159 protein-coding genes and 6 pseudogenes (1 of these 165 cut by a window edge) are annotated in these 230,686 nt (G+C 69.6%); 74 read left to right on the top strand and 91 right to left on the bottom strand.

Going from position 1 to position 230,686, the window contains the following annotated elements:
• Positions 1-163, bottom strand: the 5' end (the start) of a protein-coding gene (locus tag AB0A63_RS00825) for a chlorinating enzyme (RefSeq protein ID WP_360383708.1). The gene continues 800 nt to the left of window position 1, outside the view; the window shows 163 of its 963 coding nt (coding positions 1-163); its start codon is at positions 161-163; the stop codon falls past the left edge of the window.
• Between the two features lie 598 nt (positions 164-761).
• On the opposite strand from AB0A63_RS00825, the gene AB0A63_RS00820 reads away from it, so the two are divergent.
• Positions 762-3,257 carry an AAA family ATPase gene (locus tag AB0A63_RS00820; protein ID WP_360383705.1) on the top strand — a complete coding sequence of 832 codons (2,496 nt, stop codon included), beginning with the start codon at positions 762-764 and terminating at the stop codon, positions 3,255-3,257.
• A gap of 46 nt (positions 3,258-3,303) precedes the next feature.
• Here AB0A63_RS00820 and AB0A63_RS00815 read toward each other — a convergent pair whose 3' ends face one another.
• The 10 genes from AB0A63_RS00815 to AB0A63_RS00770 all read right to left on the bottom strand — a co-directional run bounded on the left by AB0A63_RS00815 (position 3,304) and on the right by AB0A63_RS00770 (position 16,711).
• Positions 3,304-4,116: a [LysW]-aminoadipate kinase gene (locus AB0A63_RS00815; RefSeq protein WP_360383703.1), complete on the bottom strand. Its 813-nt coding sequence runs from the start codon at positions 4,114-4,116 to the stop codon at positions 3,304-3,306.
• Between the two features lie 53 nt (positions 4,117-4,169).
• Positions 4,170-5,186 (bottom strand): N-acetyl-gamma-glutamyl-phosphate reductase, encoded by a 1,017-nt coding sequence (argC, locus tag AB0A63_RS00810; RefSeq protein ID WP_360383700.1) that lies wholly within the window; start codon positions 5,184-5,186, stop codon positions 4,170-4,172.
• On the bottom strand, positions 5,187-5,360 hold the full coding sequence (lysW, locus tag AB0A63_RS00805) for a lysine biosynthesis protein LysW (RefSeq protein ID WP_360383697.1): 174 nt from the start codon (positions 5,358-5,360) through the stop codon (positions 5,187-5,189). It abuts the gene before it with no gap.
• A gap of 67 nt (positions 5,361-5,427) precedes the next feature.
• Positions 5,428-6,375: a transketolase C-terminal domain-containing protein gene (locus AB0A63_RS00800; RefSeq protein WP_360383694.1), complete on the bottom strand. Its 948-nt coding sequence runs from the start codon at positions 6,373-6,375 to the stop codon at positions 5,428-5,430.
• Positions 6,372-7,187, bottom strand: coding sequence for a transketolase (locus tag AB0A63_RS00795; protein ID WP_360383691.1), 816 nt, complete (start codon positions 7,185-7,187; stop codon positions 6,372-6,374). Before AB0A63_RS00795 ends, AB0A63_RS00800 begins: the two co-directional genes overlap by 4 nt.
• Complete coding sequence (locus tag AB0A63_RS00790) at positions 7,184-8,500, bottom strand: DegT/DnrJ/EryC1/StrS family aminotransferase (RefSeq protein ID WP_360383688.1); 1,317 nt, start codon at positions 8,498-8,500, stop codon at positions 7,184-7,186. Before AB0A63_RS00790 ends, AB0A63_RS00795 begins: the two co-directional genes overlap by 4 nt.
• Positions 8,497-9,357, bottom strand: coding sequence for a lysine biosynthesis protein LysX (gene lysX, locus AB0A63_RS00785; RefSeq protein ID WP_360383685.1), 861 nt, complete (start codon positions 9,355-9,357; stop codon positions 8,497-8,499). Before lysX ends, AB0A63_RS00790 begins: the two co-directional genes overlap by 4 nt.
• Before the next feature lie 15 nt (positions 9,358-9,372).
• Entirely contained in the window at positions 9,373-10,464 is a 1,092-nt protein-coding gene (locus AB0A63_RS00780; RefSeq protein WP_360383682.1) for a M20/M25/M40 family metallo-hydrolase, read from the bottom strand.
• The gene (locus AB0A63_RS00775; protein ID WP_360383679.1) at positions 10,464-13,550 is read right to left on the bottom strand and encodes an amino acid adenylation domain-containing protein; all 3,087 of its coding nucleotides are present in this window, start codon (positions 13,548-13,550) and stop codon (positions 10,464-10,466) included. Before AB0A63_RS00775 ends, AB0A63_RS00780 begins: the two co-directional genes overlap by 1 nt.
• A gap of 146 nt (positions 13,551-13,696) precedes the next feature.
• Positions 13,697-16,711 carry an amino acid adenylation domain-containing protein gene (locus AB0A63_RS00770; RefSeq protein WP_360383677.1) on the bottom strand — a complete coding sequence of 1,005 codons (3,015 nt, stop codon included), beginning with the start codon at positions 16,709-16,711 and terminating at the stop codon, positions 13,697-13,699.
• A 128-nt stretch (positions 16,712-16,839) separates the two neighbouring features.
• Here AB0A63_RS00770 and AB0A63_RS00765 point away from each other — a divergent pair, with 128 nt between their 5' ends.
• On the top strand, positions 16,840-17,547 hold the full coding sequence (locus tag AB0A63_RS00765) for a sulfotransferase family protein (protein ID WP_360383674.1): 708 nt from the start codon (positions 16,840-16,842) through the stop codon (positions 17,545-17,547).
• 72 nt (positions 17,548-17,619) lie between these two features.
• Here AB0A63_RS00765 and AB0A63_RS00760 read toward each other — a convergent pair whose 3' ends face one another.
• Genes AB0A63_RS00760 through AB0A63_RS00750 form a run of 3 tightly spaced genes read right to left on the bottom strand, consistent with a single transcriptional unit; the run spans position 17,620 to position 22,942 of the window.
• Positions 17,620-18,555: an acyl-CoA dehydrogenase family protein gene (locus tag AB0A63_RS00760; RefSeq protein WP_360383672.1), complete on the bottom strand. Its 936-nt coding sequence runs from the start codon at positions 18,553-18,555 to the stop codon at positions 17,620-17,622.
• Entirely contained in the window at positions 18,555-19,667 is a 1,113-nt protein-coding gene (locus tag AB0A63_RS00755; RefSeq protein ID WP_360383670.1) for an acyl-CoA dehydrogenase family protein, read from the bottom strand. The genes AB0A63_RS00760 and AB0A63_RS00755 overlap by 1 nt, the downstream gene beginning before the upstream one ends.
• Positions 19,664-22,942: an amino acid adenylation domain-containing protein gene (locus AB0A63_RS00750; protein ID WP_360383667.1), complete on the bottom strand. Its 3,279-nt coding sequence runs from the start codon at positions 22,940-22,942 to the stop codon at positions 19,664-19,666. Before AB0A63_RS00750 ends, AB0A63_RS00755 begins: the two co-directional genes overlap by 4 nt.
• Positions 22,943-23,085: 143 nt before the next feature.
• Here AB0A63_RS00750 and AB0A63_RS00745 point away from each other — a divergent pair, with 143 nt between their 5' ends.
• The 6 genes from AB0A63_RS00745 to AB0A63_RS00720 are packed head-to-tail and all read left to right on the top strand — an operon-like array spanning position 23,086 to position 33,293.
• Entirely contained in the window at positions 23,086-23,952 is an 867-nt protein-coding gene (locus AB0A63_RS00745; protein ID WP_360383665.1) for a GNAT family N-acetyltransferase, read from the top strand.
• Entirely contained in the window at positions 23,936-29,029 is a 5,094-nt protein-coding gene (locus AB0A63_RS00740; RefSeq protein ID WP_360383662.1) for a MupA/Atu3671 family FMN-dependent luciferase-like monooxygenase, read from the top strand. The genes AB0A63_RS00745 and AB0A63_RS00740 overlap by 17 nt, the downstream gene beginning before the upstream one ends.
• On the top strand, positions 29,022-29,228 hold the full coding sequence (locus AB0A63_RS00735) for an MbtH family NRPS accessory protein (RefSeq protein WP_360383660.1): 207 nt from the start codon (positions 29,022-29,024) through the stop codon (positions 29,226-29,228). Before AB0A63_RS00740 ends, AB0A63_RS00735 begins: the two co-directional genes overlap by 8 nt.
• A complete protein-coding gene (cysD, locus tag AB0A63_RS00730) occupies positions 29,228-30,136 on the top strand; it encodes a sulfate adenylyltransferase subunit CysD (RefSeq protein ID WP_360383657.1) in 909 nt (302 codons plus the stop codon). The genes AB0A63_RS00735 and cysD overlap by 1 nt, the downstream gene beginning before the upstream one ends.
• Positions 30,136-31,938 (top strand): adenylyl-sulfate kinase, encoded by a 1,803-nt coding sequence (gene cysC / locus AB0A63_RS00725; RefSeq protein ID WP_360383655.1) that lies wholly within the window; start codon positions 30,136-30,138, stop codon positions 31,936-31,938. Before cysD ends, cysC begins: the two co-directional genes overlap by 1 nt.
• A gap of 20 nt (positions 31,939-31,958) precedes the next feature.
• Positions 31,959-33,293, top strand: coding sequence for a M20/M25/M40 family metallo-hydrolase (locus tag AB0A63_RS00720; protein WP_360383652.1), 1,335 nt, complete (start codon positions 31,959-31,961; stop codon positions 33,291-33,293).
• Positions 33,294-33,335: 42 nt separating this feature from the next.
• Here the strand turns inward: AB0A63_RS00720 and AB0A63_RS00715 are convergent, their stop codons facing one another.
• Positions 33,336-34,568: an MFS transporter gene (locus AB0A63_RS00715; RefSeq protein WP_360383650.1), complete on the bottom strand. Its 1,233-nt coding sequence runs from the start codon at positions 34,566-34,568 to the stop codon at positions 33,336-33,338.
• 97 nt (positions 34,569-34,665) lie between these two features.
• On the opposite strand from AB0A63_RS00715, the gene AB0A63_RS00710 reads away from it, so the two are divergent.
• From AB0A63_RS00710 to AB0A63_RS00655, 12 genes are all read left to right on the top strand, one after another.
• Positions 34,666-37,227 carry a penicillin acylase family protein gene (locus tag AB0A63_RS00710; RefSeq protein WP_360383648.1) on the top strand — a complete coding sequence of 854 codons (2,562 nt, stop codon included), beginning with the start codon at positions 34,666-34,668 and terminating at the stop codon, positions 37,225-37,227.
• 55 nt (positions 37,228-37,282) lie between these two features.
• The gene (locus tag AB0A63_RS00705; RefSeq protein ID WP_360383646.1) at positions 37,283-37,708 is read left to right on the top strand and encodes a VOC family protein; all 426 of its coding nucleotides are present in this window, start codon (positions 37,283-37,285) and stop codon (positions 37,706-37,708) included.
• A 63-nt stretch (positions 37,709-37,771) separates the two neighbouring features.
• A complete protein-coding gene (locus AB0A63_RS00700; protein WP_360383643.1) occupies positions 37,772-38,515 on the top strand; it encodes an alpha/beta fold hydrolase in 744 nt (247 codons plus the stop codon).
• 95 nt (positions 38,516-38,610) lie between these two features.
• Positions 38,611-39,339, top strand: a complete 729-nt coding sequence (locus AB0A63_RS00695; protein ID WP_360383641.1) for a 2OG-Fe dioxygenase family protein — start codon at positions 38,611-38,613, stop codon at positions 39,337-39,339.
• Positions 39,336-39,620 carry a hypothetical protein gene (locus AB0A63_RS00690; protein ID WP_360383638.1) on the top strand — a complete coding sequence of 95 codons (285 nt, stop codon included), beginning with the start codon at positions 39,336-39,338 and terminating at the stop codon, positions 39,618-39,620. Before AB0A63_RS00695 ends, AB0A63_RS00690 begins: the two co-directional genes overlap by 4 nt.
• Positions 39,617-40,162, top strand: coding sequence for a hypothetical protein (locus tag AB0A63_RS00685; RefSeq protein WP_360383636.1), 546 nt, complete (start codon positions 39,617-39,619; stop codon positions 40,160-40,162). Before AB0A63_RS00690 ends, AB0A63_RS00685 begins: the two co-directional genes overlap by 4 nt.
• Positions 40,159-41,181: a BtrH N-terminal domain-containing protein gene (locus AB0A63_RS00680; protein WP_360383634.1), complete on the top strand. Its 1,023-nt coding sequence runs from the start codon at positions 40,159-40,161 to the stop codon at positions 41,179-41,181. The genes AB0A63_RS00685 and AB0A63_RS00680 overlap by 4 nt, the downstream gene beginning before the upstream one ends.
• A gap of 62 nt (positions 41,182-41,243) precedes the next feature.
• Entirely contained in the window at positions 41,244-44,648 is a 3,405-nt protein-coding gene (locus AB0A63_RS00675) for an amino acid adenylation domain-containing protein (RefSeq protein WP_360383632.1), read from the top strand.
• A complete protein-coding gene (locus AB0A63_RS00670) occupies positions 44,648-45,352 on the top strand; it encodes an alpha/beta fold hydrolase (protein ID WP_360383630.1) in 705 nt (234 codons plus the stop codon). The genes AB0A63_RS00675 and AB0A63_RS00670 overlap by 1 nt, the downstream gene beginning before the upstream one ends.
• A 116-nt stretch (positions 45,353-45,468) precedes the next feature.
• Positions 45,469-47,508: a condensation domain-containing protein gene (locus AB0A63_RS00665; RefSeq protein ID WP_360383628.1), complete on the top strand. Its 2,040-nt coding sequence runs from the start codon at positions 45,469-45,471 to the stop codon at positions 47,506-47,508.
• A complete protein-coding gene (locus AB0A63_RS00660) occupies positions 47,495-52,678 on the top strand; it encodes an amino acid adenylation domain-containing protein (RefSeq protein WP_360383625.1) in 5,184 nt (1,727 codons plus the stop codon). The genes AB0A63_RS00665 and AB0A63_RS00660 overlap by 14 nt, the downstream gene beginning before the upstream one ends.
• A 115-nt stretch (positions 52,679-52,793) precedes the next feature.
• Entirely contained in the window at positions 52,794-56,711 is a 3,918-nt protein-coding gene (locus AB0A63_RS00655; protein ID WP_360383622.1) for an amino acid adenylation domain-containing protein, read from the top strand.
• Here the strand turns inward: AB0A63_RS00655 and AB0A63_RS00650 are convergent.
• Positions 56,708-57,754: a helix-turn-helix domain-containing protein gene (locus tag AB0A63_RS00650; RefSeq protein WP_360383619.1), complete on the bottom strand. Its 1,047-nt coding sequence runs from the start codon at positions 57,752-57,754 to the stop codon at positions 56,708-56,710. The two genes, AB0A63_RS00655 and AB0A63_RS00650, sit on opposite strands and share 4 nt — an antisense overlap.
• Positions 57,755-57,819: 65 nt before the next feature.
• Between AB0A63_RS00650 and AB0A63_RS00645 the strand changes: the two genes are divergently transcribed.
• Positions 57,820-59,055 carry an MFS transporter gene (locus AB0A63_RS00645; RefSeq protein ID WP_360383616.1) on the top strand — a complete coding sequence of 412 codons (1,236 nt, stop codon included), beginning with the start codon at positions 57,820-57,822 and terminating at the stop codon, positions 59,053-59,055.
• Here the strand turns inward: AB0A63_RS00645 and AB0A63_RS00640 are convergent.
• The gene (locus tag AB0A63_RS00640) at positions 58,982-60,184 is read right to left on the bottom strand and encodes a fumarylacetoacetate hydrolase family protein (RefSeq protein ID WP_360383614.1); all 1,203 of its coding nucleotides are present in this window, start codon (positions 60,182-60,184) and stop codon (positions 58,982-58,984) included. The genes AB0A63_RS00645 and AB0A63_RS00640 overlap by 74 nt on opposite strands.
• Before the next feature lie 291 nt (positions 60,185-60,475).
• Between AB0A63_RS00640 and AB0A63_RS00635 the strand changes: the two genes are divergently transcribed.
• Positions 60,476-61,297 (top strand): hypothetical protein, encoded by an 822-nt coding sequence (locus AB0A63_RS00635; RefSeq protein ID WP_360383612.1) that lies wholly within the window; start codon positions 60,476-60,478, stop codon positions 61,295-61,297.
• Positions 61,298-61,319: 22 nt separating this feature from the next.
• Here the strand turns inward: AB0A63_RS00635 and AB0A63_RS00630 are convergent, their stop codons facing one another.
• The 5 genes from AB0A63_RS00630 to AB0A63_RS00610 all read right to left on the bottom strand — a co-directional run bounded on the left by AB0A63_RS00630 (position 61,320) and on the right by AB0A63_RS00610 (position 69,474).
• The gene (locus AB0A63_RS00630) at positions 61,320-64,214 is read right to left on the bottom strand and encodes an AAA family ATPase (RefSeq protein WP_360383609.1); all 2,895 of its coding nucleotides are present in this window, start codon (positions 64,212-64,214) and stop codon (positions 61,320-61,322) included.
• Positions 64,215-64,664: 450 nt separating this feature from the next.
• Positions 64,665-66,131 carry an acyl-CoA carboxylase subunit beta gene (locus AB0A63_RS00625; protein WP_360383607.1) on the bottom strand — a complete coding sequence of 489 codons (1,467 nt, stop codon included), beginning with the start codon at positions 66,129-66,131 and terminating at the stop codon, positions 64,665-64,667.
• Between the two features lie 27 nt (positions 66,132-66,158).
• Entirely contained in the window at positions 66,159-68,000 is a 1,842-nt protein-coding gene (locus AB0A63_RS00620) for an acyl-CoA dehydrogenase (protein ID WP_360383604.1), read from the bottom strand.
• Between the two features lie 29 nt (positions 68,001-68,029).
• The gene (locus AB0A63_RS00615; protein ID WP_360383601.1) at positions 68,030-69,250 is read right to left on the bottom strand and encodes a beta-ketoacyl-[acyl-carrier-protein] synthase family protein; all 1,221 of its coding nucleotides are present in this window, start codon (positions 69,248-69,250) and stop codon (positions 68,030-68,032) included.
• The gene (locus AB0A63_RS00610) at positions 69,247-69,474 is read right to left on the bottom strand and encodes a phosphopantetheine-binding protein (protein WP_360384952.1); all 228 of its coding nucleotides are present in this window, start codon (positions 69,472-69,474) and stop codon (positions 69,247-69,249) included. Before AB0A63_RS00610 ends, AB0A63_RS00615 begins: the two co-directional genes overlap by 4 nt.
• A 343-nt stretch (positions 69,475-69,817) precedes the next feature.
• Here AB0A63_RS00610 and AB0A63_RS00605 point away from each other — a divergent pair, with 343 nt between their 5' ends.
• The 8 genes from AB0A63_RS00605 (at position 69,818) to AB0A63_RS00570 (ending at position 81,841) form a co-directional block, all read left to right on the top strand.
• Positions 69,818-70,831 (top strand): beta-ketoacyl-ACP synthase III, encoded by a 1,014-nt coding sequence (locus AB0A63_RS00605; protein ID WP_360383599.1) that lies wholly within the window; start codon positions 69,818-69,820, stop codon positions 70,829-70,831.
• A gap of 28 nt (positions 70,832-70,859) precedes the next feature.
• Positions 70,860-71,318 carry a MaoC family dehydratase gene (locus AB0A63_RS00600; protein ID WP_360383596.1) on the top strand — a complete coding sequence of 153 codons (459 nt, stop codon included), beginning with the start codon at positions 70,860-70,862 and terminating at the stop codon, positions 71,316-71,318.
• A 104-nt stretch (positions 71,319-71,422) separates the two neighbouring features.
• Entirely contained in the window at positions 71,423-71,797 is a 375-nt protein-coding gene (locus tag AB0A63_RS00595; protein ID WP_360383593.1) for a response regulator, read from the top strand.
• Positions 71,794-72,882, top strand: coding sequence for a HEAT repeat domain-containing protein (locus AB0A63_RS00590; RefSeq protein ID WP_360383590.1), 1,089 nt, complete (start codon positions 71,794-71,796; stop codon positions 72,880-72,882). Before AB0A63_RS00595 ends, AB0A63_RS00590 begins: the two co-directional genes overlap by 4 nt.
• Positions 72,879-74,375 (top strand): glycosyltransferase family 2 protein, encoded by a 1,497-nt coding sequence (locus AB0A63_RS00585; protein WP_360383587.1) that lies wholly within the window; start codon positions 72,879-72,881, stop codon positions 74,373-74,375. The genes AB0A63_RS00590 and AB0A63_RS00585 overlap by 4 nt, the downstream gene beginning before the upstream one ends.
• Positions 74,365-75,576, top strand: a complete 1,212-nt coding sequence (locus tag AB0A63_RS00580) for a GAF domain-containing sensor histidine kinase (protein WP_360383584.1) — start codon at positions 74,365-74,367, stop codon at positions 75,574-75,576. Before AB0A63_RS00585 ends, AB0A63_RS00580 begins: the two co-directional genes overlap by 11 nt.
• A gap of 132 nt (positions 75,577-75,708) precedes the next feature.
• A complete protein-coding gene (locus AB0A63_RS00575; protein ID WP_360383581.1) occupies positions 75,709-79,119 on the top strand; it encodes a helicase-related protein in 3,411 nt (1,136 codons plus the stop codon).
• A 79-nt stretch (positions 79,120-79,198) separates the two neighbouring features.
• A complete protein-coding gene (locus AB0A63_RS00570; RefSeq protein ID WP_360383578.1) occupies positions 79,199-81,841 on the top strand; it encodes a DEAD/DEAH box helicase in 2,643 nt (880 codons plus the stop codon).
• A 37-nt stretch (positions 81,842-81,878) separates the two neighbouring features.
• On the opposite strand, the gene AB0A63_RS00565 is transcribed toward AB0A63_RS00570, so the two are convergent.
• Positions 81,879-82,628 (bottom strand): thymidylate kinase, encoded by a 750-nt coding sequence (locus tag AB0A63_RS00565; protein ID WP_360383575.1) that lies wholly within the window; start codon positions 82,626-82,628, stop codon positions 81,879-81,881.
• Between the two features lie 336 nt (positions 82,629-82,964).
• On the opposite strand from AB0A63_RS00565, the gene AB0A63_RS00560 reads away from it, so the two are divergent.
• The 12 genes and pseudogenes from AB0A63_RS00560 (at position 82,965) to AB0A63_RS00505 (ending at position 94,869) form a co-directional block, all read left to right on the top strand.
• Positions 82,965-83,660 carry a class I SAM-dependent methyltransferase gene (locus AB0A63_RS00560; RefSeq protein ID WP_360383573.1) on the top strand — a complete coding sequence of 232 codons (696 nt, stop codon included), beginning with the start codon at positions 82,965-82,967 and terminating at the stop codon, positions 83,658-83,660.
• Complete coding sequence (locus AB0A63_RS00555) at positions 83,657-84,511, top strand: isocitrate lyase/phosphoenolpyruvate mutase family protein (RefSeq protein WP_360383570.1); 855 nt, start codon at positions 83,657-83,659, stop codon at positions 84,509-84,511. The genes AB0A63_RS00560 and AB0A63_RS00555 overlap by 4 nt, the downstream gene beginning before the upstream one ends.
• Entirely contained in the window at positions 84,508-85,626 is a 1,119-nt protein-coding gene (aepY, locus tag AB0A63_RS00550; RefSeq protein WP_360383568.1) for a phosphonopyruvate decarboxylase, read from the top strand. Before AB0A63_RS00555 ends, aepY begins: the two co-directional genes overlap by 4 nt.
• Positions 85,623-86,885, top strand: coding sequence for a biotin carboxylase N-terminal domain-containing protein (locus tag AB0A63_RS00545; protein WP_360383565.1), 1,263 nt, complete (start codon positions 85,623-85,625; stop codon positions 86,883-86,885). The genes aepY and AB0A63_RS00545 overlap by 4 nt, the downstream gene beginning before the upstream one ends.
• A 7-nt stretch (positions 86,886-86,892) precedes the next feature.
• Positions 86,893-87,774, top strand: a complete 882-nt coding sequence (locus AB0A63_RS00540) for a TauD/TfdA family dioxygenase (protein WP_360383562.1) — start codon at positions 86,893-86,895, stop codon at positions 87,772-87,774.
• Positions 87,775-87,996: 222 nt separating this feature from the next.
• Positions 87,997-88,218, top strand: coding sequence for a hypothetical protein (locus tag AB0A63_RS00535; protein ID WP_360383559.1), 222 nt, complete (start codon positions 87,997-87,999; stop codon positions 88,216-88,218).
• 59 nt (positions 88,219-88,277) lie between these two features.
• Entirely contained in the window at positions 88,278-89,168 is an 891-nt protein-coding gene (locus tag AB0A63_RS00530) for a hypothetical protein (protein WP_360383557.1), read from the top strand.
• Positions 89,165-91,435, top strand: a complete 2,271-nt coding sequence (locus AB0A63_RS00525) for a methyltransferase (protein ID WP_360383554.1) — start codon at positions 89,165-89,167, stop codon at positions 91,433-91,435. Before AB0A63_RS00530 ends, AB0A63_RS00525 begins: the two co-directional genes overlap by 4 nt.
• Positions 91,436-91,613: 178 nt before the next feature.
• Positions 91,614-93,836: an MMPL family transporter gene (locus tag AB0A63_RS00520; protein ID WP_360383551.1), complete on the top strand. Its 2,223-nt coding sequence runs from the start codon at positions 91,614-91,616 to the stop codon at positions 93,834-93,836.
• 94 nt (positions 93,837-93,930) lie between these two features.
• Positions 93,931-94,116 (top strand): annotated as a pseudogene (locus AB0A63_RS00515) (cold-shock protein); the annotation flags it as partial.
• 42 nt (positions 94,117-94,158) lie between these two features.
• Positions 94,159-94,356, top strand: a pseudogene (locus AB0A63_RS00510) (cold shock domain-containing protein); the annotation flags it as partial.
• A complete protein-coding gene (locus AB0A63_RS00505) occupies positions 94,345-94,869 on the top strand; it encodes a cold shock domain-containing protein (protein ID WP_360384950.1) in 525 nt (174 codons plus the stop codon). The pseudogene AB0A63_RS00510 and the gene AB0A63_RS00505, both read left to right, overlap by 12 nt.
• A 76-nt stretch (positions 94,870-94,945) precedes the next feature.
• Here the strand turns inward: AB0A63_RS00505 and AB0A63_RS00500 are convergent, their stop codons facing one another.
• The gene (locus AB0A63_RS00500; protein WP_360383548.1) at positions 94,946-96,526 is read right to left on the bottom strand and encodes an aromatic amino acid ammonia-lyase; all 1,581 of its coding nucleotides are present in this window, start codon (positions 96,524-96,526) and stop codon (positions 94,946-94,948) included.
• Between the two features lie 563 nt (positions 96,527-97,089).
• On the opposite strand from AB0A63_RS00500, the gene AB0A63_RS00495 reads away from it, so the two are divergent.
• On the top strand, positions 97,090-97,425 hold the full coding sequence (locus AB0A63_RS00495; RefSeq protein ID WP_360383546.1) for a hydroxyisourate hydrolase: 336 nt from the start codon (positions 97,090-97,092) through the stop codon (positions 97,423-97,425).
• Positions 97,422-98,132, top strand: a complete 711-nt coding sequence (locus AB0A63_RS00490) for an LmbU family transcriptional regulator (protein ID WP_360383543.1) — start codon at positions 97,422-97,424, stop codon at positions 98,130-98,132. Before AB0A63_RS00495 ends, AB0A63_RS00490 begins: the two co-directional genes overlap by 4 nt.
• Before the next feature lies 1 nt (position 98,133).
• Here AB0A63_RS00490 and AB0A63_RS00485 read toward each other — a convergent pair whose 3' ends face one another.
• The 14 genes from AB0A63_RS00485 to AB0A63_RS00420 form a co-directional block, all read right to left on the bottom strand.
• On the bottom strand, positions 98,134-99,600 hold the full coding sequence (locus tag AB0A63_RS00485; RefSeq protein WP_360383540.1) for a condensation domain-containing protein: 1,467 nt from the start codon (positions 99,598-99,600) through the stop codon (positions 98,134-98,136).
• On the bottom strand, positions 99,597-99,839 hold the full coding sequence (locus AB0A63_RS00480) for a phosphopantetheine-binding protein (RefSeq protein ID WP_360383537.1): 243 nt from the start codon (positions 99,837-99,839) through the stop codon (positions 99,597-99,599). Before AB0A63_RS00480 ends, AB0A63_RS00485 begins: the two co-directional genes overlap by 4 nt.
• Positions 99,840-99,900: 61 nt before the next feature.
• The gene (locus AB0A63_RS00475) at positions 99,901-101,664 is read right to left on the bottom strand and encodes a carbamoyltransferase C-terminal domain-containing protein (protein ID WP_360383534.1); all 1,764 of its coding nucleotides are present in this window, start codon (positions 101,662-101,664) and stop codon (positions 99,901-99,903) included.
• Between the two features lie 84 nt (positions 101,665-101,748).
• Complete coding sequence (locus AB0A63_RS00470; protein ID WP_360383531.1) at positions 101,749-102,660, bottom strand: TauD/TfdA family dioxygenase; 912 nt, start codon at positions 102,658-102,660, stop codon at positions 101,749-101,751.
• 8 nt (positions 102,661-102,668) lie between these two features.
• Complete coding sequence (locus AB0A63_RS00465) at positions 102,669-104,132, bottom strand: AMP-binding protein (protein WP_360383528.1); 1,464 nt, start codon at positions 104,130-104,132, stop codon at positions 102,669-102,671.
• A complete protein-coding gene (locus tag AB0A63_RS00460) occupies positions 104,129-105,058 on the bottom strand; it encodes a TauD/TfdA family dioxygenase (protein ID WP_360383525.1) in 930 nt (309 codons plus the stop codon). The genes AB0A63_RS00465 and AB0A63_RS00460 overlap by 4 nt, the downstream gene beginning before the upstream one ends.
• Entirely contained in the window at positions 104,976-106,214 is a 1,239-nt protein-coding gene (locus AB0A63_RS00455; protein ID WP_360383522.1) for a hypothetical protein, read from the bottom strand. Before AB0A63_RS00455 ends, AB0A63_RS00460 begins: the two co-directional genes overlap by 83 nt.
• A 1-nt stretch (position 106,215) precedes the next feature.
• Positions 106,216-106,467 carry an acyl carrier protein gene (locus AB0A63_RS00450; protein WP_360383519.1) on the bottom strand — a complete coding sequence of 84 codons (252 nt, stop codon included), beginning with the start codon at positions 106,465-106,467 and terminating at the stop codon, positions 106,216-106,218.
• 88 nt (positions 106,468-106,555) lie between these two features.
• Positions 106,556-109,654, bottom strand: coding sequence for an AMP-binding protein (locus AB0A63_RS00445; RefSeq protein ID WP_360383516.1), 3,099 nt, complete (start codon positions 109,652-109,654; stop codon positions 106,556-106,558).
• A 16-nt stretch (positions 109,655-109,670) separates the two neighbouring features.
• The gene (locus tag AB0A63_RS00440; RefSeq protein WP_360383513.1) at positions 109,671-109,892 is read right to left on the bottom strand and encodes a phosphopantetheine-binding protein; all 222 of its coding nucleotides are present in this window, start codon (positions 109,890-109,892) and stop codon (positions 109,671-109,673) included.
• Positions 109,893-109,921: 29 nt separating this feature from the next.
• On the bottom strand, positions 109,922-110,965 hold the full coding sequence (locus tag AB0A63_RS00435; RefSeq protein ID WP_360383510.1) for a hypothetical protein: 1,044 nt from the start codon (positions 110,963-110,965) through the stop codon (positions 109,922-109,924).
• Positions 110,962-111,651 carry a class I SAM-dependent methyltransferase gene (locus AB0A63_RS00430; protein WP_360383507.1) on the bottom strand — a complete coding sequence of 230 codons (690 nt, stop codon included), beginning with the start codon at positions 111,649-111,651 and terminating at the stop codon, positions 110,962-110,964. The genes AB0A63_RS00435 and AB0A63_RS00430 overlap by 4 nt, the downstream gene beginning before the upstream one ends.
• A gap of 66 nt (positions 111,652-111,717) precedes the next feature.
• Complete coding sequence (locus AB0A63_RS00425) at positions 111,718-112,437, bottom strand: class I SAM-dependent methyltransferase (RefSeq protein ID WP_360383504.1); 720 nt, start codon at positions 112,435-112,437, stop codon at positions 111,718-111,720.
• Between the two features lie 145 nt (positions 112,438-112,582).
• A complete protein-coding gene (locus AB0A63_RS00420) occupies positions 112,583-113,857 on the bottom strand; it encodes an MFS transporter (RefSeq protein WP_360383501.1) in 1,275 nt (424 codons plus the stop codon).
• Between the two features lie 222 nt (positions 113,858-114,079).
• Here AB0A63_RS00420 and AB0A63_RS00415 point away from each other — a divergent pair, with 222 nt between their 5' ends.
• The gene (locus AB0A63_RS00415) at positions 114,080-115,852 is read left to right on the top strand and encodes a condensation domain-containing protein (RefSeq protein WP_360383498.1); all 1,773 of its coding nucleotides are present in this window, start codon (positions 114,080-114,082) and stop codon (positions 115,850-115,852) included.
• On the opposite strand, the gene AB0A63_RS00410 is transcribed toward AB0A63_RS00415, so the two are convergent.
• Complete coding sequence (locus AB0A63_RS00410) at positions 115,813-118,881, bottom strand: BTAD domain-containing putative transcriptional regulator (RefSeq protein ID WP_360383495.1); 3,069 nt, start codon at positions 118,879-118,881, stop codon at positions 115,813-115,815. The genes AB0A63_RS00415 and AB0A63_RS00410 overlap by 40 nt on opposite strands.
• 718 nt (positions 118,882-119,599) lie before the next feature.
• Here AB0A63_RS00410 and AB0A63_RS00405 point away from each other — a divergent pair.
• On the top strand, positions 119,600-121,930 hold the full coding sequence (locus tag AB0A63_RS00405; RefSeq protein WP_360383492.1) for a tetratricopeptide repeat protein: 2,331 nt from the start codon (positions 119,600-119,602) through the stop codon (positions 121,928-121,930).
• Positions 121,931-122,092: 162 nt separating this feature from the next.
• On the opposite strand, the gene AB0A63_RS00400 is transcribed toward AB0A63_RS00405, so the two are convergent.
• Positions 122,093-129,583: a type I polyketide synthase gene (locus tag AB0A63_RS00400; protein ID WP_360383489.1), complete on the bottom strand. Its 7,491-nt coding sequence runs from the start codon at positions 129,581-129,583 to the stop codon at positions 122,093-122,095.
• Positions 129,584-129,951: 368 nt separating this feature from the next.
• On the opposite strand from AB0A63_RS00400, the gene AB0A63_RS00395 reads away from it, so the two are divergent.
• Positions 129,952-135,102 (top strand): type I polyketide synthase, encoded by a 5,151-nt coding sequence (locus AB0A63_RS00395; RefSeq protein WP_360384948.1) that lies wholly within the window; start codon positions 129,952-129,954, stop codon positions 135,100-135,102.
• Entirely contained in the window at positions 135,102-140,339 is a 5,238-nt protein-coding gene (locus AB0A63_RS00390) for an SDR family NAD(P)-dependent oxidoreductase (protein ID WP_360383486.1), read from the top strand. Before AB0A63_RS00395 ends, AB0A63_RS00390 begins: the two co-directional genes overlap by 1 nt.
• Positions 140,340-140,349: 10 nt before the next feature.
• Here the strand turns inward: AB0A63_RS00390 and AB0A63_RS00385 are convergent, their stop codons facing one another.
• From AB0A63_RS00385 to AB0A63_RS00360, 6 genes and pseudogenes are all read right to left on the bottom strand, one after another.
• On the bottom strand, positions 140,350-141,129 hold the full coding sequence (locus AB0A63_RS00385; RefSeq protein WP_360383483.1) for a helix-turn-helix domain-containing protein: 780 nt from the start codon (positions 141,127-141,129) through the stop codon (positions 140,350-140,352).
• A gap of 38 nt (positions 141,130-141,167) precedes the next feature.
• Positions 141,168-141,866 (bottom strand): helix-turn-helix domain-containing protein, encoded by a 699-nt coding sequence (locus AB0A63_RS00380; protein WP_360383480.1) that lies wholly within the window; start codon positions 141,864-141,866, stop codon positions 141,168-141,170.
• A 561-nt stretch (positions 141,867-142,427) separates the two neighbouring features.
• Positions 142,428-143,444, bottom strand: a complete 1,017-nt coding sequence (locus AB0A63_RS00375) for an SMP-30/gluconolactonase/LRE family protein (protein ID WP_360383478.1) — start codon at positions 143,442-143,444, stop codon at positions 142,428-142,430.
• Positions 143,445-143,859: 415 nt separating this feature from the next.
• On the bottom strand, positions 143,860-145,752 hold the full coding sequence (locus tag AB0A63_RS00370) for an endo-1,4-beta-xylanase (protein WP_360383475.1): 1,893 nt from the start codon (positions 145,750-145,752) through the stop codon (positions 143,860-143,862).
• 1,634 nt (positions 145,753-147,386) lie between these two features.
• Positions 147,387-148,076: a hypothetical protein gene (locus AB0A63_RS00365; RefSeq protein WP_360383472.1), complete on the bottom strand. Its 690-nt coding sequence runs from the start codon at positions 148,074-148,076 to the stop codon at positions 147,387-147,389.
• Positions 148,077-148,305: 229 nt separating this feature from the next.
• A pseudogene (locus tag AB0A63_RS00360) lies at positions 148,306-148,446 on the bottom strand (acetyl-CoA C-acyltransferase); the annotation flags it as partial.
• 216 nt (positions 148,447-148,662) lie between these two features.
• On the opposite strand from AB0A63_RS00360, the gene AB0A63_RS00355 reads away from it, so the two are divergent.
• Positions 148,663-149,097 carry a hypothetical protein gene (locus AB0A63_RS00355; protein ID WP_360384946.1) on the top strand — a complete coding sequence of 145 codons (435 nt, stop codon included), beginning with the start codon at positions 148,663-148,665 and terminating at the stop codon, positions 149,095-149,097.
• Between the two features lie 759 nt (positions 149,098-149,856).
• Here AB0A63_RS00355 and AB0A63_RS00350 read toward each other — a convergent pair.
• Together AB0A63_RS00350 and AB0A63_RS00345 are read right to left on the bottom strand one after the other, a co-directional pair.
• Positions 149,857-150,106 (bottom strand): annotated as a pseudogene (locus tag AB0A63_RS00350) (IS481 family transposase); the annotation flags it as partial.
• An 11-nt stretch (positions 150,107-150,117) separates the two neighbouring features.
• A complete protein-coding gene (locus tag AB0A63_RS00345) occupies positions 150,118-151,125 on the bottom strand; it encodes a hypothetical protein (RefSeq protein WP_360383469.1) in 1,008 nt (335 codons plus the stop codon).
• A 32-nt stretch (positions 151,126-151,157) separates the two neighbouring features.
• Between AB0A63_RS00345 and AB0A63_RS00340 the strand changes: the two are divergent.
• A pseudogene (locus AB0A63_RS00340) lies at positions 151,158-151,460 on the top strand (transposase family protein); the annotation flags it as partial.
• A gap of 229 nt (positions 151,461-151,689) precedes the next feature.
• Here AB0A63_RS00340 and AB0A63_RS00335 read toward each other — a convergent pair.
• Positions 151,690-151,881 carry a hypothetical protein gene (locus tag AB0A63_RS00335; protein ID WP_360383467.1) on the bottom strand — a complete coding sequence of 64 codons (192 nt, stop codon included), beginning with the start codon at positions 151,879-151,881 and terminating at the stop codon, positions 151,690-151,692.
• A 170-nt stretch (positions 151,882-152,051) separates the two neighbouring features.
• Between AB0A63_RS00335 and AB0A63_RS00330 the strand changes: the two genes are divergently transcribed.
• Both AB0A63_RS00330 and AB0A63_RS00325 read left to right on the top strand, forming a co-directional pair.
• Positions 152,052-152,765: a sigma factor-like helix-turn-helix DNA-binding protein gene (locus AB0A63_RS00330; RefSeq protein ID WP_360383465.1), complete on the top strand. Its 714-nt coding sequence runs from the start codon at positions 152,052-152,054 to the stop codon at positions 152,763-152,765.
• A 500-nt stretch (positions 152,766-153,265) separates the two neighbouring features.
• Positions 153,266-153,868, top strand: coding sequence for a response regulator transcription factor (locus tag AB0A63_RS00325; RefSeq protein WP_360384944.1), 603 nt, complete (start codon positions 153,266-153,268; stop codon positions 153,866-153,868).
• 294 nt (positions 153,869-154,162) lie between these two features.
• On the opposite strand, the gene AB0A63_RS00320 is transcribed toward AB0A63_RS00325, so the two are convergent.
• The 5 genes from AB0A63_RS00320 to AB0A63_RS00300 form a co-directional block, all read right to left on the bottom strand.
• Positions 154,163-155,077: a phosphorothioated DNA-binding restriction endonuclease gene (locus AB0A63_RS00320; RefSeq protein ID WP_360383462.1), complete on the bottom strand. Its 915-nt coding sequence runs from the start codon at positions 155,075-155,077 to the stop codon at positions 154,163-154,165.
• A gap of 599 nt (positions 155,078-155,676) precedes the next feature.
• Entirely contained in the window at positions 155,677-157,524 is a 1,848-nt protein-coding gene (locus AB0A63_RS00315) for a hypothetical protein (RefSeq protein ID WP_360383460.1), read from the bottom strand.
• A gap of 10 nt (positions 157,525-157,534) precedes the next feature.
• Positions 157,535-161,014, bottom strand: a complete 3,480-nt coding sequence (locus AB0A63_RS00310; protein ID WP_360383457.1) for a hypothetical protein — start codon at positions 161,012-161,014, stop codon at positions 157,535-157,537.
• Positions 161,015-161,159: 145 nt separating this feature from the next.
• A complete protein-coding gene (locus AB0A63_RS00305) occupies positions 161,160-163,637 on the bottom strand; it encodes a hypothetical protein (RefSeq protein ID WP_360383455.1) in 2,478 nt (825 codons plus the stop codon).
• A 726-nt stretch (positions 163,638-164,363) separates the two neighbouring features.
• A complete protein-coding gene (locus tag AB0A63_RS00300; protein ID WP_360383452.1) occupies positions 164,364-166,589 on the bottom strand; it encodes a hypothetical protein in 2,226 nt (741 codons plus the stop codon).
• 45 nt (positions 166,590-166,634) lie between these two features.
• Here AB0A63_RS00300 and AB0A63_RS00295 point away from each other — a divergent pair.
• Together AB0A63_RS00295 and AB0A63_RS00290 are read left to right on the top strand one after the other, a co-directional pair.
• Positions 166,635-166,829: pseudogene (locus tag AB0A63_RS00295) on the top strand (hypothetical protein); the annotation flags it as partial.
• Positions 166,787-166,969: a hypothetical protein gene (locus AB0A63_RS00290; protein WP_360383449.1), complete on the top strand. Its 183-nt coding sequence runs from the start codon at positions 166,787-166,789 to the stop codon at positions 166,967-166,969. The pseudogene AB0A63_RS00295 and the gene AB0A63_RS00290, both read left to right, overlap by 43 nt.
• A 108-nt stretch (positions 166,970-167,077) precedes the next feature.
• On the opposite strand, the gene AB0A63_RS00285 is transcribed toward AB0A63_RS00290, so the two are convergent.
• A complete protein-coding gene (locus AB0A63_RS00285) occupies positions 167,078-170,707 on the bottom strand; it encodes a hypothetical protein (protein WP_360383446.1) in 3,630 nt (1,209 codons plus the stop codon).
• A 154-nt stretch (positions 170,708-170,861) separates the two neighbouring features.
• Here AB0A63_RS00285 and AB0A63_RS00280 point away from each other — a divergent pair, with 154 nt between their 5' ends.
• On the top strand, positions 170,862-171,662 hold the full coding sequence (locus tag AB0A63_RS00280; RefSeq protein ID WP_360383444.1) for a hypothetical protein: 801 nt from the start codon (positions 170,862-170,864) through the stop codon (positions 171,660-171,662).
• A 31-nt stretch (positions 171,663-171,693) separates the two neighbouring features.
• On the opposite strand, the gene AB0A63_RS00275 is transcribed toward AB0A63_RS00280, so the two are convergent.
• Complete coding sequence (locus AB0A63_RS00275) at positions 171,694-172,119, bottom strand: hypothetical protein (RefSeq protein ID WP_360383441.1); 426 nt, start codon at positions 172,117-172,119, stop codon at positions 171,694-171,696.
• Positions 172,120-172,509: 390 nt separating this feature from the next.
• Between AB0A63_RS00275 and AB0A63_RS00270 the strand changes: the two genes are divergently transcribed.
• Positions 172,510-174,042, top strand: a complete 1,533-nt coding sequence (locus AB0A63_RS00270; protein ID WP_360383438.1) for a hypothetical protein — start codon at positions 172,510-172,512, stop codon at positions 174,040-174,042.
• A 109-nt stretch (positions 174,043-174,151) separates the two neighbouring features.
• On the top strand, positions 174,152-176,134 hold the full coding sequence (locus AB0A63_RS00265; RefSeq protein ID WP_360383435.1) for a hypothetical protein: 1,983 nt from the start codon (positions 174,152-174,154) through the stop codon (positions 176,132-176,134).
• A gap of 387 nt (positions 176,135-176,521) precedes the next feature.
• On the opposite strand, the gene AB0A63_RS00260 is transcribed toward AB0A63_RS00265, so the two are convergent.
• Positions 176,522-176,959 (bottom strand): tyrosine-type recombinase/integrase, encoded by a 438-nt coding sequence (locus AB0A63_RS00260; protein ID WP_360383433.1) that lies wholly within the window; start codon positions 176,957-176,959, stop codon positions 176,522-176,524.
• Positions 176,890-177,285: a hypothetical protein gene (locus AB0A63_RS00255; RefSeq protein ID WP_360383431.1), complete on the bottom strand. Its 396-nt coding sequence runs from the start codon at positions 177,283-177,285 to the stop codon at positions 176,890-176,892. Before AB0A63_RS00255 ends, AB0A63_RS00260 begins: the two co-directional genes overlap by 70 nt.
• Positions 177,286-177,975: 690 nt before the next feature.
• Here AB0A63_RS00255 and AB0A63_RS00250 point away from each other — a divergent pair.
• Positions 177,976-178,344, top strand: coding sequence for a DUF6247 family protein (locus tag AB0A63_RS00250; RefSeq protein WP_360383428.1), 369 nt, complete (start codon positions 177,976-177,978; stop codon positions 178,342-178,344).
• A gap of 200 nt (positions 178,345-178,544) precedes the next feature.
• Here the strand turns inward: AB0A63_RS00250 and AB0A63_RS00245 are convergent, their stop codons facing one another.
• The 3 genes from AB0A63_RS00245 to AB0A63_RS00235 form a co-directional block, all read right to left on the bottom strand.
• On the bottom strand, positions 178,545-179,774 hold the full coding sequence (locus tag AB0A63_RS00245) for a hypothetical protein (protein WP_360383425.1): 1,230 nt from the start codon (positions 179,772-179,774) through the stop codon (positions 178,545-178,547).
• Between the two features lie 107 nt (positions 179,775-179,881).
• Positions 179,882-180,127, bottom strand: coding sequence for an abortive infection family protein (locus tag AB0A63_RS00240; RefSeq protein WP_360384942.1), 246 nt, complete (start codon positions 180,125-180,127; stop codon positions 179,882-179,884).
• A 415-nt stretch (positions 180,128-180,542) separates the two neighbouring features.
• Positions 180,543-184,310 carry a hypothetical protein gene (locus tag AB0A63_RS00235; protein WP_360383422.1) on the bottom strand — a complete coding sequence of 1,256 codons (3,768 nt, stop codon included), beginning with the start codon at positions 184,308-184,310 and terminating at the stop codon, positions 180,543-180,545.
• A gap of 251 nt (positions 184,311-184,561) precedes the next feature.
• On the opposite strand from AB0A63_RS00235, the gene AB0A63_RS00230 reads away from it, so the two are divergent.
• The 5 genes from AB0A63_RS00230 to AB0A63_RS00210 all read left to right on the top strand — a co-directional run bounded on the left by AB0A63_RS00230 (position 184,562) and on the right by AB0A63_RS00210 (position 193,665).
• The gene (locus AB0A63_RS00230) at positions 184,562-184,705 is read left to right on the top strand and encodes a universal stress protein (RefSeq protein ID WP_360383419.1); all 144 of its coding nucleotides are present in this window, start codon (positions 184,562-184,564) and stop codon (positions 184,703-184,705) included.
• Positions 184,706-184,967: 262 nt separating this feature from the next.
• The gene (locus AB0A63_RS00225) at positions 184,968-186,692 is read left to right on the top strand and encodes an AAA family ATPase (protein ID WP_360383416.1); all 1,725 of its coding nucleotides are present in this window, start codon (positions 184,968-184,970) and stop codon (positions 186,690-186,692) included.
• Entirely contained in the window at positions 186,689-188,431 is a 1,743-nt protein-coding gene (locus tag AB0A63_RS00220) for an ATP-dependent helicase (RefSeq protein WP_360383413.1), read from the top strand. The genes AB0A63_RS00225 and AB0A63_RS00220 overlap by 4 nt, the downstream gene beginning before the upstream one ends.
• Before the next feature lie 543 nt (positions 188,432-188,974).
• A complete protein-coding gene (locus AB0A63_RS00215; protein WP_360383410.1) occupies positions 188,975-192,619 on the top strand; it encodes a hypothetical protein in 3,645 nt (1,214 codons plus the stop codon).
• A gap of 680 nt (positions 192,620-193,299) precedes the next feature.
• Complete coding sequence (locus AB0A63_RS00210) at positions 193,300-193,665, top strand: DUF6355 family natural product biosynthesis protein (protein ID WP_360383406.1); 366 nt, start codon at positions 193,300-193,302, stop codon at positions 193,663-193,665.
• An 18-nt stretch (positions 193,666-193,683) separates the two neighbouring features.
• On the opposite strand, the gene AB0A63_RS00205 is transcribed toward AB0A63_RS00210, so the two are convergent.
• Genes AB0A63_RS00205 through AB0A63_RS00195 form a run of 3 tightly spaced genes read right to left on the bottom strand, consistent with a single transcriptional unit; the run spans position 193,684 to position 195,253 of the window.
• Complete coding sequence (locus tag AB0A63_RS00205) at positions 193,684-194,412, bottom strand: helix-turn-helix transcriptional regulator (protein ID WP_360383403.1); 729 nt, start codon at positions 194,410-194,412, stop codon at positions 193,684-193,686.
• Positions 194,409-194,984, bottom strand: a complete 576-nt coding sequence (locus AB0A63_RS00200; protein ID WP_360383400.1) for a hypothetical protein — start codon at positions 194,982-194,984, stop codon at positions 194,409-194,411. Before AB0A63_RS00200 ends, AB0A63_RS00205 begins: the two co-directional genes overlap by 4 nt.
• Positions 194,981-195,253: a zinc finger protein gene (locus tag AB0A63_RS00195; RefSeq protein ID WP_360383397.1), complete on the bottom strand. Its 273-nt coding sequence runs from the start codon at positions 195,251-195,253 to the stop codon at positions 194,981-194,983. The genes AB0A63_RS00200 and AB0A63_RS00195 overlap by 4 nt, the downstream gene beginning before the upstream one ends.
• A 264-nt stretch (positions 195,254-195,517) precedes the next feature.
• Between AB0A63_RS00195 and AB0A63_RS00190 the strand changes: the two genes are divergently transcribed.
• The gene (locus AB0A63_RS00190; protein ID WP_360383394.1) at positions 195,518-196,771 is read left to right on the top strand and encodes a helix-turn-helix domain-containing protein; all 1,254 of its coding nucleotides are present in this window, start codon (positions 195,518-195,520) and stop codon (positions 196,769-196,771) included.
• 5 nt (positions 196,772-196,776) lie between these two features.
• Here the strand turns inward: AB0A63_RS00190 and AB0A63_RS00185 are convergent, their stop codons facing one another.
• A complete protein-coding gene (locus tag AB0A63_RS00185) occupies positions 196,777-197,418 on the bottom strand; it encodes an HAD family hydrolase (RefSeq protein WP_360383391.1) in 642 nt (213 codons plus the stop codon).
• A gap of 254 nt (positions 197,419-197,672) precedes the next feature.
• Between AB0A63_RS00185 and AB0A63_RS00180 the strand changes: the two genes are divergently transcribed.
• Positions 197,673-198,521, top strand: coding sequence for a helix-turn-helix transcriptional regulator (locus AB0A63_RS00180; protein WP_360383389.1), 849 nt, complete (start codon positions 197,673-197,675; stop codon positions 198,519-198,521).
• Here the strand turns inward: AB0A63_RS00180 and AB0A63_RS00175 are convergent.
• The 6 genes from AB0A63_RS00175 to AB0A63_RS00150 all read right to left on the bottom strand — a co-directional run bounded on the left by AB0A63_RS00175 (position 198,518) and on the right by AB0A63_RS00150 (position 203,045).
• A complete protein-coding gene (locus tag AB0A63_RS00175; RefSeq protein ID WP_360383386.1) occupies positions 198,518-198,829 on the bottom strand; it encodes a hypothetical protein in 312 nt (103 codons plus the stop codon). The genes AB0A63_RS00180 and AB0A63_RS00175 overlap by 4 nt on opposite strands.
• A gap of 395 nt (positions 198,830-199,224) precedes the next feature.
• Positions 199,225-200,259, bottom strand: coding sequence for a site-specific integrase (locus AB0A63_RS00170; RefSeq protein WP_360383384.1), 1,035 nt, complete (start codon positions 200,257-200,259; stop codon positions 199,225-199,227).
• A complete protein-coding gene (locus AB0A63_RS00165) occupies positions 200,256-200,519 on the bottom strand; it encodes a hypothetical protein (RefSeq protein WP_360383382.1) in 264 nt (87 codons plus the stop codon). Before AB0A63_RS00165 ends, AB0A63_RS00170 begins: the two co-directional genes overlap by 4 nt.
• Positions 200,520-200,701: 182 nt before the next feature.
• Positions 200,702-201,739: a DNA cytosine methyltransferase gene (locus tag AB0A63_RS00160; RefSeq protein WP_360383379.1), complete on the bottom strand. Its 1,038-nt coding sequence runs from the start codon at positions 201,737-201,739 to the stop codon at positions 200,702-200,704.
• Complete coding sequence (locus AB0A63_RS00155; RefSeq protein ID WP_360383376.1) at positions 201,736-202,620, bottom strand: DNA methyltransferase; 885 nt, start codon at positions 202,618-202,620, stop codon at positions 201,736-201,738. Before AB0A63_RS00155 ends, AB0A63_RS00160 begins: the two co-directional genes overlap by 4 nt.
• Positions 202,617-203,045, bottom strand: coding sequence for a hypothetical protein (locus AB0A63_RS00150; protein ID WP_360383374.1), 429 nt, complete (start codon positions 203,043-203,045; stop codon positions 202,617-202,619). Before AB0A63_RS00150 ends, AB0A63_RS00155 begins: the two co-directional genes overlap by 4 nt.
• Positions 203,046-203,802: 757 nt before the next feature.
• On the opposite strand from AB0A63_RS00150, the gene AB0A63_RS00145 reads away from it, so the two are divergent.
• Both AB0A63_RS00145 and AB0A63_RS00140 read left to right on the top strand, forming a co-directional pair.
• Positions 203,803-204,627: a hypothetical protein gene (locus tag AB0A63_RS00145; protein ID WP_360383371.1), complete on the top strand. Its 825-nt coding sequence runs from the start codon at positions 203,803-203,805 to the stop codon at positions 204,625-204,627.
• Positions 204,618-204,977 (top strand): pilin, encoded by a 360-nt coding sequence (locus tag AB0A63_RS00140; protein WP_360383369.1) that lies wholly within the window; start codon positions 204,618-204,620, stop codon positions 204,975-204,977. The genes AB0A63_RS00145 and AB0A63_RS00140 overlap by 10 nt, the downstream gene beginning before the upstream one ends.
• Here AB0A63_RS00140 and AB0A63_RS00135 read toward each other — a convergent pair.
• Positions 204,952-205,239, bottom strand: a complete 288-nt coding sequence (locus AB0A63_RS00135) for a hypothetical protein (RefSeq protein WP_360383367.1) — start codon at positions 205,237-205,239, stop codon at positions 204,952-204,954. The two genes, AB0A63_RS00140 and AB0A63_RS00135, sit on opposite strands and share 26 nt — an antisense overlap.
• On the opposite strand from AB0A63_RS00135, the gene AB0A63_RS00130 reads away from it, so the two are divergent.
• The 7 genes from AB0A63_RS00130 (at position 205,211) to AB0A63_RS00100 (ending at position 214,831) form a co-directional block, all read left to right on the top strand.
• The gene (locus AB0A63_RS00130; RefSeq protein ID WP_360383364.1) at positions 205,211-206,797 is read left to right on the top strand and encodes a hypothetical protein; all 1,587 of its coding nucleotides are present in this window, start codon (positions 205,211-205,213) and stop codon (positions 206,795-206,797) included. The genes AB0A63_RS00135 and AB0A63_RS00130 overlap by 29 nt on opposite strands.
• The gene (locus AB0A63_RS00125) at positions 206,794-207,822 is read left to right on the top strand and encodes a PrgI family protein (RefSeq protein WP_360383361.1); all 1,029 of its coding nucleotides are present in this window, start codon (positions 206,794-206,796) and stop codon (positions 207,820-207,822) included. The genes AB0A63_RS00130 and AB0A63_RS00125 overlap by 4 nt, the downstream gene beginning before the upstream one ends.
• The gene (locus tag AB0A63_RS00120) at positions 207,819-209,609 is read left to right on the top strand and encodes an ATP-binding protein (RefSeq protein WP_360383359.1); all 1,791 of its coding nucleotides are present in this window, start codon (positions 207,819-207,821) and stop codon (positions 209,607-209,609) included. Before AB0A63_RS00125 ends, AB0A63_RS00120 begins: the two co-directional genes overlap by 4 nt.
• Positions 209,609-212,080, top strand: coding sequence for a type IV secretion system DNA-binding domain-containing protein (locus AB0A63_RS00115; RefSeq protein WP_360383357.1), 2,472 nt, complete (start codon positions 209,609-209,611; stop codon positions 212,078-212,080). Before AB0A63_RS00120 ends, AB0A63_RS00115 begins: the two co-directional genes overlap by 1 nt.
• Positions 212,081-212,232: 152 nt before the next feature.
• Positions 212,233-213,099, top strand: coding sequence for a replication-relaxation family protein (locus AB0A63_RS00110; protein ID WP_360383355.1), 867 nt, complete (start codon positions 212,233-212,235; stop codon positions 213,097-213,099).
• Complete coding sequence (locus tag AB0A63_RS00105) at positions 213,096-214,058, top strand: NlpC/P60 family protein (protein ID WP_360383353.1); 963 nt, start codon at positions 213,096-213,098, stop codon at positions 214,056-214,058. Before AB0A63_RS00110 ends, AB0A63_RS00105 begins: the two co-directional genes overlap by 4 nt.
• 152 nt (positions 214,059-214,210) lie before the next feature.
• Positions 214,211-214,831 (top strand): hypothetical protein, encoded by a 621-nt coding sequence (locus AB0A63_RS00100; RefSeq protein ID WP_360383350.1) that lies wholly within the window; start codon positions 214,211-214,213, stop codon positions 214,829-214,831.
• Positions 214,832-214,977: 146 nt separating this feature from the next.
• On the opposite strand, the gene AB0A63_RS00095 is transcribed toward AB0A63_RS00100, so the two are convergent.
• The 19 genes from AB0A63_RS00095 to AB0A63_RS00005 all read right to left on the bottom strand — a co-directional run.
• Positions 214,978-215,565, bottom strand: coding sequence for a hypothetical protein (locus AB0A63_RS00095; protein ID WP_360383347.1), 588 nt, complete (start codon positions 215,563-215,565; stop codon positions 214,978-214,980).
• 59 nt (positions 215,566-215,624) lie between these two features.
• The gene (locus AB0A63_RS00090) at positions 215,625-216,110 is read right to left on the bottom strand and encodes a hypothetical protein (protein WP_360383344.1); all 486 of its coding nucleotides are present in this window, start codon (positions 216,108-216,110) and stop codon (positions 215,625-215,627) included.
• Positions 216,111-216,159: 49 nt separating this feature from the next.
• Positions 216,160-216,435: a hypothetical protein gene (locus AB0A63_RS00085; RefSeq protein WP_360383342.1), complete on the bottom strand. Its 276-nt coding sequence runs from the start codon at positions 216,433-216,435 to the stop codon at positions 216,160-216,162.
• Positions 216,436-216,468: 33 nt separating this feature from the next.
• Positions 216,469-216,981, bottom strand: coding sequence for a hypothetical protein (locus AB0A63_RS00080; RefSeq protein WP_360383340.1), 513 nt, complete (start codon positions 216,979-216,981; stop codon positions 216,469-216,471).
• A 26-nt stretch (positions 216,982-217,007) separates the two neighbouring features.
• Complete coding sequence (locus AB0A63_RS00075) at positions 217,008-218,741, bottom strand: hypothetical protein (protein WP_360383337.1); 1,734 nt, start codon at positions 218,739-218,741, stop codon at positions 217,008-217,010.
• 26 nt (positions 218,742-218,767) lie between these two features.
• Entirely contained in the window at positions 218,768-219,958 is a 1,191-nt protein-coding gene (locus AB0A63_RS00070; protein ID WP_360384940.1) for an AAA family ATPase, read from the bottom strand.
• Positions 219,959-220,724: 766 nt separating this feature from the next.
• Positions 220,725-223,067: a BTAD domain-containing putative transcriptional regulator gene (locus AB0A63_RS00065; protein ID WP_360383335.1), complete on the bottom strand. Its 2,343-nt coding sequence runs from the start codon at positions 223,065-223,067 to the stop codon at positions 220,725-220,727.
• A complete protein-coding gene (locus AB0A63_RS00060; protein ID WP_360383332.1) occupies positions 223,064-223,462 on the bottom strand; it encodes a hypothetical protein in 399 nt (132 codons plus the stop codon). The genes AB0A63_RS00065 and AB0A63_RS00060 overlap by 4 nt, the downstream gene beginning before the upstream one ends.
• A 22-nt stretch (positions 223,463-223,484) precedes the next feature.
• Positions 223,485-223,871 carry a pilus assembly protein TadG-related protein gene (locus AB0A63_RS00055; RefSeq protein ID WP_360383329.1) on the bottom strand — a complete coding sequence of 129 codons (387 nt, stop codon included), beginning with the start codon at positions 223,869-223,871 and terminating at the stop codon, positions 223,485-223,487.
• Positions 223,868-224,293 carry a TadE/TadG family type IV pilus assembly protein gene (locus tag AB0A63_RS00050; RefSeq protein WP_360383327.1) on the bottom strand — a complete coding sequence of 142 codons (426 nt, stop codon included), beginning with the start codon at positions 224,291-224,293 and terminating at the stop codon, positions 223,868-223,870. Before AB0A63_RS00050 ends, AB0A63_RS00055 begins: the two co-directional genes overlap by 4 nt.
• Before the next feature lie 5 nt (positions 224,294-224,298).
• Positions 224,299-224,691, bottom strand: a complete 393-nt coding sequence (locus AB0A63_RS00045; RefSeq protein ID WP_360383325.1) for a TadE family protein — start codon at positions 224,689-224,691, stop codon at positions 224,299-224,301.
• A gap of 13 nt (positions 224,692-224,704) precedes the next feature.
• Positions 224,705-224,881 carry a hypothetical protein gene (locus AB0A63_RS00040; RefSeq protein ID WP_360383323.1) on the bottom strand — a complete coding sequence of 59 codons (177 nt, stop codon included), beginning with the start codon at positions 224,879-224,881 and terminating at the stop codon, positions 224,705-224,707.
• Between the two features lie 8 nt (positions 224,882-224,889).
• Entirely contained in the window at positions 224,890-225,768 is an 879-nt protein-coding gene (locus AB0A63_RS00035) for a type II secretion system F family protein (RefSeq protein WP_360383321.1), read from the bottom strand.
• Entirely contained in the window at positions 225,765-226,598 is an 834-nt protein-coding gene (locus tag AB0A63_RS00030) for a type II secretion system F family protein (protein WP_360383318.1), read from the bottom strand. Before AB0A63_RS00030 ends, AB0A63_RS00035 begins: the two co-directional genes overlap by 4 nt.
• Positions 226,595-227,953 carry an ATPase, T2SS/T4P/T4SS family gene (locus AB0A63_RS00025; protein WP_360383315.1) on the bottom strand — a complete coding sequence of 453 codons (1,359 nt, stop codon included), beginning with the start codon at positions 227,951-227,953 and terminating at the stop codon, positions 226,595-226,597. The genes AB0A63_RS00030 and AB0A63_RS00025 overlap by 4 nt, the downstream gene beginning before the upstream one ends.
• Entirely contained in the window at positions 227,950-228,669 is a 720-nt protein-coding gene (locus tag AB0A63_RS00020) for a chromosome partitioning protein (protein ID WP_360383313.1), read from the bottom strand. Before AB0A63_RS00020 ends, AB0A63_RS00025 begins: the two co-directional genes overlap by 4 nt.
• Positions 228,669-229,307, bottom strand: a complete 639-nt coding sequence (locus AB0A63_RS00015) for a hypothetical protein (protein ID WP_360383310.1) — start codon at positions 229,305-229,307, stop codon at positions 228,669-228,671. The genes AB0A63_RS00020 and AB0A63_RS00015 overlap by 1 nt, the downstream gene beginning before the upstream one ends.
• A gap of 72 nt (positions 229,308-229,379) precedes the next feature.
• Positions 229,380-230,051, bottom strand: coding sequence for a hypothetical protein (locus AB0A63_RS00010; RefSeq protein WP_360383308.1), 672 nt, complete (start codon positions 230,049-230,051; stop codon positions 229,380-229,382).
• A gap of 453 nt (positions 230,052-230,504) precedes the next feature.
• A partial coding sequence (locus AB0A63_RS00005; RefSeq protein ID WP_360383305.1) for a transposase occupies positions 230,505-230,686 on the bottom strand: 182 nt, incomplete at its 5' end.

Genomic DNA, 230,686 nt, shown 5'->3' with positions numbered 1-230,686 from the left:
CGTACACGGCCTTTTTCGTGTTGATCAGTTTCGGCCGCAGGGCCTGCAAATGCGCGGCCATCTCCTCGGGCTCGTAGAGGTCGAATGGACCTATGTATCCGTCGCGGTGGAACTTCGCGAGTTCCTCGTCGCTCAGTGTGAACGCCTTGCTTTCGGATACCATGATTACCCCTGCCGTTCCGAAAATTTGCACGTCGAATTTGCGCGGAAGTGGTCTTGTCGGTGAACAATCAATCGAACGCGGGCAGCACGAATGGAGCCGGCCGGACGGCTCGGCGTCAACTGTCAGGTTCGTGAGATCAACGGTCGCGTGCTACCTCGCCAGCGACGATCAGGTCAGGCCTGCGCTCTGCCGGTGGAAGGCCTGCGCGGATGTCTGGTATTTCCAGTTCGCGACATGTCAACCCCCCGGTCGGCCCCCAGTGCCATTTCTGGGTCACAGCCCCCATGTCGCTGGACCCGAAGCGAACGTAACCAAATCTCCGCAGGCGTGTCAAGGTTCCCCCTGACGTGCGCCGGATTAGCCAGACTTGCCGCCGTGTGGTGTGCGGGTAATACTGACAGGCGGGTACTGGGGTCTATTCGTGCAGATTCATACACGCATGGGTGTATGCCGATGCGCACACGAGTGCGTACGGCGTGCACGCACTGGTGCGCGCCTGCGGGTGTGCGCCAACAGCGGTATGTCTCTGTCGAGGAGGGAGCCGTCGATGCTCGGGGGCGGGCTTGGCAGGACGGGAGAGTTGTCCGGGCAGTCGGTCTTGAGGGGCAGGACGCGGGAGCTCGAGTTCTTCGACCACCTGTTGGGAACCTTCGGCGGGAGCCCGGTCAGGGTGCTGGAGCTGGCCGGTGAGCCCGGCATGGGCAAGACCCGGCTGCTGGCCGCGTTCCGGGAACGGGCGGAACGCGCGGGTGTGCTGGTGGCGCACGGCGAGGCCGTGGGCAAGCCGCTGATGACGGAGTTCGCGGTGTTCGCCGACGCACTGGACGACCTGCTGGCGGCAGGCGGTGCGCGTCTGCTGTCCGGAATGGACCCGCGGGCGGCAGTCCGGTTGCCGGAGATGTTCCCCGTGCTGCACGCGTCCGGCGCCACCCGGACACAGCCGCAGGAACGGCGGTACTGGGCCTGTCAGGGCATCCGCGCGTTGCTGGGGAAGCTGAGCGAGGACGCACCGCTCGTGCTGCTGCTCGACGACGTGCACAACGCGCAGCAGAGCTCCGTCGAGATGATCCTCAACCTGGTGCGCCGCCCGCTGGCCGCACCCGTGCTGCTCGTGCTGACCCACCGTCCCCGGCAGACGCCGGTCGACCTGGTCAGCGCGCTGGGCACGGCGGCGGAGACCGGTGCGGTGCGGCGGATCGAGCTGGGACCGCTGGACCCGGCCGACTCGGCGCGGCTGCTGCCCGCCACCATGCGGCCGGGTCGCCGCAGGGTGCTGCACCGGCTCAGCGGCGGGCAGCCAGGACTGCTGAGCGCGCTGGCCGCCGGTGCGCACGACGACACGGCGGTCGTGGACGACCTGCCGTCGCCGCACCCGGTCGCGGCGGCCGTGGGCGTGGACCTGCAGGCGCTGGGACCGGAGGGGCGGTTGTTCGCCCAGGCCGCCGCCGTCGTCGGCGACGCGATCGACCCGGTGCTGGTGGCCGAGGTCGCCGAGCTCGAACACGACCGCGCGCTGGCCGGCCTGGACGAGCTGATCGCCCAGGACCTGGTGCGCACCAGGGACAACCGGCTCGGTTTCCGCGACGGCGTGGTCAGGGCGATCTGCTACCGGCAGTCGGGTGGCGGGTGGCGGATCGGTGCTCACGCCAGGGCCTACGAGGCGCTGTGGAAGCGCGGCGCACCGCTGGCCGACCAGGCGCACCACCTCGAACGGTCCGGCAAACCGGCGACCGAGCGGGACGCCGAGACGCTCCTGGCCGCGGTCAGGAGCACCGGTGACCGCATGCCCGGCGCGGTGTCGCGCTGGCTGCGGGCGTTGCTGGAGCGGCACGACCTGCACCGCGGCGAGCTGGTCACCCGGCTCGCGAGGGCCACCGCGCTGTCCGGGCGGCTGGCCGAGAGCCTGCCGGAGCACCAGCAGGCGTGGCGGCACCACGACGAGCTGGACCCGGCGACCCTCACCGGCCTGGCCGAGTCCCACGTCCGGGCGCTGCGCCTGCTCGGCAGGTTCGACGACGCGGCGGAGGTGGTCCGCACGGCCGTCCGGCACGTCGAGGTGCCGCTCGCCCTCGCCGAGATCGCACTGGACAGCGGCGGTGACGTGGCCGGTCTGCTGGACACCGTCGCACCACTGGCGCAGGCCGATCCGCGCGCGGCGGCCGTGCACAGCGCGATGCTCGCCACACTGGGCCGCGGCACCGAGGCGGCGGCAGTGGCCGACAGCACCGCCGAGGCGCTCGACCGACTGGGTGATGACGTCACGTCGACGTGTGAAGCGCTCGACTGGCTCGGCTGGGCGAACATCTGGTCCGGCCGCACCGCGCACGCGCTGACCGAGTTCACCCGCGGGCTGGAGCTCGCCGAGCGGCACCAGCAGGTCCACGTCCTCGGCCGGCTCCACCTCGGCCTGGCCACCGCACACCTGCGCGACGGCGCGCTGGGACTGGCGGTGGAACACGCGCAGGACGCGAGTGCGCTCGCCTCCTCGACCGGCTCGGCCGGGGTCGCGGTGCGGACGAAACGGCTGTGCGCCGAGATCCGGCACGTGATCGCGAGCGGCGGCACGGCGGTGCCGGGGTCGCTGTGCGCGGTGCTGGCCGGGCTCAGCTCGGCGGTGGGCAGGAACGACGAGGCGCGGTTCTGGCACGCGCTGGAGGACGAGCTGCTGTCCCGGCGCGGTCCGGCCGACCAGCTGGGGCTGACCCTGCTGGCGCTGGCGTGCCTGGAGTCGGTGACCGAGCAGAAGCAGGCGCGGCAGCTGGTGCGCGCGGCCGTCGCCGTGCTGTCCGCCCGGTCGCACCCGGTCCTGCTCGCCGTGCTGCACCTGGACGGGGCACCCGTGCGCGCGGCGGGGGCGGCCGAGGTCGAGGACTTCGAGAAGGCCGTCGTGGAGCGGCTGAGCCTGTTGAGCGTGCGGGAGAACCAGGTGGCCGAGCTCGTGGCGAGGGGACGGACCAACCAGCAGATCGCGCGGGCGTTGACGTTGAGCCACAAGACGGTGGAGACCTACCTGCGCCGGATCTTCGACAAGCTGGAGGTCTCGTCCCGCTCGGAGGTCGCGGCACTCACAGGCACCATGCGCCGGATCGCGTGACAGCGTTCTCCCCCGGTCGGTTCGCCGGCCGGGGGAGACATGTCTCTCAGGCGAGGGTGACGCGGGTGCCGGCGCCGTCGAGCGCCCGGCTCACCGGCGACTCCGCCCTGCCGTCGGCGATCAGCACCGTCCGCACGCCGCCCTGCAACGCCTCGCGCGCCCCGATCAGCTTCACCGACATGCCACCGGACACGGTGGACGCGCTGGCCGCGGTGAGCGGGTAGCTGCTCAGCAGCGACGTGGGATCGCCCAGGTCCGCGAGCAGTCCGGGGGCGGCGGTGAGGAACACCAGCGTGTCCGCCTTGAGCTCGGCGGCCACCGCGGCGGCGACCCGGTCCGCGTTGACGTTCACCGGGCGGCCGTCCTCGGCGATCGCCGGCGGCGAAATCACCGGGGTGTACCCGTTGTCCAGCAGCAACTCCAGCAGCGCCCCGGACACCGAGGTGATCCGTCCGCTGTGGTCGTCGCGGACCAGGACGCGCTTGCCGTCCACCACGGCGCGGACGGCGGCGCGGCGTTCGGCCCGCAGCAGACCGGCGTCCAGCCCGGAGAGTCCGATCGCGCGGATGCCGCGCTCGCCCAGCGCACCGAGCACGGCCGGGCGGACCTGGCCGAGCAGCGCCAGTTGCAGCACCTCCAGGGTGGCCGCGTCCGTGTGCCGGGTCGTGACACCGCTGGCGGAGGTGAGGTGACGTTGGGGCACGTCGAGCCGGTCCGCCAGTGAGTCGACCGTCGCCGAGCCGCCGTGCACCAGCACGACCCGCCGACCGGCGTGGACCAGGTCCGACACGTCCGCGCAGACCCCGGTGGCGTCGACACCGGCCGCCCCGCCGACCTTGACCACGAGCACGCCGTCCATGTCTCTCCTGCCTGTGTCGGTGCCGCGCCGGCGGTCTCAGGCCGGTCGCGGTGCTAGATCGGGTGCAGCCCGACGAAGCCGAGGCCGGTGCTCTCCGCCCAGCCCATGCGGATGTTCAGGCACTGCAAGGCGTTGCTCGCGCCGCCCTTGCCGAGGTTGTCCAGCGCCGCGACGGCCAGCACGCGGTCACCGTCCACGGCGAACCCGACATCGCAGAAGTTGGTCCCGGCCAGGATCTTCGGCTCCGGCAGCCGGTACAGGCCACGCCGTTGCGCGACGATCCGCACGAACGGCTCGTTCCCGTAGGCGGTGCGGTAGGCGCGGCGCAGGTCGTTCTCGGTGACACCGGAGGCCGTGGCGTGACACAGGACCTGAGCCCCGCGCACCGCCTCGACGCCGGTCGCCGTCATCCGCACCCGCAGCCCGGTCTCCTGCTCGACCTCGGCCTCGTGCCGGTGCCGGACCGCCGCGAACACCCGCATCGCCCCGCTGCGCTCGGAGTGCAGGTTCATCCCGGTCGCGGTCGCGCCGGAACCGCTGGAGCCGATCTTGGCGTCGATCGTCACGTCCTGGTCGACGATCCCGGCCAGCGGTGCCAGCGCCAGGATCGCCGCGTTCGCCATGCACCCCGGCACGCTGATCCGCGCCGCCGTCCGCAGCGCGTCCCGGTGGCGTTCCGGCAGTCCCGGCGTGAACCCGGCCAGCAGGTCCGGCGCCGGGTGCGCCGAGCCGTAGTACGTCTCGTAGACCGCGGGGTCCTTCAACCGGAAGTCCGCGGTGAGGTCGACGACGAGCGGTGCGGCCGGGCCGATCGCCTGGACCAGCTCGGCGGCCTTCCCGTGCGACACGGCGATGAACAGCACGTCGTGGGAGCCGAGCTCGTCCGGGTGCGTGAAGGTCAGCGAGGTGTGGCCGCGCAGGTTGGGGTGCAGGCTGTCGACCCGCTTGCCCTGCTGGCTCGCGGAGTAGGCGCGCGTCACCTCGACCTCGGGGTGGGCGATGAGCAGCCGGAGCAGCTCACCGCCGATGTACCCGGCCGCGCCGACGACGCCGGCGGAGATCGAGGTCACCTACTCGCCCCAGTCCTCGTCCATCTCGGGAGCCAGCGCCAGCACCAGCGGCTCGGCGGTGACGACCTCGAGCTCGCTCATGCAGTCGGGGCACTCCACGATCTCGTTCTGCGTCACCGAGCTCGTGATCTCGATCGCGCCCTCGCACTCGGGGCACGCCGTCGCGGTGGTCATGGCTCCTCCTCTGATGTCCAGCCGAGCATGTGGTCCGTGCACTCCCCGAAGTAGTCCGGAGAGTCCCCTACAGCAGGGCCTCGGCCGCCGCGACGACGGCTTCCGCGCTGACCCCGGTCGCCGCCAGCAGTTCCAGCTCGTCGCCGACGACGTCGAAGAACGAGGTGGGGACACCGATGCGGCGGACCCGGCACGGCGCGGTCTCGGCGAGCACCTCGCAGACCGCGCTGCTCATGCCGCCCTCCAGCACGTGGTCCTCGACCGTGACGATGCCGCGGGTCTGCTCGGACGCCGCCACGATCGCGTCGCGGTCGATGGGCTTGACGGTGTGCATGTCCAGCACGCGCGCGCTGACCCCGGCCGCGGCGAGCAGGTCGTGCGCCTGCAGGGCCAGCACGGCCGGGTACGGCCCGGTGGCGATGATCGTCACGTCGTCGCCGTCGCGCAGCCGCGTGGCCTTGCCGAGCACGAAGTCGTCCGGTGACTCGTGCACGAGCGGGGTGGCCGCCCGGCCCAGCCGCAGGAACAGCGGACCGGGCAGGTCCGCGGTCGCCCACACGGCCGCCTCGGTCGACACCGAGTCCGACGGCACGACGACGGTCATGTTCGGCATGGTGCGGGCGATGGCGATGTCCTCCAGCGCGTGGTGCGTGGGACCGTAGTGCCCCGCGGAGAACCCGGCGTGCGTGACGACGATCCGCACCGGCAGGTTGTTGCCCGCGACGTCGACCTTCATCTGCTCGCACGCCCGGCACGCGGCGAACGTGCTGATGGTGTTGGCGTAGGGCAGGAAGCCCGCGGAGGCCAGTCCGGCGCTGACGCCCATCATGTTCGCCTCGGCGATGCCCACGTTGGTGTACCGGTCGGGGAACCGCTCGCCGAAACCGGTCTCCAGCCCGCCCATGTCGGAGTCCACGCAGAACACCCGCGGGTCCCGCTCGGCCAGCTCGCCGAGGACCCGGCGGTAGACCTCGCGGGTGGGCACCAGGACGCCGGGGGCTGTCTCGACGCTCATGACGTCCTCCTCGACCGCGCCCGCAGACCCGCCTGCGCCCTGGTGAGCAGCGCGGGGGTCAGCGTGACGTGGTGGCTCTTCTTCTTGTCCTCGAACAGCGGTACGCCCTTGCCCTTGACCGTTCGCGCGATGACGGCCGTGGGACGACCCGGCTCCAGCGACGCGAAGACCTCGCGCAGCGCGTCCAGGTCGTGGCCGTCCACCTCCACGGCGGTCCAGCCGAAGCTGCGCCACCGGTCGGCGAGCGGTTCGAGGCCCAGGTCCTCGGTGCGGCCGGTGATCTGCCAGCCGTTGCGGTCCACGATGGCGACCAGGTTGTCCAGGCCCGCCGCGGGCGCGAACTGGGCCGCCTCCCACACCGAGCCCTCCTGCAGCTCACCGTCGCCCATCAGCACGAAGGCCCGGTACGGGTGCCCCGCGCGTTTGGCGGCCAGCGCCACGCCCGCGCCGAGCGACAACCCGTGGCCCAGCGAGCCGCTGGGGAACTCGACGCCGGGCAGGCGGCGCAGCGGGTGCCCCGCGAGCCGGCCACCGCTGGCGGCGTAGGTCTCCAGTTCGGACTCGGGCAGGAAGCCGTTGGCGGCCAGCACGGCGTAGAGGGCGGCGCTGGCGTGGCCCTTGCTGAGGATGAACCGGTCCCGCAGCGGCCAGTCCGGCTCGTCCGGCCGCAGGTCGAGCACCTCGTCGTAGAGCACGGTGAGCAGGTCGACGCAGGACAGGCTGCCGCCGACGTGCGTGCCGGACGGCGAGGAGCCCATCCGCAGGATCTGCTCGCGGTTGCGCAGCGCCTTGGTGGCGAGCGGGGTGGTCATACGGCCGCCTTCGACTGGTGGTCCACGCTGCGGGCGATCGGGATCAGGGTGTCGAGGTTGTCCCACACCTTGCGGATCGCCTCGGCGCACCGCAGCAGCACCGGGCCGCTGTGCGGGTTCAGGTGCCAGCGCTGCAACGTCAGCGACGACTCGATGACCGCCGTGGTCTCCGGGTACTCCCCGCCGCGGACGTCCCCGCCGAGCTTCCACGGGTACCCGCCGAACCCGGCACGGGTCTGGAACGCCTCCTGCATCGGCAGCGGCACCAGCTGGTACGGCTGCAACGGCACGCCCTCGGCGCGCAGTGCGCGGTGCAGGATCGACCGCAGCGCACCGGGGCGCACGTCCGGGTGGCCCGTGGCCGCCGGGTCGAAGCGCAACCGCAGGATGTGCCAGGCGTGCGTCCGGTCGGCCGGCACCTCCGGCAGCACAAGTCCCGGCAGGCCGGCCAGCGCGGCGAGCATCGCCTCGACGTTGCGCTTGCGGGCGGCGTCGTACTCCGGCAGGCGCGCGAGCTGGGCGCGGGTGAACGCCGCCTGGATGGCGCTGAGCTTCGCGTTCCCCGCCAGCACGCGGGAGACGTAGTCCCGTTCCCGGCCGCCGCGCAGGGCCTCGCCGAACTGCCGGTGCAGCACGACCTTCCGGTGCAGCTCCGGGTCCGCGGTGGTGATCAGGCCGCCTTCGCCGCACGTGGGCAGGTTCTTGACCACGTTGAGGCTGAACGTGGCGATGTCGCCGAGCGTGCCGGTGCGCCTGCCCCGGTAGGTGGCACCGTGCGACTGCGCGGCGTCCTCGACCAGCAGCAGGTCGTGCCGGTCGGCCAGCGCGCGCAACGCGGTCATGTCGGCGGGCAGGCCGTGCAGGTGCACCACGAGGATCGCGCGGGTCCGCGGGGTGATCGCCGCCGCCGCGGCCTCCGGTGACATGTTGTACGTGACCGGGTCGATGTCTACGAACACCGGCACGAGCATCCGCTGCACGGCACCGATGGCGCTCGCGATGAAGCTCAGCGCGGGCACCAGGACCTCCGCGCCCGGCTCGATCCCGGCCGCGGCGAGCGCCAGCTCGATGGCCGCGGTCCCGTTGACCACCGCCGCGCAGTGCGGGGCACCGACGAACTCGGCCCACTCCGCCTCCAGCGCGGCCACCTCACCGCCGCCGGTGCTGTTGGACGTGAACTGCCCGCTGTCCAGCACGCGCCGGGTCGCCTCGTGCTCGGCGTCCGTGATCACCGGCCACCGGACCTGCTCGGGAGGGACGCTGCCCTTCCCGATCACCCTGGTGCCGCCGAACATCGCCAGCTTGTCGCTCATGCCGCCGCACCGATGCCGAGCTTGCGGGTCGCGAAGTCCACGTAGGCCCCGACCAGGTCCACCGACAGCACCTCGAGTGCGCCGTGGAACTCCGGCGTGTGGTTGACCTCGTTGACGAGGTAGCCGTCGTGCTCGGACTCCAGCACGTCGATGCCGAGGATGCCGTCGCCCACCGCGTCGGCCGTGGCCCGCAGGAGCTTGGTCAGCTCCTCGTCGGGGTCGCAGCGCATCGTCGTGCCACCGCGTGCGGTGTTCGTGCGCCACTCGTCGGACATCTTGTAGATCACGCCGACGACCTCACCGCCCATGACGTAGGCCTTGATGTCGCGGCCGGGTTTGTCGACGTACTCCTGCACGTAGACGACCTGGTGGTGCAGGCCGGGCAGCGCGCTGCGGTGCTCCAGCATGATCTCGGCGGAGTTGCGGTCGGTGGGCCGCGCGGCCAGGTGCCCCCACGACCCGTTCACCGGCTTGGACACCAGCGGGAACCCGAAGTCCTCCAGGTGGTCCAGCGCGTGCTCCGGCGACAGGCTCACGGCCGCCCGCGGCACCGGCAGTCCGGCCGCGTGCAGGGTGAGGGTGGTGAGCAGCTTGTCCCCGCACAGCGCGACGACGTCGGCGCTGTTGACCACGGTGAGGCCGGAGTGCTCCAGCAACCGCGCCGCGTAGACGTTGCGGGTGTGGGAGATCTCGCGGCTGATCACGCCCGCGTAGGCGGGTGCGGGCGCCTGCACCTCGAACAGCGCCCGGCGGGTGTCGATCACTTCCACCGGCACCCCGCGCCGGGCCAGCTCGGCGAGGATCAGCTTCTCCTCGAGCCGGATGCGCGATGCCAGTACGGCGACAGGCAGGTCCATCAGGTCATCCCCTGGTCAGCTCGGTGACATCAGATCGGTGGCGAGCCGGCCGACGGCGTCGGTCAGGACCGTCACCGCAAGCAGGTACTCGGACAGGTCGACGTGCTCGGTGGGCGTGTGGTCCAGGTGCGGGTCACCGGGGCCGTACGTGGCGATCGGCACCTGCCACGCCGGACCCAGGACGTTCATGTCCGAGGTGCCGAGCTTCAGCTTGAACTCGGCGCCGCCGGTGTGCTCCCGCACCGCGGCGGCCAGCGCCCTGGCCACCGGGTCGGCGCGGGACCGGCGGATCGCCGGCGTCGTCTCCAGCACCCGGATCTGCGCGTCACCGGCGAGATCGCGCACCTCGGCCAGGAAGGCGGCGGTGTCGAAGTCCAGCGGTGTGCGGCAGGAGACCACCAGGTCGGCGTGGACGAGGTCGCCCGACGTGCTGACCAGGGTGGGGGACAGCTGGTCGAACACCCGGCCACCGGCCACCGCGTACCGCGCGCGCAGCGCCTCCCAGAAGGCCGCGGCGACCTCGCTCGCGTTGGGGTCCGGCGAGCTGGTGTGCGCCTGCGGCCGGTCGACGGAGCAGGTGAACCGCAGCACGCCCTTGTAGCCGACCACGACCGTGCCCACACCGCTCGGTTCGCCGATCACCACGGCGTCCGCGCGCTGGGTGACCGCGACGTAGTGCGCGCCGACGGAGTCGCGTTCCTCGTCGACCGCGCCGACGACCACGATCCGCGCACCGGCCGCCCGTGCCCGCGCCGCGGCGACGATCATCGTCGCGAGCGGTCCCTTGGCGTCCACGGAACCACGCCCGTACAGCTTGTCGCCGTCGAGCCGGACCGGTGGCCCGCCCGGCACCGTGTCCAGGTGGCCGAGCAGCATGATCGTGGGACCGTCGGCGGCGCCGATCACACCGACGGCGTTGCCGGCGTCGTCCACGTGCGCCTCGAAACCCAGCTCGGTCATGGCGCCGACGACGAACCGGGCCAGCTCGCCCTCCTGGCCGGACACCGACGGGATGGCCACCATCCGGTGCAGGAGGTCGACCGCTCTGCCGTCGGAGACCGCGGCGGTGGGCACGGTGTTCACGGAGGTGGGGGAGGTGCGGGTCATCAGCCGCGCCCTTCCGGGGCCAGCTCGGCCAGCTCCTCGATCGTGTGCCGGCCGAGCAGCACCTGCAGGGGGAAGTCCAGGCCGAGCTCGCGGGTGCGCTGCAACAGGTTCACCGCGCGCAGCGAGTCGCCGCCGAGCTCGTAGAAGTCGTCGCGGATGCCGACCTCGGGCACGCCCAGCACGTCGGCCCACAGCTTCACCAGCAGCGTCTCCACGGGCGTCCTGGGCGGCACGCGGACCGACTCCACCAGGTCCGCCGGTGGCAGCGGCAGCGCGGCGTGGTCGACCTTCCCGTTGTCGTTCACCGGGAACGACGGCACGGTCACGAACCGGCCGGGCACCATGGCGGCGGGCAGCCGGTCGGCGAGGTGGCGCCGCAGCTCGTCCAGTGCCACGTCGCCGCCGGCCACGAGGTAGCCGATGAGCCGCGGGCCGCCGTGCTCGTCCGGCCGGACGACCACGACCGCGTCGGTGACCGCCGGGTGCGTGCGCATCGCACTGGCGATCTCCGCCGGCTCGACGCGCTGGCCGCGGATCTTGACCTGGTGGTCGGTGCGGCCGAGGAAGACCAGCTGCCCGTGCGAGTTCCAGTACGCCCGGTCGCCGGTCCGGTAGAGCCGCGTGCCGTTCTCGTGCGGCAGGAAGGCGGCCGCGGTCGCCCGCGGCTGGCCGAGGTAGGCGCGGGCGGTCTGCACGCCCGCGATGTGCAGCTCACCGGGAACACCGACGGGCACGGGCTGCCCGTGCGCGTCGAGCAGCAGCAGCTGCACGCCCGGCAACGGGTCGCCGATCGGCACCCGGCTGCTGTCCGCCGCCGTGTCGACCCGGAAGTGCGTCACCTCGACCGCGGCCTCGGCCGGGCCGTACATGTTGTGCAGCTCGACGCCGGGGAACGCGGCGAGGAAGTCCGCCGCCAGCCTTGCCGGCAGCTCCTCGCCGCTGCACTGCACCCGCCGGAGCGAGGGCACGTCGGCGGCGGTGATGCCGTAGTCGAGGAACAGGCGCAGCATCGACGGCACGAAGTGCGTGTGCGTGACGCCGTGCCGGGTGAAGAACTCCTTGAGGTAACGAGGATCGCGGTGACCGCCCGGTGCGGCGAACACCAGCCGGGCGCCCACGAGCAACGGCCAGAGGATCTCGGGCACGGCCACGTCGAAGCCGATCGGGGTCTTCTGGGCGACCACGTCGCCGGTGCCCAGCGGCATCCGCGCCTCCGCCGCGCGCAGCCGGTTGGCCAGGCCCGCGACGGTGTTGACCGCACCCTTGGGCACGCCCGTCGAACCGGACGTGAAGACCACGTAGGACGCGCTGTCCCCGGGCACCTCCACCGGCGCCGCCGGTTCTCCCGTGACCTCGGCGACGTCCACGACGCGGGTGCCGCCGGAGACCCGGGACCGCGTCGCGGCCGAGGCGAGCACGATGCCCGGCTTCGCACCGGCCAGCACCGCCGCCAGCCGTCCATCGGGGTAGTCCGGGTCGAGTGGCAGGTACGCGCCGCCCGCCTTCAGCACCGCCAGCACCGCGACGGCCAGGTCGAGGCCGCGTTCGAGGCACACGCCGACGCAGTCGCCCACCCGGACGCCGTTGGTCCGCAACCACGACGCGACCTCCGCCGCGCGGATGTCCAGCTCGCGGTAGGTCATCGAGTCACCGGTGGCGTCCGCGACGACCGCGACCGCGTCCGGTGTGCGTGCGGCGGTCCGCCCGAACCACTCCGTGATCGACGGCAGCGGCTCGGCGAGCTCGGTCGACCCCGTCATCGCCTCGACCCGCGCCCGTTCGGCCGCGGACAGCACCGGGAGCGTCCACAGCGGAGCGTCCAGGTGCTCGGTGAACTCGGTCAGCACGGTCACGAACGCGTCCAGCACGCGTTGCGCGGACGCCTCCTCGAACAGACCGGTGGAGTACGCCACCTCGGCGGCGAGACCGTCGTCGGCCGGCGCGAGGTACAGCCCCACGTCGAACTGCGCACCGCCGCTGTGCACCGCGACCGGCTGCACCTGCACGCCGGGGAGGCTGAGGTCGCCGCTCGGGGTGTTCTGCAGGGCCAGCACGGTCTGCGGGATCTTCGGGCCGTCACCGCGCGCCTGCTTGATCCACTCGAACGGCACGTCCTGGTGGGCCAGCGCGGTCAGGCAGACCGACCGGCACCGCACCAGCGCCTGCCGCAGCGTCTCCAGCGGGTCGAGCCGCACCCGCAGCGGCAGCGTGTTGACGAAGAACCCGACCACGCCGTCGAGCTCGTCACTGGGCCGGCCGGCGACCGGTGTGCCGATGACGAGGTCGTCCTGGCCGCTCCACCGCGCCAGCACGATCGACCACGCGGCCACGAACACCATGAACTCGGTGGCGTTCTCGCTCTGCGCGGCCGTGGCCAGCCGCTTCACCAGCACGTCCGGCAGTACCGCGCGGACCGTGCCGCCCCGGTAGCCGGTGGCCGAGCCGCGCGGGTGGTCGGTCACCAGGTCGAGCGCGGTCGCACCGGCCAGGGTGGTCCGCCAGAACTCCAGCTGCCCCGCGACCTCGTCGCCGGCCAGGAAGTCCCGCTGCCACAGGGCGAAGTCGGCGTACTGCATCTCCGGTTCTGGCCACCGCGGCGGGGTGCCGCCCGCCAGCGCGGCGTACGCGGCGCCCAGCTCGGCCATCAGGATGCCCAGCGACCAGCCGTCGACCACGATGTGGTGCACGCACAGCACGAGCACCCACTGCGGTTCCGGCGCGTCGGTGATCCGCAGCAGCCGCGCCCGCAGCAACGGCGGCGCGGACAGGGTGAACGGCGGCTCCACGACGGCCCGGATGGCGTCGTCCAGCCCGGCTTCGGCCGTGTCCCCGGTGCTGAACGGGACGGTCAGCTCGGAGATCGCGACCTGCGTGACCGCGCCGCCCTCGCCGATCTCGACACCGGTGCGCAGCGCCTCGTGCCGGTCGACGAGCAGCTGCAGCGCCTGGCGCAGGAAGTCCGCGTTCAGGTCGCCGGTCAGCCGCAGCGCGCCGCTGACGTGGTAGGCGCTGCCCGCGCCCATCTCGTGCAGCATCCACAGCCGTTCCTGGCCGAAGGACGCCGGGAAGACGTACGTGTCGGTCACCGGAGCCCTCCCGGGGTGGCGGGGACGCCGGGCTGCCACACCAGCCGCAGCCGGTCCGCGGTGAACGATTCCACGACACCTCCCAATCCTGGTCTGCAGACGTTGCCGGTCCCGCGGTGTCCGGGACAGTCGGGGATCTCCCCGGCTCACCCCCGCGGCCGCACCCGGACCTCGTCGTCGGCAGCGGTCACGACGGCCTCGCCTGGCGGGTCCGCCCACGGCGCCGGCAGCGCGGCCCGGTCGAGCTTTCCGCTGGGCAGCAGCGGGAACCGGTCGAGCACCACGTACACCGACGGCACCATGTGCTCGGGCAGCAGCGCGGCCAGGTAGCCGCGCAGCTCGGCGGTGGACGGGCGGTGGTTGCCGCGCAGCAGCACGTACGCGGCCAGCCTGCGTTCGCCGCCGGCGTCGTCGAAGGCGATCACCACCGGTTCGCGCACCGCCGGGTGCGTCGCCAGCTCCGCCTCGACCTCGCCGGGCTCGACCAGGAACCCGCGGACCTTGATCTGCTGGTCCAGCCGGCCGAGGAACTCGACGTCCCCGTTGGACAGGAACCGCGCGTGGTCACCGGTGGCGTACATCCGGCCGCCGGGCTCCTGGCCGTACGGGTCGGGCCGGAACCGGTCCGCGGTCAGCCCCGGCCGCCGCCAGTAGCCGCGGCCGGGACCCGCTCCGCCGATGAACAGCTCACCCGGCACGCCGACGGGTGCGGGCCGGCCGTGCCGGTCGAGGATGTAGATGCGGTGGTTCGCGAACGGCCTGCCCCACGGCACGCCGCCCGCGTAGCTGCGGCGGGTCAGCCGGTGGGCGAGGCTGCAGTACGACGTCTCGGTCATGCCGGCCAGGTTGAGCAGCCGGATGCCGGGGAGCAGGTCCGTGAGCTGGCGGGGCAGCGTGGGCGGCATCCGGTCACCGCCCAGGCCGACCGCGCGCAACACGACACCGGGCATGCCGCCGCGCCGGCCGGCGTGACCGACCAGGGCGTCCAGCAGCGCCGGCGCCGAGCTCCACGCCGTGACCTCCTGGCGCACCAGCAGGTTCAGCAGCCGGTCGAGGTCCGCGGTCTCCTCGTCGCTCGGCACGACGACGGTCGCGCCCGCCGCGAGCGTGCCGAAGACCTCGTAGACCGACATGTCGTAGTTCAGCGACGAGACCGCCAGCACGCGGTCTTCCTGCGTGAGGTCGTAGGCGTTGTTGACGCCGTGCAGCGTGTTCACCACACGGGCGTGCTCGTTGGCCGAGCCCTTCGGCTGGCCGGTCGAACCGGACGTGTAGATCACGTAGGCGAGCCCCGCGCCGTGCACGGGGACGTCCGGCCGGGAGACGGGCTCGTCCGCGGGCCACTCGGTGTCCAGGCGGAGGAACCGGACCGGGCCGTCGAGGTCCCCGGTCTCGACCGAGGAGTGCGTCAGGACCACCGGCGCGGCCGCGTCCTGCACCATGTGCGCCACCCGCGACCGCGGGTAGCCGGGGTCCAGCGGCAGGTAGGCCGCACCGGCCTTCAGGATGCCGAGCACCGCGACGACCACCAGCTCCGACCGCGGCAGCGAGACGCCGACGAGCTGCTCGGACGTCAGCCCCAGCGCCCGCAGCCGGTGCGCGAGCTGGTTGGCGCGCGCGTCCAGCTCGGCGTAGGTGAGCGTGCGGTCCCCGAAGACGACGGCGGGTGCGTCCGGAGTGCGGTCCACCCACTGCTCGACCACGCCGTGCACGGTCAGCGGGCCCTCGAACGGCGCGGCGGAGCTGTGACCGCTGAGCTCGCCGGTGATCCGGGTGCTCTCGGCCGGCGCGATCAGCGGCAGCGCCGACACGGCCTCGTCCGGCCGGGACACGCCGTGCCGCAGCAGCCGCACGAAGGCGTCGGCCATCCGGGCCGCGGTGTCGCGGGTGAACAGGTCCGCGCTGAACTCCAGGCGCCCGTCGACACCGCCGTCCGCGCTGGGCACGAGGTCGAGCGCCACGTCGAACTTCGTGGCCACCGACCGGACCGGGAGCTCCTCGACGACCAGCCCGCCGAGCCGCACCGGCGCGGGCGGTGCGTCGCGCAGCGCCAGCACCACCTGGACCAGCGCCGCCAGCCCGTCCGTGCGGCCGGCGCCGACGTCGGTGACCACGAGGTCGAACGGGTAGTCCTGGTTGGCCAGGGCCGCGCGGTGCTCCTCACCGGCCGCGGCGACCAGGTCGGCGAACGCCGGGTCGCCGGACAGGTCCAGGCGCAGCGGGAGGGTGTTGGCGAGGAGCCCGACCACCGGCTCGGTCTCGGCCGCGCACCGGCCGGCGACGGGGGAGCCGACCACCACCTCGTCCTGGCCGCTCCACCGCGACAGCACGGCCGTGAACGCGGCCAGCAGCACCGCGAACCGGGTCGTCCCCGCCGTGGCCGCCACGGCGCCGACGGACGTGACGAGGTCCGGTGACAACCGGAACGCCATGGTGTCACCGCGTGCGGTCCGGGCGGCGGACCGCGAGCCGTCCGCCGGCAGCAGCAGCTCACCCGCACCGGCCAGCGCCGTCCGCCAGTGCTCCCGCTGGGCGTCCAGCTCGCCGCGGCGGAGCCGGTCGCGCTGCCACACCACGACGTCGCCGTACTGCACCGGCAGCTCCGGCAGCGGGGACGGCCGGCCGTCGCGGAACGCCTCGTACAACGCGGTCAGCTCCGCGCGGAGCACGCCGATCGACCAGCCGTCGCACGCGACGTGGTGGATGCTCAGCAGCAGCACGTGCACGCGATCGTCGACGCGCAGCAGGCTCGCCCGCAGCATCGGCGCCGTCGCCAGGTCGAACGCGGTCGCGGCCTCGCGCAGCACCGCCCGTTCGACGTCGGGCGCGTCCCTGATGTCCCGCACCGGCAACGGCACCGGCGCCGGCGGGCTCACCACCTGGTACGGCACGCCGGCGCGCTCGACGATGTTGGTGCGCAGCACCTCGTGCCGCCGCACGACCTCGTCCAGGCACCGGCTCAGCACGGGCACGTCGAGGTCGCCGGTGAACCGCACCGCGACCGGGACGACGTGCGCCGGCGAGCCTGGGTCCACCTGTTCGAGGAACCACAGCCGTTCCTGCGCCGGTGAGCAGGGCAGCCGTCCGTCACCGCGACCGGCGCGCGGCACCCGGCGCGGTGGGGCCGGCGCCCATCCGTCTGCTGTGGACTCAAGTCGCATGCGGCCGCCCTTCGCCAATCGGTCCCGAGAATCGCGGCCGGCGCACGGGACCCTCAAGTCGGGGACATACCTGGCTTGTCCCGCCCGCGCGGCCTGGGGGACCGTGAGCACCCCAGGAAGGAAGCCACATGATCATCGCCTTGTGGGCGGCCCCGCGCTCCCGGTCGACCGCGCTCTTCCGCTCGATGGTCGAGCACGACGGGCTCCTCGCGCTGCACGAGCCGTTCTGCAACATCTCCGACTACGGCTCGACCACCGTCGGGTCCCGCGAGGTGCACACCCACACCGACCTGATCGCGGCGATCCGGGAGGAGTCGGCTACCCGCACGGTGTTCTTCAAGGACACCACGGACCTCCGTTACGACGCGGTCCTGGCCGACCGCCGGTTCCTGGCCGAGGTGCGGCACACGTTCCTGATCCGCCGCCCCGACGAGATCGCGGCGTCGTTCTACGCGCTCAAGCCGGACATGGTGTGCTCGGACATCGGCATCGAGGGCCAGTACGAGATCTACCGGGCCGTGCTCGACGCGGGCGGGCAGGTGCCCGTCGTGCTCGACGCCGCGGACCTGGTCAGCGCGCCGTCGGAGGTGCTGCGCGCGTACTGCGACCGCGTGGGGATCACCTACCGCGCCGAGGCGACGACGTGGTCCTCCGGCGACCGCTCCGAATGGTCCCGTTCCGCGCGGTGGCACACGGCGGTCAGCAACAGCACCGGGTTCACCGCCACGTCGACCGCGTACGCGGACACGGTGGACAACAACGAGGCGCTCGCGGCGTTCAGCAAGCACCACGAGCCGTTCTACGACCTGCTGTCCACCCACCGCCTGCTTCCCTGACGCGTCTGCAAGTACTGCCAACACCTGTGTTGGCAGTACTTGCAGACGCCGTGGGCACGGCAGGGGAGCAGGTCAGGCGCTCAGCGCCGCGAGCAGTTCGGCGCGGAGGGCGGTTGCCGTCCCGTACCACTGGGCGTCGACCGCGGCGCGCCGGTAGAACAGCTGCGCGTCGCTGTGCTCGGTCATGCCGCGCGCGCCGTGCAGGTGCACCGCCTCCTCCGCGCTCTGCCGGGCGACCGCGCCGGCCAGCAGCACCGCCTGCGCTCCCGTCCGCGGGCTCGGTTCCGTGCCGACCAGCGCACGGACGGCCTCGGCTTCCGCGTGCAACGCCGCCAAGCGGTACGCCAGGGCCGTGGACTTGGCCAGGGGCTGACCGAAGACCTTGCGCTCCCGCAGGTGGTCCGCGGTCAGCCGGATCGCCGCCTGCGCCGCGCCGACCAGGTACGCGGCGTGCCGCAGCCGGGCCCTGGCCAGCACCGCCGGGTAGTCGGCCGTCACGTCCCGCACCTGCGCCACCGCGTCCTGGAGCTCGACGGTGTGCAGGTCGCCACGGCCGACATCGTCCTGCCGGCGGGTCCGCACACCGGGCTGCTCGACGGGAACCAGCGCGGCCGTGGTGCCACCGACGACGAGCAGGTCGTCCACATCGGACGCGAACGCCACGAACCGCCGCACGGCCGTGACCCTGCCGTCCCGCAGCACGAACGGCGCGGGCGTGGCGGGGTTGTCGGTGCCGTTCTCCCGCAACGCCAGCGCGACGGTGCGGCCGGGGGAGAGCGGGAACAGCTCCGCGGCCGCGACGGTGTCCAGGAACGGGCTCTGGTACAGCGCGGCGCCCATCAGCTCGGCGGCCCGCAGCACCTCCGCCGGGGACTGCTCGGAGTCCGCGAGCGCGGCCAGCACCTGCCGGCGCGTCTCCTCGTCCTGCGGTGCCCCGCCGCCCCGCGGCCGTTCGCCCAGCCTGCGCAGCAGCGGGGTGGTGTCGTCGTCGAACAGGTCGGTCAGCATCACAGCAGTCCCAGTTCCCCGGTCGCGATGAGGTACAGCATGACTTCGGAGGTGCCGGAGGCCAGGCGCAGGCTCGGCCCGGTCCGGTAGGCCGACTCGACGCTCCCGTGCGCGGGTGCGCCGCCGTCCCACGAGGTGAGCACGGAGTCCAGGCCGTCGACCTCCGCCGCGGCCCGCAGGATCGGCCGGAAGTGCTCGGAGGCGTACCACTTGGCCATGGCCGACCCGCCCGGTGACGGCCGGTCCGCCGCGAGGTTGTGCACCTGCTGCCACGCCAGCGCGTGCGCCGCTGCCAGCCGTGCGTCCAGCTCGGCCAGCTCCGGGGACAGGCGGCCGGTGGCGCGGGCGCGGTCGAGGACGGTGTCCAGCAGGACCCGCGCCTTGGCGTGGAAGTCGATGCCGGTGCGTTCCAGCAGCAGCAACGAGTTCATCAACGTCCAGCCGTCGTGCACCGCGCCGACGACGGCGTCCTCGGTGAGCAGCAGACCGTCGATGACGACCTGGGTGAACCGGTCGTTGCCCATCGACGCGACGGTGGACACGTGCACGCCCGCGGAGTCGAGGGGCACGAGGAACAGCGTGATGCCGTCCATGCCGACACCGCTGTCCCTGGTGCGGGCCGCGCACAGGGCCATCTCGGCGAACTGCGACTTCTGGTTGTAGATCTTCGTGCCGTGCAGGCGCCAGCCGGCCCCGTCGGGGCGTGCCTCGGTGCGCAGGGCGGCCAGGTCGGAGCCGCACGACGGTTCGGTGAACAGCACGGTGGCCATCCGGTCACCGCGCGCCAGTGCGGGCAGGTGCTCCTGCTTCTGCGCCTCCGTCCCGCTGTGCAGCAGGAACGTGCCCACGATGCCGATGCTCAACGTGTGCAGGTCGTCCGGGACGCCCGCGTACAGCATCTCCTCGGTGAGCGCCGCCGCCTCCGCCACACCGAGGCCGAGGCCGCCGTAGCGCTCCGGCCAGTGCGGGGCGAGCCAGCCGCGTTCACCCAGCCACGAGTAGACGGCGAGCCGCCCTGTCTCCGCCTCCGGTGGCAGGGCGCGGATCGCGGCGACCTCGTCCTGAACGCGCCGGGAGGCGAAGAACGCGCGGATCTCCTCGCGGAAGTTCACGACGACCGCCCGTCGACGGCGTCCAGCAACGCGGCCAGCTCGTCGGGGGAGACGTCCGCCAGCTCCCGTTCCTCCACGAGCGCCGCGAGCCCGCCGAGGGTGGCGTGCAGGAAGAGGTCCCGCAGCTCCAGCCGGACCCCGAAGCGCTCCTGGACCCTGGTGGCCACCTGGGTGATCTTCAACGACGTGCCGCCGATGGCGAAGAAGTTGTCCTGCACCGAGATCGACTCGGTACCGAGCAGCTCCTGCCAGATCTCGGCGAGCGCGACCTCGGTCGCCGTCGTGGGCGGGGAGGTCTCCGGCACGTGCGCCGCGCCCGGCCTGGGCAGCTGGGCGCGGTCGAGCTTGCCGCTCGCCGCACGGGGCAGCGACGGCAGCACGACGAAGGTCGACGGCACCAGGTAGACCGGCAGCGACTCGCTCAGCTCGGACCGCAGCACCGCCGTGTCCACGGTCGCACCGGCCGCGGGCGCGACGTACGCCACGAGCTGGGCGTCACCGCCACTGCCGGACACCACCACGGCCGCGTCCTCGACCTGGCGCAACGCCATCACGGCGTGCTCGATCTCGGCGGGCTCCACCCGCAGGCCGCGGATCTTGACCTGGTTGTCGATCCGACCGACGAACTCCAGGTTGCCGTCCGCGCGCCGGCGCACCAGGTCGCCCGTGCGGTACAGCCGGCCGCCGGGTGCGCCGAACGGGTCCGGCACGAACTTCTCCGCGGTCAGGTCCGGCCGCCCCGCGTACCCGCGCGCCACGCCCACCCCGCCGATCAGCAGCTCACCCGGCACGCCCACCGGCACCGGCTCGCCGAACCGGTCGACGACATAGGCCTGGTAGTTGGCCATCGGCACGCCGATCGGCGGCATCGCGTCGTGGTGCTCGTGCGGGCAGAGGTAGTCGACGCACGCCACCGTCGCCTCGGTGGGGCCGTAGCCGTTGTGGAACATCCGGTTCCCGGTGTTCCAGGCGTTGACCAGCTCACCGGGGAACGACTCCAGGCCGACGAACAACGCCCGCAGGTCCGGCAGGGCCGCCGGGTCGAGCAGCCGCAGCACCGCCGGTGGCAGGTCGGTGACGGTGACCCGCTCGGACCGCATCAGCTCGGTCAGCCGCACCGGGTCCAGCAGGTCCGCGCGGGGTGCCTGCACGAGGGTCGCGCCGCTGCACAGCGCGCCGAAGAAGTCGAAGAGGCTCACGTCGAACGCCGGGTTGGCGAACTGGAGCACGCGGTCGCCGACCTCCAGTCCGAACAGCTCGATCACCGCCGGGGTGAAGCCCGCGATCGACCGGTGGGAGACCTGCACGCCCTTCGGCCGCCCGGTCGAGCCGGAGGTGAAGATCACGTACGCCAGGTTGTCCTGGTGCACGGGGAGGTTGGGCCGCGCGGTGTCCTGCGCCGCGACCGCCGGGTCTTCCAGGCACACCGCCCGCACGCCCTCGGGAACGCCCCCGGCCAGGTCGGTGGTCGTCACGACCACGGCCGCGTCCGCGTCGCCGAGCACCAGCTCCCGCCGGGCCACGGGGTGGTCGGGGTCCAGCGGCAGGTACGCGCCGCCCGCCTTCAGCACACCCAGGAACGCCGTCGGCAGCGCGGGCCCGCGCTCCAGCAGGACGCCGACCACCGACTCCGGCCCCACCCCGAGCGAGGACAGGTGCCGGGCCAGTTGGTTGGCCCGCTCGTCGAGCTCCCGGTAGGTCAGCGACGCGCCCGCGAACCGGCTGGCGACCGCGTCCGGCGCCCTGTCCACAACGGACTCGAACAGGTGGTGCAGGCAGCGCTCCTGCGGGCCGTACGACCGCTCCGTCCGGTTGGCCTCGACCACCACCGAGTCGTACTCGTCGTCGGTGAGCAGCCGCACCCGGCCCAGTGGCGTCTCGGGGGCGTCGAGCACGAGTTCGAGCACGCGCCGGTAGTGCGCGAACAGCCGCCGGATCCGGTCGGCGTCGAACAGCTCCGTGGAGTACTCCGCCCACAGCCGCAGCCCGCTCCCGGCCACCTGGGTGACCTGGAACGCGAGGTCGAAGCGGGCGGTTCCGATGTCGGGCGAGTACACCTCGGCGGTCAGGTCGCCGACGGTCGCGGACTCCACCGACGCGTGCTGCAGGGTGAACGACACCTGGAACAGCGGGTTGCGGCTCGGGTCGCGCTCGGGGCTCAGCTCGTCGACCAGCCGGCCGAACGGCAGGTCCTGGTTGAGGTGCGCGTCGATCACGGTCTTGCCGGTGCGCGCCACCAGCTCCCGGAACGTCGGGTTGCCCGCGGTGGAGGTGCGCAGCACCAGGGTGTTGGCGAAGAACCCGATCAGCGGCTCGATCTCGGGCCGGGTGCGACCGGAGAAGATCGACCCCACCACGATGTCGTCCTGGCCGCTGTAGCGCGCCATCACGACGTTGAACGCGGCGAGCGCGACCGTGAGCACGGTGGCCCGTTCGGCGATGGCGAACGCGGACAGCTTCTCCGCGAGCGGGCCCGGCAGCATGACCTCTTCGATCGACCCCGCCTGCGTGCGGTGCGCGGGCCGCGGCCGGTCCGTCGGCAGGTCGAGCGTCGGCAGGTCGCGCAGCTGCTCCCGCCAGTACCGCAGCTGGTCCTGCGGTGCCTCGCCGGCCAGCCAGTCCCGTTGCCACACCGCGTAGTCGGCGAACTGCACGGCCAGCGGCACGGCGGCGACGGGCGCGCCGATCGCGCGCTGGTAGCTCATGATCAGCTCGCGCAGCATGATCTCGACGGACCAGCCGTCGGTGGCGATGTGGTGCATGGCGAGCACCAGGACGTACTCCGTGGCGCTCACCCGGCCCAGCGCCGGCCGGAACACCGGGCCGGTGCCCAGGTCGAACGGCTCCCGCACGAGGTCGCCGACGAACGCGTCCACGTCCCCGGCGGCGATGTCGGTGACCGGCAGCGGAACCCGGTCCGGTGCGGGCTCGACCTGCTGGTACGGCACGCCGTTCTCGCTCGGGTAGCGCGTGCGCAGGACCTCGTGCCTCGTGAGGACCTCGGTGAGCGCGCGTTGCAACGCGTCCACGTCGAGGTCGGCCTTGAGCCGCAGCACCATCGGCGCGTTGTAGACCGGCTGGCCCTGCGACCACTGGTCGAGGAACCACAGCCGCTGCTGGGCGAACGACAACGGCAGCCGCCGGTCCCGCGCGGCGGGTTCGATCCGGGTGCCGCCGCCGTGGCTCGCGGTGTGCTGCCGGGTGCGCAGCGCCAGTACCGCCTTGCGCGCTTCGGCGAGTCCACTCGCGGCCGGTCGGGATGGCGGGTTCGGCATGCTCGGCTCCTCGACTGCGCGTCCTCGGCTGCCCGTGGGCGAGCCTCCACCCTGTCCAGACCGCGGGAGCCGGACGAGTCCGGCAATACCCCTACAGGTCCGGCACGGTCCCGGCGTGCCACTCTGCGGCGGGGAGGTGCCGTGTGTCCACATCAGACACTCTGACCGTCGCGGAGGCCCTGCGACCGGCCGACCGGCTGGCCGATGAGGTCGCCGCCGTGACCAGGACCGCCTACCGGGCGGGGGACCTGGTGCCGGGCCTGCCGGTCGCGGACGGCGCCCGGGAGACGGCGGACGACGTGCGCGCCGACCTGGCCGCCGGGTACCACCTGTGGACCGCGACGGCCGGTGGCCGGGTCGTCGGCGCGGTGCGGGCGCACAGCCGGGACTGGTGCGTGCGCCGGCTCGCCGTGTCACCCGAAGCCCGCGGGCTCGGCGTGGGCAGGCGGCTGCTGCGGGCGCTCGAAGCCGGTGCGCGCGCCGAGGGGGCGGCGCGAGTGGTGCTCGACGCCGTGGTCGAACGCGGCAACCCGGCGTTCTACGCCCGCGCGGGCTACCGGACGGTCCACCACTTCCCCGCCGACGACAAGCCGTTGTCCGAAGTGCACATGGAGCTGCTGCTCGGCGAACCGGTGAGGGCGCAGGACTACCCGGAACCCGACCACACGCCCGGAACCGTCCGGTCCTGGTGGTCGGTGGCCGGTGGCACGGTGTGCGTCACGGCGCCGGCGCCCGACGGGATCTCCGTCGAGGTGGACAGGAACCGCCACCTGGGGGTGCTGCGGGGCGCTGACTGGGCCCCGCTCGCCGACGTCGCGCCGGTGCGGCGGAGCTGGTCGGAGCCCGCCGCGGTGATCGGCTCGTTCGCCCAGCCCAGGCTGGACCGGCCGGAGTTCCTGGCCTGGTGGCGGGTAGGGGAATCCCCGGACTGGCCGGGGTGTCCGCCCGCAGGACAGTCTGCCTGGGCAGGGCGGCCGAGCTGTGAGGAGCGCGATGCACGAGAGCACTGAAGAGCGGCTGGGAAACCTCACGGCCCAGCAGCGCGCCGCACTCGTGGCCGAGCTCCGCGCCCAGCGCGCCGCCGCCCGCGAGGCCGACCGGATTCCCGCCGTCGGACGGGACGAGCCGCTGCCGCTGTCGTTCGCGCAGCAGCGGCTGTGGTTCCTGCACCAGTGGGCGGACGGGAAGCCGATCTACAACACGCCGCTGGCCATGCGCCTGCGCGGCGAGCTCGACGTGCCGCTGCTGCGGAACGCGGTCGCCGAGCTGGTCGCCCGGCACGAGAGCCTGCGCACCCGGTACGTCAATACGCCCGACGGCCCGCGCCAGCTCGTCGGCCCACCCGGAACCGGCCTGTTCACCGCGACGGACCTGCGGGAGTTCGAGGACCGCGAACGCCGGGCGGCCGACCTGCTGGCCGCGGCCGGGCGCCGCCGGTTCGACCTGGAGCGCGACCCGCTGCTGCGTGCCGACCTCGTGCGGCTGGCGGCCGACGACCACCTGCTCGTCCTCGCCCTGCACCACATCGCCACCGACGCGTGGTCCACCGAGATCCTCACCAGGGAGCTGATCGAGCTCTACAGCGCCGCCCGCGCGGGCCGGCCCGCCGTGCTGGCGGAGCTGCCGATCCAGTACGCCGACTTCGCCGCCTGGCAGCACGGCCAGGAGGCCACTGCGCGGCGCGCCGCGTCGCTGGAGTACTGGCGCACGGCCCTGGCGGACCTGGACACCCTGCGGTTCCCGGCCGACCGGTCGCGACCGGCGGCCCCGACCTGGGCGGGCGACACCGTCCACCACGTCCTGCCCGCACGGCTGCACCGCGAGCTGCAAGCCCTGGGCGGCCCCGAACCGACCAGGGTGCTGCCGCTGATGCTCGCCGCGCTGGCGGCGGTGTCCTCCCGGTACACCGGCCAGCACGACATCGTCGCCGGAACCGCGTTCTCCGGTCGCACCAGGCCGGAGCTGGAGCGGCTGATCGGCTACTTCGCGAACACGGTGGTGCTGCGGGTGTCCACCGCGGGCGACCCGAACTTCCGCGAGCTGCTGGCGCGCGCCCAGGAGACCGTCTACTCCGCGCACCCGCACCAGGACATGCCGTTCGACCAGCTGGTCAACGAGCTGCGGCCGGACCGCGACGCGGGCGCCAACCCGCTGTTCCAGGTGGCGTTGCTGCAGGTCGACGAGCACCTCAAGTCCGTGCGGATGGGCGACGTCGAGGTCGAGGGCGTCGCCCTGCACACCGGCACCGCGCGCTTCGACCTCACCCTCAGCGTCGCCGAGCGGTCCGCGGGCGGCGTCGAGCTGGGCCTGGAGTACGCCACCGAGCTGTTCGACCGCGACCGGATGGACCGGTTCCTGCAGCACACCCGCCAGCTCCTGGAGTCCGCGGTCTCCCGCCCGGACGCCCGGCTGTCCGAGCTGGAGCTCCTGCCGCTGTCGGAACGCGTCCGGCTGACCGTGCACTGGAACGACACGAGCGCACCCGTCCCCGCGGGCACCGTGCACGAGGCCTTCGACGCCCAGGCCGAGCGCACCCCGGACGCGACCGCCGTGGTGAGCGGGGAGGACTCGCTGACCTACGCGCAGCTGCGGTGCCGGGCGAACCAGGTCGCGCACCGGCTGCTCGCCGCCGGCGCCGGACCGGGCAGCCTGGTCGGGGTCGCCGTGGGCCGGTCGGTCGACACCACCGCCGCGCTGCTCGGCGTGCTCAAGGCCGGTGCGGCGTACGTGCCGCTGGACCCGAGGTACCCGGCCACCCGGCTCGGGTTCGTCCTCCAGGACGCGGCCCCCGTCGCCGTCCTCGTCGACGAGCAGAGCAAGACCGCGATGTCCGAGCACGGCGTCCCGCTGGTCGACGTGGCCGAGGTCAGCGGCGAACCCGACACGGCGCCGGAGACCGCGGTGGCGCCGGAGATGCTGGCGTACGTCTGCTACACCTCGGGCTCGACCGGTCAGCCCAAGGGCGTGATGGTCGACCACCGCGAGGTCATGACCCTGTACGGGGAGCTGGACCGGCGGCTGGGCACCCGCGATCCGGGCGTGTGGCTCGCGGTCAGCAGCATCTCGTTCGACATCTCCGTGGTCGAGCTGCTGTGGACGCTGGCCAGGGGCTACACCGTCGTGGTCGCCGAGGCGAACACCGACACCATGCTGGGCGGGCAGACCGCGCGGCCCACGCGCAAGCTCGACTTCGGCCTGTTCTACTTCGCGAGCGACGACTCCAGCACGCCCGGCAGCGAGCGCTACCGGCTGCTGCTGGAAGGCGCGAAGTACGCGGACCGCAACGGGTTCAGCTCGGTCTGGACGCCCGAACGGCACTTCCACGCCTTCGGCGGGGTCTACCCGGCGCCGTCGGTCATGGCGGCGGCGCTGGCCGTGGCGACCGACCGGATCTCGATCCGCGCGGGCAGCGTGGTGCTGCCGCTGCACAACCCGGTGCGGGTGGCCGAGGAGTGGTCCGTCGTCGACAACCTGTCCGACGGCCGCGTGGGCATCTCGGTGGCGTCCGGCTGGCACCGCAACGACTTCGTGTTCGCGCCGGAGAACTACGGCGAACGCAAGAAGATCATGCTCGACGGCGTCGAGACCGTGCGGTCGCTGTGGCGCGGGGAGAGCGTGCGCATGCCCGCCGGCGAGGGTGCCGAGGTCGACGTCCGCATCCGGCCCGCGCCCGTGCAGGCCGAGCTGCCGATGTGGCTGAGCGCCGCGGGCAGCCCGGAGACGTTCCGCGCGGCGGGGCACGCCGGACTCGGCCTGCTCACCCACATGCTCGGCCAGGACCTCGACGCGCTCGCCGGGAAGATCGCCGTCTACCGCGAAGCCTGGCGGGAACGCCACGGCACCGACGGCGGGCACGTGGCGCTGATGCTGCACACGTTCATCGACCCGGACCGAGACCGCGCGCTGGACGTGGCCCGCGGCCCGTTCACCCGGTACCTGAGCACCTCGCTGGACCTGCTGCGCGGCCTGGCCAAGCAGATGGGCCTGGAGTTCGACACGCTCAGCGAGGACGACCGGCTGGCGTTGCTCGAACACGCCGCCGACCGGTACATGGAGTCCGGTGGCCTGTTCGGCACCCCGGAGGAGTGCGTGCGGTTCGCCGAGCGGCTCGCGGAGCTGGGCGTCGACGAGATCGCGTGCCTGGTCGACTTCGGCATCGCGACCGACGACGTCCTCGCGGCCCTGCCGCACGTCGACACCGTCCGCCGCGCCTTCACCGGTGCCCGGCGCGACGACAGCCTCGCCTCGCTGATCCGCGCGCACGACGTGACCCACCTGCAGTGCACGCCGACGCTGGCGGGGCTGCTCGCCGGTGCGCAGGACGCGGCCGAGGCCCTGGCGTCGCTGAAGGTGCTGTTCGTCGGCGGTGAGGCGCTGACCGCCGACCTGGCCCGCAGGCTGCGCGAGATCACCCCCGCCGAGCTGCACAACATGTACGGCCCGACGGAGACGACCGTGTGGTCGACCGCGGACCGCGTCGTGGACGAGGTGACCATCGGGACGCCGCTGGCGAACGAGGCCGCCTACGTGCTGGACCACCGGTTGCAGCCGCAGCCCATCGGCGTGGTGGGGGAGCTGTTCCTCGGCGGCGACGGCGTCACGGCCGGGTACCACCGCCGGCCCGGTCTCACCGCGGAGCGGTTCGTCCCCGACCCCTTCGCCGGAGGCGGCCGGCGCCTCTACCGCACGGGTGACCTGGCTCGCCGCCGTGCCGACGGCAAGCTGGAGTTCCTCGGCCGGGCCGACGACCAGGTCAAGATCCGCGGCCACCGGCTGGAGCTCGGCGAGGTCGAGGCCGCGCTGCTCGACCACCCCGCGGTCCGCTCGGCCGCCGTCGCCGCCAGGGGCGAGGCAGGACGCCAGTACCTCGCGGCCTACCTGGTGCCCGAGAACGGCACGCGGCCGGCGGACGCCCAGGTGCGGCGCCACCTGAGGGACCTGCTGCCCGAGCACATGGTCCCGGCCCGGTTCACCTGGCTCGACGCGTTCCCCCTGACGCCCAACGGGAAGGTCGACCGCAAGCGGCTGCCCGACCCGGGCGCGGCCGGACCGGACGTGACCTACGAGCCGCCCGCCACCGCGACGGAGAGGGTGCTCGCCGAGATCTGGCAGGAGGTGCTCGGCGGGGGACCGGTCGGTGTCCTGACGGGCTTCTTCGACCTCGGCGGCAACTCGATCTCCGTGGTGCTGGTGGTGGACAAGGCGAACCGGCGCGGCGTGCCGATCACCGCGCGCCAGCTGTTCCAGCACCAGACCGTCCGCGAGCTCGCCGGCGTCGCCGCGGGCACCGCCGAGGACGGTGGGGCGATCGTGCCCCTGAACGAGTCCGGCACCCGCAGGCCGTTGATCTGCCTGCACGCGAGCACCGGGTCGTCCCTGCCGTACGTGCCGGTGAGCAAGCACCTGGGCGACCGGCCGTGCTACGCGATCGAGCTGCCCGAGGGCGCCTCGCCCGACGTGGCGGAGCTGGCCCGCGGCTACGCGTCGGCGATCCGGCAGCGGTGGCCGGAGGGCCCGTACCACCTCGTCGGCTGGTCGCTGGGCGGCAGCCTCGCGGTGGCCGTGGCGGCCGAGCTCGGCGACGTCGGACTGCTGGCCCTGCTCGACACGGTCGCCCCCGCGGACACCGGTGTCGCCGTCCCGCTGCCGTTCGCGGTCGACGGGTTCGTGCGCAGCGTGGCGGCGGCCTCGGGCGCCGAGGTGACCCTGGACGTCGCCGAACTCAGCGCACTCGACCCCGATGCCCAGTACGCCAAGGCGTTGGACGCCTTGGCGGAGGCCGGGTTGTTGCCGGACGGGCAGCGCGCCGAGATGCTGGCCAGGGCGAAGACCTTCACCGACCTGACCACGGCCGTGTCGGTGTGGCGACCGGAACGCCACCGCGGCGTCGTGGACCTCCTGGTGCCGCACGGCTCCGGCACCACCGCGGCGGGCTGGGAGTCCGTTGTGGACGGCGAGGTCCGGACCACGGCCGTGCGGGGCGACCACTTCAGCATGATGCAGACCGCTCACGCCGCCGAGCTGGCGGCGGTCCTGCGGTCGCTGGCTGACCAGCGGGAAACCGAGATGGAGGATGGACATGCGTGACGAGGACGAGGACGGCACCCGCTTCACCGTGGTGGTCAACCACGAGGAGCAGTACTCGATCTGGCCGACGTACCGCGAGGTGCCGTCCGGGTGGCGCGAGGTCGGCGTCACCGGCACCAAGAGCGAGTGCCTCGCGCACGTCGAGACCGTCTGGACGGACATGCGGCCGCTGAGCCTGCGCCGCGCGATGGGGGTGTAGTGGCCGTCGCGGAGGACTACGTGCTGTCGCACCTGGACGCGGTCGAGGCCGAGGCGGTGCACGTGCTGCGCGAGGTGGTCGCGACCGTCGAGCGGCCTGCGCTGCTGTTCTCCGGCGGCAAGGACTCCATGGTGATGCTGCACGTGGCGGTCAAGGCGTTCTGGCCGGCGCCGCCACCGTTCCCCCTGGTCCACATCGACACCGGGCACAACTTCGACGAGGTGGTCGAGTTCCGCGACGAGGTGGTGCGCCGGACCGGCGTGCGGCTGGTGGTGGGCCGCGTCCAGGACGACATCGACGCGGGCCGGGTGGTGGAGGGCTCCGGCGGGCGCAACCGCCTGCAGACCACGACCCTGCTGCGGACCACCGCCGAACACCGGTTCGGCGCGTTGTTCGGCGGTGCCCGCCGCGACGAGGAGAAGGCCCGCGCCAAGGAACGCGTCTTCAGCCTGCGCGACGACCACGGCCAGTGGGACCCCCGCAACCAGCGGCCCGAGCTGTGGAACCTCTACAACGCCCGCCACCGCAGGGGCGAGCACCTGCGGGTGTTCCCGCTGTCGAACTGGACCGAGCTCGACATCTGGTCCTACATCGCCCGCGAGGGCATCGACCTGCCGTCGCTGTACTACTCCCACCGCCGCGAGGTGGTCGAACGCGACGGGATGCTGCTGGCGCACACCCGGTTCCTGCGGCTGGAGGCGGGGGAGCGGCCGTACGAGGCCACGGTCCGGTTCCGCACGGTCGGCGACGCCACCTGCACCGGCTGCGTGGAGTCCACAGCGGACACACCGGCCGCGGTGGTCGCGGAGACCGAGGTCACCCGCGTGACCGAACGCGGCGCGACCCGCGCCGACGACCGGATCTCCGAAGCCGGCATGGAGGATCGCAAACGGGAGGGGTACTTCTGATGGACCCCCAGCTGTTGCGCCTGGCCACGGCAGGCAGCGTGGACGACGGCAAGTCGACCCTCATCGGGCGGCTGCTCTACGACGTGAAGGCGATCTTCACCGACCAGCTGGCGTCGATCGAGCGCGCCAGCGAGGCCCGCGGCACGGCGATGGACCTGGCGCTGCTCACCGACGGCCTGCGCGCCGAACGCGAGCAGGGCATCACCATCGACGTCGCCTACCGGCACTTCGCCACGCCCCGGCGCCGGTTCATCATCGCCGACACCCCGGGTCACCTGCAGTACACCCGCAACATGGTCACGGGCGCGTCCACGGCGGACCTCGCGCTGGTCCTGGTGGACGCCCGCAAGGGGCTGCTGGACCAGTCCCGCAGGCACGCGTTCGTCGCGAGCCTGCTGGGCATCCCGCACCTGGTCGTGTGCGTGAACAAGATGGACCTGGTGGACTTCTCCGCCGCCCGGTTCGCCGAGATCCGCGCGGAGTTCGAGCAGTTCGCGTCCCGGCTCGACGTCGCGGACGTCACGTTCATCCCGGTCTCGGCGCTGCACGGCGACAACGTGGTGCAGCGGAGCACGCAGATGCCCTGGTACGAGGGCACCCCGCTGCTGCACCACCTGGAGAACGTGCACATCGCGTCCGACCGCAACCTCGTCGACGCCCGGCTGCCCGTGCAGTACGTGGTGCGCCACGGCGACTTCCGCGGGTACGCGGGCACCGTCGGCGGCGGCACGTTCCGCGAGGGCGACGAGGTCGTCGTGCTGCCCTCCGGCGTGACCTCGACGATCTCGGCCATCCACCGGCCCGGCGGCGGAGCGCTGCCGTACGCGTTCGCGCCCCAGGCGGTCACCGTGCGGCTGGCCGACGACGTGGACGTGCGGCGCGGCGACATGATCTGCAAGCCCGGCAACCGGCCCGAGGTCGGCAGGGACGTCGAGGCGATGGTCTGCTGGCTCGGCGACCGGTCCGCGCTCTCACCCGGTTCGCGGCTGCTCGTCCAGCACACCACGCAGGAGGTCCGCGCCACGGTGCAGGCCCTGCGCTACCGGCTCGACATCACCACCCTGCACCGCGACGAGTCCGCGGAGTCGTTGTCGCTCAACGAGATCGGCCGCGTCACGCTGCACACGCACGCCCCGCTGGCCTACGACGTGTACCGGCGCAACCGGGCGACCGGGAGCTTCGTGCTCATCGACGAGGCCACCAACGACACCGTCGGCGCCGGCATGGTCCTGCGGCCCGCCGCACCCACCGTCGTCTGGCACCGCACCGACGTGGCCCGAACGACGCCGGGGTGCACGGTGTGGCTGACCGGTCTGTCGGCCGCGGGCAAGTCCACGATCGCCGCGGAGGTCGAGCGCCTGCTGGTCGCGGCCGGCCGGCCCGCCTACCTGCTCGACGGCGACAACCTGCGCCACGGCCTGAACTCGGACCTGGGCTTCAGCGCGCAGGACCGCGCGGAGAACGTCCGCCGGGTCGGCGAGGTCGCCCGGTTGTTCGCCGACGCGGGCGTGGTCGCGATCGTCGCGCTGATCAGCCCGTACCGAGCCGACCGCGACCAGGTGCGGTCCCGGCACGCCGACACCGGGCTGGCGTTCCGGGAGGTGCACGTCGACACCCCCGTCGAGGTGTGCGAGTCCCGCGACCCCAAGGGCATGTACGCGCGCGCTCGCCGTGGCGAGATCACGGGGTTCACCGGCGTGGACGACCCGTACGAACCGCCGGAGCACCCCGAGCTGGTGCTGCGGCCCGACGACGGCGACGTCCAGGAACTGGCCGCACGCGTGGTCGCCCTGCTCACCTGACGAAGAAGGACGGACCTCCCATGTCGTTCGCCGACGAACCGGTGCCGCTGCTGCGGGACCTGATCAGGATCGACACCACCAACCCGCCCGGCAGGGAGACCGCCGTCGTCGACCACCTGCGGCGGCTGCTCGCCGGCGTGGACGTGGACCTGAAGGTGCTCGGCCCGGACCCCGAGCGGCTGAACCTCGTCGCGCGGTTCCCCGGCCGCGGCGAGGCACCGCCGTTGCTGCTGCACGCGCACTCCGACGTCGTGCCGGTGGACGGCCAGCAGTGGACGCATCCGCCGTTCGAGGCGCGGATCGTCGACGGGCACGTCTGGGGCCGGGGCGCGATCGACATGAAGGGCGGCCTGGCGATGATGCTGTCCGCCCTGTCCCGCCTGACGGCCGCGGGCGAGCGCCCCGCCGGTGACGTCCTGCTGGCCGTGGTGGCCGACGAGGAGGCGGGCAGCGCGGTCGGCGCCCGCTACCTCGTCAACGAGCACCCGGAGCTGTTCGACGGCGTGGAGTACGCGATCGGCGAGGAGGGCGGTGCCGGCATCGACCTCCCCGGCCACCGGTTCCACCCGATCGTGGTGGCCGAAAAGCGGGCCTGCTGGTTGCGCCTGACGTTGCGCGGTCCGGGCGGGCACGGTTCCCGGCTGGCACCGCCGGACTCGCCGATGGCACGCCTGGGCCGGCTGCTCGCCACGCTGACCGGGACCCGGATGCCGCGGCACCAGACCTCGGCCGCGGACCGCATGCTGGAGGTGCTCGCGGGCGCGCTGCCGTCACCGCTGTCGGAGCAGGTGGCCCGGTACCGCGCGGACCAGACCGGCGACCCCCGCCCGGAGGGCCTGCCGTTGCGGGAGGCGCTGCGGCTGGACTCGGTGCTGCGGCACACCGCGAACCCCACGATCGTCCGCACGACCGAGAAGATCAACGTCGTGCCCAGCGAGATCACCGTCGACCTGGACGGCCGGATCCTGCCCGGCAACTTCACCGTCGAGGACTTCGTCGGTGAGCTGCGCGAGCTCGCCGACGAGGACTTCGAGCACGAGCTGCTGCTGGAGGGTTCGATGGTCCGGCCGGAACGGATCCGGCAACCCGAGTTCGGCGGCTTCTACGACACGATGGCCGAGATCCTCGCCAAGGCCGACCCGGACGCCGTGCCGTTGCCCATGGTCTCGCCGGCCTCGACCGACGCCCGCCTGTTCGCCCAGCTCGGCATCCGCTGCTACGGCTGGCTCCCGTTGCGGCTCCCGGCGGGCACCGACTACCGCGGCCTGCTGCACACGGTCGACGAGCGCGTTCCCGTGGACGCACTGGAGTTCGGCACGACCTGCCTCACCGAGCTGCTGCGCTCCTACCGCTGACCGTGACGTGAGGGCGGCCCGGTGCGCCGGGCCGCCCTCACGTCAGTCCAGGTGGCGGATCGTGCGGATCGGGCGGCTGGCCGCGGGGATGGCGGACAACAGCAGCAGGATCGGCGCGATGACCAGAGTGGTGCGCGCGCCGACCCCGTCGACGAGGAAACCGGCGACCACCGAACCCAGCGACAGCATGCCGAACGCGAACAGCCGGTAGCTGGCGTTCATCCGCGCGAGCAGCTCGGGCGGCGTGGTCTTCTGCCGCACGGTCAACGCGACCACGGTCCCGCCCGCGGCACCGGCCGAGCCGAGGAAGTAGGCCAGGCCGCACAGCACCGAGTCCAGACGGCCGCCGTCGGCCAGCGGCAGCAGGAAGTACGACGACGTGGAGAACACGAGCACGACCAGCATCGAACGCCCGTAGCCGAGCCGCCTGATCAACGCGGGCGTGGTCAGCGCGCCGCAGATGCCGCCGAGCCCGCCGCACAGCATGATCAGCCCGTACGCGGCGGAGCTGTGCCCGAGCTCGCGCACGAAGTAGATCAGGAACGCCACGGTCGTCATCGCGGTGGCGGCGTTGTAGATCCCGGCGTGGACGGCGAACGCCCGGACCGGCGGGTTGTGCAGCACCGCGCGGAGCCCTTCGGCCACCTCACGCCGGAGGTTGCGCGGGGACGGCGGCGGGACCTGCTCGCGGTGGCGGATCAGCAGCAACGCGTTCGCCGAGGTCAGGTACGACAACGCGTCGAACACGAGGGTCGCTGCCGGGCCGAACAGGGCGCTGAGCCAGCCCGCGAGACCGGGTCCGCCGGTCGCACCGGCGGCTTGGCCTGCCAGGACCCTGCTGTTGGCCGACGCGAGCGCACCGCCCTGCACGAGCAGGGGCAGGTAGCTGGTCGCCGCGATGTCGTAGAGCACCGTCATCGTGCCGCCGACCACCGCGATCACGTACAGCAGCGGCAGCGTCAGCAGGCCGAGCAGGGCCAGCACCGGCACGGACAGCACGACCACGAACCGGACGAGGTCCGCGGCGATCATGACCGGCCGCTTCGCGCGCCGCTCCAGCCAGACGCCAGCGAGCAGCGGCAGCAGGAAGAACGGGCACAGGTACAGGCCCTGCAACAGGCCGACCTGCGTGCCCGATCCGTCCAGGGTGGTCACGACGAGCAGCGGCAGCACGAACTCGGTGATCCGGGAACCGAACTGGGAGACCACGTCACCGGCCCAGAACCGCCGGAAGTCGCGGCCGGGTCCGGTGCGCACGGCGGTGTCGGTAGCCACGCCGCGAGCCTTCCACCCGCGCGGACACCGGTTAAGTCAGGAGAACCCCTCACTTTGCCCCGCACGCGGGCGCGGCGATGCTCCACGGGTGGTAGATGTGGCGAGCACCCCGGACACCGCGGCCGAGACCGTCCCGCCGGCGCGACCGAGATCGACGTGGCTGCGACGGCTGCGGATCACCGCCTGGTGCCTCGTGGTGGTCCTGGTCGTGGTGGCGTCCGCGGCGGGCCTCTTCGTCACCTGGACCGTGCGGAACTCGTTCCCGACGACGGACGGCGAGCTGGCCGTGCCCGGTCTGCGCGCACCGGTCGAGGTGCTGCGCGACCAGTACGGCGTGCCGCAGGTCTACGCGGACAACCCCCACGACCTGTTCCTCGCGCAGGGCTACACGCACGCGCAGGACCGGTTCTGGGAGATGGACGTCCGCCGCCACATCACCGCGGGGCGGCTCTCCGAGCTGTTCGGCGCCGACCAGGTGACCGTGGACGCGACCGTGCGGACGATGGGCTGGCGCCGGGTCGCCGAGCAGGAGTACGGCATGCTCTCGGCGAGCACGCGCGAGCACCTGCAGGCCTACGCCGACGGCGTGAACGCCTACCTCGCCGAGCACTCCGGGTCCGAGCTGAGCGTGGAGTACGCGGTCCTCGGGGTGATCACGCCGGGGTACGTGCCGGAGCAGTGGACCCCGGTGGACTCGGTGGCCTGGCTCAAGGCCATGGCCTGGGACCTCAGCGGCACGGTCACCTATCAGACCAGGCGCGCGATGCTGTCCGCGAGCCTGCCGGCGGACACCGTGGCGCGGCTGTTCCCCGAGTACGACTACAGCCGTTGGGAACCCAGCGTGCCCGCCGCCTCCGACGCGACCGTGCCGCAGGGCGCCGGACGTGCCGAGAAGGCGGCCTTCACGGCGGCGCTGGACAACGCGGCCGACGCCGCGAGCTCGCTCGACGGCGTCCTCGGGCCGCGCGGCCAGGGCATCGGGTCCAACGCCTGGGTGGTGTCGGGCAAGCTCACCAAGTCCGGCAAACCGCTGCTGGCCAACGATCCCCACCTCGGACCGGCGATGCCGAGCATCTGGTACCAGATGGGCCTGCACTGCCGTTCGGTCGGCCAGGAGTGCCCGTTCGACGTCAGCGGCTTCACGTTCTCCGGCATGCCCGGTGTGGTCATCGGCCACAACCGGCACGTCTCGTGGGGCCTGACGAACCTCGACCCCGCGGTCACGGACCTGTACCTGGAACGCGTCACCGGCTCGACCTACGAGTACGACGGCGTGCAGAAGCCCCTGGAGACCAGGCAGGAGGTCATCAAGGTCGCGGGCGCCCAACCACGGACGATCACGGTCCGGTCCACCGGCCACGGCCCGTTGCTGTCCGACGTGGTGGACCGGCTGAAGAACGCCGGCGCGCAGGGCAGGGTGCCCGGCGTCGAGGCCGGTGAGCACGCCGTCGCGATCAAGTGGACCGCGCTGCAACCGGCCAGGACCCTGGACGCTGTGTTCCAGCTGGCGCTCGCCCGCGACTGGACCTCGTTCCGCGAGGCCGCGTCGCTGTTCGCGGCACCGGCGCAGAACATGCTCTACGCCGACCGTGAGGGCCACATCGGCTACCAGGTGCCCGGGCTCATCCCGGTTCGCAAGCAGGGCGACGGGCGGTTCCCGGTGCCCGGCTGGACCAGCGCCACCGAGTGGGCCGGGTACCTGCCGTTCGAGCAGCTGCCCAGCGCGCTCGACCCCGCGGGCGGGTACTTCGTGAACGCCAACAACGCCGTGACCGACCCGTCCTACCCGCACCTGATCACCAAGGACTGGGGTGACGGCAACCGCAGCCAGCGGATCACCGACCTGATCAAGCAGGGCGGCAAGCTGGACGCGGCCGCGATGCAGCGGATCCAGCTCGACACCCGCAACGCCAATGCCGCGAACCTGACCCCGCACCTGTTGCGGGTGCCCGTCGAGGGTGACACGGCGAAGGCGCGGGACCTGTTGCGCGGCTGGGACTTCACCCAGCCCGCCGACTCCGCCGCGGCCGCCTACTTCAACGCCGTCTGGCGCAACCTGCTGCAGCTGATGTTCGTGGACAAGCTCACCAACGGCGCGCCCAAGGTCGACGTGGACGGCGGCGGCCAGTGGTTCGAGGTCGTCCGCGACCTGCTGAACCGCCCCGACGACGACTTCTGGCACAACGCCAAGCGCGCCCTCACCGGCCGGGACGCCGTGCTGCGCGCGGCCATGGACGACGCGAACGCCGAGCTGCGCGACCGGCTCGGCGCCGACCCGGCCGCGTGGAGGTGGGGCGACCTGCACCAGCTGACGGTGCGCAACCAGACGCTGGGCACCGGCCCCGCGCCGGTCCAGTGGCTGCTCAACCGCGAACCGGGCGGTGTCGCGGGCGGACCCGCCACGGTGAACGCGACCGGCTGGAACGCGAAGAAGACCTACCAGGTGAACTGGGTGCCGTCCATGCGGATGGTCGTGGACTGGGCCGACCTGGACGCCTCCCGGTGGGTCAACCTCACCGGCGCCTCCGGCCACGCGTTCGACGACCACTACGACGACCAGCTGCCGCTGTGGCAGCGCGGGGAGACCACCGCGTGGCCGTTCAGCCGCGACGCCGTGACGGCGGCGGCACGGCAGCACCTCACCCTGAAGCCGGCCTGAGCCCTGTGGGACAGTGTTCGAGCTCAAAGGACATCGACGGACAAGGGCGTTGTACATGACGAGCAGGCTGGAATGGACGACGATCGACAGCGTGGACCCGCGGCGGCTGGCCGAGTTCTGGTGCGGCGTCCTGGGTTACGTCGTCTACGAGGACAAGAACGGCACCGTGGTCGAGATCGGCCCCGACCCCGAGGCGCCGGACGCGGAACGGCTCGCTGACCTGCGCCGCGCGCCCGCCGTGCCGAGCATGTCCTTCGTCCAGGTGCCCGAGGGCAAGGACGGCGGCAAGAACAGGGTGCACTTCGAGATCACCCCGATCGACAGCGACCAGCGGACCGAGCTGGACCGGCTGCTCGCGCTCGGTGCGTCCACTGTGGACGTCGGCCAGGGCGACGGCCGCTCCTGGGTCGTGCTGGCCGACCCGGAGGGCAACGAGTTCTGCCTGGCCCGCAGCCTCGCGCCGGGGGAGTTCGACCTGTAACACCGGGCCTGTCGGGAACGTCACCGACTTGTCCGGACATCCGGACCGGATGAACCTCGACACGTGACGGAATGGCTGCAGCGCTTCTCGCCACCTGGGCGGGCAAAGGCGAGGTTGGTGTGCTTACCGCCCGGTGGCGGGTCCGCTCAGCTCTACCACCGGTGGCCCGCGGTCCTGGGCCCCGAGGTCGAGGTCGTCGCGGTGGAGCTGCCCGGCCGCGGCGCGCGGAGCCTGCAGCCACCGCTGACGGACATGGGCGCCCTGGTACCGGTCCTGGTCGCCGAGCTCGGGCGGCTCGACGACCTGCCGCTGGTGGTGTTCGGCCACAGCATGGGCGGCATCGTCGGCTGGGAGCTCTGCCGCAGGCTGCCGCGGGAACCGCGGGGCCTGGTCGTGGCAGCGGCCGCGGCGCCGACCCGCCTGCGTTCACCGCGGTGGTACAGCGAGACCACGGATGAGGGCCTGCACGAGCTGATCACCCGCTCCGAGGGCCTCCCGGCGCAGACCGCGCTCGACCCGCTGTTCCTCGAGTACTTCCTGCCGATGCTGCGCGCGGACCTCACGCTGGTCAACACCTTCGAACCGGAACCGCTGCCACCGCTGCGCTGCCCGCTGCGGGTGTACCGCGGCGCGGCGGACCCGCTGGTGGGCGACGACGAAGCGGACGCGTGGCTGGCGGAGACCGAGGGCGACGCGCGCGTCCACACCTTCGACGGCGGCCACTTCTTCCCCCGCGACCTCCCCGACGTGGTGCTCGCCCAGCTGCGCGCCGACGTGCTGGCTGCCGTGGAGGTGCCGTCGCTGTGACGTCCCCAGCGCCGCCGGCGGCAGCGAGGTACCCGGCAGCACCGTCCGACGAGTCCCACCGCGCCCGCATCCGGGTCGACCACTGAGGAGGGCCAGTGCCCGAGAACGTTCGCACAACCGGGCCGGCCACGGCGGAGCTCGTCGCGGACCTGGCCGCCGAGGGCTTCGTCCGCCTGTCCGGCACGGACTTCCCGGTCGACACCGGCGGCGCCGAGTTCGCCGAGTTCCGCGCCGGCTGGGAGGACCTGATCCGGGACGACGCGCTGGTCGACGGCGGCAGCTACCGGTACCGCCGGTACGGCCGGCTCGCGGCAGCGCCGGTGGGCGAGGGCTTCGAGCTGACCCCGTTGCCGCACCGGGCGTTCCGCCAGGACAGCATCCCGATGTGGCGGTCGAACGAGCGCCTGTTCGCCCCGATCGAGCCCGCTTTCCTCACCAACCCGTGCCTGCACGACCTGATCTCGACCGACCTCGCCCTCGCGGCTCTGGTCCGGTCTTGTCCGGAGTGGACGGTGGGCCTGCACATGATCCGGATCGTGGCCGTGCCGGGTGAACCCGGCCTGCCCACACCGGAGGGACGGCACCGCGACGGGCACTCGTTCGTCGGCATGCACCTGGTGCGCAGGGAGAACAGCGCGGGCGGGGAGTCGACGATCTACCGGGACGGTCTGCCGGACGTCCGCTTCACCCTGCGCGACCCGCTGGAGTCCGTGCTGGTCGACGACACGGCCATCTGGCACGAGGCGTCGCCGATCTCGATCCTCGACCCGGCCGGTGGGCGCACCGTGCGGGACATGCTCCTCGTCGACGTGAACCCGGCATGACCGCCGCACAGCTCACGTTCAGCCCGTGCGACCTGCCGCTCGACGGCAGGCTGGTCGAGGTCGGACCCGGCCGGTACGACTGGGTGCACCTCCACCTGTCGGCACCGGTCGGGGAGGCCGCGGTGTGGCTGCACTACCGCGACGCCGTCGACCCCGAGTTCCTGCGCTCGCTGCCCGGCACGCCGGTCGCCCGCATCGGGGTGCCCCGGCGCGCCGAGCTGCTCGCCGTGGAACTGCCGGTGCTGCCGGGCGTCCGCCTGCTGGGGACGGCCCTGTCATGATGCGACCGCTTTCCCTTGCGCCGCACCTGAACAACACCGGGCTGACCGGCGAGGACGAGCTCGACGGCGGCGGCTTCAACATCTGGGGCAACACCTTTCCCGCGGGCGAGCTCCCACCCGCCGGTGGCACGGCGGTGGTCGGCGAGGTGCCGTTCCTGTTCCCGGTCGCGGGTGCGGACAACGTCCGCTGCCGCGGCCAGCGCGTCGACGTCCCCGCCGGCGACTGGGACTGGGTGCACGTGCTCGGTGCCGCGGAACGCCGGACCGAGGACCTCGTCGAGGTCCACTACGCGGACGGCTCGGTGCGCGGCCAGTGGCTGCGGATGTCGGACTTCTGGCCGCAGACCGAACCCCGCTTCGGCGAGGTGCTCGCGTTCCGCTGCCGGCACATGCACTACCCCCGGCACGTGCAGCGCACGACGTCGCCCGCCATCTGGGCCCAGCGCGTCCCGCTGACGGTCCCGTCGGGCGTCGTCGCGCTCGTCCTGCCGGACAACCCCGCGTTGCACGTCTTCGCCCTCACCCTGCAGGCGGTCGGATGAAAGCCTCGTTGCCGGGCATCGCGCACTGGCGCCACGACCTCGGTCATTGCCTGCACGCCACCGCGGGCGTGCTGCTGGGCTTCCACGGCGCGGACCCGCTGGACCTGCTGGGCGCGGCCTGGGGGTTCGACTACACCGCGGGTGACATGCGCCGCGAGGAGTACTACTTCCCCTGCGGGCAGCGGTCGTTGTTCGCGAGCCTCGCGCCGTTCCACGACGTGACGTCCACCTGGCACGCACCGTCCTCGCCCGAGCAGGGCTGGGACGAGGTGCGGGCCAGGGTGCTGGCGGGCACACCGGTCGCGGTGGCGGCGGACAACTACTTCCTCCCGTTCCGCCCCGCTTACCAGGACGTCCACACCAACCACCTGCTCGTGGTGCACGGCTTCGACGAGGAGCGCGGCACGGTGTCGGTGTGCGACCCGGTGCCGCCCAGGTTCCTGGGGGAGATCCGGATCGAGGAGCTGACCGCGGCACGTGACTCGGCCAACCCGGTCCGGCACAGCCGCGACATGTTCTTCACCGCCAACCCGATCGGCAACCGCTGGCTGGACGTGACCGTCAGCGGCCACACCGGTCCCGCGTCCCGCGAGCGCCTCCGCGAGATCATGACGGCGAACCTGGAGGGCCTGCGAGGCGTGGACGACGGGTCGTCGGACCACCGCGGTCTGCCCGGCCAGGAACGCTTCCTGCGCGAGGCGGCCGCACGTCTGTCCGGCGGTGACGCGTCCGTCGTGGACGAGGTGTTCGTCGTGGCCGGTGTCGCCCTCGCGGTGACCGGCCTGCACGGCGACTACCTCGCCGCGGCCGGCCGCCGGCTCGGTGAGCGACCGCTGCTCACGCTCGCCCGCGAGGTCGACCGGATCGCCCACCACTGGTCCGCCGTCCGCATCATGGTCGCCACCGGCCGCGACGACCCGGCCACCGCGGGCAGGGCGCTGGCCGGGCGGATGACCGCGCTGCTGGCGGACCAACTGGCCACAGTGGACCGGATGGCCGCCGTCGCCGCGGCGCTCTGACCCCGGCAGTCGGGAGAATCCCCGTCTTCCCGGAAGGGTCGCGCGAACCCGATCCTGCGTGAATGGCAGATGTGGTGGGCGAGTACGACGCGGCGGACATCGACCTGGAGGAGGTGCTGCGCGGCCTGTCACCGGAGAAGCGGTTGCTGGTCGGTGCGGAGCTGGCGCGCAGGGCCGCGTCGGCGGCGGGCATCCCGGCTATCCCGCGGACCGGTGACCCGCTGCCGTGCTCGTTCGCGCAGGAACGGCTGTGGTACCTCGACCAGGCCGATCCCGGGTCCGTGGCCTACGTCGTGCCGGCGGCGGTGCGGTTCACCGGACGGCTGGACGTCGGCGCACTGCGCCGGTCGCTCGACGAGATCGTGCGCAGGCACGAGGTGCTGCGGACGGTGTTCGCCGAACGGGACGGCCTGCCGCACCAGGTGGTGCTGCCCGCCGAACCGCTGAGCATCCCCCTGGTGGAGCTGGGCGGGGAGGCCGCGGAAGCCGAGGTGCGCGAGCGCTACCAGCAGGAGGTCCGGCTGCCGTTCGACCTCGCGCGCGGACCGCTGATCAGGGCCAGCGTCCTGCGGGTCGCCGACGACGAGCACGTGCTGCTGCTGAGCCTGCACCACATCGTGTCCGACGGCTGGTCGCTCGGCGTCCTGCAGCACGAGCTGACGACGCTCTACCGGGCGTTCGCGGCCGGCGAGCCGTCGCCGCTGCCGGAGCTGGCCGTGCAGTACGCGGACTTCGCGGTCTGGCAGCGCAACCGGTCCGGCGCCGGTCAGCTGGAGTACTGGCGGGACCTCCTCGCGGGGGCACCCGTCCTGGAGCTGCCCGCGGACAAACCCCGTCCCGCACAACGGACCTCGCACGGCGCCTCGGTTCCCCTGCACCTGACCGCGGACACCGTCCGGGCCGTGGACCGGCTGGCCGAGACCGAGCAGGCCACCCAGTACATGGTGCTGCTCGCCGCGTACGCCCTGCTGCTGCGGCGGTGGAGCGGCCAGCCGGAGATGATCATAGGCTCCCCGGTGGCCAACCGCGTGCACGTGGACGTCGAGCCGCTGGTCGGGTTCTTCGTGAACACCCTGCCGCTGCGCGTGGACACGTCCGGGGACCCGACGTTCCGCGAACTGGTCCGCACGGCCCGCGAGATCTGCCTCGCCGCGTACGCCAACCAGGACCTGCCGTTCGAGCGGATGGTCGCCGAGACCGTCGCCGACCGGTCCGCGGGCACCGTCCCCCTGGTGCAGACGCTGCTGGTGCTGCGGAACGTGCCGATGTCCGCGCTGGAGCTGCCCGGCGTCCGGGTGGAGGTGCTGGACCTGCACACCGAGTCGACCAAGGTCGACCTGTCCCTCGACCTCGTGCCGGACGCGGACGGCGGCATCGCCGGTCGCGCCGAGTTCAGCCTCGACCTGTTCGAGGCCGGCACCGTGCGGCGCATGATGACGGCGTTCGACCTGCTGCTGGCGGCCGGGCTGCGCGCTCCGGACACCCGGATCTCGCGGTTGCCGATCGCCACCGAGCAGGAACGCGCCCGCATGGTGGCGGAGTTCAGCGGTGGCGGCTCGGCGGCACCGGCGCGGACCGCGGGCACCCTGCACGGGCTCTTCGAGCAGCAGGCCGACCGCGCGCCCGACGCTCCGGCGGTGGTCTTCGGCGACCGGACGCTGTCCTACCGCGAGCTGGACGAGCGGGCGAACCAGCTCGCCCGGTTCCTGCGCGCCGAGGGCGTCGGACCGGAGCAGCTGGTCGGCGTCTCCCTGCCGCGCTCGGAGCTGATGATCGTCGCGGTGCTCGGCATCCTGAAGGCCGGTGCGGGCTACGTGCCCCTCGACCCGTTCTACCCCCGCCAGCGGGTCGCCTACATGGCCGAGGACGCCCAGGCGGAGCTCGTGCTCACCCACTCCTCGGTGGCCGACCCCGACCGCATGCGGGTCGGCGACGACACCGCCGGACCCCGGCTGGTGTGCCTCGACACCGAGGCCACCCGCATCGAGGAGCTGTCGCGGGAACGACCCGAGCCCGTCGTCACCGAGGCGAACCTCGCCTACGTCATCTACACCTCGGGCTCCACCGGCCGCCCCAAGGGTTCGGCGAACGAGCACGGCCGGGTGGCCAACACCCTGCACGGCGTCAACGGGGCCTACGGGCTCCAGCCCGCTGACCGGATGCTGGCGATCTCCTCGCTGAACTACGACATGTCCGTCTACGAGGTCTTCGGCACGCTGGCCGCGGGCGCGACGATCGTCGTGCCCGGTGACATCGAGACCACCGACCCGGAGCAGCTGCTGGAGCTGTTGCAGCGGCAGCGGGTGACCGCGTGGAGCTCGGCGCCGGCGTTGCTGGACATGCTGGTCAACCACACCTACGGGCGCGGCGGCATGCCCGGTGTCGTGTTGCGGGCGGTCGGTCTGGGCGGTGACCGGATGCCGCCCGCGCTGCCCGCCCGGCTGGCCGAGCTCGTCCCCGGTGTGCGCCTGCTCAACCTCGCGGGCATGACCGAGGTGTCCTACTGCAGCACGTCCCACCCGGTGACCGGGCGCAGTCCGGCCGGTGTGCCCTGGGGCAGGCCGTTGCCCAACCACCGGCTCTACGTCCTCGACGAGCACGGCGAACCGGTCCCGGTCGGGGTGGCGGGGGAGCTGTTCGTCGGCGGAGCCGGTCCCGGCCGCGGGTACTGGCGGCGGCCGGGGCTGACCGCCGAGCGGTTCGTGCCCGACCCGTTCAGCCCGGAGCCGGGCGGCCGGATGTACGGCACCGGCGACCACGCGCGGTTCCTCCCCAACGGGGACCTCGACTTCCTCGGCCGGCTGGACCTCCAGGTGAAGATCCGCGGGTTCCGGATCGAGCTGGGGGAGATCGAGAACGCGCTCGCCGGCCACCCCGGGGTGAACGAGCCGGTGGTGCTGGCCTACACCGACTCCGTCGGCGAGCGGAGGCTCGCGGCCTACGTGACGCCGCGCGGTGATGAGCGGCCGGAGGCGAACGCGTTGCGCGACTACCTCTCCGAACGCCTGCCGGACCACATGGTGCCGTCGGCCTACGTCGTGCTCGACCGGCTTCCCCTGCTGCCCAGCGGGAAGCTGAACCGCGCGGCGCTGCCGGTGCCCGGTGCGGGCGCCGCGCGGAGCGACTACACCCCACCCGAGGGGAACCTGGAGCAGGTGCTCGCCGACCTGTGGTCGGGACTGCTCGCGGCACCGCGGATCGGCGCGGTGGACGACTTCTTCGAACTGGGCGGCCATTCCCTGCTGGCCACCCAGGCGGTGTCGCGGATCAGGGAGCTGTTCCGCATCAAGCTGGACATCCCCGGCTTCCTCGCGGCGCGGACGGTGCGCGCGCTCGCCGCCTACATGCGCCAGCTCGGCGCGACGGAGGGCATCGACGTGGACGCGGTCGCCGAGCTCGTCGTCGAGGTGAGCGCCCTGTCCGACGAGCAGGCGCGCACCGAGGTGCAGAACGGAACGAGGACCTGATGAGCAGCATTCCGCTGGTGTGCCTGCCGTTCGCCGGCAGCGGCAGCGCGTTCTTCCGGCAGTGGCGCGCGGTGGCCCCGGCCGGCCTGGAGATCGTCCCGGTGCGGCTGCCCGGCCGCGAACGGTTGGTCAGGCAGGAGCCGTACCGCGACGTCCACGTGGCGGCACGCGGTGTGCTGCCCGACGTGCTGGCCGACGTCGGGGGCGGCGGCCCGGTCGCGCTCTTCGGCCACAGCCTGGGTGCCGTCCTGGCCTACGAGCTGGCCCACCTGCTCGCGGACACCACGCCCGCCGAGGTCGTGAGCCTGGTCGTCAGCGGCTCACCGGGACCGTGGACGCAGCGCACGCGGCGGGCGACCGGGTTGCCCGACGACGAGTTCGCCGACCGGGTCGCCGAGCTCGCCGGGCACCGCGACGACGCGCTCGGCAACCCCGACGTGCGCCGCATGGTGCTGCCGACGTTGCGGGCGGACGTGGAGATGCACGAGGACTACCGGCCCAGCACCGACGTGCCGCTCGCGGCACCGATCACCGCGGTGCGGGGCGAGCACGACGCCCTGGTGTCCGCCGAGTTGGCCAGCGAGTGGGAAAAGGCGACCAGCCGCGGGTTCACGCTGCGGGAGCTGCCCGGTGAGCACATGTACCTCCTGACCTCCGCCGACCGGGTGCTGCGCGTGGTCGAGGAGTCGCTCGGCGGGCGGTGACGCCGTGCACTGTCGGGGGACTCACCGACTTGTTGGCGGTGCCGGGCAGGGCAAACGTGATGACGTGACTGCTCGGCTGCGGCGTTCGTCGCCACCACAGGGGAGGTGCCGGCGTTTTGGCTCCAGGACCACTCTCGGCTGACCAGCTGCGACTGCTCCAGCGGCGACTGGACGAGGCGGGTGTCGGCGCGGCGCCCGCACCGATCCCGCGCCGCCCCGCCGGGGAGACGCGAAGCCCGGCATCCCCTGCCCAGGAACGGCTTTTCTTCTTCGAGCGGATGAACCCCGGCAGCCCGCTCTACGTCGTGGCCGGTGCGCTCAGGATGCACGGCGAGCTCGACCTCGCCGTGCTGCGGGAGACGGTGCGCCGGCTGGTCGACCGGCACGAGGCCCTGCGCACGGGCCTTGAGGTCGACACCGACGGCGCTGTCGTCCAGGTCGTGCACCCGCCGGAGGCAGTCCCGGTCGAGCTGCCGGTCCGCGAGGTGACCGCGGACGAGCTGTGGGACGAGGTCGGCCACACCTGCCGCCGGCCCTTCGACCTCGCCGGGCCGAGCCTGCTGCGGCCGGCGCTGTTCCGGGTAGGACCGGCCGAGTGGTACCTGGTGCTGTGCGTGCACCACATCGTCGTGGACGGCTGGTCCCTCGGCGTCCTCGCGGAGGAGTTCGCCGTCGTGTACGGCGCGCTGCGCGGCGGACAGCTCCCGGTGCTGCGGCCGCTGCCGATCCGGTACGCGGACTTCGCCGCCTGGCACCGCGACCACGTGTCCGGTGACGCGCTCGCCGGGCAGGTCGAGTACTGGCGCGAGCAGCTCGCCGGTGTGCGGCCCTTCGCACTGCCGGCCGACGTCACGTCCGGCCCAGGACGGCCGTTCTCCGGCGGAGACGTGCCGATGTCGCTGCCCGCGGACCTCGTGGACGGCATGCGGCGGCTCGGTGAGGCCGAGGGCGCCACGCTCTACATGGTGCTGGCCACGGCCTGGGCGGTCGTGCTGTCGCGGTGGGCGGACCGCTCGGACGTGGTGTGGGGCACCGCCATCGCCGCGCGCACCAGGACGGAGCTCGAAGGGCTCGTCGGGTTCTTCGTGAACACGCTGGCGCTGCGGGTGGACGTGCGGGCCCCGCTGACGTTCCGGGAGCTGCTCGGCCGGGTGCGCCGGACGTGCCTCGACGCCTACGCGCACCAGGACCTGCCGTTCGACCAGCTCGTCAAGGTGGTCCGGCCGGACAGGGACGCCACGGGCCGCTCGCCGGTCGTGCGGCACCTGCTGGTGCTGCACAACACCCCGCCCGCCACGGCGCAGCTGCCCGGGATCAGCATGGACGTGGTCCCGGTGCACACCGGCACCGCCAAGTTCGAGCTGGAGATCGAGCTGTCCCCGGCGGCCGACGGCGGGCTGACCGGGTTCGTGGAGTTCGCCGCGGACGTGCTGGCGGAGTCCTCGGTCCGGCGGCTGGTGGGCGCGCTGACCGAGGTGCTGCGCGCCGGCGTGGCCGACGCCGGGTGTCCGGTGTGGAGACTGCCGCTGGCCCCGGTGGAACGGCACGCCCAGGTCGGTCGCATGCACCTGCTCGACCGGTCGCTGACCGAGGTGCCAGCGGGTGTGGTCGGCCAGGTGTTCGTCAGCGCGGCCGAGGCGGGCGAGGGGTTCGCGGGACGTCCCGGCCGCACGGCCGAGCGGTTCGTGCCGGACCCGACCGGGTCGGGCACCCGGTTGTACGCGACCGGGCTGCGGGCCCGGCGCACCGCGGCGGGAGCACTGGAGTTCCTGGCACCCGCCGTGGACGACGAGCCGCGGCAGGCGGTGGAACACCCGGTCGAACCGCGTCAGGAGAAGGTCGCCACCCGCACCGAGACCGAGCGCGTGGTCGCGGGCATCTGGGCGGAGCTGCTGGACGCCGACGACTTCGGCGTGCACGACGACTTCTTCGACCTCGGCGGACATTCGCTGCTCGCCGTGCGGATCCTGCACCGGATCCACGCGGCCTGCCACGTGGAGCTGGAGCTCGTCGACTTCTTCGAAGCGGGCACCGTCGCGAACGTGGCGGCCCTGGTGGAGAAGGCGACCCCGGCCAGGCCCACGAGATCCATTCCCAAGCTGGACCGCGCGCGGTTCCGGGCGGATGACGACAGGAGCGACCATGGGGCTGAGTGACCCCGCAGATCTCGTCGAGCTGCTGCTCGCGCGGGCGACCGGGCGACCGGACGCCGTCGGCTACGTGTTCACCGACGGCGACGGCTCCGAGCTCGCGCTGACCTACCGCGAACTGGACGCCGCCGCGCGGGGCGCCGCCGCCGCGCTGCAGTCCGCCGGGGTGGCACCCGGCGACCGGGTGATGCTGCTGCACCCGCCCGGCGCGAGCTACGTCACCGCCTTCTTCGGCTGCCTGTACGCCGGGGCGGTCGCGGTCCCCGTGTACCCGCCGACCAACCGCGCGGGCATCGCGCGGGTGCTCGCCGTGGCCGAGGACTGCGCCGCGACCGTCGCCACGACCGACGAGGCGATCCTGCCCGCGGTGCGGGAGCGCCTGGGCGACCTGCCGCTGCGCTGGCTGGTGCCCACCGGCGAGCCGGTGGGCTGGTCCAGGCCCGCGCTCACCCCGGACACCGTCGCCTTCCTCCAGTACACCTCGGGCTCCACGGCGACGCCGAAGGGCGTGCTGCTGAGCCACGGCAACCTGCTGCACAACTCGGCGGTGATCTCCGGCGTGCTCGAACCGGACGAGCACACCCGCAGCGTCAGCTGGTTGCCGCCCTACCACGACATGGGCCTGATCGGCGGAATCCTGCAGCCGCTCCACAGTGGATTCCCGGGCATGCTCATGTCCCCCATGGCCTTCCTGCACCACCCCGTCCGGTGGTTGCGCGCCATCAGCGAGTTCGGCGCCTCGGCCAGTGCCGCACCGGACTTCGCGTACGCGGAGTGCGTGCGCCGGGTCAGCGACGAGGACCTGGCCGGGCTCGACCTGAGCGCCTGGCGGCTGGCCCTGGTCGGCGCGGAACCGGTGCGCGCCCCGACGTTGCGCGCGTTCGCCGAGCGCTTCGGGCCGGCCGGCTTCCGCGCGGAGGCGTTCCTGCCCTGCTACGGCCTCGCGGAGGCGACGCTGTTCGTGGCCGGTGCCGCCGCGTCGGCGCTGCCGGTGGAGCTCACCGTGGACCGCGCCGAACTGGCCAGGGGCAGCGTCGTGCCGGCCGGGTCCGGGGCGACGCTGGTGGGCTGCGGCACCGCCAGGGGCACGGACCTCGTCGCCGTGGTGGACCCGGCCACCGGCCGGGAACGCGCGGCCGGTGAGGTCGGTGAGATCTGGGTCAGCGGTCCCACGGTCGGCGCGGGCTACTGGGCCAACGAGGACGAGACGCAGCGCGTCTTCCGCGCCCGCCTCGACGGGTCCGACCGGGACTGGCTGCGCACCGGCGACCTCGGGTTCCGGCGCGACGGCGAGCTGTTCGTGACCGGGCGGCTCAAGGAGCTGATCGTCATCCGGGGCGCCAACCACTACCCGGCCGACATCGAGCAGTCCGCCGCCACCGCCGGTCCCGGTCTGGCCGCAGGCCGGGCCGCCGCGTTCGCCGTGGACGACGGCGAGACCGAACGCGTCGTCCTGGTGCACGAGGTGGCCAGGGGGTTCACGACCGACCAGCCGGCCGAGGTGGCGGCGTTGATCCGCGCGGTGCGCGAGGCCGTCACCCGCGACCACCTGCTCGAACTGGCCGACGTGGTGCTGGTGCGACCGGGCTCGGTGCCCAGGACCTCCAGCGGCAAGGTCCGCCGGACCGCGTGCCGCGAGCAGTACCTCACCGGGACGCTGGCGGCCCTCGCCGCGGAACCCGCCGGACCGGCCCAGCCGAGCGAGCCCGCGCCCGGCACCGCGGACCCGATCACCCGGCTCGTCGCCGAGGCGCTCCAGCTCGACCACGCGGCGCTGGACCCCGACCGCCCGCTCGTCGGCCAGGGACTGGACTCCCTGCGCGCGATCCGGCTGCGGTCCGCGCTGTTGTCCGGCCACGACACCGATGTCGAGCTGGAGTGGCTGCTGAGCGAGGCGACCCCCGCGGCGGTCGCCTCCGCGTCCCGCGGCCTGCGGGAGAACGCCCCCGTTCCCCGGCTCGCCGACGGCGTGGTGGCACCGGCGTCGTTCGGGCAGGAGCGCCTGTGGCTGCTCGACCAGATCGGCGCCGGGGCCGCGTACCACATCGCCGGCCGGGTCGACTGGGACGACGAACCCGATGTCGAGGCCGTGCGTTCCGCGCTGCGCTCGCTCGTGGCCCGGCACGACGCCCTGCGCACCGGGTTCCGCCTGACGTCGGAAGGCCGCCTGGAACAGGTCGTGCACGCCGACGTCGAGTTCGACGTGGCGGTCCGGCAGGTGCCGGACGAGACGGCGCTCGACGAGGAGTGCCGGCGCGTTGCCGAGGAGGAGTTCGACCTCGCCGCACCCCCGCTGGTGCGGGCGACGGTGGTCCAGGTCACCGCGAACGGGCGGTGGGTGCTCGTGCTCTGCGTGCACCACACGGTCGCCGACGGCGAGTCGGCCGGCGTCCTGGCGCGCGAGCTGAACACCCTCCTCGCCGCCGGCCCGTCGGCGTTGCCCGAGCTGCCGGTCCGGTACGCGGACTTCGCGGCCTGGCAACGGGACCAGGTCTCAGGTGACGCGGTGGCCGGGCAGGTGGCGCACTGGCGGGAACGACTGGCCGGTGCCGTGCCGCTGGAGCTGCCGTCCGACGCCGCGGCGGGTGCCGACCGCTCGTTCGAGGGCAGGGCGCTGCCCCTCACCGTTCCCGCCGGGCTGATGGCACAGGTGCGGCAGCTGGCCGCCGCCGAGCAGGTGACGCCGTTCATGGTGCTCGCCGCGGCCTGGGCGGCGGTGCTGTCGCGGTGGGCAGACCAGAAGGACGTGGTCATCGGCACGGTCACCGCCGGTCGCTCGCGCCCCGAACTGGCCGGGGTCGTCGGTTTCTTCGCCAACACCGTGCCGCTGCGCGTGGACCTGGGCGGCGAGCCGACGTTCCGGGAGCTGCTCGGCCGCGTCCGCGAGACGTGCCTGGCCGCCTACGCGCACCAGGACCTGCCGTTCGACCAGATCGTCCGCGCTGCCCGCCAGGACCAGGACTTCTCCGACCGGCTGTCGATCGTGCGCACCATGCTCGTGCTGCGGGAGGAGCTGCCGCCGGTGGTCCCGGCGGGCCGGATCTCCCAGCTGCACACCGGGACGGCGCAGTTCGACGTGCGGATCGAGCTGGCGGCGGCCCCCGGCGGTGACCTGAGCGGCCGGCTGGAGTACTCCACCGACGTGCTGGGCGAGCTGACCGCGACCGGCCTCGGAGAGGCACTGGTGGAGCTCCTGCGCGCCGGGACCGCCGACGCCGGGCAGCCCGTGTCACGACTGCCGGTCATGTCCGCCACGACGTTGTCCCGCACCACCTCGCTGGGCGACGGCGGTCCGTTGCGGCCCGAGTTCGACACGGCCGTCAGCTGGTTCGAGGCGGTGGTGGACCGGTGGGGCGACGGCATCGCCGTCGTCGAGGACGGCGGTGACCAGCTGTCGTTCCTGGACGTGGAGCGGCGCGCGAACCAGCTGGCCCGGTGGCTGGGCGACCACGGCGTCGGGCGCGGCTCCCGCGTCGGCGTCTGCCTGGAACGCGGGCAGCACCTCGTGATCGGGGTGTGGGCCATCTGGAAGGCCGGGGGCGTCTACCTGCCCCTGGACCCGGACAGCCCGGCCGAGCGGCTGGCGGGCATGATCGCCGACGCCCGCCCGGCCGTCGTGCTGACCTCCTCGGCGGCGCGGAAGGTGGTGCCGCCGGACATCCGCTCGGTGTGCCTGGACGACCCGGCGGTGAGTGCCGAGGTGGCCGCACGGCCCACCACCCCGCCCGGGGTGGTGATCGGCCCGCTCGACGTGGCGTACGTCCTGTTCACGTCCGGCTCGACCGGGAAGCCCAAGGGCGCCACCAACACCCACGGCGCACTGGTGAACCGGCTGGAGTCCTACCGGCACCGGCTCGGACTGGACTCCAGCCAGGTGCTGGCGACCAAGACCCCGATCGGGTTCGACGTCTCGGTGCCCGAGCTGGTGTGGCCGCTGCTGCACGGGGCGCGGCTGGTGCTGGTCCAGCCGGGCGGGCACCGCGACGCGGCACACCTGCACGAGGTCTTCGACCGCCACGGCGTGACGATGTCCAACTTCGTCCCGTCGATGCTGCGGCCGTTCCTGGAGCACGAGCACCCCGGCGGGCACCCGGCGCTGCGGCTGGTGGTGTCCTGCGGCGAGGAGCTGCCCACCGCGCTGGCCACCGACTTCCTCCGCACGTTCCCCGGTGTGCGGCTCCTGAACACCTACGGGCCCGCCGAGGCCGCGGTCGAGGTGATCACGCACGAGGCCACCGGACCGTTCGGCGCGCGCGTGCCGCTGGGCCGTCCGCTGGCGGGCGTCACGCTGTTCGTGCTCGACCGGTCGATGTCGCCGGTGCCGCAGGGCATGGTGGGTGAGCTGTACGTCGGCGGCGTGCAGGTCGGGCACGGCTACGAGGGCCGGCCGGACCTGACGGCGGCGCGGTACGTGCCGAGCCCGTTCGGCGACGGCGAGCGGCTGTACGCGACGGGCGACCGCGCGCGGTGGACCGACGGCGGACTGCTGGAGTACTGGGGGCGCAACGACTTCCAGGTGAAGGTACACGGCCAGCGGGTGGAGCTGGGCGAGATCGAGGTGGTGCTGCGGGAGTGCGAGGGCGTCGCCGACGCCGTCGTCGTCGCGGTGCCCGACCAGTACGGCGACCGGTTCCTCGCGGCCTACCTCGTCGCGAAGGCCGAACGCCCTGCCACCGAGCAGCTGCGCGCGGTCCTCGGTGAGACCCTGCCCAAGCACATGGTGCCGGCCGTGTTCACGTGGCTGGACGCGATCCCGTTGTCGCCCAACGAGAAGGTCGACCGGGCCGCGCTGCCGCCGGTCAGCCTGGAACGCAGCGCCGAGACCGCCTACGTCGAGCCGAGGGACGCCCTGGAGGGCCAGCTGGCCGAGATCTGGGCGGAGGTCCTGGGCGTCCCGCGCATCGGCGTGCGGGACAGCTTCTTCGACCTCGGCGGGCACTCGCTGCTCGCGACCAGGGTCGTCACCCGGATCAGGTCGGCCCTGCGGGTGGAGCTGCCGCTGGCGGACCTGCTCACGACCGACCCCACGGTGGAGCGCCTCGCCGACCGCATCCGCGAACGCCGGGTGCAGCAGGCGTCCAGGGACGACCTGCGCGAGGTGCTCGCCATGGTCGCCACGCTGTCGGACGAGGAAGTGGCCGCGCGGCTGGCCGAGGAGCAGGGGAGCGTCGGATGAGCCCCGGACGGTGGCGGGTGGACGGTGGTGTCGGGAGCGTGCCGGACTTGTGGGGTGCCTCCGGGCGCGATGACGATGCCGTGAGCACATCGGACCGGCCTGTCTGGGGTGAGCGATGACCGGGCGATCACGTGAGGTGGCGGCCGAACCCGCCACGACGTTCCAACGTGGACTGTGGTTCCTCGCGCGGATGGACCCGGGCAGTCCCGCCCACAGCTTCTCGGCCGGCTGGCGGCTGAACGGGGCCCTCGACGTCGAGGCGCTGCGGAAAGCGTTTTCCGCGCTGCGGTCGCGGCACCGGGCGCTGCGCACGCGGTTCGCCGAGGTGGCCGGTGCGCCGATGCAGGTCGTCGACGAACCCGCCGCGGACTTCGCGCTCACGCACGAGGTGGTGGACTCGGAGAACGAGGCCGCCGAGGTGCTGCGGGCGTTCGCCCGGCAGCCGGTCGACCTCGCCGACGGCCCGGTCCTGCGGGCCGCCGTGGTGCGGTGCGGTCCGGACACCCACCTCCTCGCTGTCGTGGTCCACCGGATCGCCTTCGACCAGTGGTCCGAGCACCTGCTGACCCGCGACCTCGCCGCGCTGTACGCGGCGGAGGTGACCGGTGCGGCACCGGCGCTGCCACCGATCGCGGAACGCGGGCACGAGGAGCCCGGTGACCACGAGGAGGCGCGGCGGTACTGGGAGGACCGGCTGGCCGAGTGCCCCGTGGGGCTCGACCTGCCGCGGCTGAGCCAGGAGAGCGGCGACCGCGCGGCCACCCACGGCATCGACGTCCCCGCCGTGGTCGTGGCCGCGGTGGCCCGCCAGGCCGGATGCCCGGCGAGCAGCGCACTCCTGGCCGTGTGGGCGTTGCTGTTGCGCCGCTACAGCAGGCAGACCGACATCATGGTCGGCACGAGCTCACCGGACCGCGACGGCACCGACGACATCGGCTGCCACCAGCACGTCCTCGCGCTGCGCCTCGACGTCACCGGCGACCCGGTGTTCCGCGACCTGGCCGAGCGGGTGCACGGCACGCTGGGCGAGGCCGCCGCCCACCGCGCGCTCGGGTTCGACGAGGTGGTCAAGGTGGCCAGGCCGAGCCGCCGCGGCCGCCGCGACTCCCTGTTCGAGGTGTGGTTCGAGGCCACCGGCGAGGACTCGGCCCTGGCACTGCCGGGGGTGCGGGCCGAGCGGCTCGCGCTCGACCCGGCCGCCGTCAGGTACCCGCTGGCACTGACCGCCCGCCGCGAGGGCGACGTGTGGCGGCTGACGTTCGACTACGCGGCGGGGGAGTTCTCCGCCGGCACGATCACGGCGATGGCGAGGCACCTCGACCGGCTGCTCGCGGAGATCGCGGCGGGCGCGGAGGTGCCGGTGACGCGCATCCCGTTGCTGACCGGCGAGGAGCGCGCCGCGCTGATCGCCGGCCGCAGCGCCGGACCCGTCCAGCCGGAGCCGGGCACCACGCTGCTCGACCTGTTCGAGGCGCAGGTGGTGGCCGCACCGGACCGGGTCGCGGTGCGCCTCGGTGAGACCACCCTGACCTACGCCGGGCTCGACGCGAGCGCCAACCTGCTGGCCCACCGCCTGCGCGCGGCGGGCGTGCGGCCCGACGTCCGCGTCGCCCTGTACCTGGAACGCGGCCTGGAGATGGTCGTGGCCGTGCTGGGGGTGCTCAAGGCCGGCGGCGCCTACGTGGCCATCGACCAGCGCAACCCGGCGGACCGGATCGGCACCGTGCTGTCCGAGGTGGCCGCCCCGGTCGTGCTGACGACGCTGCGGTCGCAACACCGGCTGCCCGCGACCACCGCCGAGGTCTGGCCGTTGGACGGCATCCACGCCGAGGCGGGCAAGCCGACCGGCCCCGGCAGCGGCCTCGACCCGCAGGACGTGGCCTACGTGACGTACACGTCGGGCTCGACCGGGGGGCCGAAGGGGATCGCCATGCCCCACCGGGCCGTGGTCAACCTGCTGGCCTGGCAGGCCGGCCACTACCGGATGACCACGGACGACCCGCCGCGGACGCTGCAGTTCGCGTCACTGGCCTTCGACGTCTCGGTGCAGGACATGTTCTCGACCTGGCTGGTGGGCGGCGAGGTCGTCCTGATCACCGACGACGAACGGCTCGACCTCGCACGGCTGCACGGCGTCCTGGACGCCCAGGACGTCCGGCGCCTGTTCATCCCGGCACCCGCCCTGCACCAGGTGGCGGCGGGCTACCGGGAGGCCGGCACGACACCGGCCGCGCTGCGCACCGTCATCTCCGGGTCGGAGCAGTTCATGGCCACCCCGGACGTCCGGCAGCTGAGCACCGTCCCCGGCATGTCCCTGCACAACGAGTACGGGCCGTCCGAGACCCACGTCGTCACCTGTTACGACCTGCCGCGGGACCACGAGCAGTGGCCCACGCCCGTACCGGTCGGCACACCGATCGCCAACGCGAGCGTGTACCTCCTCGACGAGCACGGCGAGGTCGTCCCGGACGGCGTGATCGGCGAGATCCACATCGGCGGCGCCGGCCTGGCCCGCGGCTACGTCGGCAAGCCCGGCGTCACGGCCGAGAAGTTCGTGCCCGACCCGTTCGCCCGTGAACCCGGCCGCCGCATGTACCGCACCGGCGACCTGGGCCGCTGGCGGCCGGGCGGCGAGCTGGAGTTCCTCGGCAGGGCCGACTTCCAGGTCAAGGTCCGCGGCTTCCGCGTGGAGCTCGCCGAGGTCGAGAGCGCCCTGGAGACCCATCCCCAGGTCGGTGAGGCGGTGGTGCTGGTGCGCACCGCCCCGGCCGGTGACGCCCGCCTGGTCGGCTACGTGAGCCGCGTCGGCCCCGGCACCCCGGACCTCGCCCGGCTGCTGCGGACCCACGCCGCGACCAAGGTCCCGGACTACATGGTGCCCTCCAGCGTGGTGGTGCTGGAACGGCTGCCGCTCACGGCGAACGGCAAGGTCGACCGCCGCGCCCTGCCCGACCCCGACTGGGACGCACCGCAACGCCCCGCGCGCGCACCGCTGAGCACCCCGACCCAGCGACGGGTGGCCGAGATCTGGTCGGCGGCGCTCGGCGTGGCGGAGATCGGCGCCGACGAGGACTTCTTCGACCTCGGCGGCCACTCCCTGCTCGCCGCGCAGGTGCTCGCGCAGGTGTGCTCGTCGTTCGCCGTCGACATCCCGCTGCACGCGCTCTTCGAACACCCCACCACCGCCGAGTTCGCCGAGGTGGTGGAGACAGCCGCTGCGAGCCAACGACAAGGAGGCGTGTCCGTGACCCTGTCAACCGAGGTGTCCAGGCAGTACGCCGAGGACGGGTACTTCCTGCGCGAACGCCTCTTCACGGTGGACGAACTCGCGGTGCTGCGCGACCAGGCCGAGGCGGAGTTCGGCCGTCCCGGCCCGCACCGGACGATGGAGGAGGCCTCCGGAAGGGTCCGCGCGGTGCACGGCGTGCACCTGACGAACGAGGTGTTCCACGACCTCGTCCGCGACCCCCGCCTGCTCGGCCCGGCGAGCGAGCTGCTCGGCGACGACGTCTACGTCCACCAGTTCAAGATCAACGCGAAACACGGCCTCGGCGGCGGCATCTGGGAGTGGCACCAGGACTTCATGTTCTGGCAGCGCGAGGACGGCATGCCCCGCCCCGACGCGCTCAGCGCCGTGGTGTTCCTCGACCCCGTGACGGAGTTCAACGGCCCCCTCTACCTCGTCCCCGGCTCGCACCAGGGCCTCCTGCCGGTCACCTTCGACGAGGAGGAGGACTGGGCGTCCACGCTGTCGGCGTCGCTGAAGTACCAGATCGACCCAGTGGCCCTCGGCAAGAGCATGAACGACAACGGCATCGTCGCCCCGCTCGGCGACATGGGCTCTGTCCTGTTCTTCCACGGGCAGCTGCTGCACGGCTCGCCGCCCAACATGTCCGCGACCGACCGCAGGCTGCTGATCATCACGTTCAACTCGGTCCGCAACGCCCCGCGCCCGCAGGACCAGACCCGGCCGGAGTTCCTCTCCGCACGGGACGCGACACCGCTGCGCCCGGTCGTCCCGGTCTCGTCCTAGCCCGTCCCGCCGCTGGAACGGGGGAGCGGCCACCGCCGTTCTCCCGTTCCAGCGGTGTTCTGCGCGTCGCGGTCCCCGAGGAGGTCCAGCAGGCCGCTGCCCCGCTCGGTCAGCCGGTAGACGACGTGCCGCCCGGACCGCGTCCGGCTCACCACGCCCGCCTGGCGCAGCACCGCCAGATGCGCGCTCACGGTGCCGAGCGAGAGGTCCAGCACCGCCGCCAGCTGAGTGCTCGTCGCGGGCGTCCTGAGCTCCACGGCCACCCGTGCCCGACCGGCTCCCAGCAGCACGGACACCGGGTCCGAGTGGGCGCGCTCGGGCTGGACAGCGGCCCCGCGCGCGGGGTACACCAGCGCGTACCGGCCGGGACGCTCACAGGTCCACGAGCCCTGCCGGGCCGTGTACGGGACGAAGACCAGGCCGTGGTCGCCGATGTCCCGATCGCTCCAGCTCTGGTTGCTGAACCGGATCGCGTCGGGCTCGACCCACACCGAACGCCGGGTCATGCCCTTCACCGCGCGCTGCCAGCCGTGCGCGGCGACGAGCTCGGCGCGGTAGGTGATCTCCCGCTCGATCACCGCGTGCCTGCGCGGCCAGTCGCGTTCGACGAACCGGTGCCAGCCCTCCTCCAGCACCGCGGCGATCCGGGACCCGGCACCGCCGGCCGGCAGCCACGCGCCGGTCGTGGAGCAGCCCGTGGAGGCCGCGGCGTCCTCGATCGTGGCCAGCACCTCGGCGTCGGACTGAGCGGCCACCTCGGCGAGCTCGTCGGCCAGGCGGGTGTCCACACCGCCGGACGGCGGGACCGAGACCACGTCGGGGAACCACTTCGTGGCGGAGACCAGGCCCAGGAGCCCCGCGGCGACCGCGTTGCCCGCGAGCCACGAGCGGTAGGCGGGCAGGTTCTCCGAGTGCCACCGCGCGAGCCACGGCCAGGCGCAGGGCCGGTGCAGCGCGATCAGCGACCCCACGGTCTCCGCGAGCGGCGACACGGCGAAGTGCGAGCGCGCCAAGCCGGTGGCGCTGAGGCGCAGGAGCGTCAACGTTGCGCCTTTCGTCGCAGAGCTGGAGATCCCGGAACCGGCACTGCGAGCCTCGCCCGGTGAAGATGATCGACTCTACCGTCCTCCGGCCACCGTTCAGGGGGTTCCTCGCCGCCCGCACCGTCTCCCTCCTGGGCTCCTCGATGTCGTCCGTCGCGCTGGCGCTCGGCGTTCTCGGGGCCACCGGACGCGCCACCGACCTCGGCATCGTGCTGGCGGCCGGGATCGGTCCTCAGCTCGTGCTCCTGCTCGTCGGCGGTGCCGTGGCCGACCGGTTCTCGCGCAGAACCCTGCTGGTCCACGCCAACCTCGGGGCCGGACTGACGCAGGCGGGCGTCGCCGCGATCCTGCTGTCCGGCACGTTCGACCTGCTCCCCGTGTCCCTGCTCGCGGTGGCGCACGGCGCACTCGAGGCGTTCGCGTCGCCCGCCCTGCGCGGCATCGTCCCCGAGCTCGTCGCACCGGAGGACCTGCACCGCGCCAACTCCGCGCTGTCCCTGAGCCGCAACGTCAGCCGGGTCGCGGGCCCCGCCCTCGCCGGCGTCATCACGGCCGTCGCCGGCGGCGGCTGGGCCGTGGCCGCCGACGCGCTGAGCTTCCTCATCGCGGCCGCGCTGCTGTCCCGGTTGCCGAGGTCCGGACGGGTCAGCGGCGCGCGCGGCAGCCTGCTGCCCGACATCCGGGCGGGCTGGCGGGAGTTCAGGTCGACCACCTGGGTGTGGGTCACGTCGCTGGCGTTCTTCGTCGTCAACCTCGCGAACGTCGGCCCCTGGCAGGTGCTCGGCCCGACGCTCACCAGGGAGGACGGCGGCGACGCGGCGTGGGGTCTGGTGCTGAGCGTGCGCGCGGCCGGCCTCGTCGCCATGAGCCTGCTGATGTACCGCCTCGTGCTGCGCAGGCCGTTGCGCGCGGGAATGGTCGCGGCGGCCTTCGGCGCGCTCCCGCTGTTCGCGCTGGGCGCGGACGCCGGTCTGCCGGTGCTGCTGGTCTGCGTCTTCGTCGGCGCGATGGGGTTCACGGTGTCCGGGGTCACCTGGGACACCGCGTTGCAGCAGAACGTGCGCCCCGAAGTCCTCTCCAGGGTGTCTTCCTACGACGACCTGCTGTCCTTCGGCGCGATTCCGATCGGGCTGCTCGTGGTGGGACGAGCAGCGGCCGAGTGGGGTGCGCGGACGGTGGCGCTCGCCGGCGGGGTCGCGTTCGTGGCCGCGGCGCTCGTTCCCCTGCTCAGCCGGTCGGTCCGCGACCTGCGCGCGACCCCAGCAGACCGCGGCCGGCGAGGTTCTCCATCAGCGCGGTGATGCCGAACGCCCAGTCCTCCGCGTCCTCGGCCGTGTTCACGACGTTCGTCAACGCCCCCAGCCGCGGCGAGGAGATGCGCACGACGTCCCCGACCTTGTGCGTGAACCCCTCACCGGGCTGGTCCCGGTCCTCGGTCGGGGCGAACATCGTGCCGGTGAACAGCACGAACCCGTCGGGGTAGCGGTGATGGGCACCGAAGGCGTGGGACACGAGGTCCTCCAGCTCCCGGCTGATCTCGGAGACCGGGTTCACGCCGTGCAGCTCGAACCCGTCGGGCCCGGTGATGTCCAGGGCGATCTCGGTGGCCTTGGCGTCCGCGAGCGTGAACCCGTCGTCGAACAGCCGGAGGAACGGCCCGACGGCGCAGGAGCCGTTGTTGTCCTTCGCCTCGGTGAGCAGCAGGGCACTGCGCCCCTCGAAGTCGCGCAGGTTGACGTCGTTGCCGAGCGTCGCGCCGACCGGCTTCCCGCGCGAGTCCACGACCAGGACGAGCTCGGGCTCGGGGTTGTTCCACTCCGAGCGGGCGAGAACGCCGACGTCGGCGCCCAGCCCCACCGCCGAGAGCACCGGCGCCTTGGTGAAGATCTCGGGGTCGGGCCCGATGCCGACCTCCAGGTACTGCGACCACAGCCCCTCCGCCTGCAGCACCCCCTTCACCTCCGCGGCCTGGGCGGACCCCGGCCGCAGGTGGGAGATGTGGCCCCGCACGGCCGCACCCACCTTCGCGCGCACCTCCTCGGCCCGCGCCGGGTCCCCGTCGGCGCGCTCCTCGATGACCCGTTCGAGCATGCTGCGCACGAACGTCACGCCGGCGGCCTTGAGCACCTGCAGGTCGACCGGCGCCAGGAACCGGGGGACGGCACCGGCGGCCCGGCTCGCCGTGGCCGCCAGCACCTCCGCGAGCGGCCACGACGTGCCACCGGGGTGCGTCCTGACGACCTCCACCGCGTCCGGCCGTTCGAGCAGCGCCGACACGGTCGGCGCCACCGGCGACAGGTCGACGACCTCCTCACCGCGGACCGCCACGACCGAAGGGCCGCTCACGGACGGGTCGAAGACCCTCCCGACCAGCGTGGCGTCCGCTGCGTCGCCGGGGAGGACGTCGGCTGCGGTGAGCGAGATCCCCATGGGAACCCTTCCTGCTGCGGTGGCCGGGTCTCTGCCGTCGTGACGGCGTGATCGCGGGTGTGGCGCTGCGACTGTTGTACCGCATCGCTGACCGGCCAGGTGGCCGCTGCGCTGTTCACCGCCGCACCGGACCCCTGACCCGTGCCCCGGGGGACTGGGTCGGGACCGCACTGGCCCGGGGAGGTTGAAAGCACCGCGCACACCGGCTGACACAATGGACGAATGGCTCTGGGTTACGTCCTCGCTGTGTTGGCGACCCTGGCGTCAGGCAGTGGTTCGATCTTGGAGTCGATGGGTGTCCGGCGTGTCGCCGCGCACGGCGGATCGTCTCGCGATCTCATCGCTCTCTGGCGCCAGTGGCGGTACTTCCTCGGTCTCGGCGTGAACCTGCTGGGGTTCGCGTGCGCGTCCGCGGCCCTGCACCGCCTGCCGCTGTTCCTCGTCCAGTCGATGCTCGCGTTCAGCGTCGGCGTGACCGCCATGATCAGCGCCTTCATGGGCACCCGCCTGCGCAGGTCGGGGTGGGTGGCACTGGCCGTCGGCGCGATCGGCCTGGTCCTGCTGGGCGTCTCCGCGGAGCCGGGCAGGGCCCAGGCCCTGCCGCCGCAGTGGCGGTGGGTCCTCGTGGCCGTGGCACTCCCGGTGGCGGCGATCGCCGTCTACGCCCGCCGCCACAACCACGTCTGGGCCACCGTCGCACTGGCCTTCGGCTCCGGCATCGCCTACAGCGTCGTCGGCATCTCGGCCAGGACCCTCCACCTCCCCGACACCGCGTGGCGACTGGTCCTCGAACCGGCGGCCTGGGCCATCGTCCTCAACGGCCTCGTCGCGGCGGTGCTGTTCGCGATGGCCCTGCAGAAGGGCGGCCCGACCGGTGTCACCGCGATCATGTTCACCACGAACACGGCGCTCTCGTCGTTCGTCGGCCTGGTCTACCTCGGTGACACCGTCCGCGACGGGTACCTGACCGCCGCGACCATCGGGTTCGTGCTGGCGTTCGCCGGGGCCATCGCCGTCGCCCACTACTCGGCGAACACCCAGCAGAAGGAAGGCACAGCGCCCGCCGGCCGTGCGCCGGCGAAGCACACGATCTCCTCGCTGGACCAGCGGTAGCGCCCGGCGCGTTCCGGCGACGTCACCTCCGTGAGACGAAGCCGCCGAGTGCGGAGGACAGCTGGGTCCGGCGGCGCACACCGAGCTTGCGGTAGATGCTCGTGAGGTGGAACTCGACGGTGCGCCGGGTGACGTTGAGCTTGTGCGCGACCTCGTCGTTCGACCTCCCCTCCAGCACCAGGCTCGCCACGCGGTACTCGTGCGGCGTCAGCAGCGCGGTGGACGAGGGGCCCGGTGGCGGCACGCTCGCCGGCTCGGCACGAGGCCGCACCAGCTCACTCCCCGCGGCGCCGGCCCCCAGACCCGCGAGCCGCTGTCCCGGCTCCACGACGACGCCGCACTGCTCGCCCAGCATCCGCGCCTCCGCGAGGTGGCGCCGTGCCGCGTCGCGGTGGCCCTTCTCCCACTGGGTGACGGCGAGCTCGAGCAGCACCCTGGCGTGCAGCATCCGCGCGGGCGACCCCCTCAGCAGCGCGTCGGCCTCGGACAGCCAGGGCGCGGCGGCGGCACCGCCGGTCACGATGCCCACGGTCAGCAACGCGCGGGCCACGACGGTCGGCGCGCCCCACTTCCGTGCCAGCGTCAGCTCTTCGAGCGCCAGGTCCAGTGCCTGCCTGCGCTGCCCCAGTCGGAGCCTGGCCAGCGCCGCGTAGGAGCGCCAGGGGCGCACGGCCGGACTGCCCATGCCCCAGGACACCAGGCGCTCACCGCATTCGAGCTGGTCGGCGAGCGCTCCCGCGGCGTCACCGCGCTCCATGCGCAACGCACCCCTCGCGTGCAGGAGCGCGGTGTGCGGCCAGGTCTGCGGCAGCGTCCTCGTCCTGCCGAGGAGCAGGAGGGCCTCCTCCGCGTCGTCGAGCGCGCCGAGCTCCATGTGTGCGCGCATCAGCGCTTCGACGGCGTAGACGTTCCCGAAGTGGTCGGGCGGCAGCTCCGCCTTCCTCGCCGCGGACAACGCGAGCCTGGCGTCCGCGACCGCTTCGGTGAAGGACCCGCAGTGGTAGTGCGCCCGGGAACGGACGGTGTGGCCGAGCAGCTCGATCAGCGACAACCCCTCCCGGTGCGCTTCGAGCAGGACGTCGTTGCAGTAGCGCATCACCAGTTCGAGGTCATCGGTGCGGATGAAGGCGTTGAGCACGCCGAGGAGCCGCTGCGGGTGTTGCAGCATGGCGGCCGCGCCGTTCTGCATCGCCGCGACGGCCGCCTCGCGGCACAGGTGCAGGTCGGTTCCCCGGTTGCCGGCGTCCTCGGCGATCAGCGCCGCGAGCCTGCGACCACGTGCGTCGCGACTGCGCCACTCCCGCTCGTCGAAGCGGGTGAGGTCCACCTGGCCGGTCGAGGGGTCCCGCGACGGCACCGTGAGCTTTCTCAGCAGCTGCAGCATGTCGACCGCCGCGGGGATCTTGGGCCCGATCTCGTCCACGGCGCGGCTCAGCACCTCGTCCGCCTTGTCGTAGGCACCGTCGAGGTACAGGACCTGGGCGAGCCGGCAGACGACCGCGAGGGTCCTCTCCGGGTCGTCCAGCTCGCCGATGCCCTCCTCGAGGTGCACGACCGCCATCCGCGGGTCGACGTAGGTCTCGGCGAACCCCAGCCGCAGCACCAGGTCTCGCCTCTGGGCGGCGGAGACGTCCTCCTGCAGGGCCCTGTTCAGCAGTTTCGCACCGGACTGGGGATCGCCCTCGGTGATCAGCGTCTCGGCGGCGGCCCGGAGCGCGTCCACGGCCCAGGAACCCAGACGGGAGGACGTCCGCAGGACGTGCCGTGCGATGAGGAGGGAGGACGCGCGCGTCCGGTGCAGGAACCGCGCGGCTCTGGCGTGCAGCTCCTCCTGGTCACCGTAGGCGACGGCCTCCTCGATCCCGCTCCTGAGCGCCGAGTGGGCGAAGGTGAGCTCGCCCTCCGGAGCGAGCACCCCCATCCCCTCGAGCTGGCGCACCTGGTCCGCGGCCGCGCCGCTGCTCATGCCCGTGACCGCGGCCAGGAGCTCCAGGTGAGGTGGCACCACGACGGCGATCGCCTTGGCGACCTCGACCAGCTCGCGTGACTGCCGGTTGAGCCGCGCGAGCACGGACCGCCCCAGTTCCTCGGGCTGCGGGGTGATCAGGTTGGCCGCGGCCTGCTCGTCCGGTGCCACCGACTGCTCCCTCATCAGGGAGAGGATCTGGGTGGACACCATGGGGCAGCCGTTGGTGGCCCGCAGGAGGGAGGCGGTGAACTTCTCGTGCGGTGCGCGTCCGAGCACCTGCTCGGTGAGGGCCGCGACGTCCGGTGCGGTGAGAACGCCCAGCCGCAGCCGCTCCGAGTAGATCTCGAGCTCGGCGAGGAGGATCGGATCGGTCGGCCGGATGCCGGACGTGCGGCCCAGCAGGATCGTGACCGGGAGCCGGGCCACCCGGTGGACCAGGTAGTTCAGCCAGCGCAGGGACGGCACGTCCGTCCACTGCACGTCGTCGATGACGAGGCAGAGGGGCGCGTGCTGCGCGAGACCGGTCGTGATGCGGTAGAGGTCGCGGATCGCCCGGTGGACGTGGACCTCCTCGAAGTCGCCCAGGTCGCCCGCGGGGTGCCCGGCGATGACCGCGTGCCCGTGCGGTGCGGCTTCCTCGTCCCAACCGCTGGTCCGCTCCAGGCGCAGGTGCTCGAAGAGCTGCTGGACCACGGCGAACGGCATCTCCCGCTCCATCGGCGACGCCACGGCCCTGCAGATGACGAATCCGCGTTCACGTGCCATCGAGCACGCGGCGTCCAGCAGTGCCGTCTTGCCGATGCCGGTCGCTCCTTCGAACAGGAGCGTGGAGGGCATGGCGGCCTCCGCTGCGTCCAGGGCCTCCGTGATGCGTTGCAACTCGGCCCCGCGGCCGACGAGGGCGGTCCGGCTGTTGAGATTCCGGCGTCGACTTGCGTCGGCTTTCATCGTGAACGCTCCGTAGTCAGCAGCTGGTCCGTTCGGGTAATAATCGTATTAGTCCACGGGTGTTAAATTTGCTCTTTCAATTCCACGCGAGGGTACCCTGCTGGTCACGGGCGTAAATGAGGCATTCGGGGGACGCTTCTCCCGGGGTGCGACGAGATTTATCACATCCGCACGCGGATGTCGTTTGGGGCGATAAGGAAAAAGAGAAAAATGAATTCGGTCACACCTCCGCCGTGTGCGCTGCCACTTGATCGAAGTCGCCTCTCGATTGAAGGCAGTCGTGACTGGCAGGGCAAACCGGTGTTCCAGTCCCTGGCACAGGACGAGCCCCTCCGGCTGACGGCTCCGCGAGATCAGCTCAGGCACCGCACCGCACGCAGCAGAATGCCGCCCTCGCGGTAGCGGAAGGCGGCATCCTGGGTGAGGCGGAGATGGAGTCCTGAGCTGTCGTCACTGCGGCATGTTGCCGTGCCGGTGCTCCGGGCGCCGGGCACGCATCAACGGACGGATGACCTTGATGATCGCGTCGCGGGTCTGCGCCGGCGTGATGAGCGCGTCGACGGCTTGGCGTGCGGTCGCCAGCGCCGGCGACAGTGCTTCCGCGCGGTAGTTCTCCAGCAGCTCCTGGCGCTTGCCGGGGTTCGCGGCGAGCTCGCGGCGGAACACGACCTCCACCGCGCCCTCGGCTCCCATGACGCCGATCTCCGCCGTGGGCCAGGCGAACACGCGGTCGGCGCCGAGCTGCTTGGAGTTCATCACGATGTACGCGCCGCCGTAGGCCTTGCGCAGGATCACGGTCACCCTGGGCACGGTCGCTTCCGCGAAGGCGTACAACAACTTGGCGCCACGGCGGATGACGCCGTCGGTTTCCTGGGACCGGCCGGGCAGGAAACCCGGGGTGTCGACGAGCGTGACCAGGGGGAGGCCGAAGGCGTCGCACATCCGCACGAACCGTGCGCCCTTCTCGGCCGCCTGGGCGTTGAGCGTGCCCGCCAGCGTGTTCGGCTGGTTCGCCACGATCCCCACCGGCATGCCGTCCACCCGCGCGAAGCCGATGACGATGTTCGCGGCGTAGTGCGGCTGGAGCTCGAGGAAGCTGTCCCCGTCGACCAGCCCGCGCACGACTCGCCGCACGTCGTAGGTCTTGCGCTGTTCGGACGGCACCTCGGGGTCGGTCTCCGGCTCGCGGGCCAGGTGCAGCGGCAGCTCGTCCCAGCACGAGCTGGGCAGGTAGGACAAGATCCGGCGCACCAGCGGGAACGCGTCCTCGGGGCGTTCGGTCACGAGGTGTGCGAGGCCGGACATGGCGGAGTGGACGGGCGCACCGCCGAGGTCCGCGGCGGTGACGTCCTCACCGGTCACGCTGCGCACGACCTTGGGACCGGTCAGGAACATGTGCGCCTGGCGGTCCATCACGATCAGGTCGGTCAGCGCGGGGGAGCAGGCGGCACCGCCCGCGCAGGCACCGAGGATCACGCTGATCTGCGGCACCCGCCCGGACAGGGCCACGTTGCGGCGGAAGATCGACGCGTACCCGTCGAGAGCGGAGACCCCCTCCTGGATGCGCGCTCCGCCGGAGTCCAGCACGCCCACCACCGGGCACCGCGCCCGCTCCGCCTGGTCGAGGACCTGCGCGATCTTCTGCGCGTGGGTGGCGCCCAGGGTCCCGCCCAGCACGGAGACGTCCTGGGCGAACACGGCGGCGGGCCGCGCGTCGATCTCGGCCGTGCCCGTGATCACCGCATCTCCCGCAGGCGTCTTGGCCTGCATGCCGAAGGCGGTGCACTGGTGCTTCGCCTCCGCGCCGAACTCCACCAGGCTGCCGGCGTCGACGAGCGCGTTCAGCGCGTCGCGGGCACCGGGCTTGGCCGGCTTCACCGGCGCGGGGGTCGCGGTCGGGTTCATCGTCGTGGTCACGGGTTCTGTCTCCGTCGGCTCTCGTGGTCAGACCAGCGGCAGATCGGGCACGGGCAGCAGTTCGGCGTAGGCCTCGACGTAGTCCGCGGAGGCGATGGGAGCGCGCAGCACGTCGTTGGAGATGCCGAAGGCGTCGACGACGTCCTCGACCCGGGGCAGGAGCCGTTCGTCGACCGCTGCGACCAGGGAGGGCAGCTCTCGGGCCTGAGCGGGTTCGAGGGTGCCGTCGCACAGGTGCCAGGCCGCGTCCCGGCCCAGTTCGGCGAGGGCGAACCGCAGGAACAGCGCCCGGAGGACCTCACCGACCTCGGTGGAGGTGGCTCGCTGCGCCAGTGCGTGGAGTTCTTCGAGGGCACGCCGCACGCCGTGCACCCTGCCGAGCTCCGAGGCCGGCAACGCGGCGCCGTTGGCCCGCTCGAACGGGTCGTCACCGGTCCTGCGTGCCGCGCGTGCTTCCTCGTAGACCCTGTTCTCGCGGTGCGAGAACAGGCGGAGCAGGAACTCCGGGTCGTCCAGCGCGCCGTGACCGGGTGCCGAGACCGGTGGCTCGTAGCCGCGGCCGAGCAGCATCTCGTTGGCGGCGTCCAGGAGCACGACCTGGTTGTCGCCCTCGGCGGTGATCGATCCCTGGACCAGTGCCACGTAGGGCGAGATCCTGTTGTGCGCGAACATGCCCCGCGCTCCGCACCGTTCGATGCAGGTGGTCACCACGTCCTGCGCCGTCCACGTGACCAGCGCCTTGGTCACGGCGAGCGCGCGTTTGACCTCGACCGAGGCGAGGGAGCTCCGCGCCGCCTGCCGCCTGGTCCCGTTCAGCAGCACGCTGACGGCGCACGTCCTGGCCAGGGCGTCGAGCAGCTGGGCCTGGTGGGTCCGGAAGGTCATGACGGGAACGGACCGGCCACCGGAGACGGTGACGTGCCGGCCGTGCGCGTGCCGGACGGCGATGAAGACGCTGGCGCGGGCGGCGGCCGCGGTCGCGGAGGTGAGGCAGAGCTTGCCGGTCTGCACCCTGGTCATCGCCCTGGTGAACCTGCGGCGCAACGACCTGACCGCACCCGTGCGGCTCCCGTCCGCAGCGATGACCGGCTCTGCGGCGTCCAGCAGCAACGCTCGCGGAACGCGCACGCCCCGGAAGGTGGTGACGGCGTTGTCGAGCGCCAGCCCCGGCTTGTCGCCCAGCGGCTTGACGTCGACTCCCCGGCACGGGCCGTTCTCGTCGCGGATGCGCACCACGAAGGGGAACACGCCCTCGTCGGCACCGTCGATCTCCAGCCGGGCCAGCACCACGGCGATCTTCGGCACGCCGTCCAGGCCGGTGTTGGGCATGAACTTGCGCGCCTCGTGGCTCGGCGTGGTGAGCACGAACTCGTCGGTCGAACGGTCGTAGACCGCCCGTGTGCGCAGTTCGGCGACGTTGTTGCCATAACCCAGCTCGGTCGCGAGGAAGACGCCGACCGAGTCCATCCTGGCCAGCTCGTCGACCACGGCGGCCAGCTCCGGCCGGTCACCGCCGAGCTCCAGGACGGCGCCGAGGCACAGGTTGTAGTGGATGGTCAGCACCGACACCAGGGTCGGGTCGAGCACACCGGCCCACTCGTGCAGGACGAGGAAGCGCTCCAGGTCACCGCTGATGAACTCGCGAACGGGTCCGAGCTCGGCGTTGACCTGCCGCAGCCGGCGGTAGGCGAGAGCGGCGTTCTCGGCGGGCGAGCGGCCTTCCACCTGGTCGAAGGCCGCGGTGGAGAAGAGCTTGGCGTACCGGTCGTGCTCCTCGTCGGCGCCGTACCGCAGCAGTCCGCGCAACTCCGCCACCTGGTCCGCGGTGAGACGCGCGAGCGCCTCCGATCGAGCGTCGTGCGCAACCACTTGCTTGCTCCTTCTTCTCTGGGTGCCGGTCAGGGCGCGCCGACGAGCAGCGCGGCGTTCTGCCCGCCGAACCCGAACGAGGTGCTCATGGCGATCTCGATCGCCTGCCGCCTCGCCACCGGGGCGAGGTCGAGGTCGATCTCCGGGTCGAGGTTCTCGAGGTTGGCCGTGGGCGGGACCAGCCCGTGTTCGATGCTGAGGGAGGCGTAGACGGTCTCGGCCGCCCCGGCCGCCGCGAGCAGGTGGCCGGTGACGCCCTTGGTCGAGGCCACCGAGATCCCGTCGCCGAAGACCTCGCGCACCGCTTTCGCCTCTGCCTGGTCGTTGAGCTTGGTCGACGTGCCGTGCGCGTTGAGGTGGTCGACGTCCGCACCGGTGAGGCCCGCGTCCAGCAGCGCCGCGGTGATCGCCGCGCGTGCGCCCACGCCGTCGGGGTGCGGGCTGGTCACGTGGTGGGCGTCGGCGGAGGCGCCGTAGCCGAGCACCCGGCCCCGGACCGTCGCGCCGCGGGCACGGGCGTCCGCCTCCCGTTCGAGGACGACGATGGCCGCGCCCTCCGCCGCCACGAACCCGTCCCGGTCGCGGTCGAACGGGCGAGAGGCCCTGCTCGGGTCCGCTGACCGCTTGGTGAGCGCCCCCATCCTGGCGAACGCGGAGAGCACGAGCGGCACGAGCGAGGCATCGGCGGCACCCGCGACCGCGACGTCGCACGCACCGGACTGCAGCAGCATCCGCGCCGTGCCGATCGCGGTGGCACCGGAGGCGCACGCGGTCGACACCGTCAGGTTGGGACCGGTCGCCGACAGGTGGATGGCGAGCTGACCGGCCACCATGTTCACCAGCGACATCGGCATCGTGAGCGGTGAGGTCGCGGCCGGGCCGCGGTTCAGCATCGCCACGTGCTGCGTGGTCAGCGTCTCCATGCCGCCGACCGACACCCCGATGACGATCGCGACGCGGGCGCCGTCCCAGTCGCTGGTCCGCAGTCCCGCGTCCTGGACCGCCTCGCCGGCGGCGACGATGCCGAGCTGGCTGTAGCGGTCGAGCCGCCGAGCACCGTGACCGAGCAGCATCCGCGCGTCGAAGTCCGTGACCGGGCACACGACCTGGGTCCCCAGCACACCGAGGTCAGGACCGAGCACGGCCGTCGGTTCGCCGGCGCTGACGCGCTTCCAGTTCTCGTCGACGCCGACGCCCGCCGAGGTCACCATCCCCCGGCCGGTGATGACGACCTCGGGACGTGAGGTCATGCCGCGACCTTGCCGCTCAGCAGCCCGGCGACGTCGGAGATCGTGGTGACCGTCTCGAGCTCCTCGTCGGAGATCAGGACGTTGTAGTGCTCGCCCATGACGACGCCGAACTCGACCACGTCCAGGGAGTCGGTCAGCACCTCTTCGAGCGCGGTGTCCGCGGTGATCGTGTCGGCCGGAACCGCGAACTTGGTCGTCAGGACCTCGGCGATCGTGTTGTACACGCTGGACAAGACGTTTCCTCCTGCGATGGGCGGCTCGGCGGCGCGTCGGCAACCGTTGGCAGCACCAACTCTGCGACAGGTGGGGGAGGTCCGTGCTGTGGAGAACCACAGTCGGTTGTGTGACCTGATCGGACCGCGCGGCCACCTCGCCATTCCGTCCACTTAGGACCTGGGAATGACGGGCCCGCTGGTGTGCCGATGACATCGGTGCGGTTCGGCTTGGCGACGATGCGGCCGGGAACGCGCCGCTGTGGACTTCCACAGTCGATTCCGGCTCGCGCTGGTTAGCGTCGATGACGTCGTACCGGCGTCGACGCGCCACGCGAGACCAACGGGAGAACGTATGACAGCGGATCAACGCCGTGCCGCGGTGCTGTGCGGGATCGGCACGTGGTTGCCGTCGAGGGTGGTGACGAACGACGAGCTCGCTCGTCAGCTGGACACCTCGGACGAGTGGATCCGGAAGCGGACCGGCATCCGGGAACGCCGGGTGCTCGAACCCGGCATGTCGACCTCGGTCCTCGCGGTGGAGGCGGGTGCCCGTGCGCTGAAGTCGGCCGGTGGCGCGGACGTCGACCTGGTGATCGTGGCCACGACGACACCGGACCACCCCTGCCCGTCCACCGCGCCCGAGGTCGCCAGCAGGCTCGGCCTGAGCGGGGTGCCCGCCTTCGACCTCAACGCCGTGTGCGCGGGCTTCGTGTACGCGCTCGCGACGGCCGCGGGCCACATCGCCGCGGGCATCGCCGAACGCGTGCTGGTGATCGGCGCCGACACCTTCACCACGGTGCTGAACCCGCAGGACCGCACCACCGCGGCCATCTTCGGCGACGGCGCCGGCGCGGTGGTGCTCCGCGCGGGCACTGCGGACGAACCGGGCGCCTTCGGCCCGTTCGACCTGGGATCGGACGGCACCGGCTCGGACCTGTTGATCGTGCCCGCCGGTGGTTCCGAGCAGCGCGGTTCCGGAGAGCCGCTCGACCCCGCCGACGTCCACTTCCGGATGGACGGCCAGCCGGTGTACCGCCACGCCGTGGCGCGCATGAGCGAGTCGGCGGGCAAGGTGCTCGACAACGCAGGGTGGCGCCTCGAGGACGTGGACCGGTTCGCGTGCCACCAGGCGAACGCCCGGATCATCAGCGCGGTGGCACGCAACCTCCGGGTGCCGGAAGAGCGCTTCCTCCTGAACGTCGACCGCGTGGGCAACACGGTCGCCGCCTCCATCCCGCTGGTCCTCGGCGATGCCGCCGCCGCAGGGGAGCTGGTCGCAGGCAACCGCGTACTGGTCACCTCGTTCGGCGCGGGCCTCAGCTGGGGTTCCACCGTGCTGACCTGGCCGGAACTGGTCATCGAGTGACCGCCTCCCCGGAACCGCTCACCGCCTCATGACGGCCCGGATCTTCGCCACACCGGCCGACCTGCTCGACGCCGTCGGCGACCGGCTCGGCACGAGCTCGTGGCGCACCGTCGACCAGCGCACGGTGGACGGCTTCGCCGACGTCACCGGCGACCACCAGTGGATCCACCGTGCGGGTCCCGCAGCCGACGCAGGTCCGTTCGGAGGACCGGTGGCGCACGGCTTCCTCACCCTGTCGCTGGTGGTCCCGATGCTCGACGAGGTGCTCCGCGTCGACGGGGCCTCGTCGGTCGTCAACAGGGGCGTCGACGCGCTGCGCTTCACCACACCGGTTCCGGCCGGAGGACGCATCCGGCTGACCGCCGAGCTCACGTCGGCGAAGTCGCGGGCCCGTGACTTCGTGGAGGCCGTGGTGTCGGTCGTCGTCGAGGTCGAGGGGAAGCCCCGTCCCGCCTGCAAGGCCGACCTGGTCATGCTTTACCGGTGAGACGGCGTTCATCCGGCGGCGGTTGCGCCATCCAGATGACGTGAAGGACTGAATGTTCTAATCAGGGGTACCTCGAACGGGAGACCGAGAGTTCGGGAGTTCCCATGACCACCGTGCTCGTCGCCGATGACGATGCTGACGTCCGGGACGTCGTGGTGTTCAAGCTCGAGCAGTCGGGCTACGACGTGCTCGTCGCCGAAGACGGCGCCACGGCGTTGACCCTGGCCCGCGACGCCCTGCCGGACATCGCCGTCCTGGACGTGATGATGCCCCGGATGACCGGCCTGGACGTCTGCCGGGAACTGCGCGCGGCCGAGGCCACCGCCGGCATCCCGGTGATCCTGCTGACCGCCCGTGCCCGGGAGAGCGACGTCGAAGGCGGCTTCGACTGGGGAGCGGACGACTACCTCACCAAACCGTTCAGCCCCCGTGAGCTGGCCAGCCGGGTCCGCGCCGTCCTGGCCCGCAGCCGGCGATGACCTCACCGGTGTCCCCGTCGATCGACCGCGACGTGCTGGTCGTCGCGGTGGGATGCCTCGCCGTGCTGCTCGTCGCCCTCTCCCTGGCGGTGTTGGCCGGCCGGTGGTGGCTGCGGGTCACCGACGCACGCCGCGCGGGCCTGGTGGCTTCCGCTCGCCCGTGGCTGGTCCGGCTGGTCGCAGGAGAAGACGACGATGCCGTGTCCGTGGAACGGCTCGCCGCGGTGGATGCGCGCACGTGGCGCGCACTGGAGCCGGTCGCGGTCGCCATGCTCGGCAAGGTGCGCGGCGAGGCGCGAACCGCCGTGGTCGGCCTGCTCGAACGGCGAGGTTCGGTGGAGCGGGCGATGCGCGGCGCACATCGGCGCAGCGCCGTGGTGCGTGCCCGGTCGGCCCACCTGCTCGGCGCGGTGGGCGGACCGGGGGCGACGGCGCAGCTCGCACGACTCCTGGGGGACCGAGACCTGGAAGTGCGGGCCGTGGCCGTGCGGGCCCTCGGCCGGCTGGCCGACCCGAGCGCGGCGGTCGCACTCGTGCACGGCCTGCGGCGCACACCCCCGCTACCGCACCACCTGGTCATGACCGCGCTGCGGCAGATCGGCCCGGCGGCGGTCCCACCGTTGCTCGCCGCGGCGGACCACGCCGACGACCTCGTTCGCGCCCAGGTCGCCGAAGCCCTCGGCCTGATCGGCGCGGTGGCGGCGGCACCCGTGCTCGTGGCGATGCTGCGCACCGACCGCTCCACCGAGGTCCGCCTGCGTGCGGTCCGTGCTCTCGGCCTGATCGGCGCTCCCACCCCGGTCGACGACGTCATCGCCGCCACCTCCGCCCGCGAGCCGCTCGTGCTGCGGGTGACGGCGGCCGAGGCCCTGGGCGTGCTGGGCGCGCGGCGCGCGGTCCCGGTGCTGACCGAGCTGGTCGACGATCCCGTGCATTGGGTCGCGCACACGGCCGCCGCGTCTCTCGCCGCGATTCGCCCTGACGGAGTGGCCGCTCTCGCGCGGGTGGCTGACCGTTCGGGGCATGCCCGCGAGGCTCTGGCGGCGGCGAACGCCAGGAGGCCGCCGGCGACGGTGCGGCCATGACCGCGCTGGACGTCGTCAGCGACGTCGTCGTTCTGGCCAACTGGTTCGTGCTGGCCTACTTCCTGCTGCTGAACACGAGCTACCTCGGCCTGATCCTGCTCGCGGTGCGCGAGTTCCGCCGCCACCTCCGGCGCCGCCCGTACGCGGGCTTCGAAGAGACGTACACCGACCCGTTGGCGCTCGGGGTCTCGGTCGTGATGCCGGCGCACAACGAGGAAGCGACGATCGTCGAGAGCGTCAACGCCATGCTGGCCCTGCGGCACCCGCTCTTCGAGGTCGTGGTCGTCGACGACGGCTCCACCGACGGCACCTTCGACGTGCTGCGCTCCCACTTCGGTCTGGTGGAGGTCCCGCGGGTGGTGCCGGAGGACGTCCTCACCCGCGGCGCCATCACCTCGGTGCACGCCCCGCCGGGAGCGGTGCCGCTGGTCGTGGTCCGCAAGGAGAACGGCGGCAAGGCCTCGGCGAACAACACCGGCATCAACGTCTCGGTCCAACCGCTGGTGTGCATGGTCGACGCCGACTCGCTCCTCGACCCGGACGCCCTGCTCGTCGTGGCCAGGCCCTTCGGCGACGACCCTGAACACGTGGTCGCCACCGGCGGCGTCGTGCGCGCGGTCAACGACAGCACCGTCACGGCCGGACGCGTGACCGAGCTGCGCATGCCGAGGACCTGGTTGGCGCGCACGCAGGTCGTGGAGTACCTGCGTGCGTTCCTGCTGGGACGCTCCGGCTGGTCGGCCCTCAACGCGCTCGTCGTCGTCTCCGGGGCGTTCGGCCTGTTCCGGCGCGACGTCCTGGTGGAGGTCGGTGGGCTGGACGTCGACACGATCGGGGAGGACGCCGAACTGGTCGTCCGCCTGCACCGCTGGATGCGCGAGCACCGGCGGCGCGCCAGGGTCGTGTTCGTCCCCGAGCCGGTGGCCTGGACCGAGGTGCCGGAGTCGCTGCGGGTGCTCGGCCGCCAGCGGCGCCGCTGGTCCCGAGGCCTTGCGGAGGTCCTGTGGAAGCACCGCAGGATGCTCGGGAACCCGGCGTACGGCGCGGTCGGCACGCTGGCACTGCCGTTCTACGCGCTGTTCGAGCTGCTCGCGCCGGTGGTCGAGCTGTTCGGGCTCGTCGCACTCGCCGCCGGACTGCTGATGGGGGCCGTCGACTGGGCCTTCGCCGTGCTGTTCTTCCTGGTGGCGTTCGGCTACGGCGTCGCGCTCTCCCTCGTCGCCCTCGTGGTGGAGGAGTACTCGTTCCACCGCTACCGCGGCTGGCGTGACCTGGCGGTGGCCCTCGTGGTGGCGGTCGTCGAGAACGTCGGCTACCGGCAGCTGACGGCGGTGTGGCGGCTGCGCGGCCTGGTGGACGCCCTGCGGGGCGGGAAGGCCGAGTGGGGCCGGATGACGCGGGTGGGGTTCGCCAGCGCCGAGCCCGCGGGCGGTCCCGTGCCCGCGTCCGGACCGGTGGCACATCCGGGAGAGGTGGTGCCCGATGCCCGTTGACCTGCATGACCGCGACTCCGTGCTGGCCGAGTACGGCATCGAGGACCTGGGGCGCCATCCCGACCTGGAAGCTCTCGCGGAGCTGGCCGCGCAGGTCTGCGGGGCACCCCACGGCGCGGTCAACCTGATCAGCGAGCACCTGCAGCACCAGGTCGCGGCGGTGGGGATCTCACCCTCGGTCTGCTCGCGGGAGGACTCGATGTGCGCGGTCTCGATCGTCACCCCGGAGCCGGTCGAGGTGTTCGACGCACGGGAGGACCCCCGCTTCGCCGCCAACCCCTTCGTCACGGGCCGGATCGCATCGGTCCGGTTCTACGCCGCCAGCAGGCTGCAGGCGCCCTCCGGCGCCGTGCTCGGCACCCTGTGCGTCTTCGACGACGTCCCCCGCCGGCTGGACCCGCGACAGCGGCGCAGCCTGGACCTGCTCGCCCACCAGGCCGTCGACGTGCTGGAGCTGCGACGGTCCGGCCTGGCGCTCACCCGCACCGTCGCGGAACTGTCCGCGGCCCGCGCCGAGCTGCTGCGCTCCAACAGCGAGCTCGCCGACTTCGCCGGACGGGTCAGCCACGACCTGCGCAACCCGCTCGCGGGCATCACGGGATTCCTCGAACTGCTGTCGGACCACCCTGCCGTCGTGGCCGCCCCGACCGCCGGGCGACTGGTCGAACGCGGCAGGGGCGCCGCGAACCGCATGCACGCCCTGGTCGACGAACTGCTGGAGTACGCGAAGCTCGGCGGACAGCTGAGGTGCCGGTCCGTGGACCTCGGCACCCTCCTCGCCGACCTCGTCGACGACCGCGCCACCGGCGCGGGAACCGAGCCGGTGGAGCTGGACCTCGAACCGCTGCCGGCAGTCCGCGGCGACGAGACACACCTGCGAGCGCTGCTGCAGAACGTCATCAGCAACGCGGTCCGCTTCGCACGCCCCGACCGGCGGCTCCGCGTGCGGATCCGGGCGAAGCACAGTGGCGAGTTCGTGCGCGTCGAGATCGCCGACAACGGCAGGGGCATCCCACCCGCACGCCGCGAAGAGGCCTTCGCGCTGCTGAGCCAGGTGCACCAGCACGGCACGGTCGAAGGCGGCACGGGCATCGGACTGGCCACCTGCCGACGCGTCGTCACCGCCCACGGCGGCACGATCGGAATGGCCGACGGCATCGACGGCGGCTTGACCGTCTGGTTCACCCTGCCCGCCGCCTGATCGAGCCGAAGCGATCTTGCGGAGACGTTCGCCAGGGCGTGACGTGATCAGCACGTCGGCCGGTAACACCGCCTGCCGGCCCCACGACATGCCGTGGGGAACGTCGTGGTGCGGTCGACAGGAGCTTTGCGCGTGCGGTTGGAGTCGTTGACGTCCAGTGTCCGGTTGAACGGGGTGGAGCCGGGCGAGACGGTCACCGTCCTCTTCGCTCAGCCGCACGGTGCCGACACCGTCGAGCTGACCTACAAGCGCGTCAACGGCTCCTTGGGGCAGCGCCTCGTCTACCGCGACGACGAGGACTCGCTCACCGTCGCCGACAGCGGGGCGCGTGCGTTCGACGCTCCCGCGGAGGACTTCAAGCTGGCCGCCGAGGCCAAGCGGATCCAGCTGGCCGGCCTCTTCGACCCCATGCTCGCGGTGGCGACCAGCAACGTCCGCCCGTTGCCGCACCAGATCTCCGCCGTGTACCGGGAGCTGTTGCCGCGCACACCGCTGCGGTTCCTCCTGGCGGACGACCCCGGCGCGGGCAAGACGATCATGGCGGGTCTCTACGTCAAGGAGCTCGTGCTCCGCGACGACGTGCAGCGGTGTCTCGTCGTGGCTCCCGGTGGGCTGGTCGAGCAGTGGCAGGACGAGCTCTTCTTCAAGTTCGGCCTCAGCTTCGACCTGCTCACCAACCAGCTGATCGACGCGAACGTCAACGTCAACGTCTTCGAGGCGAAGAACCTCGTGATCGCGCGGATGGACCAGCTCGCCCGCAACGAGGAGCTCCAGCGCAAGCTGCTGGAGAGCCGGTGGGACCTCGTCGTCGTCGACGAGGCGCACCGCATGGGCGCCAACTGGTTCGGTGGCGAGCTGCGCAAGACGAAGCGGTTCCTGCTGGGGGAGAAGCTCGGTGAGATCGCCCGGCACCTGCTGCTGATGACCGCCACCCCGCACTCGGGCAAGGAGGAGGACTTCCAGGCCTTCCTCACCCTGCTCGACCGGGACCGGTTCGCGGGCAGGAAGAAGACCACGGTCGACACCGCGGGGCTCATGCGCCGCGTGGTCAAGGAGGACCTCCTCACCTTCGAGGGGAAGCGGCTGTTCCCCGAACGCGTCGCCGAGACGGTCCCGTACCAGCTGACCCCGCTGGAGCAGGAGCTGTACGAGGACGTCACCGAGTACGTGCGCACCGGGATGAACCGGGCCGAGCGCCTGGACGGGAAGCGGCGGAACACCGTCGGGTTCGCGATGACCGTTCTCCAGCGGCGGCTGGCTTCGAGCCCCGAGGCGATCCACCGGTCACTGGGCCGCCGCGCCGAGCGGCTCGAACGCAAGAAGCGCGAGATCGAGGCGGGCTCGTTCGCCGAGTCCTTTCCGAACGCCGACCTCGCTGTCCTCGACGACGACGAGCTGAGCGCCGAGGAGCTGGAGTCCCTCGAAGAGGAGGTCGTGGACGCCGCGACGGCCGCCCAGACCGTCGCCGAGCTCAGCGCCGAGCTCAAGGAGCTCGGCGTGCTCATCGCGGCCGCGTCCCGGGTCCGCGCGTCCGGCACGGACCGCAAGTGGTCGGAGCTGTCCCGCATCCTCCACGACCACACGCTCACGACCGATGGCAGGGGCGTGCCGCGCAAGCTGATCGTCTTCACCGAACACAGGGACACGCTGGACTACCTGCGCGGACGCATCACCACCCTGCTGGGGCGGCCCGAGGCGGTGGTGGCGATCCACGGCGGGGTGCGGCGACTGGACCGGCGCAGGACCACCGAGGAGTTCACCCAGAACCCGGGGTGCCAGGTGCTGCTGGCCACGGACGCCGCGGGCGAGGGCCTGAACCTCCAGGCCGCGCACCTGGTGGTCAACTACGACCTGCCGTGGAACCCGAACCGCATCGAGCAGCGGTTCGGGCGCGTGCACCGCATCGGCCAGACCGAGGTGTGCCGGCTGTGGAACCTGGTGGCCACCGACACCCGTGAGGGCGAGGTCTTCGCCACCCTGCTCCGGAAGCTGGAGCAGATGAGCGAGTCCTACGGCGGGAAGGTCTTCGACGTCCTCGGCGAGGCGTTCGCGGAAACACCCCTGCGCGACCTGTTGCTGCGCGCCATCCAATACGGCGAGCAGCCCGAAGTGCGGGCGCGCATGCACGAGGTCATCGACGAGGCAGCCGGGAAGAGGGTGCGGCACCTGCTCACCGAGCGGGCGCTGGCCGCGACCGGCTTCTCGGACGACGACCTCCAGACGATGCGGGCGGCGATGGACGAAGCCAGGGCGAAGCGCCTGCAGCCGCACTACGTCGAGATGGCGTTCAAGGTCGCGTTCGCCCGGCTGGGCGGCAAGGTCGTCCGGCGGGAGAAGGGGCGCTTCGAGATCCCCCACGTCCCACCGGCGGTCCGCGCCCACGCGCACGCCCCGGTCGCGTCGCGGTACGAGCGGGTGTGCTTCGCGCTCGACCACATCGGGGACGAGGAAGCCGTCCGGGCCGACCTGCTCGCGCCGGGCCACCCGCTGCACGACGCGGTGGTGGACCTGGCGATCGAGCGGTTCTCCGGTTCCCTCGCCGCCGGCACGGTCCTGGTGTCGGCGACGCTGGAGAAACCCCATCTCCTGGTCGGCGTCGAGGAGACCGTGAACGACGCCACCGGCGCGTCCGTGGCACGCCGCTTCGGGTACGTGTTCGTGGACGAGCACGGCACCGTCACCTCCGCGGGTCCGGCGCCGTACCTGGACTGCGTGGCCGCTCCTCGCGGTCACGGGGTGGACCAGGCCAAGACCGCCGCGTGGCTCGCCGACGCCGAGACCAAGGCGCTCAGCTGGATCAGCGCCCACCGGCTCCGCGAGTACCTCGACGAGGTCCGCCCGGCCCGTGCCGCCGAGCTGGAACGGACGCGCCACCAGGTCCGGGAACGCCTGGTCGCCGAGCGAGAGCGCCTGCTCCGGGACGCCTCCACCGCCCAGGAGAAGCAGCGGCGCGGGGAGAAGGTGAAGGAGACGGCCACCAGCCTCGCCGGCAAGGCCGCCGAGCTCGACGTCCGGCTCGCCAGGCGCATGGAGCTGCTGGACCGGCAGAGCCACATGTCGACGCAGCCACCGCGGTTCGTCACCGCCGCACTGGTCCTCCCGCTCTCGCTGGTCGCCGACGAGATCGACCGGAACGCGCCCCTGCACGCCAAGGAGACCAAGGAGGTCGAGCGGCGCGGGATCGACCTCGTCCTGGCGGCCGAGCGGAAGCTCGGCCGCGCACCCGAGGAGCAGGCCTTCACCAACCCCGGCTTCGACGTGCTCTCCGCCGCCCCGGACGGCACCGCCATCCGGATCGAGGTGAAGGCGCGCACAGCGGGTGCCGAGGACTTCTTCGTGACCCACAACGAGGTCATGACGGGCAAGAACGCCGCACCCCACTACCGCCTCGCCCTCGTCTCCGTCGACCCGCGCGGTCCCGAGCACGACCAGGTGCGCTACCTCGCCGATCCCTTCAGGACCACCGACCTGGGAGGCTTCGCGGCGACGGGCGTCCGCGGGGACTGGGCCCAGTCGTGGTCGAAGGGGACAGCGCCCTTCTGACCAGGACACGCTCGCGAGGGGACAGCAGACCGCAGCTCCCGCCGGTCGACGCCGGCAGGCAGGGTGACGAGAGAGAACGATGGACAAGGTCGAACGCGAGCGCGCCAAGGAGATCGCGGCCAGCCTCCAGCAGTGGTCCCACCGGGCGGCGGCTGTGCGCGCGACCAGGAAGGCCGTCGCGGACGAAGCCGCGGCCGCCGCCAGTGAGATCGAGCGCCGCGTCCACCGGTGCGGGATCGGCCAGACCGTTCTGTGGCAGACCATCAGTCTGCGCCCCGACGACCGTGCCCGCGTCACCGCGCTGCGGCGGGCGCACGAGCTGCCGCAGGTCTCCGAGCAGGCGCACGAGGCTCTGACCGGTCTCCTGAACGACCGCGTCCGCACGGCGCTGGCCGACAGCAGATCGGCGTTCGGCGCCCGGCGCCTGTTCGCCTCCAAGGCCCGCAAGGAGAAGGCAGCGGGCAGCGTGCAGCACCTCGCCGAGCTCGACGGCCGGCTGACCGGCTCGGGTGCCCTGACCGCACTGGCGCAGCTGGAGCGGTGGGACCCGGCGCTGACGCGTGACGTCCCCGAGAACATGCTGCTGGCGCCCGAGGTCGGCTTCGCCCACCGGCTCCCGGCCGGTTCCCAGGTGGTCGACGTGCGGTTCCTGGCACCGGCACGGGCGGCCCTGGCGGCGATCGACCGGTCGCTGCGCGAGGTGCACCAGGTCCAGGCCGTCGTCGCCACCGCCGCCGAAGCGCTGCGCCAGGACGAGACCATGGCGATGGTCGCCGAGATGCCGGTCGAACGCCTGCGGGAGGCCACGAGCGGACAGCTCCGGCTCGGCGCGCTCCGCGAAGCCGGGATCACCACCGTCGGCGCGGTGCTGCGGCACGAACACGCGATCCCCGCGCTTCCCGGCGTGGGCGAGGTGACCGGCAAGCGGATGATCGGGGCCGCGCGCACCATCTGGCAGACCACCCTGGACGAAATGCCGGTCCGCATCGACATCGCCAAGCGGACGCCCGCGGCCACCGAGCTGCTCCGCGCCCTGCGCGCCTGGTCCGCGGTCCGGTCCATCGGCGCGGCCGCCGCCGAGCTGGCGGCCGTGGAAGAGCTGCGCGCCATCGCGAACACCGTCGCCAACGGCGCCACCCACCTGGTGGTGATCCCCGCCGAACGGCAGGTCGCGGACCTTCGCGCGGTCTGCGACAGGGTCACGAACTGGGCGGGGGCGCTCGGGCACCACGACGGCGGCGGCCCGTCCCGCGGCGCGGCCGACCCGTGGGAGGACTTCTTCGCGCGTCCCGCCGACTACTACGCGATGCTCTCCGAGCTGGGTTTCCTCAGCGGTGACGAGGAGGGCACCGGCGGCGACCTCCCGGACGAGATCCTCGACGCGATCCGCGACCTCAAGCTGGAGACGTCCCACCTGCGCGCCTCGCTGCGCGGCTACCAGTCGTTCGGCGCGCGGTTCGCGATCGTGCAGCGCAAGGTCATCATCGGCGACGAGATGGGCCTCGGGAAGACCGTCGAGGCGATCGCCGTGCTCACGCACCTGCGCGCCAAGGGCTCCCACCACTTCCTGGTCGTCTGCCCCGCGGCCGTGGTGACGAACTGGGTCCGGGAAGTCCGGTCGAAGTCGGACCTGGGGGCGTTCCGGCTGCACGGCCAGGGCCGCGACGACGCGCTCAGGCAGTGGGTCAGAGACGGCGGCGTCGCCGTCACGACGTACGACAGCCTGGCGTGGCTGGAGGGACGGGTTCCCGCGAAGGCCGCCCCCGCCTGCCTGGTGTTCGACGAGGCGCACTACATCAAGAACCCCGAGGCCAAGCGGACGGCGAGGTCGCGGGCGCTCATCGGCGGCGCCCCGCGCGCGGTCCTGCTGACCGGCACGCCCCTGGAGAACCGGATCGAGGAGTTCCGCAACCTCGTCGACTACCTGCGCCCCGACCTCGCGGTCGACGCGGGGGAGCACGCCCCGCGCCAGTTCCGCAAGCAGGTCGCCCCCGTCTACCTGCGGCGCAACCAGGAGGACGTGCTCACCGAGCTGCCGGAGCTGGTCGAGGTGGAGGAGTGGCTGCCGCTCTCGGACGAGGACCAGCGGGCCTACCGCGCGTCCGTGGCCGAGTCGAACTTCATGGCGATGCGCCAGGCCGCGCTGCGGGCGGGCCACAGGTCCGAGAAGGTCCGCAGGCTCCTCGACATCGTGGAGGAGGCCGAGGAGAACCAGCGCAAGGTGCTGGTCTTCTCCCACTTCCGGGGCGTCTTGGACGACGTCGCCCGCATCCTGCCCGGCAAGGTGTTCGGGCCGCTCACCGGATCGGTCCCCGCTGCCCGGCGCCAGGCGATGGTCGACGAGTTCTCCGAGGCAGCCGGTGGCGCGGTCCTGGTCGCCCAGATCGTGGCCGGCGGTGTCGGTCTCAACATCCAGTCCGCTTCGGTGGTCGTCATCTGCGAGCCGCAGCTCAAGCCCACCACGGAGTGGCAGGCGATCGCACGGGCGCGCCGGATGGGCCAGCTCGAGACGGTCCAGGTCCACCGGCTGCTGTCCGAGGAGGGCGTCGACCGCCGGATCACCGACATCCTCGGGCGCAAGCGCGAGCTCTTCGACGAGTTCGCACGCACCTCGGCGACGGCGGACAGCGCGCCAGAGGCGTTCGACATCTCCGACGCCGAGATCGCCCGCGAGATCGTGGCCGCCGAACGGAAACGACTGCTCGGCGGCCCGGCCTCGTAGACCCCGAGCGCCCCGCGCCACTCGGTCGGCCGCCGGATCACCGGCTTCGGATCGGACTCCCGGTCGCGGTCGGGCTGATGTCCGCCGAGGCCGTGGTGGCTGCGCGGAGCGGGCGTGATCCGGTTGACCAGTCGGTCACCGCCGTCGTACCGCGGTGCGGGGTGGGGAGCAGTGCGGCGACGTGGTCGCGCAGGGCGCGTTGGACGTTCTGCCGGGAGTCGCTGGGGATCACCGTCCATCCCCGCGTGCGCGCCCAGTCGAGCAGGACCCGGCGGACGGCCGTCTGGTGGGTCAGGAAGCGCGCGGGGGAGCACCCGGCGTCCCGGCCGCACTCGTAGGGGGCGAGGTCGGTGCCCTTGCGGCGCAGGGCCTCCTCCGGCGTGACGTCGAGGTAGACGACCGAGTCGACGGGCGCCATCGCGGCGTTGATCGTGTGCACGAGGTCGGGTGGGCAGTCGGCGAGCAGTTCGGCTGCCGCGTGCTTCGCCCAGTAACCGTCCAGGACCACGAGGTCCTCGGTGCGTTCGAGTGCGAGTGTCGCCGCGGTGGCGTTCATCCACCCCAGGAACAGCATCCGTGCCGGGGTGGGCATCTCCGCGATGCAGGTGCGCAGGTCCACCTGGTCCGTGCCCCGCAGGAACCGCGCGTGCGGCACCACGTCGTGGCGGAAGACGTCCCATTTGCCGACGACGGCGGCGGAGTGGCCCTCCGCCCGTGCCCATGCGACCAGGTCGCGGACTTGAGTGCTCTTGCCCGCGCCATCGGGCCCGTCCAAAGCGATGATCATTGTTCGATCGTCCTCCCCGGCCCGAACGGCGATCCCTCTCCAGGAATTGCGTAGGCCTTTCACGTTGCATTCGAATCAAGGTGATATTCCCACCACATGAGTGTCGGGTCGGATTTCGACACGCCGGGCGGAGTCGATGTCGGTACAGTCACCTCGGACAGGCCGGGAGGATTTCATGTTCAAAGTTTCTCACGTTGTCCGAATGGATGACGGAATCGATGTGCGTCACCGTGCGCAATTCTCGTCACTCGGTCAGGTAGGTGATCTCGTGCCCCGAACGCGCGTTGTTCGATCGGATGTCGCAATCTCCGGTCGAGAACCCGGTGGGGCGGCGAGATGACCGCGCACCTCTACTGGGACCGGATGTGGCGCACCCGGCAGGGCCGCAGCGGCTGGGTCGCGCCGCACCCCTGGGTGACGGACACCGTCCACCGCTTGCGCGAGCGCGGCGTGCGCGACGTGCTGGACCTCGGCTGCGGCATCGGACGGCACACGTTCCTGCTGGCGGAGGAGGGCTTCACCGTCCACGCGATCGACCGCAGTGCCGCCGCGGTGGAGTTCGTCCGCGGTGAGGCGGCCGACCGGCGAATGCTTCTGACGGCGGACGTCGCCGACATCACGTCCCTGCCCTGTCCGGCCGGCGCCTTCGACTTCGTGCTGGCCTTCAACGTGGTCTACCACGCCGACGAGGACGTTCTGGCGCGGGTGCTGGGGGAGGTGCGCCGCGTCCTCCGCCCCGGTGGCCTCTACCAGGCCACGATGCTGTCCAAGCGCAACGCGCAGCACGGCCGGGGCGTCGAGGTCGCGCCGAACACGTTCGTCCAGCCCCGTGCGACCGACGACAAGGTCCATCCGCACCTCTACGCCGACGAGGCCGACCTGGTGCGGCTGCACCGGGGGTTCAGACTGCTCGACGCCTTCGACGCCGAGCACGGGACGCCCGGCTCGTACCACTGGCACTGCCTGTTCGAGGTGGAGCGCGCGACGCCGCGGCACCGCGGCCCCGGGCACGTCGGAGGGCGGTACGCATGACCAAGGCCGCTGAGCTGCGCGAACTGCTGACGCGACCGGCTGTCTCGCGCATCGTCGGGGCGAGGGACCCGCTCACCGCGCGGATGGTCGAGGAGGCGGGCTTCGACGGCGTGTGGGTGTCCAGCTTCGAGCTGTCGGCCACCCGTGCGCTGCCCGACCTCGGTCTGCTGACGATGACCGAGTGCCTCGACGCCGCCGCGCTCATCGACGGTGCGACGGTCCTGCCCTCGCTGGTCGACTGCGACACCGGGTTCGGCACCGCGATCAACCTCGTCCGCGTGGTGCGGCTGTGCGAGGCGGCGGGCATCGCCGGGATCTGCGTCGAGGACAAGGTGTTCCCCAAGCGCAACAGCTATCTCGACGGAGGACAGGTCCTGGAGGACCCGGACGCGTTCGCCCAGCGCGTCGAGGCGGCCGTGCGCAGCAGGCGTGACCAGGACTTCACCGTGGTGGCCCGCTGCGAGGCCCTGATCGCCGGCGCGGGCATGGACGAGGCGGTGCGCAGGGCGCACCACTACGTCGACGCCGGCGCGGACGCCGTGCTGGTCCACTCGAAGCGGCGCGAACCCGACGAGATCGTCGAGTTCCTCCACCGGTGGCGCCGCCGCGCGCCGGTGGTCGTGGTGCCGACGACCTACTACCGGTGGAGCCTGGCCGAGGCGCAGGACGCCGGGGTCTCGCTGGTCATCTACGCCAACCAGGCCCTGAGGGCCTCCGTGCTGGCCGTGCGCACGGTGCTGAGCGAGATCCACCTGCGTGGCGACGCGGCCACCGCCGAGGACTCGATCGCGCCGGTGAAGGAGGTCTTCGCCCTGACCAGGACCGCCGAGTGGGAGGAGTGGGGAGCGTGATCGAGGCGGAGGTGTTCTGCGGCGCGCTGGAGACGCGCGGGTTCGACTTCTTCACCGGTGTTCCCTGCTCCTACCTGCAGGGCGCGTTCACCGTCCTGGAACGCCGCGGCGCCTACGTCCCCGCGCCCAACGAGGGGGTGGCGATGGCGATGGCGGCCGGCGCGCAGCTCGCCGGCCGCCGCGCCGCGCTGCTGGTGCAGAACTCCGGGCTGGGCAACCTGCTCGACCCGCTGACCTCCCTGCTGATGTCCTACGACATCCCGCTGCTGGTCGTGATGAGCCTGCGCGGGTGGCCGGACGCACGCGACGACGAGCCGCACCACGAGGTCATGGGTCACGCCACGGCCGCGCTGCTGGACGCCGTGGGGGTCGCGCACGCGGTGCTCGGACCGTCGGTGGACTCCCTCGACGCCGCCCTCGACCGGGCGAAACGGGAGTACCGGCACGACCGCTGCTTCGCCCTGCTCGTGCCGAAGGCGACGCTGGCCTCGTGCCCCGTCCCGGACACGGCCGCGGACGCGGTGATGCGTCGCGCGGACGCGGTCGCCGCGATCTGCGCGCACCTGGGTGACGCGCTGGTCTACAGCACCACCGGCATGATCAGCCGCGAGCTGTTCGGGCTGGACGACCGCCCCGGCAACTTCTACGTGCAGGGCAGCATGGGCCACGCGATCGGCCTGGGCCTGGGCACGGCGGTCGCCCGGCCCGACCGGCGGGTCGTCGTGGTGGACGGCGACGGCTCCGCGTTGATGCACCTCGGTGGTCTGGCGCTGGTGGGTGACAGGAAGCCGCCCAACCTGACCCACCTGGTGCTGGACAACGGTGCCTACGACTCCACGGGTGGACAGCGGACCCGCGCCCACCCGGTCGCCTGGGACCGCCTCGCGCTCTCCGTCGGCTACCGCACCGCCGCGGTCTGCCGGACCGTCGAGCAGGTGCACGCCTGCCTGGAGCGCGTCGCGGGCGCACCGGGCCCGCACCTGGTCGCGGTGCGGATCGCGGCCGGCGCCGGGGTGACCCCGCCACGCGTCACGTCCGTCCTCGACAACCGCGGCATCCGGGAGAGGTTCCGGTTCGCCGCGTGTGCCACCACCGGGCTCGGGGTGGACCGGTGAGATCGGTGCTGGTCGCCGCGCGTGGAGCACCGGCGGTGCGCGCGGCCGCGGTGTGCCGCGCCCTCGGCATCGCCCCGGTGACCGTCGTGACGCCGTCGGACCCGCAGCGGCGGCACGTCCTCGCCGGTCACGTGGTGCTCGACGCAGCCGGCTGCGCCGCCACCACCCGCGCCGGTGCCGGCTGCGGCGGTTACGACTGCGCCGACTGCGTCGTCCGCGCGGCGGTCGCGGCCGGGGTGGACGCCGTGCACCCCGGCTGGGGAGCCGTCGCGGAGGACCCGGCACTGGCCCGCGGGCTCGCGGAGCGGGGCATCCGGTTCGTCGGCTCACCGGAGGCGGCGCTCGCGGTGGCCGGTGACACGGCCTGGGCGGTCGAGACGGCCGAGCGCGCCGGCGTGCCCGTGCTTCCCCACGCCGTCGGCAGGCGGATGATCCGCGCGCTCGTCGCCCGCCACGGCCTGCCCGTCGTGCTCAAGCGGTCGCGCTGCCGGCAGGGTGAGGGGGTCCGCGTGGTCCGGTGTCCGGCGGAACTGTCCGCCGCGCTGGCCGACCACCCGGACTGGTACGCCGAGCGGTACGTGGAACCCGCGCGCGTGGTCGGAGTGGTGGTGGCGGTCGACGACCAGGGCAACGCCGCACACCTGTGCGAGCGGGAATCGCTGCTGGTGGCGGGCAACCGCAAGCTGCTGGAGGCCGCGCCCGTCCACGGCGTGCCCGAGGTGCTCCTGGCGGCGATGCGAGCCGACGCCCAGCGGGTGGCGCGCGCGTTCGGCCTGCTCAACGTGGTGACGGTCGAGTTCCTCGTCCACGCGGGTGGCTACACGTTCCAGGAGGTCAACCCGCGCCTCACCGGCGCCTACCGGATCGCCGAAGCGGTGACCGGGATCGACGTGATCGCCCTGCAGCTCGGGCTGGCCGCCGGGGCGCGGTCGACCCCCGTCGACCCGCCCGCCGGCACGCACGTCGTGCAAGGCCACCTGTTCCTCCGCCCAGGGACGCCCGCAAACCGGGTGCTCAGGCGGGTGAGCCTGCCCGCCGAGCGGCCGGGGGTGGTCGTCGACTGCACGCTCGACGTGGGGCAGCCGGTCGTGCTCGACACCATCGCGGCGCAGGTGCTGACCACCGGCACCAGCCGCGCCCAGGCGTACGACCGCGTGGCGCGCGCAGTCGGCGATCTGCACCTCGCCGGTGTCCGGCACCACGGCGCGGACATCGCGCAGTGGTGCCTCCGGCGATCCCGAGCGCTCACGGAGGTGTGACGACGACATGGACGACAGCGAACAGACCACCCCGATCCACCACCTCGACCAGCGGCTGGTGGACGGGGTGGTCGGAGACGACCCCTCCTCCCGCGCCGCCTTGGCGAGGGCGGCGCGCGACTGCGAGGAACGGCACCTGGTGACCGGGCCCGGCTACTTCCTGCTGTCCGGGCTCGGTCACCTCGACGAGTCCGCGGCACGCCGCTTCCTGCTCGCGCTGTCGGTGGCGCTGGGCAGGCCACTGCCCCAGACCTTCGACGGCGAGGTGGTCCGCGAGGTGCGCGACCGGGGCGTCCGGCTGGAGAGCGGACCCACCGTCCGCTACTCCGACACCCGGCAGGGCGGGCACCTGCACACCGACGGCATCCACCGGCCCGGCGAGGTGCCCGCCTACTTCGCGCTGCACTGCGTCCGGCAGGCGGCGGCAGGCGGGGCCCTGGTCCTGGTGCACGTGGCCGACCTGGTCCGCGAACTGCTCGCGTCGGAGCCGGAGTCGGTGGCCGCGTTGCGGCAACCGGTGCACTTCGACACGCGGGACGACCGCCCCGGCCACCCGGTGACCGTGCCGCGCCCCGTCCTGGAGCTCGACCGCGGGGAAGCGCGGATCGCCTACCTGCGCGAGTACATCGACAGCGCGCACCGCCGACCGGGAGTCCCCCCGCTGTCCGAGCCCCAGACGCGGGCCATGAACCGGTTGGACGCGCTGCTGTCCCGCCCGGACCTGCGCACCTGCCACCGCCTGGAACCCGGCCAGGTGGTCGTCGTCAACAACAGGGCGGTCGTGCACGGCAGGACCGCGTTCCAGGACCGGCCCGGCGCGGGTGCGGGCCGGCTGATGTTGCGGACGTGGATCGGGGCCCGGCCGGCTGTCCTGCAACCACCTCTGTGAGTTACCCCCGGGTGGTGCCGGCGACATCACCGGCGGTAACGCCACTCCCCACCACTCGGGTGCCATCCGCCGAAATAGTACTTCGAAATCACCGAATCGGATGTAAAAACGCCCGGCTGCGAATAATGGGCCACGTGCCCTTGTCGGCCCGGATTGGCCGCAGTACGCTCGGGAAACCGGGCAATTAACATTTCGACGTTCTGTTGATGAAAGGCGATCCCGATGGCTAACCAGGAACGCGCGGCCGATGTGGAACAACTCGCGAGCGCGGCGAGCACCATTCAGGAGAACCGCACCGGTTTGGTCCTGACCGGTCGGATCAAGAACGGTGAGCTCCAGCTCGACCAGTCGACGCTCGACCAGATCCGTGAGAAGTACCCGGACGCCGACATGGCGTTCGTCGCGATGAACTCACCGTTCGACGCCGAGCCCCAGGCCGTCTGACCGCCACACCGTCTGGCCGAACGTGGCCCCAGCACCGATCGCGAGGATGTGAGGTTCGGATGTCCCAGGACGTTGTTCTCGCGCACACTCTGCTCGGGCGTGAACCCTCCACGGACCTCATCCGGTCCATCGCCGAGGTGGCGGTTCGAACCCACTACCCGGACGCCGGGTGCCCGCGCTACTTCGAGGCGCTGGACCAAGCCCTGCGGGACGAACCGCCACCGTTCGGCACAGCGGAGTACGGCCTCATCTACCGCAGCCTGTCGGTCGAACCGAGGTGGATGGGCATCTCCCTGATCACCAACGCGGAGCGCGAGGGCGACGGCTCCCGGCGGCTGTGGTCCCTCGCGGCCTGCGCGGTTGACCCGCGCCACCAGCGCCTGCTCAAGCGCCACGCCTGCGACGAGTCCAGGCACTCCCTGATCTACCTGTCGCTGCTCGACCTGACCTTCCCCGGGGCGGTGTCGCCGGAGTTCCGCGCCGAGCTCCGGCAGCTGTCACCGGGGTTCACCATGCGGCGGGAGCTGTTCCCGGTCCCGGGGTCCCCGTACGCCAGGGTGCCCACGATCGACGACTTCCTCCAGATGAACATCGCCGAGATCCGCACGACGGTCCACCACGCCATGCAGCGCCCGGTCCTGGCGGTCCACTGCCCGCCAGAGAACCAGGACAAGATCACCAGGCTGCACGACGCGCTGCTGACCGACGAGCTCAGCCACATCGCCTACACCGCCGTGCTCGTCGAGGAGATCGGCCGGAACGCCGACCCCGGCCGGTTCGCGGCGCTGTTCCGCAAGCGGCTGCACGACTTCAACACCATCACCACCGAGGAGCTGGGCGGGAACGTGTTCGACTGCTCGGTCGCGTGCTGCGCCCGCCGGCCGACCTGCCGCGCGAGAGCGGGCGACCCGGAACCCGTCCTGCACCAGATCGGGATCGGCCGGTCGTGAGCAGCGCCACGGAGACGTCACCGGCGCTCACGGCGTGCCTGGCCCGGTGCGGCACCGACCAGGCGGCCCTGCTGGCCGGCATCGACGACGTCGTCGGCCTGCGCCCCGGCGACCTGGTCCTCGCCGTCGGCTCCCTGGTGGAAGGGCTGGGCAACGACAAGTCCGACCTCGACCTGATCCTCGTCCCCGGCGAAGGTGACACCGACCGCGCGGAGGACGAGCTGTGCTGGGCCGTCGGGCACAGCATGGTCGACCTGCGGATCCTCCACCGGGCCGGAGTCGAGTCGTTGATCCACCGCCTGCGCGACTGGGCGTGCCTGCCGTGGAACCTGGTCGAGCTGGCCCCGTTCGACGACGGCGAGCGGTTGCTGCTGCACCGCCTGCTCGAAGGGCTCGTGGTCCACCCGCCCAGCCCCGGTCCGGCGCCGTGGTCCTGGCGGCCGGACCGCGCCTCGGTGGCGAGGCTGAAACTCCAGGTCGCGCGCCACCTCGCGCGCACCGTCCAGGTCGACCTGGTCGGCTACCGCCGCCAGGGTGACGACGCCACGTGCGTGCTGGCGGCGCAAGACCTCCTCGGCCACGCCGTCGACGGCCTGCTCGCGGCCCACCACCTCACCAACCCGAACCCCAAGTGGCGCACCCGGCTGCTGGCCCGGCTGCCCGGCGACTGGGACCGTCCTCTGTGGACGCGCAGCACCGGTCTGCCCGCCGACCGCGTCTTCTGGGACCTCCACCGGGCGCCGGCCAGACCCGAGCCCCGGTCGGCCGCGGCCCACGCCACCCGCTGCGTCGCCTTCGCGCGGGCGGTGTTCGCCTGGGCGGAGCACCACCTCATCGGACGCCCCGCACCCGCGAGGGTGCCGCTGGTCCCGGTGCGCGACGACGACCGCGCCACCGGCCCTGTGCTGCCCGCCTTGGAGTTCGACGTCGACTTCTTCTTCTCCGGCCAGGGGATCGCCGTCGCCCGGCTCAACGAGTTCGCGGCCTCGCTGCAGCTGTCGGAACAGGAGTTCGCGCACCTGCTGCTGTGCGACGGCAGGACCACGGCCGCCGCCGCACAGGCGGCCGTCGGACAGCGGGACGGCGAGGCAGCGCCGAACGTCGAGAGCCTGGTCCAGCGGATCACCGACCGCGGCCTCGTCCTGCGCACGCCGGCCCAGATAGGCACCTCCCCGTCGGAGGACACCGCCATCGCAGCGGTGGAGCGGTTGAGCGAGGTGCTCACCGGAACCGGGTACGGCGAGTTCCTGACCTGCTTCACCCCGTCCGTCCTCGACCCGCGGGCATGGCGGGCCGCACGCGACCACGCGGCACCGGGTCTGCGTGCCGTCGTGGACCTGTTGCTGCTGGGCCGCGCTGTGCACCCGGACGCGCTGCCGCCGGACCTCGCCGCGTCGGTGGCGGGCTTGACGGCAGCGGGAGTGCTCGTCGAGCGGCAGGACGGGTGCGTCGACACCGACGGCCTCGCCGTCCTGCTCGTCGCCGGCAGCTGGTTGATCTGCCACCGTCCGCAGCCGGACCCGCTCTGCTACCTCGGTGACGACTCCCTGGCACTGCTGAGCCGGCTGACGCCGCAGGGAACCCGAGCGTGCCTCGACCTCTGCGCCGGCCCTGGGCTGCACGCGCTGCACTGCGCCCGCTTCGCACCGCAGGTGACCGCGGTGGAGCTCGACCCCCGAGTCGCCCGCGTGACCCGGCTCAACGCCGCGCTGAACGGGCTGACCGACCGCGTCGAAGTCCTCTCCGGCGACCTGTACCAGCCCGTCGCCGGGCGGCGCTTCGACCTGGTGGTCGCCAACCCGCCGACCCTGCCCTACCCGGTGGCGGACCTGCCGGCGCCCCGTGTCGGCCACGGCGGTGAGGACGGCCTGCTGGTGACCTCACGGGTGCTCGCCGGCCTCCCGGACGCCCTGACCGGCCGCGGCCGGGCGCACCTGGTCGGGATGACGCTGACCGACGGCGGACCGGGGCGCTTCGGTGACTGGTTGTCCGCGGCAGCACGCGAGCACGACCTGGACATCCGCTGCACGGTGGTCTCCCACTCGCCGCTGACCACCGGCACGGACACCTGCGAACGGCTCATCGCGGCGGTCGCCGCCGCCACGCACACCCAGCCGGACCGGGTCCGCGAGTCCTACGCCCGGCTGGCCGAGGCCCAGCGCGCGACTCATCTGAGCGCCTACTTCCTCCAGGTGTCGACCGGTTCGGGCGAGGTCGCCCTGGCCGATGTGTCACCGGCCGCCCGCGGCGGCACGTGGTTCGTCTGAGCACCACAGTCCACGCCGACCGTGACACGGTCACGCTCTCGGTTGATCTTCTGCGTTCGCACCCTCTGGAGGGACGCTCGATCGGGCGGCACGAAGAGCGCGCGGAACCCGGTGGCAATAGCTTCCCGATGCGACAGCCAAGCGGTCCACCGGCATCCGACGCAGAGGGAGTCCTTGCGTGTTCAGAGGTATCGGCCGGTTCGTCACCAGGCACGCACGCGCCGTCCTCGTGGCAGGTGTGTCGGTGGTGATCTGTGCCGGGGCACTCGGTCTCACCGCCTCCGGTGCGTTGACGACCTCCGGTTTCGGTGATCCGGATTCGGAGTCCTGGCGGGCGCAGACCCTCATCGAGGAGCGGTTCGGCGGGCACGTCAACGCCCTGGTCCTGATCACCGCCCGCACCGGCACGGTCGACGACGCGGCGGTCAGGCAAGCCGGCGGCGAGCTGACCGCGCGCCTGAAGACCGACCCGGTGCTGTCCGACGTGACCTCCTACTTCGCCACCGCGACGCCGCAGCTGCGTTCGGACGACGGCCGACACGCGCTCGCCCTCGGCCAGTTCTCCGGTGACTTCGCGGACAACCAGAACACCGTCGAGCGGCTGCGTGAGCGCTATGCCGGCGACCGGGGCCCGATCACCGTCCACATCGGCGGCTCGGCGGCGGCCGAGCTGGACGCCGACCAGCAGTTGGCCGCCGATCTGCTGCTGGCCGAGCTGATCGCCGTTCCGGTGATCCTGCTCCTGCTCGTGCTCGCCTTCCGCACGGTCGTGGCCGCGACGCTGCCGTTGCTCATGGGTGGTGCCGCGATCGTGTGCACCATCGCCGGGTTGTCGGTCATCGGGTCGGTGACCGACGTGTCGATCTACTCGGTCAACATGGCCGTCGGGCTGGGACTCGGGCTGGCCGTGGACTACGCGCTGCTGATGACGAGCCGGTTCCGCGAGGAGCTGGCCGCCGGGCTCGACCCCTCCGCCGCGGTGATCCGCACCGTGCAGACCGCCGGCCGGACGATCGTGTTCAGCGCCGTCACGGTGGCCGTCGTGCTCTCCGTGCTGCTGTTGTTCCCCATGTACTTCCTGCGTTCGTTCGCCTATGCCGGGATCGGCGTGGTCACCGCGTCCATGATCAGCGCGGTGCTCGTGCTGCCCGCGGTGCTGACCGTGCTCGGACCGAAGGTCAACGCCGGCCGCCTGCCGTGGGCGCACCGCTACCCCCTCGGCTCCGGGTCGGCCCTGTGGGGAAGGCTCGCCGACACGGCCATGCGGCGGCCGCTGCTCACCGGGGTGCCGGTGATCGTCCTGCTGCTGCTGGCAGCCATGCCGCTCGCGCGGGCCGAGATCGGCATGCCCGACGACCGGGTGCTCCCGAGCTCCGCACACAGCCGGGTGGTGGGCGAGGTGGTGCGCGGGCACTTCCGCACCGAGGACGGCAGGGCGATCCAGGTCGTCGTGCAGGGCACTGCCACACCGGCCGCGGTGGCCGACCACGCACGCCGGATCTCCGAGCTTCCCGGCGTGGCGCAGGTGACCTCCAGCGCGGGAGCGTTCGTCCGCGGTCACGACAGCGGACCGGTCCCCGCCGGAGCCACGCTCGTCCGGGCCGACAGCCAGCGCCTCCTCGTCGCAGCCCAACTCGAACCCAGCTCGGCGCGGGCGCGCGAGCTGATCAGCGCGATCCGCGCGCTGCCGGCACCGCCCGGCACCTCGGTCGTGGTCGGCGGCGAGGCAGCGCTCCTGGCGGACAGCCAGGACGCCATCGGAAGCCGGCTGCCACTGGCGCTCGCGTTGATCGCGATCACCACGTTCGCCCTGCTGTTCCTGTTCACCGGCAGCCTCCTGCAACCGCTGCGGGCGGTGGCGTTCAACGTGCTCGGCCTGTCGGCCACCCTCGGTGTGCTGGTGCTGGTCTTCCAGGAGGGGTGGCTGTCACCGGTCCTCGGCTTCACCCCGTCACCGCTCAACATCTGCATGCTGGTGCTGATGGTCACCATCATCCTCGGGCTGTCGATGGACTACGAGCTGTTCGTGGTGAGCCGCATCAAGGAGGCCCACGACCAGGGTGCCGACCACCACTCGGCGGTGATCACCGGAATGTCCCGCACCGGCCGGCTCGTCTCCACCGCCGCGGCACTGATCGCGGTCAGCCTCTTCGCGTTCGCCCTCAGCGGAGTGAGCTTCGTCCAGATGTTCGGCATCGGAGCAGGACTGGCCGTCCTGCTGGACGCCACCCTCATCCGCGGCGTCCTGATGCCGGTCGGCATGCGGCTGCTCGGACGCCACGCGTGGTGGGCTCCCGCACCGATGCGTCACCTGCACCGACGCGTGGGCCTCCGCGAAACACCGGACACGTCCACCCGTGTGGCTCCCACACGTCACCCTCTACCTGAAGCCGCCCGGTAGTGCGCACACACTCCAACACCGCTGGTGGGTCAACCGGGATCTCATGCGCCTGGGACACTGGACCCTCAACCACCCGCTAGACCAGGAGTGCACAGTGCAGCAGGGAACCGTCCGCTGGTACGACCTCGAGCGCGGCTTCGGCTTCCTCGCCCCCGATGACGGCGGCCCCGACATCTTCGTGCACGTCTCGCAGGTGCAGGGCGAGGGTGCGGCACGGGCGCTGCGCGAGGGCCAGACCGTGGAGTTCGAGACCGGTGAGGGACCTCGCGGTCCGCAGGCGCTGCACGTCGCCGTCACCGGGGACGCCTCGCCCGACGCGACCCTGGGCGTGCTCGCCACCGTCTCCTGGTACGAGCCGGCCAAGGGCTACGGGTTCGCCGCGCCGGACGGCGGGGGCGCGGAGGTGTTCGTGCACTCCTCCGCCATCGTCACCGGGGGCGTCCTCGCGGCCGGGCAGCGGGTGGCCTTCGTCGTCACGGCGGGGGAGAAGGGTCCGCAGGCCCAGCACGTGGTGCCGCTGAGCTTCGACGCCGGCGTCCACCGAGCCCCTCTGGTCGCCCCCGGCGACGGCGCCGACGGCTCCGTGCTGTGGTTCGACGAGGAGAAGTCGTTCGGCTTCGTGGCCGCCGACGACGGGGCGGGCGACGTCTTCCTGCACGAGCGCGCCTTGGTCGACGACCGGTACCTGCCGGTGGAGGGCGACCGGGTCTCGTTCACCACGGTCACCGTGGACCAGGGTCGTCAGGCGCGCGAGGTGCGGTTCGTGGCCGCAGGCGAGCCGGTGGACACCGCCGCGACCCCCAGCCAGGCCCGTCCGGCCGCCCGGCCCGCGGCTCGCGCCGGCGACGGCACGGTGGCCCGCTACGACGGCGACCGCGGCTTCGGCTTCATCACCCCCGACGCGGGCGGCCCCGACCTCTTCGTGCACGTCTCGGTGGTCTCCGGCGAGCCCCTGGTGGCCGGCGAGCGGGTGCGCTTCCGCATCCGGCAGAGCGACCGGGGCCCGCAGGCGGACGCCGTCGAGCGCGCCTGACCGCCCGGGACGGTCCTAACAGGTCTCGAAGCGGGCGATGTAGCGGCGCTGCACGGCGTCCCGGCACGGTTTCTCGTCACGCGAGGTTGACGTACTTGTGCGCCAGCTCGGCGCCCTCCTGGCTGAGGAGGCTGCTGCGGGCGCCGGACAGCATCGTGCTCACCGGGATCGTCTCGTCGTGCGGCCTGACGGTCTGCGAGGTGTGCGCGAACCACAGCCGGCCCGGCTCGCTGAGCTGCTCCGCGCCGAGGATGTGCGCCGACTGGTAACACGCCGCGCCCAGCACCCCGAGGATCGTCGAGACGTTGGCGGACAGCTGCAGGCACCGGCGCGCGGCGTTGAGGCCCATGCTGACCACGTCCTGGTTCTGGCCGTTCGACGGGATGGTCTTCACCGACGACGGGGCCGCGAGGTCGAGGTTCTCCGAGGCGACGCTGGTGGCGAGGAACTGGGCGCCCATCAGGCCGAACGACAGTCCGCTGTCGGTCAGCGCGAGGAAGTCCGGCAGCGTGCCACTGGTCGCCGGGTCGATGAGGCGGTTGATCTGGCGCTCGGCCAGCACGCCGATCTCCGTCAGCGCGATGGCGAGGTAGTCACACGCCATCGCCACGTACTGGCCGTGGAAGTTGCCGCCGTGGAACGAGGTGTCCGCGCTTGCGAACACGAGCGGGTTGTCGTTGCACGAGTTGAGCTCGCGTTCGACGATGCCGCGGCAGAACGCGATGGTCTCCACGACCGGGCCGAGGATCTGCGGCACGCAGCGCAGCGAGTAGGCGTTCTGGATGTAGATCCCGGTGTCGGTGACCGCGTCGTTGTCACCGGTCTGCTGCTCGATGGCCGTCATCAGCTCCGCGTGCCTGTGGGTGAGCCTGCTGCCGGCCAGCAACGACCGCAGCCGCTCGGCGACCTGGATCTGACCGGGATGGCCTTTCAGCTCGTGCCCGAGCGCGTCGTAGGCCGCCGCGGAGCCGCGCAGGCACTGGATCACGACGCTGGCGAGGAGCACGGCGCTCTCCAGCAGCTCCTGGGCTTCCAGGAGCGCGATCGACGCGACCCCGGTCATGGCCGAGGTCCCGTTGTTGAGCGCGAGACCTTCCTTGTATCCCAGCACCACGGGCTTGAGACCGTTGGCCTGCAACGCGTCCATGCTGGGCACGCGTTCTCCGCCGAAGAAGACCTCTCCCTCGCCGATCAGCGGGAGTCCCATGTGGCTCAAGGGGGAGAGGTCGCCGCTGGCGCCGAGGGAGCCCTGTTTGGGGATCACCGGGGTGATGCCGTGGTTGAGCAGATCCGCCATCAGCGACAGGGTCTCCGTCGAGACGCCCGAGTAGCCCCGTGCGAGGCAGTTGAGCCGGGCGAGCAGGATCGCGCGGGCCTCGGGCTCGTCGAACACCTCGGTGCCGCCGGCAGCGCACCCGCGGAGCAGGTTGACCTGCAGCTCACTCATGTAGCGGGCGGGCACCGTCACGTGCGCCATCTCGCCGAAACCGGTGTTCACGCCGTACATCGGGCGCTGGTCCATGCCCCACTCGGTGATTCGCTCGTGCGCCTCACGTGCCCTCTGAAGTGCCTGCTCGTCGAGTTCGACCGTCTCCCGGTTGATCGCCACCCGTGCCACGTCGTGGATGGTGAGACTGTGCCCGGTGATGGTAATCATTGTCAGCCTTTCGTGCATGCCACGCCGAATTGGGGTACTACGACGAAACGGTTGTGCGGGCTTCGCGGTCGAGAGCCGCGGGGTGGTGGACACCGGCGCCGATCCGCGAGACCCCGGCTCGGATGAACCCGCCCCACCGCGGCCACAGCCGCGACAGGCGGGACGTGATCACGACGCGGTCGAAGCTGTTGGCGGGCCAGGCACGCTCGCACCGCTGCCGAAGACCGCCACGCGTGCCCCGGCCGGAAGGTCCGCGGTGCCGCGCCCGTGTTCCGAGCCTTGGCCGGCCGGTACCCCTGGTCCTCCTGGTAGCAGTAGTGGATCGCCAGGCGGTCGTGGGGATCACCACGGACAGCTGTGGGCGGTTGGGCATGCGGCCACGTTGTCGGACGTCGCTCTCACGCCACTACTGGCGCGGTCTCCGCGTACTGACCCGGGAGGGGCCCGGCAGGAGCGCCGTGAGAGCGGAGCAGGACCGGCGCCTTCCATGGTCGGACGTGTGAGTCGGATGTCCGCGAGGGCCGGCTCTCGACTTGTGGTCACGAGGAGGGTCGAGTCTTGTCATGAGCGTCTCTGTCCGGGTCATCGACGGCATCTACGGAAGGCCGGCCGCCGGACTCGCGGTCAGCCTCAGCCGACAGTCCGATGGTGGGTCAGTGCGGCGGTGGACTGGTCGAGCGGACGAAAGCGGGCAGGTCCTGAGCTTGCGGGAGCTTTCACTGCCGCGGGGAGCGTATCGGCTGGAATTCGACCTCGGCGAATACTTCAACACGCTCGGGTACGCGCCCCGCAACTCGGCGATCGGGGTGAGCTTCACGACCAACCGTGACCGTGTTCACCGGATCACGCTGCTGGTGACTCCCGCTAACTGCTTCATATTCAGCGAGGATGGGCAATGAAAGTCAAGTCAGGAGTGCCATCGCAGTTCCCGCCCCTGCCCGCGGACACCACCACGGCCGGCGCCGCCACGCTGCCTTCGCCGGGACTGCGCCTCGAAAGCGGAATGCCCTTCGACAACTGGCTGGGGATCGGCCAGAGGCTGGCCGAGGTCGCGAGCAACTCGGCGTGGTGCCTGGGTGACTGGCTGATCTACGGCGAAACCCGCTTCACCGGGCGTTACCGCAGTGCCGTCGAGCAGACCGCGCTCGACTACAAGACGTTGCGCAACTACGCGTGGGTCGCCAGGAAGTTCGCGCACACGAGGCGGAGGGCCGGGTTGAGCTTCGAGCACCACGCCGCGGTCGCCGGTCTCCCCGGGCCGGAGCAGGACTACTGGCTTCGGAAGGCGGAGTTGTTCGGCTGGTCGAGGAACGACCTGCGGCGCGAGGTGCGCGCCAGCCTCTCCACGCGCGGCGAGGACCTCGCTGACCGAGGTGTCGCGGCCGGGGTGACCACGGACGCCGGGCGTGAAGACGTCGGCGTGGCACCGAAACTGCAGCTGGATGTCACCGACGATCAGCTTGCCATGATCACGGAGGCGGCCAGCAGGTCCCAGCTGTCCGTTGGCACGTGGGCACAACAGATGCTTGAGCAGGCAGCTCGCGCGACCTTGGCGTTCGCTTCGCGAGAACCGGCTCCGGCGACGCGAGCCGCCGGAGCCGGCTGACTCACTCCTCGATCCGGGCGAACCGCGCAATGGCGTCGCGGTACGCCGCTGTCGCGTCGGCGCGCGTGTGTGAAGAGGCTTCGGAGTAGAGCAGAACGCGGATGTGCTCACCTACCTCTTCGCTCCGGTTGAAGCTGGCCTCGAACGGGAAGTCCGTGTGGGACCAGTCGTCGAACGCCTCCAGCGTGTCCAGGTCGAGCCGTTGCGCGACACCGGCGATGCTGTGGAAGCTGTTGAAACCGAACAGGGAAGCGGGAACCACCGCCCGGCCGATGGTGCGGGCCAGCTGGGCCAGCGGAGTCCGGCCGCGCATGGTGACCTGCATCAGCTGCCGGTGCGCCAGGGCGACGGCCTCCCTGCCCGGTGCCGGGACGTCGACTCGCAGCGGGGCGACGTTGAGGAACATCCCCCGCGCGTCCACGCCGTTCGGTACCGCGAGCCGGGTGTTGACGGGGACGCCGGTGAGAATCCTCCGCTCGCCGGCCAGTCGTGCCAGCGCCTCCAGGTGGATGGCGAGGAGCACGGCCTTCACCCCGGAGGAGCTCGCCGCGAGCCGGCTCAGCATCCGGTTCTCCCTGCCCACGATCTCCACCGAGTCCTGCCACGTGTGGCAGTCGCGAGTGGACTCGGCACTCGGCCGTGGTTCCAGTCCGCAGAGGTACTGGCTCCACCACTGCGAGTCGGCGACCGTGAGTGACTGGAAGAGCTGCTGCGCGCTGTGCTCGCGGAGTCTGAAGCGGGGCGAGTCGTTCGCGCCGGACGACGCCGGCCGCTCGGGTGGCCGCCCGGTGAGCTCCGCGACGTAGCGGTCCAGGAACTCCACCAGGTTCAGGTGGGTGCTCCACCCGTCGGCGATCGCGTGCGGCTCGGTCAGGGTCAGGGTGATCGCCGTATCGCTCAGGAGGTGGACCGTGATCGTGACGAGGGGCGGATCCGTCAGGTCGATGGTCCGCGCGTTCTCGGCATCGGCGAACTCGGCCAACCGGTGTTGCTGCTCACCGTGGGGGAGCCCGCGAAGGTCGTGCACCGTCACCAGTGGCCGGTCGACGTGGTCCAGCACGACCTGCATCGGGCGTGAGTAGCGGTCCAGGTCCAGCAGCGACCGGAACATCTCGTGCTCCCGCACCAGGCCGCGCCCGGCCTCCTCGAAGGCCGCGGGGTCCACGCGAGGCACGGTCAGATGTGAGGTCGCGACGTTGTGGTAGGCCGGGACACCCACGGCGCCGCGGTCTCGGAGTGCTGCGGCCATGAGCATCCGGGTGGCCATCGCGGCCTGTTGTTCGCTCATCGGGAAGGCGTCCTCGGCGCCGGCCGGCAGCCGTCGGCGATCCGCCGGAGAGACCAGGCCGAGCGCGGGTATCCGCGCCCATCGGTGGTCCGGAACCTCGAACGCCTCGCTGGCCTCGGCTGCCGCGCAGAGCGTCGCGCGGACGGACTCGGAGATGGTGTCGCGGCCCCGGCTGTTCACGATCGCTCCTTCGCCGGACGTGCTCGTGCCGCGAGGGACTCGAGTTCGTCGTCCTCCAGCACGTCGCGGATGGTGAGTTCGACACCCCGGGTGCACGCGATGGCCACGAAGCGCACGCACAGGATCGAGTCGCCGCCGATGGTGAAGAAGTGCGCCGAGCGGTCAGGCGGTGCGTCAAGGCCGAGGAGCTCGACCCAGATGCTCGAGATCAGCTCCTGGGTTTCATCGATGGTTCGCACGGGTGCCTCCTGAGGTCCGAGATGTGCCTTGGCCACGGGATCCACGGATCCGCCCGCCCTCCTACCGCGACACCAGGAGGTCGCCCATGACCATCGCGTCGATGTTGATCCGGGAGAACGTCGCGACCGCGTCCTCGGGTGAGCAGACGATCGGCTCCCCCCGCGAGTTGAACGACGTGTTGAGCAGGACCGGAATGCCGGTGACCGCACGGAAGGCGTCGATCAACCGCCAGTAGAGCTCGTTGTCCTCGTGTCGCACCACCTGGACCCGGGCGGTGCCGTCGACGTGCGTCACCGCCCCGAGGCTTGAACGCCACTCCTCACGGACATCGACGGTCTCGATCATCCACAGGTACTCCTCGGGATCGTCGATCTCGAAGCACTGCTTCGCGTACTCGACCAGGACCGCCGGGGCGAGCGGCCGGAACTCCTCCCGTTGCTTGACCATCGAGTTGATCCGGTCCCTCATCTCGACGGTTCGCGGATCGGCGAGGATGCTGCGGTTGCCCAGCGCGCGCGGGCCGTACTCCATCCGGCCCTGGAAGAGCGCGACGACCTTTCCGTCGTTCAGGAGCGCGGCGGCCTCACCGACGAGGTCGTCGACTTCGAGCCGTCGCCAGCGCAGGCCGGCGCGTTCCACCGCGGTCTGGATGCGCTCCGAGGTGAAAGCCGGACCGAGGTAGGGCAGCCCGATGCGCGGGCGAACTCGTCTACGGGGCGCCTCGGTGCCCTCCTCGACCACCGCCAGCGCCGCACCCAGCGCCGTTCCGTCGTCGCCGGCCGCCGGTTGGACGAACTGCCGCCGGTACCTCCCGCTCTTGCGAATGGCCTGGTTGACGACGCAGTTCAGGGCCACGCCGCCGGCCAGGCACAGGTTCTCGCTCGACTGCTCGTCCTGGTGCGCCGCGAGGAAACCGACGACGGTCTCCTCCGTCACGGCCTGCAGCGCGGCGGCGATGTCGAGGTGGTGCTGATCGAGGCTCGCTCCCGGTTCCCGTGGTGGGCCGAGGACGGAGGCGAGGTGGTCCCGTGACTTCTGATAGGTGAAGCGCTCCTGCGGTGTTTCGTTCAGGTATGTCAGTGGCGTGCTGTAGCGGCCGTCGTCGTGGCGGAGCACGAGGGTGTCGAACGCCGAACGGAGTCGCCGCCGGTCCCCGTAGGGCGCCAGTCCCATGACCTTGTACTCGTCGAAGTTCATCCAGAAGCCCAGGTGCATGGTGACCAGCCCGTAGACGAGTCCGATGGAGTGCAGCCCGCCCACCTGGCCGCGCAGCCGCAGTCCCCGCGGTCCGCCGGTGTACAGCGAGGTGCTCTCGAACTCGCCCACCCCGTCGGCGACGAGGACATCGGCGGAGTCGAAGCCGGAACAGTGCAACGCGCTGGCGGCGTGGGCCTGGTGGTGCAAGACCGGGATGACCTTCAGGTCGTCGCTCCAGAGGTCCCTGGGAAATGCCGCGAACAGGTCGCGCTGGATGACCTCCGGCGCGTACACGTTCTGGTATTCCTCGATCGCGCCTTCGGATTCGAAGTACGTCTGGTACCGGCCGAAGTCGAAGTTGTGCGCGACCGCGCTCACGTCACGCGGAGAGATGCCCGCCGCGTCGAGCACGTACTCGATCGCGGCCCGTGGGAACTCCCCGGTTCCCTTGCGCCGCACGAAACGCTCCTCGGCCGCGGCGGCCACGATGCCGTCCTCGGTGACGAGAGCCGCTGCCGAGTCCGCCCCCTGGGCGAGCCGGTACACGCGCTCGCCCAGCCCCGGAAACGACTGCCGCATGTACGGCTGGCTCTGGCCCAGCCCACTGACTCCCAGGACATATGGCACGATTGCAGCTCCTCTTCGTCGACATCGCGGGTTGACATCGGTTTCTTCGCTCTCGATGAGCCTTGAGCAGAGGTTTCGCCGGCGTCAGGTCATCGCCACCGCGATCTGTCGTTGCCCCTCGTACGGTTCGCGTCCGTGAGCCGTCAGCATGTTGTCGATCATCAGCAGGTCGCCTTGCCGGTAGTCGAACCGCGTCGCCGCCTCGCGGTACTTCTCGCGGACGTGCGCGCACACCTCCGCGGGGATCTCCTCCCCGTCGCCGTAGACGGTGTTGTTGGGGAGGCCGTCCCTGCCGAAGAGCTGTTCGAGGACTCCGACGACCCGCTCGGGAAGGGTCGTCCAGTGGAAGAAGGCTATGTGGTTGAACCACAGTTCGTCGCCGCTTGCCGGATGGCGGTGAAGGGCCACCCGATCGGCGACGGTGCGGAGGGTCCCGTCGTTGTTCCAGTGCGTCCGGATGCCGTTCTCTCCGCAGTAGCGATCCACGGCTTCGCGGCTCGTGGTGCCGAACACCTCGCTCCACGGCAGGCCGATCTGCGGATGGTAGTTGCGGATGTGCCGCCAGCCACGCCGGCGGAACTCCTCGACGACGCCCGCGTCGAGCGAGGCGGTGACCTGGCGGACGTCGGCCAGCGGCGTCGCCCCGCCCGAGGCGGGAGGCTGCTGACAGAAGAAGAAGAGCCTGCTCGGCCAGGTCGCCTGGTAGGAGTTCTCGTTGTGGAAGAAGATCTCCTCCTCACGGGTGTACTCGGTCGACGTGTAGATCCCGGACTCGAGCTGCTTCCGCGGTGTGGAGCGTTCCGTGTAGGGCAGCGGTTCGCCGCCGAGCGCCTGAACCGCCTTCGCGAAGTCGGCCGTGGTATTGAGGGGAAATCCTCGGAACAGGACACGGCCGGCTGACCTCAGCCGCTCGTCGACGTACCGGGACTGCTCCTCGCTCAGCCCGGTGGTCAGGTCGCTGTCCAGATCGGACGGTGTGATCGGGGTGGCCGGCATCTTTCCCGTTATTCCCATGACACGCTCGACTTCCCACGTTCTGTGGTGCTGACCTGGGTGCTGATCCGGATGGAGCTCGGCAGTGCGTAGGACGGGAACGTCTCGCGCAGGTGTGCGAGGAGGTCTTCCTGGGTCGTCCCGCCGTCCCGGGTCACCACGGCCGAGCGGAGGCCGTGCACCTCGTCCGCCTGGACGGCGGCGCTCACCACCCCCGGGAAGGCGTTGAGGCGCGACTCGAGAGCGGCCAGGTTGATCCGGAAGCCCGCGACCTTCGCCTCCCGTCCGAGCCTGCCGAGGTAGGTGTAGGTCCCGTCGTGGTCGCGCCGCACGCGATCTCCGCTGCGGTAGCTGCGCTTGCCGGGCGGACCGGGGAACGGTCGCAACCGCCCGCGAGCCGTGACGTCGCCCGCTTCCGCTTCCGAGGCGGTGAGGTAACCCGTCGCGACCTGCACCCCGGTGATCACCAGCTCGCCCTCCTCGAACCCGTCCCCGGTCGGGGAAGGCGGTCCCTCGATGCTCAGCTCGACGCCAGGGGGAGCGGTCCCGATGGGAATCTCGTGACTGGTGCAGTCGGCGGGCACGGTGTAGCGGCAGCAGCCCACGGTCGCCTCGGAAGGGCCGTACTCGTTGACCACCAGCGTGTCGGGGAGGCTCTCGCGCCAGCGGGCGACACCGGGCCCGTACAGGGCCTCACCTCCGACCACCAGGACCGGTATCGAGCACCGGGCCCCACGCGCCTCCAGCAGCTCGCACAGCACGGTGACCTGGCTCGGCGTCATCTTCACGAAACTGGCGCCCTGCAGGATGCCGGGGTCGTTGGCGACGTGCAGCGGCCAGCGCAACGGATCGAGGACCTCCACCCGTCTGCCGTTCAGCAGCGGTCCGAGGAGGCTGGTGATCGTCAGGTCGAAGCCCAGCGAGGTGAACAGCGGCGCCCCCCACCCTCGGGTGCAGTCGTACTCGCGCATCGACCAGCCCAGGTAGGCCGTCACGGCGGACTCGGGTACGACGACTCCCTTCGGCTCGCCGCTGGTGCCCGAGGTGAAGATCATGTACGAGGTGTCCCTCGGGACCGTGGGGATGAGGCGGTGCGGGCCTGGGTCGCCGGCCAGGTCCCGCGGGCTGAGCCGGACGACGCCGTCGGTCGTCCCGCCGGCGGCCCCGAGGATGAAGTCGGCACCGCACAGACGGGCGATCCTGGCGGCGGTGCGGGGCGGCATGCGGAGATCGATCGGAGCGAAGGCGGCTCCGGTCATCAGGATCGCCACGACCTGGACGAGAGCGGTCGTGCTCGGCGCCGCCTGGATGGGCACGACGGCCCCCGGCTCGGCCCCGCGCCGGCGCAGGTGGATGGCGACCTCGCGTGCCTGCGACAGCAGTTGTGCGTGGGTGGTGACCACGCCCTGTTCCACGACCGCGGCGGCGGTGGAACCGGCCAGGCCTCCGACGAGGTTGTGCGCGAACGTGGTCATGGCCGCGCCAGTTCCATGCAGTCGACGGGATCGCCGGCGGCGACCAGCAGGCGACGCACACCCGAGTAGGGGTTGCGCGCGTGGCTGCGGCGCAGGTTGTCGACGACGATCGTGCGGTCCGGTTGCCAGGGCACGACTTCCTCCAGGTCGGAGCAGATTCCCATGACCTCGTCGACGACGGCGTCGGGAATCGGCCCGCCGTCCCCACGCCGGCACCCCTTGGGGAACTCGTGAGGCTCGTACAGCAGGCGGAGCGAATCGTAGAGGTCCTCGTCCAGCGCGCGAGGATGCCAATGCAGGATCTGTGCTGTCAGCGAGGGCCGGCCGGTGGCCGGGTCGAGGATGACAGCCGGTCGCCGCTGCTCGGTGGTGAGGACGCCGCCGCGCTCGTCCCACCTCCAGGTGGTGTCCTCCCGTTCGCAGGCGCGCTCGACGGCGGCGGGGTCAGTGGTGCGGTAGACCTGACGCCAGTCGAGCCCGAGGTCCATGCCCAGCCTGCGGACGTAGGTGACCCCGGTGGCGAGCACGTTCCTGGTCGCGCGGCTGAGTCGCGTGTAGACGGCTGTCATGTCCGCGGTCGGTGTCTGTCCACCGTCCCCGATCTCCTGGCATCCGAAGACGATCCGCCGGGGCCACCGGCGTGCGAACGTGTTCTCGTTGTGCCACAGCAGCTTTCTGGTCCGGGAGAACGGGGTCGGACTGTTGACCGTGCCCGTGGGGTCGTCATCGACGCCGGTGTGCTCCGGGTTGTCCCTGGTGAGCGGTCCACACGCCGCGGCGGCGAGTCGCTGGAAGGTCGCCACGTCCTGGCACAGCCCGTCGCCGTCGATGACGACAGCGCCGTCACGGCGGAGGTGCTCCGTGAGCGCCGCGGAGTTGTCGTGCCACCACACTTCCGGTGGACCGTCGAGCCTGAGATGCCGCATCGTCGGCCATCCTTTCGCCGTGTGCCGCCGCCGAGATGAGGTGCTGACGTGCCAGCCGCGCCAACCGCTCGACATCGGTGCTGTCGGCGGTGCCGCGTCGTGCGGTGACCGTCAGGTCGAGGCCGGTGTCGGTGACGGTCACGCCCACCGACAGCTGGTTGCGTGCCACCGGCAGGCGGATGGCGACGGGCCGCAGGTTGTGCAGGCGGTTCTGGTACCGGATGTGGCGGAAGTAGAACTTGACGGGGTGACCGTCGTGGCCGGTGGTCTCGCTGTCCGGACGGATTCCCCGCCGCGCGGCGGCGTCCAGCCGGTGCAGCACGGCCGTGTGGACGGTGGCGGCCGCGGCCGCACCGGACGTACCGCGGTCGACGGTGGCGATGTCCAGTTGGGACAGGTGGAATCCCATCGTGTCGGGGGACGTGCCGGCCAGCGGGCGGAGGTCCACGTCGATGTACGCCCTGATCGTCGCCGGCTCCGACCACACCGCCGCCGCGGCCGCCAGGTGCCCGACCGTCCAGGCGAACGGGGTGACCCCGGCTCGCCGCGCCGCGGCCGCGAGCCGCTCCCACACGCGGTCCTCGTTCGGGATGGTCAGGTGCAGTTGTGGGTCGGTCACGAGCGGGGCGTGGTCCTGCGTGGCGACGTGGTGCACCGAAGGGCTGACGCCGCCTTCCCCCGGCCCGGTGAGCCTGCGGTCGACCTCGGTCCAGAAGACCTCCTCCGAACGCGTGTCCCACACGATGTGGTGAGCCAGCACGAACAGCCGCGCGGCGTTTCCCCTGTCATCGGCCTGCGCGGCCAGGTGGACCAGCGGCCCGGTCGCGAGGGGGGTCGGCAGCCCGGTCAAGTGGGAGATGACGTCCGTGCGCGACCATTCCGCCGGGAACGTGAGGAACTCCGCGGGTGGCGTTGCCGTGGGCGACTCGAGCACCTTGTGCAGCAGACCGTGCTCGTCGACCGCGAACCGTGCCAGTTCCTCGGGGTGACCGGCCAGGACGGCGGTCATGGCGTCCGCCGCGTGGCGAAGGCCCACCCGCGTCCCCGTGCGCGGCTCCGCGGCTGCGAGGCACAGGTAGCGCCCCGGCAGTGCCGCCGCCTGCTCCTGGTACCACAGGCCGAACTCGGCTGCGGTGGCGGGCAGAACCGTTGCCATCTCAGCGTCTCCTCGCTTCGATGACGCAGCGCGTGATGGTGGCCAGCCGCGGTTCCTCGAAGACCTCGAGCAGCGGCAGCGTGACCTCGCACGTGGCTTCGACTGATCGCACCAGCCGGATGAAGGTGAACGAGTCGGCACCGCTTTCGAAGAGGTTGTCGTGTGGTGCCAGCGTCTTCGCGGAGGCCGGCGCGACGTCGCGCCAGCAGGCCTCGACCTCTTCCAGCACCTTCGGGTAGTCGATCGCCCTCATCGATCCGCCTCGTCCCGAGCACCGGCGGCGGGGGAGAGGAAGAGCCCGGCTTGCGGGTGCTCGATCTCCCGGCGTTCACCGGGCCGAATCACGACGTCGGCCATCGCCGAGCCTCCTCGTTGAGAACTGCTGTGGTCATGGCGGTGAGAGCGGCGTCGGCCTCGGCACGCACAGCACGTGCCAGCCCACCGTCGGAGCGGCCCGTGATGACGCAGGTGATGTCCTCGGCCAGAGCGCCGGTCCGGAAGTAGCACGCGAGGGCGTGGCGCGGGGGCGAGCCGACGGGCGGCGTGGCCGAGCTCGTCACGCCGTCGATCTCGACGGCCGGCGCGGGTACCTGGTCCTCCAGAACGACGACGACGTCGCCGACGGGTGCCCACGCCTGTCCCGGCCGTACGCTGCCGAATCCCGGCACCAGCGCCGCGAAGTCGACGGCTGCCAGCAGGTCGCGGTTGACCGCGTCGACGACGCGGGTGACGCCCTGGCAGGAGGCGTCGACCAGCAGGGGCACGTCGACCGCGTAGTTGCCGATCGAGCGCACCTGGTCCGGCGTCCGCGTCGAGACCGGCGTCTCGACGACGACCTGGTCCCGGTCCAGCACCCGGCCGACCGCGGTGGCGATCACCGTGATGAGAACGGCCGCCCGGCTCACCGACAGCTCGTCCGCGAGTTCCCTGACCGGCTGCGTCGGCAGTCGCCACTGGACGCTCGACGTTCCCGCGGCGGCATCGTTCGGGCGAAGCCGCTCGTCGTACGGCTGCGCCGCCACCTCACGCCTGACGGTGGACCAGTGCCCGGCCGCGGCCTGGAGGAGACGGGCATCCGGTCTCGCGGGGGGCAGCACGCACTGCGAGGACAGCGATGTCCGGTGTTCCGGTGTGCCGAGGCGGTGCTGCAACTCCGCCACCAGCAGTCCCATGCTCACTCCGTCGCACACCAGGTGGTGGGCAATCAGGTGGACGCCCACCGGTGCGGGCTCCGTGCGCGAGCGGACCAGCACGGCCCTGACCAGCTGATCCGCCCCGACGTCGAACGGCTGGTAGACGATGCCGTCCACCTCCGGCTGGGGAAAGGTGTCAGCGGATGCGGAGATCTGGAGCACGTCGACCCGCGCGACGCCTGCCGCGCGCACGACCCGTCGTGGGCGGTCGCGGCCGGGGACGTACTGGACCCTCAGCTGGGCCACGTCCTCCAGCAAGGCCGACAGCGCGTGCCGGAGGCGCTGCTCGGTGACGGCCGCACGTGTGGTGAACCCCCCGACGACGTTCAGCGCACCGTCGCCGGGAAAGAGCTGACTCCACACCCAGATCGGCCGTTCGGTGGAGGTCAGCTCGTCATCGGGGGCCAGAAGGGGAGCGGTCGGCGCGGAGCGCGGAGCCTGACGACGGGTGCGGTCCACCACACCGGCGATCCCGGCGACCGTGGGGTGGGCCAGGTAGTCGCGGATCGTCAGCCTGACTCCCAGCTCGCGCTCCAGGTGGGCGCTCAGCTCGAGTGCCAGGAGGGAGTGCCCGCCGCTGGCGAAGAAGTCGGTCGAGGGTGTCGCGGGCACGCGGGGCAGTACCCGCTCGAACGCCTCGGCGACCGCCTTCACCGTCGTCTCGTCCGCCGTCACCTCCACCTGTCCGTCGCCGGGGCCGGTCACCTCCAGAGACCGGTAGTCGACCTTCCCCGAGTGCAGGCGCGGCAGCTGCGGGCAGATCATCACCCGGTCGGGAACGAGGCGGACCTCCATCGTCTCGGCGATCTGCGTCAGGACCGCGTCACGGTCGAGGCTGCCGTCGGAGGGCACGACCCAGACGTGGATCAGCACCTGGCCGTCCGCCTCGTCGGCTCGAGCGGCCGCCTGCCCCACGGCGGGGAGCGCGTGGAGCACCGCCTCCACCTGGTCGAGGTTGATCCGCACACCGCGTCGTTTCACGGTCCGGTCACGCCGTCCCGACAACCGCAGACGACCGCGGTCGTCCAGATGGCCGAGATCCCCCGTCCGGAAGAGCGGGACGCCGCGAGGTGCCGGAAAGGCGACGAGCGAGCCGGCCTCCTCCGACCCGTATCCGCGACACAGGTACGGAGACTCCACCACGATCTCGCCGGGGTGTCGGGCCGAGGAGCCGGTGTGGTCGTCCAACGGCTCGATGGACAGCGTCCGTCCCGCGATCGCGGCACCGACCGGGATGTCGCCCGAGTCGGCGTCCTCCGCCGTGACCTGGTGCCAGGTCAGCAGAATGCACTCCGAAGGGCCGTACTCGTTGTGCAGCCTGACCGTGGTCCCGCTGAGCTCCGCGGCGTCGAAGACCTGCCGTGCCACTCGCGGGTCCAACCGCTCGCCGGCGCACATCACCTCCGTCAGGGACGGCGGCCACGACGCCTCGGGCCGCACCGCGGCGGACGCCACCCGCCTCAGGATCGACGGCGTGGTCTCGAAGTGGGTGATGCGTTCCTCGCTCAGCCACCGCAGCACCGCGTCCCCGTCACCGCGGATGGACATCGGCGCGACAACGCCCACCGCACCACTGGCCAGGGCCGGGATCAGCTCGCAGTAGTGGGCGTCGTAGGTGGGGGCCGCCCACACCGCCAGGCGGTGGCCGGGCGCGAGGCCGTACCTGGCGATGAACTCCACGCAGTACTGCTCGATCGCCGCCCGGCTCATCTCGATCAGCTTCGGTTCCGCCGTCGTGCCGGAAGTCCGGACGCAGTACGCGGCCGCCCGAGGTGTCCGCATCGCCATGCGTTCGCTGTGTTCGAGCACGGCGTGGTCGTCCCATTGCCGGGCGAGCTCACTCAGGTCCCGCCCGGTGACGGTGACCGGTTCGTTCGTCGGGTTCGCGGGTGTGGTGCGGGCGGATGAGCCGGTCAGGAGGACCACGTCGGCGCCGAACTGGTCGATGAGCTGCCGCCGCACGGCGTCGCTTTCCTGGTCATCGACGACCATGAAGGTCCGCCCCGTCCAGAAGCACGCCGCGATCAACGCGCTGACCTCGATCGACGCCGCGCCGACGATGACGACCCGTTCCGCGTGCCGTAGACCGAAGAACTCATCGCACGTGCAGGCGAGGGCACCGAGATCGGCGTAGGACAGGACGGTTCCGGTGCTGTCCACCAAAGCCGTCTCGGCCGCTCCACGACGGACGCGGTCTGCCAAGACCGTCGCCAGGGCTGCCCGTCCGTCCGCACCAGAGCTGATCATGATCGCTTCTCCCCGGTCACGCGGCGGCGTCCGTCATCGTCAGCACGAACTCGTTCATGCTGGCCGCGGACAGGAGGTCGTCCAGGGAAACGTCGTATCCGGCCTCCCGCAGTCCTCCCAGCAAGGAAAGAATTCCCAGCGAGTCGAGACCGAGACCGAACACGTCCACGGCCATGTCCGTCAGCTCGCGACCAGTCACCACGCGGAACTCCTGTTCAAGAACTTTGCGTGCCTGCATCGTCAGCCTCCTTTGTCGCATGCCCGGGGTCAGCGTGCTCTGCGGTCCAGTGCGTCCGTCACCGTGCTGATCTGTTGCTCGATGATTTCGGGATAGTCGGCCATCAGCCGTCTTAGTGCCGAATGGTCTTTCTCGTGCTTCGCGCCGAACACCGCCACGGGCAGAGCGGAATAGAAACGGAGGACCGTGCTGTACCGCTCGGCGACGTGGCGTTGCCACAAGTCATCGCCGAGCAACGCGCGCAACCGCTCGGACATCAGTCTGCTGTGCTCGAACAGCGCCCGCGGGGCGTGCAGGTCGAGCCCCGGGTCATCGGGCGGCGTGCCCAAGAGCTCGTCCCGGTACGCCTCCAACGCCGCCACGCCGTACAGGCGGTCGTCCGGCATGATCAGCCCCTGTGCGGCCCGGCCAGGGTTCCCGGAAGCGAGGAAGAGCTCGAGTTCGGCGACCACGAACTGCGGATCGAACCGGTAGGACGCCAGCGGGTCGAACTTGAAGAGGATGAACGCTCGCGACCACGGGTGGTCCGCGTTCGCACAGGACTCGTAGGCGGCGTCGAGCTCTCTCCAGGAAATCTGGGTCGTGTCGAACCGAATCGCCTCGTCGTAACCCAGTAGATGCGCGATCTCCGCATCACTGTCTGATCCGTGGACGAGAACGTCATGATGACGAGCACTTCGCCCATGCGCCGGTCGCCGCGGAACGAAGAACTCGTCGACGAACGCGTACACGTACCAACCGTCGAGGAGCTGTGCGTGCACGAACTGCGCGAAGCTGCGGCCGATCCACCGCTGCATCCACTCACGGTCGGCTCTGATCGTGCGCAAGTGCGGATTGGCTGCGAAATCGCAGGAGTAGAAGCACAGCGATGGGGACTCCATCGGGTGTTCGTCGTAGGCCAGGTGTATGAAGTTCGAGAGAATCCAGTCACGGTTCTCGGGGACATGCGCCTCGACGATGGAGACCGGGTACGCATACGGCTGGTACGCCCGGATGCTGGGGTTCGTCGTCACCGGCAAAATCGCGCGTTGACGCCGCACACCCTCGACGTGGTCGGCCGCTGCGCTGCTCACCGGTATTGCCCAACCGCCCACGCGCGCTCGGCCGGTCCCTCGACTCGGCTGACGGCGACCGAGTCGGACATGTACTCGAGCGGGGTGACGACGTCGTCGCGGACCGCCTCGTCCCACGCGGTCGTCGGGCCGATTCCCCACTTGAACCAAGGGGTCAGGTCGTCGACCACGATCGTGGCGCCCGGTTTGGCCAGCCGGCGGGCGTTCGCGATGTCCGCCTTCGCGCACGGGTAGTCGTGGCCCCCGTCGATGAAGACGAGGTCGAAACCCTCCGAGGACGGGGGTATCTGGAAGGCCGGGACCGTCTGCGTGGAGTCGCCGTAGACGAGCTGGTGGCGATCCGGGTAACGGGAGTCGATGAACTCCTTCGCCGATTTGACGGTGGCCTCGGTGTTGATTTCGAAGGAGGTGACCTTCGCCTGGGGGGAGCTTTCGAGGAAGGCGATGCTCGAATAGCCGATGTTGAAACCCACCTCGGCTATGGAGGTGGCCTTCCGGGCTCTCGCCAGGTACATGAGGTACAGGACCTGGGCCAAGCAGCTGATTCCGTCGTCCAGTGCGTTTCCCGGCCCCTGTGCGCACTGGAAGACTTCCTCCATGAGCGCGTTGATGCGTGCTCGGTCGCTGGCTCCCGAATCGGGAAAAAGGGCGGACTTGAGTCCTGCTGAAGGCATCGACATGTCCATGTGGCAATGTTGTCTTTCTCGATCTTTTGCTGTCAACACTTCGGCTTCGACGTGCCGGGCGTGCGCTTACCGGAATTGTCCGACTGCCCACGCACGTGCGATCGGCCCGCGAATCCGGCTGACGGCGACCGCGTTGGACACGTGCTCGAGCGGGGTGACGACGTCGTCTTGGACCGCCTCGTCCCACGCGGTCGTCGGGCCGATTCCCCACTTGAACCAGGGGGTCATGCTGTTGACCACGATCGTCGCGCCCGGCTTGGCCAGCCGGCGGGCGTTCGCGATGTCCGCCTTCACCGACGGGTACTCGTGGGCGCCGTCGATGAAGACGAGGTCGAAACCATCTGATGTCGGGGGAGCTTGGAAGGCCGGTACCGTCTGCGTGGAGTCTCCGTAGACCAGCTGGTGGCGACCTGGGTAACGGGAGTCGATGAACTCCTTCGCCGACTTGGCCGGTGTCTCGTCGTGAATTTCGAAGGACGTGACCTGTGCGGCGGGTGAGCTCTCCAGGAAGGCGATGCTCGAAAAGCCGATGCTGAAACCTATCTCGGCTATGCGGGTGGCCTTCCGGGCTCTCGCCAGGTACATCAGGTACAGGACCTGGGACAGGTTGCTGACCCGGTCGTCCAAGGTGTTCGGGGGGTCTTCTGCGCGTCGGAATACGTCTTCCATGAGCGACCGGATGCGGGATTGATCGCTGACTCCGGAATCGGAGAACAAGGCGGACTTGAGTCCTGCCGCAGGAATCGACATATCCATGGCGCAATGCTGTCCGCCGAAATCCGCCACTGTCAACGCCGTGGTGCGAGGTGCGGAACGTCGCGGTGAGTTTGTTGTCCTGCTGGCAGGACCACGAACCGCGGTACCCGGGTGACGGGTTGCCGATCGAGCCCGCGGCCGCCTGCCGACACGTGCGCCGGCAGGCAGAGGCTGGTCACATCACGGAGGTGGCCTGTGCCGACTGGTCGGTGCCGGTCGGCTGCCGGCGTTCGGCGAGCAGTGCCGCGATGGCGATCAGGCCTATCAGCGCGATGGAGGCTCCCACGCCGATGACCCACCGCGGGCCGAACCACTCCGCCAGCACGCCGCTCGCGAGCATGGCGACGAGCGACACCCCGGCGTAGATGGCCCCGGTCGTGCCCACGATCCGGCCGCGCAGCGAGAGCGGCGTGCTGAGCAGCAGCCAGGTCTGCCCGCCCACCCACGAGATGGTGAAGGGAAGGCCGGAGACGACGAAGACGATCAACGCCAGCGGGAGCGACGGCCAGATCATCAGCACCACGATCGCGGCGTTGGAGACGGCGGCGCCGAGCAGGACGGGAAGGCGGTACCCCAGCCGGCGGACCACCGTGCCGATCATCGGGCCCGCGATCAGGGCCGAGACCGCGAACAAGCTGTTGACCAAGCCCATCTGCCCGGAGGTGGCACCGATCACGCCCAGCATGAGCACCGGGAACAGGGAGGACAGCGGCGCCTCCCTGATCGCGTCGAGGACTTGCAGGAGCACCAGGCCCCGGACGCGACGGCTGCGCCGGACGATCGCCAGGTACCCGTCGCCGTCGCCTTCCGTGCTTCCCGTGCCTTCCTCCGGCGCGTCGCCGGCAGTCGGCGTCTTCCGCCCTGACCCCCGCAGGAGCAGGCTGAGCAGTGTGGACAGCAGCATCAGCGCCGTCACCCCGATGACCGTCCAGCGGAAGCCGGCCCATCCCATCGTGAACCCGCCGAGCGCGGGCCCCACCAGCCTGGTGGCGTTGGAGGCGAACGAGTTCAGGCCGTTGGCCTCGACCAGGTCCTCGGCGGTGACGTAGTCGGCGATGAGGACCTGCTCGGCCGGGATGTAGAGCTGCTGGATGGCAGCCTGGGCGAACACCGCGCAGAGGAGGCCGATCGGCGAGTCGGCGACCGCGAAGACGGTCAGCAGTACCAGCACCCGCAGGAAGAGCGCGATCCGCATGATCCGCAGGGGTGTGCCCCAGCGATCTGTGACCGTCCCGGCCAGGTGCCCGAAGGCCACCCCGGCCACGGTCGGGGTGGCCGCGAGCAAGGCCGTCCAGATCGGCGAGCCGGTGAGTTGGTAGAGGTGGACGCTCAAGGCGATGCCCACGCCCGCTCCCACCAACGACGAGACCAGGTTGACGACCAGCAACATCCCGAACTGGGGATTCCTCATCAGGAACCCGAGCGGTTCGACCCCCTTGTTGACGGGCACTGGGTCGCTCCTCTCGGAAGGGTGGCCACATCAGCCATACGCGAAGACGTAATCGTGCCCCGGGCATGACGTCAAGGTATGTCTCTCCTTTGTTGACCACGGCAGACGCCTGCGCTAGAACTGGTTGAACCAGATGGCAAAACCATCAATTCTTGCACTTCGTGAACGCGCCTGGGAAGTGATATGTCAGCCGTCAAACTCACCCTGCGATCGTCGGTGCCCGTGCATTTCTCCGCCGAGACCACCCGGCAGGGGCCGCTGACCACAGGCCAGATCAACATTCTGAAGTGGATCAAAGATTTCGAGTCGCGAGAGGGCCAGCCGTACCCTGTCGTGACGTGTGCGGTCAGCTTGAGTGAGACGGCGAGCGTGGAAGACGTCACCGACGGTCTTGCGCTCCTGATCGCCCGCCATGAGGTGCTGCGGACGTCCTTCGTCACCGGACCGCCGCCATGTCAGCGCGTCTCCTCCGCCGGCACGGTGATGGTCGACATCTGTTCGCTGGACGACGACCGAGCCGACCAGTCTGACGTCGAGGCCGAGCTCGCCGAGCACTTGGCGAGCACAACTCCGCACCGGCCCGCGGGGGAGCGGCTGGCCGGCCACCAGCTGCGAGTCGCCCTGGCCACCAGCGCTGACGTGGTGCGGGCGGTCCTCGTCGAGTTCTCGCACATGGCGGTGGACAGGGCCGGCGCGCAGATCCTCCAGCGTGAGCTGGCTGAACTCATCAGCGATCCCGCGGCCCGGGTCGTGGGACCGCCTCGCCATCATCCGCTGGACCAGGCGGAACTCGAACGCTCCGAGCGTGAACGCGCGAAACGTCGCAGAACGCTGGAGTACTGGAGCGGCAAGCTCGCCGTGATGCCCTCACCTCTCTACCTGACGCCTTCCGCGCGGCCCGAACTCGCGCAGGCGAACGCTGACGACACGGTGGGCGTCTCCATGTCGTCACCGGCCGCCGCACTGGCCGCGCGGAGCGTGAGCGCACGCACGCGAACCAGCCGGTCCAGTGTTCTGCTTGCCGCGGTGTGCGCCGTGCTTTCCGTGCGCACCGGCTATCGCGAGATAGTGTTCCCGGTGATGCCCTCGAACCGTTTTGAGCGCCACCTCTACGACTACGTCGGCACGCTCGCCCAAACAGGAATCGCCGCCATCGACGTCGGCTTCGCGAGCTTCGACCAAGTGGTGAGAAACGCGTGGGGTGGCATGCTGAAGGGGTGCATGCACGGCGTTTACGATGCCTATGAGCTCGCAGAAATCGGCGACGGGATAGCGCACGAACGCGGTGTTTTCTTCTGCTTCGACGCCATCTACAACTGCAGTGTCGTCGAAAGCGGTGTGGCTGTGGAGGAACGTCCACCGTCACCGGAGCACCTGACCGCCTTGCTGAACCGGACCCGGCTGCGTCACCACCCCATGCCATTCCGCCTGGCGACACCCGTCCGGTTCGACGTCTCCAAGTTGGACGACGAGGTGGAGCTGTGTGGCTGGAGTTCCGACCTCGGCCGGGTGCCGGTGGAACACCTGACGTCGTTGCTGCAGGCCGTCGAGCGTCTCCTGGTGGCGGCATCCGGTGGCGACCTCGATCACGAGGGCATCGTCGACGCCCTTCGGCTGGAGCCGGTCCGCCGGGACTCGACCTGGGTCAAGACCGATGTCCAGTGGGTCGACCTGGCTGAGGTCCAGCGACTCCTCGATGACGCGTTCGCACCGGCCGGGGCGCGTATTTTCGCGCAGGTGGCCGATGAACCGCTGGTGGCGTACGTCGAGGCCGCTGACTCCGTCCGGACGCCGGAGCAAGCTCACGCGCGGTGCATGGCCGTGCTACCGGCACACCCGTCAGCGACGACGCCGCGCCGTTACGTCGTCTGCGCGGCGGTTCCGGCCGGCGTCGACAACCCCATCGGCTGGCCGGCGATCAGCGCGGGGTCCGGGAGGAGCGGGCTGCCGGACGCTCAAAGCCAGTCCCACGAGGCGCCGCTGCGCAGTCGATAGCCGCCCTGAAGGTCCGGCGCGATGCCGGAGCCGTACCGCTGGGTGATGTCAAAGGCCTCGCCACGGGCTGCCTCCGCGGCCCGTGGATGTCCCAGACCCGTCTCCACGTGGGCCTTGAACTCGAGGAACCTGGCACGGAGCACCGGAGCCGGACCGGTCTCACCGAAGGTCGTCAGCGCTTCGCCGATCAGGGTGGCGGCGCGGTCCCAGTCCCCGACGACAACGCAGAACTCGACGAATGACAGCAGGACCCGTGCACTGTCGAGACCGCCGGCCGTGCCACGCGACAGCGTGAGCGCGGCAGACAGGGCGGCCTGCGCGGACTCGTGGTGCCCACGGCGAGTCATGAGTGAGCCGAGAGCGGCCGACGCGTGCGCCTCGCCCACCGTGTCACCGCATTCCCGCGCCCGTGCCAGCACCCTGACGAACGACTCCTCGGCGTCCCGCCAGTTCCCCGTGCGGAGGTGGAAGGTGCCGAGCCGGTGCTCGACCCGTGCGGCTGTGCGCGGCGCCTGCGTGGTGCTCTTGGCAACCGCCTGGTCGAGGAACAGCCTGGCGTCGTCCCAGAGTCCCCTGTCCATGTGAATCTGCGCCATGTCGCCCAGCACGTCGACCTCACCCACCTGGTCACCGGCAGACCGGTGGTCGGCCAGAGCCCGCCGGTAGCCCAGCAGCGCCCGGTCGAACCGACCGGCCATTCGGTCAGCGAACGCGAGCGCACCGAGAGCCCGTGCTCGGCCGGGCACATCGCCGAGTCCCTCGTAGAGGCGGAGGGCGGACCCGAGACTGGACGTCGCGTCCTTCACGCCGCCGTTGAGGGTCATCATCCCCAGCGAGTACAGCAACGCGGCCTCACCGCGCTCGTTGCCCGTCCGTCTGACGGCGTTGAGCGCTGTCTCGTGCGTGTACAGCCAGTCCTCGACCCGGTGATCGGACTCGAACAGCGCGACCAGGGCGACAGCCAGCCCCCAGCACACCTCGTCCAGCCCGAGATGAGCTGCTTGCGACACGGCGAGAACCAGTGCCGCGCTCTCCAGCCGGAGCCAGCCGAGCGGGTCCACCAGGAGTTGATCGCGCACACCCGCCGGCAGCGTCCACGACCGCGCGGCACAGCGTGGCCCGTCACTGCCGTGGACGCGGCGGTGAGCGTCGACGGCCAGAGAGAGCCAGCAGTGCGACAGCCGGGACAGTGCGGCACGGCGCTCGCTCGGCACCTCGTCCACGGCCAGCCGCTCCAGGGAGAAGATGCGCACCAGGGCGTGCAGCCGGAACCGGTATCGGCCCGTGTCGTCCGCCTTCACCTCGACGAGGCGAGCCGCGGCGAGCTCGTCGAGGAGGTCGGCCGCGGAATCACCGTCGGCATCGAGCAACGGAGCGCACACCCAGGACGCGAAGTCCACCGGGCCGAGGAGCCCGAGCCTGGTGAACAGCTGCCGCGCACCCCGGCTGAGGCCGCTGCAGGAGGAAGCGATCGTCGCCCGGACGCTCATGTCGCCGAGGGTCAGCTCGTCAAGTCGCCGGGTTTCGTCCTTCAGACGGGAGACCATCTGCCTGATGCTCCAGTGCGGCCACTTCACGAGCTTGGCGGCCACGATCCGGACGGCAAGTGGCAGGCACTCGCACAGCCTGACCAGTTCGAGTGCCATGTCGGACTCGGCGGCCACGCGCTCGGGGCGGACCATCTTGCCGAGCAGTTCGACGCAGGCCGCCTCATCCAGGTTCTCGACGTGAACGTGCACGGCGCCGGGCAGGCTGGTGAGGGGGTAGCGACTCGTGACGATCACACAGCAGTTGGCGTTTCCCGGCATCAGCGTCGTGACGATGGCCGCGCTGTCGGCGTCGTCGAGCAGGAGCAGGACCTTGCGGTCGCCGAGCCAACTGCGGTAGACGGCCTTCCGGTGTTCGAGGTCCTCAGGAAGTGCCGCGGGGTGGAAGCCGAGTGAGCCGAGCAGCTTGGCCAGCACGTCCAGCGGGTCGCTGCGATGGCCGTCGCCGCCGGGGAGCTGAACGAAGATCGCGCCTTCGTCGTACAGGTGGTGGACGGCGTGCGCCACGTGAAGGGCCAGGGTCGTCTTGCCGACGCCTCCGTTGCCGTTGAGGCACACGACAGGCATGTATCGCCTGCCTTCCGCGGAACCCGATCCGGAAAGCTTCGCGACGATGGCGTCGACCACTTCCTCCCGGCCGGTGAAGTCGGCGACAGTCGGCGGGAGCTGCCGGGGGACGATGGCGTGAAAGTTGCCGGTGGTTTTCGGTCCAGAAGCAGTCCGGGGTGTGACCGACAGCGGATCGACCCGTCTCAGGAAGGACTTGTGCAGCCTGTGCAGCCGGTCGGATGGCTCCAGTCCGAGTTCTTCCCTGAGGGTGTCCCTGATTTCTTGGAACGACTCAAGGGCGTCCGCTTGCCGGTCAGACCGGTGCAGGGCGACCATGTGGAGCGCTCTCAGTGACTCGCGCAGCGGGTGAGCCCGGACGAGCTCACTCAACTCGGCGACGAGCTCGTGATGCCTGTCGAGTTCGAACTCCAGCTCGATGCACTCCTCGGTGGTCCTGATCTGTTCTTCTTCAAGCCGGATCGCCATTGTTCTGACCACCGCGCTCTCGACGTCCGCGGCCACCGCCGGGCCGCGCCAGAGCGCGAGCGCGGCACGCAGCTCAGCTGCCGCGTCCCTGATCTTCCCGGCGGCAGCCAGTTCTCGGCCGGAACTGACCATCCGGCGGAACGCGGTGGAGTCGAGCGAACCGGCGGGAAGATGGATCGTGTAGCCCATCAGGCTGGTGGCGATCGCATGGTCGTCACCGAATTTTCGCAGCTCACGCCGCAAAGCGGAGATGCAGGTGTGGATCTGTCCCTTGGCGGTGACGGGTGGATCCTCTCCCCATATCCCCTCGGTGATCCGGTCGAGCGATACGAGGCTTCCTTCCTGCATGAGGAGCATCGCCAACACGGTTCGCTGGCGGCCGTTCGGAAACTGCAAAGAAATTTGGCCGAGGGAGACGTCGAGCGAACCGAGGATCCTGAAATGCATGACACGAAGCCATTTCGACGTGATGGACGCGAGGTGGAGGGTCCGCGTCGTGGCGGACGATCCCGTGGTCGCTCGACAGGCGCGAGGCCCCGTTGGTCGTGGTCCGTCAGCGGGCGGTGGAGCACGGGGACCATCGCCGACGCGGTACCCAGACGGCGTCCACCGGACGTTCGACGGACACCACGCGGTCGGGTTCGAGTGACGACCCGGAGAGGATCATCCTCTGTCGAGGCGCGAACGACGGTCGGTCGACCGCGCCGATGACCTCCGGTGGGCCAAGAATGCGGAACCGCATAGGCTGCTCCTTCTCACCGCAAATTCCGGCCAACACCCGGGTTACGCCGTTCGGCGTGCCGCGTTCACTCTGAATGGTTCACGGGATACCCGGACGCGGTTCGCAGGCCGAACGAAAACGGGAGTGGCCGATAGCGATGCAGTAGGTCGGCGGCATGATCGCGTTCCTCTCATCGGCGCAACATCAGTGAATTATCATCATCCGTCGGTACGCTCACTTTCGTGAATGTCGGACAGCTACGGGCACTCGAACAGTGCGGCGCAGGTGAATGCGCGCTGTCCGCGGGAAAGGGCGGACGGCGGCGGACACACCGGAGGCCCCGAGTTGGCCACTGACTTCGCCCCGCAGCTCCTGCGGCGATTGTGTGATGATCTTCGGCGTCTGCGGACGCAGGCAGGCGGACCGAGTCTGCGGGTCCTGGAGGTGCAGCTCGGCCGGGGCAGGAGCCAGCTCGCGACGGTGCTGAACGGCCAGGTTCGGCGACTTCCAGACTGGGAACTGGTCAAGGGCTTGGTCACCAACTGCCACCGGTACGCCGACGAGAACGGCCGACTGGACCGGCTGTCGGTGGCAACCGGCATCGAAGAGCACTGGCGCCCCCGGTACACCCTGCTGGAGTACGCCTTCGGCGAGAAGTCCGCCGCACCAGTGAATCCCCACGGCGGCGGTGCCGACCACCCTGGCGGGATGCCGGTTCCCCGACAGCTTCCGTTGGCGGTGCGCCACTTCACGGGTCGCGCCCGCGAGCTGACGACGCTGGACGCCCTGGCCGAGACGACTGCCCGCGCGGGCACGGTGGTGATCGTCGCCATCAGTGGCACGGCGGGGGTCGGCAAGACCACGTTGGCCGTGTGCTGGGCGCACCGGGTGGCCGGCCGGTTCCGTGACGGGCAGTTGTACGTGGACCTGCGTGGCTTCGACCCCGGCGGCCGGGCGGTGGACCCGGCCGAGGCGGTCCGCCGTTTCCTCGACGCCCTGGAGGTGCCGCCAAGCCGCATTCCCGCCGATCTGGACGCCCAGACAGCGCTGTACCGCAGTCTGCTCGCCGACAAGCGCATGTTGATCGTGCTGGACAACGCCCGCGACGCCGTCCAGGTACGTCCGCTGCTGCCGGCCGCCCCCGGCTGTCTGGTCCTGATCACCAGTCGCAACCGGCTCTCCAGCCTGGTTGCCGCCGAGGGAGCGCACCCGCTCACACTCGACCTGTTCACCACCTCGGAGGCCCAGGACGCGCTGACCGATCGGCTCGGCCCCGACCGGGTCACCGCCGAGCCCGCAGCGGTCGACGAGATCGTCGGCCGCTGCGCGCGGCTGCCACTGGCACTGGCCGTGGTCGCCGCCCGCGCGGCGATGGACCCGGAGCTGCCGCTGGCGGCCGTGGTCTGGGAACTGGCCGGCGCACCGGGCCGGTCGGACGTCTTCGAGGACGGCGACCCACAGGCCGACGTCCGGGCAGCATTCTCCTGGTCCTACCAGGCACTGACCCCACCGGCGGCCCGGCTGTTCCGGCTCCTCAGCCTCCACCCCGGCCCGGACGTCACCGTCGCGGCCGCAGCCAGCCTCGCCGCCGTCTCCCTCCCGGAAGCGCGGGCGTCGCTGCTCGAACTGACCTCGGCGAGCCTCATCGCCAAGCGTCATCCCGACCGGCACACCTGGCACGACCTGATGCGTGACTACGCCGCACACCTGGCCCGGTCCACCGAACCCGAACCGGACCGCCGGGCCGCCGTCGGCCGGATCTTCGACCACTACCTGCACACGGCGTGCAACGCCAACCAGGTGCTGGACCCCGCCACGGACCACACCGAACCGGCCCCACCGGCCGGGGGAACCGTGCCGGAGCAGTTCACCGACTACCAGCGCGCACTCGACTGGTTCACCAGCGAACGCGCCGTCCTGCTCAACATCATCGAACACGCCACCACCGGCCGGGAGGCACAGGTCGGACAACTCGCCCAGGCGATCGCGGTCTTCCTGGACCGCCGGGGGCACTGGCACGACGGGTTGGTGATCTGGCGGACCGCGATCGCGGCCGCGGCTCGATTGGCCGATCGGGTCATGGAGGCGCGCGCCCACTGCCAGCTCGGCCGCGCGTACACGCGGTTGTACCGGTTCGACGACGCCGACAGCCAGCTCCACCGCGGCCTGGACCTCGCCGTCCAAGCCGGTGACCGCACCGAACAGGCGCACATCCACAACACCTTGTCCATCATGTGGGAGCGGTGGGGCGACCCGAAGCAGGCTCTCCGACACGACCACCAAGCCCTTGACCTGTACCGCGAAACCGGCCACCGGCTCGGGCAGGCCAGGTGCTACAACGCGATCGGCTGGCACCTCACGCTGCTCCGCGACCACGACCTGGCCCTGGCCTACTGCGAAAGAGCCCTCGTCCTCCTGCGAGAGCACAACGACCGGGCCGGTCAGGGCCTGGCACTGGACAGCCTCGGCCACATCCACCACCACCTCGGCCAGCACGCCCAGGCCGTCGTCTGCTACGAGCAGGCGCTGGAGGTGCACCGGGAGCTGGGCGACCAGTTCGGCGAAGCGGAAGCACTCGAGCACCTCGGCGACGTCCAGCACTACATGGGCGACAGCAGCCAGGCCTTCCGGTCGTGGCACAAGGCCCTCGAACTGCTCACCGGCCTCGATCACCCCAGCGCCGACAACGTCAAGGCCAAAGTCGCCGCCCATGGCGTCGGATCTACGTCGCGACACTCCACGGTGTGCCCTCCGGCCGCGTCCGGTGAGGGGTGAGGTGTAGCCATGTACGCCCGCGGCGACTGACGCACTCACGGGTGTCGGCGTGCGGTAGTCGGACCCACGGCGGTGCGAAGGCGCGGGAAGGCCGTTGTGCAGACGGCCTTCCCGCCCGGTCTCCTGTCTGATCCGGGGACGTTCAGTCCCGCGAGGGTGAGATCAGAGGCCGCCGGTGTCCTCGTCGGACGTCCGGCCGGTCGTCGGGGGGTCGAACCGCAGTTCACCGTCGATGAGGTCGAAGAGCTCCTCGTCGGTGGCGACGTCGAGTTCGAGGCCGGGCGACGTGGCCTCCCGCCCGCCGAGACGGACGAGCAGTTCCTGCAGGTGCTTGATGACGTCCGGCACGAGGTCTGGATCAGCGGTCATCGCCGGCTCGAGCCGGTCCAGCACCGCCAGGACGTCCTCGTCCTCGTCGCGCAGCTCGTCGTGCAGGTGGCGGGCGAGCGCCTCGGCGTCCGGATGTTCGAACACGAGCGTCCTGGACAGGGTCAGGCCGGTCGCGGCCGCGAGCCTGGTGCGCAGCTCGACGGACATGAGGGAGTCGAAACCGAGGTCCCGCAACGCCTGGTCGGACGGGATCGACTCCGGGTCGCTCTGGCCCCGGACGGCCGCGGCCTCGCTCTTCACCAGGTCCAGCAGGCGACTGCGGCGCTTGTCCGCGGGCAGGGCCGCCAACTCGTCGCGCAAGGTCACGTCACCCGAGCCGTCCACTTCGGACACGACCACGAACTCGTCGAAGAGGTGGCGCTCGCGGGCCGAGGAGAACAGCGACGCGAACTTGTCGCGGTCGAGGTCCGCCACGGTGAGCGCCGACTCACCGGCGGAGAGGGCCTCGTGCAGGGCCCGCAGAGCCAGTTCCGGTGCCAGCGCGCGCATTCCGGAACGGCTGAGCTTGGTCGCGAGCGTGTCGTCCGCGCCCATGCCGTCGCCGGCCCACATGCCCCACGCGACGGACGTCACGCGGTGGCCGTCGGCGCGCAGGCGATCCGCCAGCGCGTCGAGGCAGGCGTTGGCCGCGGCGTACGCACCCTGGCCGTTGCCGCCCCACACTCCGGCTGCGGAGGAGAACAAGACCGCTTCCTCGACCTGACCGGTGACGAGCAGGTCCTCCACCACCTGGGCGCCGGTGACCTTGGCCGCGAGCACGGTGGCGAGGTCCTGGCCGGACGTCTCGGTCAACGGCCGGGTCACGTTGACCCCGGCCGCGTGCACCACGGTGTGCACCGGCTGGCCCTGAGCCGCGAGTGAGGAGACCAGCTCCCCGACGGCGGTGCTGTCCGTGACGTCGCACGCCGCGGACGTCAGGCGGACGCCCTGCGCGGCGAGGTCCGCGTGCAGTTCTTCCTGCGCCGCACCTCGCCTGCTGGCCAGCACGACGTGCTCGGCACCTTCGGCCGCCAGCCAGCGGGTCAGGTGCGCACCCAGCGCGCCGGTGCCGCCGGTGATGAGGACGGTGCCCTCGGGGCGCCAGCGGCGGGCGGGGTTCCGGCGTGCCGCAGGCGCGGGAACGACCCGTCGCACCAGCACGTCCTCGTCGCGCACCGCGAACTGGTCCTCGCCGGCCGGATCGGCCAGCACGCCGAGCAGGCGGTCGACCGCACGGGCACCGGGGGTGGAGGGCAGGTCGACGAGACCGCCCCACGACCCGGGTTGTTCCAGTGCCGCCACCTGGCCGAGGCCCCACACCTGCGCCTGCACGGGGTTGCGCACCGGGTCGCCGGCGGAGGTGCCCACCGCCTGCTCGGTGAGCAGCCAGACGGGAATGCCCAGGTCGCCGGTCGCGGTGAGGAGCGCCAGCGTCGAGCTGAGCCCGGTGGAGACGCCCGACTCCTGGTGTTCGGCCAGGCCGAGCAGGGAGACGATCCCGTTGACGCGACCGACCGCGGACAGTCGTGCGGCGAGGTCGTGGTGGTCGTCGGCCAGCAGCTGGTGCACCCGCGCGCCGGAGTCGATCAGACCGGAGGTCAGTGCGCGCACCCAGGCCTGGCCGTGCTCGGGGTGGGCCACGACCAGCCAGGTGCCGGCGGGCCGGGCGGCGGAGACGGCCGGGACGGGGTTCCAGGCCACCCGGTAGCGCCAGTCGTTCGTTGCGGGTGCGGCGGCGTTCTGCCGCACCGCCTCCGCCCAGTAGCGCTCGCGCTGGAACGGGTACGTCGGCAGGTCGATCATCGGTGTCCGCGCGACGCCACCCACGCGTGCCCAGTCCACCGCGAGGCCGCGGACGTGAGCGGAGGCGACCGCCGTGACGGCGGTGAGGGCTTCCGGGCGGTCGCGGCGCAGCAACGGCGCGAACAGGCAGTCGTCCGCCGAAGCCAGACCTGCGGAACCGAGCGCGGTGAGCACCGCGTCAGGACCCAGTTCCAGGAACGTGCGAACGCCTTCGGCGGCGAGGGTCGTGACGGCGTCGTGGAAGCGCACCGCGTTCGCGGCGTGCCGCACCCAGTACTCCGCCGAGCGCAGGTCGTCTCCGGTGATCAGCTGACCGGTCACCGTCGACACCACCGCGACGCGTGCGGGGGAGTAGGTCAGCTCCTCCGCCACGCGCCGGAACTCGTCGAGCATCGGCTGCATCAGCGGGGAGTGGAACGCGTGGCTCACGGCCAGGCGCTTGGGCGAACCGAAGTGCCGCGCCACGGCCAGAACCGCGTCCTCGGCGCCGGACAGCACCAGCGACTCAGGGCCGTTGATCGCCGCGATCGCCACATCGCCGTCGAGCAGTGGAGCGACGTCGGCCTCCGCGGCACGGACCGCGACCATGACGCCACCGGCGGGCAGTGCCTGCATGAGGCGGCCGCGTGCGGTCACCAGCCGACAGGCGTCCGGCAGGGACAGCACTCCGGCGACGTGCGCCGCGGCGATCTCGCCGATCGAGTGGCCGGCGAGGAAGTCGGGGGTCACTCCCCAGTCGGCCAGCAGGCGGTGCAACGCCACCTCGACGGCGAACAGCGCGGGCTGCGCGAACTCCGTGTGGCTCAGCCGGTCCGGGTCCTCCGCGATGATCCGCGGCAGCTCCGGGTCGAGGTGGGAGAAGCACTCCGTCAGGGCCTCGGCGAACACCGGGTACGCCTGCGCCAGCGCGACCCCCATGCCGATCCGCTGGCTTCCCTGCCCGGAGAACAGGAACGCGGTGCCGCCGGTCGTGGTGTGACCGCGCACGACGCCTTCCGCCGACCGGCCGGCGCCGAGTGCCGAGAGGGCCGACAGCACCTCGGTGCGGTCCTCGCCCAGAACGACGGCGCGTTCCCGCAGCGCCGTCCTGCTGTGGTCCAGTGCCGCGCCGATGAGTGCGGGGGAGACGTCGGCACGACTGCTCGCGAACTCGTGCAGCTGCGTCGCCTGGGCCCGCAGGGCGGCGGCGGTCGCGCCGGACAACGGCCAGGCGGTCACCGCCGGGACGTCCACTTCGGACAACGCGGGTGTGGCGCCTGCTTCCTCGATGATGACGTGGGCATTGGTGCCACTGATGCCGAACGCCGAGACAGCCGCACGACGCGGTGATCCACCGGCGGGCCATGCCGTCGTCTCGCCGAGGAGCCGCAGCGATCCGGCCGACCAGTCGACGTGCGTGGTCGGTTCGGCTGCGTGCAGCGTGCGCGGGAGCGTCCCGTTGCGCAGGGCCAGCACCATCTTGATCATGCCGGCGACGCCGGCCGCCGCCTGGGCGTGGCCGATGTTGGACTTCAGCGAGCCCAGCCACACCGGGTTCTCGGAGGACCGGGCGCTGCCGTAGGTCTCCAGCAGCGCCTGCGCCTCGATGGGATCACCCAGCACCGTGCCGGTGCCGTGGGCCTCGACAACGTCGACGTCGCGCGCGGTGAGCCCGGCGGAGAGCAACGCCTCCTGCACGACCTCGACCTGCGCGCGGCCGTTGGGCGCGGTGAGACCGTTGCTGGCGCCGTCGGAGTTGATGGCGCTGCCACGCAGCACCGCGAGCACCGGGTGCCCGTTGCGCCGGGCGTCGGACAGCCGCTCCAGCAGCACCAGGCCGGCGCCCTCACCCCAGGCGGTGCCGTCGGCGTTCGCGGAGAAGGGCTTGCAGCGGCCGTCCGGCGCGAGCCCGCCCTGCTTCTCGAACTCCACGAACATGCCGGGGGTGGCCATGACCGTCGCGCCACCGGCGAGGGCGAGCGTGCACTCGCCTGCCTGGATCGACCGCGCGGCCGTGTGCACCGCCACCAGCGACGAGGAGCACGCGGTGTCCAGCGTGATGGCGGGCCCGCGCAGCCCGAACGCGTAGGAGATGCGGCCAGAGGCCACGCTCGCGGCCCCGCCCGTCAGCAGGTGACCGGCGAGTTCCTCGGACGGCGCGTGCATGCGGGGCCCGTAGTCCTGCGCCATCATTCCGGCGAAGACACCGGTCCGGCTGCCGCGCAACGACGACGCGTCGAGGCCCGCGCGTTCGAAGACCTCCCAGGCCAGTTCCAGCAGCAGGCGCTGCTGGGGGTCCATCGCGGCCGCTTCACGCGGTGAGATGCCGAACAGGTCGGCGTCGAAGTCGCCGGCGCCGTGCAGGAAGCCGCCGCGTGCGGTGGCGATCCGCACCGGGTGGTCCAGGTCCCAGCCGCGGTTGCCGGGGAGCTCGCTCGTCAGGTCGGCTCCCTCGACGAGCAGCTGCCACAGCTGTTCCGGGGAGTCGGCGCCAGGCAGCCTGCACGCCATCGCGACGATCGCGATCGGGTCGTCGTCCTGGGCGTTGCCGGCGTCGGGAGCCGTGATGGCGGCGGGAGCGGTGTCACCGCCGAGCCGGACGCGCAGCGCCTCGGCCAGCCGGGACGGGCTGGGGTGGTCGTAGACCGCCCCGGAGGGCAGCTTCGCGCCGGTGGCGTCGTTGAGCCGGCCGCGCAGCTCGACGGCCATGCGCGAGTCCAGACCCATCTCCTTGAAGGTGAGGTCCGGGTCGACGGCGGCGGCGTCGGCGTGTCCGAGCACGATCGCGGTGTGCGCCAGGACGAGCCGGAGCAGTTGCCGCCCGTTCGCCGAGGGCGTCTGCGCAACGCTCTCCTCCTGCTCGGCGACGACCGCCGCGGGAGCTGCCGGTGCCGGACGGGCACCGGTGGCCGGAAGCCAGAACGGCCGCCGCTGGAACGGGTAGGTGGGCAGCCGCAGTCGCGCGCAGGTCCTGGGGGAGAGGGCCTGGTGCCAGTCGACGGCGACTCCGCTGGTGTGCAACGAAGCCGCGGAGCTCAGCACGCGCGCCCAGTCACCGTCGTCGCGCCGCAGGGTCTCGACGACGACCGGGTCGGCGCCGGCCGCTTCGGCGGTTTCCGCGACCGCGCCGGTGAGGACCGGGTGCGGGCTGATCTCCACGAAGACGGAGTGGCCTTCGTCGAGCAGGGTCGCGACGGTGGGGGCCAGGAGAACGGCCTGACGCAGGTTGTCGTACCAGTAGCCGGGGTCGAGCGGCCGCGAGACCGGTTCGCCGGTGACGGTGGAGTAGAACGCGATGTCCGGTTCCCTGGCGGTGATGTCGCCCAGGTCGGTCAGCAGTTGCTCGCGCACGGCTTCGACGGCGGCGCAGTGGGAGGCGTAGTCGACGGCGATGCGACGCGCCCGGCCACCCTCGTTCTGGCACAGGGCCACGAACGACTCGACGTCCTCGATGGGGCCGCACACGACGGTGGAGGTCGGGCTGTTGATCGCGGCGACCTCGAGCCGTTCCGTCAGCCGGGAGCGGACCTCCGCCTCGGACAGCGCCACCACGGCCATCGTGCCGGTACCGGCGAGCACCTGGAGAGCGCGGGACCGCAGGGCCACGACCTTGGCCGCGTCCTCGAGGGTGAGCGCACCCGCCACGCAGGCAGCCGCGATCTCACCCTGGGAGTGGCCGACGACCGCGTCGGGACGCACACCGAGGGACTGCCACAGGGCGGCCAGCGACACCATGACCGCGAAGAGAGCGGGCTGGACCACGTCGACGCGGTCGAGCCCTTCGCCGTCCTTCAGCACGTCGTGCAGCGACCAGTCGGTGAACGGGGCCAGCGCCCGCGCGCACTCGTCGATCCGGTCGCGGAAGACGGGGGAGGACTCCAGGAGCGCGGCCGCCATGCCGATCCACTGAGAACCCTGGCCGGGGAAGACGAAGACGGTCTTGCCGGGTGTGCGGGCCTGGCCCTGGACGGTGCGCCCGTCGGGCAATCCGTCCGCGACCGCGTGCAGCGACCGCAGCAGGTCCTCGCGGGTGGCGGCGATCGTGACGGCGCGGTGCCGGAAGGGCGTCCGGGTGGTGACGGTCGCGTGGGCGAGGTCGGCGAGGTCGACGTCCGGCGCGGCGTCGAGGTGGGCGGCGAGCTGGGCGGCCTGGGCGTGCAGAGCCTGCTCGGTGCGGCCCGACAGCAGAACCGGCACGGCGCCGACCTGCTCGGCGGAGGGCTGCGGCGAAACGGCCGCAGGCGCTGAGGCGAGCACGACGTGGCAGTTCGTCCCGCCCATGCCGAACGAGCTGACGCCGGCCAGGCGGGTGTCGCTCTCCGGCCAGGGTTCGGTGGAGGTGACCACCCGCAGGCCCAGTTCGGTGAGCGGGATGTCCGGGTTGGGCCGGTCGTGGTTCAGGCTGCGCGGGATCACGCCGTGTTCCACGCTCAGGGCGGTCTTGATGAGACCGAGGATCCCTCCGGCGCCTTCGAGGTGACCGATGTTGGTCTTGACCGAACCGACGGGCAGGGGCTCGGCTCCCGCGCGGACCGCGCCCAGCGCCGCCGCCTCCAGCGGGTCACCGACCGGAGTGCCGGAACCGTGCAGCTCGACGTACTGGAGGTCGCCGGGCGCCACGCCGGCGTCGGCGCAGGCGGCTCGCACGACCTCGGCTTGAGCCTCGGCACTCGGCACGGTGAGGCCGTCGGTGGACCCGTCGTTGTTGACCGCGCCACCCAGGAGCACGCAGTGCACCGGGTCGCCGTCCGCGAGCGCACGCTCCAGCGGCTTGAGCACGACCACCCCGGCACCCTCCCCGCGGACGAAGCCGTTGGCCCGCTCGTCGAAGGTGAAGCACCGGCCGTCGTCGGACAGCCCGCCGAAGCGCGACGCGGTGACGGCACCGGCGCGCAGCAGGTTCAGGTTCACACCGGCGACGATCGCCAGCTCGGACTCGCCGGAGCGCACGCTGGTCGCGGCCAGGTGCGTCGCGACCAGGGAGGACGACTGGGCGGTGTCGACGGTCATGCTCGGACCGCGCAGGCCCAGGGCGTAGGAGACGCGGTTGGCGATGACGGCCCGCTGGGTCCCGGTCATGGTGGTGCCGGAGATGGTGTCCTCGTCCGCGTGGCTCAGGATCGCGTAGTCGTCGCGCAGCGCGCCGACGAACACACCGACGTTCCTGCCGCTCAGCGTCGCGGGCACGATGCCCGCGTCCTCCAGCGCCGTCCAGGACAGTTCGAGGACGAGGCGCTGCTGGGGGTCCATCGCGGCGGCCTCGCGCGGAGAGATCCCGAAGAACTCGGCGTCGAAACCCGCGACGTCGTCCACGAAACCGCCGAACCGCGCGTCCTGCGGTGCGGTCGTGGCGTCCCAGCGGTCGGACGGCACGGCGGAGATGGCGCTCTCACCGGAATGGAGCAGTCGCCAGAAATCCTGGAGATCACGAGCGCCGGGTGCTCGGCACGCCATTCCCACAACGGCGATGGCGTCGCGCGGGTGGAGCTGACCGGCGTTCATCAATTGACCCCCGTGGATCGATCGGCAGCGGTGTGAATCGATGAAAGACCACCGCGGGCCGCCAATGCGAATGACTGTTCCGGTTTTCGGAACTCCTCGTCGACGGGTCGCTGAGCAGGGATTCCACTGTGTCGGGCGTCTCATCGCAGGCGTACCGGAAAACGGAACGCGCCCTCGGGTGGAGTCCGCTCGGCCTCTAACTTCGGTGAGGCACACCCTGCAGTCACTGCGAAACGCGCCGCCGCTCGAGTCGAGTGAACGCGCCCCGGCTCGCAGATTCGCAGTGACGTCGGGACCGCGGACCTCGTCCTCTCGGACCCGTTCGGGTTTCACGAAGCGCAGTTCGAGCAGAAGAAGGGTGATATCCGATTACCGACGAGAACAAGCTCCGCGACTACCTCAAGCGGGCGACCACGAACCTCCAGCAGGCGCGCGAGCAGCTCAAGGCCGCCGAGAACCGCAACCACGAGCCGATCGCGATCATCGGCATGGCCTGCCGCTACCCCGGTGACGTCACCACGCCGGAGGCGTTGTGGGAGCTCGTGCGCGAGGGCCGTGACGCGATCAGCGAGTTCCCCGCCGACCGCGGGTGGGACGTCGGCTACGACCCCGACGGCGAGACGCCCGGCACGACCAGCACCCGCCGCGGCGGCTTCCTGGCCGACGCGGCCGGCTTCGACGCCGACTTCTTCGGCATCAGCCCCCGCGAGGCCCTCGGGATGGACCCCCAGCAGAGGCTGCTGGTCGAGGTCGCCTGGGAGGCGCTCGAACGCGCGGGGCTCGTCCCCCAGAAGCTGCGGGGCAGCGAGACCGGTGTGTTCGTGGGCGCGGTCCACAACGACTACGAGTCCCTGCTCCGCGGTGTGCAGGAGACCGAGGGGTACCTGCTCACCGGCAACGCCGGCAGTGTCGCGTCCGGTCGCATCTCCTACACGCTCGGCCTGCGCGGCCCGGCCATGACCATCGACACCGCCTGCTCCTCGTCCCTCGTCGCCATCCACGAGGCCACGAACTCCCTGCGCTCGGGTGAGTGCGGACTCGCGCTGGCGGGCGGTGCCACGGTGATCTCCACGCCGGGCACCTTCGTCGAGTTCAGCAGGCAGCGCGGCCTCGCCGCCGACGGCCGCTGCAAGTCCTTCGCCGCGGGGGCCGATGGCACCGGGTGGAGCGAGGGCGCCGGCGTCGTCGTGCTGGAACGGCTCAGCGACGCCATCGCCAACGGCCACTTCGTGCACGCGGTCATCCGCGGTTCCGCGATCAACTCCGACGGCGCCAGCAACGGTCTCACCGCGCCCAGCGGTCCCGCCCAGGAGGCGGTCATCCGCCAGGCGTGCGCGAACGCCAGGCTGACCACGGCGGACGTGGACGTCGTGGAGGCGCACGGCACCGGCACGACGCTCGGTGACCCCATCGAGGCACGCGCACTGGCGGCCACCTACGGCAAGCGCCGCGAGCAGCCGTTGTGGCTGGGTTCGCTCAAGTCCAACATCGGCCACTCCCAGGCAGCCGCGGGCGTCGGTGGTGTCATCAAGATGGTGCAGGCGCTGCGCAACAGCGAGCTTCCCCGCACGCTGCACGTCGACCGGCCGACGCCGGACGTCGACTGGTCCGGGATGTCGCTGCTCACCGGCAACGTGGCGTGGCCGAAGCTCGAACGGCCGCGTCGTGCCGCTGTCTCGTCGTTCGGCATCAGCGGCACCAACGCCCACCTGATCCTCGAAGAGGCACCCGAGCAGACCCGGCCCACCGCGGAGACGACGCTTCCCGCCGTGCCGTTCGTCCTGTCGGCCAAGACCGACGACGCGGTGCAGGCGCAGGCCGACCAGCTCCGCGCGTTCCTGACCGGCCATCCTGAAGCCGGGCTCGCCGACGTCGCCGCCGCGCTGGCCACCACGCGCACGCACTTCGCCCGCCGAGCCGGCTTCGCGGCCGCCACCGCGGAGGAGGCCGTGGACAACCTGACCCGCCTCGTGCCGGCCGGCCGTGACGGGAAACTGGCGTTCCTGTTCTCCGGACAAGGTTCCCAGCGCCTGGGCATGGGCGCCGGCCTCTACGACATCTTCCCCGTCTTCGCCAAGGCGCTCGACGAGGTCTGCGCGCTGCTCGACGTCGACGTCAAGGCCGTGATGTTCGGCGACGACGCTGACCTGCTGAACCAGACGGGCTTCACCCAGCCCGCGCTGTTCGCGTTCGAGACGGCTCTGCACCGGCTGTTCGAGGACCTCGGCGTGGTCCCCGACCACGTCATGGGCCACTCGATCGGCGAGATCACGGCCGCCCACGTGTCGGGCGTGCTGTCGCTGACCGACGCCTGCAGGCTCGTCTCCGCTCGTGCGCGGCTCATGCAGTCCCTGCCCGCCGGCGGTGCGATGCTCGCCGTGCAGGCCGCCGAGGACGAGATCGACCTGACGGGTCTGGAGGACCAGGTCTCGATCGCCGCGGTCAACGGTGAGCGCGCGATCGTGCTCGCCGGCGCCGAGGACGCGGTCGCTCGCCTGGAGGAGAGGTACCGCGCCGACGGCCGCCGGACGACCCGGTTGAAGGTCAGCCACGCCTTCCACTCGCCGCTGATGGACCCCGTGCTCGACGAGTTCGCGGACGCCGTGCGCACCATCGAGCACTCCGCTCCGGTCATTCCGTTCGTCTCCAACGTCACCGGCCGTCCCGTCACCGCCGAAGAACTGGCGGACCCGCGCTACTGGGTCCGGCACGCCCGCGGTGCCGTGCGGTTCGACGACGGTGTTCGCTGGCTCGCCGCCAACGGCGTCACCACCTTCGTGGAGGTCGGGCCGACCGCGGTGCTGATGCCGCTCGCCGCCCGAGCCACGGGTGGCACGGTCATCGCCACCGGCATGCGGGCGCGCACCGAGGACGTCGGCGTGATCGAGGCGCTGGCCCGGGTCCACGGGCACGGGCACGACGTGGCCTGGGACCGGTTCTTCCCGGCGCGTTCGACCGTGCCGCAGGGCTTGCCGGTCTACCCCTTCCGGCACCAGCGCTTCTGGCCTGCCGCGCAGGCGCCCCTCGGTGCCGCCGCCACCTTCGGTCAGGACGCGTCCGACCACCCGCTGGTGCGCAGCATCGTCGAGCTGCCGGACGGCACGACCGTGTTCACCGGTGTGCTGGCCGTCGACATCCCCAGCTGGCTGCCGGACCACTGCGTGCACGGCAAGCCGATCCTGCCCGGCACCACGTTCGTCGACATGACCCTGTGGGCCGGCCGTCAGCTCGGCTGCAACCGCATCGACGAGATCAACCACCACGTGTTCGTCTCGGGCGAGCCGGGCCGCGTCCGCCAGCTGCGACTGGTGGTCGAGGCCGCCGACGAGGCCGGTCTGCGCGCCTTCACCGTGCACTCCCGGTTCACCGATGAGGCGCACGGCGAGTGGATCCACCACGCCACCGGCGCGCTCGCGGCCGACGCCGCGACCCCGAGGCCGTTCGAGGTCCAGTGGCCGCCGGCTGACGCCGAGGTCATCCCGATCGAGGGTTTCTACGAGCGGCTCGCCGACGCCGGACTCGGCTACGGGCCCTACTTCACCGGCATCCGGGCCGGCTGGCAGGGCGACGGCGTCCGGTACGCCGAGGTCTCCCTGCACGAAGGCGCGGACCTGAGCACCTACGGGATCCACCCGGCGTTGCTCGACGCCACGCTGCAGCTCGCCGCCGTCGGCTCGGAGCCCGGCAGCGAGTACCAGGTGCGCGTGCCCTTCGCCTGGTCGGGCGTCACGCTGCACACCACCGGGGTCGACTCGGTGCGCGTGCGACTGACCCAGCAAGGCATCGACACCATGGCCATCGACATCACCGATCCGAACGGCACCCCGGTCGCGACGGTCGACTCGATCACCCTGCGCCCGGTGTCGTCCGAGCAACTGCGGGCGTCCACCTCCACCCGAGGCGGCCTGCTGCACCGGCTCGACTGGCAGCCCGTGACGACGGGCACCGCGGGCGACGTCCCGCCGGTGGTGCGGATCAGCACAACGGGCACCGACCCGGTGGCTGAGACGCACGACGTCCTGCACCGCGCGCTGCGCACCGTGCAGGACACCGACGGCCCGATCGTGCTGCACACGACCGACGCCGTCTTCACCGGGCAGGTGGACGTCGCCGCGGCTTCGGTGTGGGGCCTGGTCAGGTCCGCCCAGTCGGAGCACCCCGGCCGCTTCGTGCTGGTCGACGGTGCCGACGACGAGGCGTTCCGGCAGGTGCTTCCCGCCGCGGTCGCCACCGGCGAGCCGCAGCTGGCCGTGCGCGGCGGACGCGTCCACGTGCCCCGGCTGGCGAACGCCCAGACCGGCACCGGCAGGACCGTCCTCGATCCCGAGGGCACCGTCCTCATCACCGGCGGCTCCGGCGGTCTCGGACGTCTGCTGGCCCGCCACCTGGTGGTGCGGCACGACGCCAGGCACCTCCTCCTGCTCAGCAGGCGCGGTGAGGCCGCGGACGGTGCGGCCGAGCTGAAAGCCCAGCTGGCCGAGCTCGGTGCCACCGCGACCTTCGCGGCCTGTGACGCCGCCGACCGGGACGCGCTGGCCGCGGTACTGGCCGCGATCCCGGCGGAGCACCCGCTCACCGCGGTCGTGCACGCGGCGGGCGTCGTCGACGACGGCGTCCTCAGCGACCTGACGCCCGAGCGCGTCGACGCCGTGCTGCGTCCCAAGGTCGACGCGGCCTGGTACCTGCACGAGCTCACCCAGGATCTCGGTCTTCGTTCGTTCGTGCTGTTCTCCTCGGCATCCGGCCTGCTCGGCCTGCCGGGACAGGCGGCCTACGCGGCGGCGAACACGTTCCTCGACGCGCTGGCCGACCTGCGGCACGGTGCAGGGCTGCCCGCGACGTCGCTGGCCTGGGGCCCGTGGGCCGGAACCGAGCAGGACGGTGGCATGGCGGCCCGGCTGAGCGACGTCGACCGGAAGCGGCTCCTGCGCCTCGGCGTCGTGCCGATCAGCGGTGAGGAGGGCCTGGGCCTGTTCGACGACGCCGTCGCCTCGGACGCCGCGGTCCTGGTGCCCGCACGGTTCTCGGTGCCGCAGGACGGCTCGGCGGCCCCGGTGCTGCGCGGCTTCGTCCGCACCAAGCCCTCGAAGGCGGCCAAGCCGGTGACGGCCGACCGCGCCGACCTGGCAGCGACTCTGGCCTCGGCACCGGCCGAGGACCGCGTCGACATCGTCCTGGCGGTGGTCCGCGAGCACGTCGGCGCGGTGCTCGGCCACACGACGCCGAGCTCGGTCGAACCGCACCGGGGCTTCATGGAGATCGGGTTCGACTCGCTCACCGCGCTGGAACTGCGCAACCGCCTCAACTCGGCGACGAAGCTCAAGCTGCCGGCCACGGCCCTGTTCGACCACTCGTCCCCGAAGGCGCTGGCCGAGCACCTGGTCGGCACGCTCTGCGCCGACCTCGACGAGCCGGTGGCGGAAGGGGGCGGCGCAGCCCGTTCCTTGGCCGCCGAGATCGAGTCGTCCAGCGACGACGAACTGCTGGCATTCCTCGACCGCGAGTTCGGAGTCTCCTGATGAGCAACGACGACAAGCTGCGGTCCGCGGTCAAGAAGCTGGCCGTCGACCTGTTCGAGACCAGGGAGGAGCTCCGTGCGGTGAAGAACCGCGCGGAGGAGCCGATCGCCATCGTGGGCATGGCGTGTCGTTACCCCGGCGGTGTGCGGTCGCCGGAGGACCTCTGGCAGGCCCTCGTGGACGAGCGCGACGCCACGAGCGAGTTCCCCGAGGACCGCGGCTGGGACCTGGAGGCGCTCTACGACCCGGACCCCTCGAAGTCCGGTCACAGCTACACGCGACGCGGTGGTTTCCTCGACGACGTCGCCGGCTTCGACGCCCCGTTCTTCGGCATCGCGCCGAAGGAGGCCCTGGCGATGGACCCCCAGCAGCGGCTGCTGCTGGAAACCTCGTGGGAGGCCCTGGAGAACGGCGGTCTGGACCCGCGGGCGCTGCGCGGCAGCCAGGTCGGCGTCTTCGTCGGCGAGATGTACCACGACTACGGTCCGCCGTCGCACCTCGCGCCCCCGGCCGTCGAGGGGCAGCTCACCATCGGGATCGCGGGCAGCGTCGCCTCCGGGCGCATCTCCTACCTGCTCGGCCTCGAAGGCCCGACGTTCACCGTCGACACCGCGTGCTCGTCCTCACTGGTGACGCTGCACCTGGCGTCCCGGGCGCTGCGGTCGGGCGAGTGCTCCATGGCACTGGCCGGCGGCGTCACCGTGATGGCGACTCCGGGGTCGTTCACCGAGTTCAGCCGTCAGCGCGCGTTGTCGCCGGACGGCCGCTGCAAGCCGTTCTCGGCCGACGCCGACGGTGTGGCCTGGGGCGAAGGCGCGGGCATGCTCCTGCTCGAACGCCTCTCGGACGCGCGGGCCAACGGGCACCCGGTGCTCGCCGTGGTCCGCGGCTCCGCGATGAACTCCGACGGCGCGAGCAGCGGACTCACCGCACCGAGCGGCCCCGCCCAGCAGCGGGTCATCCGGTCCGCCCTGGCCTCCGCCGGGCTGACCAGCGACCAGATCGACGCGGTGGAGGCGCACGGCACCGGCACGCCGCTGGGTGACCCCATCGAGGTCCAGGCGCTCGACGCGGTCTACGGGTCCGGCCGGGACCGGCCCCTGTGGCTCGGCTCGCTGAAGTCCAACCTCGGCCACACCCAGGCCGCCGCAGGTGTCGCCGGTGTGATCAAGACCGTGCAGGCCATGCGCCACGGCATGTTGCCGCGCACCCTGCACATCAGCAAGCCCACCCCCTTGATCGATTGGGCCACGAGCCCGGTGCGGCTGGTGACCGAGGCGACTCCGTGGCCGCGGGGCGAAGAGCCCCGCCGCGCCGGTGTGTCCGCGTTCGCCATCAGCGGCGCCAACGCGCACGTGGTGCTGGAGGAGGCACCGGCCGCGGACGCACCGCCGCCGGTCGAGCGCGTCTCGACGCCGTGGATCCTGTCCGCGGAAACCGCTCAGGCACTGCGACTTCAGGCCGCACGCCTGCGCGAACACCTCCTGAGCCACCCCGACCTCCATCCGGGCGACGTGGCTGTGTCGCTCACGAGGCGAACGCGGTTCAAGCACCGTGCGCTCGTACGGGGAGGGCACCTCGCCGGCCTCGCCGCCGTCGCCGCGGGGGAGGAGACGGCCGGCGTCCTGACCGGCGTCGCCGGATCCGCTCCGCTGCAGTTCGTCTTCTCCGGCGTTGAGCCCTCCGCGATCGGACACGACCTCTTCGACGCGCACCCGGTGTTCGCGGACGCTTTCGACGAGACGTGCCAGGCCTTCGGCCGACCGCGGGACGTTGTCCTGCGGGAGAACGGACTCGTCGCGCTGTTCGCGTTGCAGGTGGCGCAGTTCCGGCTGGTGCGGTCGTGGGGTGTGAAACCGGACCTGCTGCACGGTGATGGCGTCGGTGAGCTCGTGGCCGCCCACCTGGCGGGTCTGCTGTCCCTGCCGGAAGCCGCGCGGCACGCCGTCGCCCTGAACAAGGGTGAGACCGTCTCGTACCGACGTCCTCGGTTCCCGCTGGCGCGCGATGTCACGAGCGGTGCGGGGTGGAGGTCCGCCACCGAGGACCTGGCCGTCACGCGACTGGAGATCGGAGCGGCCTGCTCGAACCGCGAAGAGCTGCTCTCGGCTCTGGGCGTGCTCGCCGTCACGGGTACCGAGGTCGACCTGGCGGCCGCGTTCGCCGGTTCGGGGACCGCGGTTCCGTTGCCCACCTACGCCTTCGAGCGTCGTCGCTACTGGATCGACAGCACCGCGGCCACCGACGCCGCGCCGCCGCAGGCTTCCGTCGTCGAGCTGGCGACCGGTGGCAGCGTGCACACCAGCCGGCTGTCGCCCGGTCACCAGGGCTGGCTCGCCGACCACCGGGTGGGTGACGACGTCGTCGTTCCCGGCACCGCGTTGCTGGACATGGTCCTGCGGACGGGGGCCGAGCGGATCGACGAGATCGTCTTCACCGCTCCCGTGACCGCACCGGCCGAGGTGCAGCTGCACGTGTCCACAGTGGACGAGCACGGCGACGGCACCGTCGTGGTGTCCGCGCGGGCTTCCGAGAAGTCGCCGTGGACCGAGCACGCCCGCGCCAGGGTGACGGCACCGGCGAAAGCTCCCGCCGCGCTCACCGAATGGCCTCCGGCCGACGCACAGCCGGTCGAGATCGCGGGGCTGCACGACCGGCTGGCTGAGCGCGGCCTGACGTACGGTCCTGCCTTCCGCGGCCTCGAAGCGTTGTGGCGCAGGAACGACGAGCTGTTCCTGGACGTGCGCCTGCCCGTCGCGGCGGGGGAGCACGTGCTGCACCCGGCACTGCTCGACGCGGCGTTGCACCCGCTCGCTGCCGGCTACCTGCTGGCGGACACCACGGGCACGCGGTTGCCCTTCGCGTGGAGGGGTGCGCAGGTGCACACGCCCGGCGCCACCGCGCTGCGCGTGCGCATGACGGCGACCGGTGCCGACGGGGTGTCGATCTCCGCTTGGGACACCAGGGGTGTTCCCGTCTTCACCGCCGACGAACTGGTCGCGCGACCGGTCACTCTCGCGGTGGACGACGTGCTGCACCAGGTCGAGTGGGTGCCGGCCACACCGGTCGCGGCGGGCTCGTTCGTGAAGCTGGACGACATCGTGCCGACCGCGGTGGAAGGCGCCACCCTGCCGGAGCGAGTGCGTTCGGCACTGGAAGAGGTCACCGCCTTCACCCGGCGCCGGCTCGCCGAGCGGAACGACGTGCTGGTGCTGGTCAGCGGTGAGGTCGAGAGCGACCCGGTGCGCAGCGCCGTCTGGGGCCTGCTGCGGTCCGTGCAGACCGAGCACCCCGGCCGGATCCAGCTGGTCGACACCGACGGTGACGTCGTGCTCGCCGACGACCGCCAGGTCCTGGTTCGCAACGGCAAGCCGTACGTCCCGCGGCTCCGCAAGGCGACGGCCAGTCCGGTGCCGGCCTGGCGGGGCGGCACCCTGCTGGTCACCGGCGCCGGTGGCGTCGTCGGTTCGGCACTGGCCCGGCACGCCGCCGTCGCCCACGGGATCGACCGGTTCGTCCTGGTCAGCCGTCGCGGTGCGGAATCGCCCGAAATGCAGGCGATCGCGGCGGAACTGCGCGACCTCGGCGCCTCCGTGGTCGTGGAGGCCTGCGACGCGGGCGATCACGACCAGGTCGCGACACTGATCAAGGGCATCCCTGATCTGCGCGGTGTCGTGCACGCGGCCGGAACCACGTCCGACGCGGTCTTCGAACGCCTCACCAGCGGGGACTTCGACCGCGTGCTGGCCTCGAAGGTCGACGCGGTGTCGGCCCTCGACGAACTGACCCGTGAGCTCGACCTCGACTGGTTCGTCGTCTGCTCGTCCGCGGCAGGCTGGTGGGGCACCGCCGGGCAGGCGAACTACGCCGCGGCCAACGCGTCCGTGGACGCCATCGTGCGCCGCAGGCGCGCGACCGGTCTCGCGGGGATCTCCCTCGCGTGGGGGCTGTGGGCGGAACAGGGCGCGCTCGGTGCTCACCTCGACGACGTGGACCTGCGACGTCTCGCCCGCAGCGGTGTGCTGCCGCTGTCGACCGAGGACGCGCTGTCGGCCTTCGACAACGCGCTGGGGTCCGCTGAGGCCGTGCTCCTGCCGGTGCGGCTGGCGCCCGCTGCCGGGCCCGTCCCGGCCCGTGGCCGCGTCATCACGAACGAGCCCAGGCTGAGCGGTCTCGGACACAGCGACCTCGTCGCCGCGATCACGGACATGGTCGCCGAGGCTCTCGGTCACCGCGTCGAGGACGTGTCACCGGACGCCGCGCTGCTCCAGATGGGTCTGAGCTCGCTCACCGCACTGGAACTGCGCAACGCGCTGGAACGGGCCTCCGGCACCTCGATCCCGCTGACGACGCTCTTCGAGCACCCCACGCCGCAGAGCCTGGCCAAGTACCTGCGCACCCGGTTCGAGGCGGCTTCGGCCGGTTCCACCTCCACGCCGGCTCCGGTGTCGATGACGGGCACCACCGTCCTGCTGACCGGTGCGACCGGTGGCCTGGGTCGGTTGTTCGCGGAGTCGATGGCTTCCGCCGGCGCGAACCTGGTGCTGACCGGCCGGGACGGCGCGGCACTGGCCGAAGTGGCGGAATCCGCGCGCTCCCTCGGTGCCGAGGTCGTCTTCGACACCGCGGACATCATGGACGAAGCCGGTGTGGCCGGCGTCGTCAAGCAGGCCGTCGACACCTTCGGTTCGGTGGACGTGCTGGTCAACAACGCGGGCATCGCCGGCCCGATCGGACCCCTGTGGGAGACCGACGAGGACGAATGGTGGCGGGGCATGGAGGTCAACCTCCGCGGCACGCTGAAGGTCTGCCGTGCCGTGTTGCCCGGCATGGTCGAACGGGGTTCGGGCCGCATCGTGAACATCGTCAGCTCCGCGGGCAGGCACCGCTGGCCGAGCGCTTCGTCCTACTCGGTGTCGAAGGCCGCCATGATCAAGGTGGCGGACAACCTGGCCCCTGAGCTGCTCGGCACCGGCGTGTCGGTGTTCAGCTACCACCCGGGCCTGGTCGACCTGGGCATCACGAAGCAGGCCCTGGACCTCGAACCCACCGGTGACAAGTGGGGCGACCGGATGCAGGAGTGGCTGAGCGAGCAGCGCGAGCAGGGGCGGTTCGCCGCACCGGAGCGTGCCGCGGAAGTGCTGATGGAGCTGGCGTCCGGAAAGGCGGACCCGCTGTCGGGCCGCTACCTGACGCCCGAGGACGACGTCGAGTCGATGCTGGAGCGCATGGCTTGACGTGCGCCGCTCAGCCCACCTGCCGGCCGTTGGCCGTGCTGGTGGGCCGGGCGGTGGCCAACACGGCCGCCATGGTGGCGACCCTGCGCAGCGCGATGGTGGTGCGCGGCACGTCCAGCCGTTCAGGACTGGCGACGCTGATCGCGAGGAACGGCAGCTCACCGCCGATGCGCACCGGTATCGCCACGGTGCAACCGCCGCGTCCGGCGTCCTCGGTCACGACCGCCATGTCGCGCGTGCGCACGGTGCGCAGGTCGAGCATCAGCTGTTCCGGCCTGACACCGGCCGCGGCGGCGACCTCGTCGACGCGCTCGCGGAGATCCGGCCTGAACGCCAGCAGGGCGCGTCCGGTGGCGGTGTTCGCGGCTTGGCGCAGCGACGGCTGGCGTTGCACGTACCCGGCCAGTTCGTGGCGGTAGAGCAGTTCGACGTAGCGGACCTGCGTGCCGTTGAGGACGTCCAGGGCGACCATGCCGCGAGTGCGGTTCTGCAGGTCGACCAGGAGCGGGTTGAAGATCCGGCGCAGTCGTTCGGCCTTGGCCCGGTCGCTGTGCCGGGTCATGTCGTGGAGGTGGTCGCCGAGCACGAAACCACCCTCGGAAGGAGCCACGAGGTTGAGGTCGGTCAGCACGCCGAGCACGCGGTGGACCGACGACTTGGGCCGGCCACACCGCCTGGCCAGGTCGGAGAGCGACATCGCGCCCTCGGCTCCAGCCAACTCCTCGATCAACGCGAGCGCCTTGCGCAGAGGACCACCCGGCGCGTTGCGGGCTTCTGAAAGCGACTCCACCGGCACGACTCCTGGGGATGTGGCTGGATCGAGCGGGATCAGTTGGCCTGCTTCAGGTCGTCCAGCACAGCCGCGCTCGGTCGGGCGCAGCGCAGCAGGTCCGAACGCATGGCGCGAACGGCGTACTTGAGGAGGGCGGTGGTGAAGTCGACGTTGATCGTTTCCGCCGGACCCCAGACGCTGATCGCCATGCGGGGCAGGTGGTCTCCGGCCACGAGGGAGGCGGCGACACCGATCACCCCGCTGTACAACTCGCCGTTCGCCACCACGACGGCGTCCGGGTCGCGGGACCGCAGGGCACGGCCGATCGCGGTGCAGTGCGCGGGAAGCATCGTGGGCACTCGTTGCACGAGGCACAGGTGCCGCAGGTCGTACTGCACGTCGACCTGGCGGACGTGCGATCCCGCCAAGATCCCGGTGCTGACGACACCGCCCGTCCTCTCCCGCAGGTCGATGATGTGCGGTGCCAGCGTGGACTTCAGCACCCGATCGACCCGCGCCCGCGCGCTGTCGTCGATCAGGTCGAACAGACAGTCACCGATCTCGTACCCGCTCGACGTGCGCCGGACGAGGCTCGAACCCGTGAGGGCGTCCATCATCCGGTGCAGGGAGGACTTCGGCAGGCCGGACGCGCGCGCCAGTTCTGCGAGTGTCATCGCTCCCGAAGAGGACAACAGCTCGACGAGCTCGAAGGCCTTCTTGACCGGGCGGCCTCGCACGGCCTCCTCGCTGGACAAAGACGTGTCCTCCTGCGGCAAGTGGCTTGTCGGCGCACGGAGCGCCGCTGGCAAAGCCCACTGTCAATCAGGACGAAGTGCCGGGTACTGCGGAGAACCGCAGTACCCGGCGCGACCGGGCGAAGTCACATCCGCAGCACGAAGCCTCCGAGCGCGGACGACAGCTGGGTTCCGAGCTTGCGGCAGGTGTTCGTGAGGTGGAACTCGGTCGTGCGCCGGGAACGTTGAGCTTGTGCGCGATCTCGTCGATCGAACGCCCTTCGAGCACCTAGATTCGCCACGCGGTGCTCGGGAGGTGTCAGCAGCGCGTTGGGTGCCGAGCTGGGCGGCGTCACCTTCACTGGCTCAGTCCGTGGGATGCTCTGGTGTAAGGAGAACAGGGACTGCGGACTCCCGCAAAGCCGGGATGATCGCGATGAGGACTCGGCTCAACCCTGCCGGTGATCTTGGTCTCACTGATGAACTTGGAGACGCCGTGCGGATCAGCGGTCGCGATGAGCAGGCCGCCATGTTCGCCGATGTAGTTTTGGCACCCCACAGGACCGTCGGAATGTGCCGGAGTCAGTAGGGCCAGCCGGGAACGTTCAAGCGAATGCTGTACAGGCCGAAGTTTCCGGTGTTGCCGCCGGTGGATGCGGTACCCGACGTGATGTAGAGGGTTTTCCGGTCGGGGCCGCCGAAGGCGACGTTGGTCGCGTTGCGGCCGGCGGAGATCGTGCCGAGGAGCTTGCCGGCCGGGGAGTAGACGTAGACCTTCCCGCTGCCGTAGGTGGCCTGGTACAGGTTTCCCGCGCAGTCGACGGTGCCGCCGTCGGTGCCGTCGAGCGACGCGAAATCGCTGCGCTGCCCGGTGCTCCCGTCCGTGTTGACGGGGTAGCGGTAGATCTTGCCCGTCGCGTTGCCGCCGACGTAGAGGGTCTTGCCGTCAGGGGAGAGCTCGATGCCGTTCGGCTGGCGGATCGTGTCGTCGATCAGGGTGACGACACCGTTGGTGACGCGGAAGACGCCGGTCCTGCCCGACATCTGGTCCGGGCGGTTCGCGCGCTGGAAGTTCGGGTCGGTGAAGTAGGCCGTTCCGTTCGCGGCCACGGTGACATCGTTGGGAGAGTTGAACAGTCGTCCCTGGTAGGTCGCCGCGATCGTCGTCCGCCGTCCGGTGGCCAGGTCGTACGAGGACAGGCTGCGCTGGTCGTGGGTCGCCGCGAGGACGGACGTGCCGTCACGGCTGATCGCCAGACCGTTGCTGCCCGCATTCTTGACGAAAGTGGTGAACGTGCCCGTCGAGGGGGTGTACCGCAGGATGTCCGAAGGCTGGACGTTCTGCGGGCCGGTGCCGTCGTACATGTTGGACAGCAACAGGGTTTGCGTCGCCGCGTCCCAGGTCGGGCCCTCCAGGAAGTTGAACCCGTCCTTGATCTTGGTCGCGGTCAGGTTCGGTGAGGGCAGCGGAGTGCCGAACGGCCCATCGGGGCACGGTCCTTCGGGTGCCGCGGCCGAGGTGCCGGTGACGCTCGCGGAGACCATGCCCAGGATGACCGTGGCCACCGCGATCTTTCGCTGCCGTGCTCGGATGTTCATGCCGGTGACATCCTCGCTTCCGCTTGGAGGACTGTGCCTTGAACTGTGAAGGATGATTTCGGTGTGGTCAAGACGCGACGAAAAGGTTTCTTCCGGCTAAGAGGTGGATCGTCGGAGTGTTTGGGATCGCTAAAGTTCGAGTGACTTTTTAGCTTGTGGGGTGGCTGCGCGCGGGCGCCATCAGGTCCTCGCTTCACGTGCGCTGCGGTTCGGCACTCGAATCGAGTGGTGGTTCGACGAATTCGACGAGCGGGGCCATGTGAGAAAGCGATGGACGTGGGGGACGTGTCGAGTGCGAATTGTTCGTGCTCCCGAGAAAGACGCCCGTGCAGGTCAGTAAGCGTTGGTGGGTAGCGGTCGTCATCGGGCTTCTGCGCATGTCCTTCTCGGGAGAAGGATGTCGCGAGGGATACCGTCACACCCACCGGCACGGCGCGCCGTTCAGGACGAAGGACGCCGGCCGGTCGTTCGCACCGCTCCAGTCCGCCAGGAAGCCGAACGAGCGGGACTCGCCGGGCGGGATCGCCGAGTTCCACGGCGCACCGTGCACCGTCACCACTGCACCGTCCTGGGTGAACGAACCGTTCCAGAGCTGGGTCAAACGCTGGCCGTTGGCGTACGACCAGGCGAGGGTCCACGAGTCGAGCGGTGCGGTGGCGGAGTTGGTGACCCGCACCGAGCCGAGAAATCCGCCCTGCCACTGCGCCGTTGTCTCGTAGGTGATTTCGCAGGTGGCAGTGGGGAGAACGGTCCCGATCCGGCTGGGATCGGCCACGGCCCAGAAGGCGTCCTTGGCCCGCAGTCGGGTGTCGAACAGCAGCGGGTGGTCCTTGCGGGTCACCGGAAACGTGTCGAGCCACGTGCTGTCGTCGGCCAGGCCCCAGAACGTCACCGAGCTGATCGCGTGCGCGTGCCTGGTGAACACAGCGAACAGGGCGCGGTAGCGCTGTGCCTGTGCCAGAAAGGAAGCGGCGGGCGGGCTCGGGTACGACTGGTTGCTGTCGGTGTAGATCGAGACGTCCATCTCGGTGATCTGCTGGTCCACGCCCAGGGGCAGGAACTTGGTGATCATCGCTTCCGTCTCGGCGGCCGAGGGCCAGTCGACGTTGACGTGCATCTGGTGTCCGACAGAGTCGACGGGAACGCCTTCCGCGCGCAGCTGGGACACGAGGTCGTACAACCGGTCCCGTTTTGCGGGCACATTGGTGTTGTAGTCGTTGATGACCAGCTTGGCGTTCGGTGCGACCTCGTGCGCCACGCGGAACGCCGTGCGGATGTAGTCCAGTCCCGCGATCTCGAACCACTTGTTGCGGCGCAGGCCGTCCGGTTGCGCCTCGTCGACGACCTCGTTCACCACGTCCCACGCCGTGATGTCGTCGCGGTACCGGCCCACCACGGCGCGGATGTGCGTCTCGATGCGGTGCAGCAGCAGCGCCTTGTTCTCCGCGGTGGGTGTCATATCGGCGCCGGAGGAGTCCTTGAAGACCCAGTCAGGAGTCTGCTGGTGCCAGACGAGAGTGTGACCGCGGATCGCCTTCCCCCGCGCCTTGGCCCAGTCGACGAGCGTGTCCGCGTCCGTGAACCGGAACGCGCCCTCGGCGGGTTCGGTCGCGTCCCACTTCAGCTGGCTGCCCGGCGTGATCGAGCTGAAGTGCCGGTCGAGCAGCCTGCCGTGCTCCCCGTACAGCAGGGCGGGCTCGACGGCAACCCCGAGGTGCCGGAACGGCACCACGTCCCGCAACGCGGGGATGTCGGTCTGGATCGGGGGAAGCGGTGTGTACGACAGGACGAAGTCGTCGAGGTGGAACGACGCCGCAGGACTGGAGCTCTCCACGTAGGTGGTGAGGAAGTCGGCATCGGACGCCAGCGTGTAGCCACCGGTGAGGTTGACCCAGCCGTCGGCGGTGACGAGCGTGTCGCCGACGACCCCTTCGTAGGACGTGACGCCGTCAGCATGGCGTTCGACGGACATCCGGAGCCGCGCGGGCTCCTCACCGCCCGCGAGCCGCACCCACACCGACAGGCTGTACCGCACGCCCTTCTCGACGTCGTCGAGCAGGGCGAGCACTGGCCCTTCCCAGGATTGAGTCCGGCCCGAGACGAGGAGGCTCCGGGCACCTCCGTGCGCGACGGCCGAGCTCACCGCGGTGGTCTCTCCCCCGCGCGAGGTCCAGCCCTGCACCGTGTCGTCCTCGAACGTGCTGGACACCACCGTCACCGGCGTGTCGGCGGCGAGCGCGGCGGGACCGTGCGTCAGCAGCCCTGCCACGACCAAGGTGACCAGCAGACCGGCCAGAACTCTCCCCATCGAGAATCCTCCAGGTTCTGGGAGCGCTCCCAGAACCATAAGGCGACCTGCTCCTGGCACCCAGGCACCATTCGGCCCAAACATGGCACTCCGCTGCCAGAGGGTCGGCGCGAGTCCAGCTCGCTCGCGAACACCCGCGGGTCAACAACCGGAGGAGGTCATCGCGGAGTCAGTGGACTCCCGCCACACCGTCGGTCCGTCGACGCGCCGGCGCTGGAGCCGAGCAGCACCAGGCACTTCTCTCTCAGCAGCCCGGCCTGCGTCTGCACGCCGGTCAGCCTGACCCTGGTGGCCTTGATCGCGGTCAGAGGTAGTCCCAGCAGGGAGATCCGGACATCTTCGCCGCGCGGGAGACCCGATCTCCGCAGCTGTGCCGCCCATAAGGTCATCGCCTCTCTGAGGCGCGAGGTTGTACCGACTGCGAGCATGCATGGGTGATTGGTTCGCTGTTGTACCAGGCGTTGTGCAAATTGCTTTCTGTTCCGGCTGTGCTAGTTCGCAGTAAAGCGACCAAGGGCGCGGAGCTTCTTGTTCTGTGGCACGAGAAACGTTGTGCTTCGTCGGCAGTTGGCCCGACCGGTTCATTACGAGCTCGCGGACCGTTTCTGGTTAGCCACGCTGATGAGATTGATACGTCGCTCCAGCTGGCAGGAGGTCTTCCCGGTTACCCCTAACACGCGAGACCATCTGCGTCAGGCGCTACGTGAGTACGAGCGGCACTACAACGAGCACCGAACCCACCGATCACTTGCCGCCGTAGCGCCCTTGCGAGCGCGGTCGCAGGCTCTTGAACCCGACCAGATCGGACGCCCTGCGGGGTACTTCAACGGGACTGTCTCGGCGGAGCCTCCGCGTGTATCGACATGCCGCTTGACCTGCGCAAACATAGTTTCGGCACGCGCAGGGCCGCGGCGAGAGCCGAACTCGACGGCTTGCCCGCACCGAACCTGGCGACTGCCGCAGAGCTACAGGCCGCGGTGGACTCCCTCGCAAAGGTGACCGTGATCATCAACGAAGGGCAGCCGGAGAAGCTGGCGAGACTCTACGAGGAACTTGGGAGCGGGCTGAGGTACGACAAAGCAAAAGAGGCCGTCTATGCGACGACCTCTTCGCGTGTGCTTAGCGTACGTGTCCGAGGGGGACTTGAGTCCCCGCAAGTAGCGAGCTTGCGCAATTCGTGTGTTCATACGCTATTGGATAGCTCGAATTTGGTATAGAGGGCCAGTCGGCACTGATCAATCTTTCGTCGCTGAGTTGTATCGACTTGGAGCAAGAACTTCGCGGCGACCTGTTGCACCACGCGCTGGTGTGGAATCAGGCCCATATGCGGCAGGCGCTGCGTGAGTACGACCGCCACCGCAACGAGCACCGCACCCACCGATCGCTGGTGCGGCATCTTTGCGGGTCCGGCCTCAGCCTGTCAAAGCCAATCAGATCGAACGCTTCACCGTAGACGGACATGATCTTGGCTGAGTCTTCTTCCAAGTATCGTCATGTCTTGACCTGCATGGACGTAGTTTTCGGCACGCACAGCCGGTGGCGCGGGTGTGCGCGCTGACGTACTTCTGCATGGTTACCGACGTCCACCCCAGCCGGCACGAGGCCATCGCCGAGATCGTCCTGGCCGCCGCGAGCTACTGTTTCGGCTGGTTCGCCGCGTACTCCGCCCGATTCCACAGCGCGAAGTAGAGTACGTCGGTCCACCAGCTGAGGCCGATCGGGTTCTCGGTCCTGTCGTCACGCGTGTTGTCGAAGTCGTCGGTCAGCACGAGCCCGTGGAACGCGTCCAGCGGCGGCGCCGACCGCTCGGCCGCCGCTGCGGCGAGCACGGCCCCGGCCGCCGCCGCGTCGTCGGGCAGCGCGTCGATGGCCGCGCCCGCCGCCCGGCACAGGTCGAGGTGGCCCTCGATGAGCGCCCGCAGCTCGTCCTCGCCGCTCTCGATCATGGTGTCGAGCTCGATGGTCTCGAGCAGGACGTACCGGTCGCGGTGCGCGTCGAGGAACCGCTCCGCCTCGGCGAGCCCGGCGTGCAGGCCTTCGGCGTCGCTCACGGCGCGCACGGCGGCGGCGAACTTCGTCAGCCGCGCGAACCCGGCGTCGAACTCACCGCTGATCGCGTACAGCGTGGTCCTGCTCTCCGGGGGCTCGCCGTCGAACCCGTCGGCGATCAGGGACGCGCACAGCCGGGGATCGCCGGACAGGAGCACCAGGAAGGAGAACGGGATGGCGTAGGGCCATTCCGACAACCCGGAGACCGTCTCCGGCCGATCCTCATAGGACTCCGGCCGGTTGCTGGTGCTGTACAGGTACGAACGGTTCGCCATGACCGGATCCTATGACGGGCCTGCGGCGGGGCTGGACCTGGCCGAGGCAGATGGTCCGTTTCGGTTGCGGGTAGACGCGGGCGTTCTCCGCTTCCCCCGCCCCGCAGGAGTTGGCCCTTGAGACTGATGAGGCCGCGTATTCAACTGTCGCGAGTTCTCAGCGGTTGTCGCGGTGAGTGATCGCCGGGTGCTCCGTCCGGTCGTGAGTGTTCAAACAGGACTCAACCGCTTACGTGATCCGTTCGAAGATGGCGGCCATGCCCTGGCTACCACCGATGCACATGGTCTCGAGGCCGTAGCGTGTCTGGCGGCGGTGCAGTTCGCGCGCGAGGGTGCCGAGCATGCGTACGCCGGTGGCGCCGACCGGGTGGTCCGCTTCCGCAAGGCCAGTCCGGACCGCGTGATCCGGCCGCGTAATCCGGCGCACCCGAACATCGTGGAAATCGAGGACTTCACGGCTGCTCAGCTCCTGCGGAAATCAAAGGGCAGCCTGCGGATCGCGCGGAAGGCAGAGCGGTCCGAACGGGCGGTGAAGCACCGCTATCTGTTTCGCGGCCGGATTCGGTGTGACATCTGCGGGCGGAAGATGGAGCGCAGCCCACGTAAGAAAGCCATGTACTACCGGTGCCCGGCACGCACCCTCGCTCCGAGATCTCCGGTGCTCGCGTCGCATCCCGGAGCGGTCTATTTGCGGGAGGACCTTCTTCAGGACGCCATCAACGGCTGGCTCGGGCACCTGTTCGACCGGAAGAACCGGGACCGGACCGTCGCCGCGTTGATGGACTCACAAGAACCGGTGATCGAGGTCAGTCGCGATGCCGCGAAGAGGAGGCTCGCTGACGCGGAAGCCAAGCTGACGAGGTTCCAGAACGCCATCATGGCCGGCGTCGATCCAGCTGCCTTGGTCGAGGCGATCAACGACGCGCAGGCGAGAGGCTGGCGGCACGGGCTGCCCTGGACAACGTCCCGGCACCGGTGGAGCGGGACATCGCCGAGATCTATGTGGCGATCGACTCGATAGGCGACATCAGCGCGGCGCTGAGAGGCCACGCCTCGACGAGGCTGGAGGAGCTGTACGAGGCGATAGACCTGCAGGTCCGTTACAAGCAAAACCCCCACGAAGCTGATGTCTCCATCAACCCCGTGGGGGTGAATAGTGCTGGTGTCCGAGGGGGGACTTGAGCTCCCACGTGTAGCAAACGTGCGCGGTTTGTGTGTTCACGCGCTATTGGATAGCTCGAACCCAGTATAGAGGGCCAGTCGGTGCGATTCAACCCTTTGCCATTTAGCTTCTGTTGCTAGGGGAGTGCTGCATCCATTTCGGCGAAGCGTGAGGGCGGGGGTCCGTCAAGACTCGGTTCTGTCTCGGCTGAACCTGCCGAGCAGCGCGCCAGGCCGTGCTGTTGTACCTCACTTTAAGTGACAAGCCCCAAGATCTTCGACACCGCATGGATCGCTGCGGTTTCGACCGGTATCTGCTCGCCCGGCATGAACTCCGTCATCGAACGCTGGTGAAGACACTTCATGCCGAACTGCTGGATCGCACGCTGATTTGGAGGCAGCTCCGCCTACGACACGCGTTGCGCGAGTACCAGCGGCACTGCAACGAGGGCCGAATCCATCGATCATCGTCGCCGAAGCACTCCTGCGGCCACGACCCCCCTCTTGAATATGACCAGATCGAACGCCTCACAGTAGATGACAGGGCCGTGTCGGCAGAGTCGTCCAGAAGTGTCGCCATGTCACCTGAACTGCGCGGATGCGGTTTCGGCACGCGCAAGGCCAGCCGGGAGTAGCTGTCGATGGCGGTGTGCAGATGGGTGTAGCCGCGGCGGTCGCCAGCGCCTATGGCGTGGGCGACCTGCCTGTCCTGATCGCTTCCTTCGCCGTGGACACGCCATCCGCCGCCGTTGGGGATGACACCGGTCTTCTGCACGTCCAGGTGCACCATGTGTCCTGGCCACTGGGCGAGGATTCGGCGGTGCGCGGTTGCCAGCTCCGGCCGGGTTGAGGAACCAGCAGCGGTGCAGCGGCTAGTGCACTACCACGCAGGCACTCGTTGGACTCCGATGAGCAAGTCCTGGACGACCGAGACCAACGGATGGGGCTGGAAGTCGGCTGCCAGTTGGAGTGTCATCGCGGTGACCTGGCCGAGGTTCATGGTCACCTTCCATTGATCTCTTGGATGACCAGGCAACAGATCGTGATCGCAGTCGCCGGATCGAGCTGCCATCACGATGTCCGCGACGTACGGGATTGTCAGTCCGGCAGCGAGCCAGCTGTCGCGCAGTAAGCCTGCGTGTCGACGAGCCGCCGATTCCCATAGCAGAACCGCCGTAACACTGAAGGCGACCGAGACCAGCATGGCCTCGAAAGGGCTGGCCTGGGTGCACTGTTCTAGCTGGCGGAGCCGCGCCGTGAAACTGGACTCTGCGTCGAGCAGGAACGTTGCAACGGTCGCCCCGAACGCCGAGGCGGGTTCCGGGAGGAGGGCGGCGTCGGGTGCGAAGCCAGCAACGAGCTGCGCCACAGACCAAGCCGCAGATACCGACACCGGGTCGTCATCCACTTTGGCGAACCCTGCCGTGCCACCTCGTCGTGACCCGGACCAGGGCTTCGTCGTGTCGGCTCGCCAACTTCCGAAATCTGGATCGCTGGCCATGCGGAGGACAAACCTCTCGTAGAACCGGATGATCTCCTCAACACGTCCATCTGGAAGAGCGCCTCCGATCCCTCCAGCGATCTGAGCATGCTTCCAACTCTCCAGCTCCGGGACGGTGTACATCGACGGCTCGCCCGGCGATGTGTCGACGAGGCGGTGATGCTTCATACAGAGCAGCAGGAGATTCTGTGCCTCGTCGACTTGTTTCGCCGGGTAGGTCGCATCATGGCGAGGGCCGCGCCTCGACGACGACCGGATGTGGGCGATGTCGGCATTGATTATGACTACGCCACGGTCCTCGACGACGATCTTCTCTTTGCAGGCCGGAAATGCGCAACGGCTTGCACTTCCGAACAGTTCCTTGATCGCGCGTTGCGTGACACTCACTCACGAGATCTTAAGGCGCGCTTGCTTCCAAGCTGGTTGCCGGTCTTTCCCCGTCGCAGTCGGAGTGGATCGCACCGTTCACAGGCCCACAGCCTGGCCAGTTCCGCAAGCTCGTGCGCGTCGTGGCTCAGCAAAGCTGGGACGAGATTGCCGGCGGCCGCCCTGACCGGCAATGGTGACTGGATCTAGCTGACCGCGTGCTACTGGTCGCCGCCTACTGGCGCACCAACCTCGCGATGCGCCAGATCGGACCGCTGTTCGGCGTCTCGCACTCCGCCGCCCATGGCGTGATCGACACCGTTGGCCCGCTACTGGCACTGGCCCCAGTTCGGCGCACCAATTCCGATATCGGTGCCGCGCTAACTGTTCGGCCGCCGGTTGCCGGCGCGACCGAGCCGCCTCCCTCGTGCACCAGAGCCTGGTAGAGCAGATGCTGGCCGGCGCCGCCGACCTCGAGGACTACGTCTTCAGCAGCGCGGTCCGAGAATGGTGGCGGCACGGCGATGGTGCTCTGGTGCCGTACGAGGGGGCGACCGGATAGCCCGAGTGTCCTGCTTGGACCACTCACCGGCCGACCAGCCAGTGGAAGAATGCGATTCCTGCTGCTGTGGAAGCGAATCCCGTGAGGATCGCCTGCGCGATGTGAGCGCCGCTCCATGCCGTGAGCGCTCCCGCACCGAGCCCGCAGAGCACGCCGAGAAGGATGATCAGGGCGCTGCGCAGTGCGATCAGGGGGTTCTGGTTGTTGGGGTCCACCGGTGATCCGTTCCGCTGTGCTTGGCAGGACGCAGGAGCAGTAGGTGGCACGCGCCGTGAATCCAGCCCTGAAATACACGAACGGGTGATGTCTTCCGTGAGCGGGCTGACGCGCGGGCGCTCTGGACCTAGAGATTGTCCGACGCCCGAGGACGGAGGTAGTGCGAACGATGGCCGACGTGCACGCTGGTCGATCGCGGCAGCCAGGGCGCAGTGGCGACGAGGCGCTGGTGACCGTGCTGGCGGAGGACGACTTCGCCGGACCCCGGTACCGGCTTTTCGAACGGAGCCTCGCGCAGTACGCGTTCCCCGTGATGATGACCTTGATCCGCGAAGGTCGGATCTTCCGCGAGTGCGCGGACAAAGGTCGTCCGTTGCCCGCGTCGCCGGAGCTTCTGGTGCACATGGCGACTTCGTTGGAGACAGCGCAGCAGCTTGCCGGCACGACGGTCGCGGAGGCGCTGCCGGTGTTCCGCGAGTCCGCGATGGTCGGCAGTGGGTGGCAGGCCGCCGGTGGTGCGTCGTTGCGCAGTTACTTCGTCGGCGCTTGCGTTCTCACGTTCCCGAACATCTATCGCAAGTGGTTCACGGCGTTCCTCGAAGAGGAGCGTCAGTCGCGGTACGGGCTGGTGCCGGACGACCACATTGTGCGGGGAGCGGCACCGGATCCCGCTGACGTGGTGGTCGCCTCCGCGTTCATCGAAGTGCCGCTCGGTCTGCTGCCTCCGGACACCGCCCAAGCGCTCCGGCTGATCGCCTACGAGGGCGCGTCCTGTCGAGAAGCGGCACGAGCGGTCGGACTCACGGAGAACGCCTTGCAGAAGCGGTTGATGCGCTTGAGGGAATCGGAAGCCTGGCGAGACCTCGAACGGGGGAATCGATGATGAAGCCCGATTGGTCGCTGCTCGATCCCATGACGATCGGCGAGGTGATCGCCACGTTCGCGGGTGTGGACACTCCGATGCACGTCGAGGTGGTCGCCAAGCTGACGCCGGTCTTCGAGAACGCGCGCCGGACCGGCAACGTTGCGGACAGTCGCTGGGCCGCCGACGAAGGCACCGCTGAGCTGCTCGACTTCATGTCGCTGCTGAACGAGAGTTCGCTCGGCGATCGGGAGGCCCGCGAAACGCAGTGGGAAACGCCGGCCGAAGTGCTGCACCAGATCATGGAGGCCACGGCGGACATCGCGGAAGCCGCCCTCGCGACCCAGCGGGTGAGGCAGAAGATCGCGGTCGGCCTGGGAGGTGCAGGCGCAGTGTTCGACACGGTCACCCATCCTGTTGGCGCACAGCAGAAGGGCGACGATCAGCCTGCTCCTGTCGCGCCGCCCGGTTCGTTGCCGCCGAACCTGGTCCCGCACCCGAGGGAAAGCCTGTTCTCGGTCATGGTCATCGAGGACAATTCGTTGCTTCGGAAAGCGGTCGTAGAACAGCTGCGCAGGCTAGGCGCCGGGACGGTGCACGAAGCCGCATCGATGGCAGAGGTGTGGGCACTCGGTACTGGTCCTTGCGATCTCGCGGTCCTCGATCTGGGCTTGCGGGACGGCACCGGCACCGACCTGGTCACGCAGCTCCGTGACCAGGGTTGGCCCCGCATTGTGGTTCTCGCATTCTCCGACGATCCCTACGCGGTCAGGTCGGCTTTCCAGGCGGGCGCCCAGGCGTACCTCCTGAAGTCCGCCTCTCCGATGGTGATCACCGATGGGGTGCGCATCGATCTCGACGGCAGCGATCTCGCGGATGCACCGCTGCTCGCGGCGGGCACACGAGTGCTGGGCACCGACAACGTGCCGCGGGAACTCTCCGCGCGTGAGGTCGAGGTGCTCCAGCTGGTCGCCGATGGCCAGAGCAACAAGGAGATCGGCGAGGCTTTGAGCCTGTCCGCGCTCACGGTGAAGTCTCACCTGAGCAGGATCGGCCGGAAGCTGGGTACAGGGGATCGCGCTCAGATGATCGCGCTGGCCATGCGCGCCGGGGTGATTCGCTGAGCGGCACTCGCTGGTGCCGCTCAGCGCCATCTCTCCTGGCCCGTGACCGCAGGTGGAACGGTCGCTTTGCGGCCTGGACACCGCTCCTGTCGTGTGCCCGCGGGTCCCCGGCGGCGGCGCTGTCTCGGCCACACGAACAGGCGAACGCGACGCAGCTTGCGGCAGTGCGAAGGTCCTGGTCGCGGTGCTATCCAGACGGCTCATTGACACCAATTGGACAGCTACTGATCTGACTGACGTGAAGCGTCATCCCAGTCATCGTCACCAGCGGCAGGGACATCCGGCTGGCGTCGGTCAGGTGGTCAGTGCGGGACTTTTGAAGACTTCGCGGGTGTGCCAGGTGATGTGGGCTGGTGCGGGTGGGGTGGTGCCGGGTCTAGGGACGAGTGGGCGTTGGTGTAGTTGGTAGACGGTTCGTCCGGTGGTGGTGCGGCTGGTGAACTTGGCGGACACGGTAATGCGCAGTTCGTGGTTCAGGCCGAGGACGCCGTGGTCGAATAGTTTGTGGTGCAGGGAGCACAGGGCCAGGCCGTTGTCAGGGGTGTCTGGGCCGTCGAAGGCGAACCAGCGGATGTGTGCGGCTTCGACGCCGACGGTGGCGGCGCCGAGTTGTCCGTCGAAGCCGCAGAAGGCGCACTGGCGGTCCCATGCCTGCAAGACGGTGGCGGGCCACGAACTCTGTCGGTGTCGTCGGGGCATTGGGGTACTGGTGACGCTGAGGACCGCGTCAGGATCCAAGCCGACCGCCGTGAGGACGTCTGGTGCAACAGTGGGCGGGAATTCGGACTCGACCAGCCGCCGGGCTGCCGCGGCTGCGAGGTCCGGATCGCGCAGGGCTTGTTCGAGTTTCGGGTCCAGCCGGCCGAGGACCTTCTCGGTGGAGAGTGGTTGCACGCGGTCCATGGGCACGTCTCGGTCGAGGGTCCAGATGCCGTCTGAGCGCAGGCGGGTGAACGGATACGCGGCGGCCTGTGCGGGTTGGGTGGTTGAGGGCGGTCCGAAGTCCCGGATCAAGTCCGCCAGCTTCCCGGCGTCCGCTGTCCAGGACAGCGTGCTCGTGCCGGTAGTCGTCAATCGTCCCAACGCGAGCAGCACCAGCAGGGGCTTGTGCGGTGACCGTTTCCCTCCCCGAGTGTGCTGCCGCAAAGAGGACAGGCGAGCCAGCACTTCGTCGGGGGACATCGACTCATCGATCACGACGTGAATCATGACCGATTCGATCCGCAGCCAAGTTCAGAAATCAAAGGTTGCGGAAGTTCGACCTGCCGAGCCGAACGACATGACTCGCCGACCTGGCCGCAACCATCCACGCGCACGGCCTCTACCACATGCGGGACGGCAGACCTGTTGTGATCCACGAGTATGTCCTTGCTGCTTGACCTGCATGGACGTAATTTTCGGCACGCACAGGGGTAAGAGAATGTCCGAGGGGGATTTGACCCCCCACGTGTAGCAAGCGTGCGCAGTTTGCGTGTTCATGCGCTATTGGATAGCTCGAAACCAGTATAGAGGGCCAGCCGGCGCTAATCAATCTTTCGCGTTGATCTTTACCAACTGAAGCAAGAACTTTCGCGGCGATCTGTTCGACCGCGCGCTGATCTGGAATCAGGCCCCTCTGCGTACAGGCACTGCGTGAGCACGAGCGGCACTACAGCGAACACCGAGCGCACCGATCGCTCGTTGGTGCGCCACCTCCTGCGGGGTCGGCTTCAGCCTGGCGAACCTGCTCGGATCGTCCTTCACGAGAATCACCATGCCTCGAACTGCATAGACGTAGTTTTCGGCACGCTTAAGGTCGGTCGGCAGCGTCACCGCGCCCAGAAGCCACGCCATGTGACCTCGTTCGGGTCAGCGCACGCAGCGGCGTTGGCTCCGGCGGGTTCGGGTAGCGTGCCGAACAGCTTATTGCGGTCTAGCGCGGTGTTGAAACGTTCGCAAGCGACCTCACTTGTGTGTAGACACGCCGCGCACGCCCCGCCGAAGGACCGCCGGCAAGGTGGATCGAACACACACCGCGGGTCGGCGTCGAGCTCCTCGAGAGCGTCGGCGAGATCGAAGCGGAATACGTGCTCAATCCCGCCGAGGGTGAACTCGCTGCGGGTGTTGGCGTAGATGAGGAACGCACCGCCAGCGGGGAACAGGTACTCGGCCAGCGAGTCCGCGTGCAGGCCGCAGCGGACGGCGAGTGCCTTCATGAACCTGTGTGCCATCGAGTGCACCAGCCCCAGCACCGCGCGGGTCAGCCGATGGTCAGGCTCGTTGAACGCGTCCACGACCGGCTCGCACACCCCCAGCAGCCAGGCCCGAGCGGCGTTGGCGTCGGTCACCCTGGGATCGGGGACGAGGCCGGAGTCGACGAGCCACGCCACGATCGCCAGCGGGTCGATGCGAACCAGCAGCCCTTCGGTCTCGCTGCGCTTGCCGTACATCGGGTGCTTGCCGGACTTGTCCGGGTCGAAGAACTTGAACCACGTGGTCTTGGACCCGCTGCGGGTGCGCTGCAGCGACTGCGGGGACAGCCGGGTATAGCCGGCGATGACAAAGGCTACGGGCAGCTCCCGCAGCAGGGTGACGTCGGCGACGGCGTACTGGTCGAACAGGGCGCGGTAACGCCGGTAGGTAGACAGCAGCTCGGCTGTCGGCGGGCTGGCCTCCAGCATGTCCACGGTCAGCGGCTTGGCGTCCTCGACCAGCGTTAGCGCCAGCGCCTCGTCGCCGACGATTTCCAGCGTTTCTGGGGTCAGACCGAGCGCGCCGACTCGGTCACGCCAGCTGCTCGCCCCGGCCGTGGCCTGCTTCGCTTTGGCCAGCAGCGGCGCGAGGATCGGGTCGTCGGGGGCCACGCCCAACTTCTCGCTGAGCTCCAGCAGTTCGGCCGTCGCGTCCGTGCCGCCCATCGCCTCCTCCAGCGCCAGCACGCCCGGCTCGACCGCACCGATCAGCTGCCCGACTGCGGCGGCGCGGGCCTCGTCGCTGGCCAGCGCGCCGTAGCCGGTCCGCGTCGGTGGGTTCAGCACAGTGAGGGACTGCGGGTAGTGCACCGACGTCTGCGGAACTTTCTGCACCGTGGACCGACCGTCGCGGCATTGGTTGCAGTGTCGGATGACGCCGGTGTCGGACTTTGACCCGCACGTGGAGCACCGCCAGAACCACTGGCCCAGCGACAGCCGCCGCCAATTCTGCAGCTGCTGCGGGCCGCGGCATCCGTTAACGCACCGGGGCGGGCGGAGCTCGGCGAGCAGCCCGCAGTTGTGGACCTCCGCGTAGGCGAACTGCTCGAGCGTGCCGTGTTTGGTCGGGCAAGCGGGCGGGTCGTCACCTGCCCGGATCGCGGCGAAGTGCCCGCACGTGTTGCAGATGAAGGTGTTCGGGAAGCGCTCGGCCCGCAGGTCCTCGGCCTGGACGAGCCGGAACTGCTCTCGCTCGATGACCTCCAGCTCTGGTCCGGAGTTCGGGATGCCCGACCGCAGCGTGGCGAAGGGCCGGACCAGCCTGCGCAGCTGTGGGGCGACCCAGGCCTCGGGGATGTCCAGCGTGGTCACCTGACGCGGGGCCAGCCCGCGCACCACCGTGTTGTCCTGCCAGCCGTAGGGCTGGTGCGGCATGTGGTTCCACAGCGCTTGCACCGAGGTCTTGTTCATCTCGTCGTAGCTCATGATGGCCGCCTCAGACGTTCTTGTAGATGGTGATGGGCTCTTCGACGTCGCGCAGCGACCGGGACACTGTCGGATCGAGCAGGTCGGCGGTGCGGCGGTTCGGGTCGGCGGAGACCGCCATTCGGGACATCGTGTCGTCGACGAAGCGACCCACCTCGTCGCGGTGCATGTCGTGGTATGGGTTGGCCGGGTTCAGGCCCAGGCCGTCGCACAGGTCGGTGACCAGGGTGACCCGGTCTAGGAACCCGGCGGTGAGTGCGTCCCGGAACTGGTCGGAGCGGGCCAAGGTGTATCGGCGGGCGCTTGAGGTCATCCACGCGATGTCGTGCACCTGCAGGAGATAGGCCATCAGCGCACCTGACAGCGCCCGGTGCAGCACCGGCAACGACTCGCGGTTGATCGGCACCTTGCTCACCAGCCGGTCCAGGTAGCGGATCCAGGCCGCGTAGTACCGGAACACTGAGGAGTCTCGGTCCCGGGACGGGTTGAACACGTGCACGACCAGGCCGGGGTGTGTTCGCCCGACGCGGGCGGTGGCCTGGATGACCTCCGAGGCCTGGGTGGGAGTGCCCATCAGCACCATGAATCCCAGCCGCGAGGAATCGAACCCGTGCCCGATAGCCCGGGTCGCGGCGATGATCCGGATCTGCCGGTCGGGATCCGCCGGCGGGGAGTCCAGGCGGGCGACGGCCTCCCGGATTACCGCCGGGTCGACACTGCCGGTGATCTTGGCGAGGCGGTCCTCGCTGCCGAGGACCTCCCTGACCCGCTCGTCACGAGTGAAGGAGGACAGGTCCTCGTTGCGCAGGCAGTACCCCAGTAGCACGTCGTAGTCGCGGGTCACCGAGGTGCGCACGACCTCCAGCACCGCCGGGTCGGTCGCGTCAAGCCCGGCGGCGGTGGTCGCGGCCGCGGGATCAGACACGGCGTCGGTCAGCCAGCCGTCGTGGATGCGGGTGATGTCGGCCGACGCTGTGACCATCGTGGTCCCGCGCGGGCGGAGGCCGATGTAGCGGCGCAGCGGGTCGGTGGCCTCGACCCAGGAGAAAAAGTTCTCCTCCGCGTCCGGGCCGGGTGCCGGGAAGCGCCGGGCGCCGTCGCGCCGGTACAGGTGCTGGACCTGCTCGTGGTAACCCTCAAGTGTCGCGGTCGCGGCGACGATGTGCAGCGGCGGGTTGCCCAGGCTTTCTCCGATCTGCTGTAGCAGGGTCTCGTACATGCCGTCCAGGGCACCGAGGCTCTCGTCGAGAAGGTGCAGCTCGTCGGTGATCTCGCAGCGCAGCCGCCCGAAGCCGTCCCCGACCGTGGCCCGGGATTCCTTGCAGCCGAACACCGCACACCAGGCCGGGCTGGCGGTGTACCCGTGCCGCGGGCAGCGGGAGTGGACTCGGCCGAACAGGATCTTGAACTGGTCGGCGTGCCCGATCTGGGCGAGCTTGTCGACGGTGCCGACTAGGACCGAGGGGGCGTGCCGGTAGATGTCGTCGTCGACCACCCAGACTGGCAGCACCCCGGTCAGCGGGCAGGAGGTGTTGGTGCAGGCGTGCTGCATCGTCCAGGTCCGGTCGTCAAAGCGGACCTGGACCCGCTGCCCGACGGCGGCGGGATCGCAGACGGGGCAGTGCTCGAGGATGCGGCAGCGGTTGGCCAGGGCCGCGGAGTGCGGGTCCTGGCCGTGGGCGTACCGGTTGTCGGCCGGGTAGATCTTGTTGGGCGTGTTCGTACCGCCGACGAAGAACCCGACACCGAATGGGTCGCCGCTGCTGATCCGCGGGTCGGCCCGCCGGATGACCTCGGCGGCCAGGATGGCCTGAGTGAACCGCAGGGTCTGCTGCGCCGACAGCAGCCGCAGCGGGAACCGCGCCCAGACGTTCACCCCGGCGGTCTGTCCGCGCAGCCGCGCGTAGAACAGGTGCATCAGCGCCACCCCTAGGTAGGCCTCGGACTTCCCGCCGCCGGGGGGCACCGTCTCGATCTGCACGTCAGTGTCGGCCTTCGGGTCGGCCACGGCGGGCAGGCAGCCGATGATCCAGGCGATCTGAAACAGCCACCACGAGTCGTAACCCTTGACGTCGGCGACCTGCTTCATCGCCCGGTTGGTGAGCACGAACGCCTCCCGCAGGTCGGCGTCGGTGGACAGCGCCTGCACTCCGGTGCGCAGCCAGTCGGCCTCGTTGCGGGCGGTGCGCGCGTCGGCGGCCGCCTCGGCGGTGGCCTGCTCGTCCCAGCCGCGGGCGGCCTTCAGGGCGGCCAGCGCGACCGGCGACCAGCGGTCGTCGACCCAGTCGGCGTGCGCGTCGACCAGGACGGTGGCGGTGCCCACCGGGTCGGTGATCAGAGAGTCGAACGCGGCGTCGATCGGCCTCCCATCGGCAGTGGCGGTACGCGGGTGCACGCGGCCGGTTTCGGCCGACGCGCCGTAGGTGGTGGTCAGCCAGGTGCGGGTCCCGTCGGCATTCACCTCCACCGGCGACGCTTGCCCGAAGGCCACGACAGTGCGGTTGTAGCGGTACGAGCGGGCGACCTGCTCGAGGGTGTAAGGGTCCAGGTTGGCGTCGGTTACCGCGGCCAGACGCACTTCGTACAGGTGGGTGTCCAGGTGCGGCCGGTCCAGGGCGACGGTGCCAGCCCGGTCGGCGAATTGGTTGTCATCGGCGGGGGTGGCGTTGACGACGGTGAGGAGCACGTCCCGGCCGCCCTCGGACTGGGTGATGTCGACGTCGAGGGACGCGGCGAACTTCGGCGGGGCGGCGTCGGCGGCGCCCAGCAGGTTGGCCGCGCTGTAGGACGCCCACGTGGCGTCGTCGTGCATGTCCGGGTCGCGGGGCAGCGACCCCGCGGGCCTGCCGCGGCGCCGGGCGCGGTAGGGATTTCCGATGCTGCGGACTGCGGACGCGACCGCGGAGTTGATCGCTGCGGTGATGTCCTGTTCGCCAAACCGGAGCGCGCCTGTGTCGTCGGCCTCCAGCGTCACCTGGACCGGCACCGGCCCGACCGGCACCTTTGTCCACACGGTGGCCAGCGGACGGCCCTGGGCGCTGGCCCTGGACCGCGACGTCGCGGTCGGCGGTGGCGGCTGGCCGTCGGTGTCGAGGAATGCACGCTGCTCGTCGCGGGTGGGGTGCAGCGCCACGTAGACAGCGAAGGACAGGTCGACATCGAACACCGACGGCCCGGCGGTGTCGGCCAGCCGGAAGGAGAACCCCTCGGCGGCGGGGACGAGCTTCTCCCCGGCCAGGCCCTTGAGCTGGTCGACGATCAGCTGCGGTTCGCTGGACAGCTGTCCGAGCCACACCGCACGCTGGGGCGCGCTGGGCAGACGGACGTTGGCCGGCAGGAGCTCGCCAGCGGCCTCGGCCAAGATGCGCCGCTCCAGGGAGGCGAGCAGATGGTCGCGGATCTGCGCTGTCGTCGGCGCGGCCGGAAGAGACCCGGCAGGCGGGGCGAGGTCAGGGGCGTCTGGGGCGGGGTTGGTCGACTTAGCCGTCATGGCGGCTCCCTTTCGCGAGGTATGTGGATGGCCCGTAGGCAAGAGGGCGGGTCCGGACCGGAGCCCTCGTTCGCCCGTGCAGTGATCTGGTGTAGTTGCGCGACGGAACATGTCGTGCGTCACATAGCGTCGCCAGGGGGGCGGCTTATCCGGCTCCTACTCGGTCGGGCGGTGTGACGGCCGGGGCCAATGCAGGCGCCGCAGTGACGGCCAGGGCCGGGCCTGCGGTGGGCGTCCCGACTGGCCCGCCAGGAGCGTGGAGGACGCCCACGGCGCTGGCTGGTACGACGACCAGTTGGCCGGACACCTCGGCGACCTCGTGCAGGGAGACGGCCTCCAGTAGGTCCGCGACGTGCACGCCGAGCTCGGCGTCCACCACGTCGTCGTCGCCGCAGAGTCGGGCACCGGTGATCTGCGCGCTCAGCCATTTGCCGATCCGGCGGTTGACCACCCGGCTGGTGCGCAGCGCAGCACCGACGGGGTCCGCGCGAGCGATGAGCTCCCGATCACCGACCGCGACCGCGAAGCGGCGCACATCGGCCGGGTCGTTGGGCCCCTCGGAGTAGCCGCTGAACCAGTGCCCAACCGCAGCCTCGGTGGTGATCCGAGTGGGATCGGGTCCGACCTGCATCGACCGCAGGATGCCGCGCATGGTGAGGCCATGGTGGCGGGCCAGCGCGACCCGCTGGTGCCAGAAGCCCACGAGCGTGGCGAGCAGCTGGTACTTGGGCAGCTCGGATAGTGCATCCACGACGGTGCCGAAGAGGTCCCGGCGGGCGGCGGAGTCGACCAGGGCGACGACGTCCCCGACCACGAGAGACTTCGCCGCGGCACGGGAGCTGCCCTCACCACGCCGCCGGTAGATGAGGTCATTTGGGTCCACGAGCAGGTATCGGCTGTCGGTGAAGGTGACGGTGAGGGCGTGAACCGCGGCGCTGGACTCGCTGCTGCCGTCGCTGCGGGCCGGCGGGGCGATATCTGGTGCGTCGTCCCGGCCACGGGAGCCACCGGTGAGCACGGCGAGCAGGTCCAGCTGGAGCGGCGCCCACGGCGACCCGTCCTGGGCCGGCAGGTCCCCCGGCGCCAGCACCGTGCCGTTCTTCCACACGGTGACTTCACCCGCGGCGCCCTCACCCACGCCCCCTAACCCGGCCGAGGCCTCCACGCCGAGCCGCGGGCTGGCGATGGTGGCGGTCTCCTCCCGCAGTGCGCACAGCGCCCGCACAGTGGCGGTGGTCTGGCAGGCGACCCTGGTGGACTCCCACTGGCCAGCGGCGGTGGTGAGCAACTCGGTGGCCGGGGGAGCGACCGCGAGGCTGGCGTAGGCGCGGGGGAGCGGGCCGGTGAGCAGCACAGTATCTACCGGCAGCTCCTGCACTCGGCCGTACAGCACGTCGCGGGCGCTGACGACCCGCACGTGGTCCAGCCAGCCGTGTCGCGTTTTGGGGGAATCCTGGAGGGCGGAGGTGACTGCGGCGGCCGCCGTCCGGTTGCGAGTGACCAGCAGCCCGGTCCGGCCGTCGTCGCAGATTCCGTCGAGCCAGCTCTGGAGCAGAGGCAGTTTCGTTGCCGCGCCGGCCTCGCCGTGCAGGGCGGCGAACTTCTCCGCGAGCGATGCCCACGCGTCCCGGGCCGCACCGGACCGGTTGCCGGCGACGGCGCGGGCATGCACAGGGGCGTCGGCGAGTGCGGTGGCGTACGGGCCGCGCGTCAGGTGCCGGTCGTAGCAGTCGGGAGTTGTGGCCAGCTGGCTGTAGGTCGCCAGCGTGCCCCACGCCCAGCGCAGCGCGTGTGCGGCCTCGTAGTCTGCGGTGCGGGTCTCGGTTGCAGCCAGCCGACCCAGCGCTCCCCAGGTCGCCGCGAGGGCGTCGTCCAGCGAGCTGTCGCCATCTGGGGTCCACACGACCCGGTGGGCGCTGCCAGCTGCGGCTAGCAGCGCACCCGGTGCTGCGAGGGCCTGTCCGCCGTCGCGCGCGTGCGGGTCCGAGACAGTCGACAGCCTCGACAGCGCGGCCGGGTCGAACGCCCACACGACGCCACCGGCCGCCCGCACGGTGTCCAGGGCGAGGTCGAAGGGATTGTCAGTGACGTACACGAGCGTCCGGTGCCCGCCGAGCACCGGACGCAGGTCGCCGGGGTCGCCGCCGGTGCCGTCGATGACCAGCCCCCCGGTGCTGTTTGCGGCGCGTGCCAGCTCGGATGTGAGCACCATTCGCCCGCCGGTGTCGTGCTGGGCCTTGCCGAAAACCTCGAGGGAACCGTTGGCCGTCAGCCGTGCACGGGGGATCAACTCGGCCAGCCGCTGACCGTCGATGTAGAGCCGGTCGTAGCCGGCTCGCTGGGACAGCCGCTTGGACACCACGGTGGCTGCCACGTCCAGGCGCCGGGCACGGACGACCTCGGCGGCGAGTGCTGCGGCGCCCAGCACGACCGGGATGTCTGCGGCTGGCAGCGGCACGACCAGAGCCAGAGGAACACCTGCTGCGGCGGCCCCGTCGACCGCTGCGAGCAGCTCGTCGTCGAAGCCTGTGGTGGCGAACCGCCGCACACCGGCGTCCATCTTGTGTCGCAGCTTGCCCCGCCGCACGACATGCGATAGCCCGCTCAGGCCCTGTTTGGTCATCCCGCACCTCCGTCTTGCCGCCACCGTGGGAGTGACCTCAGGCACTTCATCGGCTGGCGACCGGAAATCGCTACGCCTCACCGGCGGCAACCCCTCACCGGCGGCAACCCCTCACCGAAATTGAACTCGACGGCCACTGCTTCGTCGGATGATGCGGACCAAACGGCGGCATTAAAGAAAGCAATGACACGGTTCCTTCATTACCATCCGCAAGTCAGAAAAAATGACCCATTACACCCTGTGTCGCCCGGAAAGTCATCGTCGCTCTGAGCGGTCCGATTTTCCCAGATGAAAGCATGTCTGGGTGGTCTGTTCGCTGTTGTACCGGGAGGTCTGCAAGTTGGAGTCTGTTCCGGCGGTTCTGCTTCGAGGTGAGGCGGCTAAGGATGCGGAGCTTCTTGTTCTGCGGGACCGTAGATCGACAGGACCTTCTCGGCGGAGTGCTCCACGAGTACCGGCACGCCGCTTGAACTGTGCGGACGTAGTTTTCGGCACGCACAGGCACAACGAGCACCGAACCTACCGATCACTCGCTGGCGCCCACCCCTGCGGATCCGGCTTCAGCCCGTCAAACCCGATCAGATCGAACGCTGCACCATGGACCCACAGGACCTTCTCGGCGGAGTCATCCACGAGCATCGCCATGCGGCTTACCTGCATGGATGTAGTTTTCGGCACGCACAACGTCTGTCTTAAATGTCATCGGCTGACGAGCGCGAGGAGGAATCAGACCAACCCGACGCGGCGTAGCGTCTCGGCAAGCGTGTGGTCGTCCGTGGTGTGGCCGTGTTCGAGACTCTTCAACGTTACGTGATCGCCTTTGATGCCGTCGCAGTGGAAGGTGGACCAGTTGCGGCATCGCATGCAGATCCGGCCGATCAGGTACGGCCGCAGGAGGTGCAGCCGGTGGTTCCCGTCGATGAGGTAGAGGCTGCCGACCTCGATCCCGGGATCGGTGTAGCTCAGCGTCCGGGTCGGCGCGACCGGGTGATCACCCATCAGCTCGCGATAGGCGACCTCGGTGCGTCGGTGGATGTTGTCCCATCGAACCTCGGTGACGTGGATTAACGTCAGGTCAGACAGGAAATCAGATACCTCTAGCAGCGTCATTAGGTCGACGAACGCGGACTCGAACGCCACAGGAAGGTCGATTACGTCGACGTTTCGCAGGTGAGACTCGTCGTTGCGGCGGTCGTTGAGTCGACGTCGCGCATCGCGAGCCGCCTGGTTGCTGAGCATTGACTGGAGATCACGCAGCGGGTGCGCGTCCGGCAAGGTGCGGAAGGCCTTGCCATCGCGAACTTCCTCCAGAATTGCGGCCCAGTCTCCAAAGCCCAATCCCTTACCGCGCCCAAACGCTGCCCGTACCTGTGACGAGTAGCCAAGTTCGATGCCTGCATCCTTGGCGAAGACCAGTGCCAGATGAGCCGCATAGCACAGCAGTACTTCCGCCGTCTTGAGCACGGTTTCGTAGGCATCGCCGGAGACACCCGCACTCTTCGCAGCCTCTACCGTTCGCCACCGGTACGCGATCGGATAGGGGAAGCGGGTTCGCACGATGTAGCCGTGATCGTCAAGATTGGCGGCCGCTTCCACTCGCAGCCGTGACCGTCTACCGAGGTCGACGAGCCGCATCCGTCCTGCTTTGAAGTCCTCGTCTGCTGGAAACGCCGAATGCAGCGCCGCCTCGGCTTCCGCATGCCAGGCCTCGAAGCTGTTGACCGCACGTGCAATGTCCTCCAAGGCCGCGCTCAGCGCTTCGTCAAGGTGCGGCAGCGGCAGCTCACGTAGTGCCGAAGCGTGAATACGAATGTCGCCCCCGAGCGAGGAGGCGAAGCGAGCGACGATCTCGCGCGCTAGGGGTGAGCGCAGATACTGGATGACGAGGCTGAGCTGCGTCGCCGGGACGTCCTGGCCCGGCCGCAGTACCACGACCGTCTGGCTTGCAGTGATCGGCAAATCTGCTTCGGTCACCTGTACAACGGCCAGGCTGCGTTTGTCACGTCCCGAGATTGCCTGGAGCAAGACATCACCAGGGCACAGCTCTTCGACGGTAGGCAGTCGTGCCCACCTCGTCCACTCGTCCGGAGGCGCGATAGTGCCGTCGCGCTTCAGGTCTCGACCAGATATCACTCGTACGACATCTGGTTCGTCTCGCGAGCAGAACAGACGGCGATCGACCCTGCCCTGGAAAACGTGCTCAAAGACATCGCCGAAGCTCGCTGCACCAGCGAAGTCCGTGAGCGCGGCCTCGCGAGCCTTGATCGCGGGATCGTGACGAGCGAAGCCAAGACCAGCTTCAACCGGCGGGACGTCCCGAAGCACGTACCCGAACTCTCCGCGGCCGCCACTGCGCTTGAGAAGCCGGCCAAAGTCATCAATAACAGCTGATTCCTCATCACCGGGCGAGTACCGGAACAGCCGCAGGGGAGGCTGCGCATCAGCGTCACGCGCGCGAAGAAAGATCGTCGCAATTCCTACATTCCGATGGATGCCCGGGACGAGGTCTCTCGTGTACATCACCAGGACCGTCTGCCAGTGCATGTCCAACGCGCGCCTGAAAGCGACCGACGAGGTGGACTGCAACCCGTTGGCCGGTATCAGCGCACCCAGCACCGCGCCCGGTTTCGTGGGTTCGAGGCTTGACAGGACCTTCTCGTACTCGTCCCGCCACGCCGACAGACGCCCCTCGATTCGCTCCCACGGCGGGAGCAGCAGCGAAGGCCCTGTTTGCAAGAGGTCGTCTGCCGCAGGTGCCAGCTCATTGATGGTAGGCAACAGCTTCGTCGTCCACGGGCTAAAGTCAATCCGACTGACTGGAGATGAACCGTCTAGCGTGAGCACAGTCGGACGGGCCTTTGCGAGCTGCGTGAACGCCAGCTCCACGAGCTTGAGGTACAGCTTGGGTGGACGCACCAGGTCTGTCGTGTCAGGTGCATTCTCGCGCGGCATGGATCAAGAGCCTAGACGTGACCGCTGTAGCGGTGGCGGGCCGGCGCGGAACGCGAAGTGCCGGCCATCCTGTGGGTCATGCTCCGGGCCGTCTTCGACGACGTGGTCGGCGAGGAGAACCTGCCGAAGCTCGGGCACAGCGCCTATCGCGCGGACTTCGCGCTTCCGCCCTCGGGTTGCTTGTCGAGGTCAAGTACGTGCGCACCAAGCACCACTTCACGGACGTGGAACAGGAGGTGATGATCGACGCGATCGGCTACCTCAAGGACAGCGAGCGCTACCGCGAGGTTGTGTCTTCATCTACGACGACTCGTGCTCCACCGAACACCACGGCGAAATTCGGCGGGCGCTGGCCGACCTGCCGGGAATCGCCGACGTGATCATCGTGTCGTGTCCCGGAGCGATTCCCCCGGCAGATGAGTGCAGAGCTGCTGTGGCTTCGGGGCCGCGCGTGCCGTGAGTGGCGGGCCGCGGAACCAGCGTCCGGACTACTCATCGTGGTCGTCCTCGGCCTGCCTGTCCCAGTACTTTCCTTCTGTGCGAAGGGACTCGGCGTGGTCGCGGAGGACCTGAGCGGTGAACGGCCAGTCGTTCTGGATCTGGTCCGCCCAGTCCGAGTACTGCTGGGCGGTCGCCCGTTCTCGCGGTCCTCCCTCGTACGGGTCCCTGGTCGAGAACGTGGTGTTGTTGGCCAGACCGAGGCCGAACCCGTCTCGTAGTTCGTAGGCGTCCGGCAGCTCCAGGATGTCCCGGACCGCCTCGGCCGGCCAGGCTCCGTCCTGTCCTGGCGGACCGGCGGAGATCAGCGTGCCGATGGCTCGGTCACCCTTGCGCAGCAGCTCAGAGTCGTGCAGCGCGTCTCTGACGTGCTGAACCCAGCTGAGCAGGCGCTCTCGGTCCACCTGGTCGCCGGTCTGGCCTGGCACGCACCGCAGCTGCTCGGCTTTCAGATAGAAGCGGAAAGCCTTGGGGTTGAGCTTCCCGGTCGGCAGGTAGCGGAACCGGTGCAGCTCGACGAACGCGGCGGGATCGGCGGCGATGGCCTCGAGCAACGCGGCCGGTGCACGGTCGTGGAACAGGTCGAAGAAGGCGAGTTCCCACCTCGCGACCGCCCGCAGGTCGTGCCCCGAGCTGTGGAGGTGGCTGATGAGCTCTCCCACCTCCCACGCGGTGTGGGTGCCGATCCGGCCTGGCGAGTTCAACAGTGCGTCGAAAGCGGCTTCGATCAACTCAGCGTAAGGTCGCCAGGGCTTGTCGTCTCCGTGCAACGCCATGGATAGGGCGTCGACGACGGCTTCCGGCCGACCACGCTGGAGGATCTCCGCCAGGTACTCCTCAGGTCGTTCCGAGGGGAAGGGGAACGCCGGAGTCAGCAACCAGAAGCCGTCGCTCACCTCCCGGCTCTCCGCCGAGACCAGCTCGGCTGCCAGATCGACCGGCAGTGCGATCAGGAAAGCGGTCCGCGCGCCCGTTTCCTCCGACAGGGTTGCCACTGCATCGGCCACCCACTCCTGGCCGCCTTCAGCCGCCCGACGCCAAACCCATTCTTTCGCGAACGGAGTCCCCAGGCAGCCCAACACCTCGTCCCGCACCGAGTCTCCCGCCACCTGCGCGAGCACCATGCCGACGAGGTCTCCCCGCTTGCTCGCAGCGGCCAGCCGCGCGACTCCGGCAACACCGTGCCTTTCCAGCTCCTCGGCGACGACCTCGCGCCGCAACCCCTCGAGTTTGGTCCGGTGGTGCTCGAGGTCTGTCGGGGCGATGCCAGGGAGATGCGGATGCCAGCCGAACAGCCAGGCGTGCCTGGCCGGATCGGACTCCGGCTCGATCCGATCCAGGAAGGCGCCCAGGCGGTCGGTGTGTTCGGGCGAGAGGTGCCGAGACCCGTCTGTCGCCGCCAGCTCACGGCGCACGACCTCATCGCCCGCCTCCCACAGTTCGCGCGTCACCTGCGCGCCCAGGACACTCGTGTCGACCACGTCGAGGGCGGAGAGCAGCGGATCACGCCAGCTCTGCGGAAGCCAGCTGATGCGCGGCAGGAGCTCCACCCAGCGCCGGGGAACCGCAGCCAGATCGGCGAGCACCGCGTTGAGCACCTCGTCCAGGTAGGCCTGGGCCGTCTCCGAGGGGTGCTGTTCGACGCCTGTCCAGTCGATGCGCACCTTCGGCCGTGCCGGATACATCAGGAAGGGATGTGGCTCGATCAGATCCAGCAGCAGTTGCCATCCCACCTCCGGGTGACGCACCCGCACCTGCTTGATGAGCGCCGGGCGGCGGTCGAGCGGCACGGGGCTCACCGGAAGGTAAATGAGCGCGTCCACCAGCGACCGGGCCGGACGGTTGGCCCACTTTCCGCCGGGATCGACCTCCGCCAGATGGGCCATCAGCAGGACCGCGCGGGTGCTGTGCTCCGGGGCCCATGTCAGTGTCTCGAGCGCCCACAGCAGCCCGGTGTGCGCCGGGGGCCGGAACATCGACCGTTCCTCGGAATCGTCGAACATCGTGCGCAGCACCGGACTGTCGTCGCGCATCGCCTGGTCCACAGCGTCGGCGAACACCTGCGGACAGGATTCGGCGAGCAACGGGAGCACGTCGCTGAGCGACCGCCACAGCAGGCCGGTGCGGTCGTCGTTCGCTTTCTTCAACAGCTGAACGACAACCCTTGCCGCGTGGGTCTTCGCCTCGTCACCCGCCACGGTCGTCGTCCCGGAGTCGCCGAGGCGTGCCAGGCCGTGAGCGATTCCCTCGCGCAGCTCGTCGGAGAAGGTGCGGGCGATGCCTCTGACGGCCGCCGACATGACCTGCGGCCCGGCGAGCGAGAGCACCGGATCGACCTCGCTCAGGACGTCGAGGGCCGCCGCGCTGAACCGCTGGACGTCGGTGGCGCTCACCTGCGTCCTCAGCTGAGTCCACGCGTCGTGCGGGTCGGCGAGCTGCCAACGTGAGCCGCTGCGGTGCACCAACGGATCGCCGGAGGTCGAGGAGGACGTCACGAAGCGGTCGACATCGGCGTAGTCCTGACCGGTGATCCGGGCGAGCACGGCGTGGTCGGACGCGTTGGACGCGGACCACCGGCTGACCAACGTCAACGGTGCCGCGATCGCCGACGCGGGTGCTTGCGTCCACGCCGGCCGCGGCTCGTTCGGGTGCAGCCTGCGGGTCACCGCACGGAGACTGCGCCGGACGAGGCCCGCGTAGTCATGCGCCTCGTGCAGGGGCAGGCCCCGGCCGAGGAAGGCGTCACGTGCCTGGTCTCGAGGTATCCGAGGCAGGACAAGACTTTCGGGGCGGACCTCGAGTCCGTTACGTGCGATGATCACATGTCGGGTGTTCTGCGTCTGCCGGACCGGAACGCTGTCGCTCATCACCACGGCAGGGAACGACGGCGGAATCCTCGCGGCGTGCTCCCATCCCCTCTCAGAGGTAAGCAGCATCGCGCGGTGGTGTGGGTCGTGCCGGTCCAGGACGGCCGCGCAGAACGCGGCCACCTCGTCCGTGGTCTGCCCGTGGACGACCAGGTTTCCCGGTGGACCTGCCAGCCAGGACCGCAGCCGCTCCGCGACGGCCTCCCGTCCGAGCAACACCAGATCCGCCGGCAGTTCAGGCCCGGCGAACACGGAACGTTCGCGGGCCCACGTCGCCAGGTCGATGATCCCGTCCCTGACGCCGATCGCGAGCTCCGGCACGTCGTCGATCACCCGGTCGACCAGTCCGGGTATCAAGTGCGGGTCGCGCGAGGTCAACCGGACGTACTGGCACTTCGCCAGTCCCGCGAGGTCCTCGGGCAACTCGTCCGCCGCGAGCTTCTTGCCGCCATGCCCCAGAACGGGGATCACGGGCTTGCCCGCGGCCAGCACCGTCGCGATCTCTCCGCGGACGACGTCGTCCGGCTCGAACAGCCGCTCCTTGAAGTCGGACAGCCACCTCTCGCCGATCATGGCGATCATCGCGGAGCAGTTCTCGACCGCGCCCCACATGATCGGTTCGTAGTCGCGTCCGAGGGCGATGGACTTGCTGGAGCGGAATACCCGCTCGTCGCCGAAGATCGTGCTGAGCGCCGAGTCCAGCCAGGCAGCCTTGTCCTCGCCGTCACCGTTTCGGAAGTTGATGAACAGCATGGCGTCCAGGGTGCTCCGGTCCTCCAGCCGGGCACCACCCGTTTCCCGTCTCCTTCCCGCGGCCTCATAAGGAGACGGTAGGTCCACAGAGGACTGTGGTGGCATTGTCTGGTGTCCTGACCAGTTTGTCGGGGCTGGGTGAGAACCTGGTGCGGTGACGTTTCATGATGACGACGAAGATCTCGATCTCGTGCTCGGCCAGGCGCACGAACTGCTCGGCGACGCGGACGACCTGTTCGCGCAACGCCTCGTGCAGGCGTCGCGCCTGCACCTGCGCCGTGACGGCGGCTTCTTCCACCCGATTCCTGGCGACAACTGGAGGAGTGACACCTACGAGGCCGTCCTCGAGGTACCTCAGGCACTCGTGCCCGAGTTCACCAGCGAGGTGACGGACCGGATCTGGACCAAGCTGCAGGCGGTGCTGCACCGGCACAACCGAGAGGACGTCTTCGGCGTCGTGGAACCGGCGCTTCCACCGCTGCCCGAGGTAGCGCCTGACTGGCGCGAACGAGCGGCGTTCCAGGCACCCGCCGAGCGGCCCACCAACCAGGCCCGCCGGGAACGGGCGGCAGGCGGTTACCCCACGCGGGACGGGATGACGTTCACCAGCGTGGAGGAGATAGCGGTGTACGACCTGCTCGTGGAGCTGCAGAAGGAGAGCTCGCGGCACCGGACCTTCTCGGTGATGCCGCTGCCCGGGGTCAAGCTCCGGGACGCCGGCGTACGAACCCCTGACCTCGTGGTGCTGGGCAACGGTCGCGCGCTCGTCATCGAGGTGGATGGCCCGCACCACTACGGCCTCACGCGCAAGGCCGACGACGCGGACCGCGATCGTCACTGGGACCGGTGCGGGGTCCACACCGTCCGGATCGGCGCACACCACACCGCCGACCCCGCTTCGCTCAAAGACCTGTTGAAGGAGGAACTGGGACGGCGGTTGTTCCAGGTGAGCTGAGGCTGGACAGGCAACGTGGCCGCGAAGCTGGTCAACGCCGGCCGGGGTGCCGCATCAGGCACGCCAAGTCGTCCTCGGTGATGTGATCGCGCCAGATCGTCGACATCATCCGCGTCCACGGCTCCAGCGGCGACGAGTTCATCGTTCTGTAATTGGCCGGGCGGTCAGCGCAGTAGTGCGGACGCGGCAGCTCTGATCTCCTCGTCTTCGGTGAAGGAACGCCATCCTCCGAGTAGGCGATCCGCTGCCGGTTGGCGATGATGGACTGCGCCATTGGGTGTTCCTCAGTTTGTTGATGCCAGCGCCGGCCCGTGAAATCGTCCCGGCCATTCCGAGCAGAGAAGATCGATCGAGAAAGCAGTGCGATGGGCCGACTTTCGATGTGGCCAGATGGAGAGGAAGTACGTAGCGGCAAGTAACGCTGCCAGGCATAAATCGATAGCACCGTCGTGATCACATGAGAACGGCGACCGCACGTCGTGCCTATGCAAGGTGTGACACGGGGCAGCTTGATGGCTTAAGACCGTGTCAGAGACAGCGTGTTCGTGGCGTAGGCCACGCATACTTAGGAGGGGTCTAAGTGAGTCCCGAGGCTGGTCCTGCCCGCGCAAGCAGCAAGGGGGCCACGTGGCGGAGACAGTTGAAGGCTGTGGACAGGGCGCGTGTCGTGGCGGCTCGTGACGCTCTGGCCACTGCTCCGAAAGACTCGTCCTTACGTGTTGAACTCGATCTACTTTGCGCTGAGCTCACCCGTCGTGGATACACCTTGGGTGCGGTCGGTGACGCAGCTTCGGTTTCGGCCAGCACCACGGCCAAATGGGTGGCTCGGGTGCCGCAGTCTGCGTTGGTGGATATCGTTGAGGATGCGCCGCACAATGAACCTCTTGCACCACATATCGCAACAGCCACTGAACGAAACATCATACCTGCGTCTGATACCGAACGCCTCATCGAGTTGCAATTGCGGATCATCAATGCTCCTGGCGATCGAACCGCGAGTGAAGGACTCGACCTCCTTTGCGCGCAGTTGCAGAAGCGTAGGTATACGTACCAAGCGATCGCCAATGTGTTGGACGTCAGTCGTCAGATGGTTCAGCAACGCGCGTCACGTGTCCCGGAAGACGCGCTTGCTGGGATCCAGACAGAGGCAGCGCGCAAGGTCCCAAAGCCCGAGAAGACGAAGGCCGAGCGCCAATGGCTGTCGGAAGACGAGTTGGCGCGGCTGGTCGACCTGCGACCGCTTGCCCAACTGCGCAGGGGCAGCACGCCGAAGGACTCTCCGGTGGCCAGGGCGGCCGATGATTTTTCGCTCATCCTGCTTGAGGCTCGTGAACGCGGTGTGACCGAGTCCACGATGGCCCAGCAGTTGGACATGACTCCCGCCGCGATTCGCTTCCGGCTGCAGCGGATCACGGGCGACTTGCCACCGTCGATGAGGCCCAAGTCGGAGCAGGACAAAGTGGTTCGCGATCCGTTCGACGGGCTCGAAGATGAGCTCGGAGAGCTACGCGATTTGCTCCGTGAGGCGGAGATTCAGGTTGGACGTGGCCCGAACCACGCCGACCGCCTGACGGCATCCCGGCGGTTCGACGAGATGTTGACCAGGTTGGTCACATCGCACCAAGTGCCACTTGGTGCGCTCGCAGCGCAGTTGGGACGATCGCGTTCGTCGTTGGCAATGAGGCTCACATCGCACGTTGGAGGCGACGCGGCGAGCAAGATTCTCGATTCGGATTCGCAGCAGGCCTACGACCTGGACCGAGCAACGGACGACTTGCCAGATCTCGACATCGATGGCGCGATTCGGCCGGACCCGGCCTACGTCTGGCGGCATGGCGGGCGGTCTGGGGAGCCCAACGCGCCAACCCGTCTACGCCGCTCGCTACCGGCACCTGACCGGACGCGAGACCAACAAACTCACACCGACGCAGACTCAGGCGGCCATCGCCGCAACGATCCTGCGGCACCTGCACGCCGTCATCACCACAGGCCGGAGCTGGGATCCGAACATCGCCACCCACGGGCACGACACCGACCGCCGCGGCCATCGCGGCCTGAACCGCGCGACCGCGCCACCAGCAGGGCAGGGCAAGCCCCACGCGGCATGGAGACATCCCTGGGTGATCTCGACGCTCATCACGGGCAGCCCCGCCCGTCGTCACCCAACCCGATTACGCGCTGCCGGGACCAACCCCATGCCGCTATGCAGGGAACGACGACAAGCCCTGATCACTGGCCAACCCTTGACACAAAGCGACTTACGCTGATGAGAGTGCGTTCACGCAGAGCGATCGGATATGTAACGGTGCAGGAGTTCGAGGCGACTGCTCACACGCCGAAGCTGAGGGTGGAGTCCACAGGCATGATCGACGAACCATGACATGGGAGCTCAAAGGCTTCATGCATCGCAGGGGCGGACGGATGCTGAACTGGGTAACCCACCTTGGAGGTAGCCGACTCCGAGGTGCGAATCTAGTATAGTAAGAAGAATGACCACCGAGCCTGCGCCACATCGACGTCTGAAGTTCTTTGGTCCAGCGGACCTCGGAAACTATTTCGAGGCGGGACGCGCAGCTGAGGTTCTTAGTCGGTTCGACGCATCAGTCGCGACGTACACTGCTTCTGACGTTCTTGAACTGTATAATTCCCGACTTTTCGTGGAGAACGGGTACTTTCCTGCATCCTCTTCCGAGGAGCAGCGCACGGAATTTAAGGCGCTCATTCCCGGATTGCATGAAGCCGAGTCCAAATTCTTTGGCTCTCTGACCGAGGAAACGCTAAGTTGCCGGATCACAGGGGTCAGTCGTGAGTATCACGCGGACTTGCTGGAACTCCTGTCGCGACACAAGGTCTACAGCCGTTGCTCCGCCGCGACTGTGCTGGCAATCCTAGACAGCCTGAACGTCAGTACGGGCACGATGCTCTCGTGTGGAAGCCTTGTGCGGGTTTACGATGAAGAAATACGTACGCGTCTTGTTTCGAACGTGGCCAACGCTGAGCATGTGATTCGGCTATATCTCAGCGGTGATGATCGCTCGCAGATGCACTTGCCGCAGAGCTTGAAGAGTTCAGACAAGCGCGCACTGCTTGACGCGTACATAGATAGCGAGGAGGCGCATCCGAATTTTATCGAGCTGATTTCCGTCGCGCGCGTCAACGCAGCTGCTGGAATCGACGAGAAGATGAAGCTCAAAGCGAAGCGCAAGCATGAACGATGGACGAAGGAGTTCTTTGAGTCTAGCGGTGGCGGAATGGTGATCGGCTGTGAAGTCACTGTTGCCAAGGGGCAAGATGAGCCTGTGGAGGCATCAAGGGACGGGCTCGTGACGAAGTACTCCTACAGTCGCGAGTGGCTCGACGAGAACCTCGATTACCCTACGATCCTCAACAACTTTCTCTATGTGTTTGGTTTCGTAGATCCTCACATGCAGCTGACGCTGCCCTCGTATCAGGCGGAAGTCGGAGCGCTTGAGCGCGTGGTCGGAAACTCAGGAAAGGATGCTTATCCAGCGGGCGTCGCCTTTTATCTTAAGGAGCAGAGTTCCTTCCTGCAGGTCTCCATGTATGAGCGACTTCTCAGGCGCAACGATGTCGAGCTTGAGTCGGTAATCGCGTGGTTCTTCGCGGACTACTTGAGAGAGAGTTTTGGTGTGGCGAATCTACGGTTCGCGCCTTCAAGTAGGACTGCAACATACCTTGAGAAGAGTCGGCATCTGTTCGCCGAGATGGAAAGTATCGTAATGCAGTTCTCGCTCTACGTGGAGAACGGCGAGTTTGACCCTGAGCTGCTGGCTATGATGTCGACCCAGGTCAAATACCGAGACGTGCCGAGCTGCTTGGTCGGCAAGTATGTCTATGTAGGCGAGAGTCCAAACATCCACAACGTCATGCACCTACTCTTCTCGGATCAGTCCGGCTTGGGGTACATAAATGAGAGCCTCAGGGCTGACAACGGTGCTCGACTACTCATTGAGCACGATGTTTTTTATGATGACTTCCATGACTACCAGAAGGATCAAGTCGACTACCTAATCGCGCACGGCGTGGCCGAGAATGCCGGAGGCCATATCCGGCTAGCAAGTGTCGACCAGTTCGTGGTGCTGCGCGATCTTTACGAGTTAGAAGCGGCAAGTTACTACCATCACCGCAGAGGTGTGCGCGAAGCAATCGATGAGATGGTCACAAAGGGTTGGCTTGTGCGGGCCGAGTCGCTGTTGTCTAAGCCTGAAGCAGGCTACTTCAACTACTGCCTCAATCATCAGGACTTCAGCGATGGCCTGAACCTGCGCAACAGGTACCTGCATGGGGCAATTCTTGACATCGCGGATGAAGAGGAGCACTACCGCACCTACATCACCGCGCTCAAACTACTGGTTGCGCTTGTGATTAAGATGAACGATGATCTCTGGCTGCGCGAGAGTGAGGAGCTCGCTAATAGAGCCGAGGCGACTCCGTCTGAGCAGGCCTGTTAGCCCGGATACTTCGCGTGGATGACGGCCTGGCTTGAGACTGTGGTCGGTGATTGTTGCGTGTCGGCCCACGGCGCCTGCCGTCGCGGACACACCGGCTTGACCGGGTACGATATGCATGCTCCGCCTGCCATCGCAGCACTCGGTTGTCGGCGACGTCGAACCGCCGCGTACGGCCAATGCGAACAGCACGACCGCGACGGCCAACAGTACGCCAATCTGCCCACGCCCCGACCCGCTCCGCTGAAACGTCGTTCAGGTAGGTGCCCACGCCGCCACCATCACCACGAGAACCCGCCGCCCGACAAAGCTCGAACCACCCACTCGTCGCAGCTGGACAGCTTCAGCGATCTTCAGCGCGCGGTCATCGGCAGGACAGTGCCTGAAGTGTCAGGTTGCGGATGCCACGTACGCCGCCAGGATGTAGTTCGGGTGTCGGTCGAGGTTCTTACGGGCTCGGTTGTAGCGCATGGTTGTGCGTGGGTCGGCGTGGCGGGCTGCGATCTGGACGTCGCGCATGTCGACGCCCGCGTCAAGCATGGTGGTCACGAAGGTGTGGCGCAGCATGTGTGGATGCATCCGCGGCAGCCGTACCACCGATACCTCGGACAGCGCGCGCAGTCGTCGGGTTGTGCAGTGCCGATCCATGCGCACGCCTCGCCGGTTGAGCAGGACCGGGCCGTTGTAGCGTTCGCCGACGGCCCGGTCGATTGCCCGCCCGACCGCCGGCGGCAACGGCACCAGCACGACCTTGCTGCCTACGCGCAGAACTCGGTACCCGTGTTCCTCGCCGACGTCGCTGATGTCTGCGGCGCAGGCTTCGAACACCCGTAGTCCCAGCAGGCCAGCATCGCCACCAACGCGAAGTCGAACCGGTTGGCCGATTCCCGCGCGGCGCTCAGCAGCGCCTCGAACTGGAGATGAGATAGGCCCAGTAACGGCGATTCGCTGGGCACGACCGGGCGCCGCACGTACTCCGCTGGCGAGTGTTCGAACACGGTGTCGATGACGCAGGTGCGGTAGAAGCCGATGACGACCGACATTCTGCGCGAGATCGTGGAGGGCTTGAACCGCCGGACTTCCTGCATCCACCGCACATACAGCTCGATCTGGGACCGTCGCGCTGCCAGCGGTGCGAGTTCCCGCTCTGGCACCAGGCGAAGAAGATCCGCAGATCCGATTCCGAGTGTGACCGTGAGATACCTGTGTAGCGGCCGAGGTAGGCCAGTGCCTTCAGTCGCAACCTCGTGTCGCTCTGGTCTGAAGGCTCCATGGACTCAGGCTGAGCACGGACGCGTCGGACACCAACACGGACGATGGAACGAGACGGCGTTGTACCCGTCCCCGCTGACCGGCCAGGCTGGCTGGTATGACGGACGCGGACCGGCTTCAAGCGATGATCGACGAGCTCCGCCGGATGCGGGAGCAGTGCGAGCCCAAGTCGAACCAGAACCCGAGATATTTGCGGTACTCGAACGCGGTAAGCGCCTTGCGATGGATCATCGACGACCTAGCCAAAGAAGATCGAACGGCCTGATCCTGACCGAGCGACTCACTCATACCGCCTAGCGGCAGAAGCGGATGTTCATGACCCGACGAACGAGATCCGCAACATCTAGCAGCGTGAGGGCCAACGGCAGCCTGGTCAGAAGTCGCGGTGGCAGGGCTGTCCTCACTGATCGGCACGTCCACGGACGCCGAGCCGCCCGCAGAACACACAACCGTGTCCACAACAACGGTCCTTCGTCTGGCCCCGGTCAGTAGCTCAGCTTCTCCGACAGGATCCGCGCGATCTGCAGAATGGGTATCTTTCGGGCGCCGATGGTCGACGTTGGCCTGCTTCGTTGACAGCACGAACGGGCCTATCGTGGTCGCGTGACCGCAGCCGCTGCGCGCCAGGCCCTCGTGACGGGCGTACCGGTCCGTCGTTCGCCGACGCGACCCCGGAGCAGGTCCGCGCCACGCTCATCCCAGAAGAGGCCGTCGAGTTCGACCAGCGGTGGCGCGAGGCGATGGTCGAGGCCACCCAGTCGCTCGACCTGGCCGGCGTCCTGGCCCGGCTCGGCGAGTGGCGCTCGATCGCCCGGCGCACCGCCGCCCGCGGAGCCGAGGAGCACCGCGCCCTCTACTGGCACGCGGCCGTGAAGCTCACCGGCGCCGAGCTCCCGCCGGACATGCCGTTGCACAAGGTGAAGGCACTGCTGGGCCTGTAGACCCGCGGGCATGAGGTCACCACCGACGAGGTGTCGCAGCAGCAGATCGACGCGCTGGCCGCGTTCGACGAGGTCCGGGTCGTCCTCAAGTTGTTGTGGCGGGGGTTGGCGACTGACCATTGACCGCTTCATTGAGAAGCTTTGCCCTTGTCAGGCATGGGCAACCGGTTTGACGGTCAGCAGGCAAGTGACCGACTGAGTCATGCATGTGCAGTCACCACTACTGGGATCAGGGCGAGTGAGATCATCTGACTGTCGTCATGGGGAGACGCCAGCGTGTAGTCCCGACGTCGGGCAGGCTGATCGGGCCGAGCTGCAGTCCTGAACTGGACATGCCTTCGGATGCAGGCGTCGGCGGCCTTGATGGCAGCGCTCGCATCCTTGTTCTTGATGAACAGGATGATCGCCGCCTTGGTGTCCCGCCAAACCAGATAGCCGAGAAGTTGATCGATGGCCTTGTCAAACTCTGTCTCGCCCTTCCAGAACTTGCATTCGCCGATGAATACGTTACGGTTCCGCTGACGGACAAGGATGTCGGTTTTTCCCTTCCCGTTGATGACCTCGCCAGCGACGAATATCTCTTCCCCGCTTTCATGCTCATAGTTCGAGTTGAGCAAGAAGATGAACCAGTCTCGCAAGGTTGGTTCGTCAGGCAGAAGCTCTTGAGCGCTCGATGGTCGCCGTTCGAGGGCGTGAGCAAAGCGGATCATCGTGTCCACGATCTGCTCATAAACCACGCTAGATAGACGCCATTCATCATGACCGCCCGACTCGTGTGCAAGGTTCTGCGGGGCTACCCGTTTCCGAATAACCGGGATCTCCAGTGCTTCGTTCGACGGAACCTTCCTGATCGGAATATCGAGTGCAGCTAGAAGGGTCTCGCTTTGGTCTAGGCGCGCCCTCCGCCGAGTCAGCCGGCGCAGCACCTCCTCCTCGATCTGACGCGTGGCCACCGCTATGTCGCTGTTGACCGCATCAACCCACTCCTGAAGAAGAGCAACCTGCCTGTCGATGTCCTGCTGGAGCTTCTTCGGCGGGTCTCCGATCAAGAAGGTGAGCACGACCTCCGACTCTGTCGCGTCACCATGGACGGCAGTGCGGAGCCGGTTGCGAGGGGTGCAGTGCAGCAACGCCATGCGCCCTTGAAACGGTATGTGGACGTCGAGCAGGACAATGGTTCCACCGCCCTGACGCTCGTCGATTTGGACTTCACGGTTCTGCGCGAATCGATCACCGATATTGAGAATCAGTGGCGAGAGGACATTTTCGGCCATAATCTCCTGCATGAGCTGTTCATTGCTGCTTGCCGCAAACCTCTCACCTGGAAGCTTGTCGGCAGCCTGCGGTGTCTCCAGGAAGTCCTGGTGCAGTCGCTCTTGAAGGTCGTGCTTTCCGAACAGTGGCTTCTTGTCCTCGCGATAAAAATGCACTTGTCCTCTTTCTTTGTCTAGTCATCTCCGCGGTTTGCAACTGGCCATTGGTCGCCTGAGGTGACACCTCGGACTCGGTGAGCGTGGCTTCTGGTTGGCGAAGAGGGTCAGTTGGAGCTGTCTTTGGTCACGGCATGGGCCTCGATGTAGAAGGTCGCGGCCGCGGAGACGGCGGTGACCATCAGTCGGGCGGTCGCAATGTCGAGTTCAGGGCGGCCATAGACGCCGTGGCCAACGCCGAACCCCTCGTTCCGGATCTCGGCGATCCCGTTGACGATGGAGTTGAGGCCTTTCAGCACTCCGCGGCGTTGCTTGGCGCCGGGCTCGTCTCCGCGAGTGCCTTGGTCGTCCAGCCCGAGGGCAACGTTTCGGCATGCACAACCTAGTCAGCATAGTGCGGCATGATCGCGAAGCAGTGCCGTGCCGGACGCGCCCGGCACGGTAGAGCGCGCGGCGCTTGAGGTAGTCCACCACTCGCCGCCATCGATCACGATGACGAGGCGCGGGGGCCGCGGCGTTGTAGTCACCGACGTGTACGCCAGGGAAGAGCCTGAGTTCACCTCGCCACTGAACCACAGCCACTCGAGAACCTCCGTACCCGCCAGCTTTGTCCCGCAATCAACACCGCCTCGGTTGAAGTTGCTGAGCGGAACCTTCGGGCACCAGCCAGAAGACGCCTGTCACGTGTCTCCGGAAACGCGAAATCTTGGACTCTGTCTGCCACACTCGGGCAGCTCGAGACCTTTCGAGGCGCGCAACTTCGATCGATCAGTCAAGGAGACCGCGCCGAAGCCGTTCCGCCCTCTCGTCCACCTGGCGCGCGTAGTGCTTGTAGGACTCCGCAAGTTCTCGGAGAACTCCACGCGTTCGTGGCCAATTCTCAGCCTCAGAAGCAAGTCCTCGGTACCGTTGCACCAGATTTCGTTCCTGTGTCCCGCCCTCGGTGGTCCCTCTGGATGTGACGCCGCGTTTGTTGAAGATGCCCATTTCGAGACCGCGATCGATCGCGTCGCTCTGAAGCTCTTCAAGCAGGTCGCGAACCGCGAGTGGAGGGAACAGGCCGTTCTGGTCCGGCGGCGCGTAGGCCAGTATCTGACCGATGTGGCTGTCTCCCGACTCCAAACGGGCCGCCTCGCTCAACCGGTCACGGGCTCCGCTCACCCAGGTTCCAAGCAGCTCAATCTCGACAGTCCCGGCAGAACCGATGCCTGGACAGCGGCGCCATGTGTAGAGAACTTCGTACGCGCGAGTTGCGATACGCCGCCTTTCCTCGGACAGTGCCTGGGAACCGTCCGGTTCCTCGTCCTCCCTCCGGTAGACGCGGCAGATGAGTTCTACGAAGAACGAAGGCTCCTCGCTGAGCGTTGCGTGCAGAGTGGGCGCACCGCCCCCGGCGTCGAGCAGAGGGAACAGCTGCCACTCGAGGTTCGCCAGCTGCTGGGCTCCGATGAACTCTCGATGCCTGGCCAGGAACTCGAAGATCCGGTGGAAGTCGTAGCTCGACAGCTGTTGGAACTCGGGCGGAATCGCGGACTGTTCGAGCAGGCTGACCAGGACTCGCACGGTGAGTTCGGCGATCTCCGCAGCATCGATTTCTGCGGCATGATGGGACACCAGCTGTAGCGCGGCGACAAGCCGGCGGGTGGTGAGCAAGCCGTGGAGCGCGGTGATGATGTGTTCGGGAAAGTTGTCAACCTCGTAGTGGTTGAAGTTCGCCCAGTAGTGCTCAGCAGCTGCCGGCAGGTCCTCCAATGCCTTCCATGCTGAGGGAGGGTCAGACGCGGCATTGAGGATGATCGCCTGTACCGATGGCTCGTTGGTCTGAGCAAGGAGTTCGTCGCGCAGCGAGACGCCACCGGCGAACAATCGAGTTTGCAGATACGCAACAGCGACCTGCCGATTGGAAGAGTCCGGTTCGGCGAGCCGGGTGAGCATCTCCGAGTCGAAGCCACTCGCCTGGTCGGCGAGAGCTCTGCCGATCAAGTACGGGTAGTCGGTAGTTCCGGCAAGAGCGTCGACGGCGGCCAGTCCGCCGGACTCGAGGATTTCGCCCATCGCAGAGGCGCGCCGTCTCCGCGTTTCTTCTCCGAACGCGGCGAGGTCGGACGGTCGTTTCTGATCTGGCATCACGATGTGGGCGCTCTTGAACAGCCAAGCCAAGCGCAGAACTGGCGCCTGCGGCTCCAGGCTAGCCAGCACTTGGTCGAGCGTTTGCAGCTCTCCCTCTGGCAGAGCCCAGTCGGAGCCGGTGAACCCGCGGTGCTGCCCGATCTTGAACCGCAGGGCATCGGCCAGTTGAGCGCGAACCTCGTCGTCCGCGACATCGCTGACGGCGGTGAGCTTCGTTGCTACGGCGGCCCTGTGCGTCGGCGAGATGCGGTCGAGCTTGTCGATGAGCGGCAAAAGTCGCGTGAGGTCGTGACCGCAGTCGTCCAGCAGTAGATCGACAACTCCAGCGACGTTTTCCCGAAACTGCTGCCTGGTGATCAGCTGCTCTCGCTTCCAGTCGCGGTACTTAGGCGTGCTGTGCGGCGACTGGAAGCCGTGCGAGTTGGGAATCAGCGTGACCAGAAGCGCCCGGATGGGGACAGGAGTGTTTCGTAGTAGTCGCTTGAGGGCCTTGAGCCGGTGCGCGGACTCGGCGCTGGTCTCAGGGCGCCAGCAGCTGAAGATCTCCTCGAGGCTGCGGACCGGTCGGTTGGACCAGGAGCCGCCCGGATCGATAGCCGCGAGCTTGGCCAGGATGTCGACGGCGTCATCGAAGTGATCGGGCGACCAAGCGAGTACTTCCAGAGCGCGGATGAACCCCAGGTGTGGGGACTGAGAAGGGAAGCCGATTCTCGTAGGTGGCCGGTCGGCGAACATCGCGCTGTGCAGAGGCACCTCTCCCTGCAATCCGGGGCGCATAGCCTGAATGAACTCTGCAGGTGCAGCTTCTGCGAGGTTTGACAGCAGGTCGCTGAGCGATCCCCACAGGCCGTACGTGCTGTCCTCGTTGGCCAAGGCAAACAACCTGCTGAGCACTCGTCGTGCGACGTCGGATCCGGTCGCACCGCCAGCGAGCGTGACGAGCTCGCCGCTGGCACCGAGCATCGCGAGCGTTCGAGCGATGCCACGGCGGAGGGACGCTGAGTACCGGCTCGAGAGGTCGTTGGCGTTTACGAACCCGAACTGATCACGTTGTGGCTGGATCTCGCTGAGCACCTGCAGTGCGATGGTCTCGAACTGGTCGAGATCCGCGGCGGTGAGATGGGGAGCTATCAGATCCCAGGAGTCGTCAGGTGCGACTACATGCCACTGCTCGTGCAGGGCACCGAGAAATGGGTCATCGGTGCCGCTGACAGCAGAGCGGCTCGCATCCTGGAACTCGGCGTAGGACAAGCCGGTGAACTGCTCGACCGCACTGCGGTCCGCCGAGTGTTGGCCGTCCCAGCTGCCAAGAAGCAGCTGACGACGGAGGATCAATGAGGGTGATCGTGCCCAACTCGGCACCAACGTGTCGGGATATCTGGCCAGAGCGCGCCGCAGGGCGGGGACGCTACGGCGTGCAAGCGTACCGAGCGCATAGGCACGTTCGTGGTCGAAGTCGTTGTCGAGCAGCAGTTGAGCAACGATCTCGCCATCGATGCGGGGAACCTCGACCTTGGCCTTCGCACCAACCACAGCCGGTACGACCAGCCGGTGCTTGTGGGAGAGGGGGATGTTCGACACCAGCTCCGCGTCTCCGACGACGAGCACAAGAGGTTCAGGTCGGTCGAGCAGCTGGAGCAGAGCGTCTCGCGAAGAGACGAACAGAGTTCTGGCAGCGACCTGATCCGATGCCGGCACGGTCTGCAGCGCGGCGGCGACGAACGCTCGAAGTTCATCGCCTCGAACTCCACCTCCGACAGTGATGATCGTCTGCTCGGACTTGATGGCGCTCAAAAGGTCAGCCGCAGCGGTCTTCCGCCCAGCCAGAACAACTGGCGCATCGAGCGGCACTGTCGTCGACGGCAACCAGACGCTGTCCCACCAGCGTTGTGCGTCATGGACACCTGGAACGGACTTTCCGAGGCGTTCGGCCAGCCACGCAGTCGTTGCAGGCGCTGCGTCCAACCAGGTGTGAAGATCATCGACGTTGTAGGCCAGGACATCCCGCCAACGTCCTTCGGCACGGTGATCGTTAGCCCAACGCGAAGCCTTCGTCCAGGGCCTCAGCCCGACCTGGATGTAGGTAATATCGCTGGGGTCTTCTCCGTCCGGTCCGGCGAGGCGCTTGCTGTAATCGCTCTCAGCCTTCGTCTGAGCTGCTTGTTCAACCGACAGCTCCCAGACCGACATCCCTTCGGGCACGAAGGTGGTTCGGCTGCCAGCGACGACGACGCCATCGAACCCGCCTGCAGACGTACCTGAACCGCCAGGCAGGTGGAGCCTGGTGATGTCGCGTCCGGTTTCCGCGATCAGACGGCGTACGAGGAGCGGTAGATCGGTGTCGAAGCCCGGCTCGCTCGCAGCGGCCAGGAGGTCTTCCCGACTGGTGGACAGCCACGGTGCCATCCGAAAACGGTAACAACCACCACCGACAAAACGGGTAGCGCAGGGCGCGCCGGGATCGTGCACAGCTGCTTCAACCTCTGGAGAAGGCCTCGATGCGGGCTGCCCGTTGACGGCGGTGATGTGCTGGCACGACTACACGGTGGAGAGCACCTACAGCGCCTCGCGGTTCACTGTGGACTGGTACAGATCGAGGCGGGCGAGCAGCGAGAGCTGGCGCATTGTCTTCCGGGTGGCAGGAGAAGCGTCCGGACGTGCAGCTGCACCGCGTTGTGGTGGTCGTGGGCCGCTACGGGCGCGGCGGGTTCGTCGGCATGCTGCTCGGATCGACCAGCCAGGTGCTCGTCTACAACGCACCGTGCCCGCTGGCGATCGTTCGTGTAGCCGAGAATGAGTAACGGCCGTACGGTTTGTGAAGGCGCTCACTGGAAAAGTGGTCAGAAACTGGTCAGTCCACGCCGGGGAATGTTCAGTTGACCGTGCTGGGGGCACGCTCGTCGTGACGAAGCCGTGTATAGCTGCAGCTCAGGCCCCACTCGGCCTTCACGGAATGGTTTACTCCATTCTTCTTGTGGGGCTAAGCCTTGATTGATAAAACCATCACCCGATCGAGTATGTTTCGCTCCTCAACCCCGCGAATAGTTGGAGCGTCCAAGTTTCATGCGCATCTGTCGTTTCTCGGTCAAGAATTTTCGGAACTTGGCCAACGTCGAGTTGGAGCTTTGCCCCGGCACCGTCATCGTGGGCGAGAACCGGGCGGGGAAGAGCAACCTGCTGCACGCGTTGCGCCTGATCATCGACGGCCGGATGTCCTTTGCGGACCGCCAGCTCACGGCGGAGGACTTTTGGGATGGACTGTCCACTGGCGAACCCGACTGGGACCCGATGGCGGAGGGCCACGTCATCGAGGCCTCGATCGACCTCGTCGACTTCCTCCACGACGTCGGCCTCACGTCCGCGCTCGGCGGTGCCTTGGTCGCCGAGGATCCGCCGCGAGCGCGGCTAACCTACCGGTTCGGGCCCGTCGACACCGGCACCATGGAAGGCAAGCCCCGCTACCGGGGCGCCGTCTACGGCGGAGACACCGACCAGAAGATCAGCTCGGAGATGCTGGCGAGCCTGCACCTGGTGTTCATGCACGCGCTCCGCGACGTCGAGGCCGACATCCGCAACTGGCGCAAGTCCCCGTTGCGCGGCCTGCTCGTCGCAGCCGCGGCGGCCGCCGCAGAGAGCGACCACCTGGCCGAGGTGAAGGCCGCCATGAAAGAGGCCAACGACAAGCTCAATGGTCTCGATGTGATCAAGCAGCTCGGCACCAACATCGGCGGCAGGCTGGAGGACATGGTCGGATCGGCGCAGGCGGTCGAGACGAAGCTCGCCGCCGCACCGGACGAGCCGGCCCGCCTCATCCGTGCGATGCGGCTGTTCGTGGACGGCGAGGCGAACCGCCCGCTCGGCAGCGCCAGCCTGGGCACCCTGAACGTGATCTACCTGGCGCTGCAGGAACTCGGCCTCGACGCACGGATGATCAACGAACCGGACATCGCGCACGTCGTGATGGCGATCGAGGAACCGGAAGCCCACCTGCATCCGCATTTGCAGCGGCTGGTCTTCCGCAGGCTTCTCACTGCGCGCGACTCGGCGTACACCGCCCTGGTGACCACCCAATCCCCTCACATCGCCAGCGTGACCGACCCGCGCTGCCTAGTCGTCCTTCACAACGTGGAGGGCACGACCACGGCGTCGCAGGCCCGCGACGCCGATCTCACCCAGGCCGAGTGGGACGACATCGCGCGCTACCTCGACGCGACCCGGGCAGAGATCGTCTTCGCCAGGAAAGTCCTGCTGGTCGAGGGCTACGCGGAGGAGGTGCTGATGCCGAGGCTCGCCCAGTCGATGGGCATCGACCTCGATAAGGAGGGCATCTCGGTCTGCGCCGTGCACGGCACGCATTTCTCCTCCTACGCCCGGTTCTGCGACGCGCTCGGCCTTCCGTGGGCCGTGGTGACCGACGGGGACGTCGACAGCAAGGGCAACTCGGCGGGCGCGGCTCGGGCCACCGAGCTGCTCAACCTGCTGAAGCTTGGAGGCACGCCAGCCGAACACGGCATCTTTGTCGGCGATACCACGCTGGAGTACGACCTGATCACCTCACGGCCGAGGGAGAACATCGCCCCGTCGTTCAAGGCGTTGAAGGAGCTTTGCGCGGCCCCGTCGGCGGCCGACGTGGACTCGTGGGGCGCCGACGCGCCTGATTTGGCGGAGTTCATGAGGATCGTGAAGAACGCGGGCGGCAAGGGTAGGTACGCCCAGCGCCTCGCCCAGCTCGACATCGCGCCGTCCAGTCACGTCGAGGGCGCTCTGCAGTACCTGGTGGGACGTTGAGCAACCTCTCGGCGTCTATCGACGAGCTCAAGAAGAACGACTGCCAGTGGAAGGCGTTCACCACCGAAGGCCACTGCGTGGTGCTCGCACCGCCGGGCAGCGGCAAGACGAAGCTGCTCACCACGCGGATGGCCTATGACCTGGCGAACAAGATCAATCGGCCGCAGGGGTCAGCGTGCATCACGCTGACCAACGCCGCCGCCGACCAGTTGCGGCGCCGGATGGAGCGGCTGGGCACCGAGGACCGTCCCAACTTCTTCATCGGGACGGTGCACAGTTTTCTGCTTCGCCGCGTCGTAGCCCCGTTCGCGCACGCCGTTGGCCGTCCGGAGCTCGCCTCGATCACGATCGCGAGCGAGGAGGAGAGCCAGAAGCTCCTGCACGAGGCGATCTACGAGGCCTACCCGAGCGCTGACACCTGGAACGTCGCGACCACGATCAACTTCAACCGCACCCGCATGGCGAGCGCGGAGGACTGGGCGAAGTCCGGCGAGGGCTTGATCGAGGCTGCCCGGCGCTACGAAGCGAAGCTTGAGGAACGGGGCCTGCACGACTTCAGCGGACTGGTCGAGACCGCCGTGCAGCTGGTCGAGAACCACCAGATCGTGCGCCAGGTGCTCAACGCCCAGTTCCCACACCTGTACGTCGACGAGTATCAGGATCTGTCGCCCGGGCTGGACCGAGTGGTCAAGGCCCTGTGCTTCGACTACCTCACCGGGTCCGAACTGTTCGCGGTCGGTGACCCCGACCAAGCCTTGTTCGGGTTCACCGGTACCCGGCCCGAACTGCTCGACGAACTGGCCGCGCGGACGGATCTCACCGCTGTCGAGCTGACCCGCAACTACCGGTCCCGCGACGAGATCATCAAGCGGGCCAACATGATGCGACCCGGTCGAGTTCCCATGGTCGGTGACAAGCCGGGCGGCTCGGTCACAGGGGTCTACTGCCCAGGTGGCTTGCCCGACCAGTACCAGCGCGTGGTCGACGCGATCAGGGAGACTCACACCGGCGGCGTGGCGCTGCACGAGATCGCGGTCCTGTGCCCGACGCGGGACCTCTGCCTCGAAGTGACCGGCGCGTTTCGTCACGCTGGCATCTCAGCGTTCTACCGCGACGCGAAGAAGGAGTACCGGCCGAACTCGCTGACGAGGTTCATCGAGTCCGCCGCCGCGTGGGCCGCCACAGGAAGGGAGACGAGCGGCTACCGGCTTGGGGACCTGTTGAAGCAGTGGCGCTACCTGCTCGGTTCGCTGTGGACACACCAACACGATCGCAAGCTCGTCAGCGTGCTCGTCGGATGGGCTGACCGGGCTGACGAAGCGGCCACCACCTTCCTCGACGAACTTCGGCAGGCGGGCCTGGGCGATGCGCTCGGGCAGGTCGCGTTGGCGGCCGACGCACCGGAAGTCCGGAAGATGGAGGCGGTGATCCGCACCTGGTCGCTGCGCGAGCTGACGCAGCGGGCGTTGCGCCAGGATCGAGTGGAGGTCACCACCACGACGTCGAGCAAGGGCTTGGAGTTCGACGTGGTGCTGCTCGTCGGCGCAGACAACGGCCGCATGCCCAGCCACATGTCGGATACGCCGGAACGGCGGGCAGAGGACCGGCGTAAGTTCTACGTGTCCGTCACCAGGGCGCGCGATGACCTCCGCATTTTCTACTCGGGTTTCAGGTTGACCAAGTGGAAGCGCTGGGACGACGGGGTCAGTCCGTACGTCGGGGAGATCGAACTGCTCTGAACGTCCGTTAGCCGGCTACGTTCGGCGGGATGTCCACGACCGGGCATTCGACGTGGCGCAGGCACTTCGTGGCGCCCCGCCCAGAAGTGCCTGCGCGAGCGCCCTGCGGCCGCGCGTGCCGATCACGAGCAGTTTGGCGTTGTGCGTGCCAAGAGATTCGTCCGTGCAGGTCAACAGACATCGCAAACACACGCGGTCGGAAGCTTCAGCGAGCACGCGCTGGACGGCCATGCCGCCCATCGAGTGGCCCAGCAGCGAGAATGCGCATCATCCCAGGTGCCAGGTCACCCACCGTACATCGGTCGCGGCGATGCAGGCGGGAGCATGCCGTGCCCAACGGTGCAGTGTCGTGGCGCCACGCTTGCTCGCGAGGCCTTGCCCGAAATTGTCAGACTTGCGCGGTACGGTCACAGGGTGTCTGGACCGCACGATGGAATGCCGACGCGACCGAGCGGCGACCGATTCGGATCGTTTCGCGACGGTCGCTCACGCCCAACCTCCTCGTCGCCTGAGGTTACCCAAGGCCGCTACCTCTATGAAAGGTTGGGGGAGAAGGCCTTCCAACAGATGTGCAGCGCGCTACTGGCGAGTGATTTCCCTGGCGTCACCTGCATGCCGGTGGGGCAGTCAGACGGCGGCCGTGATGCTGTCCGCCGCAACGAGAGCGGCGGAAGCGTCATCTACCAGGTCAAGTGGACGGCGAAGCCGGTACAGAATGCCGTGAACTGGCTGCGTGGGGCGTTGGACGGCGAGGCCGACAACATCCGGCGCCTGGTGCGAGAGGGAGCGACGGAATACGTTCTGATCACGTCTGTGGCGGGAACGAGCGTTCCCGGTCGCGGAACCATGGACCGCCTCGAGGAGTTGCTGCGCATACGCTCGGCGGAGTTGGGCATTTCGATGGCGTGCTGGTGGCGGGCCGACATCGACGCGCGGCTGGACCGGGCACCTCACTCTCTGCTGTGGTCCTACGCGGACATGCTCGCCGGCTGGCAGTTGATCAGCTACCTCCTCGCGGCTTCTCGGGGTCAAGAACGCGAAGAGCGGTTGTGGGAGGTGATGAAGAACGTCGTGGCGACCCAGTGGGACGAGGACTCCAAGGTCAAGTTCAAACAGGTCGACCTCGACTCGTACGACCTCGATGATCTGTACATCGATGTGGAGGCCGAACGTGTCGTGAGCCCGCGGCGGGCGGGCCAGCTAGACCTGCATTTCGTGGAACTCGGGAAGCTAGGCGGCGTCGCCAAGTACCTGCTTGGAACAGACGTACCCTTGACGCTGGTGCGAGGTGCTCCTGGCCAGGGGAAGTCGACGCTCACCCAGTACCTGTGTCAGCTGCACAGAGCAGCGTTTCTCGACAGCGCCGTGAACACCCTCGCCTCGGAAACGGATACTGCGAAACGCAAGTTGCCGCGTGTGCCACTGCGCGTCGACCTGCGTGACTACGCTTCCTGGCTGCTCGGACACGACCCATTCGACGTCGCACACTTTGCCGCCAAGCCGAGGAAATCCCGAAAGACCGGCCGCTCTGTCGAGTCGTTTCTCGCACGGCTCTTGGAAGCCAAGAGCGGAGACATGACGGTCCGCGTCGATGACGTGCACGACCTCATCGCTCGCTTTCCGCTCCTACTCGTTCTCGATGGACTGGACGAGGTGGCATCCATCGACGTACGCCAGGAGGTTGTGAACCGCATCGACGACCTCGTCGCGCGTCTGGCTCGCTACGAGTGGGCTCCGCAGGTGGTCGTGACCACCCGGCCGAACTCGTCTGGGTTGGCCGAGCCGTCCCCGGACAGGTTCGAGACGATTGTCCTGCAGCCTCTGGGCGTCGATCTGCGTCGTGCCTATCTGGGCAAGTGGGCCGATTCGCGTCAGCTGGCTTCACAAGACCGCGTCGTACTCGAACGGATCTTCGAGGAGAGGTCGGCTGAGCCGCACATCTCACAACTGGCCGAGAATCCGATGCAGCTCACCATCCTGCTCTATCTGATCCAGAAGCGCGGTGACTCGATTCCGCACTCTCGTACGGACTTGTACCGCTCGTACATGCAGACGTTCCTCGATCGTGAGGCTGCCAAGAGCTCCGCCGTGCAGAAGCATCGCGACGACTTGGAGGAGGTGACGGCCCACTTGGGCTGGCTCTTCCAGGCACTCGCTGAGTCAGCTGGAGCGAGCGGTCAGCTGCCGGTGAAGGAGATCAAGCACGCGATCCTGACTTACCTGTTCAACGCCGAGAAGAACACGAACCTGGTGGAGGATCTGTTCACCGCGGTCACGGACCGGGTCTGGGCACTAACCAGTAAGGAACAGGGCACTTTCCGGTTCGACGTGCAGCCCGTGCAGGAGTACTTCGCGGCGTATTACTTGTTCCACTTCGCCGGTGCGGAGCAGCCGCGCTTCGACGCTGCCGAGGTCTTTCGAGCCTTAGTGCGGCGTCCTTACTGGTTCAACACTTGCCGTTTCTACGCGGGGTTCGCATCGGTCAACGAATTGGTCGCTCTGGCGGAGGTCCTTGAAGAAGAGGTGACGAGTTCCTCGCCGCCTCTAGATGCCGTGTCGCCTCAAAGTCGCACGGCTCACGTGCGCATGGTCATCTGGACGCTGCTCGCTGATGGAATCTTCTCTGCGCGCCCCAAAACCCAGCGCCGCGTCGCCAAGCTGATCAGCGACGACCTCGGCGTTCGGTTGGTCCTCGACTTGCTTGACCATCGGCACGACCTGCCTGAGATGGCTGCAGACCGCGGGGGCGCGGAGCTCGTTGAGGTTCTGCAGGAAGCCATATCGATGGATCCTTCGCGAGTGGTCAATCGCCAGCGCGCCGAGCTCGTGGCACACATCCTGAGGGTGAGCGAACCCGCCGCTGCAGAAGCGTGGCGTACGTGGTGGCTCGCACGCCTCAGCGCCGTAGAGAACAGTGACGATCAGGCTGCCTGGTTGACGCTAGGCGCACCGTTGGAGTGTGGAATCCTCGTCCCCGAACAGACCGCGACCAGGTTGGCATTGGCCGAACCAGACGTCGCCCGTGCAGCACTGGAGGCCGACCTGTCGGTCCCTGCTGGCACTGCCGAGGCACAGTGGCTGCTGCGGGCGGTGCTTGACGGACACTGCAGCGACGTGAGCCCTGGGGTGCCATCGAGCGAAGCCGCCGGACTGATCCTGCTTTGGGCACCGCATCACTTTCGTGCCAAAGCCTTCGCGGAGATGGGGCGCGCGCACGAGGGACGCTATGGTGACCATCAAAAGACCCTTCTCGGAAATGAGTATCGTCGTGACCTCAGTAAGTGGATGATGTCGCTGGATGCTCGTTACGAGCGTGTTCACGAAGCTATGAAGACCCAGCGAGGACAGAAGGGCACTACATCGTCCTGGAGCAACACAGCTAGAGCTCTCGCTGCGATTCACGGACCTTCGTTCCTGGCTGCGGAGATAACGGTGATTGGAGCCGCGCTGCCTGTGGACAAGATGAGAACGGAGGGCGACTTCACCAGAGACTCGCTTCCCTTTGGGGAGAATGCCGATTACGGCCGGCTCCTCCGAGACATCCGTATGAAGCGACGAGATTCAGCGTGGTGGAAGTCTTCCTTTAAAAGGTTCCCCGACCACTTGTCGCGCGCCACATGGGTGCTGTGTCTACTTGCGGTGGCGGACTCGCAAGTGGTCGGCGGCTGTCTCGACCTCATCGACGAAGCTACCTCAGCACTGCCCAGATCCGACCTGCAGGCTTTGCGGCTCGCGTCCAGCAGAAGTGGCGTGTCAGGGCTCGGGCGGCGTATCGACCGCAACATCCTTCAGGACCTCGGTCGGCATTCTGTGGACACCGCACTGCTCGTACTGCACCACGTTCTTCGTACTGAGGAGCTCACCGCGCTTGATGGTCTCTCGGACGACTTCCTCAGCAACATGATAGATCTTGAGCCTTGCTCGTGGCCCGCGGTCAGGGCCATGCACGCTCGCATGCTCGAGTCGCCGTCGCTCGCGCGCTGCGACGTGCTCCGTGCAGCAGGTCCTGTTCGCCACCTCGCTGAGAAGTTCACGCCGAAACTGCCCGATGAATTGCTGAACGACATCCTGGGTGAGCCTGCAGACGTGCCGACCCATTGGCTTCGGGTCGCCGAAGCCCAGCACTCTGAGAAAGTGAGGTTGAACGATCTAGCGGCACATGCGAAAGGCGAGCGGTGGTTCGCTTGATCTAGCGGGAGCCCGTTGAACCGCTATGTGTCCCACTACAACCGTCGACAACCACACCGAGTACGGCACCACATTCCACCGCGACCTGATCACCCGGTCGCAGAGCCCGGCTGTAGGTCCGTCCGCACGTCGTCGGCGAGTGCTCGGCGGCTGATCAATGAGTACGAGCCTGTAGCGGCTTGATACGTGAGCTGTTGACCATCACCGTGGACGAGACGCCTGAAGGTGTGGACGGCCTCGACCAGGTCTGGAAGAGGTTCTCGGACGGTCGATTGCGCCATGAGCGAGGACGCAGGATGCGTCCAGCCGTGATCCCCTCAGCCTTGTGCCGTCCGCCGGATCGCTTCCCGCCTAGGTTCACAGGTCGCGCAGCCACGCGCCTCGTTCGTGGAAGGAGCGCGCTGGATGCTGCGGGTCAGCAGCTTCCGCCGCCAGGCAAAAACAACTCCACCAGACCGGGCACTCCGGCGTTGTTCTCCATGACCCGCAGGAACGCGCACCTGTGTCTTGGAGGATCACCCCATACCGGTCGGCACGCCTGATTGTGCTAGCCGACTTCCGTTGGCCCGGCGTATGCCGTCTGCTGTGCAAGCGCAGACGGCATACGCCTTCCGAATCCGTTCTGGTCGCTCGAAAACTGAAGTGCATCAACCACGTCAGTCGAGAGGCGGACTACGACGATGAACCAGCAACTCGCGCGCCTGGCCACAGTGATCGGGATGGTGTTGGCGAGCACGGCCATCAGCCTGTTCAACAACACTTCGGCGGAGGCGGCCGCACCGCAGTGGTGCGGCTTCTACGAGCTCAACCCGCCACAGGGCGAACAAACTGCGGGCTACGTTCACTGCGGCAACAACTTCATCCTCATCAAGTACCACTGGAGCCAAGGCAGTACAGGAACCGCGTGCATCGAACCGTGGGGCAGGCACAGCTTCTTCATGCACGGGCCTTATCGGGTCGTGAACGCGTACTACGTGAACGTTGCTCCGAACCTTCAGGGCCCGCCTCATGATTTCCGGTGCGCGTTGTCGCAGCCGCGAGTCTAGCGGTTGGCGGCTCCGGGACTAGCTCGCCCGAACGGCGACTCCCTGTGCTCGCAGGGTCCCCAGGCGAGCTAGCGCCCGTTGATCATGCGCCGCGTACAGGTGGGTCAGCACCGCCCGGAAGGTTGGGTCGGCGATCCTGAGGCGTTGTACCTTCTTGTCGGGTTGTGAGTGGCAGGCCGCGTGCACGAGCAACTCGACAACGTCCACTCCGTACGCACGTGCCAGCTCCGCCACGGTGATCAGGCTGGGCAGTCTGTCCCCGGTCTCGAACCTGGACAGGGTGGATGCGAACACGGGTACGTGCTTTTCGACGTCGGTCAGACTCCAGCCCAGGTTGTCGCGGACTTCCCGCATGGCCTTGCCGAGCGCGGTGCCGTACGGCTGGCGTTCCGGGAAGTTGCCGAAGGCGGCATCAACGTCAAGCCCCCGCTCGTCAGCGAGCTCACGCAGGACCGGGTCGTCGGCGAGTTGCAACTGGGCGCGCGCTTTGACGACGCTGCTGTGGGGCAGGGAGAAGTAGTCGTTGGCGGGGCACACGTGGAGGTCCGTGCGCCGTGTCAGCACTCCGGTCTTGGTGAACCGGACGGCCTGCTTGCACACGTGCTCGAGCGTGAGGCCGCTCAACTTCACCAGGCGGTCCGTCGTCAGCTCTCGACCGACCCGTGTGAGCAGCACTGCCAGCACCAGACCGCCTCTGCGGTTCCAGGTGAGCCTTTGATCGCTCGGAATCCTGTCGGTGATCTTCACGCGTCGCTCACCGGTGTGCTGGATTCGGCTGCGGGCGTGCGGGCGCACCGCATGGCTTCGATCAACCAGTCGGCGTGACGCTCGAGCTTGCGCGCCGCCGCGGACACGAGGACGACCATCACCTCGAAGGCGCCATCGCCGCACAGGATGGATATGACCTTCTGGATCGCGTCGGCGTCGCGTGCCCCGAACGCGGACACGACCGCTGAAGCGACCTTGACGTTCTCCTGCCATGCGCGGCGATCTTCGGAGTCGACGCCGACGGGAAGGATGAACGACACCGGGAACTTGATCGGCGACACCAGCTGATCGCGCGGAACGCCCTCCAGCAAGATCGACGCCATGAGACTGGCGGCCGAGGCGACTACCCGCTTGTCCTCGTGTTCTTCGATGAGCTGCAGCGCTCGTTCGACACCTGCTGGCTGGGTCAGCAGCTGATGCCCAACAGCGCTCAAGCCCCACCGGATACCGAAGTCGCTGACGTTGCCCTGTTGGCGTCGGAACTCGTCGATGACGATCTGCTCGAACCCAGGCTGCGGGTACTCCTGCGGAGCGGAGGCATGGTGGCTCATCGGAGCTGAGCCAGTTCATCGTCTGCGGAGACCTCGACTCCAGCGTGCGAGTCCTCCTCCCTGGGCCAGGGCAGGATGTTCTCTGCGGCCCGCCAGGCGCGGTCGCATTGGACGCACGTCGGCCAGCACCGCTCACAGGACGACCAGACATCGGGTCCGGCCACGACCTCCAGGCCGCACAGCGTGCGGCCGGCATCGTGCTCAGCGAGGTGCTGGGGTATGGCGTGGCGGCCACCGTCGTGCGGTTGCCATTTGTAGCTGCGAAACATGTCCGATCACTCCCGCGAAACATGGAACGCGACCAAGCGCGTGTTGTTCGGCAGTGATCCACAGAAATCGATGAAGAGGTGAAGAACCAGTACGCGAATCAGTCAGGGACCTAGCATGAATCCGCCATGCAGCGCCGCTGCCTGCGCAAACGGGAGGATGCCCTGATTGGGTGAAGCTTGAGTTCTTCGGGCTGAACGGTGGATTTGTAGTTGATCCAAGCTAGGCTTCCTGTGACTATGCGCCCGATTGTTCAGGGGAGACCGATGGTGACGCCGAGGAAAGCACTGGCGGCCCGCCGTCGAGCTGCGGGCCACACTCAGGAACAGCTGGCGGAGCTGCTGGGAGTCAGTGTCGGCACGGTCGGTCGCTGGGAACGCGGTGAGACCGACCCAGGCCCGCTGATACAGCTGCGTCTCGCCAAGGCGCTCGGGCTGACCGCCAAGGAACTGGCAGAGCTTCTCAGCCCTCCTGGCACACCCATCGTGAAGCTCAGCGCGCAGTGGCTTCCCAGCCGAGCCGAACCGGTCACCCGACCCGTCCATCGCGGATACCCCATCGACGGGGTGCACGACTTCGTTCCTGAGCTTCGTCGCGTTCTCGATGCCTTCGACCTGCCCGTGGACGCACCGACACGACCACTCGACGAGATAGGTTCTGACGTCGCTCACGTCAACGAGCTGCGCCTTGAAGCGCGGTACGGAGCGCTGGCCGAGGTGCTTCCGGGACTGCTCACCGAGCTGGCGCGTGCGAGTCAGCTCGCTTCCAGCGGTTCTGCCCGGCGGCAGGTCGCGCAGCTGCGGGCGCTGACCTTCCGAGCGGCAGACGGGATCGCGTTCAAGTACGGCTATCTCGACCTGTCGGCCCGCCTCGTCGATCTGATCCGACAAGCGGCCGTGCAGGCTGACGACCCTCTCCTAGTGGCCGCGGCCGAGTACGTCCGCACGGAGACGTTCTTCGCCAACGGCGATCTCGGCACAGCCGGCAGGGCGCTGGTCAAGGCAGCCGACGAGGTCGGTCGCATCAAGAACGGCGATGCGCTCGCTGCCGCCGCGTACGGGTCCCTGCACATGAGAGCAGCTGTGGTGGCTGGTCGGACCGGCAAGAGCGGCGCTGCGGCAGACCATCTGCGAGAAGCCCGTCGCGCAGCCGAAGTCGTCGAGGAAGGTGTCTACCACGGCACTGCCTTCGGCCCGCACTCGATCCGGATCCACGAACTGGCGGTCGCCGCCGAGCTGAGCGACCCAGCCGGGATCGAGTGCGCAGCAACCTGGCGACCGCCCGACGACGTGCGCGCCGAGCGCCGCTCCCACTACTTCATCGACCTGGGCAACGCCCAACTCGACCTTGGTCGTCTCGATGATGCGCACGAGTCCATCGAGCTGGCGCGCGAAGCCGCGCCTCAGCACACCCGTGAACACCCACGAGTCAAGCGCACGCTCTCGGCGCTCCTTCAGCGGCGACCTGGCAACAGCAGAGTGGTCGAGCTGGCTGCGTGGGCGGGCGCGCGATCGATCTGATCCCGCTACGGCGTCAACAACGCGGGCAGTTCGTCCAGAGAGTCGATCACCCAGTCGGCGTCGCGCCGGACCAGCGGATCGTCGGCCCACAGATGTCCCCAGGGGCCCCGGCGGACGAGCGCTGTCCGCAGCCCTGCGGCCTTGGCGGCAACGATGTCGTTGTCGCGGTGGTCGCCGACGTAGACGATGTCTGCTGCGGTGCCCGGCGCGACGTCGATCACGCGGTTGAAGAAGGCGGGTGCTGGCTTGGCGACGCCCCATTCGCCTGACGTCGACACGTAATCGGCGGGCAGGTCGAGTCCGCGGAGCAGGTCGGCGGCGCGCGCGGTCTGGTTGCCGACGATGCCGACCCACAGGCCGCGGTCGCGAAGTGCGCCGAGGCTTGATCGGACGTCCGGGTACAGGTCGGACTCGCCGATGTGCTCGCCGCAGCCTGCGTCTTCGCGGAGCTGCCGCTCACGCGCCACGTCGAACCCGGGGCAAAAGTACTGGAACGTCTCCGCGTTGTCTCTGCCGGCGGCGGTCACCGCGCCCAAGACCGCGGAGAACGTGTGACGGGAGACGCCGATCCAGTCGGCCCACGCGCCCCACTCACGCGAGTCGTCCAGCAGCGTCTCGCCGACATCGAACACGACAGCAGTGACCACGCACCTACATATACGGCATCGAGGTTGGCGACGCGCCACAGTCCGGCTACCGACCAGTTGCAGCGGTGGCCTGGGATCAATCACCCGATCGGGTCGAGTGGACCCCTGTGCAATTCGTCGCAGGTGATCGCGGCGAGGATTCGATTCTTGGCAGATATGTGTGAGATCCGTGGGCTGGTGACGCGTTCGGTGCGGAGGTTGGCTTCAGGTCCTGTCCGATTGGGCAGGGCACAAGTCATCGCAAGGAAACGCGCATGTTGTCACCACACGCATCTACGGCTCGCAGCCGCGAATTTGGAGTCGGCATCCGCGCGGCGATCAAACACGCGGACTTCAACGGGCGTGAGATCGCCGCACTTCTCGGCTGGGACGCGTCGAAGATCTCAAACCTGATGCACGGCAAGGTCTCAGCCAGCTCCACCGATCTCGCCCTGCTGCTCGGCGTCTGCCGCGTCGAGCCCGCCGAGCGCGACCGACTGCTCGCGCTCGCCGACAGCATGTTCGCCGACAGCTGGTGGCAACGGCACGAGAGTACCGCTCCGGCTCGAGTTGTAGTTGACCATCTCGCGATAGCGAAAACCGTGGTGAGTTGGCAGAACCAGGTGGTCCCGCTGTTCCTGCAGATACCCGAGTACGCACGAGCGGTGATGGCCGCTTCTGCCCATGTCTCGGCCGGTGAGGTCGAGACGTGTCTGCAGACGTTGACGGAGTTGCGTGAGGATCCTCGGTGGATCGACATCGCCTGCACCTACTACGTACACGAGTCGGCGCTACGCCTGCCTGTCGGTGGAACCGAAGTGCACGGTGAACAGATCCACCACGTTCTACGCATGGCAGTGCGTCCCAAGGTCGAGATCAGGGTGGTGCCCGCGGCGCTCGGTGCGCACGCGGGCGCGAGCGGGCCGTTCACCCAGCTGACCTTCGAGACCTACGCGCCCCTGATCTACGTCGAGGGAGAGAACTCCACCCTGATCATCGAAGGCGACGCCTCCCAGGACTACCGGTCGACCATCCGTGCCCTCGACGAGTCGAGCCTGGATGAGTGGCAATCCAAGGCGCTGCTGGCACGAATCGGTGAGGAGCTGTCGGCCGGAGACCGCTAATCGCGCTTCCTCAGGACGTGGAACGGCACCAACTGGTCAACCAGGTGCAGCTTGTCGCGGCGACCGTCGGCGTATCCGATCTCGTAGTTGACGACGCCCAGCCAGTCGCCGTCGACGCTGGGGAACCGGCCGTGCAGCCGGCCGTCCACCGAGCCGGTCAGGTCCAGTCCGGTCTCGATGACGTGCCGCGGGGTGCCCGGGACGCGGGCGAACAGCCTGTCGAGGCGGATGGAGACCCCGGTGAGCACCGCTCGCCGACCGTGGACGTTGTCGCCCTCCCAGACCGTGAACGGGCTGTTGAGCGTCATGGCGTGCTGCTTGCGGCAAGGCTCGCTGCGCGGAGGAGGGCAAGTTCTCGGTATCGCTCGTCGGACAGCTCGGCTCGGTCAGGGGCAGGTGCCGTTGTGGCCAGCCGCCACGAGTCGTCGGCGCCGTCGGTGGCGCAGGCCAGGCAACTGATGTGGGCCTCGCCGTCCTGCACGACTGCTCGGAACTGGGAGTGTCCGAGGGTGTGGCGACCGATCTTGCACCGTGCGGGCAACAGGGCCACGGGTTGTCCGGTCGAGTCGTACCTGAAGGTGAGATTGCCGTCCATTCGGGACGGTTTGAGACGCCGCCGATCCATGACACGTGAACCTATCAGGGGGATCGCACATATGTTCGATTGGATGCATGCGGCGATCGCGATGTCCGTCCACTCAGGTCAGGAGGCGTGGAGAAGAGCGGTTGGCGGACCGTTGTCCGCCAGCGGGTGCGGTTCGTTTGTGAGTGCGGCGAGCGCGGTGGCGACTTCTTCGACGGTGGCGCGGACGTAGGTGGTCGTGGTTCCTGCGTCGCTCTTGCCGAAGTGTCCGGCGAACGCCCGCGCGACGGCGTAGCCGAAGTGGCGCTCGACCCAGGTCAGCGTGGTGTAGCGGATCCAGTGGGTGCTCACCTGCTGAGTTGCGACCCAGGACAGGTGCTTGCCGAGCCGTTGCCACAGGTAGTCGTATCGGCGCCGAGTGATCGGATCGCCGTTGCGGTAGCGCAGGAGCTGCTCGTTGCCGACGGCGCCGCGCTCGTCGCCGAGGACGAGGAGGTGGTTCATCATCGTCGGTGACACGGGCTGCCAGCGCACGGTCCCACCCTTCTCGAAGAGTCTCACCAGGCTCTGGTCGGTGTCGAGGTCGCAGCGCCGCAGCGCGAGTGCGCCGCCGCGGCGCGCGGCGGTCTCGGTGTGGAAGCGGAGCAGGGCGAGGTCGAGCTCGGGGTCGTTGCCGGTCGTGCCGGCGACTTCGTTGATTTCGCGCAGCCGGTTGTCCGGCAGTGCTCGGCGGGTGCTGGCGAGTCGGCGCGGTTTGGCGACGCGTCGCGCTGGGTTGTCGCTTTCGGACATGAGGCGGTCGGCGATCGCGTGCTGGTACAGGCAGCGTGCCGCGGCGATGAGGTGCTCTGCTGCGACCCGGCCGCCGCGGGAGTTCCTGCGGATGAGGGCGTCGGCTTTTGTCCGTTCAGCGAGTTGCTTGATGTCGAGCGGTGTCGGCTCGTCGAGCGGGCGGTCGCCCCACTCGTCGACGATGCGGTTCCAGTAGGTGTTGTAGACGCGCAACGTGCCGGCGGGCGCGGCCTGCGCCACGCGGTCGACGTACTCGCGGATGTTCGGCATCGACGTCTGCGGGGCTTGGTCGAGCAGTTGTTCCGGGGTGACCCCGAGGCGGTTAAGCAGGAGCCGCACCGCCTCGAGGTCGATGTCGGTCACGACGGCTCCCCGCGGGCGAACGCGGCGAGTGCCTGGTCCAGCACCGACGCGGTGCACACGACGAGGAAGCCGTGGGCAGGGGATGCCGTGAGCAGAAGACCGTCGCCCGCACGCAGCTGACAGCGGTGCCGGATCGCTGCTGGTATCCGGACGTGACCCAACTTGGTCACCACCGCGGTGCCGGCAGCGCGACCGAGCACGATGACCTGGCCGTCGAGCACCGTCGGCTTCAACGAGGTAGCCGGCGACCAGCCCAGCATGCGAACCAACGACCTGTCGCCGAGACGACCCCGCGCGTCGATGGTCGTAAATGCGTAATGCGATGAGCTCCGCTGTACTCGCTCGCGTGGACGAGGTATGGGAAGGCCGGCGACCTGGGGCGTACGCGTCGCGCGGCCGGACGGGCTGGCCGCCATTTTCGCGGCGAGCACTTCCACAAGATTCATGCCGCGCGCCCCTGTGTCGACATGTGCACGAGTTCGCGGAAGTCATCGAGCAACAGCGACACGGCGAGGGCGGCTTGGTGCGGGACTACGCCGTTGCCGAGGATGCGCAGGTGGTCAACGCGGAGCAGAGGAAGGTTGATGAGCCACCCCGCCGGGAGGCCCATGATGTGCTCGACGAACGCGGGGGAGAGCACCGGGCGGCCGTGCGTGCCGGGGACGGTTGGGTGTGGAGTTGTCCGGCCCGTCGCGATCTCCCACCGGCTCACGACCTCGGCGTAGGCACGCCAGCTCGTGCGCGAGCGGGGCGGTGTAACGGACGAGTTGCCTTGGACGACCGAGTCGACTTGGGCTTGGAGAAACGTGGCGCTCGTCGGCCCGTGGCAAGCATCGCGTTGATGACGTCGTGCAAGCTCACCTGACGACCGAGGGCACGACGGCGGGCGGGATCGGCGGCCCCGCGGTTGTCGCCGTCGCGAGCTTGAGGCGTCGGGAACAGCGGGCCACGCGAGCAGGAATACCCGTTCGCGGCGGTGCGGGGCGCCGACGTCGCAGGCGCGAACGCTGCGCCAGACCGCGTCATACCCTGCCTCGGCCAGGTCGCCGAGTACGCGGTGGAGCCCGCCGTTGCGCCAGCGGAGCGCGGCGACGTTCTCCACGAGGACGAACTGCGGTCGTAGTATGCGAATGCAGGCCATGACGTCGAGCCAGACTCCACTGCGTGTTCCTTTCTCGATGCCCTTGCGCTGACCGGCGGCGGAGATCTCCTGGCATGGGAACCCGGCGGTGAGGACGTCGACTCGTTCGACCGCGGTCCAGTCGACGAGACGCAGGTCGCCCAGGTTCGGCACGCCGGGCATGCGGACGGCGAGGACCTCGTGGACCTGCGGGTCGTGGTCGGAGCACCACGCGATGCGACCACCACCGAGAGCGGCCAGCACGCCGAGGTCCAAGCCGCCGTAGCCGGTGCAGAGCGAGCCCAGCACCGGTCCTGCGCCGGACTTGACGGACAACTCGGGTGCAACGCGCGTGCTCATGCCGCACGCGCTTCGGCTGCCGCTGAGCGGGACGGGCGAAGTGGTGTGCGGAAGACGAGCACGTCTTCGTGTGCGATGAGGTGGAGGGGTAGTCCGGCCTCGCGCTGTTTGCGGAGGAAGTCGCGTTGGAAGAAGGAACCGCGGGCGACGAAGTCGTGCTCGGCGACCCGTGCCAGCAGAGCGACGCACCGTTCCACCGCAACCAGGCCGGCGTTCTGACCACAGGTCAGGATCTGCGAGGGCAAGTCGATGAGCTCGGCGTGCTCGCGCCACGGCCGGACCGTGATGGCGATGTATCCGCCGGGCCGCAGGAACTCGGTAAGCGCGGCGAGGATGCGGGTGAAGCCGCTGAGCAGCCGGTGGTGCCCGATGTTGGCGAGGTTGCCGCGGTCAAGCGTGCTGCCGTACTGGTGGAAGTACTTCTGGATGCCCTCGCCCGGTGCCACCGCGACCCGGCCATGCGTGGACGGTCCGTACGGCGGTGACGTGACGACGAGTGCGGCCTGCCCACGCAGCTCGGCAGGCAGCAACGTGGACAACTGGCGAGCATCGCCGTGGAAGACCTGGCCGTCGTGCTCGACGCCTTGCTCGGACGCGAGTGCGAGGTTGCTCCTGGCGACGGTGACCCAGTGCGGTTCGTACTCGACGCCCACGGCGCGACGTCCAAGGCGGACGGCCTCAACGAGGGTTGTGCCGATGCCGCACATCGGATCCAGCACGAGGTCGCCCGGCTCTGTGTAGTGGGCGATGGCGTATCGCGCGACATCGGGCAGCATCTTCGCGGGGTGTGCGGTCGACTCGCGGATGTAGCGGTTCTTCCGCTGGGTTGAGGGTGCGGTCTGAGCCGTCGACCACACGGAAACCGGGAGTTCGCTGTTCATCGGATGACCCCCGTTTCGACGACTGCACGGGCGGGCGCTGGCGGGCGAGTGGCGTGGTCGTGCGGCTGGGCGAACACCAGGACGTCCGAGTGGATCCGGACATGCGGCATGGGCAGGCCGCGCACCGCAGAGCGGTGCTCTTCGCGACGGAGTTCCTGTCCGGCGTGGTCGTCCAAATCCACCTCGAACCGGCCGCTGCCGATCGGGGCGTGCACCGCGACGACGTGCTGGAGGTAGAGCAGGTCGGCGTACTGGGCACTGGTGACGAGCTGACCGGTGTGGTCGGTCAGCTCACCGCCGGAGGAGTCGGTGTGCGTCAACGCCACGAAGATGCCGCCCACTCGGAGCAGCTGTGCGGCGGTGAGCGCCGCCTGGTCCGCGAGCTCCGCACGCGTCAGCTCGGGCGACGCACTGGTGACGACCAAGTCGGCGAGCGAAGTCGGTTCAGGCTCCACATCGGACTCCGAACCCAATCGACGACCGAGGCGGTTCACGACCTCGATGGCTGTCGCAGTGGAGGTGGGGCTGGTCGGCCAAGGCAGGACGACAACTCGGTCGCGAGGACGGCTGAACGCGCGGACCACCTGCTCGACGAGACGGGCCGGCCACTCTTCGTCGAGCGGAACCTGTGTGGGACCGCAAGCCCACACGGTCGCCGGCGTCGGGCTTGCCGTTGCCGGAGACGAACGCCTCTTCGGCCGGGCGGGGCTGACCCTGCTGACGTTGGGCGCGGTCGGGTAGGGCCTGCGGTGGTCGTGAGGCCGGCCGGCAGCAGGTGCTGACGGCGGTCGTGTGCCAGGGGGATTGCTGGATCGCGTCACGGATCCTCCAAGTTCGGGGATGACGACTCATCGGCGAGTGACACCCCTGAACTCCCAATGCGGATCCAGTTCGGGACGGACGAATTCTCGGTGGCCAGAAGGCGGCTCGGTGAGCAGTGACCGATCGGGTACCAAACAGGTACCGCGCCGCTAAATCGCTGGTAGGCACGCTGCACGCCCTATCAGCGTGCTCGGCCACTTGGGCCCGCGACGGCGCACGTGAATGTCTTTGGCAAGAGCTGTGTCACTGCCAGGTCAGAGTTCGGTAATGGTCGACGTGGCGCCCTGACGGAGCCGGTTTCCCGCTTCGTCAGGAGTTCCGATGCTCCCCAGAAATTGCCCTGGTATCACTGCCGACTCCATGCCGCTCGACGTCGTGCGCTCGGCTTTCGCGTGGCTCGTCACGGGCCCTCACCCGGTGTCCGTCGACGGGCGCCTGTTTGACGGGTTCCCCGATCGCTGGCTTCGACTGGACGAAGTCCGTGATCTCCTGTTGCGGCGCACGTGCCCGCAGGATGTGCGCGATGCCGTGTGGACTCACCTCGTCCGTCGCGCTCGGACCGAAGGTGCCACGTGGACTGTCGCGTGTGCCGGGATTGCGTTGCCGGCGCTCCTCAACATCGCGTCAAAGCTGACGGCTCGGTTCGCCGACGATCCGAGCGACATCCACAGTTCGGTGCTCACCGGGTTCCTCGCCGAGCTCACCACGGTCGACATCACACGTCCGCGCGTCATGGTGCGGCTCCGCTGGGCGGCCTATCGCGCTGGACACGCGGCTCTGCGTGAAGCGCTGGACACGCCGGCTCCGTCAGCCAACGCCATCGCCTCGGCGTCTCCCGTCACGCCGTCGGGACATCCGGACTTCGTCCTTAGCCGTGCGGTCGAAGACGGTGCGATCTCGTCGGGCGAAGCCGACCTCATCGGGCTGACCAGGCTGGAGAAGGTACCGCTGGCCGTGGTCGCCGAACAGCGCGGCGCGAGTTACGAGGCCACTAAGAAGGCACGGCAGAGGGCCGAACGTCGCCTTGCCTTCTACCTGCGCGACGACGACGCGGTGTCCCCGAACAGTTCCCGATCCGGAGTTCAGGGGTGCGAGAGGCGGTCGGTCGCCTCCGCGCACACCAGTTCGCCCGACGAGCCCGCGCCGCCGTCGAGCACAACTCCGGAGGTGCCGCGATGCGCCTGAACCGTTCGATCCGCAACAGCAGCCAGGTCCTCATCCTCATCGAGTTGGTCATTTTGCTGCTGGTCGTCACCACCTCGACCGCGTCCGCGCAGACCGTGCACGTCGTCGCGCTCGCGTCCACGTTGAACGAAGTCCTCACCAACATCCGCAACTGGATCATCGGCATCGCTGCCGCCATCGCCACCGTGTGCTTCTCGATCGGTGGGTTGCGGCTCCTCATCAACGGATCGGAGCCAGGCGAGGTCGACAAAGCGAAGGCCTCGTTCAAGTCCGGTGGCGTCGGATTCGCCATCGCGATGCTCGCGCCGTTGGTCGTCGCGATCCTCAAAACGCTGATCGGAGACCGGTGATGAACGCGGTCTCCGCATCTACACGACTTTCTGCAACCAAGCGGATCGCGTGGGCTGTGTTCGGTGCGCTCGCCGCGGTGCTCAGCGTCGGGATCACCTCGGCCGCTGCGGAACCGCCACCGCCAAGCCCGAGCACGACGACGACCAGTCCGCCGACGACTTCCGCACCACGTCCGCCAACGCCGCCTGCTCCCGGGCGAGATGAATGCGGGATCACCGATGTCGGTGCGTGCGTGTCGGAAGGCATCACGAGCTTCTTCACGGCGCTGGTGGTAGGTGCGCTCAACCCGCTCCTGCAGACGGTCGGCGAGACGTTGTTGGCGACACCCCGCCTTGACCAGGTCCCTCGCATCGCCGAGTTGTGGGAGTCGTCCCGCGGAATTGCGGTGGCGAGCTATGCCCTGCTCGTCATGGTCGCCGGGTTGATCCTGATGACGTACGAGACCTTGCAGACCCGCACCACGGTCCGCGAGATCGCGCCACGCATCGTCGTCGGATTTCTCGCCGCGAACCTGTCCTTGCTTCTCGCTGGCCGCGCCGTGGAGTTCGCCAACGCGCTGTCGTACGCACTCGTCGCCGGTGGAGTGGACCCGGCCGCGGCCGCTCAGCAACTCGCCGGGATGTTTGCGAACACCGTGACGAGTGCAGCAACCGGCGGAAGCATCTTCAACCTGCTGGTCAGCCTCGGCATCATCGTGTTGCTGGTGGCGCTGCTCGGCACCTACGTCGTACGGGTCGCGGTGACCGCCTTGCTCCTCGCCGGCGCTCCTCTCTGCCTTGTCCTGCACGGCCTGCCGCAAACTGACGGCGTCGCGCGGTGGTGGTGGCGCGCGTTCGGCGGCGTGCTCGCGATTCAAGTCGGGCAGTCGCTCGTCCTCATCGTCGGGTTGCGCGTTCTGTTGTCCGACGGCGGCTTCACCGTCTTCGGTCCCAGCCAGGACAGCACCTTGAACCTCATCATCACCGGTGCTCTGCTGTGGATTCTGGTCAAGATCCCGAGCTGGGTCATGCAACGTGTCCAGCTCGGCGGCGGCCGTACCTTCCTGGGCTCGTTGGTTCGCGGCTTCGTCGCCTACAAGGCCTTCGGTTTGCTTCGCGGAGGCACTGGTAACTCCGCGTCCCCGGCCGACATGCGCGTGAGCCGGACACCCGCAGGGCCGCCCGATCCCTACTCGAAGGTCAAGACGACTGCGTCCGGCCAGTACGTGCTGCCATTGCCAGGGCTGAAGCGGCACCCCAAGCAGGCCCAGGTACCGGTGACGCCGTCGAGCGGTGGAGCAAGGAAGCCCCAGGGCCGACAACTCGCCCTGCCGTTCGAGAAAGGTTGGCCCTCGGATCGGCCCGTGCTGACCCGTAGTGGCCAGTACCGGCTTCCCATCGAGGTTCCACGGGTGACTCCGGACGGACCAGCGACACCGGGTCCGGCACCTGCGCCTCGACGTGATCCGGGCAAGCAACTCGAGCTCCCGTTCGACCCGTACGAAGGCATCCGGCCTGCACGGAGCGGTCAGTACGCGCTGCCGCTGGACGCCGCACGCGTTCCGAAGCGACCGGTGCCTCCTGCCGTCACGCGGCCTCGATGGGCTGCGGGTCGAGTGCATCAACCGGAGCTTCCCTTCGACCCCTTCGCCGGGAATCGTCCGCAACGCGACGGCCAGTACGCGCTGCCTCTCGAAGGGGTGGCACGTGTCGCGCCGCCACCGACTCCGAAACCGTCGACGTCTCCACGCCGAGCACGCTCGCGCCAGTTGCGTCTCCCTCTTGAGCTGCCTGCCCGTGCACCGCGCGGTGGCAAGCCTCCTACGGACGGTGCCTCGTGACGCGACCTGTGCGAATACCCGCTGACGTCGACCGGCCTGACCGCATCCTGTTCGGTCTCACAGGACGTCAGCTCACCATCCTCACGACGACCGGCTTGGCCCTCTACGTCGTGTGGGCGCTCACGCAGCAGATCGTCCCGTTGCCGGCATTCTTGGCGCTCGCGCTCCCGATCGCGACGGCCTCGGTCGTGCTCGCCCTCGGTCAGCGGGACGGGGTTCCACTGGACCGACTGCTCTGGGCCGCGATCCGACAGCGCCTGACGCCGCGACGGCACGTAGCCGCGCCGGAGGACGTCTCGTCCACACCGGACTGGATCGTGGCCAGCGTGGAGTCCGGCGCTGACGAGATGCGCGCGTCGTCCCCGTTGCGATTGCCGGTGGAAGACGTGACGCCGACAGGTGTGGTGGATCTCGGAACGGATGGCCTGGCGCTCGTCGCCGTTGCCAGCACCGTCAACTTCGCTCTTCGAACTCCGATGGAGCAGCAGGCCGTGGTCTCGGGGTTCGGCAGGTACCTGCATTCGCTCACAGGCCCCGTGCAGGTGCTTGTGCGGGCACACCGGCTCGACCTCACCGACCAGATCGCCGAGCTGTGCGACTCCGCGGGAGGACTCCCACACCCGGCACTCGAGCGGGCGGCACGCGAGCACGCTGACTTCCTCGAAGACCTGGGTACGGGAACGGAGCTCCTGCGCCGACAGGTCCTTCTGGTGCTGCGCGAGCCGTTCGGCATCGCCCAGGAAGCCAGGGGCGTGCTGCCGTTGCTCCGCCGCCGGGGAGGCCCGGAGGTGGAGGAGGGCGCACGACGCGCTGCCGAAGCGCGATTGGTCCGGCGGTTGAACGACGCGATCGACCTGTTCACGAGCGCTGGCGTCGTCATCACCCCGCTGGACGCAGGCCAAGCGACCGCAGTGCTCGCGGCGGCCTGCAATCCCGACACCCTCCTGCCCCCGTCCGCCGCGCTCGCCACCGCGAGCGAGGTCATCACGACCGCATCCGACTACGACTGGGAAGAGGCGCGATGATCAACGCAATCGCTCCGGATGCCATCTCGGTGGACACGAGGCACCTGCGGTTGGGCGGCGAGTGGGTCGCGAGCTTCGCTGTGACCGGTTTCCCCCGCGAGGTCTATCCGGGCTGGCTGTCGCCGCTGCTGAACTATCCCGGACGGCTGGACGTCTCGCTGCACATCGACCCCGTCGACCCGGTGACGTCGGCGGCTCGGCTGAAGAAGCAACTCGCGCGGCTGGAGTCCGGCCGCCGGCACGACGCCGAGCATGGTCGGCTTCCCGATCCGCAAGCCGACATCGCGACCGCGGACGCGCACGACCTTTCTGATCGCGTGGCTCGTGGGGAGGGCAAGCTCTACCGGGTCGGTCTGTACCTGACCATCCACGCCGGCGGTGAGCGGGAACTGGCGGACGAGGTGGCCGCGCTCCGGTCGTTGTGCGCGAGCTTGCTGCTCGATGCCAAGCACACGACGTACCGAAGCCTGCAGGGCTGGGTGTCCACGCTGCCGTTGGGCATGGACCTGATCGGGATGCGCCGCACCTTCGACACGAGTGCACTGAGCGCCGCCTTCCCGTTCACGTCGCCGGACCTGCCGGCACCTGACCCGACGAGCGTCGCGGCGCCGTCCGGTGTGCTCTACGGCTACAACATCGGCTCGCAGGGCCTGGTGCACTGGGACCGCTTCGGCGCCGGGATGCACAACCACAACTCCGTGATCCTCGGGCGGTCCGGCGCGGGGAAGTCCTACCTGGTCAAGCTCGAACTGCTCAGGTCGCTCTACCGCGGTGTCGAGGTCGCGGTCATCGACCCCGAGGACGAGTACGTCCGGCTCGCCACCGCGGTCGGCGGTGTCCAGGTGCGGCTCGGCGCTGACAACGTGCGCCTCAACCCGTTCGACCTGCCCATGCACACGCGCGCCGACGGCCACCGTTCCGCGCCGCGTGACGCGCTGCAGCGACGTGCCCTGTTCCTGCACACCGTGATCGCGGTCCTCATCGGACGCGAACTCGACGCGGCCGAGCGGGCGGTACTCGACCAGGCCATTGCCGCCGCATACGAGTCGGTGGGGATCACCTCGGACACTCGAACCTGGTCGCGGCCGGTTCCCACGTTGCGAACGCTGCGCGACGTCCTCAACGGGTACGGCGACAAAGTGGCCGCCGATCTTGCAGCTCAGCTCCGCCCGTATGTCGAAGGCGCGTTCAGCAGGCTCTTCGACGGACAGACCACGACGCATCCCGAAGGCCACCTGATCGTGTTCAGCCTTCGCGACCTCCCGGACGAGTTGAAGAGCGTGGGAACGGTTCTCACGCTGGACTCGGTGTGGCGGCGCATCACCAATCCGGCGATCCGCCGGCGGCGACTCGTCATCGTGGACGAGGCATGGTGGCTCATCAAGGAGCCGGCAGGAGCGGCCTTCCTGTTCAAGACCTCGAAGGTCGGCAGGAAGAACAACGCCGGTCTCACCGTCGTCACCCAGGACGCGCTGGACGTCGTCGGCAACGAGACCGGGCAGGCGGTGGTGGCGAACGCCGAGACGCAAATCCTGCTCCGCCAGGCACCCCAGGCGATCGAGAAGCTCGCACAGCTCTTCCACCTCTCAGAAGGCGAACAGGAGTTCCTCCTGTCCGCAGACCGAGGCCAGGGACTGCTGTCGACCGGGACTCAGCGCGTCGCGTTCCACAGCATCGCGTCACCGGCCGAGCACGAGTTGATCACCACAAACCCTGCGGAGCTGCAGGACGAGCTCGACGACGCGGAAGCGGCATACGTCGACATCGACGAAGCCGAGGTGTCGTGATGACGAGCAACTGGGTGGACGACTACCTGACCGATCCAGGCACGGGCCTTGGCGACTTCCTCTCCGACCTCCAGAACTGGGCAATCGCTTCCGGACCTGAGCTCGCACCAGCTGCGGCTCTGGGTGCTGGTGTTGTGCTCGTCGGCCACCACGCCTGGCGGCGACGCTGCCAGACGCGTCTCGCGGCTGACGGCAGGATGGTCACCGTCCTGGTCCCGCCACAGCCGGATCCAACCGGCGGCGTCGCGCTCTGGTCCCACCTCGTCGGGCTCCTGCGTCCGGCTTGGCACCGGGTGCTCACCGGCCAGCCGCACCTGGCCTTCGAGTTCACGTTCTCCCAGGCCGGAGTGGGCATCCGGTTGTGGGTGCCCGGTGCGATTCCGCCGGGGCTCGTTGAACGCGCCGTGGAGGCCGCGTGGCCGGGCGCGCATACGAGCACGACACCAGCCGAACCTCCTCTTCCGCTGGCCGGTCCTGGTGAGCGACTGCTGGCTGCCGGAGGAGAACTGCGCCTCGCACGCGCAGAGGCGCTGCCCCTCCGCGTCGACTTCGCCGCGGATCCCCTTCGAGGACTGCTCGGGGCGCCGGTCGGCCTGGGGAAGGACGAACACGCGTGCGTGCAGGTACTCGCCCGACCAGCCACCGGGCGTCGTCTGGCGCGAGGCCGGCGTGCGAGCCGGAGCGGGACGAACCTCGCCGGCCACCTGCTTGACCTGCTCACGCCCTCGTTGAGGATCTCGCGGAGGGGACCCGGTACCCGGACCAACCATGCCGCTCCTGAGTACCGGCTCGAGTTGTCGAGCCAGCAGCGGGCGTCCGTGAACAAGCAGCGCAGCAGCCAATTCGAGGTCGTAGTGCGATACGGCGTTTCAACGCTGCTCAGCGCCGATGCCCCAGAGGCTGACGTACGTCGTGCGAAAGCTGCGATCCGCGGCCGTGCTCATGCCTTGGCCACGACCTTCGCCACCTTTACCGAGCACAACCACTTCAAGCGCAGGCGTCTGCGCCGGGTGCCCGAGGCGCTCGCCGACCGCCGACTTGGTCGAGGAGATCTGTTTTCGGTTCCCGAGCTCGCGGCCGTCGCGCACTTGCCGACCGACGACACCCTCCCAGGCATTCAACGCGCCGGTGCCCGAGCAATCGCTCCACCACCAGGCATCCCCGCTACCGGTCAGGACATCAAGCCGCTCGGGCTGACCGACAGCGGCCACAGCAGGCCGGTCGGTCTCCGCGTGGCCGACGCCCGTCACCACATGCACGTCATCGGCGCCACCGGCTCCGGCAAGTCCACCTTGCTGGCCAGACTGGTACTCGCGGACGCCGAAGCAGGACGTGCCGCGGTCGTCGTCGACCCGAAGGGCGACCTCGTCACCGACCTCCTGTCGCGGTTGCCAGCTGCAGTCGCGGACAAGGTGGTCCTCTTCGACGCGGACTCCAAGCACCGGCCGCCCTGCCTCAACCCGCTGGACGGAGGCGACCCTGACCTCGCGGTCGACAACCTCGTCTCGATCTTCCGTCGGGTGTACTCGGCGTTCTGGGGGCCACGCACCGACGACGTCATGCGCGCCGCCTGCCTCACGCTGCGGCTGACGGACGGCGTGGCGACGCTCGCGGACATCCCGAAGCTGCTCGCCGATCCCGCCTACCGCGCCAGGACGACCGCCTCCGTCGCGGACCCGGTGCTGCGCGGGTTTTGGACCTGGTACGACGATCTCAGCGATGCGAGCCGATCGCAGGTGATCGCACCGCTGATGAACAAGCTCCGGGCCTTCCTGCTGCGCAGGTTCGTACGCGACACCGTGGCCGCAGGCCGATCCACGGTGGACATGAAGGAGGTGCTGGACAACGGCGGCATCTGCCTCGTCCGCATCCCCAAAGGCTCGCTCGGCGACGAAACCGCGAGGCTCGTCGGCTCGATCGTGGTCGCCAACGTGTGGCAGGTCGTTACGGCTCGGGCCCGCACGCCGCAGCGCGACCGGCGCGACGCGACCCTCATCCTTGACGAGTTCCACAACTTCCTGAACCTGCCGTACGCGGCCGAGGACATGCTGCCCGAGGCGCGTGCTTTGCGGCTATCACTGGTGCTGGCGCATCAAAACGGCTCCCAGCTCCCTCGTGAGCTGCAGGAGAGCATCTCGGCGAACGCCCGGAACAAGTTCTTCTTCAACGTCAGCCCTGAAGACGCGCACCTGCTGTCCCGGCACACCGCGCCCCGGATCTCCGCACACGACCTGTCGCACTACGACGCCTTCCACGCCGCGGTCCGCCTGGTGGTGCACGGAGCGGAGACCGAGCCCTTCACGCTCGTCACCGAGCCGCTTCCTCCCGCTGTACCGGGACGCAGCCGGGTGCTCCGGGCCGCCGCACGCAACAACCAACGACGGCAGCCGGCAAGTGCCGAGACAAGACCCGGTGATCGAGCCGCGTCACGTCGGACGTCGGATCCGCGACGCAGCGACACGACAAGCTGACCAGGGGAGTACGCATGCTTGCCGCACCCACCCCACAACGAAGCCATCGCGCGCCGAAGCAGGCTCGACCGGCACCTCGCGTGGCGAACTCCGCAGCCCACCAAGCGGTGTTGTCGGCCAGGCTGACTCCCCGGGACCGGTGGATCATCAGCATGCTGTGGGAGCACCGCGTTCTCACCTCGGAGCAGATCACGTCGGTGGCGTTCCCGTCCTACCGCTCTGGACGACAGCGCCTTCGGGAGCTCTACCTCTGGGGCGTCGTCGACCGCTTCCAGCCGTTCACGCCGACCGGAAGCGCGCCCATGCATTACGTCCTCGCGCCCGCCGGCGCCGCGGCGTTGGCTTCGCAGCACGGCTTCGAGGTGAAGGACCTCGGCTACCGGCACGACCGGGCTGTCGGGATCGCCCACAGCCTGCGGCTGGCTCACACCGTGGGGGTGAACGAGTGGTTCGTCGGACTCATCGCGGATGCCCAGAGACATGGCGCGTTCACCATCGACGCGTGGTGGTCCGAAGTCCGTTGCGCGAGGCTGTTCGGCGACCTCACCAGACCGGACGGGTACGGCCGCCTCGGCCGCGGCGGCAAGCTCGCCGAGTTCTTCCTCGAGTTCGACCTTGGAACAGAGCCGTTGACCAAGGTCGTCGCCAAACTCGGGGGCTACAGCGCGCTCGCCGACAGCTCCGGCATCTCGACCCCGCTGCTGTTCTGGTTTCCGACTACGCGCCGCGAGGCCAACGCGCGGAGGCAGCTCCTCGCGGCGTGGCGCGAGCTCGACAACCCGACCGCCCTGCCGGTTGCCACCGCGGCAGCCAACCTCCTGGAACCCGTAGACGAGGCGAGTCCTGCGGACGCGGCCTGGCTGCCGCTCGAAACCCGCTCGTCGAGCCGGGCGCCTCTCCACGAAGTGCTCCCGACATGCCCGCGTCCTGCCGCGTCAGCAACGGACGCGCCGTCGATTCTACCTCCACCGGACCCGATGCCGCCTCCAGCCTCGCGCCCTGCGGGTGGTGCCGGATGATGGCCAAGCTCGGCGCGGCCGTGGGCGCGGTGCTGCTCGTCGCCGTGCTCGCGGCAGCGGGAGTGATCAACGCGGTGTCCAGGCTGTTCGGCACGTCCTCGTCCTCGCACGTGAACTGCGTCAAGCCGGTCGGGGACATACCGCCGACGTTCTGCGCGCCCTACGTCGCTGCGGCGCGGGTCTGTCCTGGGCTGGACTGGAGTGTTCTCGCGGCCATCGGCAAGATCGAAACGGATCACGGGCGCCTCGACGCTCCCGGTGTGAGCAGTGGCGAGAACTTCGCCGGGGCCGGCGGCCCGATGCAGTTCCTCGAGCCGACCTTCGCAGGTGTCCTCGCACGCCACACGCTCCCGCCCGGCGGTGCAAGACCGCCCTCGCGCTACAACCCGCACGACGCGGTGCACGCGGCGGCCTTCTACCTGTGCGACTCGGGAGCTCCGGGGGACCTGTACAAGGCGATTTTCGCTTACAACCGCGCCGACTGGTACGTCCGCGACGTGCTCGCTCAAGCTCGGAAGTACAGCGAGGCGGCAAGCCAAGGCACAGGCACCTGCGTCGAGGTCCGCGCGGCTACGCCGGCAGCTCGCATCGCGATCGAGTTCGCGTGCGGGCAGCTTGGCCTGCCCTACGTCTGGGGCGGTGACGGAGAGGCCGAGGGCGGGTTCGACTGCAGCGGGCTCACGAAAGCGGCTTACAGCGCTGCTGGCATCGAGTTGCCTCGCACGGCGCACACCCAGCACGACGCCGGGCCGCTGGTTCGGTCCGGGGAAGCGCTTTTGCCGGGGGATCTGGTGTTCTACGGCACGCGGAGCGACATCCACCACGTCGGCCTGTACATCGGTGCGGGACAGATGATCCACGCGCCTACGTTCGGGCAGGTCGTGAAGATCGGCCCGTACCGCTGGACCGGTGACGACTACTACGGGGCGACGCGGCCGCACAGCGCCGTGTCTACATGAGACAGAGGTTCTTCTGACAGCGGCTTGACTTCTCGTGTTGAAGGAAGCGTTCATAGTCCTGTAGCCGATCTGAGCGTTAGCGCGCCGCAGGCTGAATGCAAGCCCTGGCCAGGGCATGACCACGAATCCAGGTCCACGAAACGGAGACCGTCATGCCCAGCAAGAACCGATCCAGTGCGACAACCAAGATCGACACTGACGGCGATGCCGCAGCACCCGAAACGGCCGCGAGCAAACTACGCGCTGCGCTGGTCGCCGCACCGGGTTCCACAGCCGTTGGTCTGGCCGTCAGCATCGGGATCAACAAATCCACCGCCGGGAAGATTCTGGCGCGCTGGGAAGCCGATGGGACGGCAGTACGCACGACGCGCGGGGTCGTCGACGGCCGACGTGCTGGTGACCTGTGGTCCGCTGTTGCTGCGGATGTGCTGGCAGCACCGGACGTGGTCGAACCTGAGGCAGCGGAACCGGACGAAGTAGTACCGGATCCGGTCACGGAACCTGAGGTGGCCGAGATCGCGGTCCCCGCGCGCGAGCCGTTCGGCCCGCTTCCGGGAGGGCGGCTCAAGCCCGGTGCGCTGCGGGACATGACGGAGACGTTTCTCCGCGTGCATCCCGGTGAATCGTTCGGGCCGACCCACATCGGCAGGGCGCTCGGACGTTCCCAGGGCGCGGTGAACAACGCGCTGGAAGCGTTGACGTCGGCAGGAACCGTGGTGAAGACGCAGGAGGCACCGAAGCGGTTCGCGATCGCGCCCACCGCCGTGAACTAGGAAGAACATCCTGTAGTGAAAGTCGTTGCCGGGCCTCATGGTTCGGCAACGACTGCTTCGGCGCTCTGTCGGAAGCGAGCAGCCAGGGAGAAGAAGGCCGACCGGCGACTCCAGGTCGTCGGTCGGGTGAAGCTGGGTGCTGGAATTCAGTTCATGGACGGACCAGCAGCAGGATGTGTGGTCTGGCACTTGCCGTCGCACGGGACGTCGCACTCGCTGGTGAGCAACGGGCAGTCGTACCTGTGCGCCTTGGTGAGCAGCACGCTGCCGTCCGGCCTGTCGATGACGCGGAACGGGCCGCCGTTGGCCTTCGCCCATCGGATGTCATCGGGCGTGATCACGTGTTCGCCCGTGCTGCCGTACGCCACGGCCAACAACGCGCCGACGACGTCCAGGACATGCTCGGGAAGGATGATCGTCTTGACGAGGATGGTCTTGACGCGCTGCATGAGGTGATCCGCGAGCGGTTCCAGTTCGGTCTTGACGTTGATGTGTTTGAACGGCGTCGCCGTGCGGTCGAACCAGCAGTCCGGGTGATGCATGACGAGAGGCGTCCAACTCATGTCGCCGTTGAGGACCTCGGCCGCGGCGAAGCACGGTTCCGGCTTGGTCTCGCGATGGACCCGAACGCGGACCGTGTGTGGGCCGAGATGCACGATCCGCATCAGCGTGTAGTAGTTGTCGGTCGCGCTGATGCTCTCGTCGACGACGTCGTGAGGGAATGGCGTACTCATATCGACCTTCCGTTGTGTTGGGTGTAGCGCGCGAACGCCCGCAGAAGGCGGTCGCGAGGTCAGTTGCTTGCTCCGGTGCCGCCCTTCGGTTTCACGCCCAGAAAGGTGGCGGCGGTTCCCGAGAGTTCGCGCGTCGCCACGTCGGGATCACAACCCACCTTCGGCAGGCGGGCCCTGATGGCGCTGGGTGACCGCTGCATGCGCTCCGCGAGGTCGTTGATGCGCTTCACCGCACCTACGGGACCCGGCTGCAACCAGGCTTCTCGAAGTTCGCTGTCGAGTTCCGTGGTCCACGGCAGAGTGGCATTGGCGTACCGGGCTGGCCGGATGCGCATCCGCGTGTGCGCGGTGAGGACGCGGCTGAGGAGGGTGCCGATCGCTGCACCGCCATCTACTGGGAGCCGAAGGCGTCCGTCGGCGACGACCTCACCGGACTCCGTCGTCCCGAGCAGTTCCGCCACCAGGGAATCTTCGGACTCCACGATTGCGGAGAGCCTGTAGTTGATGTTCCCGAGCTTGATCTCGTTGTGAAATGTGGACGGCATGCTGCGCCTCCTCGGCGTAGGTTGATCTTTTTCCGGGGATCGGAGGGGGTTACGCCGGCGAGTCCGCGTTCTTCATGAGCAGGAACACCGCGTCGCCGTCGTACGTCAGCTCGACGGGCTCGTCGCCGAAGACGACGTGCCTGCCGTCCGCCGCGACGACGCGCCAACCCGATTGGCGGATTTGGTCGGTGCAGTAGTAGCTCCCGACGAGGACTCCGTTGCGGGTGACGGTTCCGTAGAGGACCTGTTGGGCATCGGCCGGATCTGCCACGACAGAAGTCACTTCGAAGTCGTCCTCGCGAAAGCGACGGATGACGGTCTCCATGTGCGTATGAGAGGGCATCACAGAACATCTCCTTCAGTTGGAAAGCACGAAGACGCAGTGAGGCTGGTGGAGTGACGTGTCCCGCGCCTCGTCAGCGAGAACCAACTCCGTGTCCGGGTCGAGGTAGTCACCGAAGTCCGCGAGGCACGCGATGCGCGCGACGGGCACCTCGGCATCGCAGCCGTGACACCGGTCCAGAACGAGCCAGCTTTCGCCGGGGCTGGTGAAGTCGGTCAGGAGTCGCCACTGTCGAGCGGAGTCCGTGACTGTGATCAGGTCACCCGGCACGACGCCGTTGCGTGTGCGGTACTGGCGGTGCGGGTCGTCCGTGACCGTGACGCTGTCGGCGGGCACCTGCAGCGCAGCCGCAACGGTTCGTGCAACGCGGGCGCGTCGTGCCCATCGACTCCACTGTTCCGGGGTGTCGAGGCGGCGGCGAAACCCGTTGGGGCATGTTGCGCGAACGGCTCGTGCGAGGCGGATGGCTCTGTCGGCAAGTCCTGGCGTGGCCCCTGCGAAGGTTGTTGTGTTGTCGTTGCTGTGCATGACAATGCACCTCCAGTGGCAGTTGATCAAAGTCGGCGAGTGGCGGCTTTCAGGGCGTTGGTAGCGGCACGGCCGATTGCCGCAGCCGTCGTGGTCGGGCTGGTGAGCTGGTGCACGGCGACACCATGGAACGGGTCGTCCCATGTGTGGGTGGTCAGCCACAACACAGCGCACCCGGACGCACGCAGCCGATCAACGCGCTTCTGCCCGGCGGAGCGTTCGTCGCCCTGGAAATGTCCGTCGGACACGATCACCAGCAGCCGCGCGGCACCGGGGCGGGAGAGGCCGAGTGCGCCGTCCAAGGAGTCGACAGCGAGAGCGACGCTCTCCCAATCGTCGTCGGCCTCGAACTCAGTCACCTCAGCGGGAATTCTGCCGGGGCGGGTGATGGGCCGAACGTGCACGCCGAAGATCACGGTGGCGGTTTCGACGGGCACGGCGGCGTGCCGTCCGGCGTTGGCGAGAATCCAGGCAGTGGACGCGACAGGACCGCGAAGGTGGCTCATCGAGCCGGACACGTCGCACGCGATTCCCAGCCGTAGCGGTGGTGTGGGGGCGGTCAGGCGGGTGGTGCGGGTGAACGGTTCGGCTGTGGGCATGGCACCTGCAGCCCGTTGGGCGTCGGCGGCCAAAGCACCGCGCATCCGGAGTCGTCCGGGCGGCATCGGCGAGGTCGACTTCACCGCGACGCGTTCGCGTGTGGCAGCGGTCGACAGCGCACGTGCCAACGTTCGGGAGGCGTTGCGTTCGGCGGTGGTGGGTTTGCGGGTTCCCGTGATGGTCGTTGATCCGCAACCGGAACGGGTATGACTGCTGGAGAACACGGTCCGCGCGACCGCCTCGGCCGCATCGGTAGCCGCCTTTTCGGCCGCTGACGCTGCAGCCGCTACAACGGCCGGATCCTCTGGTGGGGCTTCGTCCGCCACGGCGCGTGCTACGTCGGCCAGAGTCCTGCCGATCGCTTCGGCGAGGGGTGACGGCGACGACTCGCCGTCTGCGCCGGGCTCACCCGGTTCGGGGACTTCGCCGTCAGGATCGGTGCCGACCGCCCCACACCAGCGCCGTGCGACGTCGATCATCGTGTCAGCATCGTCGTCTGCGGTGGCAAGGGCTTCACGCCACAGCGCGCGAAGTTCGGCGAAGGTGTCGGTCCCGAGAACTTCTTCGACGACATCGGCTACCGGTGCGGCCTCAGCGGTAGTGAGGATGCCACCGTCAACTCGTGCGAGCACGAGGCCAGCGGCACGGGCGGCGGCCGCCGTAGTCATCGTCGGGCCACCCGTGAAGTCGGCGAGAACCAGATTCGTCGCTGACGCGCGCAACCAGTGCCGGTCGTCCGGGCGGCGGCGAACGTGCGCCGACTCCATCCGCGACTCTTCCAACAGCATCGCGGCGTCTGCGACAGCCGGGGAGACGTCGTCGGGCAGTTCCCACACGCTGTGCTTCGCGTGTGCGCACTCGTGGGTCAGCAGGCCCCACATGACGGGATAGCGCGAACGGTCGGACAGGTTCGCCGGATCAACGGTGGCGGGATCAACTTCCAGGTAATTGCCGTCAACTTCGATCAGCGCGCGGGTTGTGTGGAAACACGCCGGGGCACCGCCACCCGCACCAGGCGCGATGGTGACCAACAGGTCTTCCCGGTCAGCGATCACCGGGACTTCGGCCGCCAGTGCGGCGGACAACGCGAGCCACTCCGGGCGCGTGGGGAAGATTGCGGCACCGGTGGCGTCCGGGTCGGCTACCAGGTGGGCGGTCATTGTGATGTCCTTTCCGGATGGTCGCGCTAGATGCGGGCGCCGAGTGCCAACGGTTCGACCGCGATGCCGAACGCGTCGCGGACTGCGGCGGCGACCGTGGCGCGGTCCTCTTCGGGCGCGATGCCAACGAGGTTTCCGGCGGCGGCCTCCGGTCCGAGCACGCCCGCGATCTTCTGGAACGCGATCAGCTCACGCAGCTGCAGTGTCCAGCCGACCTCGCCCTTTGCTTGGCGGGTGCGAAGGTTGCGGGCGACCTTGATGGCCCGTTTGTCGATCTTGAGTTGTGCGGCCAGGTCGTAGTCGGTGGACACGTGGATTTGTGCGGAGAACCGGGACGACAGGGCGTCGGTGAGGATCGCGCCGTGCACACCGGGATTGTGTCCGGCGACCACGTAGAACCCGTCGGCGGCGTCAACGACCTCACCGCCGTTCGCTTTGACCACGATCTGACGGCGACCGTCCATCGCGGGGTAGACCACGGCCAGCACCGTGGGCGGAATCAGCGTGGCGTCATCGATGAACAACGGCACACCCGCACGCATTGCCCGCACCAACGGGCCGTGCACGAACACGTAGCGGCCATCATCGGTCTGCGTGTACTCGCCGACGAAGTCGGCGACCGTCGTGTCACCGTCGCCCTGAACCGTGAGCAGGTCAGGAAACGCGGCTTCGACGACCGACGTCTTCCCGGTTCCGGGTGGCCCGTACAACAGTGCGGCCACCCCGGCTTCCCGCAACCGGTGCAGTGCGGTCACGTCCGGTATGCCGGACAGCAACCGGGGGTGGTAGGTCAGGCCGTTCGGGCGTGTCACCGGTCCCGTGACCACCGTCGTTGCGGCGGGTTTGGGCGCGGGTGGCGCGGGTTCGGGAACCGTGGTGGGCGCTGGTGACTTCCGCCGTCGGGGACGTGGGGTGGGGGCGGGGGCAGGGGTGATGGCGGTCGCTGCGACAACGGCCGTGGTCGCGGTGGCGCGGTAGGTCAGCGGCGTGGTCAGGACGACTTCGGCGGCACCGCATTCGGTGAGCACTTTCAACGCGTTGCCCACCGCGCCGGATGATCGTCCGCCGAGTTTGGCGGCGACGACGCGCGGGCTCATTCCAGTCCCGGGGTCGTCTGCCAGCACGCGCGCGACCATCGCGCGTAGTTCGCCGTTGCGCAGACGGGTTGCCGTTCCTGTGGTGGGGGTGCTGGTCGTTGGCGTGGCGTGCGTGGTCATCGCGGGCCCCTTTCGATCAGGTCGTAGCGGTTCAGGCAGCCGCGATGAGCGACTCGTCGTCAGACGTGTTCTGGTGGGTTTCTGCCGCGACATCCGCCGATTCCTGGGTGTGTTCGTGTTCGACCCATCCGCAGCAGCAAAACGCGGTGACCGTGCCGTCGATTTCGGTGATGGTGTCGGCGTAACACATGATGAACCCCGTTCGGTAGACATGGCTCGCGCCAGGTGTGGTATTCGGTGTGGTTTCCGGTTTCCCGGTGTGATTCAAATATAACTCCGCCGCACGTCAATTGCCAGTGCATTCGGGGACTTTTTCAAGACTCTTTTGGGGGAAATGGGTCGCGAATCGTTCCGGCTATCAGAATTGAATTCGAATTGCATTGTGGCGACGTGGTGGGTTGAGCTGCTGTCTGGGACTTGGACGCCGGCGAGCTGCCTGGGTCCAGCTTGCTGTGGTGGAACAGGTCGGCGGGACTCGTGTGGATTGAGTGGTGAGGCTGATCTGCAGCCTCTCCCGGCTGGTCCGCAGTGAGGCCGTCCGCTGCCGCGCCGTTTCGACCTCCCGCTTGTGGCCAAGCGAGTCTGGGACATCAGGTGATCCCGCCGTGGGCACGCTGCCACGTCCGCAGCGCGCTATGAGCGGATCAGGTCTGGAGGTGCCCTCCAGGTGCATCTCGGGTTGAACCTCGAAATGATTCCCCTGTGTGAGTGTTGTGATTGATCATGGCAAATGCACGGTAGCATCGACTTCGGGAGCGAGTGAAATTCAGTGAAAGGTTCTTTTGTCGAGATTGTTTTTCTCTTTGTGGTTGCGTGACCCTTCTGCTGATGAAGGCTGGTCTTTGGCGTGATACCGCGGGAGGTTTGCCGCAAGCCACTTCGCCTCTGGTGACGGCTTGTCGTCGATCTCCGCGAGCTTGCTGGTGAGGAGAGCCAGGGTGCGGGGGATCGCCTCGATCCGGCCGAGACGGCCCTGGAGCCGCATGATGTCGCGGTACAACAGCTCGTTGTGTGGATCGAAAGCTCGTGCGAGCTCCAGCAGTTCGAGTGTCTGTTCTGGATCGACGTCGCGCAGCGCGTGCGCGAGCGCGGCCGCCGCATCGATCACATCACGCCGAACGGCTTCCCGCACCGGTTCCAGCCACTCGCTCTCGACCCCATCAGCGAGAGGACCTGTGTAGAGGTCGACGACCTTCCTGAAGGCATCGATTCGGTCCTGCCCGGTGCTCGCCGTTCGACGGGCCGCGATCGCGCGGTCCAGGTGCCAGTAGTCGACCTCGACGACGTCCGGGTTGAGGCGGTAGCGACCTCCTCCGGCGATCGCGATGTCCGTGATCGTTCCGCCGGTGGCTTTGGCGACCACGTTGCGCAGTCGGGAGAGCGCGGTGTTGAGGGCGTTGTTCGTCTTGTCTGACGTGTTCGCCGGCCACAGGGCGTTCGCGAGCGCCTCGCGGGTTGTGCCCTCGGGGTGTACGGCGAGGAAGAGAACGAGCTCGCGCAGCCGCGGCTGGATGACGGCGGTGATGTCGTGCTCGGCGTCAGGCCAACACACGGCGGGCACGCCGAGCAGCCTGAGCTGAAGAGGCGGACGATCAACAGGCACGACGTGCGCGGTGATCTCGAGCGACGGCTCAGCAGCCGCGGGTTGCGGGCGCGGTTCGGCTTCCCTGAACAGCGCGAGGAGATCACGCGCATCGTTGTCATCGAGGCGGAAGAGCCTCGTGCCGGTGAACTCCAGACCAGGACCGGGACTTGCCGACGACACGGTGCCGTCAGCCCGGACGTAGAGGGTGATGCCGTGTGTCCACTGCCCCACGAAGACGCGGGCGAGTTCAGGCGAAGACTCTTCGAGTTGCCGCCGACCTTCGTTGTCGAGGCGAGCCATGACAACGGCCGGAGGCGCCTGCTCAGCGAGCTCCCGCAGGCTGGGGACTATTCGCAAGGAGAACGGCGGCTCACCCGCAGGCGTTTCTCCGATGAGGAAGGCCAAGTCGTCGAAGGTGATCGCGACAGTTCCGCGCGCCAACGCCGTCAAAACAAGGGCACGCGCTGCAGGTGCAGCGCCAGGGCCCACCAAGCCGAGTCCGCCGCACGCAGCAAGGTCGAGCGCGACCTCTCGACCGTTCCTCACACCGAGCGGCGTTGCGCCGTCGTTCGGCGTCGGCCGGTGCTCGATGGGCGCGGCACGGTGGGCGAGCTGCAGCTCGTAGACAACGGGTGCCACGGGGAGCTCGTCACGCAACCCGCTGCCGGGCTTGTACCTGCCGCGGTGCCGCCTTCTCGCCGCCACGAGAGCGGCGCTGACTGCTGCAGCCAAGGCGGCGCCGACGAACGCCGTGGTCTTTCCAGATACCGCGGAGTCGGGTTGCGGAAGCTGTTCTGCCTGCTGCGGTACTTCCTGCGAGGTCGTCGACGGCGGCGTGGTCGCTGGTTCGATCGGAGCCGATGGCTCTCGCGGGGGAGCGGGTGGCGGAGGCAACGCCGGAACGAGCAGTTCTTCTCCTGGGAACACGCGGTGCGGATCGGTGAGAGGTCGGCCGTCGGGTTGTGGCTTTCCCCGGTTGAGCTCGAAGACCTCTGGCCAGCGGCCGCCGTCGCCGAGCGCGCGTTCGGCTATGGCCCACATCGAGTCGCAGTCGCCGGTGACCGGATCGGGCGCCCGCACAATCTCGACTGCGGTCACCGCGCTGGACGAGGTCAGCTCAAGACCGTCGGAGGTAGCACCTGCCGTGCGGTTCGCGAGCGCTGACAGGACGATCGTGCCGACCAGCACCGCTGCCGGCGACCGGACTGAAGCCATGTCTGGCCATCTCACTCCGCGCAGGACGTCCACGGCCCGCAGTCCGATGTCCAAGACGAACGCGGCCCACAGCAACCAGCAGAGGCACGCGAGTCCGTTGATGAAGAAGGACGGGGACATCGGCTGGGTGAGCACGACGGACAGCACGGCCCAGCTCGGTACCTCGTCGGGTAAGGGCCATCCGACGTAGTGAGCCAGCCCAAGCGGCAACCCGATCAGCACGGCGATCAGCACCCCTGACGCAAGCACCGCGCGCACCACGTTGCCGAGGCGTTCGGCGATGCCACCGGTGGCGGCGTTGGCAGTCATTGCCCAGGTACAGGCCGCAGAGCCTGTAGGCTGGCCTCCGGAGCTGAGGGGTCTGGCTGCGGGTCGGGCTCGCCTTGGTCGGGCGACGCTCCGGGCTTGAGCGGTCGTGTGGTCGACCGCCTCTTCCTGCCCCGCTTCGGCTTGCTGGCGGCGGCCCACGCCCTGAGCTCGTCCACGGGCACGTCCGTGAACGAAGCGAGTTCGGGCAGGCTCATCACGTCCTCGGCCTCTGTGATCAGGTCGCCGAGCTTCACGTCGACATCACGAAGCTCGGCGGCGAGGTTCGTGCGTCGATGTGCGAGTTCGCCGACGCGCTGCGCAGTGGCCAGCCGGCGGTGGCTCCTCTCGGCGTCAGCGAGCTCGACCCGCCTGCGGATTTCGTCCGTCGTGGCCATGGTGGTCCCCTTTCGAGCGTCTTCACGGACTTGGTGCGACACCGCGGTGGGGACTCGCGTGGCCGGTAGCCCGGACGGTGATGTTGGAAATGCCGACCAGGCCGAGCAACTGTGTGCGTTGGGACGTGGTGACGACGACCGTGACGGTGTTGCCCGAGACGGTGACCTCACCGACGACACCAGCTGCGGAGAGATGCGCTCGAGCCCTGCTCACCGCCTGGTTCGGTGCGAGCTCGAGCCGGTCGTCCAGGCGGTAGGCGTTGAGGTCGATGGCTTGAGCGCCGGCTCGCGCTGCCGCCTCGGCGGCTCCCGCGGCTTGGACCTTCGTGGCGAGCGCGAGACCGCCGTCGAGAACGAGGCCGGCGAGAGCCAGGAGGCTGGCAGTGAGGGCGACGAGGAACGCGGTCATGTGCCGTCCCTTGCCGATCGCCAGGTGTCGACCACCTCTGAGGCGATGGAGGACAGCCGTTTCGACGCCGGCACACCGAGCAGGTCGGCGCCGTTGAGGTCGACCGTGCAGGAGACGGTCACCGTTACGGCTGATCCCGGCTGCAGGTCTCCAACGACCTCCACGTTCGCGTCGCGGCAGCTGACCCCTGCCTCGGCGAGCGCCTTGGTGGCGATGGTGGTTGCTGCGGCACGCGCGCGGCCGGTCGTGTGCTCGATGCTCGCGGCGCGTGCTGCCTGGTGTGCGACGTCGTTGAGCCGAAGCCGAGCGTCGACACCGCGGTGGACCACGACCGCCACGAACACCATCGCCATCACCATGACGGGAGCCCACAGCGTCATCTCCGCTGCCGCAGATCCCCGCTGGTCACGCCACCAGGACATGCCGGTCACCGCCTCGGCCCGACGAAACGCTCGACAGGACCTGCGGCCTCGGCGTGGACGCGGAGGTGCAGGAACGGCACGACTTGCTTCGCGGTCCCCAAGACCTGCACCAGTGCTGTTTCGGAACTTCGCTCGCACAGCACGTCCACGTCCCGCAAGGGACCGGTTCCGAGGTCCGCCAGCACACCGCGGGCACCTGCGGTGCCTTCGGCCGAAGATCCGTTGTGGGCACGAGCGGCTGCCAGCCCGTGCGATGCCGCGGCCTGCGCGATGTGCGTGGCGTGGGACCACATGGCGAACTGCACGATGGCGAAGAAGGCCAGGAACGCCACAGGCAGGACGATCACGGCCTGCGCCGTTGCACTTCCGCGGTCGCCGGTGAGCTGGAGCCGTTGCATCGGATACCCCCGCTCACAAGGAGATCTTCGACGCGGCGCCGACGAACAACGACGAGAGCAGCGCGGCCACCGCCAACGCGGCGGCGACGAGCGCGGCGATGGTCACCACCGTCTCGCCCACGTAGCCGCGATCGTCCTGCCGCAGGTTCTCGATCGCGGCGCGGACGGTGCAGAACACGAGGTAGATCATGATCACTCCTAAAGTCCGTTGAGGACTGAGATCAAGGCCGGGTATCCGATGAACAGGAGAAATCCGAGCATCAGCAGCACGATCGGCAGACTCATCCGCTCGGTCGCGGCACGCGCTTCACCTTCGGAGTCGGTGAGCTCTCGGGCGCGCAGAGCGGCCGCTTTGGCGGCGAGGCTCGAGCGGATCTTGGCGCCGTCCGTGCCGGCGAGACCCACTGCGGCCGCGAGGTCGGACAGCTGACTCAGGTCGAGGTCATCGCCGAGCCGCTCGAATGCTTCCCATGGAGTCGAGCGCGTCACCTCAGCGGTTACGAGTGCTTGCCGCAGCTGGTGAAACGCCCAGCCAGTTCCGACACCAGCACCGTCGGACAGCGCCGAGTCCACGCCTGCTCCACCTGCGAGCAGGATGCGCACGAGGTTAAGGTAGGCGCCAAGTGCGTGCCGGAAAGCGGATCGGCGGCGTCGAGCTGCCTCACGCACCCTGAAGTCCGGCAGCAGGAACCCGATGACGGCCACCCCGGCGATCGTGGCCACGGAGATCAGCCATGGGGAGCCGGTACCGCTGACGACCAGTGCGAGGCCGACAAGGGACCCGAGCCCGGCGCCTGTCAGGCTGCAGAGCGCCTTCGACACCAGGTGCCGTTCGACGTCGCCACCCACGACGTTCAGGTCGGCTCGCAGACCCGTGGTCGGAAAACCGAACGAACCGACGACGCCAGCGATCCGGTACTTGGCCCTCCACACCGGACTCCTCTGGGGCGAGGGAGCCGAGGTTGCGGCCAGCGTCGCGAGCACCTCCTGCAAGGTGGGCTTCGGAGGCACAAGCCACACTGCGATAGCCCAGAGACCCATGCCGAGACACGCACCCCACAGCAACGTCCCGATCATCGCGACACCTCCGGAACGAGGAATCGATCGGGTTCGCGCAGGCGTGCGATACGGGCGAGCCAGGTAAACGCCAGGACGAACAGCATGCTCACGACCGCGAGCACGAGCTGCCCCTGCAAGCTGTCGAACGGGTCGAGGTAGGCGCGGTTGAGTGCGATCAGACCGCCGGCGAACGCGATCGTCGTGATCACGACGACCCGGACGCTCGTGCGGGTTTGCCGCCTGCTCGCCTCGATCCGCATGCGCATGGAAGCCTGCTCGCGGGCTTCCGCCGCGAGTTCGCCGAGCAGTTCGGCGAGATGCCGTGCCTGGTGCTCACTGGCGAGCACGAGTGCAGCGACGACCAAGTCCGCGGTCGGGTCGTCCAGTTCGTCGCCGAGCCGCCGCAGTGCCTCCGCCAAGCGTTCACCGCCGTGCAGTCGAGCGGCGAGGGCCGTGACCTCGGGCCGGATGGCTTCGGGCGCACGGGCCGCGGTGGCCAGCACGGCGTGTTCCAGTCCGGACGCGGCCTCCAAGGTGTCGCGCAGCATCTCGGTCCAACTCGCGATCGCTTCGATTCGGCCGAGCCGGGCACGCTGCTCGGCGCTCACCTGCAGGACGCGTGGGAGCAAGGCGACACCGAGCCCGGCCAGCACGGCCGCGGCGACCCAGCCCGTGACCACACCGATCAGAAGCCCAGCCACCACACCAACGCACAGCCGCACAACGGCGAGGTGGTCCGGAACGGTCCACCGACGAGGCGGCGCCGAGGTGCCGCGAAGTCCGAGCACGATCAGCCATCCACCGACGGCGGTTCCGCCCGCAAGCAGGGCCAGCAGTGCGGAACTCATGATCGCCGCCTGTCCACCAGCTCGGGGTCGTAACCGGCAGCGATGAGCTCGTCGAGCGTGCGCGATCGGAGTGGTGCTGCGGGAACCGCGCGCAGGTCAGGGCCTGGCCGCCACACCTCGTTGCTGATGATCTGGCGCCCGTCGGCGTCCACCACTTCCCGGACCGAGGACACCACGCGATGGCGCCGGTCCGGTGAGAGCTCCAGGTGGACGACGAAGTGCAGTGCGGAGGCGACGAGGAGGTTGGTGGCCTCGAGCGTCAGCCGCTCAGGCCCTTGAACGGCGTAGGCGCCCAGCTTGGTGAACGCGCCCGCACTGGAACTCGCGTGAAGCGTGCCCATCGAGCCGTCGTTGCCCATCGACATGGCATTGGTCAGAGGGATGACCTCAGGACCGCGCACCTCACCGACGATCACGCGATCGGGCTGCATGCGCAGTGACTGCCACACCAGGTCGGAAAGCGTGACAGCTCCGACTCCCTCCAAGTTGGGCTCTCGCGCCTGCAACGCGACCACGTCCGCGTGCGCCGGGTCCTGGTCGAGGCCGAGCTCGAAGACGTCCTCGATGGTGATCAGACGTTCGTGTGCCGGGATCGCCGAGGCGAGCGCACGGAGCAAGGTCGTCTTGCCGATCGAAGTGCCCCCGGTGACGAGCACGTTCTTCCGCGCCTTGACGACGGCGGTGAGGAAGGACTCGAGCTCCGGAGAGATCGTGCCGTTGCTGCGCAACTCGCCCAAATTCACCCGCTGGAGGCGATGTCGGCGGATGGACACCGATGGTCGGGCCGTCACCGTCATCACTGCCGAGACTCGCTCCCCGGAGGGCAGGGCGAAGTTCACGATGGGGGAGGCGTTGTCGAAGCGGCGTTCCTCGATGCCGCTGCGCGCGGCCAGCGTGCGGATGAGGTGGACGAGGTCTTCGTCGGAGTCGACGATCGGCGGCAGAACGTCACGGGTGCCGTCGGCGCGTTTGACGAAGACCCGTTCAGCGCCGTTCACGTTGATGTTCTCGATGCTGGTGTCGGCGAGCAGCGGGTCCAACCTGCCGGCGCCGAACAGCTCGGCCAAGACCTCGTCGACCGCGCGCCGTTCCACGTCGGCGTCGAACAGTTCGAGTCCGGCCTGGAGCCGCTTCTGTGCGATGGACTCCGCTGAATCGCGCAGGACCGCCTCTGCCAACTGGCGCCGTTGCAGCGGTCCGAGCGGCGGGCGCTCCGCGTTCCCGTCTGCTCGAAGTCGAGCACTCAGCTGCTTGGTGACGTCGTCCCGGAGTCGTTCTCGGAGACTCCTCACATCGCTCGTCGGCCGCGGAAACGGCAGGTCTGTCGGACCGCCCAGCGGGCTCACGGCGGTCATCGAGGACTCCGCTGGAGAGGCATCTGCTGCGAAGCCGTGCGCAGGAGATGATCGGCGAGACCTGCGGCGTGCCTGCTCAACGCCGAGTCGGAGCCACGCTGGTCCCAGAGCCCCTGCGCGCCCTTGGCGTCGTCCGGAATGCTGGTGAGCACCGGCAGACCGAACGCCTCGGTGATCTGGGCCGCTGGGTAGCCCTTGCCCACGATGGCGAGGCCGGCATGGCGTGACCAGGTCTGAATCTGAACTCCACGTGCTGCTATGTGAGCCAACGAGTCGTCGTGTGGGCGTGCAACGACCACGAGCGCGTCGGCAGACCTCAGCAGTCCCAGCATCGTCGGATCTGGATCGACGCGGCCGGCGTCGACAATGAGCGTGACGCCAGGCGTTCGAAAGGGACGGAACTGCGAGGAAGCAAGCGCGCCGAACGCTGCACGCGACTGCGCGGGATCCGACGGCGCTGGCACGATCCGCAGGCCGCTCGCCAAGGCATGCGCGTGCTGGGCCAGAAGATCGGCGTCGGAGTTGCCGCGAGTGGCCGCGGCGAGGCTCACCAGTCCAGGGGAGCCCGGCAGTTGGAAGCGCGCCGCGACATCTCCGCCCGCTGGATCCACTTCGACCACGATCGGGCGCACTGGCTCCGGCCACCGGGTGCCGAGCGCGACAGCGAGCGTGCTGGCGCCGGGAGAGCCTTTGAGAGAACAGGTGATGACCATCATCAACGACCTCCGACCATCAGCACGGCGATCTTGTCCGCTGGCGCTGAGGAAAGGGCTCGCGCTTCGGGCTCGGGCAACTCCACCGAGACGACCGGGGTCTGGTCTGCCCTGTCGACCGCGACCACCACAGCCCGCCAGGAACCTGATGAGCTGCCTTCGTTCGTGCCGGGAGCGAGCACGACGACGTTCGAACCGGCGGACAACTCGGGAGGGAACTGTCCCGGCTTGAGCCCGAGGGCGGCGATCGCTCTTCCGTCAGCAGGGACTCGGGGCGGTCCCAGCACGTCATCAGTCAGGAGCATTCCGACCGGCAGCGAGTACGCGACCGGCCGCCCGACCACGCTCGCAGCGGCCGAAGCCGGGACCACCTTGACGGCATCATCCACAGCGAGATTCACGCCGACGAGGTCCTGCTGCAGGATCACGTGGCCGACCTCGACCGGCCGTGCCAGTGCCACGACCTCCTGACGCTCTCCGAGTTGCTGTGCTGCGATCAACCCGCCCGCGGCACACCCGACGACGAGCACCGAGCCGAAGATCAGATGGGGAACACTTCGTCGTTTACGTCCGGACCTCTGGAACGTCGGCCGTGTTCGCGTGTTTGTCGGGTCGGCGTCAACAGCCTGCTGAGTGATCATCTGGGCCTCCTGAAGGCGTGGGGCATCGCGACGTGACACCGGGACCGGCGGCACGCTCAGGTGTTGCGGGAATCAGCGGGAGTTGAGGGCCTGACTCTCGGCGACGCGCAAGGTCGTTGACGCCGTCGTGGTCAGGCCGGGGAAGACGCCGCTCTGTCCGGCACCGGACCACCGAACGTTCCACTGGACGGTCACCGTGGTCGTGTAGACGTCGCCAGGTGTCCCCGTGGAGGAACGTCGATAGGTGTGGCCGCAATCGGGCGAAACGGCTTTCGGGTCGTGTCCTGCTGCGAACGGGGTGCCTGGGCCGGTGCACATGATGGCGGCGCCGTCGCCTGTGGACCACGATGCGGTGATTGGCTCAGCGACAGCGGTGACCGTGATCCCGGGGACCGAGGCACTCGCCGAAGTCGTTCGCCAGCCTCCTCGCAGCCACAACCAAGTCGGCAGGTGCACCAGCTGCTCGCCGGCCGGGCTTATCGCGATCGAGGGTGTCGGCAATCGCAGCCGGTTCTTCGCCATCAACGCCACCTGCTCCGGCGTCATCGACGGCTCGGCCTGCTGGCCGGCAGGTATCCAGACCGGCGGACGGTTCGCGGTGGCCTTGCCGTCGGCCGAGCACAGCAGGCGAAACCAGCCACCTGGGCCTTCGGGCTGAGGAACGGCCGGATCTCCTTGCTCGACCGGTACGTACCTGCACTCGAAGGAATCTGCGGTCTCTCCATGGGTGGTCGTGCCGGACAAGCTAGGCCGCCCGTGGGACTGGGTCATCTCAGCGATGAGCTCGCAGCCCGGACCAGGTTTTGTCGAGCAGTCGACCGAGCCCCATCCAGGATCACCTCGTGCTGATGAGGCAGTGGCCACGAGCCCGGCCAACGTGACTGCCACGACGAGCGCGGAGCGAGTCAGCATGATCCAACTCCTTGCACCGCGAACCGTGTCACTCGCCAGCTGCCGTCGGGTTGGGCTTTGACCTCGGCCAGGATGGAGCGCCTACCGCCACCCTGGCCGTCCGCGGGTTCGTTCGTCCCCCTGCGGTACTTCAACCACGCGCTGTCGTCGCCGCAGTCTCTGATCTTCACGACCGTCACGACGCCGTCTGAACGGTCCACATTGGTCACCTGAGGGTCGCTCTTAGGAGATCCCTTGGTGACCAGGCCCCTCCGGTCGTCCTCGGCAAGGCTGTTCTTAGAGGTCCTAACAGAATCGTTGGACGTGGCGGTAGCAGATGATGCAGGTAGCGAGGCCGAGGAAGGCTTCGTGGATGTCGTCGCGGCGTTCCCAGCGGATGCGCAGGCGTTTCATGCCGTGGTACCAGGCGATCGTGCGCTCCACGACCCAGCGGACTGTCCCCAGGCCGGAGCCGTGGGACTCGCCGC

Source organism: Lentzea sp. NPDC042327 (assembly GCF_040647275.1).
Taxonomy (GTDB): domain Bacteria; phylum Actinomycetota; class Actinomycetes; order Mycobacteriales; family Pseudonocardiaceae; genus Lentzea.
This window is presented reverse-complemented; position numbering and strand designations above follow the sequence as displayed.

Bases quoted from the DNA above. Each gene is read 5' to 3' on its own strand.
- AB0A63_RS00815 (WP_360383703.1), bottom strand. From the start codon at position 4,116: ATGGACGGCGTGCTCGTGGTCAAGGTCGGCGGGGCGGCCGGTGTCGAC.
- lysW (WP_360383697.1), bottom strand. From the start codon at position 5,360: ATGACCACCGCGACGGCGTGCCCCGAGTGCGAGGGCGCGATCGAGATC.
- AB0A63_RS00800 (WP_360383694.1), bottom strand. From the start codon at position 6,375: ATGAGCGTCGAGACAGCCCCCGGCGTCCTGGTGCCCACCCGCGAGGTC.
- AB0A63_RS00795 (WP_360383691.1), bottom strand. From the start codon at position 7,187: ATGACCACCCCGCTCGCCACCAAGGCGCTGCGCAACCGCGAGCAGATC.
- AB0A63_RS00790 (WP_360383688.1), bottom strand. From the start codon at position 8,500: ATGAGCGACAAGCTGGCGATGTTCGGCGGCACCAGGGTGATCGGGAAG.
- lysX (WP_360383685.1), bottom strand. From the start codon at position 9,357: ATGGACCTGCCTGTCGCCGTACTGGCATCGCGCATCCGGCTCGAGGAG.
- AB0A63_RS00780 (WP_360383682.1), bottom strand. From the start codon at position 10,464: ATGACCCGCACCTCCCCCACCTCCGTGAACACCGTGCCCACCGCCGCG.
- AB0A63_RS00770 (WP_360383677.1), bottom strand. From the start codon at position 16,711: ATGCGACTTGAGTCCACAGCAGACGGATGGGCGCCGGCCCCACCGCGC.
- AB0A63_RS00765 (WP_360383674.1), top strand. From the start codon at position 16,840: ATGATCATCGCCTTGTGGGCGGCCCCGCGCTCCCGGTCGACCGCGCTC.
- AB0A63_RS00760 (WP_360383672.1), bottom strand. From the start codon at position 18,555: ATGCTGACCGACCTGTTCGACGACGACACCACCCCGCTGCTGCGCAGG.
- AB0A63_RS00750 (WP_360383667.1), bottom strand. From the start codon at position 22,942: ATGCCGAACCCGCCATCCCGACCGGCCGCGAGTGGACTCGCCGAAGCG.
- AB0A63_RS00740 (WP_360383662.1), top strand. From the start codon at position 23,936: ATGCACGAGAGCACTGAAGAGCGGCTGGGAAACCTCACGGCCCAGCAG.
- AB0A63_RS00735 (WP_360383660.1), top strand. From the start codon at position 29,022: ATGCGTGACGAGGACGAGGACGGCACCCGCTTCACCGTGGTGGTCAAC.
- cysC (WP_360383655.1), top strand. From the start codon at position 30,136: ATGGACCCCCAGCTGTTGCGCCTGGCCACGGCAGGCAGCGTGGACGAC.
- AB0A63_RS00720 (WP_360383652.1), top strand. From the start codon at position 31,959: ATGTCGTTCGCCGACGAACCGGTGCCGCTGCTGCGGGACCTGATCAGG.
- AB0A63_RS00705 (WP_360383646.1), top strand. From the start codon at position 37,283: ATGACGAGCAGGCTGGAATGGACGACGATCGACAGCGTGGACCCGCGG.
- AB0A63_RS00690 (WP_360383638.1), top strand. From the start codon at position 39,336: ATGACCGCCGCACAGCTCACGTTCAGCCCGTGCGACCTGCCGCTCGAC.
- AB0A63_RS00685 (WP_360383636.1), top strand. From the start codon at position 39,617: ATGATGCGACCGCTTTCCCTTGCGCCGCACCTGAACAACACCGGGCTG.
- AB0A63_RS00680 (WP_360383634.1), top strand. From the start codon at position 40,159: ATGAAAGCCTCGTTGCCGGGCATCGCGCACTGGCGCCACGACCTCGGT.
- AB0A63_RS00675 (WP_360383632.1), top strand. From the start codon at position 41,244: ATGGCAGATGTGGTGGGCGAGTACGACGCGGCGGACATCGACCTGGAG.
- AB0A63_RS00670 (WP_360383630.1), top strand. From the start codon at position 44,648: ATGAGCAGCATTCCGCTGGTGTGCCTGCCGTTCGCCGGCAGCGGCAGC.
- AB0A63_RS00660 (WP_360383625.1), top strand. From the start codon at position 47,495: ATGGGGCTGAGTGACCCCGCAGATCTCGTCGAGCTGCTGCTCGCGCGG.
- AB0A63_RS00655 (WP_360383622.1), top strand. From the start codon at position 52,794: ATGACCGGGCGATCACGTGAGGTGGCGGCCGAACCCGCCACGACGTTC.
- AB0A63_RS00645 (WP_360383616.1), top strand. From the start codon at position 57,820: ATGATCGACTCTACCGTCCTCCGGCCACCGTTCAGGGGGTTCCTCGCC.
- AB0A63_RS00640 (WP_360383614.1), bottom strand. From the start codon at position 60,184: ATGGGGATCTCGCTCACCGCAGCCGACGTCCTCCCCGGCGACGCAGCG.
- AB0A63_RS00635 (WP_360383612.1), top strand. From the start codon at position 60,476: ATGGGTGTCCGGCGTGTCGCCGCGCACGGCGGATCGTCTCGCGATCTC.
- AB0A63_RS00630 (WP_360383609.1), bottom strand. From the start codon at position 64,214: ATGAAAGCCGACGCAAGTCGACGCCGGAATCTCAACAGCCGGACCGCC.
- AB0A63_RS00615 (WP_360383601.1), bottom strand. From the start codon at position 69,250: ATGACCTCACGTCCCGAGGTCGTCATCACCGGCCGGGGGATGGTGACC.
- AB0A63_RS00605 (WP_360383599.1), top strand. From the start codon at position 69,818: ATGACAGCGGATCAACGCCGTGCCGCGGTGCTGTGCGGGATCGGCACG.
- AB0A63_RS00600 (WP_360383596.1), top strand. From the start codon at position 70,860: ATGACGGCCCGGATCTTCGCCACACCGGCCGACCTGCTCGACGCCGTC.
- AB0A63_RS00595 (WP_360383593.1), top strand. From the start codon at position 71,423: ATGACCACCGTGCTCGTCGCCGATGACGATGCTGACGTCCGGGACGTC.
- AB0A63_RS00590 (WP_360383590.1), top strand. From the start codon at position 71,794: ATGACCTCACCGGTGTCCCCGTCGATCGACCGCGACGTGCTGGTCGTC.
- AB0A63_RS00585 (WP_360383587.1), top strand. From the start codon at position 72,879: ATGACCGCGCTGGACGTCGTCAGCGACGTCGTCGTTCTGGCCAACTGG.
- AB0A63_RS00580 (WP_360383584.1), top strand. From the start codon at position 74,365: ATGCCCGTTGACCTGCATGACCGCGACTCCGTGCTGGCCGAGTACGGC.
- AB0A63_RS00570 (WP_360383578.1), top strand. From the start codon at position 79,199: ATGGACAAGGTCGAACGCGAGCGCGCCAAGGAGATCGCGGCCAGCCTC.
- AB0A63_RS00565 (WP_360383575.1), bottom strand. From the start codon at position 82,628: ATGATCATCGCTTTGGACGGGCCCGATGGCGCGGGCAAGAGCACTCAA.
- AB0A63_RS00560 (WP_360383573.1), top strand. From the start codon at position 82,965: ATGACCGCGCACCTCTACTGGGACCGGATGTGGCGCACCCGGCAGGGC.
- AB0A63_RS00555 (WP_360383570.1), top strand. From the start codon at position 83,657: ATGACCAAGGCCGCTGAGCTGCGCGAACTGCTGACGCGACCGGCTGTC.
- AB0A63_RS00540 (WP_360383562.1), top strand. From the start codon at position 86,893: ATGGACGACAGCGAACAGACCACCCCGATCCACCACCTCGACCAGCGG.
- AB0A63_RS00535 (WP_360383559.1), top strand. From the start codon at position 87,997: ATGGCTAACCAGGAACGCGCGGCCGATGTGGAACAACTCGCGAGCGCG.
- AB0A63_RS00530 (WP_360383557.1), top strand. From the start codon at position 88,278: ATGTCCCAGGACGTTGTTCTCGCGCACACTCTGCTCGGGCGTGAACCC.
- AB0A63_RS00500 (WP_360383548.1), bottom strand. From the start codon at position 96,526: ATGATTACCATCACCGGGCACAGTCTCACCATCCACGACGTGGCACGG.
- AB0A63_RS00495 (WP_360383546.1), top strand. From the start codon at position 97,090: ATGAGCGTCTCTGTCCGGGTCATCGACGGCATCTACGGAAGGCCGGCC.
- AB0A63_RS00490 (WP_360383543.1), top strand. From the start codon at position 97,422: ATGAAAGTCAAGTCAGGAGTGCCATCGCAGTTCCCGCCCCTGCCCGCG.
- AB0A63_RS00470 (WP_360383531.1), bottom strand. From the start codon at position 102,660: ATGCCGGCCACCCCGATCACACCGTCCGATCTGGACAGCGACCTGACC.
- AB0A63_RS00465 (WP_360383528.1), bottom strand. From the start codon at position 104,132: ATGACCACGTTCGCGCACAACCTCGTCGGAGGCCTGGCCGGTTCCACC.
- AB0A63_RS00460 (WP_360383525.1), bottom strand. From the start codon at position 105,058: ATGCGGCATCTCAGGCTCGACGGTCCACCGGAAGTGTGGTGGCACGAC.
- AB0A63_RS00455 (WP_360383522.1), bottom strand. From the start codon at position 106,214: ATGGCAACGGTTCTGCCCGCCACCGCAGCCGAGTTCGGCCTGTGGTAC.
- AB0A63_RS00450 (WP_360383519.1), bottom strand. From the start codon at position 106,467: ATGAGGGCGATCGACTACCCGAAGGTGCTGGAAGAGGTCGAGGCCTGC.
- AB0A63_RS00445 (WP_360383516.1), bottom strand. From the start codon at position 109,654: ATGATCAGCTCTGGTGCGGACGGACGGGCAGCCCTGGCGACGGTCTTG.
- AB0A63_RS00440 (WP_360383513.1), bottom strand. From the start codon at position 109,892: ATGCAGGCACGCAAAGTTCTTGAACAGGAGTTCCGCGTGGTGACTGGT.
- AB0A63_RS00430 (WP_360383507.1), bottom strand. From the start codon at position 111,651: ATGGACATGTCGATGCCTTCAGCAGGACTCAAGTCCGCCCTTTTTCCC.
- AB0A63_RS00410 (WP_360383495.1), bottom strand. From the start codon at position 118,881: ATGCATTTCAGGATCCTCGGTTCGCTCGACGTCTCCCTCGGCCAAATT.
- AB0A63_RS00400 (WP_360383489.1), bottom strand. From the start codon at position 129,583: ATGAACGCCGGTCAGCTCCACCCGCGCGACGCCATCGCCGTTGTGGGA.
- AB0A63_RS00390 (WP_360383486.1), top strand. From the start codon at position 135,102: ATGAGCAACGACGACAAGCTGCGGTCCGCGGTCAAGAAGCTGGCCGTC.
- AB0A63_RS00375 (WP_360383478.1), bottom strand. From the start codon at position 143,444: ATGAACATCCGAGCACGGCAGCGAAAGATCGCGGTGGCCACGGTCATC.
- AB0A63_RS00370 (WP_360383475.1), bottom strand. From the start codon at position 145,752: ATGGGGAGAGTTCTGGCCGGTCTGCTGGTCACCTTGGTCGTGGCAGGG.
- AB0A63_RS00365 (WP_360383472.1), bottom strand. From the start codon at position 148,076: ATGGCGAACCGTTCGTACCTGTACAGCACCAGCAACCGGCCGGAGTCC.
- AB0A63_RS00355 (WP_360384946.1), top strand. From the start codon at position 148,663: ATGGAGCGCAGCCCACGTAAGAAAGCCATGTACTACCGGTGCCCGGCA.
- AB0A63_RS00330 (WP_360383465.1), top strand. From the start codon at position 152,052: ATGGCCGACGTGCACGCTGGTCGATCGCGGCAGCCAGGGCGCAGTGGC.
- AB0A63_RS00325 (WP_360384944.1), top strand. From the start codon at position 153,266: ATGGTCATCGAGGACAATTCGTTGCTTCGGAAAGCGGTCGTAGAACAG.
- AB0A63_RS00320 (WP_360383462.1), bottom strand. From the start codon at position 155,077: ATGATTCACGTCGTGATCGATGAGTCGATGTCCCCCGACGAAGTGCTG.
- AB0A63_RS00315 (WP_360383460.1), bottom strand. From the start codon at position 157,524: ATGAGCTACGACGAGATGAACAAGACCTCGGTGCAAGCGCTGTGGAAC.
- AB0A63_RS00310 (WP_360383457.1), bottom strand. From the start codon at position 161,014: ATGACGGCTAAGTCGACCAACCCCGCCCCAGACGCCCCTGACCTCGCC.
- AB0A63_RS00305 (WP_360383455.1), bottom strand. From the start codon at position 163,637: ATGACCAAACAGGGCCTGAGCGGGCTATCGCATGTCGTGCGGCGGGGC.
- AB0A63_RS00300 (WP_360383452.1), bottom strand. From the start codon at position 166,589: ATGCCGCGCGAGAATGCACCTGACACGACAGACCTGGTGCGTCCACCC.
- AB0A63_RS00285 (WP_360383446.1), bottom strand. From the start codon at position 170,707: ATGCTGTTCATCAACTTCCGAAACGGTGACGGCGAGGACAAGGCTGCC.
- AB0A63_RS00265 (WP_360383435.1), top strand. From the start codon at position 174,152: ATGACCACCGAGCCTGCGCCACATCGACGTCTGAAGTTCTTTGGTCCA.
- AB0A63_RS00235 (WP_360383422.1), bottom strand. From the start codon at position 184,310: ATGGCACCGTGGCTGTCCACCAGTCGGGAAGACCTCCTGGCCGCTGCG.
- AB0A63_RS00225 (WP_360383416.1), top strand. From the start codon at position 184,968: ATGCGCATCTGTCGTTTCTCGGTCAAGAATTTTCGGAACTTGGCCAAC.
- AB0A63_RS00210 (WP_360383406.1), top strand. From the start codon at position 193,300: ATGAACCAGCAACTCGCGCGCCTGGCCACAGTGATCGGGATGGTGTTG.
- AB0A63_RS00200 (WP_360383400.1), bottom strand. From the start codon at position 194,984: ATGAGCCACCATGCCTCCGCTCCGCAGGAGTACCCGCAGCCTGGGTTC.
- AB0A63_RS00195 (WP_360383397.1), bottom strand. From the start codon at position 195,253: ATGTTTCGCAGCTACAAATGGCAACCGCACGACGGTGGCCGCCACGCC.
- AB0A63_RS00190 (WP_360383394.1), top strand. From the start codon at position 195,518: ATGGTGACGCCGAGGAAAGCACTGGCGGCCCGCCGTCGAGCTGCGGGC.
- AB0A63_RS00180 (WP_360383389.1), top strand. From the start codon at position 197,673: ATGTTGTCACCACACGCATCTACGGCTCGCAGCCGCGAATTTGGAGTC.
- AB0A63_RS00175 (WP_360383386.1), bottom strand. From the start codon at position 198,829: ATGACGCTCAACAGCCCGTTCACGGTCTGGGAGGGCGACAACGTCCAC.
- AB0A63_RS00165 (WP_360383382.1), bottom strand. From the start codon at position 200,519: ATGCTGGGCTGGTCGCCGGCTACCTCGTTGAAGCCGACGGTGCTCGAC.
- AB0A63_RS00160 (WP_360383379.1), bottom strand. From the start codon at position 201,739: ATGAGCACGCGCGTTGCACCCGAGTTGTCCGTCAAGTCCGGCGCAGGA.
- AB0A63_RS00155 (WP_360383376.1), bottom strand. From the start codon at position 202,620: ATGAACAGCGAACTCCCGGTTTCCGTGTGGTCGACGGCTCAGACCGCA.
- AB0A63_RS00145 (WP_360383371.1), top strand. From the start codon at position 203,803: ATGCCGCTCGACGTCGTGCGCTCGGCTTTCGCGTGGCTCGTCACGGGC.
- AB0A63_RS00140 (WP_360383369.1), top strand. From the start codon at position 204,618: ATGCGCCTGAACCGTTCGATCCGCAACAGCAGCCAGGTCCTCATCCTC.
- AB0A63_RS00120 (WP_360383359.1), top strand. From the start codon at position 207,819: ATGATCAACGCAATCGCTCCGGATGCCATCTCGGTGGACACGAGGCAC.
- AB0A63_RS00115 (WP_360383357.1), top strand. From the start codon at position 209,609: ATGACGAGCAACTGGGTGGACGACTACCTGACCGATCCAGGCACGGGC.
- AB0A63_RS00110 (WP_360383355.1), top strand. From the start codon at position 212,233: ATGCTGTGGGAGCACCGCGTTCTCACCTCGGAGCAGATCACGTCGGTG.
- AB0A63_RS00105 (WP_360383353.1), top strand. From the start codon at position 213,096: ATGATGGCCAAGCTCGGCGCGGCCGTGGGCGCGGTGCTGCTCGTCGCC.
- AB0A63_RS00100 (WP_360383350.1), top strand. From the start codon at position 214,211: ATGCCCAGCAAGAACCGATCCAGTGCGACAACCAAGATCGACACTGAC.
- AB0A63_RS00095 (WP_360383347.1), bottom strand. From the start codon at position 215,565: ATGAGTACGCCATTCCCTCACGACGTCGTCGACGAGAGCATCAGCGCG.
- AB0A63_RS00090 (WP_360383344.1), bottom strand. From the start codon at position 216,110: ATGCCGTCCACATTTCACAACGAGATCAAGCTCGGGAACATCAACTAC.
- AB0A63_RS00085 (WP_360383342.1), bottom strand. From the start codon at position 216,435: ATGGAGACCGTCATCCGTCGCTTTCGCGAGGACGACTTCGAAGTGACT.
- AB0A63_RS00080 (WP_360383340.1), bottom strand. From the start codon at position 216,981: ATGCACAGCAACGACAACACAACAACCTTCGCAGGGGCCACGCCAGGA.
- AB0A63_RS00075 (WP_360383337.1), bottom strand. From the start codon at position 218,741: ATGACCGCCCACCTGGTAGCCGACCCGGACGCCACCGGTGCCGCAATC.
- AB0A63_RS00070 (WP_360384940.1), bottom strand. From the start codon at position 219,958: ATGACCACGCACGCCACGCCAACGACCAGCACCCCCACCACAGGAACG.
- AB0A63_RS00065 (WP_360383335.1), bottom strand. From the start codon at position 223,067: ATGACTGCCAACGCCGCCACCGGTGGCATCGCCGAACGCCTCGGCAAC.
- AB0A63_RS00060 (WP_360383332.1), bottom strand. From the start codon at position 223,462: ATGGCCACGACGGACGAAATCCGCAGGCGGGTCGAGCTCGCTGACGCC.
- AB0A63_RS00055 (WP_360383329.1), bottom strand. From the start codon at position 223,871: ATGACCGCGTTCCTCGTCGCCCTCACTGCCAGCCTCCTGGCTCTCGCC.
- AB0A63_RS00050 (WP_360383327.1), bottom strand. From the start codon at position 224,293: ATGTCCTGGTGGCGTGACCAGCGGGGATCTGCGGCAGCGGAGATGACG.
- AB0A63_RS00045 (WP_360383325.1), bottom strand. From the start codon at position 224,691: ATGCAACGGCTCCAGCTCACCGGCGACCGCGGAAGTGCAACGGCGCAG.
- AB0A63_RS00040 (WP_360383323.1), bottom strand. From the start codon at position 224,881: ATGATCTACCTCGTGTTCTGCACCGTCCGCGCCGCGATCGAGAACCTG.
- AB0A63_RS00035 (WP_360383321.1), bottom strand. From the start codon at position 225,768: ATGATCGGGACGTTGCTGTGGGGTGCGTGTCTCGGCATGGGTCTCTGG.
- AB0A63_RS00030 (WP_360383318.1), bottom strand. From the start codon at position 226,598: ATGAGTTCCGCACTGCTGGCCCTGCTTGCGGGCGGAACCGCCGTCGGT.
- AB0A63_RS00025 (WP_360383315.1), bottom strand. From the start codon at position 227,953: ATGACCGCCGTGAGCCCGCTGGGCGGTCCGACAGACCTGCCGTTTCCG.
- AB0A63_RS00020 (WP_360383313.1), bottom strand. From the start codon at position 228,669: ATGATGGTCATCACCTGTTCTCTCAAAGGCTCTCCCGGCGCCAGCACG.
- AB0A63_RS00015 (WP_360383310.1), bottom strand. From the start codon at position 229,307: ATGATCACTCAGCAGGCTGTTGACGCCGACCCGACAAACACGCGAACA.